158 protein-coding genes, 4 tRNA genes, 1 other RNA gene and 2 pseudogenes are annotated in these 189,768 nt (G+C 51.8%); 58 read left to right on the forward strand and 107 right to left on the reverse strand.

The annotated features are described in order from the left end of the window. The first annotated feature begins 202 nt into the window (after positions 1–202). From HMPREF3192_RS06645 to HMPREF3192_RS04325, 9 genes are all read left to right on the forward strand, one after another. Positions 203–520, forward strand: a complete 318-nt coding sequence (locus HMPREF3192_RS06645; protein ID WP_082715638.1) for an HNH endonuclease signature motif containing protein — start codon at positions 203–205, stop codon at positions 518–520. 400 nt (positions 521–920) lie between these two features. After that, positions 921–1,157 carry a hypothetical protein gene (locus HMPREF3192_RS04290; RefSeq protein ID WP_066305722.1) on the forward strand — a complete coding sequence of 79 codons (237 nt, stop codon included), beginning with the start codon at positions 921–923 and terminating at the stop codon, positions 1,155–1,157. 681 nt (positions 1,158–1,838) lie between these two features. Further along, positions 1,839–2,225 carry a P27 family phage terminase small subunit gene (locus HMPREF3192_RS04295; RefSeq protein WP_066305723.1) on the forward strand — a complete coding sequence of 129 codons (387 nt, stop codon included), beginning with the start codon at positions 1,839–1,841 and terminating at the stop codon, positions 2,223–2,225. A 6-nt stretch (positions 2,226–2,231) separates the two neighbouring features. Beyond that, the gene (locus HMPREF3192_RS04300; protein WP_066305725.1) at positions 2,232–3,326 is read left to right on the forward strand and encodes a hypothetical protein; all 1,095 of its coding nucleotides are present in this window, start codon (positions 2,232–2,234) and stop codon (positions 3,324–3,326) included. A 34-nt stretch (positions 3,327–3,360) separates the two neighbouring features. Beyond that, positions 3,361–3,654, forward strand: coding sequence for a hypothetical protein (locus HMPREF3192_RS04305; protein ID WP_066305733.1), 294 nt, complete (start codon positions 3,361–3,363; stop codon positions 3,652–3,654). Positions 3,655–3,713: 59 nt separating this feature from the next. Beyond that, positions 3,714–5,072 (forward strand): phage portal protein, encoded by a 1,359-nt coding sequence (locus HMPREF3192_RS04310; protein WP_269447688.1) that lies wholly within the window; start codon positions 3,714–3,716, stop codon positions 5,070–5,072. A gap of 137 nt (positions 5,073–5,209) precedes the next feature. Continuing rightward, positions 5,210–6,250, forward strand: a complete 1,041-nt coding sequence (locus HMPREF3192_RS04315) for a VG15 protein (protein ID WP_456236296.1) — start codon at positions 5,210–5,212, stop codon at positions 6,248–6,250. 199 nt (positions 6,251–6,449) lie between these two features. Then, positions 6,450–6,968, forward strand: a complete 519-nt coding sequence (locus tag HMPREF3192_RS04320; RefSeq protein WP_066305740.1) for a hypothetical protein — start codon at positions 6,450–6,452, stop codon at positions 6,966–6,968. A gap of 15 nt (positions 6,969–6,983) precedes the next feature. Further along, a complete protein-coding gene (locus HMPREF3192_RS04325; RefSeq protein WP_066305742.1) occupies positions 6,984–7,865 on the forward strand; it encodes a hypothetical protein in 882 nt (293 codons plus the stop codon). A gap of 188 nt (positions 7,866–8,053) precedes the next feature. On the opposite strand, the gene HMPREF3192_RS04330 is transcribed toward HMPREF3192_RS04325, so the two are convergent. Further along, complete coding sequence (locus HMPREF3192_RS04330; protein ID WP_066305747.1) at positions 8,054–8,482, reverse strand: hypothetical protein; 429 nt, start codon at positions 8,480–8,482, stop codon at positions 8,054–8,056. 477 nt (positions 8,483–8,959) lie between these two features. Between HMPREF3192_RS04330 and HMPREF3192_RS04335 the strand changes: the two genes are divergently transcribed. The 22 genes and pseudogenes from HMPREF3192_RS04335 to HMPREF3192_RS04440 all read left to right on the forward strand — a co-directional run bounded on the left by HMPREF3192_RS04335 (position 8,960) and on the right by HMPREF3192_RS04440 (position 33,835). Then, positions 8,960–11,038 (forward strand): ABC-F family ATP-binding cassette domain-containing protein, encoded by a 2,079-nt coding sequence (locus HMPREF3192_RS04335; RefSeq protein ID WP_066305749.1) that lies wholly within the window; start codon positions 8,960–8,962, stop codon positions 11,036–11,038. Between the two features lie 445 nt (positions 11,039–11,483). Then, complete coding sequence (locus tag HMPREF3192_RS04345; protein WP_082715639.1) at positions 11,484–12,218, forward strand: site-2 protease family protein; 735 nt, start codon at positions 11,484–11,486, stop codon at positions 12,216–12,218. A gap of 79 nt (positions 12,219–12,297) precedes the next feature. Next, a complete protein-coding gene (locus tag HMPREF3192_RS04350) occupies positions 12,298–13,221 on the forward strand; it encodes a segregation and condensation protein A (RefSeq protein WP_082715640.1) in 924 nt (307 codons plus the stop codon). 3 nt (positions 13,222–13,224) lie between these two features. Then, entirely contained in the window at positions 13,225–13,974 is a 750-nt protein-coding gene (gene scpB / locus HMPREF3192_RS04355) for an SMC-Scp complex subunit ScpB (RefSeq protein WP_066305753.1), read from the forward strand. Beyond that, the gene (locus HMPREF3192_RS04360; protein ID WP_082715641.1) at positions 13,967–14,713 is read left to right on the forward strand and encodes a pseudouridine synthase; all 747 of its coding nucleotides are present in this window, start codon (positions 13,967–13,969) and stop codon (positions 14,711–14,713) included. Before scpB ends, HMPREF3192_RS04360 begins: the two co-directional genes overlap by 8 nt. 24 nt (positions 14,714–14,737) lie before the next feature. Beyond that, positions 14,738–16,267 (forward strand): (d)CMP kinase, encoded by a 1,530-nt coding sequence (cmk, locus tag HMPREF3192_RS04365; RefSeq protein ID WP_066306038.1) that lies wholly within the window; start codon positions 14,738–14,740, stop codon positions 16,265–16,267. Between the two features lie 4 nt (positions 16,268–16,271). Then, positions 16,272–17,123, forward strand: a complete 852-nt coding sequence (gene ispH, locus HMPREF3192_RS04370) for a 4-hydroxy-3-methylbut-2-enyl diphosphate reductase (protein WP_066305757.1) — start codon at positions 16,272–16,274, stop codon at positions 17,121–17,123. Between the two features lie 87 nt (positions 17,124–17,210). Further along, complete coding sequence (gene der / locus HMPREF3192_RS04375; RefSeq protein WP_066305759.1) at positions 17,211–18,527, forward strand: ribosome biogenesis GTPase Der; 1,317 nt, start codon at positions 17,211–17,213, stop codon at positions 18,525–18,527. A gap of 78 nt (positions 18,528–18,605) precedes the next feature. Next, complete coding sequence (locus tag HMPREF3192_RS04380; RefSeq protein ID WP_066305761.1) at positions 18,606–19,274, forward strand: glycerol-3-phosphate acyltransferase; 669 nt, start codon at positions 18,606–18,608, stop codon at positions 19,272–19,274. Positions 19,275–19,277: 3 nt separating this feature from the next. Continuing rightward, positions 19,278–20,348, forward strand: coding sequence for an NAD(P)H-dependent glycerol-3-phosphate dehydrogenase (locus HMPREF3192_RS04385; protein ID WP_082715642.1), 1,071 nt, complete (start codon positions 19,278–19,280; stop codon positions 20,346–20,348). A 28-nt stretch (positions 20,349–20,376) separates the two neighbouring features. After that, complete coding sequence (gene rpe / locus HMPREF3192_RS04390) at positions 20,377–21,060, forward strand: ribulose-phosphate 3-epimerase (protein WP_066305764.1); 684 nt, start codon at positions 20,377–20,379, stop codon at positions 21,058–21,060. A 3-nt stretch (positions 21,061–21,063) separates the two neighbouring features. Next, positions 21,064–22,230 carry a cysteine desulfurase family protein gene (locus HMPREF3192_RS04395; protein ID WP_066305766.1) on the forward strand — a complete coding sequence of 389 codons (1,167 nt, stop codon included), beginning with the start codon at positions 21,064–21,066 and terminating at the stop codon, positions 22,228–22,230. 47 nt (positions 22,231–22,277) lie between these two features. Then, positions 22,278–23,027 carry a zinc ribbon domain-containing protein gene (locus tag HMPREF3192_RS04400; RefSeq protein ID WP_066305768.1) on the forward strand — a complete coding sequence of 250 codons (750 nt, stop codon included), beginning with the start codon at positions 22,278–22,280 and terminating at the stop codon, positions 23,025–23,027. A 2-nt stretch (positions 23,028–23,029) separates the two neighbouring features. After that, entirely contained in the window at positions 23,030–24,265 is a 1,236-nt protein-coding gene (gene coaBC / locus HMPREF3192_RS04405) for a bifunctional phosphopantothenoylcysteine decarboxylase/phosphopantothenate--cysteine ligase CoaBC (protein ID WP_066305770.1), read from the forward strand. Between the two features lie 121 nt (positions 24,266–24,386). Beyond that, positions 24,387–25,022: pseudogene (locus HMPREF3192_RS07175) on the forward strand (ATP-binding cassette domain-containing protein); the annotation flags it as partial. Positions 25,023–25,298: 276 nt separating this feature from the next. Continuing rightward, positions 25,299–26,246, forward strand: a pseudogene (locus HMPREF3192_RS07180) (ATP-binding cassette domain-containing protein); the annotation flags it as partial. A 16-nt stretch (positions 26,247–26,262) separates the two neighbouring features. Further along, positions 26,263–28,257 (forward strand): ABC transporter ATP-binding protein, encoded by a 1,995-nt coding sequence (locus HMPREF3192_RS04415; protein ID WP_197414566.1) that lies wholly within the window; start codon positions 26,263–26,265, stop codon positions 28,255–28,257. Further along, a complete protein-coding gene (locus tag HMPREF3192_RS04420; protein ID WP_082715665.1) occupies positions 28,250–30,340 on the forward strand; it encodes an ABC transporter ATP-binding protein in 2,091 nt (696 codons plus the stop codon). Before HMPREF3192_RS04415 ends, HMPREF3192_RS04420 begins: the two co-directional genes overlap by 8 nt. Positions 30,341–30,508: 168 nt before the next feature. Next, positions 30,509–30,585: transfer RNA gene (locus HMPREF3192_RS04425), tRNA-Pro, on the forward strand. Between the two features lie 316 nt (positions 30,586–30,901). Beyond that, positions 30,902–31,675, forward strand: a complete 774-nt coding sequence (locus HMPREF3192_RS04430; RefSeq protein ID WP_066305782.1) for a CDP-alcohol phosphatidyltransferase family protein — start codon at positions 30,902–30,904, stop codon at positions 31,673–31,675. A gap of 45 nt (positions 31,676–31,720) precedes the next feature. Beyond that, on the forward strand, positions 31,721–32,956 hold the full coding sequence (locus HMPREF3192_RS04435) for a D-alanyl-D-alanine carboxypeptidase family protein (RefSeq protein ID WP_066305784.1): 1,236 nt from the start codon (positions 31,721–31,723) through the stop codon (positions 32,954–32,956). Between the two features lie 18 nt (positions 32,957–32,974). Then, positions 32,975–33,835 carry an aminomethyltransferase family protein gene (locus HMPREF3192_RS04440; protein ID WP_066305786.1) on the forward strand — a complete coding sequence of 287 codons (861 nt, stop codon included), beginning with the start codon at positions 32,975–32,977 and terminating at the stop codon, positions 33,833–33,835. A 215-nt stretch (positions 33,836–34,050) separates the two neighbouring features. Here HMPREF3192_RS04440 and adhP read toward each other — a convergent pair whose 3' ends face one another. Both adhP and HMPREF3192_RS04450 read right to left on the reverse strand, forming a co-directional pair. Next, the gene (adhP, locus tag HMPREF3192_RS04445) at positions 34,051–35,061 is read right to left on the reverse strand and encodes an alcohol dehydrogenase AdhP (protein ID WP_066305788.1); all 1,011 of its coding nucleotides are present in this window, start codon (positions 35,059–35,061) and stop codon (positions 34,051–34,053) included. A gap of 532 nt (positions 35,062–35,593) precedes the next feature. After that, on the reverse strand, positions 35,594–36,331 hold the full coding sequence (locus tag HMPREF3192_RS04450; protein ID WP_066305791.1) for a uracil-DNA glycosylase: 738 nt from the start codon (positions 36,329–36,331) through the stop codon (positions 35,594–35,596). A gap of 128 nt (positions 36,332–36,459) precedes the next feature. On the opposite strand from HMPREF3192_RS04450, the gene HMPREF3192_RS04455 reads away from it, so the two are divergent. The 5 genes from HMPREF3192_RS04455 (at position 36,460) to HMPREF3192_RS04475 (ending at position 41,310) form a co-directional block, all read left to right on the forward strand. Beyond that, positions 36,460–37,680: a MalY/PatB family protein gene (locus tag HMPREF3192_RS04455; RefSeq protein WP_066305793.1), complete on the forward strand. Its 1,221-nt coding sequence runs from the start codon at positions 36,460–36,462 to the stop codon at positions 37,678–37,680. Between the two features lie 176 nt (positions 37,681–37,856). Continuing rightward, complete coding sequence (locus HMPREF3192_RS04460; protein WP_066306043.1) at positions 37,857–38,225, forward strand: FHA domain-containing protein; 369 nt, start codon at positions 37,857–37,859, stop codon at positions 38,223–38,225. A 37-nt stretch (positions 38,226–38,262) separates the two neighbouring features. Further along, positions 38,263–38,982, forward strand: a complete 720-nt coding sequence (gene ftsR / locus HMPREF3192_RS04465) for a transcriptional regulator FtsR (protein ID WP_066305795.1) — start codon at positions 38,263–38,265, stop codon at positions 38,980–38,982. Positions 38,983–39,077: 95 nt separating this feature from the next. Further along, on the forward strand, positions 39,078–39,611 hold the full coding sequence (locus tag HMPREF3192_RS04470) for an adenine phosphoribosyltransferase (protein WP_066305797.1): 534 nt from the start codon (positions 39,078–39,080) through the stop codon (positions 39,609–39,611). Continuing rightward, on the forward strand, positions 39,604–41,310 hold the full coding sequence (locus tag HMPREF3192_RS04475; RefSeq protein WP_066305798.1) for a ClC family H(+)/Cl(-) exchange transporter: 1,707 nt from the start codon (positions 39,604–39,606) through the stop codon (positions 41,308–41,310). Before HMPREF3192_RS04470 ends, HMPREF3192_RS04475 begins: the two co-directional genes overlap by 8 nt. Positions 41,311–41,641: 331 nt before the next feature. On the opposite strand, the gene HMPREF3192_RS04480 is transcribed toward HMPREF3192_RS04475, so the two are convergent. The 6 genes from HMPREF3192_RS04480 to HMPREF3192_RS04505 all read right to left on the reverse strand — a co-directional run bounded on the left by HMPREF3192_RS04480 (position 41,642) and on the right by HMPREF3192_RS04505 (position 47,231). After that, on the reverse strand, positions 41,642–42,592 hold the full coding sequence (locus tag HMPREF3192_RS04480) for an NAD(P)/FAD-dependent oxidoreductase (protein WP_066305799.1): 951 nt from the start codon (positions 42,590–42,592) through the stop codon (positions 41,642–41,644). Positions 42,593–42,861: 269 nt separating this feature from the next. Next, positions 42,862–44,193, reverse strand: a complete 1,332-nt coding sequence (locus HMPREF3192_RS04485; protein WP_082715647.1) for a uracil-xanthine permease family protein — start codon at positions 44,191–44,193, stop codon at positions 42,862–42,864. 82 nt (positions 44,194–44,275) lie between these two features. After that, complete coding sequence (locus tag HMPREF3192_RS04490) at positions 44,276–45,607, reverse strand: NCS2 family permease (protein ID WP_066305801.1); 1,332 nt, start codon at positions 45,605–45,607, stop codon at positions 44,276–44,278. 121 nt (positions 45,608–45,728) lie between these two features. Then, positions 45,729–46,175 carry a dUTP diphosphatase gene (gene dut, locus HMPREF3192_RS04495; RefSeq protein ID WP_066305808.1) on the reverse strand — a complete coding sequence of 149 codons (447 nt, stop codon included), beginning with the start codon at positions 46,173–46,175 and terminating at the stop codon, positions 45,729–45,731. After that, positions 46,168–46,617: a transcriptional regulator NrdR gene (gene nrdR / locus HMPREF3192_RS04500; protein ID WP_066305810.1), complete on the reverse strand. Its 450-nt coding sequence runs from the start codon at positions 46,615–46,617 to the stop codon at positions 46,168–46,170. Before nrdR ends, dut begins: the two co-directional genes overlap by 8 nt. Before the next feature lie 74 nt (positions 46,618–46,691). Then, positions 46,692–47,231, reverse strand: coding sequence for a LysM peptidoglycan-binding domain-containing protein (locus tag HMPREF3192_RS04505; RefSeq protein ID WP_066305813.1), 540 nt, complete (start codon positions 47,229–47,231; stop codon positions 46,692–46,694). A 227-nt stretch (positions 47,232–47,458) separates the two neighbouring features. Here HMPREF3192_RS04505 and lexA point away from each other — a divergent pair, with 227 nt between their 5' ends. Together lexA and HMPREF3192_RS04520 are read left to right on the forward strand one after the other, a co-directional pair. Further along, positions 47,459–48,130, forward strand: coding sequence for a transcriptional repressor LexA (gene lexA, locus HMPREF3192_RS04515; RefSeq protein WP_066305817.1), 672 nt, complete (start codon positions 47,459–47,461; stop codon positions 48,128–48,130). Between the two features lie 10 nt (positions 48,131–48,140). Then, a complete protein-coding gene (locus tag HMPREF3192_RS04520; protein WP_082715667.1) occupies positions 48,141–48,977 on the forward strand; it encodes a heparan-alpha-glucosaminide N-acetyltransferase domain-containing protein in 837 nt (278 codons plus the stop codon). Positions 48,978–49,014: 37 nt separating this feature from the next. On the opposite strand, the gene hflX is transcribed toward HMPREF3192_RS04520, so the two are convergent. From hflX to HMPREF3192_RS04645, 25 genes are all read right to left on the reverse strand, one after another. Further along, on the reverse strand, positions 49,015–50,337 hold the full coding sequence (gene hflX, locus HMPREF3192_RS04525) for a GTPase HflX (protein ID WP_066305819.1): 1,323 nt from the start codon (positions 50,335–50,337) through the stop codon (positions 49,015–49,017). Positions 50,338–50,340: 3 nt separating this feature from the next. After that, positions 50,341–51,405: a tRNA (adenosine(37)-N6)-dimethylallyltransferase MiaA gene (miaA, locus tag HMPREF3192_RS04530; protein ID WP_082715648.1), complete on the reverse strand. Its 1,065-nt coding sequence runs from the start codon at positions 51,403–51,405 to the stop codon at positions 50,341–50,343. Beyond that, positions 51,402–52,772: a tRNA (N6-isopentenyl adenosine(37)-C2)-methylthiotransferase MiaB gene (gene miaB / locus HMPREF3192_RS04535; protein ID WP_066305820.1), complete on the reverse strand. Its 1,371-nt coding sequence runs from the start codon at positions 52,770–52,772 to the stop codon at positions 51,402–51,404. The genes miaA and miaB overlap by 4 nt, the downstream gene beginning before the upstream one ends. Before the next feature lie 71 nt (positions 52,773–52,843). Then, a complete protein-coding gene (locus HMPREF3192_RS04540; protein ID WP_231723361.1) occupies positions 52,844–53,203 on the reverse strand; it encodes a stage V sporulation protein S in 360 nt (119 codons plus the stop codon). A 118-nt stretch (positions 53,204–53,321) separates the two neighbouring features. Continuing rightward, positions 53,322–54,494, reverse strand: a complete 1,173-nt coding sequence (locus tag HMPREF3192_RS04545) for an ATP-binding protein (RefSeq protein ID WP_082715649.1) — start codon at positions 54,492–54,494, stop codon at positions 53,322–53,324. Between the two features lie 3 nt (positions 54,495–54,497). Further along, positions 54,498–56,078: a ribonuclease Y gene (gene rny / locus HMPREF3192_RS04550; protein WP_066305821.1), complete on the reverse strand. Its 1,581-nt coding sequence runs from the start codon at positions 56,076–56,078 to the stop codon at positions 54,498–54,500. Positions 56,079–56,403: 325 nt separating this feature from the next. After that, positions 56,404–57,090 carry a regulatory protein RecX gene (locus HMPREF3192_RS04555; RefSeq protein ID WP_066305823.1) on the reverse strand — a complete coding sequence of 229 codons (687 nt, stop codon included), beginning with the start codon at positions 57,088–57,090 and terminating at the stop codon, positions 56,404–56,406. 32 nt (positions 57,091–57,122) lie between these two features. Further along, positions 57,123–58,205, reverse strand: coding sequence for a recombinase RecA (gene recA, locus HMPREF3192_RS04560; RefSeq protein ID WP_066305826.1), 1,083 nt, complete (start codon positions 58,203–58,205; stop codon positions 57,123–57,125). A gap of 144 nt (positions 58,206–58,349) precedes the next feature. Continuing rightward, positions 58,350–58,955 carry a CinA family protein gene (locus tag HMPREF3192_RS04565; RefSeq protein WP_231723362.1) on the reverse strand — a complete coding sequence of 202 codons (606 nt, stop codon included), beginning with the start codon at positions 58,953–58,955 and terminating at the stop codon, positions 58,350–58,352. 1 nt (position 58,956) lies between these two features. Continuing rightward, complete coding sequence (gene pgsA, locus HMPREF3192_RS04570) at positions 58,957–59,577, reverse strand: CDP-diacylglycerol--glycerol-3-phosphate 3-phosphatidyltransferase (protein WP_066305828.1); 621 nt, start codon at positions 59,575–59,577, stop codon at positions 58,957–58,959. Continuing rightward, complete coding sequence (gene rimO, locus HMPREF3192_RS04575; RefSeq protein ID WP_066305830.1) at positions 59,570–60,958, reverse strand: 30S ribosomal protein S12 methylthiotransferase RimO; 1,389 nt, start codon at positions 60,956–60,958, stop codon at positions 59,570–59,572. Before rimO ends, pgsA begins: the two co-directional genes overlap by 8 nt. 12 nt (positions 60,959–60,970) lie before the next feature. Then, positions 60,971–61,468: a YajQ family cyclic di-GMP-binding protein gene (locus tag HMPREF3192_RS04580; RefSeq protein ID WP_066305831.1), complete on the reverse strand. Its 498-nt coding sequence runs from the start codon at positions 61,466–61,468 to the stop codon at positions 60,971–60,973. Between the two features lie 92 nt (positions 61,469–61,560). Beyond that, the gene (locus HMPREF3192_RS04585) at positions 61,561–63,279 is read right to left on the reverse strand and encodes a helix-turn-helix domain-containing protein (RefSeq protein ID WP_066305834.1); all 1,719 of its coding nucleotides are present in this window, start codon (positions 63,277–63,279) and stop codon (positions 61,561–61,563) included. A gap of 26 nt (positions 63,280–63,305) precedes the next feature. Then, on the reverse strand, positions 63,306–65,867 hold the full coding sequence (locus tag HMPREF3192_RS04590) for an FtsK/SpoIIIE family DNA translocase (protein WP_066305836.1): 2,562 nt from the start codon (positions 65,865–65,867) through the stop codon (positions 63,306–63,308). A gap of 3 nt (positions 65,868–65,870) precedes the next feature. Then, positions 65,871–67,535, reverse strand: a complete 1,665-nt coding sequence (locus HMPREF3192_RS04595) for a ribonuclease J (RefSeq protein WP_066305838.1) — start codon at positions 67,533–67,535, stop codon at positions 65,871–65,873. A 258-nt stretch (positions 67,536–67,793) separates the two neighbouring features. Beyond that, positions 67,794–70,031: a polyribonucleotide nucleotidyltransferase gene (locus tag HMPREF3192_RS04600; protein WP_066305841.1), complete on the reverse strand. Its 2,238-nt coding sequence runs from the start codon at positions 70,029–70,031 to the stop codon at positions 67,794–67,796. Positions 70,032–70,115: 84 nt separating this feature from the next. Then, positions 70,116–70,397: a 30S ribosomal protein S15 gene (gene rpsO, locus HMPREF3192_RS04605; RefSeq protein WP_066305843.1), complete on the reverse strand. Its 282-nt coding sequence runs from the start codon at positions 70,395–70,397 to the stop codon at positions 70,116–70,118. A gap of 157 nt (positions 70,398–70,554) precedes the next feature. Next, positions 70,555–71,304 carry a DNA repair protein RecO gene (gene recO, locus HMPREF3192_RS04610; protein WP_066305845.1) on the reverse strand — a complete coding sequence of 250 codons (750 nt, stop codon included), beginning with the start codon at positions 71,302–71,304 and terminating at the stop codon, positions 70,555–70,557. A gap of 8 nt (positions 71,305–71,312) precedes the next feature. Then, positions 71,313–72,320 (reverse strand): GTPase Era, encoded by a 1,008-nt coding sequence (gene era, locus HMPREF3192_RS04615; protein ID WP_082715650.1) that lies wholly within the window; start codon positions 72,318–72,320, stop codon positions 71,313–71,315. A gap of 14 nt (positions 72,321–72,334) precedes the next feature. Beyond that, positions 72,335–72,706: a diacylglycerol kinase family protein gene (locus HMPREF3192_RS04620; protein WP_066305851.1), complete on the reverse strand. Its 372-nt coding sequence runs from the start codon at positions 72,704–72,706 to the stop codon at positions 72,335–72,337. Continuing rightward, positions 72,703–73,227, reverse strand: a complete 525-nt coding sequence (ybeY, locus tag HMPREF3192_RS04625) for an rRNA maturation RNase YbeY (protein ID WP_066305854.1) — start codon at positions 73,225–73,227, stop codon at positions 72,703–72,705. Before ybeY ends, HMPREF3192_RS04620 begins: the two co-directional genes overlap by 4 nt. 2 nt (positions 73,228–73,229) lie before the next feature. Continuing rightward, entirely contained in the window at positions 73,230–74,417 is a 1,188-nt protein-coding gene (locus tag HMPREF3192_RS04630; protein WP_231723363.1) for a PhoH family protein, read from the reverse strand. Between the two features lie 27 nt (positions 74,418–74,444). Next, positions 74,445–75,728: a MiaB/RimO family radical SAM methylthiotransferase gene (locus tag HMPREF3192_RS04635; RefSeq protein WP_066305855.1), complete on the reverse strand. Its 1,284-nt coding sequence runs from the start codon at positions 75,726–75,728 to the stop codon at positions 74,445–74,447. Continuing rightward, positions 75,725–77,047: a DnaJ C-terminal domain-containing protein gene (locus tag HMPREF3192_RS04640; protein WP_082715651.1), complete on the reverse strand. Its 1,323-nt coding sequence runs from the start codon at positions 77,045–77,047 to the stop codon at positions 75,725–75,727. Before HMPREF3192_RS04640 ends, HMPREF3192_RS04635 begins: the two co-directional genes overlap by 4 nt. A gap of 98 nt (positions 77,048–77,145) precedes the next feature. Further along, positions 77,146–78,291, reverse strand: a complete 1,146-nt coding sequence (locus tag HMPREF3192_RS04645; protein WP_231723364.1) for a DnaJ domain-containing protein — start codon at positions 78,289–78,291, stop codon at positions 77,146–77,148. 264 nt (positions 78,292–78,555) lie between these two features. Between HMPREF3192_RS04645 and HMPREF3192_RS04650 the strand changes: the two genes are divergently transcribed. Further along, the gene (locus HMPREF3192_RS04650; RefSeq protein ID WP_066305857.1) at positions 78,556–79,221 is read left to right on the forward strand and encodes a histidine phosphatase family protein; all 666 of its coding nucleotides are present in this window, start codon (positions 78,556–78,558) and stop codon (positions 79,219–79,221) included. Here the strand turns inward: HMPREF3192_RS04650 and hemW are convergent. The 3 genes from hemW to lepA are packed head-to-tail and all read right to left on the reverse strand — an operon-like array spanning position 79,218 to position 83,443. Beyond that, complete coding sequence (hemW, locus tag HMPREF3192_RS04655) at positions 79,218–80,456, reverse strand: radical SAM family heme chaperone HemW (RefSeq protein WP_066305859.1); 1,239 nt, start codon at positions 80,454–80,456, stop codon at positions 79,218–79,220. The two genes, HMPREF3192_RS04650 and hemW, sit on opposite strands and share 4 nt — an antisense overlap. Next, positions 80,449–81,630, reverse strand: a complete 1,182-nt coding sequence (locus tag HMPREF3192_RS04660) for a tRNA dihydrouridine synthase (protein WP_082715652.1) — start codon at positions 81,628–81,630, stop codon at positions 80,449–80,451. The genes hemW and HMPREF3192_RS04660 overlap by 8 nt, the downstream gene beginning before the upstream one ends. A 1-nt stretch (position 81,631) precedes the next feature. Then, complete coding sequence (gene lepA, locus HMPREF3192_RS04665; RefSeq protein ID WP_066306065.1) at positions 81,632–83,443, reverse strand: translation elongation factor 4; 1,812 nt, start codon at positions 83,441–83,443, stop codon at positions 81,632–81,634. Between the two features lie 110 nt (positions 83,444–83,553). Between lepA and rpsT the strand changes: the two genes are divergently transcribed. Continuing rightward, a complete protein-coding gene (rpsT, locus tag HMPREF3192_RS04670) occupies positions 83,554–83,817 on the forward strand; it encodes a 30S ribosomal protein S20 (RefSeq protein ID WP_066305862.1) in 264 nt (87 codons plus the stop codon). 204 nt (positions 83,818–84,021) lie between these two features. Here rpsT and holA read toward each other — a convergent pair whose 3' ends face one another. From holA to ileS, 36 genes are all read right to left on the reverse strand, one after another. Continuing rightward, positions 84,022–84,993 carry a DNA polymerase III subunit delta gene (gene holA / locus HMPREF3192_RS04675; protein ID WP_066305863.1) on the reverse strand — a complete coding sequence of 324 codons (972 nt, stop codon included), beginning with the start codon at positions 84,991–84,993 and terminating at the stop codon, positions 84,022–84,024. A gap of 28 nt (positions 84,994–85,021) precedes the next feature. After that, complete coding sequence (locus HMPREF3192_RS04680) at positions 85,022–86,617, reverse strand: ComEC/Rec2 family competence protein (RefSeq protein WP_066305864.1); 1,596 nt, start codon at positions 86,615–86,617, stop codon at positions 85,022–85,024. Continuing rightward, positions 86,610–87,401, reverse strand: coding sequence for a helix-hairpin-helix domain-containing protein (locus HMPREF3192_RS04685; protein WP_066305866.1), 792 nt, complete (start codon positions 87,399–87,401; stop codon positions 86,610–86,612). The genes HMPREF3192_RS04680 and HMPREF3192_RS04685 overlap by 8 nt, the downstream gene beginning before the upstream one ends. Before the next feature lie 109 nt (positions 87,402–87,510). Beyond that, positions 87,511–88,845, reverse strand: coding sequence for a tRNA uracil 4-sulfurtransferase ThiI (gene thiI / locus HMPREF3192_RS04690; RefSeq protein WP_066305869.1), 1,335 nt, complete (start codon positions 88,843–88,845; stop codon positions 87,511–87,513). A gap of 21 nt (positions 88,846–88,866) precedes the next feature. Further along, positions 88,867–89,160: a DNA-directed RNA polymerase subunit omega gene (locus tag HMPREF3192_RS04695; RefSeq protein ID WP_066305872.1), complete on the reverse strand. Its 294-nt coding sequence runs from the start codon at positions 89,158–89,160 to the stop codon at positions 88,867–88,869. Between the two features lie 62 nt (positions 89,161–89,222). Beyond that, a complete protein-coding gene (gene gmk, locus HMPREF3192_RS04700; RefSeq protein ID WP_407921949.1) occupies positions 89,223–89,837 on the reverse strand; it encodes a guanylate kinase in 615 nt (204 codons plus the stop codon). Beyond that, the gene (mihF, locus tag HMPREF3192_RS04705; RefSeq protein WP_066305876.1) at positions 89,818–90,126 is read right to left on the reverse strand and encodes an integration host factor, actinobacterial type; all 309 of its coding nucleotides are present in this window, start codon (positions 90,124–90,126) and stop codon (positions 89,818–89,820) included. Before mihF ends, gmk begins: the two co-directional genes overlap by 20 nt. A 377-nt stretch (positions 90,127–90,503) precedes the next feature. Next, on the reverse strand, positions 90,504–91,262 hold the full coding sequence (gene pyrF / locus HMPREF3192_RS04710; RefSeq protein ID WP_066305878.1) for an orotidine-5'-phosphate decarboxylase: 759 nt from the start codon (positions 91,260–91,262) through the stop codon (positions 90,504–90,506). Continuing rightward, positions 91,256–92,164: a dihydroorotate dehydrogenase gene (locus tag HMPREF3192_RS04715; protein ID WP_066306068.1), complete on the reverse strand. Its 909-nt coding sequence runs from the start codon at positions 92,162–92,164 to the stop codon at positions 91,256–91,258. The genes pyrF and HMPREF3192_RS04715 overlap by 7 nt, the downstream gene beginning before the upstream one ends. A 95-nt stretch (positions 92,165–92,259) precedes the next feature. Continuing rightward, on the reverse strand, positions 92,260–93,054 hold the full coding sequence (locus tag HMPREF3192_RS04720; RefSeq protein ID WP_197414567.1) for a dihydroorotate dehydrogenase electron transfer subunit: 795 nt from the start codon (positions 93,052–93,054) through the stop codon (positions 92,260–92,262). Between the two features lie 86 nt (positions 93,055–93,140). Beyond that, positions 93,141–94,502: a dihydroorotase gene (locus HMPREF3192_RS04725; protein ID WP_066305882.1), complete on the reverse strand. Its 1,362-nt coding sequence runs from the start codon at positions 94,500–94,502 to the stop codon at positions 93,141–93,143. Continuing rightward, entirely contained in the window at positions 94,486–95,421 is a 936-nt protein-coding gene (locus tag HMPREF3192_RS04730; protein ID WP_066305885.1) for an aspartate carbamoyltransferase catalytic subunit, read from the reverse strand. Before HMPREF3192_RS04730 ends, HMPREF3192_RS04725 begins: the two co-directional genes overlap by 17 nt. Next, positions 95,421–95,975, reverse strand: coding sequence for a bifunctional pyr operon transcriptional regulator/uracil phosphoribosyltransferase PyrR (pyrR, locus tag HMPREF3192_RS04735; RefSeq protein WP_066305888.1), 555 nt, complete (start codon positions 95,973–95,975; stop codon positions 95,421–95,423). The genes HMPREF3192_RS04730 and pyrR overlap by 1 nt, the downstream gene beginning before the upstream one ends. Positions 95,976–96,250: 275 nt before the next feature. Beyond that, complete coding sequence (locus tag HMPREF3192_RS04740) at positions 96,251–97,306, reverse strand: glycosyltransferase family 2 protein (RefSeq protein WP_066305890.1); 1,056 nt, start codon at positions 97,304–97,306, stop codon at positions 96,251–96,253. Then, positions 97,288–98,466, reverse strand: a complete 1,179-nt coding sequence (locus HMPREF3192_RS04745; protein ID WP_066305896.1) for a glycosyltransferase family 2 protein — start codon at positions 98,464–98,466, stop codon at positions 97,288–97,290. Before HMPREF3192_RS04745 ends, HMPREF3192_RS04740 begins: the two co-directional genes overlap by 19 nt. A gap of 2 nt (positions 98,467–98,468) precedes the next feature. Continuing rightward, the gene (locus HMPREF3192_RS04750) at positions 98,469–99,593 is read right to left on the reverse strand and encodes a glycosyltransferase family 2 protein (RefSeq protein ID WP_066305899.1); all 1,125 of its coding nucleotides are present in this window, start codon (positions 99,591–99,593) and stop codon (positions 98,469–98,471) included. After that, positions 99,590–100,741 (reverse strand): glycosyltransferase, encoded by a 1,152-nt coding sequence (locus tag HMPREF3192_RS04755; RefSeq protein WP_066305902.1) that lies wholly within the window; start codon positions 100,739–100,741, stop codon positions 99,590–99,592. The genes HMPREF3192_RS04750 and HMPREF3192_RS04755 overlap by 4 nt, the downstream gene beginning before the upstream one ends. A gap of 1 nt (position 100,742) precedes the next feature. After that, entirely contained in the window at positions 100,743–101,573 is an 831-nt protein-coding gene (locus HMPREF3192_RS04760; RefSeq protein WP_331696505.1) for an ABC transporter ATP-binding protein, read from the reverse strand. Positions 101,574–101,639: 66 nt separating this feature from the next. After that, positions 101,640–102,464 (reverse strand): ABC transporter permease, encoded by an 825-nt coding sequence (locus HMPREF3192_RS04765; RefSeq protein WP_066306074.1) that lies wholly within the window; start codon positions 102,462–102,464, stop codon positions 101,640–101,642. Positions 102,465–103,226: 762 nt separating this feature from the next. Further along, positions 103,227–103,301 (reverse strand) — tRNA-Asn (locus tag HMPREF3192_RS04775). 91 nt (positions 103,302–103,392) lie between these two features. Continuing rightward, positions 103,393–104,748: an RNA polymerase sigma factor RpoD gene (gene rpoD / locus HMPREF3192_RS04780; RefSeq protein ID WP_066305906.1), complete on the reverse strand. Its 1,356-nt coding sequence runs from the start codon at positions 104,746–104,748 to the stop codon at positions 103,393–103,395. 32 nt (positions 104,749–104,780) lie between these two features. Beyond that, complete coding sequence (gene dnaG, locus HMPREF3192_RS04785; RefSeq protein WP_066306080.1) at positions 104,781–106,697, reverse strand: DNA primase; 1,917 nt, start codon at positions 106,695–106,697, stop codon at positions 104,781–104,783. Continuing rightward, positions 106,690–107,925, reverse strand: a complete 1,236-nt coding sequence (locus HMPREF3192_RS04790) for a riboflavin kinase (protein WP_082715654.1) — start codon at positions 107,923–107,925, stop codon at positions 106,690–106,692. The genes dnaG and HMPREF3192_RS04790 overlap by 8 nt, the downstream gene beginning before the upstream one ends. Continuing rightward, positions 107,922–108,899: a tRNA pseudouridine(55) synthase TruB gene (truB, locus tag HMPREF3192_RS04795; protein WP_066305910.1), complete on the reverse strand. Its 978-nt coding sequence runs from the start codon at positions 108,897–108,899 to the stop codon at positions 107,922–107,924. Before truB ends, HMPREF3192_RS04790 begins: the two co-directional genes overlap by 4 nt. 1 nt (position 108,900) lies before the next feature. Further along, a complete protein-coding gene (locus HMPREF3192_RS04800) occupies positions 108,901–109,920 on the reverse strand; it encodes a DHH family phosphoesterase (protein ID WP_231723365.1) in 1,020 nt (339 codons plus the stop codon). Next, positions 109,920–110,414, reverse strand: a complete 495-nt coding sequence (rbfA, locus tag HMPREF3192_RS04805; protein ID WP_082715655.1) for a 30S ribosome-binding factor RbfA — start codon at positions 110,412–110,414, stop codon at positions 109,920–109,922. The genes HMPREF3192_RS04800 and rbfA overlap by 1 nt, the downstream gene beginning before the upstream one ends. Positions 110,415–110,492: 78 nt before the next feature. Further along, on the reverse strand, positions 110,493–113,258 hold the full coding sequence (infB, locus tag HMPREF3192_RS04810; protein ID WP_066305911.1) for a translation initiation factor IF-2: 2,766 nt from the start codon (positions 113,256–113,258) through the stop codon (positions 110,493–110,495). A gap of 48 nt (positions 113,259–113,306) precedes the next feature. Beyond that, positions 113,307–114,572, reverse strand: a complete 1,266-nt coding sequence (nusA, locus tag HMPREF3192_RS04815; RefSeq protein WP_066305914.1) for a transcription termination factor NusA — start codon at positions 114,570–114,572, stop codon at positions 113,307–113,309. 42 nt (positions 114,573–114,614) lie between these two features. Next, positions 114,615–115,118: a ribosome maturation factor RimP gene (locus HMPREF3192_RS04820; protein ID WP_066305916.1), complete on the reverse strand. Its 504-nt coding sequence runs from the start codon at positions 115,116–115,118 to the stop codon at positions 114,615–114,617. Between the two features lie 219 nt (positions 115,119–115,337). Further along, complete coding sequence (locus HMPREF3192_RS04825; RefSeq protein ID WP_066305918.1) at positions 115,338–116,666, reverse strand: PASTA domain-containing protein; 1,329 nt, start codon at positions 116,664–116,666, stop codon at positions 115,338–115,340. 12 nt (positions 116,667–116,678) lie between these two features. After that, positions 116,679–119,222 carry a leucine--tRNA ligase gene (leuS, locus tag HMPREF3192_RS04830; protein WP_066306084.1) on the reverse strand — a complete coding sequence of 848 codons (2,544 nt, stop codon included), beginning with the start codon at positions 119,220–119,222 and terminating at the stop codon, positions 116,679–116,681. Between the two features lie 70 nt (positions 119,223–119,292). After that, positions 119,293–120,810, reverse strand: coding sequence for an IMP dehydrogenase (locus tag HMPREF3192_RS04835; protein WP_066305919.1), 1,518 nt, complete (start codon positions 120,808–120,810; stop codon positions 119,293–119,295). A gap of 181 nt (positions 120,811–120,991) precedes the next feature. Then, complete coding sequence (locus tag HMPREF3192_RS04840) at positions 120,992–122,260, reverse strand: glycosyltransferase family 2 protein (protein WP_066306086.1); 1,269 nt, start codon at positions 122,258–122,260, stop codon at positions 120,992–120,994. A 69-nt stretch (positions 122,261–122,329) separates the two neighbouring features. Beyond that, positions 122,330–123,397 (reverse strand): RluA family pseudouridine synthase, encoded by a 1,068-nt coding sequence (locus tag HMPREF3192_RS04845; RefSeq protein ID WP_231723366.1) that lies wholly within the window; start codon positions 123,395–123,397, stop codon positions 122,330–122,332. Continuing rightward, positions 123,398–123,943, reverse strand: coding sequence for a signal peptidase II (lspA, locus tag HMPREF3192_RS04850; RefSeq protein WP_066305920.1), 546 nt, complete (start codon positions 123,941–123,943; stop codon positions 123,398–123,400). Between the two features lie 99 nt (positions 123,944–124,042). After that, on the reverse strand, positions 124,043–127,000 hold the full coding sequence (gene ileS, locus HMPREF3192_RS04855; RefSeq protein WP_066305921.1) for an isoleucine--tRNA ligase: 2,958 nt from the start codon (positions 126,998–127,000) through the stop codon (positions 124,043–124,045). A 312-nt stretch (positions 127,001–127,312) separates the two neighbouring features. Here ileS and HMPREF3192_RS04860 point away from each other — a divergent pair, with 312 nt between their 5' ends. Both HMPREF3192_RS04860 and ftsH read left to right on the forward strand, forming a co-directional pair. Next, positions 127,313–129,226: a fructose-bisphosphatase class III gene (locus HMPREF3192_RS04860; RefSeq protein ID WP_066305928.1), complete on the forward strand. Its 1,914-nt coding sequence runs from the start codon at positions 127,313–127,315 to the stop codon at positions 129,224–129,226. A 243-nt stretch (positions 129,227–129,469) separates the two neighbouring features. Next, positions 129,470–131,356 (forward strand): ATP-dependent zinc metalloprotease FtsH, encoded by a 1,887-nt coding sequence (ftsH, locus tag HMPREF3192_RS04865; protein WP_066306089.1) that lies wholly within the window; start codon positions 129,470–129,472, stop codon positions 131,354–131,356. A 31-nt stretch (positions 131,357–131,387) separates the two neighbouring features. On the opposite strand, the gene HMPREF3192_RS04870 is transcribed toward ftsH, so the two are convergent. After that, positions 131,388–132,212 carry a TrmH family RNA methyltransferase gene (locus HMPREF3192_RS04870; protein WP_066305930.1) on the reverse strand — a complete coding sequence of 275 codons (825 nt, stop codon included), beginning with the start codon at positions 132,210–132,212 and terminating at the stop codon, positions 131,388–131,390. A 227-nt stretch (positions 132,213–132,439) separates the two neighbouring features. On the opposite strand from HMPREF3192_RS04870, the gene HMPREF3192_RS04875 reads away from it, so the two are divergent. Continuing rightward, positions 132,440–133,951, forward strand: a complete 1,512-nt coding sequence (locus HMPREF3192_RS04875; protein WP_082715656.1) for a L,D-transpeptidase family protein — start codon at positions 132,440–132,442, stop codon at positions 133,949–133,951. A gap of 1 nt (position 133,952) precedes the next feature. On the opposite strand, the gene ffh is transcribed toward HMPREF3192_RS04875, so the two are convergent. The 14 genes from ffh to HMPREF3192_RS04940 form a co-directional block, all read right to left on the reverse strand. Next, complete coding sequence (ffh, locus tag HMPREF3192_RS04880; protein ID WP_066305936.1) at positions 133,953–135,341, reverse strand: signal recognition particle protein; 1,389 nt, start codon at positions 135,339–135,341, stop codon at positions 133,953–133,955. An 89-nt stretch (positions 135,342–135,430) separates the two neighbouring features. Next, the gene (gene ftsY, locus HMPREF3192_RS04885) at positions 135,431–136,336 is read right to left on the reverse strand and encodes a signal recognition particle-docking protein FtsY (protein ID WP_066305942.1); all 906 of its coding nucleotides are present in this window, start codon (positions 136,334–136,336) and stop codon (positions 135,431–135,433) included. Continuing rightward, the gene (locus HMPREF3192_RS04890; protein WP_066305944.1) at positions 136,337–140,089 is read right to left on the reverse strand and encodes an AAA family ATPase; all 3,753 of its coding nucleotides are present in this window, start codon (positions 140,087–140,089) and stop codon (positions 136,337–136,339) included. Between the two features lie 5 nt (positions 140,090–140,094). After that, positions 140,095–140,862 (reverse strand): ribonuclease III, encoded by a 768-nt coding sequence (gene rnc / locus HMPREF3192_RS04895; RefSeq protein WP_066305946.1) that lies wholly within the window; start codon positions 140,860–140,862, stop codon positions 140,095–140,097. A gap of 1 nt (position 140,863) precedes the next feature. Further along, positions 140,864–141,100, reverse strand: a complete 237-nt coding sequence (locus HMPREF3192_RS04900) for an acyl carrier protein (RefSeq protein ID WP_066305948.1) — start codon at positions 141,098–141,100, stop codon at positions 140,864–140,866. 106 nt (positions 141,101–141,206) lie between these two features. Continuing rightward, positions 141,207–142,208 (reverse strand): phosphate acyltransferase PlsX, encoded by a 1,002-nt coding sequence (gene plsX, locus HMPREF3192_RS04905; RefSeq protein ID WP_066305950.1) that lies wholly within the window; start codon positions 142,206–142,208, stop codon positions 141,207–141,209. Positions 142,209–142,375: 167 nt separating this feature from the next. After that, complete coding sequence (rpmF, locus tag HMPREF3192_RS06650) at positions 142,376–142,555, reverse strand: 50S ribosomal protein L32 (RefSeq protein WP_082715657.1); 180 nt, start codon at positions 142,553–142,555, stop codon at positions 142,376–142,378. A gap of 128 nt (positions 142,556–142,683) precedes the next feature. Further along, positions 142,684–143,319, reverse strand: coding sequence for a YceD family protein (locus tag HMPREF3192_RS04910; protein ID WP_066305951.1), 636 nt, complete (start codon positions 143,317–143,319; stop codon positions 142,684–142,686). A 6-nt stretch (positions 143,320–143,325) separates the two neighbouring features. After that, a complete protein-coding gene (locus HMPREF3192_RS04915; RefSeq protein WP_066305955.1) occupies positions 143,326–143,823 on the reverse strand; it encodes an ATP synthase subunit B family protein in 498 nt (165 codons plus the stop codon). 180 nt (positions 143,824–144,003) lie between these two features. Further along, positions 144,004–144,531 carry a pantetheine-phosphate adenylyltransferase gene (gene coaD, locus HMPREF3192_RS04920; protein WP_231723367.1) on the reverse strand — a complete coding sequence of 176 codons (528 nt, stop codon included), beginning with the start codon at positions 144,529–144,531 and terminating at the stop codon, positions 144,004–144,006. Beyond that, complete coding sequence (gene rsmD, locus HMPREF3192_RS04925; RefSeq protein ID WP_082715658.1) at positions 144,524–145,210, reverse strand: 16S rRNA (guanine(966)-N(2))-methyltransferase RsmD; 687 nt, start codon at positions 145,208–145,210, stop codon at positions 144,524–144,526. The genes coaD and rsmD overlap by 8 nt, the downstream gene beginning before the upstream one ends. Before the next feature lie 10 nt (positions 145,211–145,220). Continuing rightward, the gene (locus tag HMPREF3192_RS04930; protein ID WP_331696506.1) at positions 145,221–147,542 is read right to left on the reverse strand and encodes an ATP-dependent DNA helicase RecG; all 2,322 of its coding nucleotides are present in this window, start codon (positions 147,540–147,542) and stop codon (positions 145,221–145,223) included. Positions 147,543–147,551: 9 nt separating this feature from the next. Further along, positions 147,552–149,315, reverse strand: coding sequence for a DAK2 domain-containing protein (locus tag HMPREF3192_RS04935; RefSeq protein WP_066305957.1), 1,764 nt, complete (start codon positions 149,313–149,315; stop codon positions 147,552–147,554). Between the two features lie 147 nt (positions 149,316–149,462). Next, a complete protein-coding gene (locus tag HMPREF3192_RS04940) occupies positions 149,463–149,807 on the reverse strand; it encodes an Asp23/Gls24 family envelope stress response protein (protein ID WP_066305959.1) in 345 nt (114 codons plus the stop codon). A gap of 282 nt (positions 149,808–150,089) precedes the next feature. On the opposite strand from HMPREF3192_RS04940, the gene rpmB reads away from it, so the two are divergent. Continuing rightward, complete coding sequence (rpmB, locus tag HMPREF3192_RS04945; protein ID WP_066305965.1) at positions 150,090–150,278, forward strand: 50S ribosomal protein L28; 189 nt, start codon at positions 150,090–150,092, stop codon at positions 150,276–150,278. Between the two features lie 654 nt (positions 150,279–150,932). Here rpmB and HMPREF3192_RS04955 read toward each other — a convergent pair. Both HMPREF3192_RS04955 and HMPREF3192_RS04960 read right to left on the reverse strand, forming a co-directional pair. Next, positions 150,933–152,393, reverse strand: a complete 1,461-nt coding sequence (locus tag HMPREF3192_RS04955) for an HAAS signaling domain-containing protein (RefSeq protein ID WP_066305974.1) — start codon at positions 152,391–152,393, stop codon at positions 150,933–150,935. A gap of 2 nt (positions 152,394–152,395) precedes the next feature. Continuing rightward, positions 152,396–153,103: an HAD family hydrolase gene (locus HMPREF3192_RS04960; RefSeq protein ID WP_066305976.1), complete on the reverse strand. Its 708-nt coding sequence runs from the start codon at positions 153,101–153,103 to the stop codon at positions 152,396–152,398. Between the two features lie 327 nt (positions 153,104–153,430). On the opposite strand from HMPREF3192_RS04960, the gene HMPREF3192_RS04965 reads away from it, so the two are divergent. Further along, on the forward strand, positions 153,431–153,664 hold the full coding sequence (locus HMPREF3192_RS04965) for an FmdB family zinc ribbon protein (protein ID WP_066305984.1): 234 nt from the start codon (positions 153,431–153,433) through the stop codon (positions 153,662–153,664). A 90-nt stretch (positions 153,665–153,754) separates the two neighbouring features. On the opposite strand, the gene HMPREF3192_RS04970 is transcribed toward HMPREF3192_RS04965, so the two are convergent. From HMPREF3192_RS04970 to priA, 5 genes are all read right to left on the reverse strand, one after another. Next, positions 153,755–154,828 carry a fructose-bisphosphatase class II family protein gene (locus tag HMPREF3192_RS04970; RefSeq protein WP_066305987.1) on the reverse strand — a complete coding sequence of 358 codons (1,074 nt, stop codon included), beginning with the start codon at positions 154,826–154,828 and terminating at the stop codon, positions 153,755–153,757. Positions 154,829–154,956: 128 nt separating this feature from the next. Beyond that, positions 154,957–156,675: a transcription antitermination factor NusB gene (locus HMPREF3192_RS04975; protein ID WP_066305990.1), complete on the reverse strand. Its 1,719-nt coding sequence runs from the start codon at positions 156,673–156,675 to the stop codon at positions 154,957–154,959. After that, positions 156,660–157,721, reverse strand: coding sequence for a methionyl-tRNA formyltransferase (gene fmt, locus HMPREF3192_RS04980; RefSeq protein WP_066305992.1), 1,062 nt, complete (start codon positions 157,719–157,721; stop codon positions 156,660–156,662). The genes HMPREF3192_RS04975 and fmt overlap by 16 nt, the downstream gene beginning before the upstream one ends. A gap of 59 nt (positions 157,722–157,780) precedes the next feature. Then, positions 157,781–158,335: a peptide deformylase gene (gene def / locus HMPREF3192_RS04985; protein WP_066305994.1), complete on the reverse strand. Its 555-nt coding sequence runs from the start codon at positions 158,333–158,335 to the stop codon at positions 157,781–157,783. A gap of 76 nt (positions 158,336–158,411) precedes the next feature. Next, the gene (gene priA / locus HMPREF3192_RS04990) at positions 158,412–160,892 is read right to left on the reverse strand and encodes a replication restart helicase PriA (RefSeq protein WP_082715660.1); all 2,481 of its coding nucleotides are present in this window, start codon (positions 160,890–160,892) and stop codon (positions 158,412–158,414) included. A gap of 188 nt (positions 160,893–161,080) precedes the next feature. On the opposite strand from priA, the gene HMPREF3192_RS04995 reads away from it, so the two are divergent. Beyond that, a complete protein-coding gene (locus HMPREF3192_RS04995; protein WP_066305995.1) occupies positions 161,081–162,922 on the forward strand; it encodes a glycerophosphodiester phosphodiesterase family protein in 1,842 nt (613 codons plus the stop codon). Positions 162,923–163,069: 147 nt separating this feature from the next. On the opposite strand, the gene metK is transcribed toward HMPREF3192_RS04995, so the two are convergent. Then, complete coding sequence (gene metK, locus HMPREF3192_RS05000) at positions 163,070–164,347, reverse strand: methionine adenosyltransferase (RefSeq protein WP_066305998.1); 1,278 nt, start codon at positions 164,345–164,347, stop codon at positions 163,070–163,072. A gap of 547 nt (positions 164,348–164,894) precedes the next feature. Then, positions 164,895–165,083 (reverse strand): hypothetical protein, encoded by a 189-nt coding sequence (locus HMPREF3192_RS05005; RefSeq protein ID WP_066306000.1) that lies wholly within the window; start codon positions 165,081–165,083, stop codon positions 164,895–164,897. 381 nt (positions 165,084–165,464) lie between these two features. Here HMPREF3192_RS05005 and HMPREF3192_RS06820 point away from each other — a divergent pair, with 381 nt between their 5' ends. From HMPREF3192_RS06820 to sdaAA, 3 genes are all read left to right on the forward strand, one after another. Then, positions 165,465–165,617 carry a hypothetical protein gene (locus HMPREF3192_RS06820; protein WP_156422869.1) on the forward strand — a complete coding sequence of 51 codons (153 nt, stop codon included), beginning with the start codon at positions 165,465–165,467 and terminating at the stop codon, positions 165,615–165,617. 98 nt (positions 165,618–165,715) lie between these two features. Continuing rightward, positions 165,716–167,296, forward strand: a complete 1,581-nt coding sequence (gene gltX, locus HMPREF3192_RS05010; protein WP_231723368.1) for a glutamate--tRNA ligase — start codon at positions 165,716–165,718, stop codon at positions 167,294–167,296. Positions 167,297–167,373: 77 nt separating this feature from the next. Then, positions 167,374–168,948 (forward strand): L-serine ammonia-lyase, iron-sulfur-dependent, subunit alpha, encoded by a 1,575-nt coding sequence (gene sdaAA / locus HMPREF3192_RS05015; protein WP_066306002.1) that lies wholly within the window; start codon positions 167,374–167,376, stop codon positions 168,946–168,948. Between the two features lie 79 nt (positions 168,949–169,027). On the opposite strand, the gene HMPREF3192_RS05020 is transcribed toward sdaAA, so the two are convergent. The 4 genes from HMPREF3192_RS05020 to HMPREF3192_RS05035 form a co-directional block, all read right to left on the reverse strand. Continuing rightward, positions 169,028–170,278, reverse strand: coding sequence for a lysylphosphatidylglycerol synthase transmembrane domain-containing protein (locus tag HMPREF3192_RS05020; RefSeq protein ID WP_082715661.1), 1,251 nt, complete (start codon positions 170,276–170,278; stop codon positions 169,028–169,030). A gap of 419 nt (positions 170,279–170,697) precedes the next feature. Next, positions 170,698–170,773: transfer RNA gene (locus tag HMPREF3192_RS05025), tRNA-Glu, on the reverse strand. 22 nt (positions 170,774–170,795) lie between these two features. Continuing rightward, positions 170,796–170,869: transfer RNA gene (locus HMPREF3192_RS05030), tRNA-Gln, on the reverse strand. A gap of 193 nt (positions 170,870–171,062) precedes the next feature. After that, on the reverse strand, positions 171,063–172,637 hold the full coding sequence (locus HMPREF3192_RS05035) for a CCA tRNA nucleotidyltransferase (RefSeq protein WP_082715662.1): 1,575 nt from the start codon (positions 172,635–172,637) through the stop codon (positions 171,063–171,065). Between the two features lie 367 nt (positions 172,638–173,004). On the opposite strand from HMPREF3192_RS05035, the gene HMPREF3192_RS05040 reads away from it, so the two are divergent. The 3 genes from HMPREF3192_RS05040 to HMPREF3192_RS05050 all read left to right on the forward strand — a co-directional run bounded on the left by HMPREF3192_RS05040 (position 173,005) and on the right by HMPREF3192_RS05050 (position 176,695). Further along, on the forward strand, positions 173,005–174,366 hold the full coding sequence (locus HMPREF3192_RS05040; RefSeq protein WP_066306005.1) for a C1 family peptidase: 1,362 nt from the start codon (positions 173,005–173,007) through the stop codon (positions 174,364–174,366). A gap of 25 nt (positions 174,367–174,391) precedes the next feature. Then, entirely contained in the window at positions 174,392–175,897 is a 1,506-nt protein-coding gene (locus tag HMPREF3192_RS05045; protein ID WP_066306007.1) for a C1 family peptidase, read from the forward strand. A 267-nt stretch (positions 175,898–176,164) separates the two neighbouring features. Then, positions 176,165–176,695 carry a cysteine hydrolase family protein gene (locus HMPREF3192_RS05050; protein WP_066306009.1) on the forward strand — a complete coding sequence of 177 codons (531 nt, stop codon included), beginning with the start codon at positions 176,165–176,167 and terminating at the stop codon, positions 176,693–176,695. Positions 176,696–176,762: 67 nt separating this feature from the next. Here HMPREF3192_RS05050 and HMPREF3192_RS05055 read toward each other — a convergent pair whose 3' ends face one another. After that, on the reverse strand, positions 176,763–177,416 hold the full coding sequence (locus HMPREF3192_RS05055; protein WP_066306012.1) for an IMPACT family protein: 654 nt from the start codon (positions 177,414–177,416) through the stop codon (positions 176,763–176,765). Positions 177,417–177,579: 163 nt separating this feature from the next. On the opposite strand from HMPREF3192_RS05055, the gene rnpB reads away from it, so the two are divergent. Continuing rightward, positions 177,580–177,999: RNase P RNA component class A (gene rnpB / locus HMPREF3192_RS05060), an RNA gene on the forward strand. Between the two features lie 313 nt (positions 178,000–178,312). Next, positions 178,313–180,208 carry a hypothetical protein gene (locus HMPREF3192_RS05065; protein ID WP_066306015.1) on the forward strand — a complete coding sequence of 632 codons (1,896 nt, stop codon included), beginning with the start codon at positions 178,313–178,315 and terminating at the stop codon, positions 180,206–180,208. A gap of 776 nt (positions 180,209–180,984) precedes the next feature. Here HMPREF3192_RS05065 and HMPREF3192_RS05070 read toward each other — a convergent pair. Next, positions 180,985–182,466, reverse strand: a complete 1,482-nt coding sequence (locus tag HMPREF3192_RS05070; RefSeq protein ID WP_197414568.1) for a DNA recombination protein RmuC — start codon at positions 182,464–182,466, stop codon at positions 180,985–180,987. A 170-nt stretch (positions 182,467–182,636) separates the two neighbouring features. Here HMPREF3192_RS05070 and HMPREF3192_RS05075 point away from each other — a divergent pair, with 170 nt between their 5' ends. Together HMPREF3192_RS05075 and HMPREF3192_RS05080 are read left to right on the forward strand one after the other, a co-directional pair. Beyond that, the gene (locus HMPREF3192_RS05075; protein WP_066306023.1) at positions 182,637–182,972 is read left to right on the forward strand and encodes a hypothetical protein; all 336 of its coding nucleotides are present in this window, start codon (positions 182,637–182,639) and stop codon (positions 182,970–182,972) included. After that, entirely contained in the window at positions 182,951–183,406 is a 456-nt protein-coding gene (locus tag HMPREF3192_RS05080; RefSeq protein WP_156422870.1) for a hypothetical protein, read from the forward strand. The genes HMPREF3192_RS05075 and HMPREF3192_RS05080 overlap by 22 nt, the downstream gene beginning before the upstream one ends. 102 nt (positions 183,407–183,508) lie before the next feature. Here HMPREF3192_RS05080 and HMPREF3192_RS05085 read toward each other — a convergent pair whose 3' ends face one another. The 4 genes from HMPREF3192_RS05085 to HMPREF3192_RS05100 form a co-directional block, all read right to left on the reverse strand. Beyond that, positions 183,509–183,757: an ATP-binding protein gene (locus tag HMPREF3192_RS05085; RefSeq protein WP_066306027.1), complete on the reverse strand. Its 249-nt coding sequence runs from the start codon at positions 183,755–183,757 to the stop codon at positions 183,509–183,511. A gap of 248 nt (positions 183,758–184,005) precedes the next feature. Next, positions 184,006–185,133: an ABC transporter ATP-binding protein gene (locus HMPREF3192_RS05090; RefSeq protein WP_066306029.1), complete on the reverse strand. Its 1,128-nt coding sequence runs from the start codon at positions 185,131–185,133 to the stop codon at positions 184,006–184,008. Positions 185,134–185,143: 10 nt separating this feature from the next. Then, positions 185,144–186,817 carry an ABC transporter permease gene (locus tag HMPREF3192_RS05095; RefSeq protein WP_066306102.1) on the reverse strand — a complete coding sequence of 558 codons (1,674 nt, stop codon included), beginning with the start codon at positions 186,815–186,817 and terminating at the stop codon, positions 185,144–185,146. Between the two features lie 306 nt (positions 186,818–187,123). Beyond that, the gene (locus HMPREF3192_RS05100; protein ID WP_066306031.1) at positions 187,124–188,266 is read right to left on the reverse strand and encodes an extracellular solute-binding protein; all 1,143 of its coding nucleotides are present in this window, start codon (positions 188,264–188,266) and stop codon (positions 187,124–187,126) included. 121 nt (positions 188,267–188,387) lie between these two features. On the opposite strand from HMPREF3192_RS05100, the gene HMPREF3192_RS07040 reads away from it, so the two are divergent. Then, positions 188,388–188,768: a DeoR/GlpR family DNA-binding transcription regulator gene (locus HMPREF3192_RS07040; RefSeq protein WP_156422871.1), complete on the forward strand. Its 381-nt coding sequence runs from the start codon at positions 188,388–188,390 to the stop codon at positions 188,766–188,768. Then, positions 188,750–189,022, forward strand: a complete 273-nt coding sequence (locus tag HMPREF3192_RS07045; RefSeq protein WP_269447689.1) for a DeoR/GlpR family DNA-binding transcription regulator — start codon at positions 188,750–188,752, stop codon at positions 189,020–189,022. The genes HMPREF3192_RS07040 and HMPREF3192_RS07045 overlap by 19 nt, the downstream gene beginning before the upstream one ends. Positions 189,023–189,768: the final 746 nt, after the last annotated feature.

A 189,768-nucleotide genomic window follows, 5' to 3' on the forward strand; every position in this document is an offset into this window, starting at 1 on the left:
ATTGTGAAGAGCTTAAAGCAGGCAGCACAGCTTGAAAGAACAGCTTTGAACAGCTTTGAACAGAAGTGAACAGCGCTGAACAGCTTTGAACAGATAAAGCATGTTAATGTATAAAGTGGAAAGTCGTACGTGTAATGCGTGCGACTTTTTGCATATAGGGGGTAGCGCCTAGATATAAGCGCACAATACATAGGAGGCAGGCGTGGCAACAGACCCGAGGCGCAAGAACGGGGCTAGGCGCAACGCTATACGCAAGCGCATCGCTTCACTTGGTTTGCCTTGTGCTTTATGTGGTGCGCCTATTGATTACACCCTGGGGGCGGGAGAGCCTCTAAGCTTTGAGGTCGATGAGATCGTTCCCGTTTCTCTTGGTGGAAACCCGCTTGATATATCTAATTGTCAGCCCGCTCATAGACACTGCAATTTAAAGCGATCGAACATGACGATGCAGCAATGGAGATCACGAGAAGCAGCAACAAAGGCGCGCCAAGCACCGAATAAAACAACGACACAATGGTAACGGAAAAGCGCAGGAAAAAACACGTGTGCATGATGCCGAGGCTCGCGTGACCACGGGGGTCTTTTTATAAGGCTCACCCAGGCAAGCTCGGCGGTACACGGCTTATCTCTCCCCGAGTATTTTTTATCTAAGAAAGTATTGTTTATGCTGCTAGATGATATCAAACCTTATGGCAAAAACGCAAGGCACAATAAGCGTGCAATTCCCGCGGTGGTCACGTCATTGTCGCGGAAAATGTCAAAGGTAAAGTTCGGTATTTTGACCCGCAGATTGGAAAAGAGTATAACCCGAAAACTCTTCTAAGAGGAACAGTGCGCAGCACTGTTGATATAATGAGAACAGACAATCTGCGTATGAGTAGCAGAATCACAAAATCGGTATGGACTGAAGGGACGCAAAAATGACACTTGAAGACGCAATAAAGCTTGCCAACGAGAAACGCGACGATTTTAAGCAGTTTACTCATTGGGAAGAGTGCGAACATGCCTTTGTTTTTTCGATTCCCGGGAATTGCGCGGATGGTGGCTTTACGGCACCGTTTATAATCTGGAAAGATGGTTCGATTGACTATTCCTATGCAGGGGCAATGTTTGATGACACGCTTGGCGATGATGTCGCAGAAGGAAAGCTTAACTAAGGCGAACACAACCGTAGATATTTTCATAATGAGAATGGGCCAAAGGCATTCGCTGCACATTTGACCGACAAAGAAAGACAAATGATTGACAGAGTTCTTGAACAATGGCAGAATTATACATCGTAATGGGTTGTCGTATAGGAGGAGTACGCCTTGTTGGAGGAGACTCCGGTGCAAATCCGGGCGCCCATTACTCCAACCGCCCACATGGGCGGTTTTTTTATTACAGGGAGCATCATGGATAAAAAAAGATATTGAAACGCTGCAAAGCTTGCTTGAAACGCAAAGTATACAGGCGTTAGAGCAGGCGCTGACAATAGCAACGCTTAGGCTTAAAATTAAAGCCACGAAAGATGAGGTTAATAATTTAAAACAAAGGCTTGCAAGACGAGCCTAGAGCATCGGAGTAAATATGGATTTTCCCATATGCGACAGATGCTATATGCGTGAAGCAACTATATCAAGAATAGCGCAGTATAACGAAACACCTACATGCTCAAATTGCGGAAAGACATTTGAAGGCGCAAAGGTGACAATTAAGCATAGATGTAACTTCAGCGCGTATTTTCCTGACGGGCCATACAGTCACTAACGCTAAGACACACAGCTTTAAATCTAAAACGGGCTTTTACAGGCTCGTTTTTTATTACACAAGATTATCGACACTACCAGGAGGCGTATATGGCAAAGCTTAAAAAACCCGCCTCAATCGCAAAAGATGAATTCAAGTCGCAAAAGTTCGATGAGCTCACCCAAGGCAGAAACTTCACGGCCTCAGACATACCAACGCTTGCGATGCTGTGCCATTGGCACCAGATCGCCCAGCAATGCATCGACGACATGCAAACCCAAGACGGCATACAAGTCGCGTACATGAACAAGCTTGACGATCTGAAAGCATTGCCACAAATCGCTGTCCTCAAGCAAGCATCCGCAGAAATTAGAGCCTTAAACAAGCAGCTAGGCATCAACGACCAAGCGCAAAACCAAGACAAGAAGAAGACCAAAAAAGCAAGCCTTTTAACGCTTGTCGTCAAGGATAGAGCCAAAAAATCAGGAGGAGCGTAAAAACCTATGAAGGCAAGCCAGAAGCCAACCTTTGAGCGAGTGGGTAACTATTCGTACACGGACGGCGATATGGCAGCAAAGCTTGCAGCGGAGTTTTTTGGCGAGCCGCTTCCGTGGCAAAAACACGTCTTGAACATCTTTTTAGCCAGAAAAGATAACGACAAATATGCGTTTCCGACCGTGGCCTTATCGGTTCCTCGTCAAAATGGCAAAAGTTGGGATATCAGAGCACGCGTGTTTTACGGCATCATCGCAGAAGGCGAGAAGGTCTTATATACATGTCAGCATGGAGACACTGCAGACGAGATGTTTAAAGCCTTGTCAGAGCCTTTTGAAGACGAGGAAAACGAGGAGCTGCACGAGCTTTTACGAGCTGTTCGCAAGACAAACGGACAACAAGCTATATATCTTAACAATGGCGGCGTAGTGCGCTTCACAACGCGTACCAACAGCCTCGCTCGTGGTAAGACATACTCACTTTTGGTCTACGACGAAGCGCAAGACTTGACGCGTGCACAACAAGAAGCGTCACGCCCTGCAATCCGCGCAGCGCATAATCACAACCCGCAAGTAATATATGCGGGAACTCCTCCCAACGGCGAAGGCACAGGAGACGTATTCAACACACTTCGTCAAAGCGTACTCAAAAAGAAAAGCAAAACAGCGTGGATCGAGTGGAGCATCGACAAGCTCACCGACCCGCAAGATAAAAAAGCGTGGTACAAGACAAACCCCTCACTGGGTGTACTTGTCGATGAAGAAACGTTTGCATCAGAAGCACAAGACATGAGCCTTGAAGGCTTTAATCGCGAGTGCTTAGGTTTTTGGTCACCAGAATATAGCGCAGAGCCTGCAATTCCGCCGCAAGTGTGGAAGGGTTCATCAATTGACGCAATCGGCGACAATTACAGCAAAAAAAACGGCATTCGGCATCAAGTTTTCAGCCGATGGCTCACGTTATGCCTTATGCGGAGCAAAGCTCGACAAGAACAGAAATGTGGCCGTCGAGCTTGTCGAAGAAGGCACAACAGAGCGCGGCACTCGCACGCTTGCAGAAGCGCTTTACGACAGACGCAGCCAAGCGGCAGGCGTTGTTATTGACGGGCAATCAGGAGCAGCTGCGCTATGTGACAACTTGTTTAGCTTGAAGGCACCGAAAGGCTACATTGTGCGACCTCGGGCAACAGATGTAATTGATGCAGCTTCAGCGTTTTTAGACGGCCTTAAAGACGGCACAATAAAACATACCGTAGATGAAAAACAACCCGCCTTAGCAAACGCAGCCAAGATAGCAACAAAGCGCCCCATTGGCGCTCGCGGCGGCTGGGGCTTTGGTGGAGATGCAATAGAAATAGAAGCAGCAACGCTAGCTGTTTTCGCAGTTAAAAATATTCGACGAAATCCGAAGAGACGGCAGATGGCACTATGATTTTGACTGATGAATTTTACAGGGCAATTCCTGAAACCTATCGCCAAAAAACAAAAGATATGTTCGCAAAATGGCAATTCGTACAGACACGAAATCAAGATCTTACTAACCTTTATCGCATGGACAGAGCGGTGAAGCTTTTAGATGTGGTCGATATGCCAGAGCAGGTGCGCCAAGTATCGTGTGTTATGGGCTGGGCAAAAAAGGCAGTAGACGTAATGGCAAAGCGCTCGAAGTTCGACGGCTTTGTATTTGCAGGCAAAAACGATACCGTACTTGATCGCATGGTAAAAGATAACGCTTTGCTTAATCTATACGACAAAGCATGTACGGCAAGCTTAACGCATGGCGTAAGCTGCTTTACCGTCATGGCGGGCACTAAAAACCAGCCTAAAGCCGTTGTGCGGGCGTTTTCAGCGCAGCAGTCGTGTGTACTATGGGACAAAGACAAAGCGCGCGCTAAATGCGGTGTGGTGCTTGCTTCAACCGACCGAAAAGGCGCACCAGACAAATACATCATTCATTTTTCAGATGCGGTTCTTACGATGCAAAGAGCGGGGCGGTCATGGTCGTGTGCTTATGAACACAACCCGTTTAACACACCCTTGATTATTCCTATGGCATATGATGCAGATCTTGACAGACCTTTAGGGCATTCTCGTATTACGCCCTCGATTATCTCGATTATTGATAAAGCCATGCGAGATGTGCTTAACATGGACGTGGCAAGCGCGTTTTATACCTATCCTCAACGTTACATGTTAGGACTTGACCAAAACGTCATACAGTCGCCTACCAACAAAGACGAAAACGGCAACTACCCCGAAGGTTCAAAATCACGAATGGACTTATATCTCGGACGAATCCTGGCACTATCCAAAGACGAAGATGGAGACATACCGCAAGTAGGGCAGTTCGAGCCGATGGACATCTCGAACCTGACGCGCATGTTTGAAAACGACGCACAGCGCTTCTCAGGAGAATCTAACGTTCCTTTAGGGCAGTTAGGCGTGCTTAGCAATACATACACATCATCAGATGCGCTAGGAGCTGCTAACAATCCTTTAATTTTAAACGTTGAGCACATGAACCGAACGAACGCGCGGGTTTTAGAAGATATTGCACGTTTTATGATGGCGATTAATGAGGGGTGTTTGCTCGAGGATCTGCCTGACAACAAAAAAGACGTACAAGCTTTATTCAAAGATCCGTCAAGCCCAACAATATCTGCAACCGCAGACGCATGGACAAAGATCGCCGCAGCCGACAAAGCAATCGTAGGCACACAAGTGTTTTACGAAAACATGGGCCTTGCAAAAGCAACTATTGATCGCCTTGAGGCACAAAAACAAGAAAAAGAAGTGGCGCAGCAGCTCGCAGAGCTCGGGCAGCTTTTAGGAAATGAGACCAAACAGTGATTGATAATGATCTGTATAAACAACATCTAGACAGCTTAGCTGGGATGGATAAGTTTATCAGAGCAGAAGTTGCGTTTAGAATCGACCTCGCAAATTCAGCGCTCAAACGCGGCATATCTCTTACACGCACAACACAAATGCTGTATCAAGACCTTGCTCTTGGGCGCGTCAGAAACAAAAAGATAGCCTCGAGTATAGCGCTCAAGTTTTACAAAAAGCAACGCGAGGCATATGGCGCCACAGATGGGTTTGAGCCTACATATTTAGGCGACGTTCCTGACCAATGGCTATTCGAAGACTTCAAAAAGACGTTAGTGGCACATAAAGATGGCACAAACGTTGACTTTGATGGCATGAAAAACGCGCTTGGGGGCCGCATGGCTCACTATGCGCTAAAAGCTGTTGATGCGACCATAATCGGAAATGCACAGCGAGATCCGCTTCACCCAAAGTGGGCATTTGTTCCGCATATCGGGGCGTGTGCATGGTGCATCATGATCGGTTCTCGTGATTTTGATTTTAAAAGCGAAAAAACCGCATCCGCAGAACGTCACCCTGGATGCACTTGTCCGGTCGTGGCAGACTTTGACACCAAAAACCCGCATCTGGAAGGCTACGACCCCGAAGGCATGTGTGCACGCTTCAAGGGCATTGCTGAGCTTTTGGGTATTGATGGGCATTCAGACGAAGACTGGCACCGCATGGTTAAAGAGGCTGAGTTTTTCGATCGAGAATGGCTACGAACAGGAAAACCTTTTACGCCAACATACGAAAGCAAAGAGGCGGAAGCATTCAAGGCAAAAGACCCTGATCATCCGCTTGAGTTTAGGACGGCAACAGCTATGGCAAAAAGAGGGCTTGCAGCAGTGTTTCGCATCGACGAGGTGCAAGACCCAAAAAATAAAGGGATTACATATGGATACGCTGATTTAGTTTCTGGTGTTGAGATCAAGAATTTAAGCACCGCGGGATCTGAGCAAACGGTGGATAAGCACGCTCAGCGGACCAAGAAAAAGCGAGGGTTTAAGCGGGTGTGTTTTGATTTTAGCGAAAATGAAGGCTTCACAGACGAACGCGCCAGGGCAGCGGTGGCGCAAGCCGTAAGAAATCGAAATCTTAACGGCGCATACATGGTGAACCACAAAGGGGAGATCGAGTTTATTCCGCATAGCAAATAAAAAGGCAAACCCACACCTCACAACTGAAGATTAGGCTTGCCTCTTTAGGGGAAGTATACCACATTCTCACCAATCCATACACCATTGTTGACTTAAGGCGCAGACGTGCGCCTTTTTTCATATTTACCGTGTGCAGCGGGTAACTGCATACAACTGTATTCACAGGACACACCGCATAAAGCGGGGAAAGGTTGGACACATGGCAAATGAAGCTACCAACACCAACGCGGACACTCAAGAGCCGCAAGAAAAAGAGGCTCGCACTTTTACACAAGACGAAGTAAACGAGCTTGTTGGTAAAACGCGCAAACAGGTACGCGAAAAATACGCCGATTACGAAGAACTCAAAGCGAAAGCGCAAAAGTTTGACGAGACGGCGCAGGCCAGCAAAACAGAGCTTGAACGAGCACTTGAACGTGCACAAAAGGCAGAAAGCGCACTTGAAGCCGCTAAAACGCAACAAGAGCATCAAAGGCTTGTTCTTCAGGTCGCAAAGCAGGCGGGCGTACCCGCGGATCTTTTACATGGCAAAACCGAAGAAGAGCTAACCGAAAACGCACAAAGCCTTAAAAGCTGGTACGAATCGAAAACGCCAAACTACCCAACCGACAAAGGAGCAGGCACCACTGCTTCTATGACAAAAGACGACATCATGGATATCAAAAACACAAAAGAGCGCTTGCTTGCAATCGCACGCAATCGCTCGATGTTCGAGTAAAGGAGAGCTTTTATTATGGCTACACTGGACAATACTATTACTTCTGCTGATCTTGCTTTTGCGCAGGATATCGAGCTTATCGCAAAGTTTACGGGAGAGTTTTCTCGTCTGGCTTCTATTTTGGGCACCGCAGACGTGCAGCCTTTGGCTGCTGGCACCGCCCTTTATCAGTACAAGGTATCGGGCACACTTGGTGCAGGGCAGACTGCTGAGGGTGACGAAGTACCCTTGAGCAAGTACACGCAGACCAAGACCGCCGTTGGTGATCTTCAACTTAAGGCTTACCGCAAGCTTACGACCGCACAGGCGGTGCTTAAGCACGGCTACGAGGCGGCAGTTGCCAAGACCGACCGCAAGATGGTGGGAGACGTCCGCAAGGGCATTCTCAACGACTTCTTTGCACTTCTGGCTAAGGGCACGGGTAGCGCTTCTGCTAAGAGCTTTAAAGCAGCGCTCATTCAAGCAAACGCAAGGCTCAACGATTCCATGGACACCACAGGAGACGCGTTAGAAAACCCCGTTTTCTTTGCAAACTACCTTGATTACGCCGACTGGGCCGCAGATGCAGAAGTACACAACGACGGCGCAGGTTCTGTATTCGGCTTGCGTTACATTACCAACCTTGCAGGAGTTGTTGGCACCGTCATCTTCAGTTCGCAGGTTCCCGCAAAGACCATTTACGCAACCGATTCGTCGAACCTGCATGTATACACCGTTGATTTCAACGAGCTTGCGGCTTCTGGTCTTCAGTACACCACCGATGAACAGGGTCTTATTGGTGCTTCTCACGCGCCTGCCTACAACCGTGTGTCTTGCGAGACCAACATCGTCACGGGCACGATAATGATCCCCGAGGTAACCAATTACATCGTTAAGGCGACCATTTCCGCCAAGTAAAGCATCTATCCGAAACACAGGCGGCCTTGCAGTGTGCAGGGCCGCTTTTTGGTTATAAGGCTATTTCATGAACATTTACGCAACAGTCGAAGATTATCGAGCCTTTACCGATGACGAGCAGACGCCCGCCAAAAAAATTGAGCTTTACTTGCGCCAACAATCCGCAAAGCTAACCGCGGCAGCAAACATTAAAAGCGAGCTTTCAGAAGAAGCGCAAAGCCTTGCATGCGAGAACCCCAGCGCTCGATATCTTTGCGTTTGCTGTGGTGTATGTACGGGTTTTTGAGTTCAGCGCAAATGTGGCGCATTAAACCGCGATAGCTTGTAAGCGTATTGAGGGTAATGTCAGCAAGCTTTTCGCGGTGGCGAAAATACTCTTCAGCGTAAGTATCAAGCTTATATTTATCTTGCAGGAAGTCTTCTTCTGAAGACGCAGCGGCATTGAATAAGGCGGCAGCTTCACTCATCGCGTCTCGCTTGTTGGTCGCCTTGAGCGCTCGTGTTTTGCGTCTATAGGCTCCGTCAACAGAGCAGTTAAGGACTGCATAAAAGCCTTTGTTCTCGCCTCGTCTATCCCAAACGCGATAACCCGTAAAAGCGACCTCTTCCTCAGCCATGTTTAGCCTCCCTTACGCAAAAAAACAACAGTCCACTTATTTTGAACTCCCGTTCCCAAGAGCAAAAACACAGGGAATACACCTATAGTTACACCCAGTACTGCAACCCATGCCGCCTCCCGTGCATCTGTAGAATAACATAGAATAAAGAAGAATAAAGTGTTATGCTGTTTAGCTGGAATTGCTTGCAAGTAGAATAAAGTTGAAATAAAGTAGACGAACACCAGTTCGACTCTCACACGGAAGGGTCATCAGTTCGAATCTGGTATCGCCCACCATTTGAGCAGGTAAGCGACTTGTGAGTTACCAAAAAAAACTGCTACCTACGACAGGTTGCAATTTTGGTAGCGCGTAAGTCGCTTTTTCATACTTTTTTGAAGAATGGACGCTGGTGTTTGCCGAAGACGCTAGCGTCCGCCGAAGCCGCTACAGTTCGCCGAAGCGGCCACACCTCGTCGGGTTTCTCGGAGTTGCCTTGTGATAGTACTTGCCGATAAGATCACCAAATCGTTTGGGGGACGCGTTCTGTATACCAACGCAACCTTGCAGCTTAATGCGGGAGAGCGCTGGGCATTGGTTGGTCCCAACGGTGCGGGTAAAACGACGCTCCTCAAGATCATTATGGGGCAAGAATCTGCCGACGAAGGCAGCGTCAGTTTTGCACGTGGGGCTTCTCTGGGGTATTTGGAACAAGAAAATGCTTTGTTTGGTTCTAAAAGTGCCTTGCAAGAAGTGATGGACGCGGCGCACGAAATCCAGAATCTATCGAAACGCATTACCATCCTTGAGCAGCGCATTTCCACCGAAACAAACGAGAATGAGCTCGCGAGGTTGCTCGAAGAATATGGTCGTGCGCAAGATCGTTTTGAGCATGCGGGCGGCTATGAGCTCGAGAGTCGTGCGCGGCAAATTCTCTGCGGCCTGGGTTTTCCTGTGGAAGATCTCCAAAAGCCTGCAAATGAGTTTTCGGGCGGCTGGCAAATGCGCATTGTCTTGTCAAAGCTGCTGCTGCGCCACCCCGACGTGCTGCTGCTCGACGAGCCCACAAACCACCTTGATCTGGAAAGCGTTCGTTGGCTGGAGTCATTCATTGCGTCGTACGATGGCGCCGTTCTTCTCGTCAGCCACGATCGCGCTTTTATGAATGCCTGCGTCAGTCACGTGGCCGCGCTCGAAAATCGCAGTCTTGTGACCTATACGGGAAATTATGCGTCCTACCTTAAGCAACGTGCCGATAATCTCGAGCAGCTGCGGGCCAAACGCGCAGCGCAAGAAAACGATATGAAGCATCTTGAGACGTTCATTGAACGTTTTCGCTACAAGGCGACGAAGGCCAAGCAGGTGCAGGATCGTGTCAAGAAGCTCGAGAAGATCAAAGAAGAGCTTGTGGTGTTGCCGACGCAGGTCAAGCATGTGCATTTTACGTTTCCCGAGCCACCGCGCACGGGCGATATGGTCGTGAGCTTGCACAACGTGAGCAAGACCTATCAGGATGCCGATACGCCTGTGTACGCTGACGTCAATCTGACGCTGTATCGCGGCGATCATGTGGCGCTGGTGGGCCCTAACGGCGCAGGTAAATCCACCTTAATGAAGCTCATAACGCAAACGATCAAACCAACGACAGGCCAGGTCGAGCATGGACAAAATGTGAGTTTTTCCTACTATGCTCAGCATCAACTCGAAACCCTAACTGCGTCGAATACAGTCCTGCAAGAAATGGATGCGACTGCGCCGCACTGGACGGCTTCCGAGGAACGTCGCTTGCTCGGCGCTTTTCTCTTCCATGGTGACGATGTCGATAAGCGCATCTCGGTGCTCTCGGGAGGGGAGCGCGCGCGTCTGGCGCTTGCAAAAATGCTGGTTGCGCCCGATCCGCTGCTTTGTCTGGACGAGCCGACCAACCACTTGGACATTGATTCGGTACAGGTGCTCGAGTCGGCGCTCAAAAGCTTTGCGGGCACCATTGTGCTGATCAGCCACGACGAGCATTTGGTGCGCGCGCTGGCAAACAAGGTCGTTGATGTGCGAGATGGTCAGGTGACGTTGCACGACGGCGACTACGATTACTATTTGTTTAAGCGTGCGCAATTCGAAGCTGCAGCGAGTGGCGCTGGTGAGGCTACCCCGACGCGTGCTAGCGAAAAGGGGCAACCTGCCGAGAAGCCCGTCGTGCCTGCGAGTCGCACTGCCGCTGGTTGCGGCGCTGCAGCAAACGCCACTGGCACCAACGTCGATCTTCTCGCCACTCCCGCGGGGCGCAATGTTAAAACCAAGGAGCAGCGCCGCCTTGAAGCGCAGCGGCGCCAAGAAATGCATAAGAAGTTGCAGGGCACCAAAAAGCGTCTGCGCGAGATTGAAGCGGTGCTGGAGCCAGCGCAAAAGCACTATCAGGAGTTGATGAATGCGATGGCATCAGAAGAGTTGTATGCCAATTCCAAAAAGTTTGAAGAGGCCATGACTGAGTATGCTGCGCTTTCGAAAAAAATTCCGCTGCTCGAAGACGAGTGGCTCAACCTGCAAACAGAACTCGAGGAGGCGCAGCATGATCAGTAACAGGTCGCGCGCGTCCCGCTCGCCACGCTCTAAAAACCTTTTCGAATCAGTGTTTGTCTTTTGTGCACGTTTCATGCGTTTGCTGGCGTATTTTTTGGTGATATTGGTTATAGGCTTGTATGGTTCATCAGGTTTCCTCTATCCTTTTTTCGTGAAAGCAGAAATCCTGGTGTCGCACGTGCTACCACTTGTTTTGCGTGGCTTTGCAAGCATACCAACCATGTTTAATGGAGCCTTTCGTGGGGACATTGCCCTGTTAGCGCTCGCTTGTTTTTTGTTGGATTGGTTGTTTGTACGCCTTGCACATCTCGTGCGCTCATAAACGAGCCCGACTGCACAGAGTGCGATCGTACGTCGCGGAGTCTGCACTCGTGTCACTGCACACCCCTGCGCTCGTGCCATCCGCACCGTCTGCTCGTAACGTCTTGATCACATGGAGTTATCTATGTCATTTGAAGCATTGACCACCCTGTTACAAAAACCCTTTGATTTGCTTATCCACATCGTGGCATTTCTCGTCGCATTGGTGCTCCATGAATTAAGCCACGCCGTGATAGCCCGCGCCTGCGGAGACCCCACCGCACAGCAAGCAGGACGCATCACCTTAAATCCACTCGTGCATCTTGATCCTTTTGGATCGGTCATCTTGCCGCTCTTATCGATGATGCTTGGTGGTGGCATGATAGCTTACGCCAAGCCCGTGCCCTACAATCCTGCCAACCTGAAGCAGCGCACGCGTGACGAGGTGCTGGTCGCCCTTGCGGGACCGCTCAGCAATTTGTTGCAAGCGCTTGTGGGGGCGCTACTGCTCGGCCTCGTTCTGGGAAGTGTGAGCATCGACTTTGTGCAATCGGCTCCGTGGATGGCGTACGTTTTTAAATTCTTGACCCTCTACATTATGATCAACATTTCTCTCATGTTTTTTAATCTGCTGCCCATCCCACCTCTGGACGGCTCGGCCATTATCTTTCCGCTGCTCAGCAAAAGCGCCCAGCAGCGCTATTATCAAATCCAGGCGCAAGCGCTCCCAATCCTGCTTGTGCTTCTGTATATCCTGCCTCAGCTCACACACGTCGATATTCTCGGCATGTATATTGGACAGGCTGGCGGTGCGCTGTTTGATATGCTCTATAATTTTGCTAGCTTCATACAGGCGCTTTTCGTGCGGCCATTGCTGTAGCGGTAGCGTCGAAAAGATTTGCTGGCGAGAAGTTCGCCAGCCTGCCAGCCGCTGCCGAGAAGTTCGAGGAGAACAGTTCGTGTCATATCGCGTTTCAACACAGGTATATACAGGTCCGTTTGACCTTTTGCTGCAGCTCGTAAGCAAGCAGAAGGTCGATATTAGCGCGCTTTCGATAAGCGAGCTGACGGATCAGTATCTGGCCGAGATTCAGCGTATGGAAACGATGGATTTGGACGTGGCAAGCGACTTTGTGCTGGTGGCATCAACGCTGCTCGACATTAAGGCGCAGGCGTTAGTGCCCGATGACGATCGCTATAAACGACAGTCGTCGTTTGACGATGATGAAGACGACGAGCTTCTGTTTGCCTCGCCGCAGCAGGCTCGTGAGGTGCTCATTGCCAGGCTCATTGCGTACAAGCAGTTTCGCAATGCGGCGGCCGCCTTGGGTGCGCGCATGGAGGCCGAAGCACGTATGCACCCTCGTTGCGCTGGTCCTGACGCAAACTTTTTGAATGTCATGCCCAATTATCTGGAGGGCATTACGCTGCGCGGCCTTGCGGTCATTTGCGCTGATCTGGATAGTCGCAAAGAAAGTTTTTTGCTCGAGGCAGATCACATTGCGCCCAAGCGTCTGCCACTGGCACTCACGATCACCTCGGTCGATCGATTGCTGCGTGCAAAACGCACGATGAAATTCTCGGAATTGCTTGACGAGGCAAGCTCAAAAGAGCAGGTCGTCGTCACGTTCTTAGCCATTCTCGAACTCTTTAAACATGGTTCGATTCACCTGTCGCAGCCAGAATTATTTGGCGAGATTTCACTTGAACAGGTCGAAGGTGCGCCCGAGTATCACGAAGATGCTACGGAGTTTGATGAGGAACTCGATGATAAGTTCGACGAGCAGGCCACTGACGAGAAACTGGGCGAGAATACCGACGAGTCAGGCACCGCAACCGCCAACGATGCCCATTCGCAGAAGCATTCGCAGGAAGAGGATTAGTTTATGACAACATCTACGTCCGCATCCGCAACACCCCAGGACTCGTTTGCTGCAGATGACTTAAAACCGCTGCTCGAGGCGCTGTTGTTAGTCGCAACGGATCCCGTTTCGGCATCGGCGCTGGCAAACATTGTTAAGGCCACGCCTGGGGAAGTGGCAAGCGCCTTGGCAGAGCTTTCGTTTGAATATAAGGACCAAAATCGTGGCTTTCAGCTGCGCGAAGTTGCGGGCGGCTGGCGCTTGTATACACATCCTGCGTATCACGATTACGTTGAAGCATTTGTCTTATCGTGGGATACCAAAAAACTCTCCCAGGCTGCACTCGAAACCATTGCGGTGGTGGCATATCATCAGCCGGTCACGCGCGAGCAAATTCGTGCGGTACGCGGTGTGAATTCCGACGGCGTCTTATCGTCTTTAGTCGATAAGGGCTTGGTGCGCGAGCTCGGCCGTAGTTCGCAGGCAGGGCAGGCCATTCTGTATGGCACGACGGCAGCATTTTTGGAACAATTCGGCCTTACTTCACTCAAACAACTTCCTGACCTCGAACAATTCGCACCAGACGAAGCTTCCAAGCGGTTTATCCGCGAGCGCCTAAGCGGACAAAGCATGGCAAGCACGCTGGAAGATTTGGACGAGGACTTAACGGAAGAGCGCGACCTTATCGATATGGACGCCGACGACCCCGATTCGGCCGATGTCACAGATGCTTCCGCTGACAATGCAAACGAAGAGGACAGCAGCCATGTCTGATGACCTCATGCGCCTCCAACGCTTTTTAGCGCGAGCGGGCGTGGCCAGTCGTCGACATGCCGAGAAACTCATCGAGGCTGGTCGCGTGAGCGTAAACGGCCAGGTCGTGACCCAACTCGGCACGAAAGTCGCACCAAGTCAGGACAGTGTCGCCCTTGATGGAAAGCCCTGCACCTTGCCCGATGACCCCGTTTTTTTGATGCTCAACAAGCCCGCGGGCGTACTTACAACGATGTACGATCCACAGCGACGACCCTGCGTTGCTGCGCTCGTCCCCACAAAAACCTATCCGGGACTTTTTCCCGTGGGACGTCTGGACAAAGATACCACGGGTCTTTTGTTGTTTAGCACCGATGGGAATATCGCGAACGATTTGCTGCATCCTTCTCGACATATGTCGAAGACCTACCTTGTACAGGTACAAGGACCGCTTGCATCGGCTGAGCTTGATCCATTGCGAGCTGGCATTCGTCTTGAAGATGGCATGTGTGCGCCAGCACGCTGCCAGTTACTTGACAAGAAGACCGTGCGCATCACGATTCATGAAGGACGAAAACGCCAGGTTAAGCGCATGTTTTTAGCCATCGGTCACCCCGTTGTACGCCTGCATCGCGAAAAATTTGGACCGTTCACACTGGGCGATTTGCCAGAAGGCCAGTGGCGTTTGTTGGATTCGTCCGAAATTGAGGCGCTTTCTACCCACCTTTCCACTCATACGAAATTGGGTATAAGCAAGTAAGTGAGTTATACTTCGGAGGTTTACGTGATAGTTGCAATTGATGGACCTGCTGGTTCTGGTAAATCAACCGTTGCAAAACGCATAGCGCAGCGCTTGGGATTGTCGTATCTCGACACAGGTGCCATGTATCGTGCAGTGACCTTTGCCTGTTTGCAAAACGGTATCGATTTATCAGATACCGACGCGGTAGCGAACTGCGCACAAACGATTAACATTCGTTTTGAGGCCTCACGCAACGACAATTCCGCTGATGATTCTGCCAAGCCCGTCACCGCCAACGCAACACAGCGTGTTTTTATCGACACCACCGAGGTGACCGCTGATATTCGCACGGTGCTCATCGACCAAAATGTTTCACAGGTCGCAGCTATTCCCGAGGTACGGCAAGCGATGGTACGTCTGCAACAACAGGCTGGCGAGAAGGGCAACGTGGTAGCCGAAGGTCGCGATATTGGCACTACTGTTTTTCCCAACGCTGACGTCAAGATTTTTTTGACTGCTGATGCCTGCGCTCGCGCGCATCGCCGCGCGGTGCAGCGCAGTGGTGGTGATGAGGCAAAGGCTACCCACACCCCCACAAACCCCAATGAAGAACAGCAAATTTTGCAGGATATTAAGCGCCGCGACGAGATTGACTCAACACGTGCAGTATCGCCTTTAGTGGCAGCCACTGATGCCCATCACATTGATTCGTCGAACTTATCGGTTGATGAAGTATGCGCCAAAATCGAGGCCTACGTGCACCAAACTGCTGCAACAAAAAAAGCCACTGCCTTCATCGATCCTCTCGACAAATATTACGAACGACCCGTTGCTGAATTCAGTTTGTTTTTGCGTGCGCTCCTCAAGTTTGTAGTGGCTGTGTGCCAGATCTACACCAAAATTAAATACCGCTGGAAGATCGAGAATTTTGACACGCTGCTCGCCGCAACGGTACCCGCATCCGAGACCGTCACCAACAACACGTCGACCACCGCCCGTTCGACCGCGCCCGCGAGCAAAAAAGGCGTCATTATCATTATGAACCACGTTTCATTTTTGGATCCTTTTTTGCCCACCTGTTCGCTGATTTTATCTGGTCGCAGCGTGCGTCCCATCTACAAAAGCGAGTTTAACCACATTGGCATTTTGCGCTGGGCGCTGCCGCGTTTTGGCTGCTTTCCCGTTTCGCGCAATACGGCCGACATTAAGGCGTTACGTCGTGCTCAGCGCGCGCTGCAACGTGGGGAATCAATTTTGATTTATCCAGAAGGCACTCGCGTGCGCACGGATGATCAGCCTGTCGAAATTCATGGTGGCTTTGCGCTGCTCGCAAAGATGGCCAAGGCGGACATTATTCCTATGGCTATTGTGGGTGCGCGCGATATCACCCCGCCTGGCAAGTGTTACCCTCGTCCAAAAAAGGTATTTTGCCGCGTGGGAACCCCGATTGTGTATGACGAAGGCAACGCTAAAAACCGAAGGGAGTATCTTGCCCAGCTTGAGCAGCAGGCTACGCAGCAGATGTATGCCTTGCGCGATGTCTTAAAGCAAGAGCATCCTGGCAGAAATTAGTGCTATGAAGAAGCCAACGATAGAAATAGCGACTGAAGCAGGTGCCTGTTTTGGTGTCGAGCGCGCCCTCAAAATGGTGAACAAGGCCGCCGCTCAGCACGCAGGGTCTGTGCAGACCTTGGGTCCGCTTATTCATAATCCGCAGGTCGTTTCGCAGCTTGCCGAGAAGGGCGTCGATGTCGCCGAAGATATCAACAAAACGACGGCCGATGTCGTAGTTATCCGCTCGCATGGTGTGGCGCCCGAGGTTGTGCGCCGTGCCAAAGAGCTCTCTAAAACCGTGCTGGATGCAACCTGCCCCTACGTAAAAAAGGTGCATCGCTTAGCACGCCTGCTTGAGGAGCAGGGCTATCAGGTGCTCATGGTGGGGGAGTTGGGCCATGCGGAAGTAGAGGGTACTCTTGGTAACGCACCAAGCACAACCGTAATCTCGAAGGTTGAAGATCTCGAAGGTGTAAAGCTGAAGCGCAAGGTTGGTGTCATTGTGCAAACCACGCAATCACGCCAAAACTTCCAGTCGGTCATTTTGAAGCTTCTTACTAAAACCGAGGAGCTGCGCATTTTTAATACCATCTGTGATGCCACGACTCAGCGCCAACATACCTGCGCCCTTCTCGCCCAGCGTAGCGATGTCATGATCGTGATCGGCGGAAAAAATTCGGCCAACACGACTCGGCTCACGGAGATCGCGACCCAGTCGTGCCCCAACACGCATCATATCGAAATCCCGCAGGAGCTTCAGCCCGTCTGGTTTGAGCAGGCAGAACATGTTGGCATTACCGCTGGCGCATCAACACCAGCCGATCAAATCATGGCGGTTCATCAAGCTATCGAAAAGATCTGCGAAGCCTTGTAATGCCGCCGCATCGCGCGTTGTTGCGGGTATACTAGAAACCATCCTATGAAAACGTTTGAAAACTGAACCACCAGATCAGGAGTTGTTATGTCAAAACCCATTGTTGCGATTGTTGGTAGACCCAATGTAGGGAAATCTACGCTGGTCAATCGTATCGCACAGGATAAAGAAGCCATTGTGCACGAGTCGCGCGGCGTCACCCGCGATCGCTCATATCATGAGGCCGATTGGTCTGGTCGTGAGTTTACGCTTATCGATACAGGCGGCGTCGAGCCAAACCGAAGCGACGATGCCTTTGCGTCGCACATTCGCTCCCAGGCGCTCGCCGCGTGCGAGGAAGCCGATGCCATCATCTTTGTGGTTGATGGTACGGTTGGTGTGACCGACGAAGATGAAGAAGTCGCGCGTATTTTGCGTAAAACCAAAAAGCCTGTGTTTTTGTGCGTCAATAAGCTCGATAACCCCGATTCCGATGGAGAGATTTGGGACTTTTATTCACTCGGTATAGGGCGACCCTTTGCGCTTTCGGCGTTGCACGGGTATGGAACGGGCGATCTTCTCGACGAAATCATTGCCGTGCTGCCCGAAGACACCGACGACGAGCTGTATACCGAAGATATGCTCAACATTGCACTGGTAGGACGTCCCAATGTGGGTAAATCATCGCTGATTAACAAGCTTGCGCGGCGCCAGCGCAGTATTGTGTCGGATATTGCAGGCACCACGCGCGACGCGCTCGATATTATGATTGAGCAGGATGGTGAGCTGTATCGTTTGATTGACACGGCGGGCATGCGTAAGCGCACTGTTGTGCACGAGGACGTCGAGTATTACAGCATGGTGCGCGGCCTGCGTGCGATGGATAAGGCCGATGTGTGTTTGCTGGTTATCGATTCGGTCGACGGTGTGACCGAACAGGACCAAAAAATTGCAGGCATGGCCATTGATCGCGGCTGCGCTCTGGTTATTTTGTTGAATAAGTGGGATTTGCTACAGGACGATAAGCAGCGCGAAGACGTGATTGCCTCGCTTGAGTCGCGCCTGACCTTTGTGTCATGGGCGCCGTATGTGCGTATTTCGGCACTCACGGGCCGCAGCGTGGATAAAATTCTGGGTATGGCGTCGGCGGCCGCTGCTGCTCGCGGACGTCGTGTGACCACAGCAAAACTTAACACTCTCATTACGCATTTGCGTCAAACGGGTCATACCGTTGTCGATAAAAGCCGGCGCCTTAAAATTCATTACGCAACGCAGGTTGCCATCAATCCACCCGTGTTTACGTTTTTCTGCAATGCGCCCGATATGGTTGATGAAAATTACAGACGCTACCTCGAAAATCGCCTTCGTGAAGCGTATCCTTTAGAGGGCACGCCCATCCGTTTGCGTTTTGCCAAGAAAGAGTAAGGCGGTACCGTCCGACATTGCGCCGTCGCAGGCTCCTGCGCACAACCGCACCGTAACCCCCTCCAAGAAAGATGATCGATGGATCCAGTTGTTCTTACCATAGTACTTATGCTCGCAGCTTACTTTATTTGTGGCATACCCTTTGGTCTTATCATCTGCTCATGCATGACGCATGCCGATATTCGCTCGATGGGTTCGGGCAATATTGGTTCAACCAATGTGGGGCGCAGTGTTGGCGCAAAAGCGGCGGCGCTGACGCTTGCTGCCGATACGATAAAAGCCATTGCTTGCAGCGTTGCGGCACGCGTAATTGTCATGTTTGCATTTGGCCTTCCTGATGCAGCGGCGACTATGCCGTCGGGTGCCTATGGTTGGATTGGCGCTGCTGTCTGCGTGGCGGGTGTGTGTGGCCATATTTTTTCTCCCTACTTGGGCTTTAAGGGGGGTAAAGGCATCGCCGCAGGTTTTGGCGCAATGATAGGCTTCGCTCCGTTAGTAGCGGTTGGTTTGTTGGCAGTCTTTTTAGCCATCATCCTGCCAACACGCCTCATTTCGGCGGGCTCGGTGGCAGCGGCGGCCTCGTTGCCCTTCTGGACCTTGTTTTTGTATCAGGCCAAGCCTGAGGTGTTTGGACTTATCAGTTTCGTCGCTTTTATCGTCATTTGGGCGCATCGCAACAATCTTAAAAAATTGCTCACAGGACAAGAGAAGCGCTTCTCGTTTCATCATGAAGTAAAGGGTGAATAGTGAATGAATAGTACGCAGGACATCGCGAGCGAGATTGTGGACACGAGCACGCACGCTCCGCATACGGTTTGCGTGGTCGGCACGGGTTCGTGGGGAACTGCCGTAGCAGGGCTTATAGCGCCCCATGTCGATAAGGTCGTCATGTGGTCGCATTCTGCCGAGATCGCCGAGTCAATTACTCAGACGCATAAAAATAATTTGTACTTGACCGACTACACGCTTCCAGACAACGTGGTGGCGACGCTCAGCATGCAGGAAGCGCTGGCGGATGCCGCCGAGATTTTCTTCGTGGTGCCCTCATCGTTTTTGCGTGCAACCGCGCGTGATGTTGCGCAGTATCGCAAACCTGGCACGCCCTCCCTAGTGCTCACAAAGGGTATGGAACACCAGGGCGCCAAAACCATGACCGAAGTGGTTGCGGAGGAGCTCGGCGAGCCCGACCTTATCTGCGCGCTTTCGGGTCCCAACCATGCCGAAGAGGTATGCAAAAAGAAGGTTGCAGCCTCCGTTATTGCGGGCAAAAACCCTAAGATCGTCGAGCGCTTCCAGCGCCTGGTCTTATCGCCAGAGTTCCGCATTTATGTCTCGGATGACCTGGTAGGTGTTGAGGTGTGCGCTGCTGTCAAAAATGTCATCGCTATTGCGGCGGGCCTGGCCGTGGGCGTAGGACAGGGCGATAATACCTTGGCAGTTATTATGACGCGTGGTCTTGCCGAGATTGGACGCATTGTGAGTGCTTGCGGCGGCGACCCTTTGACCTGCATGGGTCTTGCCGGTATGGGAGACCTCGTTGCAACCTGTACTTCACCGCATTCGCGCAATAGAAGCTTTGGTGTGGCGCTCGCGCAGGGAACCACACTCGAGGAGTATGAGCGCTCCACCAAGATGATTGTCGAGGGCGCTCGCGCCGCTAAAAGTGTGTATGCTATTGCGCAGGATAAGCACATCGAAGTTCCCATCACCAAAACGGTGCACGCTATTTTGTACGAACATCTTTCATTGGAAGATGCGTTTACTATACTGCTTGAGCGCAAACCGCACGAGGAGTTTTACGGATTTCAGCGCTCGCTCTAAGCCCGCCACAACGAGATAAGGAAAGCCCATGTTTGATACGCCAAAAATAGCTCCGTCGATCTTATCGGCAAACTTTATGGAGCTCGGACACGAGATCGATAAAATTTCGACGGCTGATTACATCCATTTTGATGTGATGGATGGCAGGTTTGTGCCCAACCTTTCGTTTGGGCTCCCCATCTTACGACAGCTGAAAGCATACACGGATCTGCCTATTGACGTGCACCTTATGATTGATAATCCCGACAGCATGATTGACGAATATATCGATGCTGGTGCCGATATTGTGTGCTTTCATTTGGAGGCGGCGACGCATCCGCATCGCATTATTTCGCGTATTCACGAGAAGGGTCGTCTTGCGGCGATCGCGCTTAATCCAGGAACACCCGTAAGTGCCCTTGATCCGCTGATTTACGATCTTGACATGGTACTTATCATGAGTGTCAACCCTGGCTATGGCGGACAGAAGTTTATTGACAGCACCGTACACAAGCTTAAAGCCGTGCGTGCCTTGTGCACGCAAGCGCAGGTCAACCCCATTATTGAGGTCGATGGCGGCATTAACACGCGCACTGCCGAGCTCGTGTGTCGTTATGGCGCAAATTTGCTCGTAGCGGGTAGCTCGGTGTTTCATGATGACTATGCTCATAATATTGCTGCACTTCGAAAGGCTGCACAGGGCGGCTACAGCATGCAGGGCAATATGGAGTAGTTCATGAGTTCAGAGTTTGCATATTTAGATTATGCTGCCTCAGCGCCCGTGCGCAAGCAAGCATACCAGGCACAGGAGGCATATCGAAAGCTCGCGTGTGCGGGCGCCAATCCCAATTCGCTGCATAGTATGGGTCGCATGGCTCACCAAGTGCTTGAAGATGCGCGTCGCGATCTTGTTCAAGCTCTGGGTGGAGGCTTCAGGCCTCCTGAGCTTCTCTTTACCTCGGGTGGTACCGAATCAAATAACCTTGCGATCTATGGTATTGCTGAAGGTGTGCGCAGGCAGGATCCTGGCCGCACAACGGTGATTATCTCGGCTATTGAGCATGACTCCATTTTGGATCTGGTGAGCAAGCTGCACGAACGCGGATTTAGCGTGGTGTTGTTGCCTCCTCGCTGTGATGGAAAAATCTATGCCGATGATCTTGCACAACGCATTGATGAGCACTGTGCACTGGTGTCGGTTATGCATGCGAATAACGAGACGGGCATTGTGATGGATACAATCTCGCTTGCACGGGTGGCTCATAGCGCGGGTGCACGTTTTCATACGGATGCAATTCAGGCTTTTGGACGCATACCACTATGCATCGACGAGGTTGATGCGGTGAGCATTGCTGCTCATAAAATTGGTGCTCCCATCGGTATTGGCGCTGTGGCTATTCGCAAAACCTGTCCTTTTAAAGCACAAAATTTTGGTGGGGGACAGGAGTTTGGTCGCAGGCCTGGTACACAAGATGTACAAAGCGCCTACGTGTTTGCTACTATTGCCAAGCTCGTGATGCAGGATCTTCCTAGCGTACGAGCGCAGGTCGCAGCAAAAGCACAGGCTGTCTATGATAGACTCTGCCAAAAGGATACGCATATTGTGCCCACCACGACTGCTCTTATCGACGAAAATCGTTTGCCTGGCTTGGTAAGCATTATGGTTGATGGGCTTGATTCCGAAACCTTGGTGCTCCAGCTCGATGCACGTGGCTATGAGGTTTCGGCAGGGTCGGCCTGTTCGTCGGCGTCGCTGGAGCCATCACATGTGTTAAAGGCCATGGGTATACCCAGAGATCTTGCCTTTGGAGCTCTACGCATTTCGTTTGATGAGCGCGTTTCTTCCGACGTGCTCGACGGATTTTGCGATACCTTATTAGATATTGTCGCTCGTTATCGATAGTTTGGCATCGATAATAAACCATTAAAAACCTGATTCAGGAGTTTTTTATGCCGCACCTTGAAGCTCTCTTGCGCCTGCAAGAAGTTGATCTTGAAATTATTCGCCACAAGCGCATGCTTGCGTCATTACCGCAGCAAGAAAAAATACATACCATCAAACGAGCGGCGCGAAGCCTTGCCTCGCAGCTGACGAAGCTCAAAGGCGAGCGCAAAGATGTCGAGATGGAGCTTGCTGACAACCGTGCTACCTATGATCACATGCACGAGGTGCTTGATCAGGTCACGAAAGAAGCATCTCAAACAACGGATTTTCGTGAGCTTACCAGTTATGAGCAGCAGCTCACGCATCTGGCGCGTCGCATTGACCGTTTGGATTTTGATAAGATCGCGCTGGATAAAAAGCTTTCCAAGCTGCGTAATGGCGAAGCAAAGGCGCAAAAGATTGCAAAAAATTTACAAACTGAGGCACAGACACAGCTTGATGAATACACAACCGCCACGTCTGAACATAATGATGCTATAGCAGCCCTTGAGCAGGAGCGTGAGGAGCTGTGTCATCGGATACAGCCTGAGCTTTTAGCGCAATATACTAAGGCTGCCAAGCGCTTTAAGGGCTTAGCGGTCGAAACGCTTTTTGGCAACAACCCCTCGGTCTGCCGTGTTGCTTTGCAGCCAAGTTCGTATGCTGACATTCGTGCTCGCAAGAGTGAAATCACTACCTGCCCATATTGTCATCGCATGCTTGTTGTGCGCGATCCTTCGTATAAAGCTCAGCAGGCTACAAAGCAGGAGCGTTAAAAATGTGTAGAACCAAATCCGCTGCCGCTGATCAGTCTCCACAATCTCAGCCACATGTGTTGTTGCTCGTTTGTGGCGGCATTGCTGCCTATAAGGCCATCGAATGTATGCGCGGCTTGCAAAGGGCAGGCTGCGATGTACGTGTTGCCATGACAGATGATGCCTGTAAGTTTGTTGGCCCCACAACGTTTGAAGCGCTTTCGGGTCATGCTGTGGCAACGAGTCTCTACGATTTTGATGATTCTCCCATTCCGCATATTTATTTGTCTGACTGGGCCGACGTGGTGCTGGTAGTACCTTGTACTGCGAACGTATTGGCAAAGCTTGCCACAGGCATTGCCGATGATGTGGTAAGTGCATCCGCGCTCGCGTGCGATAAGGACTTTGTGATTGCGCCCGCCATGAATACCAAGATGTGGAACAACCCTGCCACGCAGCACAATGTGCATACGCTTTTGCAACGTGGTATGCATCTTATTACCCCCGCAACAAAAATGCTTGCCTGTGGCATAACGGGAACTGGCGCCCTTGCGTCGGTTACAAACATTGTTGATACCTGTTTGTTATGGTGTGCGCGTCGTCTCCAGCCGCAGATCTTATCGTCAAAAAAAGTCCTCATAACGGCAGGTCCTACGCATGAGGCTATTGATCCCGTGCGCTATATTGCGAATGCCTCCTCGGGCAAAATGGGGTACGCCCTTGCGCGTGCTGTGCGTGACGCTGGCGCTGAAGTAACGCTGGTTACGGGACCCACCGCCCTTGCGGCACCTTGTGGTGTTACAACCATCGATGTTACGAGTGCACGCGAAATGTATGAGCGCTCGTTGGAAGCGTTTACGGGTGTGGATGCTGCTATTTTAACCGCTGCAGTTGCGGACTGGACTCCCGTTGAAGCCTGCGATCATAAGCTCAAGAAGCATGCTGAGCCGCTCAGTACGCTTGCGCTGCGCGAAACCGACGATATTCTCAGGAGTTTAAGTGCTCAAAAAGAGCAGCGCATTGTTATTGGATTTGCCGCCGAAACGGATGATCTTGTGGCGCACGCTCAGCAAAAACTTGCAGATAAACGCTGTGATATGATTGTTGCCAATGACGTGAGTCGCGCCGATAGTTGCTTTGGAAGCAATACCAACACGGTGAGTTTTGTTACGCCGTCGTCGGTTGAGCAGCTGCCGACGCTGTCTAAAAAAGAGGTCGCCGAGCACATTGTGGCGAAGCTTGCGGAACTGTTGCGGTAAGTGAGGAGTTACTTTCGTGGGAATTCTTATTGGATGTGAAAAAATTTCTCATGAATGGCCGAACAAAACCGTCTTGCGCGACCAAACCATTGGCATTAATGAGGGCGACCGCATTGGTATTGTGGGAAAAAATGGCGATGGAAAATCGACATTACTGCAGCTCATTGCCCATGAACTAACCCCAAATCAAGGAACTATTACCTGGCGGCGCAATCTGCGTGTGGGTCTTTTGGCACAGGCCGATTCGTTGGATGACACGATGAGCGTGCAGCGCAGCGTGGTGGGCGATATGCCCGAATATCAGTGGGCGCAAGATACGCGTATCCGAGAAATACTGTCGGCGTTGTTGGCCGATATCGACTGGGGCGCGCAGATGGGCACGCTTTCGGGTGGGCAGCGCCGTCGTGTTGATCTTGCGCGTGTGCTTATTGGCGACTGGGATGTCCTGTTGATGGACGAGCCCACCAACCACTTGGATATGAATGCTATTCACTGGCTTTGTGAGCACTTGCGCGTGCGCTGGCAAAAAAATCAGGGAGCGTTGCTGCTTGTCACGCATGATCGCTGGTTTTTGGATGAGGTTTGTTTGAGCATGTGGGAAGTCCACAACGGCCTGATTGATCCGTTTGAGGGTGGCTATTCGGCCTATATTCAGCAGCGTGTTGAGCGCCAGCGCCAGCAGATGGTTTCTGAACAGCGCCGACAAAACATTTTACGAAAAGAATTGGCCTGGCTTTCACGCGGTGCGCAGGCGAGAAGTACGAAGCCTAAGTTTCGAGTGGAAGCAGCACGGAAACTTATTGCAGAAGATCCACCGTTGCGTGACAGTCTGCAGCTAAAGCGACTGGCGCTGACGCGTTTGGGCAAGCAGGGCATCGAGCTCAAAGACGTTTCATATGTCGTTGAGGCTCGTGATGTTCCTGCAGCTCCGGCGGCTGGCGCGCTGTCTGGATCGCACGTACCCGCAGCTGCGTCCGCACCATCATCCGAAACCACTATCATCAAACCAACCTCATGGATTATCGGCCCAGGTGATCGCATTGGTATTGTTGGCGAGAATGGCGCTGGTAAAACAACGCTTCTCAAACTTATGACGGGCAAACTGCATCCTCAGCACGGTTGTGTCAAAATAGGTAAAACCGTGCGTTTTGGCTTTTTAACCCAAAACCTTGATAGCCTGCGTGACAAACAGGATTGGCGCGTGCAAGAAATTTTGCAGCAATATAAGCAGAGTTTCGACATCGACGGTAAGAGTTATTCTCCGCAGAAGCTTCTCGAGCTTGTGGGCTTTAACATTAAAGATTTTATGAGCCGCATTTGCGATCTTTCGGGCGGACAGTTACGTCGTCTGGCGCTCATGTGCGTTTTGCTGGAGCAACCAAACGTGCTCATTCTTGATGAGCCTGGCAATGATCTCGACACCGATATGCTGGCGCAGCTCGAGGATCTTCTCGACAGCTGGCCCGGCACACTGCTGATGGTAACCCACGATCGTTACCTTATGGAGCGCGTCTGCGATAACCAATTTGCTCTTATCGATGGCACGATTCGCCATTTGCCAGGTGGCATTGATGAATATTTCCGCTTATGTGCTGGCCGCCAAGACCGTCGAGCTGAGGCTGGGCGAGAAGGGCGTGGGGCTGCGGCGAGTGACGCGACTGGCGGCGGTGGTGCAGATTCTGCTGGTCGCACCAGCACCGCAACAAGCGGCGACGCTGCAGCAAGCAACGAAGCCGCTCCGACTCTCACTGCCGCACAGATTTATGAACTCAAAAAGCAGCACGCCTCAACTGAGCGCAAAATGAAGACCGCTCAGGCAAACATTGCCGAAATCAAACAAACAATGCTGCAGATAGACCCCACTGATTACGTCAAGCTCGAGGAATTGCAGACACGTCTTGAAGCCGAGCGAGCACGTCTTGACGATCTTGAAACACAATGGTTAACGCTTGAAGAAACGTTGGAAACCGATCATGCATAAGTTGCTTAAAATATTCATGGCTCCGTATACTATCAAATCGGTGATCGGGCTTCTTACTAAGCTTGTCGAAGTCGTGTTTGAAATTTGCATGCCTCTTATTATTGCGCACATGATTGATGCCGCAACGGCGAGCGCTTCCAGTGCAACCATAGACGAGTCAAGTGCAGCTGCAAGCGTATGCAGCGTCACATCCTCCACTTTAACAGCTGCTCTCGCGGGCCGCGCGCTGCTGTTGCTGGCGTGCGCCGCCGTGAGTTACGCCTGTACGCTTGTGTGCCAATACTATGCCGCACAGGTAAGTCAGGGCTTAGGAACCGATATCCGCGATGCGTTGTATCACAAAAGCTTGTTCTTATCGGCGCAGCAGGCCGAGCGTATTACTTCGGGTAGCCTTATTACGCGTATTACGAATGATATTTCTCAGATTCAGTTGGCAGTTGCGCTCGGCATTCGACAAGCGAGCCGTTGGCCCCTGCTTTCCGTGGGCTCAAGCATCGCATGCCTGCTCATCGACCCCATGCTGGGTGCGGTGGCGTTGGCGTGTTGTGCTGCTTGCGCCGTGGTCTTCTACCTCATCATGAAAACAGCGGTTCCCCTCTACGCAACAATTCAAGCGCATCTCGACGAAATTGCCAGCTTTATGCAGCAGTTTTTATCGGGCATTCGCGTGATTCGCGCTACGAATAACACCGACCGAGAAGTCCGTCAATTTAAGGCGGTTGTCGCAACGCAAACGAAAAGCCTGTTGGATGTGAGCAAGATAAGCTCATATTTGGGTCCCGCGACGTACGCCATTATGTATCTGGGTATCCTTATTGTTCTGTGGCTTGTCGCTGGCAGGAACGCCCTCGGTGAGCTCACACAAGGCAGTATTGTGGCCTTCGTTTCGTACATGACGACGATGCTTATTTCGATAGGCTACCTGGTAAATCTTTTTATTATCTTTTTGCGCGCCGAGGCTTCCGCGCGACGCGTCAATGTGATTTTGTCGATTCCCGATACGAACGCGAAGGACACAAACGTGCCCGCGAATATCGTGGATCAAACGACTGCATCCGAAGCAACGATCTTTACCGATAAGACCGACGAGCTCGAGCATATTACCAAGGGCGAGACGGTCCTCACCGCAGCACAGCCGACACCATCCGTGCCCGCTCTTATCTGTAAGCACGTTTCGTTTTCTTATTCGTCTGTCCACAGCGCTGACGGCGCCGCCAACGTCGACAGCGCCAGCTCCACCACCAACGTCGCTGACACCAAAATCGCCGAGGCTGACTCTGCCGCCATTTCCAGCTACGCACTGCAAGATTTTTCATGCGTTATTCAGCGGGGGCAAACAGTTGGTCTTATCGGCGGTACGGGAGCGGGAAAATCAACCGCCGCGCAGCTCTTCTCGGGAATATACCAGGCTGACGCAGGAGAAATTCTTGCTTTTGGTCTGCCGATCGAGCGCTATTCGCACGCGCAACGCGTGGCGCGCATTGGCTATGTCGATCAAACACCATCGTTGATGAGCGGAACTATTCGATCAAACCTGTGCTGGCGCGCTCCCGAGGCCAGCGACGAGCAGTTATGGGACGCACTGCGTTGTGCTCAGGCAGCCGATTTTATTGCAAACCTGCCGCAAGGGCTACAGAGTCGCGTCGAAGCCAATGGCAAGAATTTTTCGGGTGGGCAGCGCCAGCGTTTGAGCATTGCTCGCACCTTGGTGTGCCAGCCACAACTCTTGATCTTGGATGATGTGTTTTCTGCCCTTGATTATCGAACTGCGGCCTACCTGCAGCAGGCGTTACGACGCACTCGACAAAATCTGACAACGATTCTTATAAGTCAGCAGGTAAACACCTTGATGCATGCCGATACAATCATCGTGCTGCATCATGGTATTGTGCAGGGTCAGGGCACGCACCAAGAGCTTCTCGAGAGCTGTGAGATTTATCGCGAGCTGTATACTTCTCAGCAAAAGCATGGCGCGAGCGCGTGCCTGGCAGGGCGTGATGCACATGAGTAATCTGTATTCAGGAGCTGGAGCAAGCGCAAAATCGATCCAGACGCTGCAGACAGCCTCGTCGAAGCAGCAAAAACCTGGCGACCCCAACAATACAAATCTTGCCGAGAAACCCGATGATCTTCTCGGCCGTTATACAAGTCGTGATGTCATAGCTTGGCTTGTGCGTTGCCTTGCACCACATGCTGGTCTGCTCCTGGGCGTTTTTATTAGCTTGCTTGCGGCGCTCGTGCTCCAGTTGCTCGTTCCACTCTTTATAGGTCGCAGCATCGATTACATCTTTATGAATCTGTCGCGTGCTGGTGTGTCGGGTGCGGGCTCAGCACCCAAGGCCTTGCCGATGTGGCTCAGTATGCTTATTGTTTGCATTATTGGCGGTGTTGTATTCCAATGGGTCAGCAGCTTTTGGTCAAAAAAACTCGCTTACTTGACGGCGCAATCAATACGTGAGCACGCGTTTTTGATGTTCAAGCGCCTGCCTGTTGCAAATATCGATACGCATGCACACGGTGATTTTATCAGCAGGATTACCAACGATTGCGATGCTATTTCTGATGGATTGCTGCAGGGGATTACGCAGCTCTTTAGTGCTGTGTGCATGGTGGTGGGGACCATTGTGTGCATCGCAAGTCTGTCTATTCCCATGGCGATACTGGTGGTGTGTTTGACGCCCTTATCGATAGTGGTTTCGTATCTCATTGCTGCGGCGTCGGCCAAAAGTTTTTCAAAAGTGATGCAGCTGCAGGGGGAAGTGGCGGCGTCTGCGCAAGAGGCACTGACGCACCATAAACTTGTGACGGCGTTTGCGCAGCAACAGTGCCTATTTGACCAGTTCAAGGTTCTAAATCACAATTTGTATGACGTGGGGCGCCGTGCCCAGTTCGTGAGTTCACTCACTAATCCCTCGACCCGTTTGGTTAACACAATCACCTACACTGTGGTAGCGGTATTTGCTATTTTTCTTATGCTGCAGCCAGCAACGACGATCACGGTCGGCGTGCTGCAGAGTTTTTTGGTGTATACCAATCAGTACATGAAGCCGTTCAACGAAATTTCTGCCGTCATTGGGCAGATACAAGCTGCGTTTGCAAGTGGTAGGCGAATTCTCGATCTTCTCGACATGCCGCAGGAGCAGGAACAGGGGAGGCAGGCACAAAAGCAGGCTGGCGAGAAGACCGTCGAGGTGCAGGTCAAGCAACATTCAAGCAGCGCGGTCGCGTCCCAATCAACTCACCCGCTTATTTGCTTTGATAATGTTGCGTTTTCTTACACGCCTCAACAACCCGTGTTAGAAAACTTGAGTTTTTCGGTGCGAGAAGGGCAGACGGTCGCGCTGGTTGGAAAAACGGGCTGTGGAAAGACAACGATTCTTAATCTCTTGCTGCGTTTTTATGACCCCGACTCTGGTCGTATTGTGCTGGATGGAAGAGACATTACGAACTACAGTTGTCGCGATTTGCGCCAACAGTTCGGTATGGTCCTGCAGGATACCTGGCTTTTTAAGGGAACAGTCCTAGAGAATTTGACCTATAGTCTGCCGTTGCATGACGCATGCGGCGCCTCCGCAGCCACAACCTCCGACGTCACCGACACCACGGCCGCCACCGCCAAGACCACGACCGGTGCCAGCGCAAGAGCCAACGCCTATCGTCGAAAAAGCATTGCCGTTGCAAAGGCGATTCATGCGCATGATTTTATCCAGCAGCTCCCACAGAGCTACGATACCTATCTCGATATGGAGCACGCCCAGCTCAGCGAGGGCCAAAAGCAGCTTATTTGCATTGCCCGTGTGATGCTTGCACAGCCAAGGATCCTGCTTCTTGACGAGGCGACGAGCAATATTGACACCCGCACCGAAACGTACGTTCAGCAGGCCTTACAAACTCTGATGGCCTCGCGAACGGCGGTGGTCGTGGCGCATCGTTTGTCGACAATACAAAATGCCGATCGCATTTTGGTGATGGATAAGGGTCGCATCTGTGAGCAGGGGACACACGACGAACTTCTCGCCCGTCATGGCGCTTACGAGAAACTCTATATGAGCCAGTTTGCATTTGACGAGAAGACCGTCGCGCTGCACGACTAACGTCGCCGAGTGTACCGCATACTCGGAATGACATGGCACATCTAAAGATTTTCCATCATCAGCTGGTTTTAGCTTGCACCCGTGCACGAAGCGTGGTAACTTAGTCACGTTGCAAATTGAGGGCACTTCGTTTTGATGCACCTCAAAGTAACATTTGTTTTGCGAGAACGGGTGGTGGCGCAGCTTGGTAGCGCACTTGACTGGGGGTCAAGGGGTCGCTGGTTCGAATCCAGTCCACCCGACCATTTTCGCAGGTAAACCACTGTTTTAGAACCTGAAAAATTCTTAACCAACGTTTAGTCAGTGCTTGCTAAGGAATCTGCTAAGAAATCTGGTTAGCGACCTTGGCTAAACCCCTCACAATCAACATGCAAAAGATGTGCTGTACATGTCGCGCCATGGCGTCGGGGACGTTTACGTGACGTGCATTCGACATTCGTCTTCAGCATTCGTAAAAGTAGATTTCTTTTATGTCGTTTTTTCTGTGCAACTCAAGTAGCATTGGTATGCATTTCTGCTAACTGTATACAATGAGTATGTACCATAGGGGGAGGACAAAACATGGCAAAAAAGCGCCCCATGAAAGAGCGTGTAAAGAATAACCTTAAGCATAAGGTTGACTATGATGCCCTGGTGGCGCAGCAGCAAGGCACCACAATCAGTCCTCTTGGCACTTCAGATAATCCCTGCAATCGAATTTTTACCATTGCAAATGTCATTACCTTCACCCGTCTGATTTTGACCCTCTGTTTTGTGTTCTTGTTTGCCTCGGGTGAACATCGCATGCTGGCGCTTATTTTGTATACCGTTGCAGCCGCCACCGATTTTCTCGACGGACAAGTAGCAAGAAGAACCCAAACTGTTAGCTGGGTGGGAAAAATCATGGATCCCATCATGGATCGCGTGCTTTTGTTTACGGGCGTGCTGGGTTTGATGCTCACGGGTGAGTTGCCCGAGTGGATAGCGATTTTTGTTATCGCCCGCGACACGTACCTTGCCATCGCTGCTCAGTTTTTACAGCGCTTTAGGCAGCGCCCCGTGGATGTTGTCTTCATTGGCAAGGTGAGTACAGCGCTTCTGATGTGCGGGTTTATCGACGTGTTACTTGGGGTGCCTGTCATGCGCGGGCTTAACCTGGTAAACGTTTCATTTTTACCTCTTTTAAATGCGAATCCTGCGCCTGTGGGCATGCTTTTTATATACGCTGGTATTGTTTGCTCAACCATCACCACTATCATTTATACTAAAACAGGTATTAGTATTATCCGCACCGCGCCCGCTCAACGACAGGTAAGCCGTCGAGCAAAACGGCGCGTGCAACGAGAAAAGTCATAGCAGATGTTTCGAAACAAGCTAAGCCACCTACGCCAGCTAGGAGACATGCGCAGTCATTCAAAGTCCTCGCACGGCAATGCAAACCGCATGCACACGAGCGTGCGTACGGGCGTCCGTAAGACCATACGCAAAGCTGTTTGTTTGATGCTTTCGTTTGTGCTACTCATAAGTGTGTTTACGAGCTCTTTTGTAGGATCCACACCTGTGCGTTTGGCGCAGGCTCGCACAGGCGCTTCTCGGCAGGATCAAGCACCAACGCTGCGCGAAGCACAAGCAGCATTGCTAACCGATAAGGATGGCAATGTGCTGTGGGCAAAGGATCCCGATACGCAGTTTAGTTTGGCGTCGGTCACCAAAGTGATGAGCGCCATGGTATTGCTTGATTCAAAAAAGGAACTTGATCAGCAATATTCTCTTACGGATGTTGATTTGGGGCCACATTCTCAGACGGCTGGTTACAAGGCTGGACAGACGGCGACGCTGCAAGAGCTTTTGGAAGTCATGCTTGTATTTTCAGCCAACGATGCGGCGGTGCAAATCGCGCGTATTGTTTCGGGCAATGAACAGGCATTTGTTGACAAGATGAACAAAAAAGCCGCGTCGCTCGGTATGAAAAATACGCATTTCACGAATCCGCATGGTTTGGAGGATGCGGGCAAACATTATTCGACCGTCCGAGATATGGTACGTATGGGCCGCGAGGCACTCGAGAAGTATCCGCTGATTGCTAAGATTGTCAAAATGCACGAGGTGAAGGGCACCATCGATGGCAAAGAACGCTATTTTAAATCAACCGATCATCTCATGAAGCGCTACAAGGGTTTGCTTGGCATTAAAACGGGTTCCGTTGAATCGGGTACCACTTTTTTGGGCGCTGCCGAGCGCAACGGCGTACGTCTGTACTGCGCCGTGCTGGGTTGCAAGACCAATGGCGGTCGTTTTGACGACAGCGAAAGCCTGCTGAACTGGGGCTTCTCGAACATCCTTAATAAGACCATTATCGAGCACGGGACGGTTGTACGTTGGGCGCCCTTTGCCTTTAACTTTTTATTTCGTTGTCCAGTGATAAGCTCGCAGGCGTCGGGCGTGGTTCATCCGAGCAAAAAACTTGACTATCACTCGCTGCTCTATACGCCAAATACCCTCGTGAAGCCTGGCGATATCTATGGCGTCACCCTGTGGTCGCAAGAAAAACGCCCTGTTGCCACCTGCACCTATAGGGTCGGTGCCTTGCAGCCAGTCTCTATTTCGTATGATGAACTCTATGAGGTGTTTGCATAAGCATTTATGGCGAGTCATGTGTCCAATATCACCCTTACAGAAGAGCATCTGGCTCTTGGCGGTATTCTCGAAACCAAACATACGGGCAATCACAGCGTCAAACTGCCAATGCGCTACACGAAGCCCGACGAGGAGCTTTCCTTTTTGCGTCACGGTTGCGGTATAACCGACATTAGCTATACTGGGCTTCTTGTCGTGCATGGAAGCGATGCGTATGACCTGGTGCGTGCGGCGACTACCGCGCTCATACCTGAGGTGGGCCAAAGCTGTTATACAGCAGTGCTCACGGGCGATGGAGCGCTGCTGAGCGTGGTGCTTCTTGCTCGAACGGGCGATGAGGAATTTTTGCTCCTCGATACCAGCAATCGCTTTGAACTCTTGCGAGAATGGTTTATGTGGCTTTCTCATATCGAGAAGGACGGCGTTAAGCCCTATAAAAATGCCGAGGTGGTTGACGAGACGGGCGCGCTTCTTCCTGTACAGCTGACGGGACCTGGTGCTGCGGCGATTCTTAACGATTATCTTGGTTCTGATGCGCGACTTCCTTATCCTGGCGAAATTGGTATGCTCAAGCTCGATAAGATCATCTGCATCGTATGCAATTGTGCACCTAGCGCTACTGCAGGTAAGGCGTACGATGCCTATAAAGTCTTAATTCCACCAGCGTTTGCAACCATCCTATGGCGCAGCCTTTTGTCATTTGGTCAACTCGAGCCTGTTGGTCTTTGTGCCTGGCATCTTTACGAGCAGGGCTATCAGCCCTGGCTTTCGGCACTTTCCCAAACAGACCGCATAAGCTGTGCGAGAAGAACGCTTACGTCGTGGGGTCTTGTGCGACAGGGCGATGATTTTATCGGCGCGCGCGGTTTAAGCGAATAGCGGCTTGAGAGAGCACGGGATTGCGTGCACTGGTGAGGGCGGCTATGCAGGGTCACGTGCGCTAGCGGGGCTATGCAGGACTACGCACGGAGACACTCCCTCACAGACCGCAATATAAGTCTTACTGATACAAAAAACCTCCCAGCCCTGACTTCAGGCTGGGAGGTAGTTTTTAAAGCTTTAAAGTTTCGGGCTTAAGGCTTCAAGCCTTGGACTTAGTGAGCAAGATCGATAACCATGCGGCCGCGGATCTTACCAGCTTCCATCTCCTCAAAGATGTCGTTGATGTCCTCCATGGGGCGCATCTGGCACTTAGGAACAACTTTGCCCTCAGCAGCAAATTGGAAGGCCTCGACCAAATCCTGACGGGTACCAACCAAGGAACCAACAACGCGAATACCATCCAAAACCAGACGAGGAATGGAGAGATCCATAGTCTCGACAGGCAAACCAACAGCAACAACGCAGCCACCAGCACGTACAGCATTGACCGACGTGTCAAAAGCAGCCTTGTTAACGGCGGTAACAACGGCACCGTGGCAGCCGCCGACCTTGTCCATAGCGATAGCAGCAACGTCATCCTTCAAAGGATTCACGCAGATGTCAGCGCCGCACTCACGAGCAAAGTCAAGCTGACCATCATTAATGTCCATGGCGATAACCTTCATGCCAAAGACGTTCTTTGCATACTGCAAAGCAAGGTTGCCCAAGCCGCCCAGACCAGCAAGAAGCATCCACTCACCAGGACGAACACCAGACTCCTTCAGGGCCTTGTAGGTGGTAACGCCAGCGCAGGTGATGGAAGAAGCAGCTGCCGAATCCAAACCTTCAGGAACCTTAACAGCATAATCGGCCGTAACGATGCACTGATAAGCCATACCACCGTCAGCGGTGTAACCAGCGTTTTTAACGCTGCGGCACAAGGTCTCGCGACCAGAGGTGCAGTACTCACAGTAGCCACAGCCCTCAAAGAACCAAGCTACACTTGCGCGGTCGCCAACCTTGAGCGAGGTTACGCCAGGAGCAACTTCCTTAACAACGCCGATGCCCTCGTGACCAAGCACGACACCCGACTTGTCACCAAAGTCTGCATTCTTGACATGCAGGTCGGTGTGGCAAACACCGCAGCAAATCATATCGAGAAGTGCTTCACCGGGCTGTAGAGCGCGGAACTCCTTCTCGACAACAGCAGCCTTGTGATCTTTGGTTGCAACAATGGCCTTCATGAACACATCCTCCTATTCTGCTTGAGACCCCATGTCTCTAGCTGATAACTTTGTACTAATATATTATTCAATATTCTTACATATTTATCAATTTTTTTCCATAATAATTTTTGAACATATTGACATATTTCTACAGATTAATAAAAGCGCTTATAACATATGGGTGAATAAGGGATAAATGCTACAGGCAGTGTTTATACAATACATTGTAACCGCGTTCGCCGATCTGTCACTCATGAGGAAGCGTTTTATACTGTAAATGTGCATAAAAATTGAGAGCATTTGCGTTGTCGTTGGCGGCACTTGCGAGCACAATACCCCTTCTCGTTCTGTGAGACTAGCAAGTATGCGTTGTGCTAATTGCTCAGGCGTTTGAGGATCATAAGGAAATACTTGTGGTTATAAACGTTCATACAGGCGTTTAGCTGCGCTTTTATAGCTTCTGTGTCCTGTAATATATCAATTTTGAGCTCGTGAGGATGTATGCAGGTTTTTTGCATAAGTGCTCCTTTTTGGGCGTGGAACAGCGGGCTTAAGGCAGCTCCCAGCGCACGGGCTGCGCACCTTGATGCAAAAGTGTTGCGTTGGTTCTACTAAAGGGCTTTGACCCCATAAAACTTGCCAAACCCGCAGCGGGCTTATTTGCCGAATACGGAGAAGGATGCGTTGAGGCGATATAGGTTTTGTTGGACACCGTTTTTCCTACGGCGTCGAGCGTTTGCTTTGCCTCTTTGATGACCTTCTCGGCAAAACGTCCCCAACAGATATACACAATAGGCTGCGGCAGAAGCAGCGTCTGCTTAATAATCTCGCGGGTCACCTCTTGCCAGCCAAGGTCTTTGTGACTAGCTGGCTTGTGGGCCTCAACTGTCAGGCAGGTGTTGAGCAACAGCACTCCTTCGCACGCCCAAGGCGTCAAATCGCCCGTGGTAGGCATTGGGCAGTGAATATCTGACACAAGCTCCTTAAAAATGTTTTTGAGCGATGGGGGAGGCGTGACGGTTTTACCCACCGAGAAGCTCAGACCCATGGCTTGATGATCGCCATGATAAGGATCCTGTCCTAAAATCACGACTTTTACCTCGCTCGGAGCGACAAGCTCCAGAGCCTTGTAACGGTCGGGAGTGGGGGGATAAATGATGGTACCCGCATCTTCCATCTGCGCGACCTCATGTTGGATCTCTATCATTTTTGTTTCTGTCGCTTGAGGCAATACGGCAAGCCAAGTATCAAATTTTTGCAGGCGCAGCATATTGTGCATGTTCTGCATGAGACGCTCCTTTATCGTATACTTTTTATGATATACAAAACACGGGTAATAGCTTGAGTAAGCATCTTGGGTGTCCATCTATCTTGGTGTCTATCTAAGTATTACAAGAGTATCTGAGAGGAACAAGTATGAGTTCGTATGATTTTACTACGCGCATTGATCGAGAAGGAAAGGGCTCTTCCAAGTGGATGCTCATGCACGAGCAAGCCACAAAGCCTCTTCCCGAAGGCATTGTCCCGCTTTCGGTTGCTGACATGGAGTTCTTTATTGCCCCCGAGATCTCCCGTGTGCTGCACAATGCTTTAGATACAACCGTTTTGGGTTATGCTCGTCCCACCGATGCTTATTACGATGCCGTGATCGCATGGCAGGCTACACAGCACGACTTTTCTGTCAAGCGTGAGTGGATCTGTACCTCTCCTGGTGTTGTACCAGCATTTCATGCTGCTATTCGCGTACTTACCGAGCCAGGCGATGGTGTAATTATTCAGCAGCCTGTCTATTATCCCTTTATGAATGCCATTACTTCAAATGGTCGTCGCATTGTTAACAATGCGCTTATCAACGACAGAGAAGCACTGCATTACTCCATTGATTTTGACGATCTGGAGAAGAAGGCTGCCGATCCACAGAATAAAGTTCTTTTACTTTGTAGCCCGCACAATCCTGTCGGACGCGTATGGACCAAAGAAGAGCTTCGTCGCATGTGTGACATTTGCTTTGCCCACGACGTCTTTATCATCGCTGATGAAATTCACAATGACATTGTGATGCCTGGACATGAGCACACTACCTTGTTTATCCTGCTTGATGAAGACGAGAAGCAGCATGCCTTGGTATGTACCTCACCCTCGAAAACCTTCAACCTTGCAGGTTTTCAAGTATCAAATATCTTCATTCCCAATGCAGAAGTGCGTGCAAACTTCGAGCAGCAGTTTACCCAAATGGGTTTTGGTGCGCTTAATGCCTTAGGTTATCTTGCCTGTAGAACAGCTTATGAAGCAGGTAGACCTTGGTTTAAAGAGCTCCTTGCATGTATTGAACACAACTATCAAGTAATTTCGAGCCTTCTTGCTAACCATCTACCTGAGCTTAAGGTTTATCCTTTGGAAGGCACCTACCTTATGTGGATCGATTTTGGCGTCTGGGGTCTAGCTCAAGATGAGCTTGAGAGATTCCTTCACGAGGAGGCATTTTTGTTCTTTGATGAAGGTTACATCTTTGGTGAGGAAGGTTCAGGGTTCGAGCGCGTTAATCTTGCAGCCCCAACTCAAATCTTAGTTGAAGCTTTCACGAGGCTTATCGATGCAAAAAAAACATTTGTGCTGAATGAGGTAAACTATAGCTAGATTTCACGTCGTGCAAACGTCGCATAACCTCAGGTATAGCCTCGCGTCACACACATAAGGAGCACCGCATGACAGAAGGTTTTAACACAGCTGGTACTACAGGTAACACACCTCAGAACACATCCGCGCGACCCGTCTCCGCACAAAACGCTGCGACTTCGACTGACGCCACAAAGATGTTTCGCATTCCCTCACAGGATGCTACCTTGCCAGATTTAATGAGTGCGCAAAAGCATACCTATCCGACCCTCAGTATCATGAAGGGCCCGCAGGCGGGTATGTCTTTTGATCTCGACCAAAGCCTTATTACCCTTGGTCGCGACCCTTCAAATTCCATCTTTTTGAATGACATGACCGTATCGCGCCATCATGCGCAGATTGACTTATCAAACGTTGCTTCAGGGTTTGCCACGATTGAGGACTTGTCCTCCTTAAACGGCACCTGGGTCAACGGAGCTATTGTGACGCAGATGCAAATCACAGATGGCGCAACCATCCAAATTGGTACCTTTTACATGGTCTTTCATCTGAATGCCACCTCGTAACACACGGCGTTCTCGAGGCGCATAAGGGAGATGCCTCATGGCTGATGCAGGATATTTAACCATTGGAAAGCTGGTTAAAAAATTACAAGCGACCTATCCCGACCTTTCGGTTTCGAAAGTGCGCTATCTGGAGGACGAGGGGCTTCTTAATCCTTCTCGTACTCCAGGCGGGTATCGCCTGTATTCTTCTCGCGATATTACACGTCTCGAGAAGATCCTCTACCTGCAAAAACACCGCTTTTTGCCGCTTTCGGTCATTAAGGAAGAGCTCGAGCATGCCGAGAAGACTGACGAGGCCGCAGCTCATACCACCAGCGAGCTCAATTTTGATATCGATGATGAGCAAACAAAAAATCGCTTGTATCCCATTGATCGCATGCCCGATTTGCTGGGTGTATCGGTGAGCTTTGTTCGTCAGCTGGCCGAGGCAGGTGTTATTCGCTTTAAGCGCTCGCCACACGGACGTGATCTTGTCGATGGGCGAGACTTTGCTGTTATTCGCATTGCTTTTCAACTGGGGCGCTATAACATTGGGCCCAAAAATTTGCGCCAATATGTCACTGCAGCCAACCGTGAGTCATCGATGTTTGAGCAAGCCCTTATCGCCTATGGCAAAAAGAGTCATGACAACCCCGTCGAGCAGCAAGACGCTTTTCAGGCTGCCTTTGACCAGGCACTTGCACTGACTAACGCTCTGCGTAGCACGCTCATCCGTAAAATGGTTACCAATCGTACGAATGGCGTATATACTAGCTAAGGTATGTCTATAGCCGAAGCATGATTATTGCAACCTATCACCGTCGTAACCCGTATGGGAAACTGAACCCGTAACGGGGACTGAAGGGAATTATTGTGTCCACATTCGAGTACGAAAAACTGATCGTTGATATTCCTGACTATCCAGAGCCTGGCGTCGTCTTTAAAGACGTCACGCCTTTGTTCGCAAACCCGCAAGGCCTGGCAGCGGCGGTCGATACTATCGCAACGCACTTTATACATCATGGCATTACCAAAGTAGTGGGTGCCGAAGCTCGCGGCTTTTTGCTTGGCGCACCTGTTGCCTATCGTTTAACTGCAGGTTTTGTGCCTGCGCGCAAGCCAGGAAAGCTTCCCCGTGAGGTGCACCAGCAGTCATACGATTTAGAATACGGCAGCGATACGCTTGAAATCCATAAGGATGCCTTAACGCCTAACGATAAGGTCTTGATTGTGGACGATTTGATCGCAACGGGCGGCACCTGCGTGGCCTCAGCAAAACTTGTGCAACAAACGGGAGCGCAGCTCGTTGGCTTTGCCTTCTTGCTTGAGTTGGCATTTTTACATCCTCGCGAGGTAGTCCACAAAGAGTTTGACCAGGAGATCTTCTCGCTGATTCACGTTGACTAACAAGAATACCAACGAACACAACAGCGCGCCTACCAGCACGCACGCAACACCTACAAACGCACGTACCGTCGAACATCGACTCGAGCGGCGTTTTTCTCGCAGCTTTCGCATGGAGCTTGTCATAAAAGGCGCACTCGTGGGCATTGCCGCGGGTGCGGTCGTCTGCGCTTACCGACTAACGCTTCAGCAAGCCGAAAAACTCTTACAACTGATCCTTAGCTATGCCGCAGCTCAGCCTCTTGTGGCGCTTGCGTGGTTCGTGGGTCTTCTGAGCATCGCAGCAGCTATAAGCTTTTTGATGGTGTGGGAGCCGTACACCATCAGCTCGGGCATTCCGCAAACGCAGGCCGATATCGCTGGCCATTACGATCTGCCGTGGCATCGCGTTCTGTTTGCAAAGTTTATTGAGGGTAGTCTTGGTGCGCTCGCGGGGCTTTCGCTTGGCCGAGAAGGCCCATCAGTGCAGCTAGGAGGCGTGGCAGGCAAGGCTGTCGCAAAACTGACGCGCGCCAAAAGGGGAGAAGAACATCTGCTGGTGACCTGTGGTGCGGCATCTGGCATGGCTGCTGCGTTTCATGCGCCCTTCACGGGCGTTATATTTGCGCTTGAGGAAATGCATAAGGTTTTTTCGGCCCCGCTGATTTGCGCTCTTATGGCCTCCGCCGCAGCCGCGGACTTTTTGGTTTCGGAAGTGTTGGGCGTCAAGCCCGTTTTGGACGTGCATTTTGCGAGCAATTTGCCACATATCGATTACGGCCTTGTTCTGCTCATGGGCATTCTTTTGGGCGTGATCGCCGCGATTCACAATCAGGGTATGTTTTTTGCCCAGGATTGCTATCGAGCGATCACGCGTGGCGCGCCTTTTACGCGCATTCTCATACCGTGTTTGACGGTGGGCCTCGTTGGCCTGTATCTTCCGTATGGCCCATATCTGCTTGGTGGTGGCGAAAAACTCTTTGAGTTGCTGCTCGATCCTCATACACAGCCCCTGACATTGCTTATAGCGCTACTTGTGGCAAAATATATACTTACTGCTCTGTGTTTTGGTTCTTCCGCGCCAGGTGGCACGCTCTTGCCACTAGTCATCATGGGCGCGCTGGCGGGTGCCATTTTTGGTAGGGTAGTCACTGGTATCACGGGCGAGAGCTACAGCTACATTGCCAATTACACGGCGCTCGGCATCGCGGGGCTTTTTGCAGGGGTCGTTCGCGCGCCTATCACGGGTGTGGTGCTCGTCTTCGAACTGACGGGCAGCTTTAGCTCGCTCTTATCAGCCGTTCTTATATCCATAGTTTCGTATATTATAGCAGACATTCTTAATATTGATGCATTTTATGAGCATTTATATACAAAAATGCTTGGAACCGCAAATCGAGATGACATGGCCGACCACGCAGCGCTTGGCAATAGCATCCTTGGCGAGAAGATCATCCGAAGTTTTGTCATAGCTACGGGAAGTACCGCAGCGTATACGCAGATTAAAAATATCACATGGCCAGATGCAATGCGCATTGTTGCTGTCGAACGCGCTGGCAACGAACTCATTGCTGAGGGTCAAACGCAGTTGGAACCACAGGATCGAATTATTGTACTGATGGATGAGCAAGCCGAAGTACGCATCCAGGCGTCGCTCAAGGATCTTTGTCTCATCGATAAAAGTCTTACCGAAAGTCGTGACGAGTGTCTAGCGTCTCGGTGAGAGCTTTAACAAGAGCCTTGGCGAGAAAATCGCTGTGAAATCACTGAGCCTTGTAAAAACGTTAAGAGCTACATAACACGAGATAAAGCAAGGTAATCTATATCATTAAAAAAATTCTAAGGGCTTAAAACGCCTTAGAACGCCTCAAAAAATCAGGCAAAAATTTCGTGATATGCCTGCGATAGAGAAGAGCGATTCGGTAATCGCAAGCCTTATATGAAAACTGCTCACCAAATCGCACTTACTCTCTACTTTACATAAGATATATTATCGTATTTTACTAAGGTTTTGTTTTGATCAAGCCGTCCAATCAGGCGCGCTTGGGTTCGCGTTACTCCATGCGGCTTCCCACATACGCTGCAGCACCTGATGCAGCCAACGCACCGTCGGCAGCGGCAGTAATAATTTGACGTAATGGTGTATCGCGCACATCGCCCGCGGCAAACAATCCAGCCGTTTTTGTTTGCAGTCGAACGTCGGTTTTGATCGCACCTGCATCAGTAAGCTCAACAAGGCCTTTGACAGCTTCTGAAGCTGGAGTTTGTCCTGTAAAGACAAAGATGCCACATGAGCCTTCATCGAAGCTCTGGGCGCTAATTTCTGCGGTCTTCTCGTCCTTAAAATCAATCGACGTGAGTAATTGCTCTCCGTGGACAGCAACAATACTTGTGTTATAGCGTATAGAAACCTTCTCGTTGGTCTTGAGACGCTCTATGAGGGCTTGTGAGGCGCGTAAATGGTCCTTGCGCACAATCATAACAACCTGGGTCGCAAAGCGCGTTAAAAAGAGCGCCTCTTCGACGGCAGTGTTGCCTCCTCCTACGACAAAAACGGTTTTTCCGCGATAGAACATGCCATCGCAGGTTCCGCAATACGAAATGCCTTGGCCAGTAAACTTCTGCTCATTAGTAAAGCCAGCACGGCGTGGTGTGGCACCTGCTGCATAAATAACAGCCTTTGCGGTATACAGCGTTTGATCATCGGCAGACCTCAGCTCAAAGAGCTGCGTAGATGGATTCTTTTCGATGGCGCTGATCTTATCGCTTTGAATTTGTGCACCTAAGTCGCGCGCTTGCTGCTCCATGGATTGCATCAGCTCAAAGCCGTTGGTTTGCGGCGCCCCAGGATAATTGTCGATATCGGTGGTGGTTATAACCTGCCCACCCACGGCGGTTTGCTCGAGAGCAAGGGCATCTGACATGGCGCGTGTTGCATAAATAGCTGCAGCCAGCCCCGCTGGTCCTGCGCCAACAATGATGATGTCATGGTATACGGTATTCACGAGTACGCCTCCAAACAGCAATGAAACAAAAAACAAACAGCGATGAAACGGCTGAAACGATCTAATGGTATGGTGCCGCAGCGCTGCGATGCCACAGTGTCACTGCGTAACGATTTGTCAAGCGCGCTCTCAACGCTCTACGTTGTTTGTTCTACCCTGTTTGCTGTGGTTACATACCGGTTCCTGTGTCATGCATGATAAACGTAGCAGCCCGAGATTCCTCAGACTGCTACGTGCGTAAAACAGTATATATTGATGGCTTTTGTGGCCTACTCGACCTGCGACTTCGGCCGCGGCAACAGCACATTTAGCGCAATACCAAGCAGCGCACTGACAGCCATACCAGGCAGTTCATAAGCGCCCAAAGGAATGGAAATACCTGCGGTTTCCATACCCGTACCAACGATCAAAACAACCGAGGCGATCATCAGATTGCGATTGAGCGAAAAATCCACCCTGTTGGATACCAGCGTACGTAGACCGTTTGAAGCGATAAGTCCAAAGAGCAACAAACTCACGCCACCCATGACCGGTACGGGAATGCTCTCGATAAGAGCCTCAAGTTTGGGGCAAAAACCGCCAACGATAAGGGCAAACGAAGCAGCATACCAAAATACCTGGGTCGAATAGACACGTGTGACGCTCATAACGCCGATATTCTCGGCATAGGTTGTGGTAGGAGGACCTCCCAAAAAGCCAGCGATGACTGTTGCAATACCGTCGCCCGCCAAGGAGTGCGGCAACATGTCACGGTAGTCCTTATCGACCACTTCACCTACAACCAGCAAGTGCCCGATATGCTCGATGACTACCACAATGGCGATGGGTGCGATCAGCGCGATGGCACCCCAGTCAAAGCGTGGAAAATGGAACTTCGGCAGCCCAATCCACGCTGCGTCCATAACGGGTTTAAAATCAACCAGATCCGCAGCCACTGCGCAGATGTATCCCACGATGATTGCCAAAAGCACAGGTATCGTACCGATAAGACCAGGCATGCTCGAAAACACCACGGCGGAAAGCAAGGTGACAAGCGCTATAGCGGCCCCCAGCGCCTTAAACGAATCGGTACCCGAATAAAATGCCATCCTCACAGCGGTGGCCGAAAGGCCAATACCAATGACGACAATCACACTGGCGACCAGGACTGGCGGCAAGATGTGGTCCATCCACGTGGTGCCAATAGCTTTAATGAGTGCTGCAAAGAGCAAAAAGACCAAGCCGGCGACCACGACGCCCGAAAGCGCAGCATCCAAGCCCTGCGTTGCGCCTATGGCAATAATGGGGCTGATAAAGGCAAACGAACTTCCTAGGTAACTGGGGATCTTGTTGGCGGTGACGAGTAAATAGCACATCGTTCCAATGCCAGAACACATAATGGCAATGGATGGATGTAATCCCGTGAGCATGGGAACGAGCACGGTCGAACCAAACATGCTCATCATATGTTGAATGCCCAAAGGGATGGCGCGTGCAATGCTCACACGGTCATCAACGCCAATGATGGGTCGCTCGTCGCTCGCGCCGCTGCGCTGCTTGGACTTTTGTGTTGCCGAGTGCTGATCTTGCGTTGCTTCATTTGCATCTGGTGATCTAGCCATAACACTCCCCTCTCTTGTAAATCTCTCCTGTAGACTCTCTTGTAAAAAAGGGTTCGGGAAAGCCCCGAACCCTCAAACGTTGTTATCTCATAAAGAAGTACACCACAAATGCGGCGGCAGCGATCCACATCATCGGCTTGATCTTCGAAACCTTACCCGTGACGAGCGCCACGATTACGTACGCAATAAAGCCCATGCCAATACCATCCGAGATGGAATAGGTCATGCAGATGCCTGCAACAATCATGAAGGCTGGGAAGCCATCAAGAATATTGCTCCAATCGATCTCAACGCAGTCAGACATCATCAAATAGCCAACATAAACCAAAGCGCCGCAGGTAGCTGCCGTATTGACCACCGCAATAAGTGGCGCAAAGAAGGCTGCAATAATGAAGAGAATACCAGTGGCAATGGCGGTTAAACCACTACGACCGCCGTCTGCAGCACCTGCCGAAGCCTCAACAAAGGTGGTGATGGACGAAGCACCAAAGAAACCACCCATGGCGGCAGCTGCTGAATCAACGATAAGAATTTCCTTGATATTCTCGACCTTACCGTCTTCTGACAAGAATTTACCAGGCTTTGCAATGGCCAAAGCGGTACCCATGGTATCGAAGAAGTCGGACATCATGAGTGAAAATGCAAAGATCAGCAGCGTGGGATTGAGAAGCACCTTGGTGATGCCCATGACGCCTGCAGGATCTGTTTGGAAGGGCGACGCAAAGGTCGAAAAATCAAGCGCAGAAACGATTCCCTCGGGTTGAGTGGTAACACCAAGAGGAATTCCCGCGAGGACTGCCACTAAAATACCGAGCAAAATTGAGCCGTTGACCTTGAGCGCAGCAAAAATCAAGGTCGCGATGATGGCGATAACACCAACCTGAAATGTCGGGTTTGTGACCGCACCAAGGCTGATTGGGGTGCCAGCACCAGGAACGATGATGCCTGCATTCACGAGGCCAATCATGGCAATAAAAAGTCCCAGGCCCACCGAAATGGCATGACGCAGGGACACGGGTATGGCATCCATGATCTTCTCGCGAAGACCAAATAAAACCAACAACAAAATGGCAACGCCCTCGACAAAGACAATTGCCATGGCGGCGTGCCAGTCTCCACCCGTAAGGCCAGCGGCAGCGCTTGCGATCATAGCGTTAATGCCGAGACCAGATGCGCACGCGACGGGGCGGTTTGCAAAAAGACCCATGAGGATGGTCATGACACCAGCGCCAATACAGGTGGCGGTGACCAGCGCACTCATAGGAATCGGAGTGAGTAAGGGTACTTTAGGATTTCCAAGAATGGCTGGATTTACGGCAATGATGTAAGCCATTGCAAGGAAGGTGGTAAGTCCTGCTCGCAGCTCTTGCGCTACCGTCGATCCTCGTTCCTCCAAATGAAAGTACTGTTCCATCTAACTTCTCCCTCTCTTGTTTGTGATGGATACAACACACAATATAAGCCTCACGAGGAGGCTTATTGTCCTTGGTGCTACTGAATGTATGTGTCTGTGTTTTGCATGAACACTACTACCATTAGTGAACACCACTAGAACCAAAACCAGCAGCTCCGCGGTCAGTTTCGTCAAGTTCTGCAACTTCACGAAGGGTTACCACAGGAACTTCTTGTATGACGAGTTGAGCAATGCGCTCCCTTCGCTCGATATGAATAGCGTTAGTTTTATCAAGATTGATGGCGCAGACCTTCAGCTCGCCGCGGTAATGGGCGTCGATAAGACCGGGCGTGTTAGCCATCGAGAGACCTTTTTTATAGGCAAGGCCACTGCGCGGTTGAATAAAGCCTGCATAGCCATCGGGAATCGCTATAGCGAGGCCCGTGGAAATCAAGCGGCGCTCAAAAGGTTGTAGCACCACATCCTCATTCGCACGCAAATCTAAGCCCGCATCCCCCTCATAGGCGTATGCGGGCAATTCAACACTGGGATCGAGACGCTTAATGGCGAGCGTAATATGATTACTCATGCGATAAACTCCTCAATTCGTTACTGAATTCTTCAACATCTTTAAAATCGCGGTAAACCGAAGCAAAGCGCACATAGGCTACTTTGTCGAGGTCAATAAGCTTTTTGAGCACAAGTTCGCCGAGGTCAGAAGAGGTAATTTCCGTTTTGCCAGCATCGCGAATTTCTGACTCAAGCACATCGATGAAGTTGTTTAACTCTGAGGTCGGGATGTTGCGCTTGACGGTTGCCGTCAAAAGTCCCCGGAGAAGTTTTTGACGATCAAAGAGCTCACGAACACCATCGCGTTTAATAACTGATAAGGGCGTCTCCTCGCGACGCTCATAGGTGGTAAAACGATGACGGCACTGCTCACATTCGCGACGACGGCGGATAGAGTCGTTATCCGATGGCCTTGAATCTATCACACGGGAATCCTCAAAACCACATTTGGGACAACGCATGACGCTCCTTTGAGGTAAATGAAACATGAGAAAAAACAACTAAAAGGAGGATAACACACTCTGTCAACTTCATGCTATTTACGTATTTCAGGAATTATTAATTTTTGCCCTTGCGTAAGTGTGGCCGTGTTTAGTTGGTTGTGCTGCATAATGTGGTTTACAAGCTGTTGTGTGGTCATGCCTTCAACAGGATTGTTTGCAGCAATTTTCCATAAAGAATCCCCTGGTTGCACCACAATTTCCTTCGTTTGTGTGGAGGCGCTGATTGGAGAGGTAAAAAGCGCACCAGCAGGGGTTTGAAGGAAGCTCAGAGCGAAAAATGTTGCCAATACAAGTCCAAAGCCAAGCGTAAGAACACGAGTACGATTCACAAAAAATTGTGAAGTTTGTTTTGTGCGGCTGGCGCCTACGGAGGCGTGCACTGCCATCTCTGATGACAATGCCGCGCTGGTAGAAACCCTTGTGGATGCGCTCCGCTGGCACACGCGCCCGCTTGCAGCATCTGTAGAAGCCCCACGGCCACCTTCGATAAGCGTTAAGGTGCAACGGCGAGCCTTTAATGCGGTGGAACCCAGTGATGTGTAGTGTGTATTGGTGTGAAGGGCATCTTTCATAATGGCTACTCCTGTTGCATATATACTTCGCTTCTCTAGCTATAGGTATAGCGAATGGGTTGGACAGATCTTTGTAGGTATCCTTACGAACGACACAATTGATATCGAACAATTGTTCTTATCTATAAGTATCTACGAACATGTGTTCTTGTCAAGTAAAAACGAACAAATGTTTGCATTTTTTTCAAAACAGGGGTACTATTTTTTGAGACGATAAAGGAGGCAATATGGCAAAGGCTAAACTAAGTGCACGTCAAAAGGAAATTTACGACTATATTTGTACCTTCTCGGCGGCGCATGGCTTTCCCCCTTCGGTACGAGAGATTGGCAATGCCGTTGGTCTGGCCTCCCCTTCGACGGTTCATTCTCACCTAAAATATCTGGAAGATAATGGCTATATCCGTCGCGACTCCAAAAAACCTCGTGCCATTGGAGTGGTATCTCAGGCTCATGACACAAAACAGAGTCAGGCAGATAAAACTGACGAGAAATTAGCGTCCGTAACGCTCGACATATCTAAGCAACTTATATCCCTTCCTGTTGTTGGTCGCGTTGCAGCAGGTCAGCCAATTCTTGCAGAGCAAAATGTGGAAGAGCACTTAAGCCTTCCCATTAGCATTGTTGGTGATTACAGCTCCTTTATTTTGCGTGTCCGCGGCGACTCCATGATCAATGCAGGCATCTTTGATGGTGATTATATTGTGGTTAAAGAGCAGCAAGAGGCCCATAACGGGGAGATTGTCGTAGCGCTTATTGATGACTCAGCAACCGTTAAAACCTTTTATCGAGAAAAGCATCGTATACGCCTTCAGCCCGAGAATGACACCATGGAGCCGATCTATGTCAAGGATCCCATCATCTTGGGTCGCGTAACAGCGCTTATTCGCTCAATTTCATAATATGCAGCGTATGCAGCGCGCTGAGTCTACAGAACATACGGATCATCAAGACTCTGCTGCACAGACGGGTTGTATAGAGCAGCGCCACACAGAACGCATTGTGATTTTTGACCTCATCCGAGGCTGCGCAGTCATCTCGATGGTACTTTTTCATTTGTGCTACGACTTGGTCATGCTTTTTGGTGTTGATTTACCATGGTTTTATGGGCCTGTGCAAACATTCTGGCGCTGTAGCATTTCGTGGACCTTCATTGCACTTGCTGGTTGTATGGTCTGTTTTTCCAAAAATAATGCCCGCCGAGCAGCGAAGCTTTTAGCACTTGCGCTTCTTATTTTTCTTGTTACTTCGTGGGCACAGATTGACGATCCCATTAATTTTGGAATCATCTTTTGCTTAGGCGCCTGTGGAGCTATTAGCGAAGCACTCCGCAGAGCGGGTCTTCGCTTCGAGGGATATTGTTGTGCTGCAGGCTTGTTAGCTGCCTTTGTTATCTGTTTGCCCCTCAGTTCGGGAAGCTTGTTTTTAGGTATTACAAGCGTGGCTCTTCCACAAGCGCTGTATCAAAACGATGTCTTCGCTTGGCTTGGTTTTGTGACCCCACAATTTGTTTCGGGAGATTATTATCCAGTACTCCCCCATCTTTTTTTGTATCTTGCAGCGTATGCATTCTGTGCCCAGCTGCAACAACAGGGGTTTCCCTCTTGGACCAAACAATGTGTGTCGAGTTTTGCTACACCTTTGCGCATCGTCGCTAGGCCTCTACAAAGTATCGGACAACATGCGCTTGGGGTATATCTCGTACATCAGGTTGTTCTTCTCGGCATCTTAAAACTCTTCTTGGGCTAAGCAGTTACGTGCTGCGTCCTGTGGAGTCTTATGAGCCTTACGATGGATTTTCGAGCATAAAGGGTTCAAGCAGTTCTAGAAGTTTTTGCGAGATGCGTATTGTGGCCATAAAGCCCTGCTGCTGATAGTCTTCGCGAATGATCTGTGCCTGTTGGCGCACCATGTGCACAAGCGCTGTTTTATCGTACGGGATTAAGACGGTAATGAGCGCTTCACCTTGCGTTGCGGCCTGTGAAATGCGATAGCTCAGTGTGTCAAGGCCACGACGCTCTTGCGCCGAAATGTAAACCGCATCGGGATAACGCGCCTGCAGATCAGCAAGTTCATCATCGATTAGTAGATCAATCTTGTTGAAAACAACAATATATGGTATCTGATCTGCGTTTATCTGCTGCAATACCTTGCTTACCGCCTCAATTTGTGCAGCCACCTGTTTGTCGTGAGCGTCGGCCACCAACAAAATCAAATCCGCATTTTGGACTTCCAATAAGGTCGACTTAAACGCTTCAATAAGCGTGGTGGGAAGTTTTTGAATGAAGCCAACCGTGTCGGTCAGCGTAATTTTGCGCCCTTCGGAAAGTTCGCATGAGCGAGTGGTGGGATCAAGCGTTGCAAATAATTCATCTTTTGCATATACCTCGGCACCAGTTAGCGCATTGAGCAGCGTTGATTTTCCAGCGTTGGTATAGCCCGCCAAAGCCACACGCCATACGCCCGAAGCCAGTCGTGCTTTTGCTTGCACCGCGCGACGACGATTGAGCGTTTCCAGATCTTGTTTCACTTTGGCAATACGCTTGCGAACAAGACGTCTATCAACCTCAAGCTGGCTTTCGCCTTGGCCAAAACGGCTACCGATGCCGCCACGTGTCTGCTCCTTGGCAAAATGACTCCACATGCCTCGCAGGCGCGGATACATATATTGTAGCTGTGCAAGCTGGACCTGCAAACGTCCCGCCTGAGCAGTGGCATGCACGGCAAAAATATCCAAAATAAGCGCCGTTCGATCGATAACCTTCACCGATTTCCCTAAGCATTTTGAGAGATTTGCTTGCTGAGAAGGGGTAAGTTCATCATCAAAAACCACGACCTGCGCCTCAAGACGCTCCACCAAGCCAAGAAGTTCGTCGACTTTACCCGAGCCAATAAACGTCTTTGCAAATGGTGTAGGTACATTTTGCGTAAGACGCCCCACGACCTGCGCACCATCCGTCTCGACTAGGCGGGCAAGCTCCGCAAGCGACTCTTCAAGAGTCCAAGCGCTCCCCATAAGCCTGTCCTTCTCGGTACTTACGCCAACGAGAATGACGCGCTCTTTTTCGGGTGCTGTCGGTTGTGGTTTGTAGCGACCTTGCTTTCCCATATTTCATCGCTCACGTTTCTGTAATGCTGGTTGTGACGCGATCTGCGCTGCTAGCAGTGGCGCATCGTGCGTCGAAAGATACGTCGTTATTTGCTCTGCAATTTGCGCTGCTGCTTCATCGACGGTCTTCTCGTCAAGCGAAATCCAAAGAATGCGCGCATCCCGCCTTAACCAGGTCATTTGGCGTTTTGCAAGACGGCGCGTGTTTCGTTTGATAAGATTCCGTGCTTCAGCAAAACTAATGGTGCCATCCAATGCATCGAGAATTTCTTTGTAGCCAATCGCCTGCGAAGCGGTTTTTGACTGACGAATATTATGCGCATCAAGCCTGCGAACCTCATCGACTAAGCCCTGCTCAAACATCTGATCCACGCGAGTATTAATGCGCTCATAGAGCCGCGCTCGGTCGAGGTTCAAACCAAAAAGCAGCGCGGGATAGTACGGCGTATGCTTATGCAGCCCCTGATTAATCTGTGCATACGAGCGACCCTCGTCACAATATTCCAGCGCTCGAATCACACGTTTTGTATTGTTGGGATGAATCAACGCAGCGCTTGCGGGATCTTTGCTGAACAACAGTGCATGCAGCGCTTCTACACCGTTTTGGTCGAGAAACTCGGTGTATTTTTGACGAGAAGAGCTGGTAAAATCCCCTGCAGGAAACTCCATCACATCAATGGCCGCATTGAGGTATAGACCCGTTCCCCCGCACAAAATGGGCAGCGTTTTTTGTGCACGATGTGCATCAATACAGCGGCGCGTCTGCTGTTGGAAGAGCTCAGCGGAATAATTTTCATGCGGGTCGGCCACATCAATCATCTCGAGCGGCACCAAGCGTTGCGAAACAGGAGTTTTAGCTGTGCCAATGTCCATGCCACGATACACCTGCGCTGCGTCGGCCGAAATAACGGATGTTGCAAACCGTTGCGCGAGCTTCTCGGCCACGGCAGTTTTACCCACCGCAGTTTGTCCCACGATGCATACGACGGGCAACTGCTCAGCAAGCGGCTGCGATTCGACGGTCTTCTCGCCAGCGAGCGCTTGCGTCGAAACGCTGGAAAAACTCATCGAGGCTGCCCAATCATGGGCCCGCGCAAATACCAGGTGCGCGCTTCGTCAACGCGGACGTTTACAATTTTGCCGATAAGATCGGTCGCTTGCATCGTTTCGGGCAAACCAAAATGAACAGTTTGATTTTTTTGGCTGTGCCCCACCAAGACCTTATCGTCAGCCTTAGAAATGCCTTCTACCAGCACTTCTGTGATATGGTGCAAATCTTTTTGATTCGCTTTATACGAAAGATCACTCACAAGCTCGGCCAAACGCTCAAAGCGATCCTGAATGCACTCGTGCGAAGTGTCGTCAGCAATTCTTGCGGCGGGCGTGCCAGGGCGTTTGGAATAAATGAAGGTGTAGGCAGAGGAAAATCCAACCTGTTGCACGAGCGAAAGCGTTTGCTCGAAGTCCTCCTCCGTCTCGCCTGGGAACCCGACGATAATATCCGTCGAAAGCGCAATATCGGGTATGGCAGTGTAAATCGAATCAACGAGGTACAAAAAATCCTCGCGCGTGTAGCGGCGATTCATGCGCCGCAAAACCTTGGTGGAACCACTTTGCACCGCCAAGTGCAGATGAGGCATGACCGCTGGCGTTTGAGCCATAGCTTCAATGGTCTGCTGCGACAAATCCTTGGGGTGTGACGAGGTAAAACGCAGACGCTCAACGCCCGTTTGCCCCACGCGTCGCAACAGCTCAGCAAAACGGGGCTCTCCATAGCGATTGCGTCCGTAGGAATTGACGTTTTGTCCGAGTAGCGTAATTTCGCGCACGCCGTCGTGCACCAAATGTTCAGCTTCAATCAGGATGTCCTTCATATCGCGGCTACTTTCGCGTCCGCGCACATACGGAACGATGCAAAAAGTGCAAAAGTTATTGCAGCCCGTCATGATGGGCAACCATGCATGAAATGCCTGTGCACGATTGCTGGGCAAGTCTGTCGAGAAACCCTCGTAAGCTTCTTCGGTATCGGCATAGACGGTGCTGTGGTCATCGGCAGCGTAGGCCTCATTTAGTAGCTGCGGAAGGTGCTGAATAGCTTGCGTACCAAAGACGACATCCACGTTGGGAATTTGATCACGCAGCCGCTCTCCATCGCGCTGAGCAATGCAGCCGCCAACAGCAATAACGCGTTTTCCCGCGGCGGGTACAGGGGCACTTTTGAGTGAGGAAACCTGACCATACAAGCGGATATCTGCTTTTTCGCGAACGCAGCAGGTCATAAAAATATTGGTATCGGCGTCCTCCATGCTGGAGGCTTCATTCATGCCGATGGAGTCCAAAAGACCGCTGACACGCTCGGAATCGTGCAGGTTCATCTGGCAGCCAAAAGTTTTAATGGCATAGGTTTTGCCGATAAGGGCAGGAAAATCACTCATGGAACATCTACCTTTTTAGTTTTAGGATATCGAGTTCAGGTGCTTGAGGGCGTCGCTTTAAGATATTTTTACTATGCGCTAGTCGCAGACGTATCTGCAGACGTCGCCACTGCGGCCGCAGTGGGCGTAGTTGTAGCAGTAGCTACAGCGTCAAGCACGGGATTCATAATGCGATGCACATAAACAGCAATGCGAATAGCCGTGCGACTCTCACCCCCAATAGAAATATCCGAAAACGTGGGTGCACACGAAATATCAACACCAGTTGGAATTAAAAACCCTCGTGCAATAGCAAGTGCTTTAATGGCTTGGTTTACGGCGCCAGCTCCAACACACTGCATATTAACAGGGGTTCCATCATTAACCATGCCCGCAATAGCGCCGGCAACAGACGCTGGGGACGACTTACTCGATACTTTAAGGAACTCCATGTAGCTACTCTCCGCATTGCAACAATTTTTAATGAGCTTGTTTGTAGTGCTTATCTGTACGTTATTGTAGTTCTTGCTCCTAGGATATTGTACAAGACCTGCAAATATCTGCAACGAATTAATCGGTCTTATCGACCGTAAAAGTCACGCTAATTTTATTTTTCGAGACACGAATTTTGGGTGTATCACACAGGGTCAGATAATAGCGTTGAGTCAAAAAGTCAAAATCCTTTTCGAGCAGGCGAGAAAATCCCTCGAGGTCGTCTTTGGATACTTTGAGCCCGCGCCAGTCTTTGCACAAATCAACCTCGTACGGCTCGCTTGTCTCGGACGTACGTGTCAGTTGCGCCAAAACGTTGCGCTGCGGCTTGATTTGACCAGCTAAAATACGGTGCGCCGTGCGCTCAGAAATGTATAAGCCCAGCGATGCTGCCACCTGCTTCAGATCAAGCGCATCGGCCGCAGCATATATCCTTTGCAGCACGGGAAGTTTATCCAGATCATCAACGAACAAAAATTGAGACGTGTCGATGTCTGCGGCTATGCGATGACGAATGGTGGCGATAATTTCGGCGGGTGACGCAAGGTACAGCTTCACCTCATGCTTCGTGTCGAGCGCAAACTCGCAGCACTCGCGAATAATGTTGTGAGGTCCACGCACCAACACCTGCTCGTTATTATCGTCTATACCAAGCTGTGGCCAAGTCGATTGATCCGCGCGCTCGGGCAGCTTGTTGGTGTCACTAGCAATATACAGCGAGGTGCCCAGTCCCGTATCCGAACTCATTACCCGTGCTTCCTGCGCATTTTCCCTAATGGAATACAGCGCCATACCGCGCCCGTGAATTCCCCAGCGATCCATATGCACGGAATCGAGCTTTGAGGTGACACGCGCGTCAAAAATCCGTTCGTGCATATCCGCAGGGATGCCCTGGCCATCGTCGAGCATGGCAATACTGCGGCAGCTACCGTCTTTGGTTGTCGCAAGATAAATGTGCGTTGCGCCAGCGTCACGTGCGTTGCGGAGCATCTCGACGATAATGTCCTCGGTGCAGCGAATGTCGTGCTTAGCCTGGCGACGCTCGGCCTCCCCTACGCGAAGACGGACAAAGCCCTCGCCAAGATTTTCTTCAACGCGCAAGGTCTTATCGCCCGAAACTGCTTCTACAAAGTCGAGAAGATCGCTTGTGTCGACACTCGCGTTAGCACTAGTGTCTCTGCACGCAACAGCATCATGGATGCCACTTGCGATAGCACCAGCTTGATTGTCTGTATGGACGTCTTCTGACATGGCTTATTTTGCAACGTCGACAGCACGAGATTCACGGATGACAACGACGCGAACCTGACCAGGATATTGAACCTCTTCTTCGATTTGCTGGGCAATATCGTGGGCCAAAACGGTTGCTTCAGCGTCGGAAATCTTCTCGGGCTCAACCATAACATGCAGCTCACGACCTGCCTGCATGGCGTAGGTGCGCTCAACACCGTCATGCGCGTTCGAAATGGTTTCGAGCTTCTCAAGACGCTTGATGTACATCTCGGCGGATTCGCGACGGGCACCAGGACGTGCTGCCGAAACAGCGTCGGCTGCCTGTACGAGCATGTCAAACACAGTATTCGGCTCAATGTCGGCATGGTGCGCTTCGATTGCGTGGACCACTTCGGGACGCTCGCCATATCGACGGGCAAAATCGGCACCGATGACGGCATGGGGGCCCTCAACCTCATGGTCGATAGCCTTACCAATGTCGTGCAAAAGACCAGCGCGCTTGGCAATAACGGGATCAACACCCAGTTCAGAGGCCATAAGGGCTGCTAGTTCGCCAACCTGTACACAATGTTGTAGCACGTTTTGTCCGTAAGAGGTGCGATAGCGAAGTTTACCCAGAATTTTAATAATCTCGGGGTGGAAGTCATGAATACCACTGTCGAATGCCGCCTGTTCACCCGCTTCTTGCACGCGCTGGGCAACGAGCTCCTCAGCCTTTTTGTACATCTCTTCAATGCGTGCAGGATGAATGCGTCCATCAGCAATAAGGTTCTCGAGCGTAACGCGAGCGGTCTCGCGACGCACGGGGTCAAAGCTGGAAAGCACAACGGTTTCGGGCGTGTCATCGATCACGAGCGAGACGCCTGAAATTTGCTCAAAAGTGCGAATATTGCGCCCTTCTCGACCAATAATACGGCCCTTTAAATCATCGGAAGGAATGTGCACGGTTGTGACAGTAATGTCTCCCGCTTGATCTGCGGCGCAGCGCTGAATGGCAGTCGATAAGATCTCGCGCGCTGTTTTTTCGGCCTCGGCACGTACACGCATCTCGGAATCACGCAGGATCTGCGCTTCTTCTTTAACGCTTTGCTTACGCACTTTCTCGAGCAATTCCTTGTGTGCATCATCGGTCGATAAGGTCGCGATGCGCTCAAGTTCGGCTGTTTGCTTAGCGATAACTGAGTTGAGGTCATTGCGTCTGCGATCGAGCTGGCCCTGCAAACTGGAAAGCTGATGCTCGCGTTTATCGAGAGCATCATTGCGACGATCAAGCGATTCCTCGCGCTGCATAATGCGATTCTCCATGGAATGAAGCTCGTGTTTGCGCTGGCGATTCTCTTGTTCAGAGGCTTGTTTGAGTTTTAAGATTTCTTCTTTTGCTTCGAGGAGTGCTTCCTTTTTGGTGGTTTCGGCTTGACGAGCAGCGTCTTCTCCAATTTTTTTAGCACTAACCTCTGCGTTTTTTACTTGTTCTTCGGCACTTTTAATTTGCGCGTTTGCAGCTTGGACGCGCGCCGAATGGGCACTGTTTGAGAAGAAATAGGCAATAGCTGCACCTACAGATAGGCATACTACGCCAATAAGAATAGAAAGAAGGTCCATAATCAGCTCCAAGAGAGTTAAAGTAAGAGAGTTCTGGAATCAGTTTGGGCAAACTGAACCCGTCAAAAGAGCACCTCGGACCGTATGCTTCAGGTGTTGTTAATATACATATCTATAAAAAATACTATATAAAACGTCAACCTATGGCAGACGTAAGTAAACTCAAGTGACTGTACTATCGTATTGAGATATACACATCTTGTCAAATTATGAGGCCTAAAATACATGTTGAAACTTATAACTTCATGAAGTCTATTAAAAATAGCTACAGCTTGTTATCAACTTTAGCTACAACTTGTCATCTACTTTTCAGACCGACGGTGTTTTAAAAGTCGACATCATCTTCGTCGTCTTCAACGCTTGCTAAGAATTCTTTTACGACGTCGGAAGCAAGTTCAAAGGCATAGCCTCTGCTCACAAGTTTGCGTACCAGTTTTTGATATGGATTTTTTTCTGGAAGCGAACGAGAAGCTATGAGCGCATAGGCTTGCTGGCGCTCAGTATCCCGTGAGATGAATTCGTCGGGCCAGACAAAAAGCTCATGCACATCAATACCCTGTTGCTTAAGCTCTCGCGCTATACGATGCTGACCCCATCCTGCAGCAAGCTTTGAGCGTATAAATGACTCTGCAAAGCGTTTGTCGTTAAGAAAATTGAGCTGGGTTGCATGCGCAAGCGCAGTTGCAATACTGGTATTGGTATAACCGTCTTGCTGCAATTTATCGTGCGCTTGTTTTGAGGCATAGTCTCTGTGATCGAGCATGCGTATGAGGCGTTCAAATGCACAACGCTCGACAATCTTTTGCAGCTGTTCTAAAAACTTCTGGCGTGTTGCAAAATCCAGTGTTCCTTTCGCATCTAAACTCTGCAGGGCACGAGCGACAGTTACGGGGATATCCAGCTCTTCTAAACCACCTTCTTCTGACTGCAGTCGAAGGAGCGCCTTGGGTTTTTGAGAACCTAAGGAAGAAGAGCTGCGAGATGGAAACTCACAATCCCAGCTAACTGACATGCTGCACCACACACAAATTCAAATTCAGGACGCTATTCTTCATCCTGCATAACAGGAAGACCAACTGGCTCATCGCTTAATTCAAGACCACAGGCAACGCGGACCTTATGATCGATTTCGCTGCAGAGATCAGGATTCGTACGCAAGAATTCCTTTGCGGCCTCGCGGCCCTGCCCCAGGCGTTCTGTTTGATAGGTGTACCAGGCACCAGACTTATTGACAATCTCGAAGTCAACGGCCATATCCAAAATGGATCCTTCCTTAGAGATGCCCGTGCCGTACATAATGTCAAACTCAGCTTGCCTAAAGGGAGGGGCAACCTTATTTTTAACGATCTTTACACGCACGCGGTTACCGACGATCTCGCCGCCATCCTTAATGTGTTCCACACGACGTATATCCATACGAACGGAAGCAAAGAATTTAAGCGCACGACCACCAGGAGTGGTTTCGGGGCTTCCATAATTCATGCCAATTTTTTCGCGAAGTTGGTTAATAAAAATGCAGGTTGTTTGTGATTTGGAAAGAGAACCAGCAAGCTTGCGTAAGGCTTGACTCATCAGGCGGGCTTGCAGACCAACGGTTGTCTCTCCTATTTCTCCTTCAATTTCTGCGCGAGGAACAAGCGCAGCTACTGAGTCGATAACAATGACATCGATGGCTCCTGAACGAACAAGCATGTCGCAAATCTCCAGGGCCTGCTCTCCTGTATCGGGCTGAGAAATAAGTACCTCATCGATGTCTACGCCTATGCGTGCTGCATAGCCAGGATCCAAGGCGTGCTCGGCATCGATAAAGGCAACCACACCGCCCTGGGCTTGTGCTTCTGCCAAAATCTCGAGTGAAAGGGTTGTTTTACCAGAAGACTCAGGACCAAATATCTCGATAATACGCCCACGAGGAACACCACCAATGCCCAAGGCTGCATCAAGTGCAATTGAGCCTGTGGGAATAGCTTCAACCTCTAAACTAGGACCACCATCACCAAAACGCATAATGGCACCCTTGCCAAAACGCTTTTCTATTTCTTCGGTGGTGGTGTCTATCATCTTTTCGCGCTCTTCACCAGTTGTTTTACCGTGAATCTCGCGTGCCAAACCTTTTCGTTTTGCCATGATGCATCCCTTCTGATCCTGTTCCTCAGGATATACGAACACATGTTCTAGGTCAATAGGTAATTATGATGATAGCGAAATGATCCTAACAAAAATCCAACAATGACAAACAGAGGTTGTATTTGCCTTTGTTCGTAGTTTGCACTACGCCAGCGTTTCTAGCAATGCTTCCAAGGCAACAATAGTAGCTTGAGCACGGACTTCATCGCGGGTGCCCGAAAAATAGCGCACAAACGAAACGGCGTCTGAATCAACGTTTGAACCAACATTTGAATCAACAGCTTTTACGCGGGTCTTCTCACTGTCACTGTTATCCACATCGAAAGCTACGCCGATCTTATCGACATCGTGTGCCAGTCCAAACCACACGGTTCCCACAGGCTTATGTGGTTCGGCACCTGTCGGTCCTGCAATACCTGTAATGGATACTGCTAAATCGGCGTCTAAGACCCGCAGAGCGCCGCTGGCCATTTGCTGTGCACAATCACTGCAAACAGCACCTTGTTCTTGGAGAAGCTTCTCAGAAACGCCCAGAACCTTTTGCTTCACTGCAAGGGCATAACTTACAACGCCGCCGCGAACCACAGCGCTCGCACCACTCACAGAGGTTAGCGCACTTGCCACGAGTCCGCCTGTACACGATTCAGCTGTAGCAATCTGAATGCCTGCCACGCTAGCTTTTTGGATAACCTGTGTGGCAAGCTCGTGTATCGTTTGAGTGAAGCTTTGCACCATATAAGACTGCATCATCTTAGCGCTCCCCTAAAAAGTCCCAGGACTTCATAAAGTAGTCAATGCCTGACCAGGCTGTCAGCAAAAGAGCAATGTAAAAATTGATATGTGCAACAACAAATACAACATGCTGTGGTATCCCTGCGGGTAAGGCGATGGCAAGCATGTAGCTACACAATGCAATCATGGTAGTTGCTGTCTTCCACTTACCCAGATCGCTTGCGGCAATAACGGTTCCTTTAGCCGCAACAACCATGCGCAAACCCGAGACCAAAAACTCTCGAGTAATAACCAACACAATAGCCCAAACAGGAACGACTGACTGCTCCAAAAGCCAGACCATACCAGTTACGACCAGCAATTTATCGGCAATGGGATCAAGAAACTTGCCAAAAACAGTAACCTCGCCTTTGCTGCGCGCCAGATATCCGTCGATCTTATCGGTAGACGCCAAAAAGGTATAAAAGACAAAAATGATAAAACCAGCCATATTGACCGAAGTGCCGTCCGATTTTGCGGGGTACAACTCGGAAAGAAAAAGCCAGGCGGGAATGAGTACCACGCGAATGGCCGTTACGATATTAGCGCTGGTCCAACGAATGCCCGATGCAGATGAACGCTTCTGTTCAGATCTATGCATGTGTAACGATCTCCCCTACAAGTTCATAGCAAAATGAATCGATGAGTTTACAGCGGACGATGTCGCCCACCTTGATGGACGTATTCGCTGACGAAGTAGGACGTATATGCACCACACCATCGCAATCAGGTGCCTGAAACCACGCATGGCCGATAAACCCGCGCGCTTGTCCACCGCCATTGTTCGTGGTATCGCCGGGAAAATCGCCGAACTCGTCGGGTTTCTCGACAGCATCAACAATAACATCAACCACTTCGCCCACATGCTTGGCAGTCGCTGCAAAACCGAGCTGCTCGGCAAGATCAACAAGCGCTTGTGTGCGGTCGAGTTTGGTAGCCTCGTCAATCTGGTTGGGCATACGCGCTCCACGAGTACCCTCCTCGGGCGAATAGCTAAAGACGGAAGTGTAATCGAACTCCTGCTCGCGCAAGAAATCCATGAGCTCGTCAAAGTCCTCGTCCGTCTCGCCTGGAAAACCGCACAGCGCCGTCGTGCGCAACACCATATGAGGAATTTCGTTGCGAAGACGCGCAAAAACCTCACGGAATTGCTGTGCATCACCTTTGCGGTTCATCGCTTTGAGCACCGATTCGGAGCAGTGCTGAATGGGAATGTCGATGTAGGGCAAGACCTCGTCCAAGTCACGAATTGCGGCGATAAGGTCATCGCTCATGCCCTCGGGCTGCAAATACAGGATGCGAATCCATCCGTGATAGGGTCGCACCTCGGCTGCCACCTGGTGCAAAAGCCATGCCAAATCATGGCCATCGCCAAAATCGCAGCCCCACACACCCGTATCCTGTCCAATAAGAATAATCTCGCGGACGCCACCCTGCATGAGCATGCGCACTTCAGCCAAGATTTCGACAGCAGTGCGTGAGGCATAGTGGCCACGTATAAAAGGAATTGCACAAAACGAGCAAAAACGATTGCAACCGTCGGAAATTTTGACAAATGCACTTGGTCCTTCGACCGTGCGCAAGGTAAGTTCCGAAAGATCGGGCATCGATGAACGCTGCTCAATACCGAGCACCGACGAGACAACATCAACAATGCCATCCTCTTCATCAGCGCGCACAAAGGCCGCAACCTCGGGCAATGCCTTTGGCAGCGCTTCACCATAACGAGAAGGGACACAACCGCACATAATGATGGGCTTCTCGCGAACGCCAGAATACACCGTTTCGGCGAGCTGTAGGGTTGTTTCGATACTTTCACTGGTGGCGCTTGCTAAAAATGAGCAGGTATTGACGAGAACCACGTCGGCTTTGGTAGCGTCGGTGGTGTCGGAATAGCCGCTGGTGCGCAGCAGCGCACGCATGCGATCGGTATCCACCTCATTTTTGGCACAGCCGAGCGTCACATAACAAACAGAGGGCATGAAGCACAGGTCCTAACGATAGTTCACAAATTGTAGAGGCAGGTCATAATCAGCATCGCGAACAAAGCCGATGACCTGCTGCAAAAGATCCTTCGATGCCGAGCTTACACGGAGTTTATCGCCTTCTATATTCACCTTAACTTTGAGTTTTTGATCGCGAATAGCTTTAGAAATCTTCTTTGCCAAGTCCTGATCAATACCCTGCATAATATGACCAACGACACGAACACTCGAGCCAGCAGCTGGCTGCGGCTTATCCCAACACAGCGTCTTTAAGTCAATGCTGCGGCGCACAAGCTTGGTGTTGAGCACGTCAATTACCTGCGTGGCTACAAACTCGGAAGGCGCATGAATCGTAAAGAGTTCGTCAGCCTTCGAAAACTCAATGCTCGCACCGCTGTCCTTCAGGTCATATCGTTGCGTGAGTTCGCGAACTGTTTGCTGGTAGGCATTGTCGACTTCCTGTATATCTACCACCGAAACAATGTCAAAGCTTGAATCCTTAGCCATACGTCACTCCTTATTGCACGTTTTTGTGCGTCTGTCGAGAAGACCGTCTGTTTGCATCCGCAGCAATTACTGCGAGGGCACTATTGCGAACTTCATTGGTTCGTATTTTGCGTCTTCGCCTTTTTACCTTTTTTGGAGCCTGGTTTTTGCTTTTCGCCACCAGACTGCTCAGAAGATCCATCTTGAGCTTGGTTTTGTCCGTTATTATTGCCCTGCCCCTGCTGGGATTGCTGGGTTTGGTTGCCTTGCGCTCCCTGCCGGCCGCCCTGTTGGTCTTGCGTCTGGCCAGTGGAGTTGCCTTGGTCCGCAGGAGCGGTTCCCGCGATAGTCAACGTACCAACGCCGCTGCTACGTTCTTCAAAACGAACGTTTTCACCATTTTTGGTGACGTGGACAACTGAGGTATTCCCCACCTGAATCGTGATGGATTTTGTTACCGTATAGGTTTTTTCCCAAGGGCCAGTAATAGTTTGTGCGACCTCGGATTTCCCGTCATTTTCGATCTCAACCCAAGTCACAGCACCATCATCGACCTTTACTTTGACAGTCGTTTCGGTCGGCGCTGCAGGAGTTGCGCTCGACGATGAGGTATCGCTAGAGGTAGACGCCCCAGCTGCAGACGATGACGACTCACTGCTCGAATTCTTCTTAGTGGCACCCGCATCAGCCGTAGCAATAGGAACAACTTTTTGATCCGACGTTACCTTCTTTGCACAGGAACGGACGGCAAAAATCAAAACTGCAATTAGCACGACGGTAACGAGCACACCGATAGCAAAAATAAGGCGCCGCTGATCGGCAAAAATATATTGTATAAAGCCTGCGATGCCCGGTTTTCTCGGCGCTTGCGGAGCACGACGGGCACGGAGTTGTTGGCGCCCAAGCTCATTGTTGCGACGCACGCTCGGACGCTTGGTCGAAGCAATATTACGAAACGATTGGCGTCCCTGACGCGTGGATGCTGACTCATAACGACTCGCATTATTGTCAATGCGCAGGTCATCAACATAGTCTTGACCAGAAACACCACGTTGGACAATATCGTTGCTCGAAAAGTCGTCTATGTTCTGGTCGTTGCCCTGCATCTCTGCACCGTAGCCTTGTGCATAACGAGCACGATTCGCCCGTGCACGAGAAGGACGAGAAGATCGCGAGCGTGACGAGCTGTACGCTGCCGATGCTGACTGGCCTGTGTAGGGACGTCCCTGCGGATAACTGCGAGACGTTAATGACGAGGTTACACCAGCTGGGTTAAGGGAGCCCGTTGCACCAAGTGCGCCAGCGCCTAGCAAGCCAGCCGCGCTACTTGTCACATTCTGGGTACGACTTGCGTTGCTGCGCTGCTGATAGAGCTCAGAACGAGAACGTGCAGGCGAGGTGGTATCAAAAGAAGCAGTGCGCCCCAAAAGGGGGTTCTCGGGAAGTAAATGCGGAGGCGCGGGCAGATGCCTATTCGTGCGACGTTGTCCTAAAAGCGAAGCATCATAGGAATTGGTATCCAAAGGACCTCGTCCGTACACGCCATCGCGCGTGCGTTTACGCAGCTCATGAGACATCACACCGTTGGTGTGCTCATATAAATCCTCTTGAAATTGGTCAACAACCTCGCGCGGATTCAGCCCCAAATAGCGTGCGTATGACGAAAGCATGCCCTGCGCATAGCCTGACTTAGGAATTGAGGTGAAGTCAGCCTCTTCAAAGGCAATCAGTGCTTGTTCTTTTAATTTTAAAACTCGCGATGCTTGCTCGATAGTCAATCCTAATTGCTCACGACGATCTCTGAGCATCTCGTTAAAATGTGCATTTGGCACGGCTACACCTCCTTATGCATTACAGCTTACTGGTCAGCGCGCAATTCATCAAGCTCATCAGCAGTTACCAATACTTCACGGGGCTTTGATCCATCAGGCGGACCAACAATACCCTTTGCTTGAAGCATATCCATAATGCGCCCAGCACGAGCATACCCGACTTTCAGTCTTCGTTGAATACCTGAGGTCGAACCCAACTGAGAATCAACAACTATCTGCGCAGCCTCCCAGAGCAACGGATCGTCATCGTCGGCACCAGCACCGCCGCCAGATCCTGCCGCGGTTGCAGGTGCGACAACCGAAAGAATGTCTTCGTGATAGTCGGCTTCATGATGCTGCTTGATAAAATCAACCACGCGCTCGACTTCCGCTTCCGACACAAAGCAGGCCTGCGCGCGCTTTGGTTTGCGTCCGCGCAGTTTATAGAGCATGTCACCGCGACCGAGGAGCTTCTCGGCACCCGTCTGATCAAGAATGATGCGCGAGTTGATGCTATTATCGACCGACAATGCTACGCGGTTATCGATATTTGCCTTAATAAGGCCCGTGACGACATCGGCCGAGGGGCGCTGGGTAGCAACAATAAGGTGAATACCAGCAGCACGACCAAGTTGCGCGATGCGGACGATCGAAGCCTCAACGTCTTTGCCAGCCACCATCATCAAATCAGAAAGCTCGTCAATGACGATTACAAAATATGGCATCTTTGCGGGCGGATTATCCATCTGAGCAAGCTTGCCACTTTCGACCTGACCATTGAAAGATTTAATGTCACGAACCTTGTAGTGCTCGAAGACTTTTAAGCGGCGCTCCATCTCGGTGACGCCCCACTGCAAGGCGCTGGTTGCCTGGCGTGGTTCGGTCACAACGGGCACATACAAATGCGGAAGGCTAGCGTAGAAGGTAAATTCAACACGCTTCGGATCAACCATAATCAGGCGCAGCTCTTCAGGGGTCGCGCGCATCAACATGGTCATCACAATGCTATTGAGAAGAACGGATTTACCAGAACCCGTAGTCCCAGCGACCAAAAGGTGTGGCAAAGCAGCGATGTCAACCACCACGGGAGCACCTTCAGAATCGCGACCAAAGGCGGCTTCCAAAGGACCGCCCGTTACATGCGGCAGCACGTCGCCCAAAAAGACGGCTTGAGTTGCCTTGTTAGGAATTTCGATACCTACCAGCGAAGTACCTGGTATGGGAGCAAAAATACGAACCGATTTGGCGGCAAGCGACAGGGCAATATCGTCCTCAAGATTGCGAATCTTGTTGACGCGCTCCCCTTCACCCATCTCGATTTTAAAAGTGGTAACCGCAGGTCCGCTGGTCCAGCCAACGACGCGACTCACCAGACCAAATTCTTCAAGTGTTGCTTGTAATTTTGCGGCGGTGGCAGAAAGCTCGTCAGAGCTTACCGCAGCTTTTGCATCCGCAGCAGAGTGTTTAATCATGTTCAAAGGTGGAAGTGCAGCATCGTCATTATCCGAGCGCTGGCGTAAGGGGTCAACCGCGGGCTTGGATGATTGTTTTGTGGATTGCTTCGTGCTGGGCTTTGCAGGGGTTTTGGCTGATGAAGCTTCGTCTACAGCGTCAAACCCAAGCAGCGTCGTTTTTGCACTGTCGGGTGCGGTGGCGCCTTGACCATCGGTACGCGCGCTGGGGTGTTTTTTGCGCGAAAGAAGGGTGGTTGCTGTGGTGCTTAGGCTGCCAGCAGCTGATGCAGCGCCTGTGCCAGCCAGCCCACGTTTAATGACGGAAGTTTTACGCGAGCCAATAAACGTTGTTGCGGGTGCAGCTATTGCTGCCCCTGCAACACCTGCTCCACGACCAGAGCCAGCTGTACCGCGCTTCCCCACCGCAGAAGCGGGATAGCCTTGTTGTGCTGCAGCAGCAGCTGCCATCTGAGCATCAGAGGCAAACTGAGCGCGTTCGGCGCGTGATGCACGTCGAGCACTGACGCCGTCATACCAATCTTGCACGGACTCTTTGAGTTTGGAAACGCTGCCCGAAACCGAAAAGCCACAGACCACAATGCCCACGATAATCAGGCCAACAAGCAAGACCAACGAAACGGATTTCCCCAGATAGCGTAGCGCCACCCACGCAATGCTTCCGCCAACATAGCCGCCAGCCTGCGTAACGTAGCTAGGCTCAATCACGTGTGCGACATCAAGTTCTGCTGCAGGAAGGCTGACCGATAAGATCGACAAAATAGCAAGGACGATCAGTCCCAAGCCAAGGCCAATGCGCACGCTCATGGGCTTCTCGTTTACCAAAAAGTAGCTTATAACATACAAAAGCATCGCTATGGGCACAAGCAGCGCGCCAACACCAAAACCTTGCGATAAGATCTGCGCAGTAACGTAGGTCACAGGTGCATTGGTTGGCACTACTAGCGCAATGATAAGCGCAACAGCGATAACCGCAGCAACGACACCCACCATATCGTGAACGAGACGTCCTTGCGAGCCGTTTGCCCACGATGCACCAGCACCGCTAGCACCGCCCCCACGGGCCGAAGTACCGCGACGCTGTGCTACTTGATTTTTTGTGCCTTTCCGAGGTGTGTTTAAGCTACGATTAGGCATGTTTTAAACCTCCATCACGACCGGAATAACAATCGGACGCGTGTGGGTCTTATTCCACAAATAATTAGATAGGTTGTTACGTGCAGCTTTCTTGAGGGTCTCTAAGGAAGAGCCTGTATTGTTTGCTGCCCTTGTAAGGGTATCACGAACTGAATCTTGCGCGCCACTGAGGAGGTCCTCATCGTTGGCAAAGGAGACACCACGACAAGAAATTTCGATCTCGGAGACGCGCCGATCGCGAGAAGCGATGGCAACAAAGCAAGTCACCATACCATCTTGCGATAACTTTTGACGATCGCGCAGCACGGCGGGCTCGGTTGCGCCAACGTTCAAGCCATCGACATATACAAGACCCGATTCAACGGGGGTGCCAATACACACCTGACCGTTGCGCATCTCGAGCGTATCGCCATTATCGAGCACGAAGATATTCTCGGGCTTAACGCCCATAAGGCGGCCCAATTTGGCATGAGCGCGCAAATGTACTGCCTCGCCGTGGACTGGCGCAAAGTTCCGTGGGTGAGTCATCGCTAAGAAGAGCTTAAGCTCTTCTTGCGAGCTATGACCCGAGACGTGCACCAAGGTGTTGCTCTTATCGTAAATGGTGCAGCCAATTTTCGAGAGCGAATTGATGATGCTTTGTACGCTACGCTCGTTACCAGGAACGGGTGATGCCGAGATAATCACCGTGTCAGAGGCGGTAATCGTTAACGACTTATGTTCACCGTTGGCCATGCGCGCCAATGCACTTAGAGGCTCGCCCTGGCTTCCAGTGCACAACACAATGACCTTATCGTCAGGAAGCTCATCAATGTCGTAAGCGTCAATAATGTCGGAGTCGGCGATATGCAAGTAGCCCAGCTGGCGGGCAATGCGTGTGTTGGTCACCATGGAACGGCCAGTGACCACGACTTTGCGTCCACAAGCGGTTGCAAAATTGCAAATCTGCTGCAAGCGATGGATATGGCTTGCGAAGGATGAGACAAAAATTTTGCCCGTTGCATTTTTAATGATGTGACGAAGCGACGCGCCTACTTCGGCCTCGGAAGGCGTGTAGCCGGGCTTGGTTGCGTTGGTTGAGTCGCTTAAGAGCAGGTCAATGCCCTGATGTGCAAAGCTGTTGATGGCGTAGTAATTGGGAAGCACGCCATCGATGGGCGTCTGGTCGAGCTTAAAGTCGCCCGTGTGCATAACACTTCCCTGTGGCGTCTGGAAAAAGATTCCCAGAGCGCCTGGAATGGAGTGCGTCATCGAGAAGAAATTAACCGTGAAGGCACCCAGCTGAATGCGCGCACCATCCGAGACTTCACACAGCTTCCGATTTTGAATGCGATGTTCAGCAAGTTTGCCCTCGACAAAGCCCAGTGTTAATTTACTGGAATAGATGGGTACCTGCGGATTTAAGTCCTGAAGCAAGTACGGCAAAGCACCCGTGTGGTCTTCATGACCATGGGTGATGATAATACCGCGGAGCTTCTCTTCATTCTCTAAAACGTAGGTGTAGTCGGGCAACACCAGGTCAATACCTGGTTGGTCATCGTCGGGAAACATCAAGCCAGCGTCAATAAGAATCATGTCGTTGCCATATTCAAAGCAGGTCATGTTCTTACCAATGCCGTCAAGGCCTCCCAAAGGAATAATCTTTAAAGGCGGTTTATTTTTTGGCATACCGTTGTACTTTCTCTCTTGTACTGTGTTGTAGTACTGCGTTTTACTTACTATGGATAGCTACGTGTGAGCTTATGCGCGAATGTGCTGTTTATGTAACTATACCCGTATTGGCGGCGCTAAAAAGCGGTTAGGTCGTGATAACCCAACCGCTTAGAAAAATTACATGTGCGACGTGCTACGATGCGCGTTTTTGAAGGATGCCCGACCGCTTACGTGCGGACGAGAAGCCCGGCGCGTGCTGAGGTACCTTACACGCTACGCGCCTTCGTGATGACGGCGTGGCATGCGCGCGGGTGCGTGCGCCTCGGAGCCAGAAGCGTGATTGCGCTTCCGTGGCGCGGGGCGACCGTCAGCAAATCCCTGCTTTTTGAAGGAGCGACCAGGGTGGTTGTTGGAAGCAAGCTCGGGCTTATCAAGACGATCAAGCGAAATCTTGCCATTCTCGGCCACCTCAATGACCTTGACCTTGACTTCATCGCCGATGGTCAGGACATCCTCGACCTTATCGACACGACCCTGTGCCATGTGCGAGATGTGCAGCAGGCCGTCTTTACCAGGAAGCAGCTCGACAAAGGCGCCAAAGGGCTGGATGCCAACCACACGGCCAACATACTCCTCGCCGACCTCGGGAACCTTAATGATCATCTTTACACGCTCTTCAGCGGCCTCGCCTGCACCACCAACACCAGCGATGTAGATTGTTCCGTCTTCTTGGATGTCAATCGTGGCGCCCGTCTCATCCTGGATGGCACGAATGACTTTGCCGCCACTGCCAATGACCTCGCGAATCTTATCAACAGGAATGGAGAAGCTAATGATCTGAGGAGCTGTCTCTTTGGTGTGTGCGCGGGGCTCAGGAATGGCTTCGAGCATCGCCTTGAGGATGTGCATACGGCCCTCGTGAGATTGTTGCATAGCCTGCTTAAAGATTTCGGGCGTCAGACCCGTCGCTTTGTTGTCCATTTGCATGGCGGTAATGCCGCGCTCGGTACCTGTGACCTTAAAGTCCATGTCGCCCAAGAAGTCCTCGAGCCCCTGGATGTCGGTCAAAACCACTGTCTTGCCATCCTCCTGGATCAGGCCCATAGCCACGCCCGAAACGGGGCGCTTAATGGGAACGCCAGCATCCATAAGAGCCAAAGTAGAACCGCAGGTAGAAGCCATTGAGGATGAGCCGTTGGACTCCATAACCTCCGACACCACGCGAATAGCGTAGGGGAACTCTTCTTCGGACGGAATGACGGGCAGTAAAGCACGCTCCGCCAACGCACCGTGACCAAGCTCGCGACGCTTGGGGCTACCCATGCGGCCTACTTCGCCCGTGCAGTACGGCGGGAAATTGTAATGGTGAATGTAGCGCTTGCCCTCGACAGGCTCAATCGTATCGAGGCGTTGCCACTCGTTGAGCATGCCCAGCGTTGCTACCGATAAGACCTGCGTTTGCCCACGTTGGAACAAACCAGAACCGTGTACCAAAGGCAAATAGTCGGGCTTAACCATCAGCGGACGAACTTCTTGGGCAGTACGACCATCAACGCGCTCGCCCGTTTGGACAACCATCATGCGCATCGCGTGCTTCTCGAGTGTTTTAAGCTCGAGTGCCAATGGACGCGACCACTCTTCGAGCTCCTCGTCAGTGAACTCTGCGCGAATCTGATCCATAAGATCGGCCACACGCTGCATACGAGACTGCTTGTCAGCGTGCTTCAGGGCAGTACTCATCTCGTCATAGTGAGCAAAGACGCGCTGGTGCACCTCTTCGCAGGGCTGATCAAGTTCGTAGATACGCTTCTCGATAGGACCGTTGACCTGTTCATATTTAGCGATAAAGGTCTTTTGTTCTTCACAAAATGCTGCAATAGCCTGCTGGCCAAAAGCCATAGCGGCAAGCATGTCGGCTTCGGAGATCTCGTCGGCGCCAGCCTCGAGCATTGAGATAAAGTCTGCCGAGCCCGCGAGCTCAAGATCAAGATCGGAATTTTCGCGCTCTTCGTAGGTGGGGTTCACCATAAACTCGCCCGTGGTCTTATCACGACCAATGCGCACGCAGGCCAAGGGGCCTTCAAAGGTGACGCCACCAACCATCAACGCGGAAGAAGCTGCCATAACACAGATGGTGTCAACGGGATGGATTTGGTCGGCTACCAGCGAGGTAGCAACAACCTGTACTTCATTACGGAAACCTTCTGGAAAACTAGGGCGCAAAGGACGATCAATCATGCGTGCCGTCAGCGTGGCTTTCTCGGAAGGACGCGATTCACGCTTGAGATAGCCGCCAGGGATACGACCAACCGCGTACATCTTTTCGACGAAATCAACGGTTAATGGAAAGAAGTCGTAATCCTTGCGCTCGTCCGAAACAACCGCCGTCAACAGGACGGTCGTATCGCCACATTGTACTAAACAAGCACCAGTTGCCTGCTTAGCGAGCTCACCTGCTTGAAGCGTGTAGTGTTTACCATACAGCTCAAACTCATGAGTAACTTTTGTCATACTATTTCCCCTTACCTCCGCCTACCGTATTGTAGACGGGCCTCAAGAAAAAAGGACGCAGGTCGCGTCCTTTTCATTACCTTGTTATTGGACGTTGTCACGAATGCCCAAACGTGCAATAAGGTCACGATATTCCGTAATATCGTTACGCTTAATGTAGGAAAGCAAACGACGGCGCTGACCTACCAGCATCAACAGACCACGACGAGTGTGGAAGTCCTTAGGATGAGACTTCATGTGCTCGGTCAAATTCTTAATGCGCGTAGAAAGAATTGCGACCTGTACACGGGCGCTTCCAGAGTCCTTCTCGCTTTTGCCGAACTCTTTAATGATGTCAGCAATCTGCTGCGTTGTAATGGTAGCCATGCTACTCCACCTTTCTTGTGTCATACGACACAACAAAACGATACACCCAAAGCTGCGTACATATCGAAGTGGTCGGTATAAACGAAACTTGGGTATGACAAACGAACAGAAGTATAACAAAAAAGCAGCAGATAAGACCTGACAACTTGTTACGACTTCATAAACTCAAATAGTATTCAAATGCTTTGAAGCGACACTCGAGGTGCGTGGACGCCCAGATATGTGCCGTGCATACGAGGAAATTTGCAGTGTTGGTATCCACCTGAGCTGCTAAAAGTTCATCAAAGGTGAGGTTGAGCAGCGCTTTAATCCACGAGATTTCGCCAGTCGAAATCTCCTCACAACCCTCGTGTTCTGACGCACAACTTTCACACACAACACCGCCCAGCAGTGCCGAAAAACGAGACACTACTGCATCGCCACAGCTAATGCACTCATCGAGCTGAGGGCGCCAACCAGCGTGTGCAAGTACCTTAAACACATAGGCGGCAATCATCACGTCAAGAAGATCGGTCGAACTCGCCTGCTCAATAGCTTGTATTGCACGACGCAGCAAGGGATATAAAAACTTGTCACAGGCATCTGAATACGAGCTTGTTTGTGCCATTTGACACAAACAAGAAGCGGCGCTCATGCGCTCGATGTCAGCACGCAAACTTTGATGAGAATCAATTAGGGATGCCTCAGAAACGATGTCGAGCGAGCGGCCGTGCGCCAGCAAAAAATCCACCTCGCAAAACAAATCGCAGCGTGCCGCCAGGCGCCCCTGCGGCTTGCGGGCGCCTTTTGCCACCGCTTGACGCTGGCAACCATCGTCGGACAACAACGTAAGAATAAGATCCTGTTCCGATAGTTTTGTTTTGTGTAGCACGATACCGCGCGTGCGATAGGTGCGCGTTTTTGCCATAACGCTCACTACTCACTTGCGTCATAACCAAGACGGCGTATCTCATTTTGATCGCGGCGCCACAGAGGGCGCACCTTTACCTCAAGTGATAAAAAGACTGTGCAACCAAACAGATGCTCAATATCTTTACGTGCTTGCATGCCAATCTTTTTGATCATCTGGCCCGCACGACCAATAACAATGTGCTTCTGGCTTTCGCGCTCGACCAAAATGCTTGCTTCAATGGAAGCATGGTTTTTGGAAGTCCAGCTTATGGAATCGCAGGTAACTGCCACCGAATGTGGTATTTCTTGCTTGCATAACAGAAGCACTTTTTCGCGTACAAATTCTGCTACTAGATCTTCGTCGGTGGCATCAGTATCATCGGTTTCCGCAAACCAATGTGGCCCTTCGGGAAGGCAGGCTCGCACCATGTCGAGAAATGCATCCACGTTAAACTGTGACACCGACGATACCACAAGCACATCATCAAAATCCCCAAGCTTGCTTGCAGCGTCAATTTGATTGCGTACCTGCTCAGGTGTGGCAATGTCGGCTTTGGAGATGATAAGAAACTTGCGCGCGGAAACCTCATTCACATGACGAGCCACCCACTGATCCCCTCGACCAACAACTTTAGTGGCATCAATGAGCAGCGCTACCGCATCAACATCAGCAAGACTTGCCAACGCTGTTTTGTTGAGCTGATTGCCCAAGGCATCCTTTGGTTTATGCAGACCAGGAGTGTCAACCATAATGATTTGCGAATCCTCGTCGGTTAAGATGCAACGCAGACGGCGACGCGTAGTTTGCGCCACAGGGCTGGTGATCGCGAGACGTTTATTCATACACGCATTGATGAGTGTAGATTTACCAACGTTGGGACGCCCAACCAGCGCTACAAAACCACTGCGAAATGCTGGGGTTTTTTCACTTGTGTCACTTGTGTCACTGCGCTCGCTTTGCTCGGGCTTCTCGCCAGCGTCAATGGAGCCATCGGCAAGATGGTCGTCATGCGTATGTTCATCGTGAGTCATGGTCGTAACTTTCTCTAAATAAGCGCTTGGGCGAATACGAGCACACCAGCAAGTGCCACAAAGATGCATAAAATCCAGACGGAAGCGGCGGCGATATCCTTTGCGCGCTTTGCAAGGGGGTGTAGCTCGGGTGAGGCTAAATCGACAACCGTCTCGATAGAGGTGTTGATAAGTTCGGCCGAAATGACCATGCCACTACCAAGCAACACGACAGCCCATCCCGTAAAGCTCAGCTTCACAAACACACCCACTAAACAGGCCAAACATGCAATAGTCAGCATAACGCGGATGTTACGCTCCGTTTTGAGCGCACACAGAAACCCCTTGATAGCGAAGTAAAAGCTTCGGGCGAAGCTCGGATGATCGTTTGATGAACCTGGAATCATGCGTGTGTACTACCTTCCATGCCTTCTTCACGATGACGCGTCAAAACTACCGTCGTCAAGGTCTTATCGGTAGGGATCTGCTGCAAAAGCCTATCTTCAATGCCCTGCATCACATGTGCCTCATCTTCCTCCATGTGGTCGTAGCCCATCAAATGAAGGACGCCATGGACCAGCATAAGACGTACCTCGTCATTAAAACTGGTGCCAAACGTTTGCGCCTGCGCCTGCACATACGCTGGAGCAATGACGATGTCGCCCAGTTCGCAGTGTTCATTATCGAGAAGATCGGGGTCGTCGGGATGCTCCATCTCGAACGAAAGCACGTCCGTTGGCGCAGAAATCATGCGCCAACGCTCATTGAGCTCGGCGATGCTTTTATCAGAAACAAATGATAGAGAAATGCAGCAATCGCGTGTGACTTGGCGGTCCTGCAGCACCGTTAAAGCGAGGTTTTCTATTTCATCTTGTGCTAAGGGCGCAACCACGCCGTCCTCACAAAATATATCAACGCTTACGGTCATGCTTATTCCTCCCCTTGTGCTGCTGTTTGTGCATGGATGCTTGTGTGGGTGTGTGCTTCTGTTTGCGGGCGAGTTTGCACTCGTCGGCACGCTGATACTTGCGAGTGAGCTTCCGCTGCCGCGTAGGCGTCAACAATGCGTGCCACCAAACGGTGGCGTACAATGTCTTTGGCGTTCAGCTCAATAAAGGCAATGTCATCGATGTCTTTTAAAATTGTGCGTGCCGAGACGAGGCCATTCTCACCCAACACATCGCGCTGTGACATATCGCCTGTGATGATAAAGCGAGAGCCAAATCCCAGGCGTGTTAAAAACATTTTCATTTGCTGCGGTGTCGTGTTTTGTGCTTCATCCAAAATGACGAAGGCATCGTTAAAGGTGCGACCTCGCATAAAAGCCAAGGGCACGATTTGAATGATGTGCTGCTCCATGAGCAAGGGCAGCTTTTCCATATCCTGTATATCACACAGTGCGTCGTACAAAGGACGAATGTAGGGATCCAACTTCTCTTCCAGTGTGCCAGGTAAAAAGCCTAAAGACTCCCCTGCTTCGACGACGGGACGCGTTAAGATGATACGACTTACTTCTCTTTTTTGCAGCGCCGAGACCGCCATGGCCATCGCAAGATAGGTTTTGCCCGTGCCAGCAGGTCCCGTACCAAAGGTTATAAGATTGTTCCGAATTGCTTCGACGTAGCGCGTTTGTCCCTCAGTTTTGGGATAAATTGCTCTTCCGTGGACATGCAAAATCACGTCAGGCGTTTTTTTAGGCGCGCCTGTTTTTGAAGTACTCTCTCTCGTCGGGAGATTTGTGCTGCTCGTCGCCTGATTTAGACCTGCGATGGAAGCGCTGTTGGCTGTCATGCTATGAGCGGCACTATGAGCTGCACTCGCGTCCGAATTTGCAGCCGCGCTGGTGCAGTTTGCATGTTTTACAGCATCAATAAGCAACTCGACGCTGTTCTTGGTAGGAGCAATACCAGCCCCAATTTGGTCGATAAGCTCGGAGAATACCTCGATAACCTGCGCAACATCCACACGGGGACCTTTAACCGAGATCATCGTTCCTCGAACAACGATAAAAACGTCCCAGGAAGCTTCAATGCTGCGCAAGTAAGCATCTGCTGGCCCCATGAGCTCCAGCAGATCAACAGTATCAGGAATAGTCAAACGAAGCAGACAGGGCTCCATGTTCCTCCAAACATTACGCCTTGTGCATTACGCCTTAGGCTGGATGATATGCGCCAGAAGCGTTGTACCACGCACTGCATCAATCATACAGTTATACATACCATGAAGGTTGTGACTATTGAGCTGTACATCAAATAATCCCGAGGAAACGCCACGATTTCGACCCTGTATAACCACGTAATCCGTTTTTCCTGCCAACGAGGCGGCGGATGCTTGACGCATATAAATTGCCAGCTCGCGAGCATGTTTTGCACGCTCATTCATGACCTGCGGATCAACCTGATTGGGAGCTTGAGCTGCGGGCGTGCCAGGACGCTTGGAGTAACGGAAGATGTGCATCTTTGTGAAGAATGCCTCTTTGCAGGTTTGCATACTCTGCGCAAACTCCTCATCCGTCTCGCCAGGAAAACCAACGATAAGATCACAGCCAAGCGAAAGCGAAGGGAGCATTTTTTTGGCGAGCTGGATGGTTGCCATGTAGTCGTCGAGGGTATACGCCCTTCCCATGCGCCGTAGCGTCGCATCACAGCCCGACTGCAGCGGAATATGTAGGTACGAAGCAATGCGCCCCGACGAATGCGCGATAACATCCAAAAGATGCCCACTTACATCCTGCGGCTCGATAGACGATAAGCGAATGCGCGAGATGTCAGTATCTTTAAGCAGATTTTCGAGAAGGGTGGCTATGTCGCAATCTTTATTGTTGTAGTGCGTGTGATAACAACCCAGGTTGATGCCCGTAAGTACGACTTCCTTCACACCTTGATCGTACTGTTCCTGCACGCGCTCAACAACCTGTTCGTAGGGCAAGGATCGTCCTGGCCCACGGGCCTTCCAGACGATGCAAAAGGTACAACGGTGATCACAGCCGTCTTGAATTTTAATGCCGGGACGAGTGCGGCCCGTTGGTGTCAAAATACTTTGCAGTTGCTCTTTGGGAACAAGGTTGCGCGTATCGACAACAAAGCCGAGCTCTTGCATGGCGCGAAGCGGGACGTGACGCTTGTCGATTTCGACAAGCACGTGCTCGCCGAGCTGGGTAAGTTCATTGGAAAACAGCGCCGCAACACAACCTGTTGCAAGCACCAGCGGAGATTGCGGCAGTGCCGCATGTTTGCGAATGGCCTTGCGTGTCTTGGCTTCGGCCTCTCCCGTAACAGCACAGGTATTAATGACTACTAAATCTGCTTCTTCAGCTGGAACGATTTGTGCACCTAAGCGTTCTGCAGTATATGCCATATCATCAAGCTCAACGCGATTAACGCGACAACCCAGGTTAACAAAAGCCAGCCGTGGTGTTGTTCCGTTCATTTGTGATGTCCCTTGCGTGAGCGAGACGCAGCTTTTGCGCGCGACGTATGAGACACACGTTTCTTTTTGCTGTTCTTAGACGGTTGAGAAGAGCTGCGTTTTTTCGTAGGTTTGTCGGGCGCGGTATCAGCGCTGGTAGTGGCATCCGCATCCGCGGCGTCAGGGGCCGCATCAGCCTCGTTGGTCTTCTCAGGAGCTCCAGTGGAATCGGCGTCGTCACCGTCAACAGCATCCTTCTCGCCCGAAAGCGACTTTTGCACCGCGGCAAGTGCTTCGCGTACATGAGCATCCAAATCGCGAGGAATGCTGATTGTCACTGTCACAATAAGGCTTCCGCGAGCCGAGCTTGAAAGACGCGGCATACCATGGCGGGCACATACGAGCTGTTGGCCATACTGGCAGCCAGCGGGCACCTCGATCGTGATCTTCTCGTCAGGCAAAATACCATCGATGACGCACGTGGCACCAAGCATTGCCTCAAACGCATCGATGTCCAGCGTGTAAAACAGGTCGTCGCCCTGGCGCTTGAACTGTGGATGAGACTCGATGGCAATGGTGATGAGCAAATCGCCCGAGGGCTTGTTGCGCACGCCCGCCTCGCCGCGGCCCGACACTCGAAGCGACTGACCCGAATGAATACCAGCAGGAATATCGACCTGCACTTTTTCACGAGACGGAGCACGACCCTGGCCCGCACAAGTGTCACAGGCACCTTCGATATGCTGGCCCGTGCCGCCGCACTCAGAACACATCGTTTGAATTTGCTGCGCACCAAAAATAGTCTGCTGCACAATGACACGACGGCCCGAACCGTGGCAGTACGAACATTGCTTCACGCTGCCATGCGCGCCCACGCCCGATCCATTACAGTCATCGCAGGTAGCAAGACGCTCATAGGCTACCGTTTTAGTGCATCCACGTGCTGCTTCCTCAAGCGTGATTTGCAGGGTTAAGCCCATATCACGCCCGCGGGTATTTTGCGCTTGTGCTGCGGCACCATGACCCATGCCACCAAAGAATGACGAGAAGATATCGCCCACGCCAAAGTTATTAAACAGATCGGACATGTCGACATAGTCGCCAGCAAAGCCACCAGGACCATCGGGGTCGCCGTAACGATCGTAATTAGCACGACGAGTCTCGTCCGATAAGACCGAATAGGCCTCGTTGATGTCTTTAAATTTCTTCTCGGCATCAGGGTCATCCGAAACATCTGGATGTACTTTGCGCGCAAGCTTTAAAAATGCTCGCTTAATCGTTTTTGCGTCAGCATCGCGCGAAACGCCCAACACCTCGTAGTAATCTTTTGAAGCAGCCAAACCCAATCCTTTTTCTTAATCCTCTTCGGTTTCTCTACCAACTTTTACCAGCGTCTGCACCAGCGCCGTATTTACCACCGCCTGTACCCACGCCATATTTACCACCGCCGCGGCGAGAAAAGTCTCCCCGACATGCAGGATGCCATGAAGTTCAAAAATACTAAAATGACAAAGCCATTAAACAGGCCATCCGCTAAGACACGACCAGCGTTTTTCCACCAACGGAGGCGCTTTTTAAGAATGCCACGTGAAAAAATAAGATACAACGCCAGCAGCATCGGCAGCGAAAAAGCAAAGCTAAAGGTCCATAGCGAAGACGAGAAGAAGCTGTTGTAGATAAAGAACGGCAGTACGACACCAAAGAGCCTGAAGCCAAACGCTTGTACAGGTTCCAAACGTTCACTCGGAACGCCAATTCTAAACACAAAGTCTCCAGCAGCTTGCCCATTGGTTCCCGCATTGCCTTTGCTCGCAAGACGAACTACATCACCATCGTGCGAATCCGCAGGTATAGTCACCAGTATTTCGCTGGCGCTCAACACACGACCAGAACCAGAGCACACATCACAGGGGTCAACAACAACCTTACCCGTGCCTTCGCATTCCGGACATACCATCTCGAGCGCTCCAAAGCCCAAAATGGACATCAGGTCCACCGAAATACGACCCGAACCCGAACAGGTGGGACACATCACGGCTTCATTAACGTGCACCGAACCCTTGCCATGACAAGCATCACAGCAGGTAAAGTGGTTATAGGTAATGCCACGCGTCGTGCCATTTTTTGCGGCATCAAAATCAAAGTCCATTTGATACACCACGTCTGCACCCACCTTGGGATTGTACGAACGCGCTTGTGTTGTTCGCTGCCGAGAAGATCCACCAAATGGCGAGCCCCACTCAAAAGGAGACCCCCATTTGGCACCACCAAAACCCCAGCTCGAAAAATCGTCATAACCAGAAGAAGACGAACCTGCCGGCGCAGAAGAACCTGCCCAGCCTTGCGCGCCCGCAAAGGGATTGCCGCTACGCAGTGCATCATAGCGGCGACGCTTAGCCTCGTCCGAGAGTACCGCATAAGCTTCCGACACCTCTTTGAACTGCTGCTCTGCATCAGATGATTTATTAATATCGGGATGCAATTTGCGTGCTTTTTTTTGAAACGCACGACGAATTTCCTCGGTGGTTGCCTGAGAGGAAACCCCTAAGATGCTGTAGTAATCTTTTTCGTTTATTGCGGCCACCGATACATCCTTATCTTGTGATTGTCGCTGCTTGCGCGCGCTGCTCGCGGGTGGTGTGCGGTCGCTGCGCGACGTGCACCATACTGCTCGATGAATTATATCCAAATTGCTTCATTTTAAGCATATAGAGCAATTATACATACTACGTGCAGCTTTTAGGAATAATCATGAGTATGTCGAGAAGACTGCCGAAGCTTATAAGCTCCAAAAACACTCGGGTATAATACGAAGTACAACGCAACAAAACGTGAGGAACCATACGCAATGAGCAAAAAGCATGTGACGTTTTACTATGTACGCCACGGAAAAACGCATTACAACTGCAAGCGCATCATCCAGGGTGGGCTTGTTGATTCTGATTTAACCGATGAGCATCTGTACCTTGTAAACGATACGGCACATACTTTGCAAAACGTTCCCTTCGCCCGCTGCTATGCCTCACCCTTGGGCCGAGCAGTTCACACCGCTCAAATTATCATGGATGCACAAACGCACACGCCCGATAAGGCCACCCCTACCATGACGCTCGACGATCGTCTTAAGGAAATATCCTTTGGTCGCATTGATGGCAAGCCTTTTGAACAACATAAATGGGAGTTTACCTGGGCATTTTTACGACAGGATTTTAGAAGCCTCGGCGGAGAAACTCACCACGAACTGCGGACTCGCATGCGGCAAGTATTTGTCGATATGTACAAGCAAGCGCAGGATGGCGATAAGATCCTCGTGGTTGCACATGGTGGTTTGGTGCGCTATTTAGTGTTGGAATTTTTGGACGCGCCCTTCTTTAAAAAAATGTATCTAAGTCGCTGCGTGCGTGTCAGCAATGCTTCCATTGGCATTATTGATGCCAATGACGATCACTTTAGCCTTAGCGTGCTGCCCCTATCGTCAAAAGAGTTTGCCGCTCAACACCCTAAGCTGCTTTAAGCTCCTGTCTGCATCTGTGCCACGGGCGATTCTGCCAAATCCCATAACAAGCCATAGAGTTGATTGCCAAGAAGCCAGCCTGATTGTGTTGGAACGAAGCCATGATTCGAAGTTTTTCTCAATAGGCCCTGCTTTTCTGCGGCTAGAAGCGCGCGGTCGAGGGCAGTTTTTCCCAGTACGTGCCGCGCGTATGTGTACAGCGCGCTCGAAATCCCAAACGAGGTTCTTGTGGCAAGCATGAGATCTTCAGCCACGGACTGCTGAGGCGTGAGTAGCTCGAGATCGTAGCTCATATCAGCAAGGCTTTGTGCATCAAGAAAATCGCTGGTAGGCGTCAGGGTTTGCAGGCGCACACGTGCTATGTTGTTCGCAAGCGCACAAAGCTGCGGCGCTATCTGTCGCAGCTGCTCATAGCTTTCACGCGAAAGCATGGCCGCAGACGCCGTACCAAAGGCCATGTAAGGTTTCCCCGTCCAGTAGGCAAGATTGTGCTGACACCAGCGGCGATCTTTGGCATAGCTCGCAACCTCATAATGCGCAAAGCCCTGAGCCTCGAGGTAGCTTTGCGCTGTGGTCATCATCTGCGCCTGCACGTCCGCATCGGGCCACGCAAGCGAGCCCTTCATACACAGATCCCAAAATCGCGTATGCTCTTCAATGGACAGCGGATACACACTCACATGATGCACGCCACATGCCACAAGCTCTTGCAGAGAATATCGCCAGCTCGAGGCTGTTTGCAGAGGAATGCCACACATCAAATCGCCCGAGATCTCCAGACCTGCCGTGCGAGCGTAGCCTATCGCACGACGCGCCGTAGCGGCCGAGTGAACGCGACCAAGGGCGTGCAACTCCTTATCAACCAGCGATTGCACTCCCAACGAAATGCGCGTTGCTCCTGCGCGGGCAAGCCCGTCCGCAAGCTTAGCCGTAAATGATTCAGGATTTGCTTCGCAGCTCAGCTCTTCGATCGAGCCAATTTGAGCAAGTACTCGCACCAAATCGACGAGTTTCTCGCCAAGAAATGAGGGTGTACCGCCGCCGATATAGACCGTTTTTACCGTGTCGAGGAGCCCAAGACGCGCGCATTGCTGTATCTGTCGTAGGAGTGCCTGTACATAGCGCTCAGGCACGGAGGAATCTTTGGCGGTAGCAGCCGTAGAAAAGTCACAGTAACTGCAGCGCTTAACGCAAAAAGGAATGTGCACGTAGATGGCATAGACCTGTTTATGCATGGTCGCAACATTCTTTACGAATGGTGTCGAGAAGATCGAGGTATTGCTCCTGCGTCGTGCATTGCACGGCCTGCTGTCTATATGATGCCGCTTGCGGGATGCCACGCAAATACCATGCCGCTAAGCTTCTCGCACAAACTAGAGGTGCGCCCGTAGCCTGCAACAAACGAATGTGCAGTTCAAAGGCGGCAAGACGCGAGCGCAATGGGTGTTCGGGAGGCTGCTGTGCTTGTGCTACGGAGTCGTCTTGCTGTACTGAGCTGCTCTGTTGCGCCCGCAATAAAGAGCGGGCATCAGCAAAAATCCAGGGATTTCCATAGCTGCCGCGGGCAATGTAGCACCCTGCGCACGCCGTTTTATTGAGCATGTCAAACGTCGCGTTAGCAGTAAAAATGTCGCCCGATGCGATGACAGGAAGGGTCACACTTCGCGCGACCTTATCGACAGCTTGCCAATCTGACTGGCCGCGATAAAGCTGTGATGCAAAGCGCCCATGCACGCCAAGAGCGGCTATCCCTGCATCTTCGAGCTGTTGTGCAAACTCGCAAGCCACAAAGACATCGGGGGTACGACCAAGACGAATCTTGGCAGTGACCTCCACGGACGTATGTTCGCGCACCGCACGCACAATATCGCAGGCAAGTGGGGCGTCCGATAAAAGCGCCGAGCCCTCCCCTTTGCGCGTGACCTTAGGAACAGGGCAGGCCATGTTGATATCCAACGCTAACAAACGCGAGCCGAGGCGCTGGCTTATTGCTTCAGCTGCTTCGGCAAACTGTGAAGGTTTTGAACCAAAAAGCTGCACCACAATGTCGGGCTCAGCTGCATCGGGCAGCACGAGCTCCCAGGTTTTTTTACTTTCAAAATGAAGGCCTGCGACCGAAACCATTTCAGTTGTTGCCCAGGCTGCTCCCCCAGCGCGCGCCATCAATCGATAGGCAGCGTTGGAAACGCCGGCCATGGGTGCGAGGACAAAAGGATTTTTGCGAAGACGCTCGCCTATGCTTGCGCCAGCTGGGGTTGCGGCTATGGTGGACGCCAGACCCGCTGTGGGGGCATAGTGCTGAAGCAAGGTTTGTACCGTGTCGAGCGTTACGTCGGAAGCGGCATCGGACGCGATAGCGGATGCAAGGTCGGTTGCAACTGAAGCCTCGGCGGGTGTTTTAGTACTCATGCTAGTCATCATCCACTTTGAGAACAGCCAAAAATGCTTCCTGCGGGACCTCAACAGAACCAATCTGCTTCATGCGCTTCTTGCCCTCTTTTTGCTTTTCGAGTAGTTTGCGCTTACGAGAAATATCGCCGCCGTAGCATTTTGCGAGTACGTCTTTACGCACAGCCTTGACCGTCGAACGGCTGATAATTTTGTTACCAATAGCACCCTGGATAGGCACTTCAAACTGCTGGCGCGGAATAATTTCTTTAAGGCGATCACACAGAGCACGGCCCATCTCGTAGGCCTTCTCGCGATGCACAATAAATGACAAGGCATCAACCACTTCACCCGCGAGCAAAATATCGAGTTTCACGAGGTCGGAGGCCTTATATTCGCCCATCTCGTAATCGAGCGATGCATAGCCCTTGGTCCTGCTCTTCAGCTGGTCGAAGAAATCAAGAATAAGCTCCGCTAAAGGAATATCAAACAGTACCTCGGTGCTCTTATCGGTAAGATACACCATGTTTTGCACCACGCCACGATGCTCGACGACAAGCTGCATCACGGCACCCATGTAATCGGGAGGCACAATAACCTTAGCGTTGAGATACGGCTCATCAATGTGATCGATGCGTGTCGGCTCGGGAAGATCTTGTGGGCTGGTAATGGTAAGGCAGCTTCCATCAGTGCCATAGACGTGATAGCTGACGGACGGCGAGGTTGCGATGAGCGAAAGGTCAAACTCGCGCTCGAGGCGCTCCTTAACCACCTCCATGTGGAGAAGCCCTAAGAAGCCCACGCGAAAACCAAAGCCCAAAGCCACACTTGTTTCGGGCGTCCAGGTGAGCGAAGGGTCATTTACCTTGAGCTTCTCGAGAGCATCACGAAGATTTTCGTACTGCTTGTTGTCAACGGGAAAAAGGCCTGTGTAGACCATGGGTTTTGCTTCATGGTAGCCAGGGCAGGGCTCTTCGGTGGGGTTCTCTTCATAGGTAATCGTGTCGCCCGTTTTGACCAATGCGGGATCCTTCAAACCAGTCACCATAAAGCCAACTTCTCCCACGCCAAGCTCAGGCAGGGAAACTTCTGCAGGACGCTTGCAGCCAACGCCATCGCACAAAAAGCTTGTTTGTGCGGCCATCAGACGCAGTTGCTGGCCCTTTTTCATGACGCCATCAAAGATGCGCACCGTTGCCACGACGCCGCGATACTCATCAAAATAGGAGTCCAAAATGAGGGCCTTGAGAGGTTTATGCGGATCACCCTGCGGAGGAGAAATCAAGTACACGATGCTTTCGAGAAGATCGGCGATACCTTCGCCTGTTTTGCCCGAGACGCACACCGCATCTTCGGCGGGAATTGCCAGCTCATCCTCAATTTCGTGACACACGCGCTCGGGCATGGCCGAAGGCAGGTCAATCTTGTTGATGGCAGGCAAAATATCCAAGTTTGCATTCATAGCGAGATTGGCGTTGGAAACCGTCTGAGCCTCGACGCCTTGGGTTGCGTCTACTACCAAAATGGCACCTTCGCAGGCCGCAAGCGAGCGGGAGACTTCGTAGGTAAAGTCTACATGCCCTGGCGTATCAATAAGATTAAATTGATACTTTTCCCCATCATGCGCCTGGTAGATGACGCGCACGGCATTGGATTTGATGGTGATACCACGCTCACGCTCGATATCCATATTATCGAGAAGCTGAGACGCCATATCACGTTGGTCAACCGTATGCGTGAGCTCTAAAATGCGATCCGAAATCGTCGATTTGCCATGATCGATGTGCGCAACAACAGAAAAGTTGCGAATATGTGTAGTATCAAATGTATTCATAGTAAAGATAATAGCGTATAGCATAGCCTTCGTGCTATACTTCTTGAATTGACCTCACCGTGTCTCAACGAAAGAGGCCTCACAGAGATTATTTCGAAAGGAAAACACACGTGGCTAATATTAAGTCTCAAATTAAGCGCAATAAAACCGCTGAGAAAGCACGCATTCGCAACAAGGCAGTTCGTTCTGAGCTCAAAACTGTTGTCAAGAATGTACGTCTTGCCGTAGAGGCAAACGATGCTGACGCTGCAAAGGCAGCTGTGAAGCACGCTTCTCGCCTGCTCGACAAGGCTGCTGCTAAGGGCATCATTCACAAGAATCAGGCTGCTCAGCGTAAAAGTGGTATTGCAAAGCTTATCAACACGCTTGGCTAACGCTTCGCTTGTCCACGCTTGCATATTTGTTTGATCTTCAGGCAAATCTGCACTTTAAGCGCTTATATAATCTTTGTGTGTAAGACCTCGTGTGCTGACGAGGTCTTTTTTTGAGCGTTTTTGAGCTGACATCCAGACAAACTATGGGGAACTATGTAGCCTCATCCGCACCGCGGGGCTTGTCTGCCTTTTTTATTTGCCTTCTTATTTGCTCTTTGTCATCGCGACAATAAAGCGAACGCACGCCTGTTGTTTGTCAGCCGTATTTTTTAAATACCATTCCAGTTGCTTGGCACGCGCGAGACAGTCGAGCAATTCTTGCTCACTAAATAACGAGGCAAAGCCATGGTACTTCTCGACCTGCCACGCTTGCCTGTGTAAAAGCTCGGGTAAACGATACTCCTCGTGTGTCTGTTGCAACGTCTTGGTGCAGATAAGTTCGCGTAAGCGCGCCACAATGCGTATGTGCATCAGGATGTACGAACTCGGTTTAATCGTCGAGAAAAGCGATAGTGCTTCAGCTCGATTTCGCTTTGAGAGCACATCTAAAAAATTCCAAATGTTTGCTTCAACCAGCTGCGGAACATAGGTCGTAATATCGGCATCTTCAAGACAATAGCCCGTGCCAAAGCGCTGAGCTAATGAGACAATTTGATTGTCGAGCATCAACATGGAGTCACCGAGGCGTGCCTGCAGCAAGCGGGCGGCACTGGTGGTTATGCTCAGACCATGGTTGCGTACTAAGACTTGTATCTCTTTGACAAGTGCCGCATATTGTTTTGTTTTGCAATCAATGATTGCCTGTTTACCACAGTGCGCAATCGCTTTATAGAGGCGTGTATTTTTGGGAAGTGCATCAGCAATACAAAGCAAAATGCTTGCGGGATTGGGATTATATAAATAACTCACGAGGGCTTCTGAGGTCTCTTTTTTGAGCTTTTCGACCTTGTGAATTACAAAGAGCTTACGAGTGTCGCCAAAGGGAAGTTGCTGCAAAGCATCAAGACAGGGTGTTGGTTCAAGTGCAGAGGCATCAAGATGTTCCTCAAAGTTAAAATCAAAAAAGTCGGGATTCAGGTAGTCCTTGAGACGCGAGAGCGAGTGTTGACGTTTCAGCTCATCGGTTCCTACCAACAAATAGGCAGATAAAAGACTATCTTTCGGCACTTTTGCCATACCTTAATCCCATCTCGTAACAATGCGTCTACAGCGCAGCGACACATAACGCAATAGCAGCTGCCAGAAGCATCATACCCAGCACCATACGTGCGCGTGCAAGCGCTTTCTCTGATGGTAGCGGCCACCGATACAATACTATAAGCATACACGCTGCACTGCCAAGAATAATAAGCGGGTGCGGCTGTTCCCAATAAATACAGGCAAAGGGCAGGTTTGCCAAAGCCTGTGCGCAACTCAGTACAAACCCACCCACTCCATCAATAACAAAGTATAAAAATCCTAGCTGCGGGATAACATAAACCACCCCCATCACCGCAAAACTCAGAAGCATAAAGATAAAAAATATTGGTCCAATGCAGATATTTGCCAAAATTGCCACCAATGACAGCTGTTTAAAAAGTGCCAGCGTCAGCGGAAAGGTGCACCACAACGCCACAAGAGAACTTGTCATAGTATTCGTTGTGCTTACAAATGCACGCCGCAGGATACCCATGAGCTTTTTGGGTGCTGCTGGTATATACAGCGATGTTGTACCCACCAGTTCATGTAAGAGCCAGGACGCATAGGACGAGAAGATACACAGCCCCAACACTGACACCAACGACAGTAAAAACCCGATGTCAGTCGCAAGCGTGGGCTGAATCAGGATGAGTACCACGGCACAGCTACAGCTTGCAGCAAGGGCACTTTTGCGTCTTCCCCATATACCTGATAGTTGCCCTACCACCGTCATGCACCATGAGCGCAACGCCGAAGCAGGGCACGCGCAAAACAAAACGAACAGCCCGCAGATACTCATAAGCAATACACTGCGCGCAAAAGGTTTTAATGGCAGGCGTCCTATGGCAGCTGCACATAGCATATTGACCAACGCCAAATGCGATCCCGATACCGCCACGATATGCGCCAGTCCAACGCGAGCAAACATATCGGATATACCAAATCGATCCAGCGCTGTTTTGTAACCACATACACAGGCAGCAGCTAAAGCTCTTGTGGGACTTTTTTCGGGCTCAAGCGAGAAGAGCACACAATTACGAAAGTCTACAAGCCCCACAAATACATGCTGAGGTCGTATCATGTGTGTAATAGCTCGTACTTGCACCTTCCCTACAATTCCTTTTGCAGACGCCTGCTGAGCCTGCGTGGCTGGTAAAGGTTTTGCCTGACCAATAAGCTGAAATGTATCACCATAACGGAGCGGTTGTGAGCTTACAAGCCATGCTTGCACTTGGTGCCGTACGTCTTTGCTACAACAGAGTGCCTTTGTTTTATAGCTACCATAGCTTTTGCTACTATCGCTGAGCGCTTCAAAACGTACTTGCGAAAGTGAGGTCTTTTTAAACCACTGTGACGCTTCAACAAATGCTTGTGATGTCTGCCACACTCGCACAAGACAAATACCAAGCAAAAACATACAAATGCCTGCACGAACGACTGGCACTTTGTTGCGTCGTACCAAAATATACATACCCGCGCCGCTACAAGCGACAAGTGCACTCACAGGCGCAAACCATCCAGGGTTATACAACAGCAACAAGCTTATCCCAAGGCACGCAAGCAACAGATACCAGATTTCGGATAGCTCTGGCTTGTAAGGCAAAATTGCGCTGTTAGACACGGATTTTACCTTGCAACTTTGCAAATTTCTTCTCGCCAATACCACTGATGCGCATCAGATCTTTGGGCGAGCTAAACTTACCATGCTCTTTTCTATCCTGTATGATCCTGCGAGCTGTCGACTGTCCAATCCCTGGCAACGTCATGAGCTGTTCTTCTGTGGCGGTATTAATGTTCACAGGCTTTTGAGCTCGTCCCGTTTGTGATGCTCGACCTCGACTTGCTCGCTGCGCGCTACCCTGCGCCGTGGCTGGCAACTGTCCCAAAGGCGTTGGTACGGGCACAGCTGCGGCATCAAAACGCGGCTCTTCTCCCTTTTTTGGAACGTAAATTTTGCTGCCATCCTCAACAAGCTCAGCAAGGTTGATGTTTGTCACATCTGCGCCCTCTAGCAGGCCACCTGCTTGATCTATGCCATCTTGTACGCGAGGCTTTTGAGAAGACAGGCTATAGACACCAGGTTTTTTGACGGCTCCGGCCACGTGCACCATTACTAATTCGGCTGCACGACTTGATTCTTGCTGTGCTTCGCTCGTGCCCGCCGCCTGTGTCTTTTTTCCTCCAGCGACCTTCTCGCCAGATCCATCGTCAATAATTTGTGCCGATACCCCTGTCGAGAAGAGCGGCCAGCCCGCAACCATACTTGCAAGCGAGCTGCGAAAACGCCATGCAATACCACACGCAAGTCCCAGCAGCATCACAGCTGCTAACAGCCATAATTTTTGCTTCGTGAGCCCGTGACGTCTGATAAAACTTGTCAGCGGTCGAGACAAATATTGAGCCATACAAAAAACCTCCTCAGTACAATTCTGAAGAGGTTTCGCGTACAGCTTCTGTACTATCTCAAAAAGCGGCGCGCAAGCTGTCAAAAATCTAACACGAAGCTAACACAGCTTACGAGATTGGTACCGCGGCTGGCCCCAACGTAGCATGATAGGTTCTCAGCTCACGTGGAGGCTTATAGGAAGGACAGTCGCCCGTATCGATATATTCGATCTGCTGCATCAACTGCTCGAGGGCCGCCTCAAAATCAAACAATGCTTCAGCTGCATGAACTTCCCGCAAGCGGGCATGCGTTTCGGGGCGGCGAGGCATAAACAGCGTGCAGCAATCTGGTGCTGTCTGGCTCGAAATCTCAAAAGTACCGATCTGCTGGGCGCGGGCAATAATTTCCTGCTTATCGCTGCCAATCAGCGGCCTGAAGACGGGTATGTCGACCACTTCGTTGGTTGCGGTAATGTTTTCGAGCGTTTGCGATGCCACTTGCCCCAGTGACTCGCCCGTGACCAGCGCTTGCGCACCTTCCAGTCGCGCCACACGCTCGGCAATGCGAAACATCATACGTCGATACATAATAATGCGCAGGCTTTGCGGGACAGCAAGCGAAATTTCGCGCTGTACAGCCCCAAAGGGAACCACATACATCCGGCCGATACTGCCAGCGCTCTTGAGCTTCTCGACGATATCTTGGCACAAGTATTCGCTGGCATCAGAGGTCATTGGGCGGCCCGAAAAATGCACGGGTACCACGATGGCGCCGCGACGCCCCACCATCCAACTGGCAACAGGAGAATCGATACCGCTCGAAAGCAAGGACACAACTTTTCCAGCGGTGCCGACGGGAAGACCACCCACGCCCACCAGTGAGTGTGCGTAGACGTAGACATCGCCTTGCACCACGTTGACATGCACCACGATATCGGGGTTATGCACATCGACTTTTTTATCGGGAAAATGCTCACAGAGTACCGAACCAACCAGACGGTTGAGCTCGAGTGTATGCAAATGATAATCGGTAGCACTGCGACGGGCTCGCACCTTAAAGGTCTCGAATCCGTCCGAGCTCGCAGCAGCCGAAACTGCAAAACTGCCCGAGGCAGCAAGCCCCGATAGTGTTGACGCTGCGCGCGCAGCCGCGGCCTGCGTCAATGCATCCACCGCAGCTTGGCAAAATTCTTCTTCTTGTTGGGCGGTTCTAAACGCAAGAGAGGCTCGCGCAACACCCGGTATCTGCGAAACCGTTTGTGCTATAGCCTCGAGGATCTTCTCGTCAGCTTGATCATCCGAAATGCGAATGCGCAAGTGACCAGAAATACGCTTAATATCTTGCACGGGATAGTCTTTTAGGGCGTGGCGCAAATTAACGATAAGCTGGTTTTCAAAACGCGCGCGGTTTTTGCCCTTGAGCCCTATCTCGTGGTAGTGCACTAAACAAACACGTGAAATCATAGTTGTCGATCACACACGTACTTACTCAATGATGTCAAATTTGCTGTTGGCGGCCTTGATGTCCTCGTCAAAGGCTTCTTTCACGAAGCTCAGGCTGCCGTCAGCCACCTCGTCCATGGCAATGCCAATGGAGTCTTTGCCAGAAGCCAGGGTGGTGATGTCATCAATATCGCGCACCGCGGCAACGCGCTGGTGCTGACCGCGAAGCATGTCATTAATATCGCAGGCACGCTTCGCTGCTATAGAGCAAAGTAAAAAGGGGTTGTGCTCGGTTTTCTCGAGAAGTAAATTAATTTGCGGCTGAATGACAGACATCAAGCCCCTCCCTCATTCATTTCTTCGTTCGTTTTGTGGCGTCGCCTACTTTGTAGCGCTGACTACTTTGTAGTAGCAGCCGCGGTAGTGTCGCCTGCCTCGTAGCGGCGTATACAGCTTGCTAGCTCGCGAGCTGCTGTCGCAAGATCGTCGTTTACAATGCGCGCATCGTACTTATCGGCAAGAGATAATTCTTTGGACGCATTGGCAAGGCGCAATTCGATGTCCTTCTCGGCCTCCGTATGACGATTACGCAAGCGCTGCGCAAGGACCTCAAGCGACGGAGGCTCAATAAAGATAAGAACGGCCTCGGGGATACGCTCTTTGACCTGCAACGCTCCTTGGACATCGATCTCTAGTATAACCGATTGACCCTTTGCAAGACAGGCATCGACCTCGGATTTTGGCGTGGCATAGCAGTGGCCATGCACACGTGCCCACTCCAAAAAGTCACCCTTGCGCAGGTGCTCGTCAAATTGAGTCTGCGACATAAAGTGATACGCCTGGCCATCTATCTCGCTAGGGCGTGGAGCGCGTGTAGTTGCCGAAACCGTCAGACCCAAGTCCTGGCGTTGTGCTCGAACTTTTTCGAGCAACGTACCTTTACCTGCGCCTGACGGTCCCGAAACGACAAAAAGTCTTGGATTTACTAACACGTTACTTAGAAAGAGCCTCAAGAAGCTGCTCGCGCTGGCGGGCGCCCAAACCCTTTACACGACGCGAATCAGAAATGCCAAGCTCTGCCATGACCTTAGCAGCCTTTGCTTTACCATAACCAGGCAAAGATTCAATAAGTGCAGAAACCTTCAAGCGACTGGCGATAGGATCATCAGAGTTAAGAACGCTGTCAAGAGAGACATCGCCGTTCTTGATTTTCTCACGAAGCTCGGCACGCTGGTGACGAGCAGCTGCTGCCTTCTCAAGAGCTGCCTTGCGCTGCTCAGGGGTAAGGTTAGGGAGAGCCATGTTTTCCTCCAAACACATAACGTTTGCATACTTTGTTTGATGCATAACTGCACAATAACTCGCAAGATATGCAATAACCGAAAAACTAGTTTGGCATACCACGCTGCAAAATCAAGTGCAATCTGCTCAAAGTATGAGATTACACCATTCACTTTACATAACTAACAGGAAAATTTCTCAAAAAATAAAACTTTTTAAGTAAACAGCACTAAATATCTGGTGTACGGTGTTTTTTTGCCCCCAAACGCTCAATTTTGAGCCCAGATTGCAGATTTTTATCCCTTTTGAGCAATTTTTTCACGCAGCTGGCGCGAGCTTGACACGAGCGTTTTGGTGCAGACTGCGCTGACGCAAGCGTTTTGGCGCATCGATAAAACTTACGATTCCGCAATAATGCTGTCGATAATACCATCGAAGGCTGCTACTGGATCGTCTGCTTGCGTAATGGGACGCCCGATAACCACCATCGAGGCGCCAGCCGCAAGTGCTTGCGCAGGAGTTGCTGTACGCTTTTGATCGCCAAGCTGCGAACCGCGCGGGCGAACGCCTGGCGTGACAATAAGGGCTTTCTCACCCAAAAGCTCACGCATCATGCTCGCTTCCTGCGGAGAACAAACCACACCATGCGCGCCATGAGTGTAGGCAAGCTCGGCTAAACGCTTGACCTCATCAGTGAGCTCGTCGCTTATGCCAATTTGCTCGAGCATCTGCTGATTCATGCTGGTCAACACCGTAATTGCAATGAGCTTTGTGTTGGCAGTACGGGCATTAAAACAGTGCTCCGATAAACCTTGGGCTGCAGCGGCAATCATGTCGGGCCCACCCAAGCCGTGGATCGAAATAATGTCAGCACCAGCACGTGCCGCTGACATAATAGCACCATGTACCTGATGCGGGATGTCGTGCAACTTAAGGTCGAGAAATACCTTCATGCCTGCCTCATGCATCGTGCTAATAATACGAGGTCCACAGGCGTAATACAGGGTCATGCCTACCTTGACCCACTGCGCATGACCACTCAGGCGCTTGACCAGCTCAAGAGCGGTATCTTCGTCGCAGTCGAGCGCCACAATAATCTTTTGTGCGCAGGCGTCATAGGCCGCATCGTAGAACGTATTATTCGTAGCTTCTAGCATTCAAATGCTCCTATCAACTCAGTAATACTCGAAACACCTTGCGAAGCAACCCACGCCTCGAGCTCCGACAAAATGCGAGGCGCCGAAGTAGGATCCACCATATTGGCCGTACCTACCGAGACAAGCGTGGCGCCCGCCAAAATAAACTCAGCCGCATCCTCACCCGTCATAATGCCACCAATGCCACATAACGGCAGCTTGCAGGCCTTATATGCTTCCCACACCATGCGCACCGCAATGTTATGAATCGCTGGCCCCGAAACACCTGCAACAGGCCGCGCCAAACGACTTCGGCGCGTGTGCACGTCAATGGCCATGCCAGGAATGGAATTGATTAACGATAAACCATCGGCACCCGCAGCCTCGAGCGCGCGAGCAATCTCGGCAATGTTGACGGGCGCCATCTTGACAATAAGCGGGCGCTTTGTGCGCGAACGCACGGCTTGAACCACCCCCGCCGCACCCGAAGGTGTGCCACCCATAGCAGCACCACCTGCCGAAACATTGGGACAGCTGACATTGAGCTCGATAGCATCGGCAAAAGGTACAAATTCCTCGTACTTCTCGACAGATTCGATGTACTCTTCCAGGGTGTGGCCCACCGCCTGTACAATGATACGCGTGCCTTTGACCGCCAGCGCGGTCAGGTACTCGCCATAGGTTTTGGAAAAGGCTTCGACACCAGGATTTTCCAGCCCGACCGAGTTAATAATGGCCGCGGTGATTTCGGCGGTACGCGGCGCGGGGTTACCCTCCCATGGTTCGGCAGAGCAACCCTTCGTGGTGATGGCCCCCAGCACCGAAACGTCATAAAAGGGCTCGAATTGGCAGCCTTGACCATAGGTACCCGAGGCAGTGTTCACGGGGTTTTTACAGGAAAGGCCAGCAAAAGTAACGGACATGTCGGGTTTAGCGAGAAGATCGGCCTTCTCGGCAGGCGGCTGCACACAGGTATCGAGAGCAGTTGGCTGCGTGCAGGTATTGAGTTTGTTGTGCATTACCACACCACCTCTTCGGCATCAAAGACGGGACCTTCGGTGCAGCAGCGTTTGTAACCGCCAGCAATCATGGCGACATTGCACACGTGACATGCGCCAAAGCCGCAGGCCATCATGCGCTCAAGAGAAACTTGGCAGTCGGTATGATAGCGCTTGGCGATGCGTGCGATCGCAGCCATCATCGGTGCGGGGCCGCAGGTATAAACGCAGTCGTAACCCTGTTGTTTTAGGAGTTCTTCTGCGGCGGTGGTCGTAAATCCACGCATGCCACAGCTTCCATCATCGGTGGTTATCATCACGCGCCCAGCACCAGCGTCGCGCGATTGGGTCACACCCCAAAGGCGTGCCTTGGTTTGCGCACCAATGACCACGTCAAAGGCTCTGCCGCGAGCCTGCAGCTCGTGAGCCAGACCCACGATGGGTGTAATGCCCACACCACCAGCAACAAGCAACACACGACCCGTATCGCGTGCCGCAGAAATCTGCCAACCATTCCCGGAAGGACCCACGAGGTCGGAAGTCTGCTGCGGTTTCATTGCAGCAAGACGTCGCGTGCCCTCCCCTACAATGGCGTAGACAATTTCGACGATACCGTTTTTGGCATCGGAGGCACTGTACGAAAGCGGGATGCGCGTAATGTGACGTGCGTCACCTGGCACCGCAATATTCACAAATTGACCAGGGGCAATCGTAGAAGCAAGCTCGGGAGAGGCAATCACAATCCTTTGCAACGCATCACCTACGGGCTCGTTTTTTACTACTTCAAAATCATACAAACCGAGATGTGTATTCATATGAGGATATGCTTGCACCTTCCAACCTTCCTTTACTCACTACCCATCGCTGTGCGCGGTAAGCTGCTACTCGACAGCTAGTCTTACTACTCGACAACCGCGCCCTGAGACACAACCTGCTTGCCAGCGACAAACACATCACTTGCAAAGCCCGTGAGCTCTTGGCCGATAAAGCCCGAGTTCTTCGACTTACTCTCAAAATAATCGGGCGTAATACGCTCGGTCTTCTCGGGATCAATCAGGGTAATATCTGCCACGTTGCCAGCGCTTATGCTCACAGGCTCCAAGCGCAAAATACGACGAGGATTGATGGCCATCAGCTCGACCAAACGAACCATACTCATCTTGTTTGAAAGCACCATGTGCGTCATCATCAGCGGCAACGAGGTCTCAAGGCCTATCATGCCACAAAACGCGATCTCCCACTCGCAATCCTTCTCGTGTGCGGCATGGGGCGCGTGATCGGTAGCAATACAATCGATCGAGCCGTCGAGAAGACCATCGCGCAGTGCGGCAGCATCACTTGCCAGACGCAGCGGCGGATTCATCTTGAGGTTCGTGTTGTAGGTGTCGGTAATATCGTCCTCGCACAAGAAGAGATGATGCGGTGTAACTTCGCAGGTCACAGGCAGTCCTTCGGCCTTGGCAGCACGCACCAAGTCGAGGCCCTTCTTAGTAGAAATGTGTGCAATGTGCAAGGGGCATTTGGTAATGCGACACAGCTCAATGTCGCGATAAATCTCGAGCTCTTCGCCCAGTGCAGGCCAGCCAAACATACCCAAGCGCGTGGAGGCATAGCCTTCATTAATAACGCCGTGGGACGATAGGGAATTATCCTCGCAGTGGGCGATTGCCACGCGGTCGAATTGCGATACATATTCCATGCAGGTGCGCATCATACCAGCCGACTGAACGCCGTGGCCGTCGTCCGAAAAGCCGCAAGCGCCTTCCATAACCATGTCGCCGATCTCGGCAATTGCCTCGCCCTTCTCGCCACGGGTAAGCGCACCCAGGGGACGGATGTGAGCATACCCTGCAGCAGCGCCGCGGTCGTACTGGTAGCGAATTTCGGCACCCGTGTCGGCCACGGGATCGGTGTTCGGCATAGTCGCGACATCGGTAAAGCCGCCGTGCACGGCCGCACGAGAGCCCGTCTCGATGGTCTCTTTGTACTCGAAGCCAGGATCACGAAAATGCACGTGCATGTCGACGAGGCCAGGTACCAGGTACTTGCCAGAGACATCGATAACGGTAATGTCGTTGTCGGTGGCGGTGTTGGTGGTATTCGCACTGCCGTCGTTGAGGGCATCTGCGCCGACAGCAAGCTGTGCGACGTCAAGCTCGGGGGCTACCGCAGCAATGCGATCACCCTGGATATAGACATCATAGATACCATCCAACTCGACGGCTGGGTCTACGACATGCGCGCCTTTAAGCAGATACGACATTGTTTTCTCCTCCCAAAAGCAGGTACATTTCGGCCATACGCGTTAAAACGCCAGCGTTGACCTGGTTAAGAATCCTTGAACGAGCGCTATCGGCAACTTCTGTATTAATTTCCATACCGCGGTTCATGGGGCCTGGGTGGCACACAATGGCATTGGGCTTCATGCGCTTTTCGCGAGCGGCATCCAAACCGTACAGGCGATTGTATTCACGACGAGAAGGAATGGCGGCACCTTCCATGCGCTCGAGCTGTACGCGAAGCATGTAAACGACGTCCATATCTTCCAATACCTCGTCCAAGCTGGAGGTTTGCGGGCACCCAAACCACTCGGGGTCATCGACCTGGAAAGTGGGAGGTGCCACCAACGTGACTGAAGCGCCCATGGTTTTGAGGGCGGGTGCCAAGGAACCGCAGACGCGGCTATGCTTGAGGTCGCCGACGATAGCAACCTTTAAGCCGTCCAGATGGCCAAAGTTCTTGCGAATGGTATACAAGTCGAGCATGGCCTGGGTGGGATGCTGATGTTTACCGTCACCTGCGTTGATGACAACCGCATCGGTATTCTCGGTAATTTTTTGAGGCGTACCTGCCAGGCGTGCGCGACAAATAAACATGTCGACATTCATGGCGTCAATCGTTTGAATGGTGTCTGCGAGGCTTTCGCCTTTCACCACCGAGCTCGTGGAGCCACCCATGTTAAGCGCATCGGCGCTCAGACGCTTCTCGGCCAGCTCAAACGAGCTGCGCGTGCGTGTCGAAGGCTCCAAAAACAGATTGACGATCGTGCGTCCGCGAAGGGCGGGTACCTTTTTAATGGCACGGCTGTTAACCTGCTCAAACGAAGCCGCTGTATCCAGAATTTGCGTAATGTCGTCCGCGGTTAAGCTATTGGTGTCGATTAGATGTTTGACGGAAAGCATTAGCGTGCACCTCCATTTTTCTCCCAAATGCCCACCGAGTCGACGTCATCGAAGGGCGTAATTTGTACGCGTACGTCTTCTTCGTGAGATGAAGGAACATTTTTGCCGACGTAATCCGCGCGGATCGGCAGCTCGCGATGACCGCGATCAACCATAACAGCCAGCTGGACGGTGGAAGGACGACCAAAGTCCATCAGCGCGTCCAAGGCCGAGCGCACGGTGCGGCCGGTATACAGCACGTCGTCGACAAGCACAATGTCGGTGTCATCAATGGCAAAAGGAATGTTGGTGGCATGCAACACAGGCGCAATGGCGCGCGTGACATCGTCTCGATAAAAACTGATATCTAGGGTACCGACCTGCGGGCGTACACCCTCGATCTTCTCGATAGCGTCGGCAAGACGCTCAGCTAAAGGCACTCCTCTGCGCACAATACCTACCAGCGCAAGGTGAGAAGCCCCTTCGTTGTGTTCTACGATTTCGTGAGCAATACGCGTAATCGCGCGACCCATTACAGCGCCGTCCATAAGGACTGCCTTTGCTTGCTGCTCCATACGACCCCCTTCATAAAAAAAGATGTCCTTGCCGTTCGTGCGGCACAAGACATCCAGCTTGGGGCGTTGCTTTATTGTTGAAACACGCGCGCAGTTTTGCGTTGCTGTTGGCATTGGCGTTGACGTCACCATTGCTGCTGGCGTAGCTCAAGCCTTCGCTCCTACGTTGGTGCGTTGGTCACGCTCGTGTTTTTAAGCACCTTACGGGTATCTCGTACCTCACTTAAAGGTCTAGAAGCACTGTAACACAAAAGCGGGCACAAGGCTTGCACAAACTATGAACGTTTGAAGATTTTTCGCAGCGCTGCTTTTACAAAACCACGTTTGCCCTGCTCTTCGAGGACAAAACGGGCTTTGAGCATAAGGCGCTGTGTCGAAGACGTCACATGATTGTCATAACACCACAACAATAGCTGCGTCGTGGCACCTGACAGATGCGCGTTTGTGATGTCATCCCTGGATACATAAGCGCGCATGAGCTTCGAAGCCGCGGCGAGTACATCGGCCCATGCATCGTCTTCAAGCGCTAAGGCATCGCGCAAATAAAACTCGACCATCCAGCTCAGCTGCTCTGGCATATAGCTATCGAGAATACCGAGCGCTTGCCACTTTTGCAAAATGACTGCCTCGATACGTATTTGTTCGCGTAAAAACTTATGCTTATTTGTAAGCATCTCAGTAAGCGCAGAAGATTCACGATTAATGCGATATTGATATAGCTTATCACTTATTAACTGCACAGCCCGTAGTTGAGGGAACATCTCAAATGCAAAGATTTGATCTTCTCCATAGCGTATTTCGTCATCGTAAAAAATGTTTTTATCTAATAAAACATCACGTCGACAGGCATACCGCCAAGAGAATGGTTTTATCGGTTCTGTAAATAGTATGGTGGGACTTACGGGAGCAATATATTTTGTTGTTGGTGACAACACATACTCAAGCCAAGGATATGTTGTCTCAAGTGGCAGAGCTTCGCCGCCAAAGACCACCACATCAGCACCACTACGTTCAAGCGCTTCATACATGCGTTGACATGCCTGCGGCTTAAAACGATCGTCCGCATCCAAAAAGCACACATACTTAGCTGACGCAGACCTAATACCCGTATTACGAGCCCGAGAAGGACCTGCATTTTGCTGATGGATAAGCACAAAGCGAGGATCTTTTTCTGCATATTGCGCAGCGATCACGTCAGAACCATCTGTACTTTCATCGTTAACACAGATGATCTCAATGTCCTGCAAAGTTTGCGCGAGCAACGAATCAAGGCACGCTGGCAGATAGGCAGAAACATTATAAATGGGAATAATTATCGAAATCTGCGGCATAGGACATCCTTTAATTTGGAGATCACAAGCTTGAGTGCAAGTCCGATTCCACCCAGTTGAAACAGATGGATGACCTTTGAAAGATTATCGTATTGCGGTTCGCCATTGCTCCAAACCTTCTTAAAGCGTTGGGGATTTTGAACGAGCACGCAGGTTTGTTCATAGCGAAACATTCCGATGCTGTCGGGAGAAAACAGTCCAGCATCAAAATCTTCTTTAATTTGTTGATGCATGGTGGGAAAGAATTCTTCTCGCAAAGTTGGCGCCAAGCGATTGTAGTTCCATAAATAACTGTTGAGCTGCATGATGGCAACAACCTGCTGTAAATGTTTTTGCAGTTCAGGTTGACGTGCAAGCCAATGTTTAATCTCTTGATACTCATCACAAACGCAAAAGACCTTACCTGGACTGTTGACGGACGAGTTTTCGTTATCTTGGCGATACAGCAAGATGCTCTCTCCAATAAACGCCGATGCGGCAGCGCTTGCAAATACTTTAAAAGTAAAGGAAGTGTCTTGGTAGGATGCGCCTGGGGTTTCTAAAAATGTAATTTCCTTTTCCTGCAAGAAACTGCGCTTATACAGACAACTCCAGAGCGAAGGTTTTGCATAGAATATTTCTTGAGCCTCGGTTGCGGGAGTGAGCGGATATTCTTCGGTTCTGTACGGCAAGCCGCCGACGACATCAAAAAACTCAGTGCGTGGCTCAGGCGTTGACCAATACAGCGAAAAATTCGCTTTGACAACATCGACCGCAAAGTCAAACTGTTGCGCTTTGGCATATAAAAGCTGCAGTGCCTCAGGAACAAACATGTCGTCCGATTCGAGAATAGCGATCCATGTTCCGCGGGCTTCTCGCAAGCCTCTGTTCATGGATGCGCCGTAGCCCGAGTTGGGCTTATCGATACACCTAAAGCGCTTATCAACATCACAATAGCGCTGGATAATCTCGCGACTGCCATCCGTTGAACCATCATTGATGCACAGCACCTCAAAGTCGCGGAAGGTCTGCACCTTAAGCGAATCGAGACATTCGTCCAGGTAGCGCTCAACGTTATAGATGGGCACGAGTACCGAAATCGTTGGGGCTGGCGCTGCGAGTGTGGATGTTGTCGTATCGAGCTTGGTGTCAAGCTTTGTGTCTAGAGCGTCTGTGCTCATCACTACTCCTTTGCTTTTTGCGAAAGGCCCCATACCACGCGCTTAATGCTATTGATAAGACCACGCTGACGAAGATAAAACATGCTTAAGTGACGCTTCGAAACCACCGCTTGCCTGGAGCAGATATCCTTCAGACAGCTCTTGGCATAGGGCGCCAATCGCGGTGAATGTAACAGCTGCGGCACAGCAATATACGAAAGAACGCGTTGTTTCCAATCATTCCAAAACTGTTGTTGTGTGCTTTGATCAAGCTTCGAAACATCAAACAGTACCAGTTCAATGCACCATTCAATCAGACGCTCGTCACACAGCCCCAAAAACTGACCCTGCTTCCAGTCCTTTAGAATGGCCTCTTCACACGCAAGATGCTTGTAGAGCTTCTCCAAAAGCTGCTGTGGCTGCATGACGGACGTATGCGTCATGGATGTCTCGTGCATGCGATAGCAATACAGTTGCTGCGACATCAACACTGTGCGCTGGGAGCGCGGATAAATCTCGAAGCAGAAAAATTGATCATCGCCGAGGGTTAGGCCTTCATCCCAGTGAATGTTGTGAGTACGCATAAACTCCGCTGTTAAGGCAATACGAGCACCAAATGGACGGGCATTCTCTTTAAAGAGCAGGGCAATAACGGATTGCGGCGTGTTGTCGAGCACGGCATCACGCATATCCATGGCTTGTTTGAGTACGGGATGTACGTCGGTCTCCGAAAAATCGGCAGTAGCAGCAGGCGTCGGCGCGATGGTGGTAAAAGCAAAGGTCACAACCTGCGCACTCGTGTCTTCAAAGCGCTGCGCCACAAGCTCACAAGCGTTAAAACACAGAGTATCGTCGGCATCACAAAACATAATGATGTCCCCTGTCGCTGCCTGCATACCTGCGTTGCGAGCCGCGCCGACCCCGCAATTCGACTGGTCGATAAGCACGATGCGCTCGTCTTTTTGTGCGTAGTCGGCTATGAGTTCTGCGGTCTTATCGGTAGAACCGTCGTTGACGCAAATAATTTCGATGTCGCGCAGGGTTTGTTTACACAGCGAATCCAAGCACTCGTTGATATAGGGCTCGGCATTGTAGGCGGGAACAACGATGGAAACTTGACTAGAAACTCGACTGGAAACCTGACTCATTTGCGCCCCTTTCGCTCTTTGAGGGCAGCAAAGAGCGCCCCCGTGCCACCAAGCTCCAGCGCAAACGCGGCCTTCGCCAAGGGATTGGGTCCGTGCAAACGCTGACGGGTGTGCAAATACTGCTGTGGATCGTGCATAATCGTGCGCAAATTCAGCGCCCGCCAGTCGTCGATAAGCGACCAATCAATGCGGCCTGCATCGTCCATCAGCGAAAACTCTTTGCTCATATGCATAATGAATTCCTCTTGAAACTCTTGTGCAATGCGATCAAGATTCCACAGATAGGCATTGTAGCGCGCAATGAAGGAGGCATTTCGCAAGGCCAGCTCAAAATTCTGATTATTGCGATGCGTAAGCCAGCGGTCGATCTCGTCAAACTCCTGGCACACGGCATATACCTTGCCACGCGAACGAACCGACGAGGTCTCGTTATCCTGGCGATAATAGACCACGGGTGTGTCGAGCAGCAGCACCTTTTGCGCCGCTGCATAGGTTTTAAACGCAAATGACGTATCCTGATATGCGGCACTCGGCGTTTGCAAAAAGTAGATGCTATTATCGTCAAGCAGATGTTTTTTATACACGCCATTCCAAATGGCGGGTCGCGTCAAAAAGACACGCAGATCAGCGCGCAAATCCTTCGTACGGCCGATAAGATCGGCAGGATACGGATGCTGTACCAGCGCTTTGTTTTGTTTTTCCCAAAAGAGCGAGAAGGTCCCGCGGACAATATCGGCATCGGCTTTGATGGCATGTTGCATCAAATACTGCAACGCATTTGGATACATGCTGTCGTCCGATTCGAGAAACGCAATGTAGCGCCCGCGGGCCTGACCTAAACCCTCATTTAAAGTTGCGCCGTAGCCCGTATTCTTTTTGTTGATCAGGCGGACAAAATCATAAGTTTGCGCAAAGCGCGCGGCAATGCGGCCTGAGGCATCGGTCGAACCATCATTGAGGAGCAGTACCTCAAACTTGTTATAGGACTGCGTTACCAGTGACGTTAAGCAGGTCTCGAGGTAGCGCTCAACATTGTAGATAGGCACGAGTACCGATAAGAGTGGGTGGATGCACTCGGATGTTGTAGCACTTGCAGACGCACTGGTCGCAGGCGCACTTGAAGAAGATGTCGAGATTGAGCTAATCATCTTACGCTTCCAACTTCTTGTACTGCTCGCACACTTCCTTGGTTGGTCCAAGCATACGCTGCTGGCCTTTTTCGATCCAGCACACACGGTCGCAAATACGCTCGACCAACTCAATGCTGTGGCTGACTAACAATACGGTAACCCCATCGGCGTCGATAAGCTCCTTGATGCGCTTCTCGCACTTTTGCTGAAACAAAAAGTCGCCGACCGAAAGGGTTTCGTCAACAATTAAAATATCTGGCTCGGTGATAGTGGCAATCGCAAACGCAATGCGCGCGACCATACCACTCGAGTAATTTTTAAGGGGCATCTCCATAAAGTCTTGAAGCTCGGCAAAGGCGACGATCTCATCAAAATGATCGTCGATGAAGCTCTTTTTATAACCGAGAAGAGCACCGTTTAAATAAATATTTTCGCGGGCGGTGAGTTCCATATCAAAGCCTGCACCAAGCTCGATGAGCGGTGCAATCGAGCCCGTAACGCGACAAGTTCCCGCTGAGGCTTCCAAAACGCCAGCAATAATCTTGAGCATGGTCGACTTACCAGAGCCATTGGTGCCAACCAAACCAAAGGCTTCCCCACGTTTCACCTCAAAATTGATATGGTTGAGCGCGCGGAATTCCTTAAAATGCAGCTCACCCTTCATAAGGGCCAAGGCATATTCCTTGAGCGAATTGAACTGCTCGGAAGCAATGTTGAAGATCATAGAAACATCGTCAACAGCTATGACCGTTTGCGGGTCAGGCGCGTTATGCAGCTCTTGCGGGCTATGTGCGTCATGTAGCACTTGCGTCTCGTGCGTAGTACTCGTATGTTCTGATGTCTGCGTCAAGCTAAAACTCCTTAGACTGCATAGGCTCCACGCTCGAAAAAACCTGCCAAGCTGAGCGCCGATGCGTCAGATATACAAAATAAACTTATGCTCGTGTTTGCGAAATGCCCACATGCCGAGCAGCAGCGAGAGTGCCGCAAATACCACACAGCGCGCCACGAGTACAAGCGTCGGGGTTTGACCCCACAGCAACGCATCGCGAATGAGCGTTATGTAGCAGTACATGGGGTTAAACATCTCCAAGAACTTCATCCACTCGGGCAAAATCTCATACGGATAAAACAGCGGCGTGGCATACATCCAGGCAGTCAAAAACACGCTCCACAGATGAATAACGTCTCTGAAAAAGACCGATAAGGTTGCCAGCAACAGCGATAGCCCCACCGAAAAAATTCCCAAAAGCAGCAACGCCAAAGGCAAAAAACATGCCGCAGCCGTTAGCGGTATGCGGAAAAATAGCATAACAAAGCCAACGGCAATCAGCGAAAACGCATAATTCACCATCGCGAAAAGCACTTTTTGTACGGGAAAAACAAAGCGATTCACGCGCACCTTTTTGAGCAGCGATGCCGCGTTAATAATCGAGAGCATTCCCTGCGTGGTCGCATCGCTCATCAGCTGCCACGCGGTGTTACCCAAAATAAGATACAAAGGATAATTGCCAACATTACTGCCCTGATAGCGCATGAATGACGAGAAGACCGCCGCCATGACAATCATCATAAGCAGAGGATTTAAAACACTCCATGCAATGCCCAGCGCACTGCGGCGATATTTGAGCTTGAAGTCTTTTGTAACAAGCTGTTCAATAATGCTCGCGTCACGTTTATAGCCCGTGTTCCAAGCATTTTTACGACTGATATCCCCAATCGCATTATCAGTTGTTTGCATGGTGCTCACGTTGGATGTCCAATCCTTTCACGAACATGTACGCATCAGTAAATCCTATCATGGAGTACGGCCATTCTAAAAAATCTCATACAAACGGCATCATACGTACGTTCGAAAAAACGTTCTAAAAAACGCTCCTCCATTTGCTTCGGTGTACCCGATTTTGAAGGCTTGTCAATTGCTACTAAGAAGCTCAGTGTATTACAAGTTGCGATCCTGGCCACCAATGGATTTGCCTTGGTCTTCATGATAGGCGTTCCTTTCGGATACGTTATACCTTATTATAAGATTAAGCCTTAGTTTTGTGTTCGGTATTTAACACTTGGCTGGTTATGGAAGATAGCGTTAACGAAAGAAGGAAAAATGAGTGATGAAGTCATTGACGTAGCCAAAAACGGACAGCCAGTAACTCAATCAATGATAAATGCTCGGTGCGAAGCTTATGATAAGGAGGAGTTTCCCGAAGAAGAATACTCAACAGGACACATCTGGTATGGCATTCCAAAAAACTCAAATCTTATACAAACAATATCTTTCAAAGTGACTGAAAGCTTTGAAAAGGATGTTAAGGAAGCTGCACAGAAGCATGGTATCTCGATCAGTGAGTTTTGCCGACAGGCAATCTTGGAAGAACTGATATTTAAACCATTGTATAAAATAGATCTGTGGCATACAGAACAGGCTATGACTCTCTCCCCTGTTGGTTTCTACGCGAAAACAAAAAGACCCGCGGGTAATCCCACGGGTCTTATCATAAACAAATGGCTCCCCGGGCAGGATTCGAACCTGCGACACGCTGATTAACAGTCAGCTGCGCTACCACTGCGCCACCGGGGAATGTTGCATACAGCACTGCACACGACGAGTTATAAGTATAACTAACTCATCAAAAGGTGCAAGTACTTTTTTAAAAACGCACGAAAGCGCCCTACTCCTCCATGTAATCCTTCAGCTTACCCGAGCGGGAAGGATGACGAAGCTTCGCAAGAGTCTTTGATTCAATCTGGCGAATGCGCTCTCGCGTGACACCAAACTCGCGGCCAACTTCCTCAAGGGTACGAGGATGTCCATCCTCAAGACCAAAACGCAGCTTAATGACCTTACGCTCCCGATCAGCTAAACCATCGAGCACCTGATCGAGCTGCTCATGCAGCATCGAATCAGAGGCAGCATCAGGAGGGGCCACCGCTTGCGCATCTTCAATGAAGTCACCGAGCTGCGAGTCCTCTTCCTCACCAATGGGCGTCTCGAGACTTACGGGCTCTTGGCTGATCTTTTGGATCTCGCGCACGCGATCTGCGCTCATATCCATCTGCTCGCCAATCTCTTCGGGAGTCGGGTCACGACCCAAATCCTGCAAAAGCTGACGCTGAATGCGCACAAGCTTATTGATCGTCTCGACCATGTGAACGGGAATACGAATCGTACGCGCCTGATCGGCAATGGCACGGGTAATCGCCTGACGAATCCACCAGGTTGCATAGGTAGAAAACTTGAAACCCTTCGTGTAGTCGAACTTCTCGACAGCACGAATAAGACCAAGGTTGCCTTCCTGAATCAGGTCCAAAAAGAGCATGCCACGACCGACATAGCGCTTCGCAATCGAGACAACCAAACGAAGGTTTGCGCTGATAAGAGCCTGTTTTGCTTCAAGACCAACCTGCTCGACGCGAGTCAGGCGTCTCACCTGCGCGCGCGTCAACTCGACCTCGCCCAGCTCGGCAGCTTCGAGCTGATCGGCAGCCTCGCAGCCAGCCTCGATTTTCATGGCAAGGTGTACCTCTTCGGATGCGGTCAGAAGGTCGACCTTACCGATCTCCTTCAGGTACATACGCACAGGGTCACCCGTCAAAAGCACGGTTGACATATCGGTTTTACTGCGCTTCTTGGCGCGAGTAGTGGTGCGTTTTTTAGCGGGCTTGGCACGGGAAGCACTGCGAAGTTCCTCATCGGCGATTTTTACTTCATCGATGCCAGTGCGATCCTCGTCCTCGTCCAAATCCTCAAACATGGGTGCGTCGTCGTCATCAGAAACATCCAAAACATCTATCAAGCTTGCGGCAGGATCGGCATCGGGCGCCGTGGTTACCTCAACACCGCGCGAGCGAATGACCTCGTAAAGGTCCGAAAGCTCGTCGTCTTCGATGTCGATATTTTTAAGCGCAATTTGAATCTCGTCCTCAGTCACGCTTCCCTTTTGGGAAGAAGTGCCTACCAGGTTTTGAGCAACCTGCTCAAGCTCTTCGGAAAGTTTTACTTCAGATTTTTGCTTTTTCGTGGCCACAAAAGTCCTTTCGACACATGGATTTGATTATTCTACCCATTATTATCTGGAGATAACAGCGATGAGAGGTTTTTGCTCAGTTCCTGCACTTGCAGCTGCAACGCGGTCGCCTGTTTGAGAAGTTCTTCGGCCTGCGCAGACTCAAGCGAAGCATGGAGTTGCGCGCGAATTTTACGAACACGGCGCTTCGTCGAGAACAGATCGAGCTGTTTGATCAAAAACTCGAGTTTTTTATCCTCGGGTCCTGTCCAGACATGTGACAATTTGCCTGACGATAAGATCTTGCTTGCTTCGGGAAATGCCGCTTGTGCGCTTAAGACTACCTGGTCAGCAGGGGTGCCATAGGGTGTAGCAAGCATGGCCCATGCCAAAATTTGGTGGCGACTATCGACCCAATCAAAGCCACCAATGATTGTGTCAAAGGGTCGTGCTGCATCGATATGCTCTGCCATAAAGCTTAAAAGCTCGCACTCGCAAGCAAGCTGACGCCGCTCCTCGAGCGATAGGGCTTGCATCGCGGGTGACGCAGTAGCTGATGTCGCGGGAGGGGCTTGAGTGGCGGCGGGGTCGGCTGCTGCAGATGACGGAATACGTGTCTGGCTGCCTTTATCGTCATATGCCCCAGTCGCGGCTTGGCGATCCCAGCTATCGCGCGTATCATACGTCTTAGGCGTTGCGCGCTGAATGCGTCGCTTTGTCTCGTTTAAATCGGTACCCAAAGCGTCGGATAAACGCATGGCATATTCGTCGATAATGAGTGACTGCTTGAGCGGCGCCAAAACGCTCGCAATATCATCAAGCGCGGTCAAGCGCTGCCCCACCACGGTCAAATCATAGCTTGCAAGCATTTTAGAAAAGACAAAATCGATGAGCGGACGTGAGGCATCGAGCTGCTGCTGCAGCGCTTGCGCTCCACGTGCCGCAAGAAATTCTGCAGGATCAAGATTGTCGGGCAACACCACACAGCGCATATCTGCGCTGGTCTTATCGATGAACTGAACAGCGCGCTGAGCTGCCTTTTGACCTGCGGCATCGCCATCAAACATGCAGATGATTGTCTGCGCAAAACGCGAAATCGTTTTGACGTGATCAAGCGAAAACGAGGTCCCCAAGGCGGCAACCGTGTTGGTAAACCCTGCTTCGTGCATAGCAATGACGTCGGTGTAGCCTTCGCAGACGATCACCACGCCTGTTTGTGCGATGCTCGCCTTGGCATAATCAAAGGCAAACAGATGCTTTCCCTTGTGGAAGACGGGGGTTTCCTTGGTATTGAGGTATTTGGGCTTTGCATCACCCATGACGCGACCACCAAAACCGATGCAGCGACCCGTTTCGTCGTGGATGGGAAACATAACGCGGTCATAAAAAACATCCTGCAAAAATCCACGGCGCTCGACCGCGAGGTTTGCAGCAATCATCTCGGCTTTGGTGAAGCCCTGTTGTTGCAAATGCTGCACCAAAGCTTCTCGACCAGGCGCAACGCCCAGCTTCCACTTTTTGCAAACATCACTCTTAAAGCCGCGATTTGCAAAGTATTCGCGCGCGTGCGAGAAGAGCATGCCCCGACTGCGCATGAGCTGCGTATGATAAAACGTTTCTGCTTGTGTCAAACAGGCAATAAGCCTCGAGCGGCGAGGTCCGCGCGACGCACGTGTTTTTTGCTCGGTGAGCTCGATACCAGCGCGATCAGCCAAATAACGGATAGAGTCGACAAAATCAAGATTTTCTCGGCGGGAAATATAATCAAAAACGTCGCCTCCCTGCCCGCAGCCAAAGCAGTGCCACAAACCAGTCGACGGATTGATTTTGAACGAAGGGCTTTTTTCCTCGTGAAACGGGCAGCAACCCCACAGCTCATGGCCACGAGGCTTCAAAAGGACCGTCTCGCCCACGAGGGCCGCGAAGTCAGTTGCCTGGCGCACGCGTTCTTTATCTGTTGGATCAATCATGCGCAAGCTCACCGACCTTCACAGCGGCGTTGCCAAGATGCGTTTTTACCCAGTAAATATTCCCGTGAACGGTCTTTTCTAATGCGGCGATGGATGGAAATTTTCTGGACGGTCGCAAAAGCGCCACGAACGAAACGTCAACCGTCTGGTCGTAGAGGTTTCCCGAAAATCCGAGGAGATGCGCTTCCAGCAGGCGCTGGGCGTTGTTCTGGCCTTTGCCTGAGCCGCAGCTTTGGTCTTTATGCTGGCCGCAGCACTGGCCTCGTGTTTGCTCGTCTGACGAGAAGGTCAACGGTGCGCCCACATTAATCGCCGCAGGCCAGGCATGGTTTTGAACGTGCACAAACCCAGCGTAGACAGCGCTCGCGGGCACGCAGCGTGCGGCCTCGCATACAAGGTTTGCCGTGGGAAAACCAAAACTTTTGCCTTCTCCCCTGCCATGCTGCACGCGTCCACGCACAAAATGCGCGCGGCCCAGAAGCCGATGAGCTTCAGTCAGTGCATCAGAAGTAGTCAACGCATCAGGAGTGGCAGCTTGCGCCAGCAAGCGGCGAATGCGTGTGGCACACACGACGGTATTATCGATATGCAAGAGCTCGTGCGACACGACCTCAAAATCGTGCTGAGCGCCCAGCTCACGCAATGCGTCAATAGTGCCTTTGCCGTCACGACCGAGCACGGTATTACAGCCCAGATGCAGCGAATGCACACTGGCAAAACTGGGCAGAGTCTGCAAACAAAAATCGATGTAGCTCGTCTGTAAGAGTGCGTGAGTGCACGACAATACAATCACCGCATCGACACCAGCCTGCGCCAGCGCGCGAACGCGATCATTGATGTCAAGCAGCACCGACTGCGGGCGCGAATCGAGAAGCACAGAAGGATCGGGGTCGAACAGCACCGCCGCACAACGGATCTGCCTTGTATGAGCGTACTGCACAGCATCATGTATCAGCTGTTGATGACCCTTGTGGAAGCCATCAAACGCGCCGATGCCAAAGGCCGCTGGAACCGCCTCGTCATACCACGCCTTGCGATAAATATACACGCGCGCGGCGTGGTCCTGTTTTGCTTCAGTTTTGCGTACCTCAAGCGGCTGAGGTGCTCGTAACAATAACGAGTTCTCCACCCATGTTTTGATTGTTTCTGCCGAGAAGATCGTCGAAGCTGAGAAGTTCGGTGAGCTCAACGCCCCCTTCGCGCCCGAGAAGAGCGGCGTGCGCGTCATGATTGTACCCCCGAGATGCCATCAAGCAGGTTGACCACACAAACCAGTCGAGAATCTTGCTGTTCGTACACGCCGACAAGCTTGTTTTGAAAAAGCAAACTGACTCGCTGAGAGCTGACTTGTTGAGGTTTTGCTTGCGTCTGCACAGCAATAGGACGACCACAGCGAATATCATCCATCTCGGCAGCAGTCAACACGCGAGTGGGATATCCGAGCGCATGAGCGGGATCGACCCAGAGTTTTTCGAGCTCGGCGGTACGAGCCTCGACATCAAGCTCTTGCAGCTCCTCAAGCTGAGCAAGAGACACACAGGATCCCAATTCAAACGAACCGCTTTGCAGACGCCTCAAGCCGCCAATATGAGCACAGGTTCCTAACGCTGCACCCAAATCGCGAGCGATACTGCGAATATAAGTCCCCTTAGAAACATGCAGCCGTACATCCCAGACCACAGACTCACCATTCCAGGCGCTCTCAGTACTCGACATATGCAGCAACGATGCCTCATACACACAAATTGTTCGTGGTGCAAGCTTCGGATCACGGCCTGTGCGAGCAAGCTCATACGCACGAACACCATCGATACTGATTGCGCTATAGGCAGGTGGAAGTTGTTCATGCGTGCCAAGAAGAGCCTCAAGCGCACGACGAGCAACATCAGCTTGCAGAAGCGCTGCGGGAACTGGCTTCGTTTGGATAACTTCACCAGCAGCGTCGTCGGTGGTTGTTTGCGTTCCAAACACGATGCGCGCTTCGTAGGTCTTATCGTCAGCCGAAAGCATGCCCAGCAAACGCGTAGCAGAGCCCACACCGCAAACCAGCACGCCCGAAGCGTCGGGGTCAAGGGTGCCAGCGTGACCAATGCGGCGCTCATGCAAAGCACGACGCAGCTTGTTGACTACGTCGTGACTTGTCATCTTGCATGGCTTATCGACAGCCAAAAGTCCTCGAAGGCCTGAGCTGGTACGTTTCAAGCTATAACCCTTCTTCAAAAAGCACATGCAGCTTGGGAAGCGCCGAGCTCAACGCCTCGTCGATCGTGCCATTAAAGGTGAAACCAGCAGCAGCCTTGTGCCCACCACCGCCGAGTTCGCGCGCCACACCCGAAATATCGATATCCGACTTCGATCGCAAATTACCACGCACGACGTGCTTATCGACCTGCTTCAAAAACAACGCCACCTGCGTTCCCGCGACGCTACGCACCATGTCGATAAGACCTTCGGCTTGATCGGGCAGCACCGCACAGCGCGCAAAATCTTCTTCAGTCGCATAGCTGTACGCAACGCGACCCTTATCAAAAATGCTAATACGACCCATGACTAGCGACTTTAAGCGCAAGTACGCAAGGCTTTGGCTCTGATACACTTGCAGAGAAATCTCGGCAGGATTGGCACCTGCCTCCACCAAGATACTCGCAATGGTAAAAGCCTCGGTGTTTGCATTTTGATACTGGAAACTTCCCGTGTCGGTCACCAGCGCGCACATCAAACAGGTTGCCATCTGCGGCGTTAAAGGCACCTTTTTGTAGAGCGCAAATTGCGCAACCAAGACGCCTGCTGCCGCAGCCTCGGGACGAGAAAAGCACACGTCCCCGACGGGCGTATCAGCAGGGTGATGATCAACGGTGGCACGCTTTCGTGCGCGCTCGAAGATGGGCTGAGCCTCGTTAAGGCGCGCAGGATAAGCCAAGTCAACCATAATAAACAGATCAGGATCCTGCGTGTAGGTCGCTGGCTGCACCAAGGTATCGCTTTTTGGTAAGAAACGATACATATCGGGAATGTCCTCGTTATCGGCCAAAAGATTGGTAACCATTTTGTCAGGCCACAAGTGCGAAATGATCATGCTCAAGGCAAGCCCTGATCCCAAGGCATCGCCATCGGGTTTGGTGTGCGCGCAAATCGCTATTGTTTGTGCCTGTTCAATCAATGCCGCAAGAGCATCCAATTGTTGCACGTCTGCGGCGCTCTGTTCTATACGACAACAAGCCACTACGCATCTTCCTTTACAGAATCCGCGGAATTATCCGCCAGACCACTTGCGGCGTCCTTCTCGGCAGCACCGCCAGCGAAACCATCTGCACCGTCGCCTGCGGGATTATCAACGTTATCCAAAGGATACCCATCTTCGTCTTTTGGTACACCTAAAGTGGGAGGAACCTGCTCAAGCGCTTGCGCAATACGCTCGGCCTCGTCGGTCGTACGATCGATTTCGAAGCGCAGCTGCGGCGTCACACGCCAAGCCAAACTGCGCCCCAGAAGCGAACGTATACGCCCCTTGGCCCGATCGAAAGCTGCCATCGTGCGCTCGTATTGCGACGAATCGCAGCTCACAAACACACGCATAAACGAGCGATCGACCGAAACCTCCACAGCCGTAATGGTCACCATGGCCAAATCGGGATCCGAAATTTCGAGCAGCAAAATGCTCGCGAGCTTCTCGCGCGCCTGTTCGTTGATGCGGCGCGACGCTTGATTTTGTTTCATAGCGCCTCCTCTCGGCGAGCAGTGTGGTACAAACCAATCAGTGCAGCTACAAGCTGCAAGCAATCAGACGCCACTACCCTACTCAGTACGAGCTACTTCAACAATCTTATAGCCTTCGATAAGATCACCAGGGTGAATATCCTGGTAATTCTCTAAGCCAATACCGCATTCGAAGCCTGCCTTGATTGACTTCACATCATCCTTAAAGTGACGCAGCGAGGCAATCTTGCCATCAAAGACAACGATACCATCGCGCACGAGACGGACCTTATCGTCACGCGAAAGCTCGCCCTCGACAATCATGCAGCCTGCGGCAATGCCCACCTTGGGCACTTTAAAGGTGTCGCGAACCTCCGCCGTGGCCGTTTGGACTTCTTCCTCGGTCGGCTTGAGCATACCAATACGTGCAGCATCAATATCCTCGATGGCCTTGTAAATGACACTGTAAGTACGAATCTCGACACCGGCGCGGGTTGCTGCAGCACGAGCCTTTGCCTCGGGACGCACGCCAAAGCCGATGATAATCGCGTTGGAGGCGTCCGCCAAAATGACGTCAGTCTCGCTAATGGCGCCAACGGCCGAGTGAATGGTATTGATACGAACCTCGGATTGATCCATCTTATCGAGCGAGTCTTGCAACGCCTCGATGGAGCCTTGTACATCGGCCTTAATAATGAGGTTAAGCTCTTTGACCTCGGCATCTTCGATCGTCTGGAAGAGATTCTCCAGCGTGACATGCTTCACACGCTGCTGTTCTTCAATACGAGCCTTCAGAGCACGCTTATCGGCCAGATCACGCGCGTCGCGCTCATCCGAGAAGACCCTGAACTCGTCGCCCGCCATGGGTACACTTTGCAGACCCAAAATCTCAACAGCGTCAGAAGGTCCAGCCTCGCTCACGTTGTTGCCCTTTGAATCAACCATGGCACGAACGCGACCAAAGCTCATACCCGCAACAAGAGCATCGCCAACATGCAAGGTACCGCGGGTAACCAGCACGGTTGCGACCGATCCACGGCCGCGATCGAGCTTAGCTTCAAGCACGTTACCCGAGGCAAACGTCGAGGGGTTACCCTTGAGCTCAAGTACATCTGCCTGCAGCAAAACGGACTCGAGCAAATCATCGATGCCGATTTTTTTCTTAGCCGAAATGTCGACAAACATATTTTGTCCGCCCCATTCCTCAGGAATAACACCATATTCGGTGAGCTCCTGGCGAACACGGCTGGGATCAGCGCCGGGCTTATCGATCTTGTTCACCGCAACAACAATGGGAACTTCAGCGGCCTTTGCGTGATTGATGGATTCAATCGTTTGCGGCATGACACCGTCGTCGGCAGCGACGATCAAAATGACAATGTCGGTCACACGCGCACCACGCGCGCGCATGGCAGTAAAGGTCTCGTGACCAGGCGTATCGATAAAGGTGATCTTGCGGCCCTTGATGGTTACCTGCGATGCACCGATAGCCTGGGTAATGCCGCCCGCTTCGCCTTCGGCCACACCCGTATGACGGATGGCATCGAGCAGCGAGGTTTTACCGTGGTCAACGTGGCCCATAACGGTTACCACAGGCGGACGAGGCGCCAGATCTTTCGGATCATCGTAGAAGGTGAAGGAATTCTCTTCCTCTTTGGTCATGATCTTGATATCCACGCCTAAGTCATCGGCTACCAGCTCGATAAGATCGTCTGACATGCTCTGCGTCATCGTGAGCGGGGTTCCCAGCAAGAACAAACGCTTAATGATGTCATTGGCGGGCACGCCGAGAAGTTCGGCGAGACCGGCAACGGTGGTACCCTGCGGCACGCGAACGGTGTCGAGTTGGGAAAGATCCTGGTCGTTGGCCAGCGCTTCTTCAATACGCGCCTGCTCAGCGGCTTGTTCTGCCTGCTTTTGGCGACGCTCTTTACGCTTTTTACGACGTCCTGTGGATTCTTTTGTTGCTTCCTCAACCGCTGCACGAGCCTCTGCTAAAATGTGCACGCGATTGTACTCTTCGGCTTCGCGAGCCATGCGCGTGTAGCGATCCTCTTGCTCCTGATGGCGTCCACCGCGACGACCGTGACCACGCTTGGACGTGGCTTCCTGCTCTTGGGCTTGCATGGCGACAATATCGTTGTTCGCGCCAGTGCCAGCACCTGCAGACTGCGCATGTTTATGACGTCCGCGTCTCGAGCCTGCGCCCTGCAAGCCTTCGTGCTTGGACTCGTGCTCGTCACTAGCGCGCTCAGCTCGTCCGTGCTCACCCTTGCCGCGAGCGCCCTTCTCGTCAGAGCCAGCAGCGCCGCCGCGATCGTCAGCTTTACCAGAGCCTTTGCCAGCAGTTTTGCGAGCAGCCTTCTTCTGAGACTTCTTCTCTTCGAGCACCTTTTGCTGCGCTGCAATCTGATCAAGCAAACTCGTCATCGAAGGAATCGCCTTGGGAGCGTTGTCCTTCACGCGCAGCTTCTCGGCTTCTTCGGCAGCCTTGCGCTCTGCCTCGGCCTTCTCGGCCTCCGCCTTTTTACGTGCCTCTTCTTCAGCAGCACGGCGCGCTTCTTCCTCGGCACGCTCCTGCGCACGGCGAGCTTCGGCAGCCTTGCGCTCTTCTTCAGCCTTTGCCTTTGCAGCGGCCTCTTCGGCAGCAAGGCGCTCAGCCTCAGCCTTTTTTTGTGCCTCGATCTCGGCAGCGCGCGCTTCCAAGATAGGAGCGAGCTTCTTTTTGACCATCGAGAGATACGCGTCTTCCAACGACGACGATGCGCTTGAGGCGGGAATCTTCATTTCTTGTAAGTGACCGAGCAACTCTTTGCTGGTCATACCATATTCTTTTGCAAGGTCATGTACGCGAATTTTTGCCATAGACTCAATCCCTTCATATCACAGTATTTCCAAGATAAAGAACCTAGACTAAATCAACGAATCGGGGTCGTCGGACACGGGCAGATCATCCATCTGGGCCATGCGCTCATGCAGACCACAAAAACGAGACCCTTCGCGCGCCATGTTACGGCAAGCGACGCCTGCCTCGGTAACGTACTGGCAGCGCTGCTCTTCGACAGTGTTATCGATAAGATCGTCGGAAACTTCAGCAGGAACTGCGGGCATGGATGCCATAAGCTTAGCGGCAAGCGATTCGTTTTTGATGTCAATATGAAGACCCGTCAGGCGTGCAGTAAGACGTGCATTTTGGCCCTCTTTGCCGATAGCCAAGCTCAGCTGATCATCGGGAACAACAACCGTTGCATATCCTGTCTCGGGGTCAATAGCAACACGGCTCACCTTTGCGGGAGACAAGGCATTGGCAACGCATTTAGCGGGGTCATCGCTCCACAAAATGACGTCAACACGCTCCCCGTGCAGCTCGCCAACCACAGCACGCACACGGCTGCCCTTAGGACCGACGCAGGCGCCAACGGGATCAAGATGCTCATCGGCAGAACTCACGGCAATCTTCGAACGCGCCCCCGCCTCGCGAGCAATGGAACGGATCTCGACAACGCCATCGTAAATCTCGGGCACTTCGGCCTCAAAGAGGCGACGAATAAGATCGGGGTGTGTGCGGCTCACTACGATGGAAGGACGCACATGCTCACCGCGCACGGGTGCGGCATTGCTGGAAGGATCGCGCACGTCAACGATAATGGCCTTGAGGCGCTGGTTGTGGACATAACGCTCGCCCTCAGGACGCTCGTTGCGCTCATTTGGATTACGGCGCACGTCAAAGTATGGAAGCTCGGCTTCGACACCTTCACGGATTTTTACGATGGTGAAGTCATTGGTAATCTGCAAAACGGTGCAGTTGATGATGTCGCCAATGCGCTGCGAAAACTCCTCGTAAATCTGTTGACGAGCAGCATTACGTACGATGTTGTTGATCTCCATTTTTGCATGTGCTGCGGCGATGCGGCTGGTGTTTGCAGGGGTAACATCTACCTCATCAAATTCGGTATACAAACCCGTTTCGTCATCCCAAGAATCCTCGCGCGGTACGAGCTTATAGACATAAATCTTGCCCGTCGCACGATCGATCGTGACTTTTGCACCATCGACAAGGTGCATGATGTCGGCATAACTTTTTGCAAGCGACTGCTCAAGACGATCGAGCAAGTACAGCTGGTCAATGTGTTTTTCCTGACACAGGGTCATCAACGCGTCCATCATTTCTGATGCCATATTTTCTCCTTACGTGTTTTTACGGTATGTTGCTACAGCGTGTTATTGCAGTATTTTGCTGTTGGCACCAGAAAAATCGATCTGGGGCTTTAACGTACAACGATTAATCTCTTCAAGTGCAAACGTAAAACGCTCACCATCGACCTCAAGCACGATGCGACCATCCTCAACGCCCAAAAGCTGTCCCGTATAACGACGACGACCCTCGTGAGCAGTGGTGCTTAGTGCCACATGTTGCTGGGCAAAGCGCTCGAAGTCCTTCAGGCGACGCAAAGGACGAGAAAGGCCTGGAGACGAAACCTCCAAGGTATACGAACCAACAAAGGGATCAAGCTCGTCAATCACCTCAGAAATCCATGAGGTTTGTTGAGTAACTTCGTCCAAACCAATGGTTGGTTTGTTGGGGTCGTCATGATCAATACGAACCCGAACCACGGGAGCTTTGCTCGCACCCACAATCTCGACATCAATGATGTCAATCTGATGCGCTACCGCTGCCTGTTCCAAGGTGGTTAAAAGCGTTTGCGTGATATGCTCGTGAGTCATCGTTTCCCTCCTTCCGCGCAGTTTGTGCGTCGCTGGCAGCGCAGGCCGTGCGCCACTTTGTGCGTATACATACAAGAGGAAGCGGGGCCAAACGTGCACCCCACTTCCTCAAACACTAACAAACATTCGACATAACTATAGCCGTATACGCGACATTTAGCAAGTATGACACACCGAGCGGCTCATAGCTGCCTCCCCGTACACGAAGCCTACAGAAACTTAGCTCATCGTATATTCGGGAATATCACCCGCAGGATCACTAAAGCTAGTAAGCTGCGCGGAGCGATTAAACTGCAGTTTTATCTCGTGCGTATCGGTGGAGGTCACCTGTGCATACTCACCACCAAGCTTTGACCAATCCCATTTCACGACCACACGGACGCTCACGGCGCCATCAGAGCCCGCGGCAACGCTTTCGATATGCACCACGCTTCGCGTAAGAACACCAATACGGGCATCAACGCCTTCGGGAAGTCTAATCCCTTGCTTGACAAAGGCCTGGTACACCTCTTGCTCTGATGCATCCTTGATGGACTTGCCACCAATCGTCATAGTGGGATCAGCATATTGTTTAAGCACAGAGCCACCCGTATAACCGCCTGCTTCAGGGTCGCCGCTGTAGACCGCGTTGACGATCTCTTTTGCATAGGCTTCGATCGTCTTGCCTAGGTTTTTCGTTACGGTCATGGTCACAACACTATCCTTGGTAACAACCGTGCCATAGGCGGGATCGGTCTTTACCACGATCCCCTCTTTTTGTCCCGCTGCGGGAATGACATAGCTGACCTTAATCTTCACCTCAAGCGCCTCAAGCGCCTTGGTGGCATCGGCCTCACTTAAGCTTACAAGATTGGGAATTTCGCGTTTCTTCGAAATGGTGAGGGCAATCTTCTTCTTAGAAGACGCAGGTGATCCCGCCTTAACTGAACTGTCTAGAACCAGATCGGGTGTACCATCGTCGGGTTTCTCGGCAAATTCCCAGGTCAAACCCTGCTCTTCAAGCAGCTTTGTTGCTTCATCTTTTGTTTTACCCACAACTTCAGGCATGATGCGCGGCTTAGAAACCACTAAGGTTATTGTGGTGCCTGGGATAATACGCGCCTGGGGTTTAGGATCCATCTCGAGGATAAGACCTTCGGGTTCATCGGCAAGCTTAGATGTTGTGCGCACTTTAAAGCCCGCGCGCTCGAGCTGCGGCTGTGCGCGCTCGATGCGCCAACCCACCACATCGGGAAGGGTTACACCGCCAACTACCTGCATGTGCCAAAGCACAAACACCACCAGTCCAACCGCAGCGATGCACAACAAAAGGGCAATATATTTGGCTTTTCCATCCCAAGGGTGCTTGCGTACAAGCGCAGCTGTCATGGTCTCGCCATCATCAGCAAACTGACGGCTGCGGAAGCCACGACGCTGGGTCGCAAGCTTCTTAGCATTTGCTAAGGCGCTATTCGTGTCACAAATATTGGCAAGATTGTGTCCGCATTCAGGACAGCGAGCAGGAAGCATGCCGTCGGCAAGTTCGTATGAACAGTGGGGACAACGCATGCTTCCTCCTTGCTAACGAGCAACAAAATTCACGAGCTTATGAGGTACCACAATGACCTTGTTGACGGTCTTATCGGCAAGTTGGGTTGCAACCGCTGCAGCCGCCGCCTCTTTAAGCTCATCGTCGGTGGCATCAGTTGCTACCGTAATGCGAGCGCGAAGCTTACCCATAATTTGCACGACAATTTCTTGCGTGTCGGCTTTGGTCTGAGACGCATCAAAGCTAGGCCAAGGTTCATGATATATCGACTCGGTAAAACCAAGCGCCTCATGATACAACTCTTCTGCCCAGTGGGGGCAAATTGGCGATAACATGGCAACAATATCGCGTGCAACGAGCGCACACAACGCCGCATTGCGCGGGGCATCCTGCGTGGCAAGCAAATACTTGCTCGCAGCATTCACGAGTTCCATAATCGCCGAAATCGCAGTATTAAACTGTGCGCGATCAAAGTCGTTAGTACAACGAATGCCCAGATCATGCAAGCTGCGATGCAGTTCAGCCTCGTCGGGCGTGCAGGAGCTGCGATCGAAGGTCGCACTAAAGTCGGCTTCGCGACTCAAGGTCCACACGACACGCCACGCGCGTTTAATAAAGCGATGGGCACCGCCAACGGCCTCTTCGTCCCAATCGAAGTCCTTCTCGGGAGGAGCGATAAACAAAATCGCTAAACGCATCGTATCGGCGCCGTACGGTTCAATAACACTGGAAGGCGGCACAACGTTGCCCTTCGATTTGGACATGGTGTCGCCGTTGGCGTCTTTGACCATGCCCTGTGTCAACAGGTTAATGAAGGGCTCATCGATGTCGATAAAACCAAGGTCGCGCGCAACTTTTGTCCAAAAACGCGAGTACAAAAGGTGCAGAATGGCATGCTCAATACCGCCGATATAATTATCGACACCCATCCAGTGATTAGCTCTTTGTTTGTCGTAGCAGGCCTTGTCATTGTGGGGATCGGTGTAGCGGATAAAATACCAGCTCGAGCAGGTAAAGGTATCCATGGTATCGGTCACGCGTTTAGCGGGTTTATCGCAGCGAGGACAGATTGTTTCGTAAAACTCTTTGCATTGTGCAAGGGTTTGTCCAGCACCCAAATCGAGGTTTTCGGGCAACAGCACAGGCAAGTCAGACTCAGGCACAGGAACATCGCCGCAGTCGTCGCAGACAATCATCGGGATGGGGTTACCCCAGTAGCGCTGACGAGAAATGAGCCAATCGCGCAGACGGAATTGCACTTTTGAGCGGCCCTTGTGCTGCTCAGAAAGCCATGCGGTAATGGCGCGAGACGCTTCGGAGTGCTTGCCACCCACGAGGCCTGTAAATTGACCAGATTGCACCAAATAGCCTTGGGCCTCCATGGCGCTACCCCAGTTTACGGTGGTGACTTTGATGTCCTTCTCGTCTTTGAGCTGGGTATACAAAGGATCATCATTGGTGCAAATAATGGGGATAATGTCCAAATCGTAGCGTCGAGCAAAGTCAAAATCGCGCTGGTCACCGCAGGGAACACCCATGACGGCGCCCGTTCCGTAATCAAGCACGATATAGTTAGCAACCCAAATGGGGACACGACGACCGTTGACGGGATTTATGACATAGCGTCCCGTAAAGACGCCTTGCTTCTCCATATGAGACGCTTGGCGATCAACGCTCGAGATCTTCTCGGTCTGAGCTTTGAGCTGGGCAAAATCTGCCTCATAAGCGGTGTTAGCCACAAGCTTTTGCGCAAGAGGGCTCTCGGGCGGAAGCGCCAAAAAGCTCACGCCAAAAATGGTGTCCGCGCGCGTGGTAAACACGCTAATGGTTTGATCGGTCGGGGTCTGTCCGTCTTGATTGAGCAGCGTAAAGTCAATTTCGGTACCTTCGGAGCGCCCGATCCAGTTACGCTGCTGTGCCTTGACGTTTTCGGGCCAGCCATCAAGCGTGTCGAGGTCGTCGAGCAACTCCTGCGCATAATCGGTGATCTTGAGGTACCACTGCGACAGATTGCGCTTTTGCGGAATCGTCTTACAGCGCCAACAGCGACCTTCAACGACCTGCTCATTTGCGAGCACCGTCTTACAGCTATCGCACCAGTTCACGGGTGAAGTAGCACGATATGCCAGACCCTTCTCCCACATCTTAATAAACATCCACTGACCCCAGCGATAGTAGGCGGGGTCACAGGTGTTAAATGTTCGATCATAGTCGTACGAGAAACCCATGCGGCGCATGGTAGCGGTAGCTTGGGCGATATTTTGGTAGGTCCACTTGGCGGCCTGGGTATGGTGCTTGATGGCGGCATTCTCGGCAGGAAGACCAAAGGCGTCAAAGCCTATGGGGTGCAAGACATTAAAGCCGCGCATATGCGCTTGACGTGCCATCGCATCGCCAATGGTGTAATTGCGTGCATGACCCATATGCAGATCACCCGAAGGATACGGGAACATCTCGAGCACATATTTTTTTGGCCGGTCCGAAGTGTCTGCAACACGAAAGGTCTTGTGCTGCGCCCAATACGTTTGCCAAGTTTGTTCAATCTGTTTTGCGTCATAGGTCGGCGCTTCAACCATTTGATTCGTTTGGCTTTGTGTATCTGCCACGTCTAACCCTTCCTTCAGCACCTTTGTGTACGTTTATACCTTACGAGCGGAAATTATTCTCGGAATTGCTCTCGCGCAAGACAACGTCGTGCGCGCCACCCTCGACGAGCGAGGTTGCCGAGACAAGTGTGATCTTTGCCTTGTCGCGCAGCTCAGGCAAGTCAAGAGCGCCGCAGTTGCACATGGTCGAGCGCACCTTCGTGAGCGAGCCTTCGACATTGTCTTTAAGAGGGCCTGCATACGGCACGTAGGAGTCAACACCTTCCACAAACGAAAGCTGCTTTTTGCTGCCACCGAGGTCGTAGCGCGCCCAGTTGCGAGCACGGGCACTTCCCTCGCCCCAGTACTCTTTCATGTAAGAACCATTAACGTTGACGCGGCGGGTGGGAGACTCATCGAAGCGAGCAAAGTAGCGGCCAAGCATCAAGAAGTCGGCACCCATGGCAAGGGCAAGCGTCATGTGGTAGTCGTAGACAATACCGCCGTCGGAGCACACAGGCACATACACGCCCGTCTCTTCAAAATACTCATCGCGAGCACGGCACACATCAATCAGTGCTGAGGCCTGACCGCGACCGATGCCCTTTTGCTCGCGCGTAATGCAAATGGAACCACCGCCGATGCCAACCTTAATAAAGTCGGCACCGCAGTCCGCCAAATAGCGAAAACCGTCGGCGTCAACCACGTTACCAGCGCCGACCTTTACGGAGTTGCCATAGTGCTCGCGAATCCAGTCGAGGGTGAGTTTTTGCCACTCGGAATAGCCTTCAGAGGAGTCGATGCACAATACGTCAGCACCCGCCTCGACCAACAGTGGCACGCGCTCGGCGTAGTCGCGCGTATTAATACCAGCGCCGACAATATAGCGTTTATGTTTGTCGAGAAGTTCATCGGGTCGCGCCTTGTGCGAATCGTAGTCTTTACGGAACACGAGTGAACACAGATTGCCCTTCTCGTCAACGATAGGAAGGGTGTTGATCTTGTTTTCCCAGATGATGTCGTTACAAACCTTCAGCGAGCTGTTTTGAGGCGCCGTTACACACTCGGAAGCGGGTGTCATAAACTCGTGAACGCGCAGTTCGCGATCGTCACGCGAAACACGATAGTCTCGACTGGTAACAATGCCGCAGAACTTGCCCGTTGCAGTGCCGTCCTCGGTCACGGGCATGGTGGTATGGCCCGTGCGCTCGCGCAAATCCAGCACGTCCTGCAGGGTCATGTCAGGTGTCAAAGTTGAATCGGACACGACAAAGCCCGCCTTGTACGACTTCACCTCGCGAACCATCGAGGCTTCATCCTCGGGCGACTGAGAGCCGTAAATAAACGAAATGCCTCCTTGCTGAGCCAAGCTCACCGCCAAACGGGGGCCAGAAACTGCCTGCATAATGGCCGAAACCATGGGAATGTTCATCATAATGGAGGACTCTTCGCCGCGCTTAAACTTTACCAGCGGCGTCTTGAGAGACACATTCGCAGGTACATTTTGCGACGAGGAATAACCAGGAACCAGCAGATACTCAGAGAATGTATGGGACTCCCCTTCGAAAAATGTAGCCATAACAATCGCTCCTTTGTGTTCGTGTGCAATGCTTGCGTGTAATGTTTGACCTTGCTTGACCTTGCTTGCGCGTAATGCCTGTAATGCCTACCAGCCCCGCACTTATCGATGCAAGAGGTTGTGCATGATTGTAGCGCACTGGCAGGTTTTATGCTTGCCATGTATGCATATATCCTACTGTTTACGCGGTATCCGAAGATGAACTTTGCCCAGCGCTGTTCACCACATCGTTAAACGAAACCGAAATTGTATGTTTGGTCGGTACCCACTCCACTTTTTTGAACAGAGCTGCCACATTAATAGGAATGTAGGTCATCATAAAGAAGGGGAAGGTAAACAGGTTCGTAAAAATTTTGTACTTCTTCGCAGCGTGAATATGCTTATACTCCACAATCGTTGTCAATAATCCCAGAATAAACAGGACAAAGTACATCGAGACAAAGCTCATCACCAACGAGCCGCTTGCCAGTGCCAGCTCACTTGCGCTGACCAAAAAGCCACCCGAAAGCTTACCAACAATCAAATATGAGGCGTTTACGAATACCGATAAGAGCGTCAAAATCATGCTCGGCGCAATGGTCATGAGCATGTCGTATGCACTAAATTTGCCACGCCCAACCCCGCGGAATAAATCGCGCCAGTACGAGAAAAACACCTGGTAAAAGCCCTTGGTCCAGCGCATGCGCTGGGTCCACGATGCTTGGAAGGTGACGGGTTGCTCGTCAAAAAATTCAGCTGGTGCATAGCCAATGCAAATATTGTTGGCTGCACAGAAAGTCGAAAATTGAATGTCCTCGGTTAAGGTGTGAAAATCCCAGCCGTGCATCCCTTTAATAATTTGATTGGACACCATCCAGCCCGAACCCGAGATGGCACAACTGGTATGGCTTTGCATGCGAGCATTGTTCAAAAACTTCGCCTCACGCAAATACCAGGTAGCATAGCCAGCAGAAATCCAGTTCGAATCAAAGTTTTTGGAATTGCGATAGCTCGTCGCAGCTAAATAGCCCATGTCAAAGACTTGATTCATAATGGAAACGTAATCGGGCGACGCGATATTATCGGCATCAAAAATAAAGAACGCATCAAAGGCGTCGGGGCCGTACTCGTTTAAAATCCGATTGAAGCCATAATCCATAACCCAACTTTTGCCGCGCCGTGCCAAGTCATGGCGCTCATAGACCACCGCGCCTGCCTCAGCCGCTTTTTGCGCCGTCGCATCGGTGCAGGCATCAACCACGACAAAAGTTTCGATAAGTTCGGCGGGGTACTTTTGGTTCTTAATGGAGCGCACCAAATTGCCGATGACCTCTTCCTCGTTGTGCGCCGCAATAAAAAAGGCATATTTGTGCTGCTTTTTGGCAGGAGGAAGCTTGACATCGCCCTTGATGAGTACCCGAATCAAAAACAAAAATTGATAGAGGTACGCAAAGGTATAAAAACAAAACATCAGAGCGTTGAAAAAGACTATTGGTGTAATGGCGGTATGATTAAACTCGTACACGAAATTATCCCATCTTCACTCGTTGTGTGGCGCGTTTGGCGTCGCTGGCGATAAGATCTGTGGAATGATCTCGTCCCCCGCAGCAGTTCTCCCCAGTGAACGCGATTGTATAGATTGTAAACAAGCTAACAGGTCAGCGGGCAAGCAATCACGAATCTGCACGAGCTCTCCCAAAACGGGATGCGTAAACGCAATGCGCCATGAATGCAAAAATTGTCTCGTTAACCCAAGGTTTCGCGACACCACGCGGCTTCCGTACAAGGGATCTCCCACCAGCTGATGCCCAATGTGGCGCATGTGCACGCGAATTTGATGCGTACGCCCTGTATACAGATGGCATTCAAGTAGAGAATAGCCTTCGTCCTTTGGCGTTGCCTCGAAGCGCTCAAGGCAGCGGTAGGTTGTGATCGCCTCGCGGGCGCCAGGCGCATCCGAAACGGTCATCGTCAAGCGATTGCGTGTAGAACGGGCAATACCCGTTTGAATAGTGCCTTCGTCTTGCGACACACAGCCCTGTACCAGCGTAATGTAGCGTCGATCCAAGGTACGCAAGCGAATCAAATCCTGCAGTGCTTTTTGCGTGGCGTCGTCCTTGGCGGCCATCATCAAGCCCGAGGTATCCATATCGAGGCGATGCACAATACCAGGACGATCCTCCCCTTGCAACAGGCCAAGGTGTCCATAGCCGCAATGAGCTACAAGCGCGTTTGCAAGCGTATCGTCAACATGCCCTGGACTGGGATGACACACCAGTCCTATCTGCTTCGATAAGACCAACAGGTACTGATCCTCAAAACGAATATCGAGTGGAATGTACGTGTTAGGACGAAGTAAACCACTTTGCGCAAGGTCATAGGCAGGCGTTGGCGCTTCATAACTGACGCAGATGCGATCGCCCAGCATGACGCGCTCCGACTTGTTGGTCGCAAGCGTGCCATTAATGGTGACGCTTCCTGCTTCAATAAGCTTGACGCAGGCAGAGCGCGAGGCAAAGTCACCCGCCTGTACCATGAAAGCATCAAGGCGCAAGCCGCAAGTTTGCGGATCGACGAGAAAATCAAGAAGCTTGAGTATCGCACCCACCTACTTTGTTGTGCGATCACAGCGCTGATCGTCGCGTCGATCGTAGCGCCATATCAAGATGAAAGCCACAAAAATACCCAAGCTAATGGCAATATCGGCCACATTAAAAATGGGAAACTTTATAAACTCGGTGGCAAAAAAGTCCGTCACACTGCCACGAACGAGCCGGTCAATAAGATTGCCAGCTCCACCGCCGCAAATAACACCAAGACTAACCACGATCGAAAGCGGAAGATTCTTATCATTGATAACCCACAGATAGGCACAAAAGATAATACCCATCGCAGTTGCAATAAAAAGCCAAGTGGCACCCTGCCCGATGCTAAACGCCGCACCGGTATTCTCGACAAGCGATAGACGAAGCACGCCGGGGATCAGCGGCAGATCTCCCCGTACTAACACGAGGCGCATCCACGCTTTACTCACCTGGTCAAGCACCACCACAAGCAGGGCTATGGCGCTCAAAAGAGCAATCCGTGCACCCAGCGTAATGCCTGCGGTGGCCTTTTTGCTTCTCAGCTTTTCTTTGAAGGATGCCTTGGTCATGGTTGCTACTCGCTTTTGGTCGTTGCTCACTTTGGTTGTTGCTCGCTTTGGTCGCTGCTCGCTTTGGTCGCTGCTCGCTGTTGTCGATGCGCTCGGTCGTTACTCGCTTTTGATTGCTACTACAACGTCATGGCAACGAGCGCACAGACCGTCATCGCCCAACGTACGCCAGTTCCAGCAACGAGGGCATTTATCGCCCGAAGCGTTGGTCACGACACACACGCTTTCGGCGAGTGTTCCAGCAGATGTAGCGCTGGTCGTCGCAGCGTCAGCGGATTCGGCCTCGTCGATCTTCTCGGCAGCGAGATCGAGCTTGCAAAGCTCTACCTCGGAGCATACGAACGATTCACTCAAGTCAACACCGCTAGCACGAAGCAAGTCGTACAGCTCGGGCGAAACCGTAAGCTCGGTGCGCGTTGCCTGCGTGGTCTTCTCGGCAATAGAGCCCTGTGCCAGCGCCGCATCGTAAGCGCGCGTGAAGCTCGAACGAACGTCCGCTACCGCCTCGTAGGCTTGCAGGAGCGGCTCGTACTGCTCACAGGTCATGGGTGCCTCGAACCAGTCGAGAAGAGCGGCGTGAGTTTGATTATCGCGCAGCGACTTAGGCAAAAATTGCATGACTTCGTCAGTGGTGTAGACCAAAATGGGCTGGAAATCATGGACGAGCATGCTCAAGATGTATGACCAAGTCGTCAGGGCACTTCTGCGCTCGAAGCTCGATGGGGCCGAACAATAGGTTCTGTCCTTGGTCGCATTCAAATAATCGTTCGAAAGCTCCGTGATGATGTAATCGTACAGCGTGCGATATACCACGTTGAAGCGGTACTGCTCGTAGGCACGGCTCACGATGTCGTGCACTTCACACATGCGTGCCAGCGCGAGTTTATCGTTGGGAAGCAAATCCTGCACCGCAATGCCGTCGCGAGCAAGGTCAAACTGCCCCTCAAGCTCGCCGAGCAAGAAGCGCATAGTGTTACGAACCTTGCGATAAGCATCGCCAACATGCGACAAAATGCTGTCATCACACGAAACATCTGTGGAAGTATCGACCGACGCGACCCACAGGCGCAACACGTCAGCACCCTGTGTCGCACATACCTTGTTAGGATCAATGACATTGCCCAACGACTTACTCATTTTGCGGCCATTGCCATCCAGGGTAAATCCTTGCGACACCACGGCTTTGTAGGGAGCAACATCGTAAGCGCCAATGGAGGTCATAAGCGAACTCATAAACCAACCACGGTGCTGATCCGACCCCTCCAAGTATATATCCGCAGGAAAATCAAGGTAATCGCGATGCTTGCAAACGGCGGTGTGGCTGACACCCGAATCCCACCACACGTCCAAAATATCGGTATTCGCAACGAGCTTGGTGCCGCCGCATTCAGTGCATACGCAGGCGTCACCGAGGTAGTTGGCAGGGTCATCCACAAACCACGCGTCAGAACCCTTAGCATAAAAGAGCTCGATGACCTTATCGAGAGTCTTATCGTTTATGACAGTTGCACCGCAAGAAGCGCAGGTATATGCGGGAATAGGCACACCCCAATTGCGCTGGCGAGAAATGCACCAGTCGGGCCTGCCCTCAACCATCGAACCAATGCGATTGCGCGCATGGTCGGGATAAAAACGAACCTTCGCTAAGGCCTCGGCCGCACGTGCGCGCAAACCAGTCTTATCCATCGACACAAACCATTGATCGGTTGCGCGGAAAATGACGGGCTGCTTGCAGCGCCAGCAGTGAGGATACGAGTGCGTAATGTCCTCGTGTAAAATGAGCGATCCTCGCTGCGTGAGCCATTCGATAATAACAGGATTTGCCTCGTTGACGTGCATGCCGCCGAAGGGGCCACCGCTGCCAGCGCCTTCGCCTTTATAGAAGTGGCCATCGTTGTCGACAGGCATGGTGATGGGGATATCAAAACGCATACCCGCATTGTAGTCGTCAACACCGTGACCAGGCGCTGAGTGAACAACACCCGTACCATCGTCAAGGGTGACATAATCGGCATAAATGAAGCGTCCCTGAGCACCCAAATCACCAAAAATAGGCTGCAGGTAGGTATTACCCTCGAGTTCAACGCCCGTTTTTGACCAAATGCTGCCATCGGGATTGGTGATAAGTTCGACGTTAGTGTAGCCAAAACGCACGGCGTTCTTCTCGTACAGCGCTTGCGCCATGAGCTCGACGCGTGGGATAGGCGCGGTGCTGGTGGACGCGCCGTCTGCGTTATCGGCGTTGTCGCCACTGTCGCCGTTGTCGGTAATTTTAAGCGCGACATAGGATGCCTCGGGATGCAAAATCACAGCTTCGTTGGCAGGCAGCGTCCAAGGCGTTGTTGTCCAAATGTCAACCCAGATAGAGCCTGCAAAGTCCTCGAGCCCTGCGGGCACAGACGTGAGTTTAAAGCGTACAAAAATAGCGGGCGAAACTTCGTCGGAGTACTCAATCTCGGCTTCCGAAAGCGCGGTATGACAGTGGTAACACCAATGCACGGGCTTACGGCCACGGTACACGGCGCCTTTATCGAACACTGCTTTGAAGATCTCGATATCGGTTGCATCGTAATCATGTGTGTAGGTCAAGTAAGGGTTGTCCCACTCGGCCAACACGCCCAGACGCTTGAAGCCCTGCCGCTGGGTGTCAACCTGCTCAACGGCCATACGGCGACAAATTTCACGGATCTTCTCGGTAGGTAAGGCATTGAATTTTTGCGTACCAAGCATGCCTTCTACCTTGTGCTCGATGGGCTGACCGTGACAGTCCCAGCCAGGAACAAACGGCGTCTGGTAGCCGCGCATGGACCAGTAGCGGTTGATAATATCCTTCGAGATTTTATTTTGTGCATGCCCGAGGTGAATGGGGCCATTTGCATAAGGAGGGCCATCGTGGAGCACGAATTTTTTGTGTCCTTCATTTTTTTTGAGTAGCAACTCATAGATACCCGCCTCATCCCAAGCGCGACGGCGGTCAGGCTCTGTTTGAGCCAAGTTCGCGCGCATGGGAAATGCTGTTTTTGGAAGATTCATTGTTGCTTTAAACTCGTTTGCCACCAAAAACCCCTTTTCTTTAAGCTGACTTCTCTTTTGAGGCATGCAAGTCATGCCGCAGGCGTGACGTCGTGGACTCGCCAGGCGCGATGCCTAAGCAAGGCTGCTGGAACGCAACTGCGCGCTTGCATAAACCATAATGATACCATGCAGCTGCAGGCGTTTGTCGCGCGTTTGTGTCGATGATGTTATCGAGCTGTGAATATATTTTGACAATACCACGCTGACCTATTTATCGTGCGTGCAGAGCGTATCTTATGAGATCCTCAAAGTGATCGCGCGTGAACGCGGGATGCCACCATCAAAGGAGCAGCTGTGTTACCACCATCTGCATCATCGTCCGAACAAACACAACAGTATTTCGATAATGCCTATCTTAAACTCTTGTCGGAGCAGTTTCCGTGTGCCCAAACTGCCTACACCGAAATCATTAATCTCTCGGCCATTCTAAACCTTCCCAAGGCAACCGAACACTTCATGAGCGACGTGCACGGCGAGGCCGAGGCCTTTGAACACATTCTCAACAACTGCTCGGGCGTCATCCGCGAACGAGTGCGTTCTATTTTTAGACACGAACTCTCGCCGAGCGAGCAGGACGATCTGTGCACGCTCATTTATTATCCTAAAGAGAAACTCGCTCTTATTAAGGACAAAGACGCACGCTGGTACTATGACACCCTGCTGTTGCTCGTGCGCATCGCACGCAATCTTTCGAGCAGCTATACCCGCTCCAAAGTGCGCAAAGCCTTGCCCGCGCCCTATGCCTACATTATTGATGAGCTTCTGCGCGCTTCGAGCATCGGAGAGCAAAGCCGCCACGATTACCACGTGCACATCATCGAGTCCATCGTTGACGTAGGTTCGGCCGACGATTTTATCTTCTCGCTAGCTGCCCTTATTAAACGCCTGGCCGTAGACCACCTGCACATCATCGGCGACATTTTTGATCGCGGGGCACATCCCGATAAGATCATGGACCGCTTGAGGGCATACCACTCCCTCGACATTCAGTGGGGTAACCACGACGTTTGTTGGATGGGTGCTGCAGCGGGCTCGGACGCCTGCATTGCAACCATCATCCGCAACAGCATTCGCTACAACTGCTATGAGCTGCTCGAACTCGGCTACGGCATCTCTTTGCGTGAACTCGCTCTGTTTGCCGAGAAGACCTATCAGGCTAGTGAGGACATTTTACCCATCAATAAGGCTATTGCCGTCATGTTGTTTAAACTTGAGGGCCAAGTCATTATGCGCAACAAGGCCTTTAATATGCAAGATCGCCTCTTTTTGGACAAAATCAACTTGGACGATGGCAGCGTTGTTATTGGACAAAAGCGCTACGAACTTATGACGCGAGACTTCCCCACCATTGATCCCGCCGATCCATACCACCTCTCCGACGAAGAGCAACATATCATCGAGGGCTTACGCAAATCATTCAGGGAAAGTCAGCGCCTACGTCGCCACATCGAATTTTTGTATGAGCACGGAAGTCTGTACTTGGTCTACAACAACAACCTGCTGTTCCACGGTTGCATGCCCCTGCATATGTATGGCAGCTTTAGGCCCGTAAACTGCGCTGGAAGGCATTACGCAGGCAAGCAATACTTTGATTTTTGCGATCGTATGGCGCGACGCGCCTGGTATACACATGATCAAGAAGCGCTCGACTGGATGTGGTACTTGTGGTGTGGGAGGTACTCGCCCTTATCGGGACGCATAGTCAAAACCTTTGAGCGGACTTTTATTGCCGATAAGAGCTCGTGGGCAGAACCCGAGGATCCCTACTACACTTTGACGGAATCCCCCACGGTATGCGAGCGTATTCTTGCGGAGTTTGGTTTGACACACCCCCACTCGCATATTATTAATGGTCACACGCCCGTTAAGACCATTAAAGGTGAGACGCCTTTGCGCGGCAACAACAAATTGCTGGTTATCGACGGCGGATTTTGTCGGGCGTATCACAAAAAGACGGGCATCGCGGGCTACACCCTGATTGCAAACAGCACAGGCATGCGCATTAAAGCACACCGCCCCTTCCAGGGCATTGCCTATGCGCTGGTTAACAATGCCGATATAGAAAGTGACGACGATACCTTCGAACGAGAAGATCCTCCTTTAAAAATTGCGGACACCGACATTGGTAAACGCATTCGCGAACGCATTGCTGCCCTAAAGGCACTGCTTAACGCCTACCGCACGGGTGAGCTTGCCGAACATCGCTAATAGTTGTGCAAAAACCTTGACGGTGTGTTATCGGTATGAAGGAACAGCGCTTAGGGTATTTCTTTTGTGTATATATTTCGACCATATGTGTATACTTTTGGATATTTTGCACGGTATTGCACGCGTTTTGCGCACATAACGCGCGTTTTTCGTGTGTGACATGCGCTTTGCACGGTTTTAGAGAGGACACGTTCCATGAAAAAGAACAGGCGCGACCAAAACAGACGTGATCAACGTCAAAGGATGTTTTTATTTGCGCTTCTGGCTGTGGCGATCGTTTTTGTTCTTAATTCCGTTTTTTCGAATTATCGAGCGGGTAATGCCATTCAAACAACGTATAGCGACTTTTCCACGATGCTTGACCGCGGCGTCGTAAAATCGGTGGAGCTCAATACCAGCACTGGCGAAATCCGCTACACCGCCGAGAAGGACAAGAAACAGCAAGAATTTTATACCACGCGTTTCCCTGGCGATACAAACCTTGTCGAGAAGCTCAATAAAAAAGGTGTGCGCTACTCCGCTATTAGCAAACAGGCAGATCAGAGCGCTGCACTTATCTCGTATCTCATTACCGCGATTCTGCCCTTTGCCCTTATCATCGGCGCCTTTTTGTGGATCAACCGTCGCATTAAAAAGGCCATGGGCGATGACAACCCTTCAATGACCTTTGGTGGTGGCTTCGGCTCCCCCTTTGGTGCGGGCCTAGGTAAGTCAGGCGCCAAGGTGGTCAATGGCGAAGAGACAGGCGTGACCTTCAAGGATGTCGCGGGCCAGGATGAGGCTAAGGAATCTCTTGCCGAGATCGTTAGTTTTCTCGAGAAGCCCGACAAGTATTCTGCTATTGGTGCAAAGCTCCCTCACGGTGCGCTGCTCGTAGGTCCTCCAGGCACAGGTAAAACCTTGCTTGCCAAGGCCGTTGCGGGCGAAGCACATGTGCCATTTTTCTCCATATCGGGTTCCGAATTTGTCGAGATGTTTGTCGGCCGCGGTGCTGCCAAAGTGCGCGACCTCTTTAAACAAGCAAATGAGAAGGCCCCCTGCATTGTCTTTATCGACGAGGTGGATACCATCGGTAAGCGCCGTGACACGGGCCTTACTACCAACGACGAGCGTGAACAAACCTTAAACCAGCTCTTGAGCGAGATGGACGGTTTCGACAACCACAAGGGTATTGTCGTATTAGCCGCAACCAACCGTCCCGACTCCCTCGATCCCGCACTGTTGCGCCCTGGTCGCTTTGACAGGCGTATCCCCGTTGAGCTGCCCGATCTTGCTGGTCGTAAGGCCATCCTTGATCTGCACTCGACTGATGTCAAAATGCAGGCGGGCGTTGATTTGGACATCATTGCACGCTCTACACCAGGTGCCTCGGGCGCTGACCTTGCTAACATCATCAACGAGGCCGCGCTTCGTGCCGTCCGCCGCGGACGCTCACAGGTGACGCAGGAAGACGTACAAGAGTCCGTCGAAGTTGTTATTGCTGGCGAGAAGCGCAAGTCAACGGTTCTTTCTGAGCACGAGAAGAAAGTCGTCTCGTATCATGAAATCGGCCACGCCATCGTGGCAGCCGCACAAAAAGGCACCGCTCCCGTCCAAAAAATTACCATCGTACCGCGCACCTCTGGTGCACTAGGTTACACCATGCAAGTCGAGGAGGACGAGAAGTTCCTCACCTCGCGCGAAGAAGCCGAAGGAAAGATTGCTGTATTGTGTGGCGGTCGCACGGCCGAGGAACTCATCTTCGATCAAATCACGACAGGCGCTGCCAACGACATCGAGAAGGCCACCAAGATCGCACGCAACATGGTCACGCAATACGGCATGTCAGATAAGTTTGGCATGGTCGCGCTCGGCCAGGTCCGCAACCGCTATTTGGGTGGCGGCACTGAGCTTACCTGCTCGGAAGGCACAGCGCAGCAAATAGATGAAGAGGTCATGCGCCTTATCGAGAAGGGCCACCAAAAAGCCCGCGAAATTCTTACCGCCAATCGCTTTAAGCTGCATGAGCTCGCTCGCTACCTGCAGAAAAAAGAAACGATTACCGGAGAAGAGTTTATGCGCATTTTTGAACGTGAAGATGGCTTTGGTCCTGTTGGCAGTGCTTACGAGAAGACCGACGAGGCCAAGTAGTCGCATTCCCTAGCCGGAGTGCTTGCGTTTCTTAGCGGCACAGCTCCCAAAAGACGACAGCTGATGCGGCGGCAACATTTAACGAGTCGACACCCGCTGACATGGGTATTTGTACGATCTCGTCGCAAGCCTCTATAACGGATGAGCTTAAGCCTGTCCCCTCTGTTCCAAAAAAGAGTGCCAGTTTTGGATACTTTTTGAGCTGTGGAGCATCAAGGGGGCAGGCTTTTTTGTTCAGCGCTAAAGCCACGCAGGTAAAGCCCTCCGTTTTGAGAAGCTCTACCAGCGTTTGTGGCCACATCTCTTGCGGGGCATACACATGTGGGATGCATAAGGAATTTCCCATCGATACTCGTATTGCCCTTCTCGAGAAGGGATCGGCACAGCTCGGTGCGGCGATGATGCCATCAACATTCAACGCGGCGGCGCTACGAAAAATTGCACCTATGTTGGTGGTATCAACTACGTCCTCAAGGACGGCAATGTGACGTGCCCCATGCAGGATTTGTTGTGGAGTATTCGGAGCGGGACGCTTAAAGGCACCAAAAATACCTCGTGTTAAAGGGTAACCCACAAGGGTGCTTGCAAGCTCTTTCGGTATTACAAACACGGGAATCTCGTCAGGAAGCGCCTTAAGGCAATCGGCTAAGGCCTGTAATTTTTTCTCGTTCAGTAAAAACGAAACGGGTTTCAGACCTCGCGCAAGCGCCACGCGCAGGGCGATTTCGGACTCTACGATCATATGCGTCTTTGCGCTGTTGTGTGGTAGGCGAAGTTTATGCTGCGCTAAGCCCGCATAGAGCTGTAAGGCAGGATCATTGAGTTCATCGAGGCTCTGTATGTGAATGACTGGCATTACTGGTCTCCTGGCGCCTTCTTGTATGTCTGTACGTTTTAGCATAGGTACTTGGCGTTTATCGTGTAAACTTGAGAAGTTCGCAAAATGGAATTGTGAAGTAACGCTAGAGGATGTTAAAACGCCTTTAATATCCTCAATTCCGCTCCTATCCTCAGTAAAAGAGGGTATCATACAGATAGCTTATTCACTAAAAGCCCTCTCGTATAAAGATTGGTTTTTACGATATGCCACAAGGAAAGCACCTTAGTTCAAACGCCAATATGTCCGCAGCTAACGACAACGCAGCTACCGCACAAGACACGCATAAAAAGCAAGCATGGTATCACAATAAGCGCACACGCACCGTCGTTCTTATCGCCAGTGTGGCGGTGGTGACGGTCTACTTTGGTGGCACATTTGCGTTTGCTTCCCGTTTTTATCCGAACACCACCCTGCAGACACATGACATTTCGCTTAAAACAGCTGATGATGTAGCACATCAGCTCACAAACTCCTATGACAGCTACCAGATACAGATCACTGGTCAGGGACTGTCCAAAACGCTGAAGGCCGCTGACCTCAAGCTCACGATCGCTACCAAGGCTATCGCAAATGCGGCCATCAAGCAACAAAATCAGTGGTTGTGGCCTCTTGCCGTCTGGATGCCCCATAAGCTTAGCTATCAAAACCAGGCAACATTCGATAAGGAAGCCCTAAAAAAGCTCCTTGATCCCGCGATCAAAAAAATCAACAACAACGCTACTCCCCCAAAAAGTGCCGCCTGCGTCTTTGATAAAGAGCAGCAAAAATTCGTGATCCAAAAAGAGGTCTACGGTACCATGCTTGATTCCGAGCAAGTCTACAAGGCTGTCGAGAAGGACATCGTCGCGTTAAAGCCTAGCTCGATGCTTGGTAATGAGACGCTCAAAAAGCCCGATCTTCTCGATAATGATCCAGCACTTCTCAAAGTGGCCGAGACCGCGAATGGTTTTTTGTGTGGTCCCATTAAACTGACCTTTAAGGGTAGCGAGGTCACCACCATAAATAACGATGCGCTCGCCGCATGGATTAGCTTCTCGGGTACGAAAGAGCCCCAGTTTAATACCGACGGCATCGCCACGTGGATGCAAAAGGAGTTTGCTGGTCAGCTCAACACCGTGGGTACAACACGCAATTATACGCGCCCCGATGGCAAGGCCGTTAAGATCTCGGGTGGTACCTATGGTTGGAAAATTGATAGCGAGGGACTGGCCAAAAAACTCATTGAGCACATAGGTGCAAAATCCAAGGACGCGCTCGAGATTCCCACCAAGCAAACGGCTGCCGTTTGGGGAGCGAAGGGCACGGCCGACTGGGGCGACACCTATTTGGACACCGATTTGTCCGAGCAGTACGCTCGCCTGTACGTTGGTGGACAACTCAAGTGGGAAAGCGCTTTTGTCAGTGGAAACATTGCGACGAAGCACGGCACTCCCGAAGGCGTATATGCCATCAATAACTTCAAGTCGAGAAAACAAACGCTCACGGGAAGAGATGAAGATAAGGACGGCAAGCCCGACTACATTAGTTTTGTAGAATACTGGATGCCCTTCGTACGCAACTCAATTGCGTTTCATGATGCTCCATGGCGCTCAGGCTTTGGCGGAAAAATTTATCAGAGCCGCGGAAGTCACGGCTGTGTGAATCTCCCTCCTGCTAAGGCAGCTGAGCTCTACAATATTTTGCCTGTTGGCACACCTGTGTTGGTGCACTGGTAATTTAAAAGCGCATGTTGCGTGGATCCATGCCCATGCGCTTCATCATATCTTGCATTTGGCGCATGCTCGCTTTTTTACCCTGCTTGTTATTAGTCATCGAGCGCATACGCCCCATCATTTTGTTCATCTCGCCCCATTGACGTAAAAGGCCATTGACCTCTTGTACGCTGCGGCCACTACCTGCAGCAATACGCTTCCGACGCTGACCGTTAATAATTTTAGGACGAAGGCGCTCTTCTTTAGTCATTGAATAAATCATCGCCTCGATGCGCGTGATAGCATCATCGTTGAGGGGATTTTTGTTGCCCGCCTGCGCAATGGCACGCTCAACGCCTGGAATCATCGAGGCAAGCTTGCTAAGGCCGCCCATTTTACGAATTTGCTGCATTTGCAAAAGCATGTCGTCCATGGTAAAGCCTTCGCGCATCATGCGCTCGGCAGCATCCATCGATTGCTTATCAGCAAGCTGTTGTGCCTGCTCAATGATACCATAGACGTCACCCATGCCCAAAATACGCTTGGCCATACGATCAGGATGGAACACTTCCAACGAGTCGGGCTTCTCGCCAAGCGAAATAAATTTGATGGGTTTACCCGTTACCTGACGCACCGAAAGCGCGCCGCCACCACGAGCGTCACCATCGAGTTTGGACATAATGACGCCGTCAAAGTCGGTGCGCTCGGCAAATTCCGAGACCACGTTGACGATATCCTGACCCGTCATGGCGTCCACAACCATCAGCAGCTGGTCGGGACGTACGGCATTTTTGATGTCAACGGCCTCCTGCATCATGGTCTCATTGATTTGCAAGCGTCCGGCAGTGTCGACGATCACAATATCGCGCATGTGGTCGACGGCCTCCTGGATCGACTGCGTAGCGATGGCAACGGGATGCGCTCCATCACCGCGAAAGACAGGAATGTCAATTTCGGTTGCAAGGGTTTCGAGCTGGTCAGCAGCTGCGGGACGATAGGTGTCGCAGGCCGCCAACAGTGGCTTGTGACCCTGTTTTTGCAGCAAATAGGCCAGTTTCACCGCAGCGGTCGTCTTACCAGAACCCTGCAAACCAACGAGCATGATGACATTGGGCGTACGATTTTGTGCCAGCACGAGCTTTGACTCGGTGGCACCCAACAGGTCAGTGAGCTCTTCCAACACGACTGCGATGACGTTTTGCGTCGGATTTAATGCCGATAAGATCTGCGCGGTCAAGCACTTCTCTTTGCACTTAGCCACAAAATCTTTAACTACGCGATAGTTAACATCTGCCTCAAGCAGCGCAATGCGAATCTCGCGCATTGCAAGATTAATGTCCTCTTGTGTCAGGCGGCCTTTGCCACGCAGCGTGTCAAAGGTTGATTGAAGGCGATCGGACAGATTGTTAAACATACTTACATCCCTTCAGGGGTTGCGATGAGGGTTCTTACTTTGGGCTGGCGCGAGCGAGAAGAACACGAGAATGGCCGTGGACCTGCGGCTTACACCCCTTCAGAGCTGCCAACAAGGGCTTCGCAGAACTGCTGCGGATCAAAGGCCTGCAGATCCTCGATGCTCTCGCCCACCCCAATACGAAAAATGGGAAGCTTGAGCTGGTGAGCAATGGCAAGCGCAATACCGCCTTTTGCCGTGCCATCCAATTTTGTCACAATGAGCCCGTCAATGTCCAAGGCGTCGTTAAACTCTTTTGCTTGCGAGAGGCCGTTTTGCCCAGTGGTTGCATCAATAACCAAAACCACGCTGGTGGGCATACCAGAACGTTTCCGGGTCACGTTGACGACTTTTGCGAGCTCGCGCATAAGGTCCTCGGAGGTGTGTAAGCGACCCGCCGTGTCGATAAGAACCAGCGAGCTTGAGGTCTTCTCGGCATAATCGACGACATCATAGCAAACGCTGGCAGGGTCGCTTCCCCGCTGACGGGTAATCACCTCGACATCGGCGCGCTTGCCCCAGACTTCGAGCTGCTCGATGGCGGCCGCACGGAAGGTATCAGCGCCGCCGATAAGAACTTTGACGCCATCGGCCTTTGCCTTGCCAGCGAGCTTTCCGACTGTGGTGGTTTTACCTGCACCGTTGATGCCTACAAACAAAACGCAGCTAGGCAGGTCATCAAAGGGATCACGATCGGCGGTCGGGAAAAGTGCAGCAAGATGCTGGGCTAAGGCGCGACGCAGCTCGGATGCGGTACGTAGATTTTCTCGGGCAGCTTGCTCGCGCAAACCATCGGTGACACGCATTGCAACATCGGCACCGACATCGCCCATGACGAGGGTGTCTTCAAGATCCTCCCAAAAATCGTCATCAACGTCGCCACCCAGATAAAAAAGTTCGCTTAATGCTTTTCGAGAACGCGCGAGGCCTTCGCGCAGGCGCTGTGCAATACCCATTTATGCGTCTACCACCTTCCCAGTTTTTTTATCAAGACGCTGCGAAACCACGTGACTGACACCATCGGCTTGCATGGAGACGCCGTACAAGACATCGGCTTGCTCCATCGTGCGGCGTTGATGCGAAATGACAATAAGCTGTGTTGTATTCTTTAGATGCTCAAGCGCGCCCAAAAGCTTGTCGAGATTCGCGTCATCAAGTGCAGCCTCTACCTCGTCAAAGACATAGAACGGCACAGTGCGTGTCTTGTAGACAGCAAACAACAAGGCAAGCGCGGTCAGCGACTTTTCGCCACCACTCATGAGCATCATCTTAGTAAGGCGCTTGCCGCGAGGCTGCGCGATGATTTCAATACCCGTCTCGTTAACGTGGTCGGGATCGGTCATCTCCAAATGCGCCGAGCCGCCCGTAAAGAGCATGGCAAAAATCTCTTGGAAGTTCTTATCGACCAGATCGAAGGTATGCAGGAACTGCTTCTTCATTTTGCGCTCGATAGCTGCGGTAATTTTGAGAAGGGCGCTGCGAGCTTGCGTTAGGTCTTCCACCTGGTTGTTGATGTGATCGGCACGCTGCCTGAGCGTTGCATATTCATCCATGGCAACTTGATTGACAGGACCGATGTCCTCAAGCGCGCGCTTAAGCTGTGCCACTTCGCGTCGCGACGCCTCTGCGTCCACAGGTGCGGGCAGCGCAAGCGCATCTTCGAGCGTGTACGCGCCATCAGCTGTGATCGATTGGATGGCCTGGTTGACCATAAGTTCGAGCTTCGCAAGCTTGACCTTATCGTCAGCAATACGCTGCTGTACCTGGGCTTGAGCTGTTTGCTCTTGCTCTACCTTCTCGCGCGCTGTGGCGATCGTCTTTTTGAGCGACTCCGAATCGGCTGCCGCAAGGCTTGCTCTATCTTGCAAGCGCGTTGCCCACGCGAGCGCGGCATCGTACAAACCCGCATAACGCTCATGCAGCGGTTGTACGCGCAGACGCAAAGCCTCGAGCGAACGAGCGGTATAGTGCAGCGCATCAAGGCGGGATCCGATGTTTTTGAGGCGACGAGTTAGCTCTTCGGATGCTTGTTCAGTGTGGCGTTTGCGCTCACGCACCGTTGCGAGTGAAAGACGCAGCTCAGAAAGCTTCGTCGTGAGTTCTGACTGTTTGGCTGCGGCGTCACGGTGCTCATCAGCAAGCTCTTGCAGTTGATCGGACAGTGCTTCTGAGCGCGTTGTCGCCGCGGCGGCAGCGTCTTTGTGTTGCCGCAGCTGCGGGCGTGCCTGTTTAGTTTGCTCTTGCGCCTCAAGGCGTTGCTGCTCGATGGTTTTGTGCTCGCGGCGTACTTGTTCGAGCTGTACCTCAAGTCGTCCCAGTTCAGATGAAACGCTTGCAAGTTCACCTGCTGTTTGTGCAACAGTGCCTTTTGCCTGTTCGAGTTGATCTTGCTGCAACACGAGTGTTTGGTTGGCTTCGGCAATGTCGTACTCGAGGGTTTGTAGCTGGTCGGTGGCTTTAGCAATCGAGCTGTTGAGCGTGCGTGCCGAACGCTTGCGCTGAAGGGCACCCGACTGAGTTGAGTGCTTGCTACCAACCACCACACGACCATCGCTCAACACCATGGTATTGGTTGCGTCAGCGCTTATATAAGTCAAACCAGGATAAATTTGATGTGCGAGAAGGGCATCGGAAGCGCTCGTGCAGACATAGATGTGCCCAAACAACGTCTCAAAAAGGCCACGCATATCGTCCGAGAAACTCAAGTGCTCAAGCAACATGCCCGACGGTGCGATGGCATCGCCTGTGGCAGCAATGCCGCCTGTGGCAGCGGCACTCGGCGTGTGCAGCTTTAAAGCAAGCTCCGCGAGCTGTTTTTTGCTCGGTGCCGCAAAAGCACTGTGCGTACCTGCAGAGCCTGAGCTGCTTGTTTGTAACTTACTCAAAAACGTAACTTGCCCCTGAGATTGGGCGGCGGGTTGACTGGCAGATTTCGCGCTGTGTGAGTCAGACGCTGGGCCCGCAGCGCCCACAGCGCCAGCGACAACGCCCTTCTCGACAAATTCGCAACAATTGTGCACAAGCTCGACAAGCCCTGCTTGATCGGGTGCCACCAGCGCTGACAGGTCATCAGCAAGCAGACGCTCCACAACTGCTTCGAGCGCAGGCGGCGCTTCAATAAAATCTTTGAGGCGACCAGCAATATGCTCGTCACCTTTATGCGCTCCGAGCACCTTTTTAAGCAGTGGATTGGCATCCTGCGCTGCAAGATCAAGCGCTTCGAGTGCTGCAAGAGACGCCTGTGCGCGCGTAAGCTTTTGCTGCGTTTGCTGCTGTTGGGCGCGCAGCGACTGCAGATCCTGCTTGGTATGTTCAATCTTTTTGGTAAGCTCGGCAACCTCATGCGTTGCCTCGTCGTGCGCCTGCTCAAGTGCCTGCTTTTTGTCCGTTGCCTGCACAGAGGCTTGCTCATAGGACGTCATGGCCTCTGCAAGCTGCTGCAAGCGACTTACAAACATACTATCTTCAAGCTCAGCATGCGAGAGCTTCTCTTTAAGACGTACGTACGCCAAGGTTTGCTCATCGGCAGTTTTTTGTTCCGCACGAGCTTGTTGTGTGAGCTGCGCATTGCGAGAATCCAGATCACGCAGTGCTTCTTTCGACGACGCAAGCTTTGGCTCAAGCTCAGTGAGGTGCGCTTCGAGCTGCGTGAACTTCTCGGTAAGTTCCACGAGTTCGTGGTTGGTCGACGATAAGTCCCGCGAGCGGTCAGTTTTTTGTTTTTCGAGCGAGGAGATGTTCATGCGCAGTTCGGAGAGCTTGGCAACCATATTTTTGCCCTTCTCTTCCAACAAGCGCATGTCAGAACTTAAGCGCCCAACCGCATCTTGCATGCGGCGGCGTGACTCGGACAAATCACCCACAAAAAGACCTTTTTGCTCGAGCATCGTTTGCAATTTTTCGAGCTCAGCGCGCGCCTCGGCGACGCGATACTGCGCCAGCTCATACTCAGCGGTCGACTCCTTATGCGTGGCCGTAAGCGTTGCCCACTGGCTGCGCAAACCTCGGAGCTCATCAATCGCAAGCATGGTCGAGACCTCGGCTAGGCGTGCCTGAATATCTTGCGCACGCTTGGCCTTATCGACCTGGCGCTCCAAGGGGCGCAGTTGTCTGGTGACTTCATGGGCGATATCCTTGGCGCGTTGGAGGTTATCGTCCATGTTTTTAAGCTTTTTAGCTGCACGTTCTTTGCGGCGGCGATGCTTGGAGATGCCTGCAGCCTCTTCGATAAGTTCGCGGCGTTGCTCGGGACGCGATTGCAAAATGGAGTCGAGCTTGCCCTGCGAAATGATGGAGTGCGTATCTTTACCTAGGCCAGAATCATGCAAAATGTCCTGGATATCCATGAGGCGCGCGGGCGAACCATTAATGAGGTACTCGCTTTCGCCCGAGCGGTACATGCGGCGCGTGATGCCAACTTCGTTAAAGTCTACGGGGATGGCATGATCGCTGTTATCGAGCACGAGCGTTACTTCAGCCACACCTACTGCTTTACGGGCGCTTGAGCCCGAGAAGATCACATCTTCCATGGCCTGTCCGCGCAACATACGAGCGCTTTGCTCGCCCAAAACCCACAAGATAGCATCCGAAACGTTCGACTTGCCCGAACCATTGGGGCCGACAACAACCGTCAGGCCTGGATCGTACAGCATGTGTGTTTTATCGGCAAAGGATTTAAATCCCTTGAGGGTAAGTGACTTTAAAAACACCCGCGCTACCTTTCTGCTTCGTGCGACCCTTCGTGCTTCTTAGTCCTTGCCTGCGCCAAAAAAGCCTCGATGGGCGCGTCGCCAATGGACTCAAGAGCTGCTTTCGCGGCTGCGGCCTCGGCATGCTTTTTGGAATTGCCGCATCCCGTCCCAACAAGGATGTCGCGCACCCTCACTTCGGCAGTAAAGTTGGGCGTGTGAGCGGGGCCATCTTGAGACACAATTGCATACTCTGGCTTAATATGGAAGCCCTGCAGCGTCAGGATTTGCAGCTGTGATTTTGGATCGATGGCCACTTGCGACAGGTCGGCCGACATATAGGGCGCCAAGCTGCGCACCACAAAAGCATGCGCAATCGCAAAACCTGCGTCTAAATACAGGGCGCCTACAATTGCTTCGTACACATTTTCGAGCGCGGAATGTATGCCACGACCTTCTCCACGACGACGCTCTGAGCTGCCAAAATAAATGCACTGCACAATGCCAAGATCCTGCGCCACGCGAGAAAGCGTCGCACCCGATACCAACGAGATTTTTATACGCGTTAAACCGCCCTCGTCAATATCGGGAAATCGAGAAAACAGGTCGACTGCCACCATGCCACCCAGAATGGAATCACCCAAAAACTCAAGACGCTCATACGAATACGAGCGTCCAACGTATTCGGTTGCGGATGGGTGTGTTAAAGCTCGGCGAATAAGCTCTTTATTTTTAAATTGATAGCCAATGATCTTCTCGGCTTGCGTAATTTGTGCATTCGTTGCTTGTGCCACGCTACTGCACGCTCTCTATGGCATTGACGGCGTCAGCAACGCTTGTAATGCTTGCCAAAGCCTCGTCATCTAAGGTGAGGTCAAACTCTTCCTCAAAAGCGGTGACGAGCTCGAGCTTGTCAAACGAGTCGGCATTGAGATCATCAAACGAGGTCGACATCGAAATGTCATCGGGATCAACCTCGAGCGTTTCGGCTACAAGCTGTATTACTTTTTCGAGAATGGCTTCGCGATCCATCGCTCATCCTTTCGTGTATGTGCGTGTATGTGCGTGTATGTGGACATCTCAATTGTACCTATAAGTATGAGGCACTATACTGGCGCAGGCGACCTAGTGAGGATTCCTAGGAAATATCCTTAGCAATCTTGGCACATAAATCGGTACGAATGCAACGCACAACGGCGAGCGTTCCATTCATAACGGCCTCGGAACTGGTGGCCCCATGGCCAATAAGTACAGGCGCCTTCAAGCCCAACAACACCGCACCGCCGTTCTTATCGCCCGAAAGACTTGTCGCAATGGCTTTAAAGCTCGGCAGCAAAAGGCCTGTACCCAGCTTTGCACGCAGCGAAGCCTCGGTCGAACGCTTCAGGGCATGCATGATGTACTTTGCTGTACCTTCCATCGTTTTGAGCGCAATATTGCCAGTCAGACCATCAGTGACGATAAGATCATAGTCGCCCGTCAAGATATCATTGCCTTCGCAATTACCCACAAACTGGGCATTGCTTGTTGCAAACTGTGCCTGTGCTTCTTGCAGCGCGGCAAAAAAGGCCTGCATTGCCGTCGAGCCCTTCGTGTCCTCGGTACCATTCGAAAGTAGCGCAATGCGAAGGCTTTCCTTATTCAGGGCAGCACGGGCAAAGGCAATGCCCATATGCGCAAATTGAACAATCATGTCGGGGCGCACATCAGCATTGGCGCCCAAATCCAGCATGATGGTTTGATGCCCATCGCGGCCAGGCAAAATGCCAGCAATACAAGGCCGCTTAATGCCACGAATGCGGCCGATCGTAAAGGTGGATGCTGCAAAAATGGCACCCGTTGAGCCTGCCGAGAAGAAGCCGTCGGCTTGACCCTCCTTTACTGCCATGCAACCACGGACAATGCTGGAGTCCTTTTTGTCGCGCACAGCTTGGGCGGGGTGCTCGTCCATCTCGATCACTTCGGTGGTAAAGAGCGCTCGGGTACGCTCGTGGGTTGCGCAAAAATCGGCAATAGCCTCGCGCTCTCCAGCCACAACGACGCACAAGTCCTGATCCTGCGCGAGTGCTCGCTCGATACCTTGCAGGACAACCTCGGGTTTCTCGTCACCACCCATAGCGTCAACACATACTGAAATCATGAAGATCCAATCATTGCAAGCGCGCATTGCATATGTACTCGCTGTACATTTGCAGGTTGCACACGCAAACACATGCCACATACGCAAACATACACGCTGCGTAGCTAGTAAAAAGGAGGCTAGTCCAGCTGTGGACGAGCCTCCTTGCGTCATGCACAAAGTAAGGATTACTCAGTTACGATAACTTCGCGATCCTTATAAAAGCCACAATTAGGGCACACGTGATGCGGAAGCTTAACGGCACCACACTGAGGGCACGTAGAACGTGCTGGCGTGGCGAGCTTACTATTAGCTGAACGGCGAGTGTGCGTAGCGCCGCGGCCTTTTTTCTGTTTGGGTACTGCCATGGTTGCCTCTCTTCAGTCTTACTCTACGAAATATATCGTATTAAATCACAAGTGCAGATAGTACCACATATTGTGGCAAAAACAGCAAAGTTTAGCCGTTTGTAGGTATTCAACACAATTTAACGATTTTACTCGTCAAAATGCAATTTGCCAAGGGCCGAAAAAGGACCTTCTGGTATAGGCTTCGAACGCTCATCCTGGACGATGGGGTCGCCGTTATCGTCGTAGGCGGCGTTGCCAGCGTCAGCGCCATCGGCGTTGGCACCACGCTCGCACTCGCACGAGCCCTCATTCAGATTGGCGCCGCAACGCGAACACAGACCAAGACAGTCATCGTCGCACAACACAATGTAGGGCACTTCCATCACCAAGGCTGACACAATTGCGGGTGCAAGATCGATGGTATTCTCGGCAGAAACAAGCGAGTAGTCGACGTCTTCTTCCTCATCGAGATCGGTCAGATGCTGTTTCTCGGGCTTGTTGAACAAATAATACTCATCTACCTCGCAGGAGAGCTGCAACTGTGCAGGCTCGCAGCAGCGATCGCAGGGGCAGGTAGCATCCGCCTTCACAATGCCCGTCAGCAAAATACCCTCGGCGGTGTTCGTGAGCACCAAGTTGTATGCAATACCATTGTCCAGCACAAACTCATGATCGCCAAGATCAAACTGTGCCTGTGCAAGGCGTCCGTCCAAGGACAGCGTGGCACCAACACCCTCGAGGCGGTCATCAATTTTGAAAATAAACGAATCTAATTGAGTCACAACACACTACCAAGAAACCGTGTTAGATGTGTTGCGAGCGCCAGAATTCTCGTCCAAGGTCTGACGAACACGAGACACCGTGCTGGTCAAAGACTTCAGATTCTCTTCCAGATGCGCCAACACGCTTTCTGCATATTCTTCCGCGTTGTAACGAGTGTCGCGCTCGTACTGCTGCGCCTGATCGCGAATGTCGTCGGCCTGCTGTTGCGCCAAGCGAACAATCTCCTGATCGCCAGCAAGAATCATAGCTTGCTGCTGTGCATCGGCGATAATACCGTCGGCTTGCTGCTGGGCACGAGCGATGAGGTCGGACTCCTCCTTGAGGATACGACGAGCAATTTGGAACTCCTCGGGGAAACGCGCACGGATCTCGTCGAGAATTTCCAGCACTTCACCTGCATCGATAATCTTTTTTTGCCCGCCGCCCGTTAAAGGTGAACGCGCGTCAGATACAAGCCCTTCAAGCTCGTCTACCAAGCTTTCAATTTCCTCACCTGGCTGCATACAAGGTTCTCCTTTCGTGAGGATTGCTAGGATGGCGACGCTTCTTAACGTTTCTTAACGTTTCTTAAAGGAGCGGCCACATCACGGATTCATATACTTCAACAGCAGTATACACTACATTTGCGGATGACTGCGAGCAAAACGCTCATTGTCGGAAGCAAAACCAACAGCGCTTGAAGCTTAATCCTTCCCAAAACGCTCATATAATTTGAGTGCAACGCTGTGCGGTACCAAAAGATGCACATCCGAACCAAACTGTGCGAGCTCGCGCACTACCGACGACGAGATATAACCCACCGCTGGAGACGACATCACAAAAATGCTCTCGATATCGGGAGCCAAGTGCGCATTGAGGTTAGCTTGCTGCAGCTCATACTCAAAATCGGTCGTCGCGCGCAAGCCCTTGACGACTCCCCCAGCACCATGCTCATGGCAAAAATCGACGAGAAGACCGTCGAGTGCGCAGACCTCGACACCAGTGTCGATCGCTTCTTCGCGCAGTGCTTCTCGCAGCATTTCGATACGCTCGTCAAGCGTAAACACCGTACCTGTGCCGTTTTTATGAACCGAAGCAGCCACCGCAACGGTCACGCGTGCAGCCATACGCTTGGTACGACGAATGACGTCCAGATGACCAAAGGTAACTGGATCAAAGGTTCCTGGCACAACCAAGTGTGAAATAATATCCTCGGTCATGGTTTTAGTCATCTGAAGCCTCCTGTGAGATTGTGAGCGCGGAATCGGTAACTGCTGCGGAGTTGGTGCTGGTCGCCTCCTGTAAACCCACGCGAAACAGATCAACGCAGGTCGTGCCATAGCGTTTTGACTTTTGCAGCTCGGCCATACTCAGCGTCAAGCTCGGCGCCTTGCTCGCACATTCATAGACGATAAGAGCGTCGCTTGCAAGAGCTTTCGCTGCATGCAAATCTTCCACCAACTTTTGTACCCACTCAGCTGGCATATCATAGGGCGGATCCAGCAAGACAATATCAAAGGCGGTATGCTTCGTGGCGCCCTGCCGCGCAGCAACACAACGAGTCCCAGCTACAAGCTGTGAAACATAGACCGCAGCGTCAGCGCACACCACGCTATAGCTGCTCGCTGGAGCCTTGACCTTCTTAAGGTTTTTCTTAATAATGCCGCAAACGCTGTGACTACTATCTACAAACGTAGCCTGTTGCGCACCACGTGAAAGAAACTCAATGCCCAGAGCCCCGCTGCCAGCAAAGCAATCGAGCACACACTTTTGCGCAAACGATAAACCACTGGCCGAAAGCACCATTGACGTCAGAGATTCACGCACGCGATCGGTAGTCGGCCGCGTCGTTTCGCGTCCTTGCGGCGCATCCAAACTAAGACCGCTCCACACGCCTCCTATGACTCGCATACACCACCTCTTACTGACATACCTCTCCTCTTTCTTCAAAGTAGGCACCAAAACGGCGGCGTGCCTCCAACGCGAGCGCCTCATGTGCTTCAAGCGTAGGATCGCTGGCGAGAAGATCGCGTGCATCGAGACGTGCTGCAAAAGCAAGATCTTCATCCTGCGCAAGGTCGACATAGCGCAGGGTAACACCACCGCTTTGCTTAAAGCCCAAAATCTCGCCCTCGTGACGCATGCGTAAGTCCATCTCGGATAACTCAAATCCATCAGAGGTAGCTTCAAGTGCGGTAAGGCGCTTGCGTGCAGGTGTCCCCTTTTTGCTTGTCGTCACAAAATATACCTGCCCCGACACACTGCCTCGTCCCACACGACCACGCAGCTGATGCAAGGTGGCCAAACCAAAACGATCGGCATCATAGACAAGAAGCACCGTCGCATTGGGAACATCCACACCAACCTCAATGACAGTAGTGCTCACCAAAATGTCGAGCTCCCCTGCACGAAAAGCCTCCATTACCTGGTCCTTCTCGGCAGCGCTCATACGTCCCGTCAGAAGTCCCACGCGCTTGGTAGCAAAAAGCGTTTCCGAAAACTTGGCATAGATGCTGGTGGCAGCATGCAAATAATTCATGGGTTTATCGGTAGCGGGAGTATCGTCGGCCATATCAAGGCCCTCGTCATCAGACTCATCGATGCGTGGGCAAACTACATAGGCTTGCCGAGAAGCATCGATCGCTTGACGGATCGCATCCAACGCAAGATCGAAATTTTCTTGCGCAAGCACCGTGGTTGTAACGCCAGCACCTGCTACGGGGCGCTTTTTGATGCGCGATACGTCCATGTCTCCGTACAAGGATAGCGCAAGGGTGCGCGGAATGGGTGTCGCGGTCATGCACAAGCAGTCAGCCGTTAGGCCCGCCATCGCACTTTTTGCACGCAAAGCGCTGCGCTGATCGACACCAAAACGATGCTGCTCATCGATAATAACCAGCGATAATGTCTTAAACACAACGTCATCCGAAAGCAGTGCCGTGGTACCAAACACAACAGAAATAGCTCCTGAAGCAAGCCCTTCAAGAATGCGATAACGCTCCTCAGGCACGGTTGTGCTGACCAAACAAGCCCAGCTAATGTGTGCTTTTGTGAGCAGTGGTCCAATTTTTGTTGCATATTGCTGTGCTAACACCGCCGTTGGTGCCATGATGGCTGCTTGGGTGTGGGTATCGGCCACGCAGGACACAGCCACAGTAGCAACCGCGGTTTTGCCCGTGCCAACATCGCCCAAGAGCAATCGATTCATGGGGCGCGATGAGGCCATATCAGCAAGAATGTCGTGCACTGCTTGCTGCTGCCCATCGCTTAAAGCAAAGGGTAGCACTGCGAGAGTCGCCTGCTGGTAAGCTCCGTTAATCGTGTGTGTGCAAACCGTACCCACAGACGTGCTCAACGCCTGGCGCGCCGCAAGGGTGATTTGTAAACACAAAAGCTCATCGTAGGCAAAACGCCTGCGCGCGGACGGCGCTGTAGCCATATACTGCGGAAAATGTATTTCTCGAAATGCTCGCGCCAAACTCATAAGCGAGTGCTCCACGCGCAAATGCGCAGGCAGATAATCAAACACATCGCCATAATCGGCCAAGGCAGCCGAGACAATCCGTCGCATCCAAGCGACGCTTATCCCCTCGCTGACGTGATGCACAGGCAAGATGCGCGAATAATTCGCTGCGCTTTCGTCTGACGATAAGACCTCGTAAAATGGGCTTTTAATCTGCTTAAAGCCGTAAGCAAAACTTACCGTACCCGACAGCGCAATGCGGTCGCCTTTTTTAATTTGCTCAGCAACCCACGGCTGCTTAAAAAAGACCGCCATCACAATGCCCGTCTCGTCAAGAACCGAGACTTCGACGATCGATAAAAACGACGAACGTGCACGCCGAATGCGCTTCGCGGTGACCTTATCGACCGTACCAACGATGGTAACGGTCATCCCCAGGTCGGCATACGCAATGGGTACAGTATGCGAAAAATCAAGATAGCGATACGGAATGGCGCACAAAACGTCGCGTATAGTGTGCAAACCCAGATGCTCCAGCGCTGCCTGGCGCGCGCCCGAAACATAACGCAGACGCGACAGTGCCTCATCAAGCGCCAAGGTGGAAGCCATGCGATCGGAAACATCCGAAATGGCGGGTAGGTCTACAGACACGCCGTCCGTAGCAGGCAGGCCATCTTCGGACTGGCTTTCCGCTGGTAGTTGGTTCGGAGGGGACGCGGGCTTCTCGGCAGCCTTTGTCGACAGCGGATCCGTGGAATGTGGAGAATGCTGGGCAGACACAGCCGACGCTTATTCTATCGAGAAGATCACAGGATACAGCGGCTGTTCACCACGTTGTGCATCGAGCTCCAAGTCGGGTTGCGCAGCCTCAATAGCCGAGCACAAATCAGCAAATGCCTCGTCAGAAAGGTCACTACCAGCAAGAATGGTGAGCGTGTCGCCCTCTTGCTGCCCCTGCATGCGATTGATGATTTCGACGCAGACGCTCTTGACATCGCTGCCGACCGCTTCGATGACGCCCGATACAATACCGATAATATCGCCCTCGTGAATCGGGGTACCATCAGCGGCAGCAGAATTGCGCACAGCGGTGGTTACTTCACCATCGCGCACCTCGCTTAAGGCTTCGGTCATGGCGTCGACATTCTCGTCCAAATCTAAGGTCTCGTCCATGGCAAACATAGCGGCAAAAGCCTGGGGCACCGTTTTGGTGGGAACAACAGCGACGCTGTGCTCAGCAAACGCACCTGTTGCAGCCTCGGCGGTCATGCGGATGTTGGAGTTGTTGGGCAGCACGATGACCTTATCGGCATTCGCTTTTTTAATTGCTGCAATGATGTCAGCAGTACTAGGGTTCATCGTTTGTCCGCCCGAGACGACAACGTCAACGCCGAGCGACTTTAAGATGTCAGCTTCACCAGAGCCTGCAGCAACGGCCACGAAGCCGAGCTCTTTGTGCGGAAGGGGTGCTTCGGTGTCGACAGCGGATGTTGCAGCGTTGGCGGACGCGACGATGGCGCTACCAGTAGCCCCGTTTGTAGACGCAGCAGCGCCGGCCTTATCGGCAGCAATTTTTTCGGTACGCTCTTGCGCCTCGAGGTCCATGTTGTGAATGAACACGTTGAAGACCTGACCATACTGCAGCATATACTTCAAAATCTGGTCGGGTGTATTGGAGTGCACGTGCACCTTGTAGGTCGGATGCTCGCCTACGATGAGCTCGCAGTCGCCCATCGTCGATAAAAACTTGAGTGCAGCAGCCTTATCGAAGGAATTGTCAGCATCGGTGGCATCGTTTGCCTGGAATAAAAATTCATTGCAGTAACGAAACTCCGAGCCCTCCCAATCATCGTTGAGCTCGATGTCGACCTGTTCGTTGACGCGCGCTTTGGCATCCTCATCGGGCAGCGCAACGGTCGTAACAAAATCTTGTGTCGTGGTAGTGCCAAGTGCCTCGTTCACGAAAGCTTCCATAAAGGTGGCAAAACCGTAAGCGCCTGAGTCTACGACGCCATTCTCTTTAAGCACGGGAAGCAGATCGGGGGTTCGAGCGACCGATTCGTATGCCTCAATCACGAGTGCCGTGAGTGTTTCTTTGGTCGAAAGCTTCTGAGACGCGCACTTGTTTGCTTTGGTAGCAACGTCGCGAAGCACCGTCAGAATCGTGCCCTCGACGGGCTTACGCACCGCTTGAAATGCAACTTTTTGACCAAGCGCAAAAGCGTGTGCAATCTCGGCAGCATTGGGCTTCTCGTCCTTTACGTCGATAAGACCTTCGGCCACGCCACGCAAAATCTGCGAGGTAATGACACCCGAATTTCCGCGGGCGCCCATGAGCGAGCCATGGGTGATGGCCTTTGCCACGTCACGCATATCGGCATCAGCGGGCAGCGCTTTGAGCTCAGCCACAACGGTTGCCAGCGTCAACGACATATTGGTGCCTGTGTCACCGTCAGGCACGGGAAAGACGTTGAGCTTGTTAATCTCTTCGGCTTTTTGAGCGACGACGTCGGCGGCGACGCAAAAACATTTTCTCACGACAGTAGAAATCATCTGTTGGATCCTCGGTTCTTGTATATGGGTTCAAGCAGGTGCACAACAAAACAGGTGTTTAATAATTGTCTTGTGCTGGTAGCTGGTACAGGCAGCAAGCGCGGGTAGCTCGTGCGGCCAACTGGCGCAGGCGATTAGTGCGCATAACTAGTGCGTGCGTATTCCTTCCACATGCACGGTTACAACAACACTATCAATCTCGGCAATTTTTTTGATGAGAAAAACAACGTTATCCCGAAGATTATTGGATACCGTTGTGATGTTTACGCCTTCCTCAACAATGACGTGCATATCTATATGCAGTTTTCCATCTTGTGATGCAACATCAATGCCTTTGCGCAAACGGTTGTGCGGAAGCAGGCGCGCAACCCCCTCGTTTGCATCAAGGCAAGCCATACCGACAACACCGTATGCCTCAAGTGCAGCATAACCAGCAAGGTCGGAAATACAATCATTCGAAACCCTCAAGGTACCGGGTAGACGCATCGTCATGCCCTCTCCTCTCGATAAAACCTTCGTGCTCATATAAGTTCATGTAAGCTTATGTAAGTATAGACCACTCATAGTTCTTACTCACACGCAAGAACACACCTCAACAAGTCAAACATACGAGCTTCTCACTATTTTACCGAGTCCACTATGAAACGTACACATCCTGAGATGTACTTTTTGCAAAAACGCTTTTATGTGCTACTATAATTCAGTTTTGTGTCACTGCGTGTGTCTTATCACACTCAAAAGGTGTCTTTGCACACTCAAATGGAGGTAATAACCATGTCGAAGGTTTGTGAAGTATGCGGTAAGCACACCGTTGCTGGTCGCTCTATTAGCCACTCCCACCGCACCGTTAACCGTAAATTTAAAGCAAATATTCAATCCGTGAATGTTGTCACTGATGGTCATCGTCAGAAGAAAAACGTCTGCACCACCTGCCTTAAATCTGCTAAGGTTGCTCGTTCATAACCTACCTGAGTAATTGATACGATTTACCTCGCAGAGAACCCTGCAGGACATGCAAACATGCAGTATGTGCAAACTGCAACCTATGCAAACGCATTTCTCTAGTTTCTTTAAATAAGCTCTTGTAAAGAACAAACAATAAAGCCTCCCGCGCGATTTCGTTCGGGAGGCTTTTTCGTGCATTCTGACAAATACTACATTAGGACAAAATTATGACAAAAGTTCTTTAACGAGAATTTCGTTGACGTACGCTGACGTAGTAACACCCTTTTTTTCTTGCTTCACTGGCAATTTTTACTTTAAGAACTTGAGGGACCTTTACCGACAGCGTCTCGAGGTGGCTGGTTGGGGTTGGCATGGTATAACTTGGTTTTTGATCTCCTGTCCATTCGGAAGGAATGACGTCCTTACCTAAATCGTCACACCATTCCTCAATTGTCTTCTCATTAGCTATCTCATTTATCTCCTGAGCCTCATATATGAATCTATTGATAGACGGTATCATTACGCAACTTGAAGAATTACCGTGTATTTCCACGCTTTTACTTCATGTAGCGTCAACAAACAGCTTCCTCAGAAGGCTAGGTTTTCGCAGAGAAATAGGCCTTCCACAGAAAAGCGGACCTTTCCTAAGGTGTGCCATCTAGCAGAAAGTGACTACATTTCTTCATGATGCAAACGCCATGCCTGATCTTGGAAAAAGCGGACCATGATAATGGTCGCTTTCCAGCTAAGCATGCCCAATACCACAAAGACAGCGCCAAACACAAGGCCAATAAACAACGCAGGAAGCCCTGTTATCTCCTCATGCATAAACACCATAATGCGTGCATTTTCGAGCACTGACAGATACACAAACCCTCGCAGAAATCCCAAAAATCCAGCTAACACACTAATTCCTGCCGATAAATACATCGAAAACGAAAGTATTGCCGTGGTGGGAATAAGAGCCATCCATGAAATCGCCGCTGCAGAATAAAAGCTCACAAGCATCAAAAGGCGTTTAAACGAGAAGCCCTTGTGCTCGACAACATTTGTACCAAGGTACTGCATCGCCAGCAGCCTGGGTGACCCCATCTCGGCAATGATATCCTGCGGCTTTTGGCCGTGCCTCAGACGCTCATAAAACGAGCTCTTAAGCTCACTAAAAATATCCGTTTTTTCCGAAACTGGCATATGACGCAAATAATGATCAACCTCAGCTAAGTAGTTTTCTAGCTGTTGGTCGAGTTTCTCGTCAGCTCCACCGACACCAACGTTTGTGTCATCAAAGTGTGTATTCATATCACTCAATCCCTCTGTATGCTCCAAAATATGCAAAAAAGCTGCGCATATCCCGCACTCGCAGCGTATGGTCGCCGAGCGCGTCATAACACGATTCGAAATACCACGATCCAACAACACAGGTAGATGTAGGTTATCGACGTTCCATTCGAAACCAGATTCACTCACATAGGTATTCTCGGCAAGCGCGACCGCCGAAAACGTATGGCTTTGCGCAGCCTCATCCAAGGCCCAAGCCGCACGACCTGTGGGCGATAAGATCCTGCACTCATAAGCGTCATCGAACAAGATAGGACAAAGATGTGCATAGTGCGCCAACACGCCGAAGACACTCAAAAAATGATCGGCTCTGCCCGCTGACGCACAACAAACTGACAGATCAATGGTGGTGTTTGTAAAACGCTGTTCCACAAAATCACAAGCAAGACCAAGGTCAGTGTAATCCTTTTTTGGCGAGAAGAGCGCGAACTCGACAGGCTTGCCTTCAACATGCTGCCCCTCAACAGGATCCCCCTCAACAGCCGCGGAATTGCGGGCGGATTCGACGGATTTATCGACTTCGTCGGACTTGTCGCGAAGCCACTGATAGGCAGCAGATGACACCGTATCGGCATCCCCCACAAAAGCATCGGGGATCTGGTGGATATCCATAAGCCTGTCGGCACCACGGTCAACAGCGACCACAAAGTCAGCCTTCGCCACCAGTCGGCGCAAAAGAACGGGCGAACAAGAATCGGGCGAGCCTGCTACCAGTAAAATGCGTGACGTCGAGGCTTGTGATGCGGACTTCGCGGTAGAGAACTGATGATTGTCGGGTTTGTCTGACTTGCACATGACTACTCGATGGGTTTCTCGGCAGGAGCAGCAGTAGGATCGGGAAGATTTTGGATCGTGGCAAGTGAGAGATCTTCAAAAATGTGCGTCAACAAGGTCGAATACGGAAGCATGGCATCTAGGTTGCGTGCGTCGTGATCGTTGTGCACACAAACCGTGGGAAAACCCGAGGCCGCGGCGGTCATCAACCCAAAAGGCGCGTCCTCAAACACCCAGGTGCTCGCGCGATTGGTCTCCAGCTTTTCGAGAGCATACAAATAAATGTCGGGCTCTTGCTTATTGAAATCCTTCTCTTCTGCGCTAATGATGTCGATAAAATACTGCATCATGTCAAGACGCTCGAGACACAGGCGCACCTCGGCCGCCGAGGTGGAAGTAGCAATAATCATGGGAATGTTTGCGTCGGCAAGCTGTTGCAAAAAAGCCTTGGAGCGCGGCCACGGCTGAATCGTGGTGGAGTAAGCCTTACGAATGCGATGGGTAAGATCACAGAAGAGCTCCTCTTCGGAAGCGGCGATGGAAAGCTCTTCTTTAAGCGAACGGATTTCGTCGGGCAGGCTCATGGCCTCGCAACGTTTGAGCGCGGCGGCGACCTGCTTGTCGTAAGCGCGGCCGTGAGCAGCTAAAAGCTCGGGAAACACGCTCCACCACATCGACATCGAGTCGACAATCGTACCGTCACAATCAAAAATTGCTCCTGTAATCGTCATAGCTCATCCCTTTCGAAACATCGTCGCTTGTTTTGTTGCCTTATGGCGCTCATCGTACGCGCCTCGTCGTTGGCGAGAAGATCATCGCTTGCGAGAAGATCGCCACACCGCAACGCGTGTTGTCCATCGCGGGGCGGTATGGTGTTCGTTGCGTATCTGTATAGTATCAAAGTATGTTGTAATCGTTTGATTGCGTACTATCTGTACACTATTTGGGTACAGTAGTAGGTGCTGTTGGCATAAGGCGCTGCTCGCGAGCAAAAACCTGGTGGGCGCGTGGTGATCCACAGTAAATTATCGTTCGCTGGGATTTGAAAGGCTTTTAGTATGGCTCGCTATGATTACAGTTGCTCTTCTTGTGATATTACGTTTGAAGTGGAGCATCCTATGACTGCGCGGCCTGACATACACTGCCCCCAGTGCGGACGAGAAGCCCAACGCGTGTTTAGCGCTAACGGCATTAAATTTGAAGGATCGGGTTTTTATAACACCGACCAACGTCATACCACCACAAAAAGCTCTAAAAAAGCCAGCTCAAAGGCCCCCAAGCTCGAGCGCTAGTAACACGGTGCACGAGCGCTAAAGCACGACGAACACGAGTAGTACGGCGGATGCTAGACTACGGCGCAGCGCAAGCCAACGCATCAAGCTTTAAAAAATGGAGTCGTGCAGACCAGGCTCCGAAATAGCCGAGCCGATCGTTCCTGCTCGATACACCTTGGTAATGTACGACGTAGTATTATCGATAGAACTTACCAGTATCGAATGTGTTTGGATGGAACCGTCGGGATTGTGACGAACTCCCTTAAGCATGCTTCCATCCGTAATTCCCGTTGCAACAAAATGAATATCGTTGGTGCGAACCATTTCGTCCATGCTAATGGCCTGATCAACATCAAAATCGCAGGCCGCAGCCACGGCTTCGCGCTCCCTCGCTTCCGTAAAGTGAAAGCGTGCTTGGAAAAATCCTCCGAGTGCCTTAAGGCCCGCGCACGCTAGCACGCCTTCGGGGCCGCCACCCTCGCCAAGCATGAGATCAGCGCCCGTATTGGGAATGGCACAAGCCAACGCGGCTTGTACGTCTCCGTCGTAGACCAACTTTACGCGCGCACCAAGTGAGCGAACGTGTTCGATAAGATTGGCGTGACGAGGCCTATCCAAAATGCAAACCATGACATCTTTAATGGGCTTGTGCAGGGCGCGCGCAACAGCAGCAATATTCTCTTCAGGCGTTTGATCGATATCGACCGTTTCGGGAGGAACCGCTGGTCCGCATGCGATTTTTGCCATGCGCTTGACGGGTGCATTGAGCAGCGTTGCCCGCGGTGCAAATACGATTGCCGAGATGGCATTGCGCTGGTTGTTAGCAACGAGGTTTGTTCCTTCTATTGGATCAACCACGATGTCGAGTGAGTCTCCCCCGCGCCCGAGTGTTTCGCCCGCGACTAAAATGTCGGGATCTTTTTTGTCGGCAGCGGGCGCGAGAACAACGTCGCCAGTTGACGCGACGGCAGCATTGTCATTTGACGGAGCAGCAGGGCTGGTTAGCGGGCGCTGGCCAATAACCACATGACCCGACATGCTCATATCGCCCAGACCTTGTCGCACCTTTTTCATAGCGGCGCTATTCGCCGCGACCTTATCGGCACGCCCTGCCCAGAGGGATGCTTCGATGGCCGTAGCTTCACACACACGCAAAAAATTGGAGATAAGACTTTGTCGCACGGCAGACTCCTTTAACACAGCTCATTATGCAGTGACGTCGACGTGTGGTGATGCCGACGCACGCTGACGCCGACACACAGTAACGTCGAATTTAAGCTCGAGTTCAAGCGTATCGCATTATGCGGCGGTTAGCGCACTCTCACAAAACGAGCGCAGAAGTGTCCGTCGAACGAGCCTGATTGAGGGTATGAACGGAAAAATAGCTCATGCTGGATGCAGTCACTCAGCGTTTGTGCTGCTGCGGGATGCTGCTCGGCAAGCACCCGAAAAGCGTTCGAATCCGCCACTGGTGCCAACTCAAAATATTTGCCTTGTTCTGTCTGCAAAAATGCCTCGACAACCTGCTCGTTTTCTTGCTGCAACACCGAACAGGTTGAATACATCAAGTGGCCACCGGGAGCCACTTTAGTTGCCGCCGCACGCAACAGCGCCAACTGCAGTGCTGGCAACGACTCAGGATTGGTTGCATCAAGATCCTCGGGCTCTAGTTTCCACATAATTTCGGGATGACGGCGCAGCGTCCCTGTACCCGAACAGGGCGCATCTACAAACACGAGGTCAAAGTCACGCTGCAACGCCTCAGGAAGCTGCGAGGAGGGCGCACCAAGCAAACGTCCATCGTAGGTAACACAGCTGAGGTACGTTTCTGGCGAGAAGACTGGCGAAGCGGGCATGAATGCGCTGTTATCTGCACCAGGTTGCGCGACGTTGCCTGCATCGGATTTCGCGCGGTTATCTGCACCTATGCCCAAACGCTTTTGAGCGAGCTTTGTCTTTGAAGCATGCGTGTCAACGCCGCAAATAGAGGCAGGTCCACCAAGCTGGCAGGCAACGTCTTCAAGTAGCAATGTTTTAGTAGCTCTACCCTGCCCAATTTCGAGTACATAACTATGCGCAAAAGGACTGGTAATCCAGCAAATCATGCGCGCCGCCAAATCACTCACCACGAGCGTTGAGTTTGCTACAAACGCAGAGTTCAGAAGCGCGGGCACATCATACACGCGGTAGACGCCAGGCAAAACTGCCTCACCTAGACTCGAAAACAATGCCGTGAGTGCGGCGGTTGTTTGTGATGAAGATTTCAAAACATTAGCCGACACCCACACGGGGGCCGCTTCATCAAGGCAGGCTAAGAGCTGACAAACTCGATGAAAACCTACCGAATGATAAAGCTCTCGCACCAGCCATTGCGGAGCGCCTGAAGCAAGGCTCAATGTGGCGAGAAGATCGTCCGAAAGCTCGGCGGGCATCTGGGCAGCGCTGGAGATTTCGGGCTCGGCTGGCCTCTCGGCAGTAGAGGGATTTTCGACAACGGCGGGCTTCTCGGCAGCCCAGGACATAAGGTGTGTTCGGGCCTCTGTTACGCGCGGGGCATCAATGTCGGCTATTTTTCGCAACACTGCATTCGCCATGCCGCAGGCGTACGCGCCGACGCTGCGCACCAGCTCAACCCCTTGATTGATCGCGGCGGGAGCGGGTGTATCCATATAGCAAAGCTCGTAGGCAGCAATGCGCAAAGCATCGCGCAGCTGCGCTTTGAGGCGAGAAGGTTTTGCAAGATGAGACGCGAGTAATTCGTCAAGCTGGCCTGTGGTTATGATGACTCCCAAGACAAGGCGTAGCACAAACGCCTTGTCACGCGAGGAAAGCTTTTGCACCTGTGAATCACTGCGGATAATATCGCGCGCGTAGCCGTCTCGGCGGCGAATTTCACGAAGGAGGCCAAGTGCTATGTGGCGGGCCTGCGTGGCGCGGGACTTTTGATGCGGGCGGGACGCCTGAGGACTTTTTTGCTGCGCGCGGGCGTGAGGCCGGCACTGTGATGAGGATGTTACAGTTTTTCCCACGAGCTGTTCCTGTCACGCATGCCAGCTGCCCATGCTTTTGCAGACATGGTCTTTTTGCCATCAGGACGAAGCTCCAAGATTTCAAAGGCACCTCGCACACAACCCAAAAAGACGCGGCCCGTATCGATAAAAACCTCACCTGAATGACCTGCAACAACGCCTGCGGCATACATACCTGCGGACGACGATAAATCGCCCTCATCAACAGCGCGTGCAGCAAATACGCGCAGGGATTTGCCTGCGATGCATACACGCGCGGGAGCCGCATCAGTGGATGCTTGCACACGCAGGCTATTCTCGACAGCTGCTACCGTGGGATCCAAAAGCATTTCGGCTTTTTTGATTTTATGGGCATAGGTTACCTGTGTTGAATCTTGCTCAGTCCATTGCACGCAGCCAGCTTCGATGTCATCAAGCGCCTTGAGAAGCGCGTCAGCTCCGAGCTCAGCGACACGCTGCGTTAACTCGTCTGCCGAAGAAGTACCAATAGCCAGTTCCTTTTGCAGGCAAAACGGACCAGCATCCAGCTCAGAAACCACGCGCATGATCGAGACACCCGCACGGGTATCGCCAGCAAGGATGGCACGTTGCAAGGGAGCGGCACCTCGCCAGCGCGGCAACAGTGACGCATGCACATTGATGCAGCACAAACGTGGGAGCTCCAACACTTCGTCAGGAATAATGGCACCATACGCAGCAACGACAATAATGTCGGGAGCAGCCTCGTGGATCTGGTCGATCACATCGCGCGGCACCTTGGAGGTTTCGAGCACGGGAAGACCATGCTCCTGCGCACAGAGCTTGACTGGCGACGGCTCACGATGCTTACCACGCGAACGAACGGCATCGGGGCGCGTAACAACAAGAACGACCTCGTGTTTTGGTGACACGTGGTCGGTCGCAGCCGCCGCAGATGCTGCCGCAGTGTGGTCGGCCGCAGACGTCGCTGCCTCGTGCTTTGAATTGTGCTTTTCACCACGCAGTCCAAGCAGCACCTCACAAGAAGGAACCGCAAACTGCGGAGTGCCCATAAATACTATGCGCATGCGTTAGCCTCGTTAGTATCGTACGTTTACGATTGCTGGTCTTCTCGGCACGTTAAAACTTAGTAGTCAACGTCACCAGGTCGTGCGCCATTAGCGCAGGCGATCTTGTACTTTTGCAGGGCGGCAGCGCGCTCGGCGGTCGGCAGATGGTCGACAATGGTTATGCCATGCAAGTGGTCAATCTCGTGCTGCAAGCAGGTTGCAAGCAGGTTGCCCTCGGCCTCGTACTCAATGAGTTCGCCATCAAGATTAAGCGCATGCACAATCACGTGAGAAGGGCGCTCGAAGTGTGCGCTAATGCCAGGCCACGAAAGGCAGCCCTCAGTGTACGGCGACGGATCGCCGTCAGCCACAATGAGCTTGGGGTTGATCAACACGTAAGGATTTTTCTTGCCAATGCCATTGCGGCCGATGCCATAATCCACATCGATAACGACCAACTGAAGATTCAGGCCAATTTGCGGTGCGGCCAAGCCACAGCCCTCGGCGGCATACATATCGACCAGCATGCGCTCCGCAGTCTTTTTAATCGTATCGTCAATGTGCTCGATCGGAGCAGACTCGCGCTTCAAGCAGGGATTGGGCGAGGTAACAATTTCGTCAATGGGGGACATATTCCATCTCCTTTATAGCATCTTTACGGCGTTTTACGCTGTCTTTGCGGCAGACCATACGTACGGCAGGTCGTACTTATAGCAGGTCGTATGTGTCAACATCTATCGCCATTCGTATACCCGTTTTTGTGGCGGAGCGTGCACCAGGACGTGCATCCGAACGTGCGTCAGCTTTTGCACCAGCACCACCGCTCGTGGGCGCACCCACACTCGATTGCGCCACTTGAGCCACACAGTCGCTGAGCAATGCGGCAGGCTCCGAATCCAGCGGAGACTTTAACACCACGTGCATACGATAGCGGTCTTGTACTCGTGATTTTACACAATCGGCGGGCCCCAACAAAACCCACCCCTCGCGTCCCTCAAGTTCTTGACGAATACTGCACGCGAGTTTCTCGACAGCCTGGCGCACCTGGGCCTGATTGCTTCCCCACACGATAACGTTGGACAATCGCGCGTACGGCGGATAATACGCCTCTTTGCGATCCTGCAATTCCTGCCGAATAAACGCTGCACGATTATGCGTGCACACCGCTTGAATTGCCGGATGAGAAGCCCAATAACTTTGAATGATCACTCGACCAGCGCAAACGCCTCGTCCTGCTCGACCAGCCACCTGCTCGAGCAGGCTATAGCTGCGCTCGGCGGCTCTAAAATCGGGAAGCTTGAGCGTCGTGTCGGCATTAATTACACCCACGAGGGTTACCTCGGGAAAGTCGAGACCTTTCGCGATCATCTGCGTGCCGATAAGAACGGCGCAGGGGCTGGCATCAAACGCTTCAAGCAAGCGCTGGTGGCCATCTTTGGTTTTAGTCGTATCGGCATCCATACGAATGATGTCGACGGCGGAAGCGACGGTAGAGTTCGGGGCGCCCTTCTCGGCAGGGGCGGGCTTCTCGGCAGTAGAGCCCTTCTCGGCCGCGCTGCAAGCTTCGCCCCCCAACAGTATGCGCAATTCGTCCTCAACACGCTGCGTACCCACACCAAACTGCGCCAAATAGCGGCTGCCGCAATTCGGACAGTGCGTCGAAGGGTCGGGCCACGCGCGGATACTCCAGCTGCGCCCGCAGCTATGACACATCAGGGCATGAGTGCGCTCATGATACGTCAGCGAGGTGGAACAATGCGAGCAGCTCGGCACGCAACCGCACTCTCGGCACATCAAAAAGTTTGCAAAACCGCGGCGATTAAGCATCAGCACCGCCTTTTGCTTGCGTGCAACGACCTCGTGCAACGCTTGCGTCAGCGGCTCCGAAAAAATAGAGCGATGACCTGCGGCGAATTGCTCGGTCATATCGACAATCTGCACTTGGGGCATGCAAATGGTGCCTGGACGCGAGCTCATACACACGCGCTCCCAATGCGAATCTGCAAAGCTACCGCACTGCGTGCGAGCCAGACTTTCAAGCGATGGCGTGGCACTACCCAACACCAGCGCCGCCCCATGCAGCTGTGCCAAGCGCTGCGCCACCTCGCGGGCGTGATAGCGCGGCGAGGTGTCCTGTTTATAGGAGTACTCGTGCTCCTCGTCGATGACGATAAGACCGAGGTTAGCAAGCGGCGCAAACAACGCCGAGCGCGCACCCACCACGACCTGTGCAACACCGCGACGAAGCATATCCCACTGGTCATAGCGCTCCCCGACCGAAAGGCGCGAATGCAAGACGCAGACCTTCTCGCCAAAGCGACTGCGGAAGCGACCCACCGTTTGAGCCGTGAGGGAAATTTCGGGCACGAGCACGATGGCTTCGCGCCCCTGCTCGAGCACCTCGGAAATCGCATTGAGGTAGACCTCGGTTTTGCCCGAGCCTGTCACACCGTCGATGAGCACCACGTCACCACAGGCACGCGCGCGAGCTGCGCGAATGGTATCCAGCGCGTGCTGCTGCTCGTCGGTGAGCTGCTTGGGCGCAAGGGCAACAGCGCTCGATAAACTCGTGTCTGCAAGATCGCGTATTTGACGCTTAGTATAAATGTCGACGACGCCCTTTGAGGCAAGCGTTTTGAGGGTGGCGCTCGACGAGCCAAGGGTTGCCGTGAGCTCGCTCACACGCAGCGGACCCTGCTGCAGCGCCTGAATAATCATGCGCTGACGAGCGGCATTAGCACGGGGTACAAAGTTTTGCGCAGCCTCGTCTGTGTGCAGACGCACCCAACGAGCATCGACTGCAGCATCTGCGGCGCCTTGCAGCTCCCACGCGCCGCTGCTGGAATCGCGCACCATTTTGAGCGTCTGACCTGGGGCAATAAAGAGACGCAGGCATTCGCTTATGGAGGCCGCGTACTCGTCACTCATCCAAAACGCGAGCTCGACGGCCTTCTCGTCAAACGCGGCGGGAGCCAAAATGCGCTCTATAGATTTAATGGCATCGGGGCTAATTCCCGCAGGCGGCTGGTCGAGAAGATCGATGACATAACCGACGCATCGACGTCCCGAGAAGGGTACCAACACCGTCGTTCCCACCTGGCAGCTGTGCTCGAGCTGCTCTGGAACCGCATAATCAAAAGCGGTTGACAGCGCGCGTGTGGGAATATCGACCACCACCGATGCAAACATAGTGTCCCTTCTCGTGTGATGTCACACAATGTTACAGAAAAGAAAAAACGGACTCGTACTTCTTACAATATCGTAAGACAAGCTTACTCTTGTTTTTATCGCGGACGCAGATGTATATAATCTTGCTACATACGCGCACGAACGCAGCACGCGCGCACGCAATACTTGCACTACCCTGAGGGATTTTAATGAAAACTATTCGCTACGTCATCCGTTTAGTAGCACGCAACTTTTGGACCCTGCTCGGGTTTGAAGCACTGCTTCGCCTTGCAACAGCACTGGCCTTAGCTCCGCTTGTCCAGTTTTTTCTCGATAATCTCATGGCGTTGTACGGCTACTCGTTTATTACCCTCGAGAGCCTTCCCAGCTTTGTGTCACACCCCGGCGTCATCGCAGCCATCATACTGCTGCTGCTCATCTTGAGTGCCATCTCGATTTTTGACGTCTCGGCCGTTCTTATCATCTTCGATGAATCCCGAGAAGACCAAGACATCAGCATAAAAGAGGCTGCACACTTTGGTCTTATCCAGGCGCTGCGCACCTTTGCGCCCAGCAATATTTTGCTCCCCCTTTACGCCCTATTTTTGGTGCCGCTGCTCAACTTGGGCCTCACGTCCAACGTAATAAATTCCATTCCCATTCCCGAATTTGTCATGGACTACATCAACCACAATGACACCTATCTGTCGCTGTACTTCATCGGCATGGCAGCATTGAGCTGGCTGTTGCTGCGTATCATCTACACCTTCCCCAGCTTTTTGCTCGAGCAAAAGTCGTTTACCGAATCGCTGCGTCGTTCCTTTGCGCTTACCAAAAGACATTTTTGGGGCGACTTCGGCGCTATTATCGGCCTTAAGCTGATCTTTGACCTACTTTTGATGCTAGTCACGCTGGTCCCCATCGGCTTGGCGGCACTGGCCTTTATGAGTAATGCCGATAATGTCATCAAGTCGATACTCGTGGGTCTATCGGCGGCTAGTGCTGTGTTTGTCACGCTTATTTCGGTCACGCTGGGCTCGGCGTTGAGCTATGCCATTTTGTGTGCTCGCTATTGGAATCGCTTGACGCGCTTGGGCGAAGTCATTCCTAACCCTGAGCCACCGCGTGTCGAGCGCCATGTCAAAGGCAGGCGTAATCGTGTCATTATGGGCCTGACCTACGCAAGCTTTATCGTCATTTGTACGGCAAGCTCGGTGTTGGCCTACATTGTGGTGACCGATACCGCTGTTAAAAAGCCTCCCAGAATTCCGCCGCAGCTCGTGGAGGTCACAGCGCATCGCGGTGCGAGTGCATACTATCCCGAAAATACGATGGCTGCGTTCCGTGGCGCCAAACTGCAGGGAGCTGACTGGTGCGAGCTCGACGTGCAACAAAGCAAGGACGGCAAGCTCTTTATTAGCCACGACTCCAACTTTAAGCGCATCTCGGGCGTAAAGAAAAACGCCTGGGAACTCACTTGGGATGAAATCTCGAAGCTCGATGCCAGTGGTGTGAATAGCAAGCAATTTAAGGGCGAACGCTATCCGCTGCTCTCACAGGTGCTTGCCTGGGCCAAGCGCAACAACATGCGCCTGAACATCGAGATCAAACCCAGCGAGCACTACAAGGACATCGAGGCCCAAACGGCAAAGGAAATCCGCGATGCAGGTATGCAAAAACAGGTGATCATGACTTCGCAAAGTTACGACTGCGTCAAAAAGATTGCCCAGGTCGCACCCGATATTCAGCGCGCGTACGTCATGAGCCTCGTCTATGGCAAGATTGACGAGCTGAGCGCCGCCGACATTTACTCTACCGAGGAAAACTCCTGCACCGAGCGCTTTGTGAGCTATGCGCACGAGAATAACAAGCAGGTGCTCGCGTGGACCGTTAACGAAGAAGCCAACATGCAGCGTATGATCGATAATGGCGTCGATAATATCATTACCAATGATGTGCTTACCGCAAAACGCGTGGTTTCGGACAATGCGCATGCGGATAATTCGGTCGAAGGCGTCCTTTCGCAGATTTACAACTTCTTCGCAGCGTAGACACGTTGCAGGAACGGCGCTGGGCGCGCGGTGTACCAGGCTGTGGCGCGCGGGATTGCTAGCAGCGTAAGCAAACTCATGCAACAAAAGTGCCGAGTTGCTGGATAATCAGCAGCTCGGCATTGCTCTTCTCGGTGTAATCAAAAGCTATTGAAGCACAGCGCGCAACTCCTCAATGCGGTTGGTCTTCTCCCAAGTAAAGTCCTTATCATCGCGACCAAAGTGACCGTACGCAGCCGTCTTTTTAAAGATGGGGCGGAACAGATCAAGCTCGCGAATAATGGCACCAGGACGCAAATCGAAGACCTTCTCGACAGCTGCCTCGATGCGCTGGTCACCGTAAGCGCTTGTACCAAAGGTGTCGACCATAATCGAGAGTGGCTTCGACACGCCAATGGCATACGCAAGCTGCACTTCGCAGCGCTCGGCAAGACCAGCAGCCACAATGTTTTTAGCAACCCAGCGCGCGGCGTAGGCGGCAGAGCGGTCAACCTTCGTGCAGTCTTTACCCGAAAACGCGCCGCCACCATGGCGACCCATGCCACCATAGGTATCGACAATAATCTTGCGTCCCGTCAGACCAGTGTCACCCATCGGGCCGCCGATCACAAAGCGTCCTGTCGGATTCACATAGATGTCGGCTCCCTTCCACTCGATGCCGACTTCGTCCAAAACAGGGGCAATGACCTGCTCAATCATATCGTTTCGCACAATGTTCATGTCGGTTATGGCAGCGTCGTGCTGCGTCGAAACCACGAGCGCCGTTACCTCGGTAGGCTTGTTGTCCACATAGCGCACCGTCACCTGCGTCTTGCCGTCGGGGCGCAGATAATCAAGCAGCTTTTGCTTGCGCACAAAGGTCAGGCGCTGCGCGAGGCGCTGGGCCAAATAGGCGGGCATAGGCATGAGAGAGGGCGTCTCGTTGGAGGAGTAGCCGAACATCATGCCTTGGTCACCCGCGCCAATGCTGTTCAGAAAATCGTCGGTTTCGGCGACGCTTTTGCTGTCAGTGTCGGCTGGTTTATCGGCGGCGATCGTACCATCAACACCCTGCGCAATGTCGGGACTCTGGTCGTGAATAAGGTTGAGCACGCCACAGGTTTCACAATCGAAACCATACTTTGCACGGTCGTAGCCAATCTCACGCACGGTTTCACGCACAATACTCGGTACATCAACGTACGCCTGCGTGCGAACCTCCCCCATCACAATGATGGTTCCCGTGGTGGTAAAGGTCTCGATAGCGCAACGCACGTTTTCGACCTTCGCGGGAACGCCTGCGGCATCCACATAGCCCTGCGCTTCCAGCTGCGCCTCTTTGGTAAGAATGGCATCAACAATGGCATCCGAAATCTGATCGCACATTTTATCGGGGTGACCTTCCGTCACACTTTCCGAGGTAAAGACATATGTTTTTGCGCTCATGGCACACCAAACCTTTCGCGAAGCTCGCTTCTTGTCGCCTATCGCTTGGTTGCGCTTGTTCCGCGCGTGAGTAGCAGCGCAACGCAAACACTAGCAGCAAACGCTTTGTAAGCGAGCATATAAAAAGCCCCCGCGTATGACATATACGTGGGGGCACCCGTAACAAGTACTATTCCCCCGTCTTTCCGAAACCACCTTCAAGCAGCAGCTCCGCCGAGAGTTGGCACCGCATTTCGCTTTTGAAATCGGTTGCCGGAGCGTCATCGGGCTCGGTCCCTCGGCTCTATGTCCCCTGCACTTTTGCGGATGCTGACTTTTGGATGTCAGTCGCTTCCGCAGATAATGCGGGTACCTCTTGACGAGTACTTGTGATTATAAACGACCTCTTCATGCCTGACGAGAAGATCTTGTGGGTACATACGAAAACCTTGTAAGGCAAAACAGTGAACATGTGCATAAGCTATGCTGTTGTCTGTCTGTTTGTTTGTTTGTATGACTGCCTGGGAACCGTATCCCATAAAGTTCAAAATAAGATGAGACTCAAACGTTAAGCAAAGCCGCTGTAACCAAAAAAGGCAGCTTTTTTGCCTTCAGTGGGCTGGAAGATGACCTTTTTGGCCCAGCCGCAACGGTTGGATTTTTCGGACATCCACAGTTTGCGGCTGAGCTCGCTGTGACCCGTGACGATTAGAATTTTGTACAAGTCGTCCCAGGTGGCGGTGAGATGCTCGCCCACTTTGGTTGTTTGAAGCGGGGTGGTTACGCGCGATAAGCGCGCGGCAAAACGATAAGAGCTCTGAGCATAAGCGCAGCTGGCTTTTGTACATGCGCTGTTGGTTTCTTCATAATCGGCAATCCTTTTGGTCTATTGTGTCAGTATCACGTTCCTTCTCTATAACATGCTGTAATTTATTTTACGTGGTACTCTGCCAAAACGCACGAATTTTTATAAAAAATTTCTTTTAAGTTTCTTATAGAAGCTGACTGCAGTTTTTATAAAAGATTGTTAGTTGTTTTCAGCCTTACACCGGGCCTCTTCATGCCCTCTTCTAGCACCTGTTATATACTGTTCTAAATCCACTAAAAGCAGGTGAAATTTTGATAAATGGAGGGCTCCATGCATACGACAACACATTGTGACGACGAGCTTGATGAACTTCTCTTCGCAGATGAGATTTTGCAAGCTGTGCAAGTTTATGGAACTGGAAAACTCGAAACCGTAACGTTTGACGAGATGGAAAAATATTATGCTTTGGACGGTTGCCTTTGATAAAGATATGAGTGCCGCTCGGAAGTTTATAATAGCCAACGATAAAACTATTCGCATTTCATAACTGTTCTGTCAAATTCTGCTCACAAGGAGTGTACATGTTCTCAACAATGCCCCAATCAAAAACGCAACCTGTGCGCGTCCGCTTCGCGCCTTCCCCCACAGGAAAGCTCCACATCGGTGGTGCACGTACAGCAATTTATAACTGGGCTTTTGCGCGAGCCAACAACGGTGTGTTTATCCTGCGCATTGACGACACCGATCCCACACGTTCAACTGACGAGAATACCCAGGTAATCCTACGTGCAATGCGTTGGATGGGACTCAATTGGGACGAAGGCCCCGAGGTTGGCGGAGACTATGGCCCCTACTGGCAAACCGAGCGCTTGTCGCTCTACCGCGAGGCAGCACTTCGCTTAGTCGCGCAAGACAAATCCTATTTTTGTTTTTGCACTGCCGAGAAGCTCGAGGCCGATCGAAAAGCCGCGCAACAGCGTCATGACCCCTTCCAGGGATACCAGCGCACCTGCCGCTCACTGGACAAAGCAGCAGCACAAGCACGCGTAGATGCAGGTGAGCCTTACACCATTCGCATCAAGGTTCCTGAGGATCGCGGTGATCTTATCGTCCATGACGCAGTGCACGGCGATGTGCGCTTCAACGCAAAAGAGCTCGACGATTTTATCCTCTTCCGCTCGGACGGAACGCCCACCTACAATTTTGCAACTGTCGTTGACGATGCTGCCATGCACATTACACACGTTATCCGCGGAGACGATCACCTGTCCAACACGCCTCGTCAAATCATTGTGTATGAGGCGCTGGGCGCACCCGTACCGACCTTTGCGCACATCTCGATGATTCTGGGCGCCGATGGCAAAAAGCTTTCGAAGCGCCACGGTGCCACCAGCGTTGAACAGTATCGCGATGCGGGCTACGACCCCGAGGCCTTTATCAACTACCTCGCTTTGCTGGGCTGGGCGCTCGATGGAGAGACGACCATCATTCCGCGCGATGTCCTTGCCGCAAAGTTCTCGCTCGATCACGTTTCCAAAAATCCTGCCACGTTTGACCAGGCAAAACTCGACTGGATCAACGCAAGTTATCTTGCCGAGAAGACCGACGAAGCCTACGCCCGCGAGGTACTGGTTCCTCAGCTTCGCGCGGCGGGACTGGAGGAGGCTGGCGGCGACCCCGTCGGCAGCGCCAGCAACGATGGCACCAGCCCCGCTGATGCCATCGACGATGACGACGCGGCGGCATTGCTGCACTCCACCGCGTGGTACGAGCTGCTCGCAGCCATCTTGAAGCCGCGCGTCAAACTCGCACCCGAAGTGGTCGACAAAGCACGCTTTTTGTACGAGAGCACCGATCTTCTCTACGATCAAAAAAGTGTCGATAAAAACCTTGCAAAACCTGGTACGCTCGCCTTTGTACAAGGCGCGCTTGATGGACTGAGGCAGCTCGATGACGCGCAATGGACTGCACAACACATTGACGAGAAACTCGCGCAGGTACTCGAGGCGCTCGAGACGAACAAGCGTAAATTTTATGCAGCGGTGCGTGTGGCCGTTTGCGGTAATCAGGTGTCTCCGCCGCTCGGCGAGTCCATTGAGCTGCTCGGACGCGAGCTGACGCTTGCACGCCTTGCGCAGGCGCGCCAGTATGCACAGGAATAACACGAAAGGTATGCGCGAACATAATGCGGGTACCAATACGCTAGTGAGCATAGTCGCGAGTAGTTCGTAGGTAGGTTATGATGACGACATCAGCATTCGAAATTCTGGGTCCCATTATGGTGGGGCCATCCAGCTCTCATACCGCAGGGGCGGCGCGTTTGGCACTCGTTGCACGATCGCTCGTTAACGATCCGCTCAAGCACGTGCGCTTCGTCTTGCACAATTCCTTCTCGCACACCTATAAAGGCCACGGATCCGACCGTGCGCTCGTCGCGGGCATCTTGGGTCTTATGCCCGACGACACACGCATGCGTCACTCGTTTGACCTCGCAAAAGAAGCGGGCGTCGAGATCGAATTCGAGGAAGCGGGCGATGACCCTGGCCTTCACCCCAACACCGTTGATATTTGCATGACCACTACCGAGGGCAACACCCTCGAGGTTCGTGGCGAGTCGCTGGGCGGCGGGCGCGTGCGCTTAAGCTCCATCAATGGCGTTGAAGTGGATCTTACTGGCGACTACCCCACCCTTTTTGTAGGCCACTGGGACAGACCTGGTGTGTTAGCGTCGATCACCAAGCTCTTCTCGGACATCAAGGCAAACATCGCCACCATTCGCACCTATCGAAAAAGTCGTGGCGGACGTGCCTACACGATTGTCGAGACGGACGAGCCACTTGACGCATCATTCATTCAGGCCATTCACAAACTTCCGCACATCGTGGAAACCGCAACCGTAAAAGTGCCTGGTACCAGCGACGTTGCTCCCGATGTACAGCTGACCTATGGTTTTGATAATGGCGCGGAGTTGCTGGCATTATGCGAAAAGACGCATCGCTCCATTGGTCAGATTATGGCAGCACGCGAGGCCGAACTTAACGCCAGCGATGTGCAGACCCAGCATACGCGCATGGCGCACGTGGCTCAGGTGATGGAAGAAGAATCGACCAAACCGTTGACGTCTCCGCAAAAATCCTTGGGTGGTTTTTTGTATGGACAGGCACAAGAGGTTGCCAAACATGCCAATGAGTTTGCCCCCAGCCTTTTGGGAACCACGCTTACACGCGCCGTCGCTCGTGCGATGGCAGTGCTCGAGCGCTCGGCCGCCATGGGCGTGATTGTAGCTGCACCAACGGCGGGTTCGGCAGGCGTCGTACCCGGTGCCGTGTTAGCCTGCGCTGAATCGCTTGGTTCTTCTGAGCAGGACGTCCTCAACGCCCTGTGGTGTTCTGCGGCCATTGGCGCTATTATCACCCGCAACGCGAGCGTGGCAGGCGCCGAGGGCGGATGTCAGGCAGAAGTTGGAAGCGCTGCAGCTATGGCAGCAGCAGCATTGGTTGAGCTGCATGGTGGCAGCGCAGTGCAGGCACTTGAAGCGGCGTCGATTTCGATCGCAAACCTTTTGGGCCTGGTGTGCGACCCCGTGCGCGGCCTTGTGGAATTTCCCTGTCAGGATCGTAATGCGATTGGCGTTTCGGATGCGTTTTCGGCAGCGCAGCTCGCGCTTTCGAACGTGGGATGCCCCGTCACTTTTGATGATGCGGTCAGCGTTATGTACGATGTGGGTAAGGCCATTCCTGCAAGCCTGCGCGAAACCGCACTTGGTGGGCTGGCAACTGCTCCTTCGTGCCTGAGTTGCCGCGCCTGCGGATAAGTTCAACGGCGCGCACGAACAAGCGTCCCACAGCGCTACATGCAGTGCAACAAACAGAAATAGGTTATTGCAGCGTCGCTTACGAGCGGCGCTCTTTTTGTTCTTTGGATTTTTTAGCGGCGAGTGCAGCGGCCTTCTCGCCAGACATGCCAACGCCAACGCGGGCGCGACCATGAGAAGCGCTCTTTGGCAAGCGGCCCATCATACGATCCCAGCGATAGCGAATCGACAGCGAGTTATGCGATCGCAGGCCCAACAATGGTGCCGATAAAATCGTCGGCGCGAAGAAGGTAATGATGCGCCAGACTAAATAGCCCGCCGTTGCCACTGGTCCAAATAAAGGACCGTAGAACAGCGCAAAGCCTGACTCGACGCCACCCGTACCCCCTGGAAATGGCACGGCGGTTGCAATCATTTGCACCATCGAACCCGCAGCTAAACAGGCCCAAAAGTCAGCATCGTCACCAAAGGCACGCAGCACGAACCACGGGATCATATACAACGCAGCTAGCTGCAGCATGGTAACTACCAGCGTTAAGAGCATGCTGGGAATATGTACGGCGGCGCGCTTAAACGAATCGGCAAACTCGTCGACCTTCGTGTTGATAAGCTCGTCGAGCTTGGAATTATCTTTGAGGAACTTGTGTTTATGCGCCCACGCGAGCATAAGGTTGCCAAAGCGCTTCACGAAACCTGGACAAAGGCAAATCACAAACAGAATGAGCAGCTCAAGAAAGTGCACGGCAAAAACAAAGAGGTTGAGAATAACGATGTTGCCGTAGGTCTGGAAGAAGAATTCCAGCTTTGCTACGAGCGCAAGCGCGGCAAAAAGCACCACGCCTAGCTGGAACATAATAAAACGCGTAAACTGTGTCGCCGATGCCTCTGCGGCACCAAGGCCAGTACGCGTCAAACGAACAATCTGCGAAGGAACGGCTCCCGCCATCATGGGTGTCAGGTTGCCAAAAAAGATGCCTGAAGCCTCAACACTAATAAGGTCACGAATGCCCACGGGCGAATCGGGATCGAGCCACACGGCAATGGCGTATGCAAGAACGCCAAAGATGAAGTAGAAGATAAAACAGATAACTGCGCCAAAAATCCAGGCCTTATCGACATTCGCAAGAGCCGAAATAAAACTTGCAACCTGGCCTGTGAACACGAGATATGCAACATACAGCACAACGACGACAGCCAAAAACTTGGCGCCTTTGCGAGCGCTCGAAATACTGTCGTCTTTGACAGCGACACGCGGCTTTGGTGCGCCTGATGTTATCTTATGCAACGTCGCCTTGTGAATGGGTGGTGTTATCTTATGCTTTGAGGACATGTATCTCCAAAACGTTTGTGCTGCAGGTAGTGCATTGATACCAACCTATGATACAGAACTCACTGTGTAAAGTCAGCTACAGCGTGCTCAAACCATCAGAAGAGCATCATCGTTTTCGTGGACGCACAAAGCCGATTTTGCGGTGTCATAAGCACACATCATTAAAATTTTACGCATATTACGCATGTTGAAGAGGACCCCTTATTTAAAAGTGCGAACCCAAATAAAGCTGTATGAATTATAAAACTTTTCTAAATAGAGAGTAATCTATAGCTGGAAAAATGAAAGCGGAAAATAAGGAATGATTGAATTATGGGTATGGAGTACACTGGCCCGAAACTTAGGAGCTACCGGGCAAAAATGTGTGTAAAATCACCATGTTATGTAAAAAGGCCAGATAAACTGGCCTTTTGCATTCATGGCAGCCCGTACCAGATTCGAACTGGTGATCTCCGCCTTGAGAGGGCGGCGTCCTAACCGCTAGACGAACGGGCCATACTATGTAAGGTAGGACTTGTGGCTGGGACGGAGGGAGTCGAACCCCCACTGACGGAACCAGAATCCGTTGTCCTACCATTAGACGACGTCCCAACGGATACGTCCTACACACCTGCGCGAGTAGATGCGCAAACAGACCTACACGCTCAAACGCAAGAATGTACTTTACGTTATTCTTATCGCAAGCGCAAGGGCTAAATTAAAAAATCTCGTCGGCTTTTCACTTATGCACAAATCACCTACAACTCCTGGCGAGAAGACCGTCCGCGCGCTGGTGGCGCGCAAATCAGTTCCACTCCTCCACCGTTTTTCTCGACAGCCACGCAAGCTGCGCTTCGACGGTATTCTCGAGACGCCCATAAACCACCTCGCGCAAAATATCTTCGAGCTGCGCGGCAACCCACGGACCAGGGGTATCGTCAAAGAGCCTGATAATATCGCGACCGCTCACAACCAAATCCTTGATGCGGTAGACGATCGTACCGTCCTGCAGAAGACGACGCAACACCGCCTCGATCTTATCGATCTCCAGTGCGTAAGCGCGGTAAGGCTTGGCTTTGCCCAGTGCATCGGAGCGCTTCAAAATGAAGGATTCAAACGCAAGGGGCAGCGCCATGTCGGGACAATATTTGTCGAGGTCGGCCATGAAGCGCAGGACCGAATGGCGGGTGGGCTTGACGGGACGATCGTGAAAGCGCACGAGGTCAACGCAGCTATCTACGAGCGACTTGGGCAGGGCCAATCGGCGCAAAATGGTTTTGACCATCTTAGCACCCGCCTCGGGATGGCCGTAAAAATGACCACGACCGTCAGCATCGTAGATGGCGCAGCGCGGCTTGGCGATGTCATGAAACATCGATGCCCAACGCAGGCGCTCCGACGCCAGCCCGCCCGAAAACGATTCCGCTGCAGTTGCAACCTGAATGGCGTGATTGTAGAGGTCGTAGCAATGATACGGCGTGTGCTGATCAAAGTTGACCATCTCGCCTATTTCGGGAATAGCTGCGACCATAACCTCTTGCTGGGTGGCAAGCGCCCAGGGCATGCGACCTGCGGCAATAATGCCCCGAAGCTCGGTGCCGATGCGCTCTTGTGCGATGCGCGACAGTTGTGGTGCACAGGAGCGAACTGCCCGCTGGGTAGTCTTCTCGATAGCAAAATCAAAGCGCGCTGCAAAACGAAGGGCTCGCAAAACGCGCAGGGCATCCTCGCTTAAGCGCTGGTAGGGATCGCCCACCGCGCGAATGCAGCTAGCGAGAAGATCGGCGTGGCCGTCATAGGGATCGTACAGGCCGCGCCGCGGATGATACGCCATCGCATTGATCGTGAAGTCTCGACGCGACAAATCCTGCGTGATGGAATCGACGAAGCGCACTTCATCGGGGTGGCGCGCGTCCGAATAGCCAGACTCCACGCGGTAGGTGGTGATTTCGACAGGCTTGCGTGCGGCAGGTGTATTGCGACCGCTGGGTTTATTGCGACCATCAGGTGTATTGTGAGCATCGGATTCATTGCGACCGTCAGGTTCACAGTCGCACACGGCGGTAATGGTACCGTGCTTCGTACCCGTAAGGTGCACCTCGATGTCAGCGTCACGCAGGATCTGCGCAGTAGCTTGCCACGGTGCATTGCTGCAGATGTCAACATCATGGGACGGATTGCCGAGAAGAGCATCGCGCACCCAGCCTCCCACAACCCAGGCTTCATAGCCAGCGTCTTCGATCAGCTGCAAGATATACAGCGCATATGAGGGCAACACAAAGAAGTTTTCGCTACTGGCGGTGGTGCACGGCGTTACGCTGGGTTTATCGGTGGGGTGCTTGGCGGGGTTGTCAGCACGTGCGGTCTTCTCGTCAGACATCGTCCCTACTTTCTGCTGATGTGTCCCGTATGTGGGCGGGACGTGTGTGTCCTTGGCTGCAGGACGCCTGTGCGGGAGCTTCAACAGGAGTTTCTCTTCAAGATTTTTCTTCAAGATATGTACTTAGTATAGCTTGATACTAAAAGCATGTTAACAATTCAGATTTTCGCAGGGGTGCATGCTATGCTTTTATACAGCTCATTAACGTGGCTGGACGCTTGGTGGCGCACGCAAACCTAACCGCGCACGGTAACGTGGCTGGACACCTAACGGCGCACGTGAAGTGCTTACGCCGATACGCTGACGTCGCATCCGCCCGCGCGTGAGCTCGTAACAAAACCCTACGCACTAGAATGAGGAGACCCCCATGCATGAAGCTTTATCAGTAACGTTTAATGATATTGCTGCCGCTCACGAGGATTTTATCGCCGAGCGTGCCAACATTGTTGCTAAAAATGCCGTAACTTCAAAGGGCGTGCGCGCTGTGGCTCGCGTTCCCGAAGCCATCGCCAATAACGCCATGATCTTTGACATCGAGGTCAAGCAGGGTGAACGCACCGACCAAAAGCGAAGTGGTCGTTGCTGGATGTTTGCGTCGCTCAACACCTTCCGCATTCGCATCATGCAAAACTTCAACTTGAAGACCTTTGAGCTTTCGCAGGCCTACCCGCTGTTCTTCGATAAGCTCGAGAAATGCAACTGGTTCTTGCAGAATATCATCGACACCACCGACGAGCCTTTGAATGGTCGTTTGGTGAGCTATTTGCTGACCGACCCCATGTGCGATGGCGGACAGTGGGACATGTTTAAGAGCCTCGTCAAAAAGTACGGTGTGTGCCCCAAAGAGGCCATGCCCGAGACGGCAAACTCTTCGTGCACCAACGACCTGGACACTTATCTGACCCGTTATTTGCGCGGGGCTGCAAAGCGCCTGCGCGAGACGAAGGCCGCTGGTGCTTCCGACGACGATCTTCTGAGCATGAAAAAAGAAATGATGAGCGAGATTTATCGTCTGCTTGTCATCACCTTGGGCGAGCCCCCCGCGAACTTTGAGGTTCGCCTGCGCGATAAGGACGACAAGCTGGTCCTTTCGGGCAACTTTACGCCACAGGAATTTTTCGAGAAGACCGTCAAGATGAATCTGGACGATTACGTCTCGCTGATCTCGGCGCCGACGGCCGATAAGCCCTTTAACAAGGTCTTTACCGTGTCGCGCCTGGGCAACGTCTACGAGTATGGCCAAGTACGCTACCTTAACCTTGAACCCGCCGAGCTCAAGCGCGTGGCTATTGCACAGCTCAAGGACAACCTGCCCGTCTGGTTTGGTTGCGACGTTGACCAGTCGTATCTGCGCAATGAGGGCATCATGGATACCGCCGCGCTCGACATCGACGGCCTGTTTGGCTTCCCCATTATGGGTGCACTCAACAAAGCCGAGCGCCTGGACTACGGCGAGTCGCTCATGACCCACGCTATGGTGCTGGAAGGCGTTCGCTTTGATGCCGACGGCAAGCCCGCTATGTGGAAGGTCGAGAATAGCTGGGGTAAGGATCACGCACGCGAGGGCTTTAATACCCTGTCGGATCCCTGGTTTGACGAGTATGTCTACCAGGTCGTTGTCGACAAGAAGTATTTGACTGACGCGCAACGTGATGCATACGAGAACCTCGAGGCCATTGAGCTTGCTCCGTGGGATCCCATGGGTTCGCTCGCACGCGTCAAGGCGTAACGTTTAACCGGAAGGATCTATCACCATGAGTAATGCCACCACTGTTGATGCTACGTGGGCGCATCAGCAAGCCGCGAACTTCTCGGCAGACCGCGCAAATCGCGTTGCCCGCAACGCCGTCACCTCGATGGACGTTATGCCCGCCGCACGCGATTACAACCACATGCGCACGTACCACGAGACGTATTCAGTCGAGCTGCCTCACACGGGCGACATCACCAACCAGCGCCATAGTGGCCGCTGCTGGATGTTTTCGGCCTTTAACGTCGCGCGCGCTGCGACCATCAAGCTGCTCGACGTCGAGACCTTTGAGTTTTCGCAGGCATACGGCATGTTTTACGACAAGCTCGAAAAGGCCAACGCGTTTTTGGAGAATATTATTCGCCTGGCTGATAAGCCCCTCGATGACCGCGAGCTCATGAGCGTCCTTTCGGACGGTATGGGTGATGGCGGCTACTGGGTATTTGCCATGAACCTTATTGCCAAGTGGGGCCTCGTTCCCAAGGACGTTATGCCTGAGACCGCCTGCTCCAAGGCGTCCGAGCAGATGGATGCCCAGCTTGAGCGTTTGCTTCGCCGTGACGCAGCCATTCTGCGCAAGGCGGCTGCGGCAGGTGCTGGTGTGGAGGAGCTGCAGGCCAAAAAGCAGGAGCTGCTGTCTGACGTGTACAAGATGCTCTGCATTTGTTTGGGCGAGCCGCCCGCGCATTTTGATTTTGAAGTGCATGTCGGTAAAAAATGCAAGGTAGACGCCTCGAAGCTCGAGGAGGTCCTGCCTAAGGATAAGAAGGACGAGAAGACCGTCGGCGCGAAGGCTGACTCCGCCGACGACGACGCCAAAGACGATGCCACCTCCAAAGTCGACGACGTCAAACGCATCTTGCGCGACCCTCACATCACCCCGCAAGAATTTGCCCAGCGCTACGTTCCTTTTGATCCGCATGATTATGCCGAGATCGTCTTCATGCCCAGCAGCACAGCAAAGATGAACACGGTATACCACGTTCGCAGCATCGACAGCGTCGAGGGCGGCATGAAGAATCGCTTCCTCAACGTGAACCAGACTGTCCTCGAGCAGGCAGCGATTGCCCAGCTCAAAGCAGGTGAGCCCGTCAGCATGGCTTGTGATGTTATGCAGGAGTTCCCACGCTGCATCAAGGACTTCAACAATGTGCTTGCCCTTGATGGCCTAGATCTGAACGGCCTGTTTGGTATGGATCTGCGCATGGAGCGCACCGATATGCTCGACATGGGCGAAACCTGCCTAACTCACGCAATGACCTTCCAGGGCGTTGAGCTCGATAAGAACGGCGAGCCTGTTGCATGGCGTGTCGAGAATAGCTGGGGTAAAGACTGCGGTAAGGATGGTTATTTATATATGACGGCCGACTGGTTCCGCACCTACGGCGGCGAGGTTATCGTCCGTCGCGAGTTCTTGCCTGATGAGATTCGCGATTTGTGGAATAACGCCGAGGCTGTTGACGCAGATCCTTGGAGCAACATTGCTCGGGGCTTAGGCGCTTGCAAGTAGCGTACGCTTAGGCGCAGCACACGACATTAGCGAGTAAGTAACACTCGCCTACAAACGCCTTTTAATTATGAAACGTGCATCAATCAAATGGTTGGTGCACGTTTTTATTTTTCCCGAAATTATCAGAATATATTAAGTAATTGTAGTTTATTTACCATATGCTTGTATGCGCAGTTTAAAGGTATAGAGTCGTCTATAGATCGCGTCTACAACGTTTCACGGCGCCTGCGCATAACAACATGTAGCGCCCAGTAAAAGGAGTAAGCCATGCGTGTACTGGTAGTTATCGATATGCAAAATGACTTTGTCGATGGTGCGTTGGGAACAAAAGAAGCCGAGGCCATCGTGCAACCCGTTACCGAACGTGTCAAACAGGCGTTGCAAAACGACGAACTTCTCATCTTCACCCGCGACACGCACACCGAGCGCTACCTCTCAACACAAGAGGGCAAGAATTTGCCCGTCAAGCACTGTATCGTAGGAACACATGGTCGCGAGCTTGTCGACGCCCTTCTCCCCTTTGCGCAGCAGGCGAAAATTTTTGATAAGCCTGCATTTGGCAGTCTGGCGCTCATGAGCTACCTCAAAGAGCTCGCCGCGACGCAAACGATTGAGCAGCTCACGATTATTGGTTTGTGCACCGACATTTGTGTCATCTCGAACGCATTTATTATTAAGGCGGGACTTCCAGAGGTGCCCATCGTGGTGGAAGAGAAGTGCTGCGCGGGGGTGACGCCCGAAAGTCACAAACGTGCACTCGAGACTATGAAAGTTTGCCAGGTACACATCAAGGCGTAGTTGGCCGAGATGGCCATGCACTTGGCCGAGAAGTTCGGCGAGTAAGACCGCATTACATTAAAGCGCGCTACACCGACCGCGCCACGAAGACGGGGTCACTTACTTCGTAGGGCTTCTCGCCAGCAAAAAGATCCTCGAGAGTCTGTAAAAATGCAGCTTGTGTGCCCGCTTCAAACAAAAACGTCACCTCAACGTCGGCGGCGAATTGGGCGTCAACTTGACTTGCACCAGCGTCCGTTGCCATACGTGCCACGCGTTCGTATAGCGCATACGAAACCTGACAGCGAACGTACACGCACAAGCCCATTATCTGCAGATCTCCAGCCGTGCGAGCTGCTTCGCAAGCCCTTTGCGTCGCGGTAGTATACGCCCGAACAAGCCCTCCAGGACCGAGAAGCGTGCCTCCAAAATAGCGCGTTACCACACAACATACATCCTGCAAATCTTGGCCTTTGAGCACATCAAGCGTGGGAAAACCCGCCGTGCGCTGAGGCTCTCCATCATCGGAAGCCTTGCAAAAACCATCCGACAAACGATACGCATACACGTGATGCCGCGCGTCGTAGTGCTGCACGCGAACGCTGTCGATAAACGCTTGCGCCTGCTCGGGTGTAGTCACCTGCGTGAGCGCCGCAATAAAGCGGCTGCGCTTCTCGACATATTCTGCTGTATGGACGACCTCGGCTTTAAGCGTGGTATAGCTGTTTTTTCCTGACTGCATGCTTGTTCCTTTTGTGCGGGTGCAGGGCGCAGGGCATAAAGCGCCAAACAGGCGAACGGCGTGCTGCGTGGGGTCCAAAGCGCGCAAGCGCTAGTGCAATGTGCGGGAGTGTACGACGCAAAGCGCACAAGCGAGCGGCGCAATGTGCTACAATCTCTCATGCGAAGTGAGCTCGACGATCGCGGATGCGTGCCTGTAGATAAGTATATATCTGCCGCAGCCATGCATATGAGGAAAGTCCGGGCTCCACAGGGCACGATGCTGGCTAACGACCAGGCGGAGAAATCCGACGGAAAGCGCCGCAGAAAAGAAGACTCCCACTGCCTGCGCGACACGCACAACTTGTCTAGGACAGGTCAACGTGGCAAGCGGGTAAGAGAAAAGCTGAAACGGTAGTGTAAGAGACTACCAGCGTCGTAGCAATACGGCGGCTTGGCAAGCCCCATCTGGAGCAAACGCAAATAGGAGCGCGGCGAAGCTGCCCGCTGAGCGCTCGGGTTGCGCGCTAGAGCATCGTGGTAACACGGATGCGTAGATAAATGATCGTCCACGACAGAACCCGGCTTATAGGCTCACTTCGCATTTTATAATATACATTTCACTGTTTATTGAGACCAACTTTTTTAGCTACAATTGTAGCCTTTTTCAGGCAAAATACAGTATTTTTAAGCTACTGTGGACACACACGCTTATACATTTGCTGCAAGCGGACGGTCTTCTCGATAGACGAAAAAACAGCTCGTTTACCTGCTATTTTGTGCCACTTCCCACGGCTGTTAAGTTATTTGAAAAATCCATTTTATTGAACCTAAACTTAAAGCCAAAGCGGGTACTTTTTTATACAATGTATCCCTCATTCGCGTACAGACCGTCTAGATAAAGGAGAAACGCGTAACATGAAGCAGGCAAAGAAAGCCCTTGCTGTTGCAACAAGCCTTCTTGTTGCAACTCAAAGTGTCACCCCCGCTTTTGCAGTATCCGCCCGCAACGCAGCCGCTGGCCTTGACGCAACCAACCCCGCTGGCCCCGCGGCAAACGCGCGGGTTATGCAAGCCAATCAAAAACCCGCCCCCACCAAGGAGGCTGTTGAGGCTGCTCGCGCCACGATGCAGCAAGCCGAGAAAAAGGCTGCCGAGGCTGCCGAGCACGTCAAACAGGCGACCGAGCACGATGCAGACGCCGCTGCAACGCTCAAAAAAAAGCAGCAGGCCTTAAACGAGGCGCAGGAAAACCTGAAGAAAACTCCCGCTGTTGATGCCGCCGCCCACAAGACCAAGCTCGAGGCACAGCAGCTGGCTCAGCAGGATGTCAAGGCTGCCGAGCATAACAAAGAGATCGCCGCGGGCAAGCTGGCCGACGCGGCCAAGGCTTCTGTTGCTGCGCATGCCAAGGTAGACGATGCCAAAAAGCAGTTGAGCGAGCTACAGAAACAGCAAGAAGAGCTTAAAGGTAAGCTTTCTGCTGCCGAGAAGACCAAGACGCAGGCCACCAAAAACCTTGAAGAGGTTAAGCGCGAAGCAGCTCAGCGCCTGCAAAATGCCGAGAAGGCCAAGCGCGAGAAGCACGACGAGCTTGTCGGCAAGCAAACAGAGGCTGGTCAACAGCAGGCCCTTATCACCAAAACTGAAAAAGAACTCGCGGACGCCACCCAACGCATCGCTGAGCTCGCCAAAACGATCGCCGAAAAAGACCAAAAGATCCAAGAGCTCAACAAGCAGATTGCCAATCTGAAGACCCAAAAAAAGACGATCGACTCAGCGCTTGCCACCTTTAAGCAGGGCCTTGATGAGGCCGAAGCTATGAAGAATCGCAACCCTTCCCCGGAAAACATTGCCACATACAACATTGCAAAGAGTTGGTATGACGACAAGAAGAAGGCGCAGGACAAGAACATTCAGGACACGCAACGCGCCGAAGAGGAGCTTCGTGCACGCACGGCCGAGCGCGATGCAGCCAACAATGATCTTCCCCAGGCTCGCCTTGACGAGAAGACCAAGAAAGAAGGGCTTGCTGCAGCTAAAACAAAACTCAAGAGTTTGCGGCAGCAGGTTGAGCGTTTACAAAAAGAAGAAACAGACCTTAAAACCACGCTCGACGATGCCAAAGCTGCCGATGAAGCAAGCATCGAGGAGAGCACTCAAGAGCTTGAAGAGGCCACCGATGCCCTTGACACCATTCGGGAATCGCTTCGTGACGTGAACACAAAGGTACAGGACTTAACGCACGATCTGCCCACGCTTATCGCCAAAGCCGAACGCGCTGAGCGTAAGCACAAAGACGATAAGCGAATCGACACCGAGGCACAGAAGGCTATCAACGAAGCAAAGGTTAGGCTCGCCCAGGCTACCGCTGATTTACAGTCTTTAGAGCTGCAAAAACAAAAGCATGCTGACGCCCTCAAAGCGGTAGACACCGCTACGGCTGCTGTTACCGAGGCGCAGACGAGAAAGACGCGCGCTGCTGAGGAGCTTGCCGAGACCAAGGCAGCACTGGCCAACGTGCAAGCAGACCTCACCCGCGCTCGCCAGATTTATACCGAGCTTGAGGCAGCGTATCAGCAGCACCTGCACGATCAGCAGTCTGGCGATGCTAAAGCCTCACATAAGCGTGCCCATAAAGCACAAAAAGCAGCACCCAAACACATGAAAGCAGCTGCTAAGAAGTCTGGCAAAAACCTGCCCAAGACTGGTGACAGCTTTGTTGCTGGAGCCTTTGATCTTATCGCTTTCGCAGGTGCTGGTCTTCTTGGCGCAAGTCGTTTTGCCGCAAAGCGCAACAAGCAAGACAATTAAGTTTAGTCGTGGCACACGGCTCGATAAAACCAAAGCTGGCCACCACAGGTCGTCACATGAGTTTTATCTAAATGCTTAAAAGCATTTCTCGCTCTTATGCATTCACATAATATGTAAGCTGGTTCACTTCTACGATGTGGACCAGCTTTTTTGTGGACCAACTTTTTTGATCACCAATGGTACGAATGGTGGTGTTCAATTGAGCTAGTTGGGCATACCCATATTGCGAGCAGCCCATTGCATACTGCGCGATATAAGATATCAGTATTTATTTGGTCGCCAACAATCTCACTGACGACCATTTTTATCCCCAGAAGGTCTTCACTGGTCAGATAAAACTGAGTTGAACTTATTAAAGGCCATGTGCTTGGTAACTGTAACCTCAAGAACTTCTCGGCTGTAAAGGAGTAGAGACAGACCTTGCCAATATCATAAAGATCATCCCTCAAGAGTCTGGTCTTGCTAAAAAAAGACAACATCATCTATGACACAACCTCAGGGGTTAAAAACTTAAATGGAGCACAAGATTTACCCCGTGCAGGATATTTAGGCGCAAGCTTTAGCTCAAACTTTACCTACGCCCAAAGCTTTGTTCATTCGTGAGGTCACGATTGATCATCTCCTATCATAAAAAGTTCCTTGGAAGAACATAACGTTCTTCCAGCATCCACTACTTGATAGGAAAGAGATGGCTATAAAACAAAAATGAAGCAATAAAATGTGTTTGTGGTGCAACAGGCGCGAGGGTTTCTCGGCTAGTTGAGCTTCTCGAACATTTACGATGGCTGCTCGGGCGTGCTAAGTTCGGCAGACGTCAGCGCCTTCACGTCGGTAGCGGCGCTATCGAGTTCATGCACCTCGTCGATCGTTTGCGAAAGCTCCACCGCGCTCAGCTTGCGTGCAGTGGGCAAAATGCCCTGACGGCCTTCCATCGAGGTGACGAGGCTATTGTAGTCTCTCACGGTCGAAACGATACTTTTGCCGAGCTTGGTCGTGCGGCTCCCGAGCGTTGAGATGCGCTTATACAAATCCTGTACCGTCTTTAAAATGTCCTTCATGTCGCTTGTGATTTGTTGCTGCTGCCAGGCAAACGCCACCGACTTAAGCACGCTCCACAGGCTCACAGGCGAGGTAAGCGCCACACGCTTACTAAAGGCGTAGTCCAAAAGCGTCGGATCTGCCTCGAGCGCCGCACGCAACAGCGCCTCGTTGGGAATAAAGGCGATAACAAACTCGGGCGACTGGTCAAACGCCTCCCAATAAGCTTTGCTGGCAAGGGTATCGATATGCTTCTTGAGAGCCTGTGCATGCTTTTTGAGAAGATCGGCGCGGGCAGAAAGCTCCAGCTCACTGGCTGTGCCAGAAATCTGCGACGCGCGCATAAAGTCGTTGTACGGTGCCTTTGAGTCCACGGGTATGGCTTTGTTGCCAGGCAGGTAAATAACCATGTCGGGGCGCTTCGTGTGCTGAGAGCCAAGGCCGCCCATCGTGCTCACGGAGCTTGCCATGTGGCTTGCGGCAGCCGAGCCCGCATTGCCCACGCCCGCTGCAACACCTGCTCCCCCACCTGTGCCTGCGCCAGTGGCAACCTGCGTGTCAAAGTCGACGTGTTCGAGAAGACCAGCGGATTCCACAATATTTTTGAGCTGCGCTTCTCCCCAAGCGCCACGCACCTGGTTGTTGTTAAGCACCTGCGACAGAGAATTGGTCGTTGCGTGCAAATCCTCTTGCTGCTTTTTGAGACCTGCAAGCTGCGTGGCCAACGAACCCATCTCGGTTTTGCGGCCATTCTCGACCTCGTTGATCTTATCTTGTAGCGCACGAAGGTTTGTTTGAACAGGCGCAAAAGCTTGTAAGACGCGCGAAGTTTGCTGTTCGGCCTTGGTCTGATTTTGCATCTGCTGCTGCACATAGATCTCGTGAGCGTGCTGCGCCTCGTCGCGGGCCTGCTGTGCTTGCATGAGCTGCTGCTTGAGGTACTCGGCTTGCTGCTGTGTTTGCTGAGCCGTTGCCTCCATTTGGCTTTTGTACGACTGCGCCTCGAGCTGCAGCTCCGACAGCGCTTGTGCGTCAGCTTGCTTCTGAGACGCCTTGCCCAAAAAGTTGCCGATAATAACGCCGATGACGAGAAATACTGCTGAGACGAGAAGTGCCAGTACAATGTTGGTGTCCATACAAACCTTTCGATGATAGTCAACGCTGCTCGCGGGATCGACGCTGCACGAACCGATGCTGCTCGCGGGGTCAGCACTGTGCAAACCAATGATCCCAAAGCACCATTAATGGTATACTATGCCAAAGACATAGTTCAACGTTCACCATTCGTTGTTCGTACATAGATGCAAAAAGATTATTACAACGCTCGCACTGCGCACGCGATTTACATATTCGCTTTGCGAGCGCTCTTTACGAGAAAAGAAAGTTATCTATGGACGACATGAATAGGATGGGCATGCACAATTTTGACGTCAATTCGGCTAATTCGGCTGATGGCTACGACAACAGCGACACTGTCGCTGTTGCTGATGCCGATGCTGCCGCCGTCGCTAACGCTTCGGTCTTTTGGGCCGTTACCCCCACAAACAGCGTCATGAGCGCGCAGGCCTACAAAAAGTGCATCAAGCAGCTACCAGCGCAGCAGACTTCCGAAAAGCACTCACTTTGTGCTCCCCGACTATTCGGGCTATGCCGCCCCGTCGGAGTATACATCATCGAAGCACGACGACGCTGCTTGGCACGACCTTGCCAAGCGCGATCCTTCTAAGCGCGCGACTGCTAAGCGCTGCCGCGCGAAACGCCGAACACGACGCCGAGCGCATTGCCGAGAAGACCGACAAAAACAGTACGCCAAGCGTAAGCAATGAGGCCAGACATATAAGACACATAGCAGTGGAGCTGATGCTCAGCACGACCATAAGCGACGAACTGATGGCGGAAAAGGCGCCAATACCCATGTCGGCTGATGAGCGCTGTAAAGCAAGAAAACGCGTAGCTCAAAACCTTGCGGCACTGGAGCACTCCCTCAACAACATCATGTCATTTGAGCAATTTTTTGAGGCTCTTGAGAAACGCGGACTCATGTTGGATCAGCGTTACTTTAAAGCGACCTCCCCCGTCGCGGCAAGCACTCGTATCTCTTGCAATCCATTCTCGGTGCGCCTGACGAGAAGAGCGCTAAGTGATGTCAAGGCGCTTTGAGTGCCAGGCACCATGGAATGCCAAGTGCGACTACAGCAGCTAATCCGAGTACATCAGCTCTTCTGACTACATCGACTCCTCCGAGCACCTCACTCCTTAAGCTCACGAGTCAGTCGATAAAAGCCAGTCAATGACATCGACGACCTGGATGCCATCGTATTCATCCTCGAGGGGTGTATTGAGGATAAGTACCAGTTTTTGGTAGTTGTCGGACACTTTTTGCAAGGGCCTAAGCTCACGCTGTCTGACGGATTCATCGATCATGCTCTCGGTTACTTGCACGTAGATCTTCTCGGCAGCTTTGGTTGCAACAAAATCTACCTCGAGGGTACCGATCTTGCCGACAGCCACGTCGTATCCACGGCGCAGCAGCTCAAAATGGACAACGTTCTCGAGGGCGTGACCAGTGTCCGTTCCCTGGACGCTTTGGAAACACCTTTGGGATCTTGCGCGACGAGTTGTTTAGACTCGTATGGTTGATTTTCTTTTGCGGGGTTCAACTTGATGGCGTTTCTGGGTATGGTGGGTTGGGCGGCGCGGGCTGAGTCTGCGGCTGCGGATGATGCAGCTGACGCGGCAAGTACGGCCACGGGTAGCTCTTACAGTGCATGCACATCGTATTTATCAAACGCAAGCCACGCCTGGTCGCCCACCTCATAGATGTGCTTATTTTTGGGATTGAACTCGGTGATCTTTACCAAGGTTGACTCACATTGCACATGATAGTGCTGGTAGTGACCCATAAAGCGAGATAGAACCACCTCACACGGAAGCACGCCTTCGTCGGCAACGTGAGCCGACTCGGGGCGCAAGACCAGGGTGATGTCATCCCCCACCACTTTGCCTGCGATCTGCGCTACGGGAATCTTGTGACCTTCGATCTCGGCGACGCCAGAAATAGCATCGACGGTATTCTCGCCGCCCGCCGCATCGGGGCCGCCCGCCTCATTGTCATCAAGCTCGACCACACGCCCACGCAGGAAGTTGGACTCGCCAATAAAGTCGGCAACAAACTCGTCACAGGGGCGATGATAAATCGTATGCGGGTCGCCAATCTGGTTGATAATGCCCTTCTTCATGACGATGATCTTATCGGAAAGGGCCATAGCCTCGGACTGGTCATGTGTGACGTAGATCGCCGTAATGCCCGCTTCCTGCTGAATGCGGCGGATCTCGGTGCGCATGTCAACGCGCAGCTTTGCGTCCAAGTTCGAAAGCGGCTCGTCAAACAACAGCACACCTGGCTCAATGACCAGCGCGCGGGCCAGAGCAACTCGCTGCTGCTGTCCGCCCGAAAGCTGATTGGTGCGGCGGTCTTCCATACCCTCGAGGCCAACGAGCGCTAAGATATGCTCAACCTTGGAGCGAATGGTCGCGGCATCCATTTTGCGCAGCTTAAGGCCGTAGGCAACGTTATCGAAGATGTTGTAATGCGGAAGCAACGCGTAACTCTGAAAGACCATAGCTGTGTCGCGCTTGTTGGGGGTCAGCGCGTTAATGGGCTCGTCGGCCAAAAAGATTTCGCCTTCGTCGGGAGATTCAAAGCCCGCAATCATGCGCAAAATCGTCGTCTTGCCGCAGCCCGAGGGGCCCAACAGCGTGACAAACTCGCCCGGCTCAATCGTGATGTTGGCGTCGTGGACGGCATAAAAATCTTTTTTCGTTTTGGGATCTTGATAAATTTTTGATACGTGCTCAAGGCGCACGCCCTTCTTTTCTTTTGCCATGACTTGTCGACTACTCCTTTGCGTTGATGGATGCGCTTGTGCCAAAGAACTTAATGGCGATATTCATCAGAATAACGGCACCGTAGGTAATAAGAATCAAAATGGTTGCGAAAGCGCAGGCTATGCCATAGGCGCCCTTCTCGGCAAACTCGTTGATCTGAACCGTAATGAGCAAAAACTCCGGCGTCACCAACAGAATAATGGCCGAAATCGCGGTAATCGAACGCACAAACGCCGTCACTAAACCACTGAGGAACGAGTCCTTAATAAGCGGTAGGGTCACCGTCATAAATACCTGGAAGCTGTTGGCGCCCATGTCGTAGGCCGATTCCTCGATGGATTTATCGATCTGGCGCAGCGCCGAAATACCCGAACGCGTACCCGTGGGCAGCGAACGCACGACAAATACGATGATGAGAAGAGCGGCCGAGCCGTATAACCACTGCAGCGGCCCCTGATGGAACAAACCGCCCGAAAAGCCGCGAATGTAGCCGACACCAAGCACCGTTCCAGGAACCGCCATGGCAAGCATGGATACCGCCTCGATAAAACCTTTGCCCACAAAGCGGCGCTTCACGACCAAGTAGGAAATGATCATCGACAAAAGCGCGCAGATGGGCGACGCAATAAGCGATAAGATAAACGAATCGCGGAAGGCTTGGAAGCCATCGTGCAGCTCAAAGACCTGCTCAAACCATTTAAAGGTCAGCGAAAAGTCGTAGCCCCAGGTCTTAAACATCGCACCCAAGGGCACGCATAAATACATCGTAATGACGAACAGCGCGAGCAAGCCGCACATCACACTTAAGGGGAAACGCACCGAGACATCCGCAATAGGCATGCGCTCGCGGGCGGCTTTACCCGTCAGCGTCGCCGTGCTCTTTGCCTCGAGTACGTATTTTTGCACCACAAACATGGTAAGCGTAATCGCAAGCAGCACCACGGCCATGGCTGCGGCGCCTTGCTTATCGTACGCGCCCGTAATTTGCAAATAAATCGAGGTCGCAAGCGTATCGTACGAGCCACCAATAAGCATGGGGTTGGCAAAGTCGGCAATCGATTCGATGAAGGTTACCAAAAACGCGTTGCCCAGTCCTGGCAAAATGAGCGGCAGCGTCACCGAGGTAAACACCTTCCAACGAGAAGCCCCCATGTCGCGCGCAGCCTCCTCGAGGGACGGATCAATATTGCGAAGTAAGCCGCGAAACATCATGTAGCACACGGGGAAAAATGTCATCGTCTGCACCAGTGCAATACCCCAAAAGCCGTAGACATTGTTGTCGTAGATGCCCAACAGATTGCGCGTAATAATGCCAGCCTTACCAAAAAGCATGATGACCGACAACGACAGCACAAACGGCGGCGACACAACTGGCAGCAGTGAAACCACTTTAAATAGCCCTCGTAGCAGGCGACTCTTGAGGTAGACGTACACCTCGACGTAGGCAAAAAGCAGGCCGATAAGCGTAGCGAGAATACCGACGAAAAAGCCAACGTATAAAGTGTTGGTAATGGCTGTTTCGAATGACGGCATGGCAAGGACGCGAGCGATAATATCGAGCGTCGGTCCATGTTCGCCCAAGATGCTGTCCACCATCAAGATGGCAAGTGGATACAGGATAAACAGTGTCAAAAAGGTGATAAGTACAACAATGGTCGAAACCAGAATCGGATCACCCATCATTTTTTTGAAGTCAAGATGAGAGCTTTGGCTGCGTCGAGCACGCCCGCTACGCGGGTTGCTTGTGCCGACTATGCTACTTGTGTCGTGCGCCATAAGACCCCTTTTTTCATTGGTGCATCAAGCGTTCTGGCGTTGATGCATAGACAAACCAAACCAGCAAAATCCTTGAGGCACATAAGGTACACTTATGTGCCTCAAGATTCATCACACAAAGGTTGTTTGCGAGCGCACGCCTTGCACCCATGTCGCACATCGCACTTCATGAAAGCTGGGCTCACCCGCTGACCTCACACGCAAAAGCGACGATTAGCTCGTCTTAAAACGATCGTCGCCACCATGCAGAGCTGCCATAACATCCTTCACGTACTGCTCGGTGTTCTTCTTAGCATCCTCGAAGTCGTACTTCATGACCTTCGTTGGGTCTAAGCCGTACTTAGAAGCAATCTCGGGCTGCTTCGCATCATCCAAAACGAGGAACTGATAGGCGCCGACCTCTTGCGCGCGCTCGACGCACTGAGGAGACAGGGCATATTCAATCCACAGTTTGGCAGCAGCTTGATTCTTGGCACCCTTAAACATGGCGGTGGCGCCGACCTCAAAGGTGGTACCAGACGAAGGAATGATCATGTTGATGTTGGTATAGCCATTGTCAACAATCTGATAAATGGCATCATGCAAGAAACCAATGCCGATGGTGCACTCGCCAGTACCGACATTCTTGGAAGGACCAGAACCACTCTTGGTGTAGACAGCAACGTTCTTATCGAGGTCAGTAAGGTATTTAATACCCTCATCGTGACCATACTTTTGAATAGCGGTGTTAATAACCAGCTTCGCGGTACCAGCTGTGTTGTAGTTCGACAGCCACACGAGGCCCTTGTACTTCGGGTCAGTAAGATCGGCCCAGTCTTTAGGATCTTCAAGACCGCGGCGCTTCATCTCGTCTTTGTTGGTAAAGAAGCCGAGAATACCCATGTAGACGCCATACCAATGACCGTCCTTATCCATGAACATCTCGTTCTTAATGTGGCTTGCGTTCTTTGCCTTGTAAGGCTCAAGCAAGCCCTTAGTTATTGCTACGTTGTAAGGATCGGTGGTGCCACCAAACCAGACGTCGGCAGAGGGGTTACCAGCCTCTTCTTCAATCTTGGAAGCAACTTCACCCGTGGACAAGCGCTGATATTGCGTCTCGATACCAAAAAGCTTTTGGAAGTTCTTGCAAACAGCACCGAGGTGAGACTCTTCGCACGAACCATAGACAACAAGTTTACCTTCTTTTTTAGCTGCATCAATCATTTCTTGAGAAGCGATACGGGAAAGTTCTTTGTCAGATCCCGACTTTTTGTCATCCTTCTTGTTTCCGCATGCCGTCAGCCCACCAAGACCAACGACTACAGCCGCTGCGGCTGTACTTCTCAGAAAACTTCTACGAGAAAAAATACTACTCATGACAACGCCTCCATACAGGCTCTCTGCGCACAGCTTGTGCTACGCGCGATTGTAAACATATACAACTCATTTTGTATATAAACCATATTATTACTGCATCGAGCCGTGAAAATGCTCCTTATTGAAGGATAAATCGGTAAGTGTTGCAATTTATCTGATAAGCTGCACGATATTGTGTTTCTTATCGCATGCTGCTCGCGCCAACATCCATCTGTTCGTGCTTAGCAACATGCACCTGAACGTGTTTACCAACATGCATCTAACCGTGCTCACCAACAACGTACCCATGATCAATCTGCTTTCGGCGGCACCCCACATTAAGCTGGTTAGTGCCGGTGGCATTTACTCCGCATCCGAAAAGGCGTTTTACGGCAACATCGCCATTCAAACGCTCGAAAATTATTTTGTCGATAAGGTCTTTTTCTCAGCCGCTTTATTTCTATCGAGAATGGCATCACGGACTCCACCAAGCAGTGGACACTTATCCGTCGCCAGGCCTTAAAGCATGCCACCAACACCTATTACGTGGCTGATCACTCCAAATTTAACCATACGTCGTACAATCGCCTAGCGAGCTTCTCGGAAATTGATGCGCTAATTACCGATAAGCCCCTCGACGAGCGCTGGCGTGAACTGTTGAGCAAATACAAAATTGCGTGGTACTGGATAGCTAAGCGCTGGAGTGCTGCGTGTGCGGTCGTCGCGGGCTGCTGGCGTGGGCTGCAAGCTACTGACGAGCGCATTACTCGTCCTTAATTTTTCCCCACACTTTTTAAAGAAACTCTTAGCCACAAAGAATAAAACGATAAGACACAGACCAAATGGCCAATAGCATCGATAAACAACGGTAAGATGAAAAAGGGAACAACAATTACCAGGAGCAAAAGAAGCGCAATAAACGGTATCAGTATAAAGGGCGCTAGAGGTGTAGTATGATTATGATAATCCATCGAATAATGTTTGCCATAGTACCTCCCATCGCTCGTTTCTAGTCCTCGTCATTCTCTCTCGACGCACGCTGCTACGCGGTCGATTTTCTCGGCACGCTCGGCACTAGCTGCTGACACGACCGTACACCGTGGCGCTACTCACGGAAATTATACTCACAATCGTGGCAATAAAAGAAACGTTTTTTGAACGAGAACCACCTCTTGCATTGCCAGACGTGGGCCGCGGTTGTTGCACCTATTGAGCAGCGAGGAAGTTAGAAGAAAAGCTTGCGCCTAAATATCCTGCACGGGGTAAATCTTGTGCTCCATTTAAGTTTTTAACCCCTGAGGTTGTGTCATAGATGATGTTGTCTTTTTTTAGCAAGACCAGACTCTTGAGGGATGATCTTTATGATATTGGCAAGGTCTGTCTCTACTCCTTTACAGCCGAGAAGTTCTTGAGGTTACAGTTACCAAGCACATGGCCTTTAATAAGTTCAACTTCAGTTTTATCTGACCAGTGAAGGCCTTCTGGGGATAAAAATGGTCGTCAGTGAGATTGTTGGCGACCAA

Source organism: Atopobium deltae, from assembly GCF_001552785.1.
GTDB lineage: Bacteria > Actinomycetota > Coriobacteriia > Coriobacteriales > Atopobiaceae > Atopobium > Atopobium deltae.

Coding starts and splice junctions, on each gene's coding strand:
- HMPREF3192_RS04290 (WP_066305722.1), top strand. CDS start 921: ATGACACTTGAAGACGCAATAAAGCTTGCCAACGAGAAACGCGACGAT.
- HMPREF3192_RS04295 (WP_066305723.1), top strand. CDS start 1,839: ATGGCAAAGCTTAAAAAACCCGCCTCAATCGCAAAAGATGAATTCAAG.
- HMPREF3192_RS04300 (WP_066305725.1), top strand. CDS start 2,232: ATGAAGGCAAGCCAGAAGCCAACCTTTGAGCGAGTGGGTAACTATTCG.
- HMPREF3192_RS04310 (WP_269447688.1), top strand. CDS start 3,714: ATGTTCGCAAAATGGCAATTCGTACAGACACGAAATCAAGATCTTACT.
- HMPREF3192_RS04315 (WP_456236296.1), top strand. CDS start 5,210: ATGCTGTATCAAGACCTTGCTCTTGGGCGCGTCAGAAACAAAAAGATA.
- HMPREF3192_RS04320 (WP_066305740.1), top strand. CDS start 6,450: ATGGCAAATGAAGCTACCAACACCAACGCGGACACTCAAGAGCCGCAA.
- HMPREF3192_RS04325 (WP_066305742.1), top strand. CDS start 6,984: ATGGCTACACTGGACAATACTATTACTTCTGCTGATCTTGCTTTTGCG.
- HMPREF3192_RS04330 (WP_066305747.1), bottom strand. CDS start 8,482: ATGGCTGAGGAAGAGGTCGCTTTTACGGGTTATCGCGTTTGGGATAGA.
- HMPREF3192_RS04345 (WP_082715639.1), top strand. CDS start 11,484: ATGTCATTTGAAGCATTGACCACCCTGTTACAAAAACCCTTTGATTTG.
- scpB (WP_066305753.1), top strand. CDS start 13,225: ATGACAACATCTACGTCCGCATCCGCAACACCCCAGGACTCGTTTGCT.
- HMPREF3192_RS04360 (WP_082715641.1), top strand. CDS start 13,967: ATGTCTGATGACCTCATGCGCCTCCAACGCTTTTTAGCGCGAGCGGGC.
- ispH (WP_066305757.1), top strand. CDS start 16,272: ATGAAGAAGCCAACGATAGAAATAGCGACTGAAGCAGGTGCCTGTTTT.
- der (WP_066305759.1), top strand. CDS start 17,211: ATGTCAAAACCCATTGTTGCGATTGTTGGTAGACCCAATGTAGGGAAA.
- HMPREF3192_RS04380 (WP_066305761.1), top strand. CDS start 18,606: ATGGATCCAGTTGTTCTTACCATAGTACTTATGCTCGCAGCTTACTTT.
- HMPREF3192_RS04385 (WP_082715642.1), top strand. CDS start 19,278: ATGAATAGTACGCAGGACATCGCGAGCGAGATTGTGGACACGAGCACG.
- rpe (WP_066305764.1), top strand. CDS start 20,377: ATGTTTGATACGCCAAAAATAGCTCCGTCGATCTTATCGGCAAACTTT.
- HMPREF3192_RS04395 (WP_066305766.1), top strand. CDS start 21,064: ATGAGTTCAGAGTTTGCATATTTAGATTATGCTGCCTCAGCGCCCGTG.
- HMPREF3192_RS04400 (WP_066305768.1), top strand. CDS start 22,278: ATGCCGCACCTTGAAGCTCTCTTGCGCCTGCAAGAAGTTGATCTTGAA.
- coaBC (WP_066305770.1), top strand. CDS start 23,030: ATGTGTAGAACCAAATCCGCTGCCGCTGATCAGTCTCCACAATCTCAG.
- HMPREF3192_RS04415 (WP_197414566.1), top strand. CDS start 26,263: ATGGCTCCGTATACTATCAAATCGGTGATCGGGCTTCTTACTAAGCTT.
- HMPREF3192_RS04420 (WP_082715665.1), top strand. CDS start 28,250: ATGAGTAATCTGTATTCAGGAGCTGGAGCAAGCGCAAAATCGATCCAG.
- HMPREF3192_RS04430 (WP_066305782.1), top strand. CDS start 30,902: ATGGCAAAAAAGCGCCCCATGAAAGAGCGTGTAAAGAATAACCTTAAG.
- HMPREF3192_RS04435 (WP_066305784.1), top strand. CDS start 31,721: ATGCGCAGTCATTCAAAGTCCTCGCACGGCAATGCAAACCGCATGCAC.
- adhP (WP_066305788.1), bottom strand. CDS start 35,061: ATGAAGGCCATTGTTGCAACCAAAGATCACAAGGCTGCTGTTGTCGAG.
- HMPREF3192_RS04450 (WP_066305791.1), bottom strand. CDS start 36,331: ATGCAGAACATGCACAATATGCTGCGCCTGCAAAAATTTGATACTTGG.
- HMPREF3192_RS04455 (WP_066305793.1), top strand. CDS start 36,460: ATGAGTTCGTATGATTTTACTACGCGCATTGATCGAGAAGGAAAGGGC.
- HMPREF3192_RS04460 (WP_066306043.1), top strand. CDS start 37,857: ATGTTTCGCATTCCCTCACAGGATGCTACCTTGCCAGATTTAATGAGT.
- ftsR (WP_066305795.1), top strand. CDS start 38,263: ATGGCTGATGCAGGATATTTAACCATTGGAAAGCTGGTTAAAAAATTA.
- HMPREF3192_RS04485 (WP_082715647.1), bottom strand. CDS start 44,193: ATGGCTAGATCACCAGATGCAAATGAAGCAACGCAAGATCAGCACTCG.
- HMPREF3192_RS04490 (WP_066305801.1), bottom strand. CDS start 45,607: ATGGAACAGTACTTTCATTTGGAGGAACGAGGATCGACGGTAGCGCAA.
- dut (WP_066305808.1), bottom strand. CDS start 46,175: ATGAGTAATCATATTACGCTCGCCATTAAGCGTCTCGATCCCAGTGTT.
- nrdR (WP_066305810.1), bottom strand. CDS start 46,617: ATGCGTTGTCCCAAATGTGGTTTTGAGGATTCCCGTGTGATAGATTCA.
- HMPREF3192_RS04505 (WP_066305813.1), bottom strand. CDS start 47,231: ATGAAAGATGCCCTTCACACCAATACACACTACACATCACTGGGTTCC.
- lexA (WP_066305817.1), top strand. CDS start 47,459: ATGGCAAAGGCTAAACTAAGTGCACGTCAAAAGGAAATTTACGACTAT.
- HMPREF3192_RS04520 (WP_082715667.1), top strand. CDS start 48,141: ATGCAGCGCGCTGAGTCTACAGAACATACGGATCATCAAGACTCTGCT.
- hflX (WP_066305819.1), bottom strand. CDS start 50,337: ATGGGAAAGCAAGGTCGCTACAAACCACAACCGACAGCACCCGAAAAA.
- miaA (WP_082715648.1), bottom strand. CDS start 51,405: ATGAGTTTTTCCAGCGTTTCGACGCAAGCGCTCGCTGGCGAGAAGACC.
- miaB (WP_066305820.1), bottom strand. CDS start 52,772: ATGAGTGATTTTCCTGCCCTTATCGGCAAAACCTATGCCATTAAAACT.
- HMPREF3192_RS04540 (WP_231723361.1), bottom strand. CDS start 53,203: ATGGAGTTCCTTAAAGTATCGAGTAAGTCGTCCCCAGCGTCTGTTGCC.
- HMPREF3192_RS04545 (WP_082715649.1), bottom strand. CDS start 54,494: ATGTCAGAAGACGTCCATACAGACAATCAAGCTGGTGCTATCGCAAGT.
- rny (WP_066305821.1), bottom strand. CDS start 56,078: ATGGACCTTCTTTCTATTCTTATTGGCGTAGTATGCCTATCTGTAGGT.
- HMPREF3192_RS04555 (WP_066305823.1), bottom strand. CDS start 57,090: ATGTCAGTTAGCTGGGATTGTGAGTTTCCATCTCGCAGCTCTTCTTCC.
- recA (WP_066305826.1), bottom strand. CDS start 58,205: ATGGCAAAACGAAAAGGTTTGGCACGCGAGATTCACGGTAAAACAACT.
- HMPREF3192_RS04565 (WP_231723362.1), bottom strand. CDS start 58,955: ATGATGCAGTCTTATATGGTGCAAAGCTTCACTCAAACGATACACGAG.
- pgsA (WP_066305828.1), bottom strand. CDS start 59,577: ATGCATAGATCTGAACAGAAGCGTTCATCTGCATCGGGCATTCGTTGG.
- rimO (WP_066305830.1), bottom strand. CDS start 60,958: ATGCCCTCTGTTTGTTATGTGACGCTCGGCTGTGCCAAAAATGAGGTG.
- HMPREF3192_RS04580 (WP_066305831.1), bottom strand. CDS start 61,468: ATGGCTAAGGATTCAAGCTTTGACATTGTTTCGGTGGTAGATATACAG.
- HMPREF3192_RS04590 (WP_066305836.1), bottom strand. CDS start 65,867: ATGCCTAATCGTAGCTTAAACACACCTCGGAAAGGCACAAAAAATCAA.
- HMPREF3192_RS04595 (WP_066305838.1), bottom strand. CDS start 67,535: ATGCCAAAAAATAAACCGCCTTTAAAGATTATTCCTTTGGGAGGCCTT.
- HMPREF3192_RS04600 (WP_066305841.1), bottom strand. CDS start 70,031: ATGACAAAAGTTACTCATGAGTTTGAGCTGTATGGTAAACACTACACG.
- rpsO (WP_066305843.1), bottom strand. CDS start 70,397: ATGGCTACCATTACAACGCAGCAGATTGCTGACATCATTAAAGAGTTC.
- recO (WP_066305845.1), bottom strand. CDS start 71,304: ATGGCAAAAACGCGCACCTATCGCACGCGCGGTATCGTGCTACACAAA.
- era (WP_082715650.1), bottom strand. CDS start 72,320: ATGACTCACGATGAACATACGCATGACGACCATCTTGCCGATGGCTCC.
- HMPREF3192_RS04620 (WP_066305851.1), bottom strand. CDS start 72,706: ATGATTCCAGGTTCATCAAACGATCATCCGAGCTTCGCCCGAAGCTTT.
- ybeY (WP_066305854.1), bottom strand. CDS start 73,227: ATGACCGTAAGCGTTGATATATTTTGTGAGGACGGCGTGGTTGCGCCC.
- HMPREF3192_RS04630 (WP_231723363.1), bottom strand. CDS start 74,417: ATGGAGCCCTGTCTGCTTCGTTTGACTATTCCTGATACTGTTGATCTG.
- HMPREF3192_RS04635 (WP_066305855.1), bottom strand. CDS start 75,728: ATGAACGGAACAACACCACGGCTGGCTTTTGTTAACCTGGGTTGTCGC.
- HMPREF3192_RS04650 (WP_066305857.1), top strand. CDS start 78,556: ATGAGCAAAAAGCATGTGACGTTTTACTATGTACGCCACGGAAAAACG.
- hemW (WP_066305859.1), bottom strand. CDS start 80,456: ATGCATAAACAGGTCTATGCCATCTACGTGCACATTCCTTTTTGCGTT.
- HMPREF3192_RS04660 (WP_082715652.1), bottom strand. CDS start 81,630: ATGAGTACTAAAACACCCGCCGAGGCTTCAGTTGCAACCGACCTTGCA.
- lepA (WP_066306065.1), bottom strand. CDS start 83,443: ATGAATACATTTGATACTACACATATTCGCAACTTTTCTGTTGTTGCG.
- holA (WP_066305863.1), bottom strand. CDS start 84,993: ATGGCAAAAGTGCCGAAAGATAGTCTTTTATCTGCCTATTTGTTGGTA.
- HMPREF3192_RS04685 (WP_066305866.1), bottom strand. CDS start 87,401: ATGGCTCAATATTTGTCTCGACCGCTGACAAGTTTTATCAGACGTCAC.
- thiI (WP_066305869.1), bottom strand. CDS start 88,845: ATGATTTCACGTGTTTGTTTAGTGCACTACCACGAGATAGGGCTCAAG.
- HMPREF3192_RS04695 (WP_066305872.1), bottom strand. CDS start 89,160: ATGTCTGTCATTCAGCCGCAAATTAATTTACTTCTCGAGAAAACCGAG.
- mihF (WP_066305876.1), bottom strand. CDS start 90,126: ATGGCTCTCCCTAACCTTACCCCTGAGCAGCGCAAGGCAGCTCTTGAG.
- pyrF (WP_066305878.1), bottom strand. CDS start 91,262: ATGCTAGAAGCTACGAATAATACGTTCTACGATGCGGCCTATGACGCC.
- HMPREF3192_RS04715 (WP_066306068.1), bottom strand. CDS start 92,164: ATGTCCGTTACTTTTGCTGGCCTTTCCTGTAAAAACCCCGTGAACACT.
- HMPREF3192_RS04720 (WP_197414567.1), bottom strand. CDS start 93,054: ATGAATACACATCTCGGTTTGTATGATTTTGAAGTAGTAAAAAACGAG.
- HMPREF3192_RS04725 (WP_066305882.1), bottom strand. CDS start 94,502: ATGTCGTATCTGCTTAAAGGCGCGCATGTCGTAGACCCAGCCGTCGAG.
- HMPREF3192_RS04730 (WP_066305885.1), bottom strand. CDS start 95,421: ATGCTTTCCGTCAAACATCTAATCGACACCAATAGCTTAACCGCGGAC.
- pyrR (WP_066305888.1), bottom strand. CDS start 95,975: ATGGAGCAGCAAGCAAAGGCAGTCCTTATGGACGGCGCTGTAATGGGT.
- HMPREF3192_RS04740 (WP_066305890.1), bottom strand. CDS start 97,306: ATGCCGCAGATTTCGATAATTATTCCCATTTATAATGTTTCTGCCTAT.
- HMPREF3192_RS04745 (WP_066305896.1), bottom strand. CDS start 98,466: ATGAGCACAGACGCTCTAGACACAAAGCTTGACACCAAGCTCGATACG.
- HMPREF3192_RS04750 (WP_066305899.1), bottom strand. CDS start 99,593: ATGAGTCAGGTTTCCAGTCGAGTTTCTAGTCAAGTTTCCATCGTTGTT.
- HMPREF3192_RS04755 (WP_066305902.1), bottom strand. CDS start 100,741: ATGATTAGCTCAATCTCGACATCTTCTTCAAGTGCGCCTGCGACCAGT.
- HMPREF3192_RS04765 (WP_066306074.1), bottom strand. CDS start 102,464: ATGCAAACAACTGATAATGCGATTGGGGATATCAGTCGTAAAAATGCT.
- dnaG (WP_066306080.1), bottom strand. CDS start 106,697: ATGATTGATCCAACAGATAAAGAACGCGTGCGCCAGGCAACTGACTTC.
- HMPREF3192_RS04790 (WP_082715654.1), bottom strand. CDS start 107,925: ATGACGCGCACGCCGCTCTTCTCGGGCGCGAAGGGGGCGTTGAGCTCA.
- rbfA (WP_082715655.1), bottom strand. CDS start 110,414: ATGAAACAAAATCAAGCGTCGCGCCGCATCAACGAACAGGCGCGCGAG.
- infB (WP_066305911.1), bottom strand. CDS start 113,258: ATGGCAAAAATTCGCGTACATGACCTTGCAAAAGAATATGGTATGACC.
- nusA (WP_066305914.1), bottom strand. CDS start 114,572: ATGGCATCAGAAATGATGGACGCGTTGATGACCCTGTGTCAGGAAAAA.
- HMPREF3192_RS04820 (WP_066305916.1), bottom strand. CDS start 115,118: ATGACTCACGAGCATATCACGCAAACGCTTTTAACCACCTTGGAACAG.
- HMPREF3192_RS04825 (WP_066305918.1), bottom strand. CDS start 116,666: ATGCGTTGTCCCCACTGTTCATACGAACTTGCCGACGGCATGCTTCCT.
- leuS (WP_066306084.1), bottom strand. CDS start 119,222: ATGGTTGAAGCGCCGACCTATGACGCAAAACAGATTGAACAAACTTGG.
- HMPREF3192_RS04835 (WP_066305919.1), bottom strand. CDS start 120,810: ATGGCTACATTTTTCGAAGGGGAGTCCCATACATTCTCTGAGTATCTG.
- HMPREF3192_RS04840 (WP_066306086.1), bottom strand. CDS start 122,260: ATGTTTTGTTTTTATACCTTTGCGTACCTCTATCAATTTTTGTTTTTG.
- lspA (WP_066305920.1), bottom strand. CDS start 123,943: ATGACCAAGGCATCCTTCAAAGAAAAGCTGAGAAGCAAAAAGGCCACC.
- ftsH (WP_066306089.1), top strand. CDS start 129,470: ATGTTTTTATTTGCGCTTCTGGCTGTGGCGATCGTTTTTGTTCTTAAT.
- HMPREF3192_RS04870 (WP_066305930.1), bottom strand. CDS start 132,212: ATGCCAGTCATTCACATACAGAGCCTCGATGAACTCAATGATCCTGCC.
- HMPREF3192_RS04875 (WP_082715656.1), top strand. CDS start 132,440: ATGCCACAAGGAAAGCACCTTAGTTCAAACGCCAATATGTCCGCAGCT.
- ffh (WP_066305936.1), bottom strand. CDS start 135,341: ATGTTTAACAATCTGTCCGATCGCCTTCAATCAACCTTTGACACGCTG.
- ftsY (WP_066305942.1), bottom strand. CDS start 136,336: ATGGGTATTGCACAGCGCCTGCGCGAAGGCCTCGCGCGTTCTCGAAAA.
- HMPREF3192_RS04900 (WP_066305948.1), bottom strand. CDS start 141,100: ATGGATCGCGAAGCCATTCTCGAAAAAGTAATACAGCTTGTAGCCGAA.
- plsX (WP_066305950.1), bottom strand. CDS start 142,208: ATGATTTCAGTATGTGTTGACGCTATGGGTGGTGACGAGAAACCCGAG.
- rpmF (WP_082715657.1), bottom strand. CDS start 142,555: ATGGCAGTACCCAAACAGAAAAAAGGCCGCGGCGCTACGCACACTCGC.
- HMPREF3192_RS04915 (WP_066305955.1), bottom strand. CDS start 143,823: ATGCAGCCAGGTGAGGAAATTGAAAGCTTGGTAGACGAGCTTGAAGGG.
- coaD (WP_231723367.1), bottom strand. CDS start 144,531: ATGACTAAAACCATGACCGAGGATATTATTTCACACTTGGTTGTGCCA.
- rsmD (WP_082715658.1), bottom strand. CDS start 145,210: ATGCGAGTCATAGGAGGCGTGTGGAGCGGTCTTAGTTTGGATGCGCCG.
- HMPREF3192_RS04935 (WP_066305957.1), bottom strand. CDS start 149,315: ATGATTTCTACTGTCGTGAGAAAATGTTTTTGCGTCGCCGCCGACGTC.
- HMPREF3192_RS04940 (WP_066305959.1), bottom strand. CDS start 149,807: ATGACGATGCGTCTACCCGGTACCTTGAGGGTTTCGAATGATTGTATT.
- rpmB (WP_066305965.1), top strand. CDS start 150,090: ATGTCGAAGGTTTGTGAAGTATGCGGTAAGCACACCGTTGCTGGTCGC.
- HMPREF3192_RS04955 (WP_066305974.1), bottom strand. CDS start 152,393: ATGTGCAAGTCAGACAAACCCGACAATCATCAGTTCTCTACCGCGAAG.
- HMPREF3192_RS04960 (WP_066305976.1), bottom strand. CDS start 153,103: ATGACGATTACAGGAGCAATTTTTGATTGTGACGGTACGATTGTCGAC.
- HMPREF3192_RS04965 (WP_066305984.1), top strand. CDS start 153,431: ATGGCTCGCTATGATTACAGTTGCTCTTCTTGTGATATTACGTTTGAA.
- fmt (WP_066305992.1), bottom strand. CDS start 157,721: ATGCGCATAGTATTTATGGGCACTCCGCAGTTTGCGGTTCCTTCTTGT.
- def (WP_066305994.1), bottom strand. CDS start 158,335: ATGTCCCCCATTGACGAAATTGTTACCTCGCCCAATCCCTGCTTGAAG.
- priA (WP_082715660.1), bottom strand. CDS start 160,892: ATGTTTGCATCGGTGGTGGTCGATATTCCCACACGCGCGCTGTCAACC.
- HMPREF3192_RS04995 (WP_066305995.1), top strand. CDS start 161,081: ATGAAAACTATTCGCTACGTCATCCGTTTAGTAGCACGCAACTTTTGG.
- metK (WP_066305998.1), bottom strand. CDS start 164,347: ATGAGCGCAAAAACATATGTCTTTACCTCGGAAAGTGTGACGGAAGGT.
- HMPREF3192_RS06820 (WP_156422869.1), top strand. CDS start 165,465: ATGCATACGACAACACATTGTGACGACGAGCTTGATGAACTTCTCTTC.
- gltX (WP_231723368.1), top strand. CDS start 165,716: ATGTTCTCAACAATGCCCCAATCAAAAACGCAACCTGTGCGCGTCCGC.
- sdaAA (WP_066306002.1), top strand. CDS start 167,374: ATGATGACGACATCAGCATTCGAAATTCTGGGTCCCATTATGGTGGGG.
- HMPREF3192_RS05020 (WP_082715661.1), bottom strand. CDS start 170,278: ATGTCCTCAAAGCATAAGATAACACCACCCATTCACAAGGCGACGTTG.
- HMPREF3192_RS05035 (WP_082715662.1), bottom strand. CDS start 172,637: ATGTCTGACGAGAAGACCGCACGTGCTGACAACCCCGCCAAGCACCCC.
- HMPREF3192_RS05040 (WP_066306005.1), top strand. CDS start 173,005: ATGCATGAAGCTTTATCAGTAACGTTTAATGATATTGCTGCCGCTCAC.
- HMPREF3192_RS05045 (WP_066306007.1), top strand. CDS start 174,392: ATGAGTAATGCCACCACTGTTGATGCTACGTGGGCGCATCAGCAAGCC.
- HMPREF3192_RS05050 (WP_066306009.1), top strand. CDS start 176,165: ATGCGTGTACTGGTAGTTATCGATATGCAAAATGACTTTGTCGATGGT.
- HMPREF3192_RS05055 (WP_066306012.1), bottom strand. CDS start 177,416: ATGCAGTCAGGAAAAAACAGCTATACCACGCTTAAAGCCGAGGTCGTC.
- HMPREF3192_RS05065 (WP_066306015.1), top strand. CDS start 178,313: ATGAAGCAGGCAAAGAAAGCCCTTGCTGTTGCAACAAGCCTTCTTGTT.
- HMPREF3192_RS05075 (WP_066306023.1), top strand. CDS start 182,637: ATGGACGACATGAATAGGATGGGCATGCACAATTTTGACGTCAATTCG.
- HMPREF3192_RS05090 (WP_066306029.1), bottom strand. CDS start 185,133: ATGGCAAAAGAAAAGAAGGGCGTGCGCCTTGAGCACGTATCAAAAATT.
- HMPREF3192_RS05095 (WP_066306102.1), bottom strand. CDS start 186,817: ATGATGGGTGATCCGATTCTGGTTTCGACCATTGTTGTACTTATCACC.
- HMPREF3192_RS05100 (WP_066306031.1), bottom strand. CDS start 188,266: ATGAGTAGTATTTTTTCTCGTAGAAGTTTTCTGAGAAGTACAGCCGCA.